This window comes from Isoptericola jiangsuensis, from assembly GCF_002563715.1.
GTDB classification, from domain to species: Bacteria; Actinomycetota; Actinomycetes; order Actinomycetales; family Cellulomonadaceae; genus Isoptericola; species Isoptericola jiangsuensis.
The window spans coordinates 229,223-454,955 of record NZ_PDJJ01000001.1; the positions used below are offsets into that span (position 1 = coordinate 229,223).

Sequence of the window (225,733 nt, forward strand, 5' to 3'; positions counted from 1 at the left end):
CGCCCGTCTCGCGCCGCGAACGGGCAGGAGGGGGGCCCCGGCACCCGGGCCGGGGCCCCGCGACGGGACCGACGCTCAGAGGTCCAGCGGGCGCAGCACCGCGGTGATGCCGTGGGCGATCTGCACGTTGCCCTTGTTGAGGTCCAGCTTGCTGCGCACGAGGAACGGGTTGACGTCGTTGCGGTCCTGGTCCACCAGGCGCACCAGCCCCCACGTCCGGCTGAGGACGTCGACGCGGAACGTCGCACCCTGCGCGGTCGTCAGGACGGCGTCGTCGGACCGCAGCGCCTGACGGGACGTGATCGTCGCGCCGGGGACCACGTGGTAGAGCAGCACCTGCTCGACGGCGTCGATGCCGACGGCCCCGGCGATCCGGTTCAGCACGCCCTCCTCGGTGCGCTCCCACCGGTGCGTGAGGTCGTGGGCGAGCACCTGGAACGCCCGGTCGTTCGGCAGGAACGCCGTCAGCGGGACGGTGCCGTCCGCCAGCACGGCGACGGGGCTGTCCGGCTTGGCGGCCAGCACCGCGGCCACGGCCTGGTCGACGATGTCGTAGTCGTACCAGTTGCGGTCGAACCGGTCGCCGTCGGCGGCGAGGACGGAGGCCAGGCTCGTGGTGCCCGACGGGGCGGCCGTGGCCGCCGGTGCGGCGAGGGCCGCCCCGACGAGACCGAGCGCGGCGATCGACGCGGCCGCGGCGGCGCGTCGGACGGTGTGGCGAAGCGACGTCATCATCGGCTCCTGAGGGTGCGGGTCGGCGACCGTGGGGTCGCAGGGCGCGGTTGCGCCCACGACTCCTGTTCGCCCCGGACCCCCGCCGCGGATGCACACCGCGCGACCGCGGGTCAGAGCTGCTCGGAGACCGGCGGGTCCAGACCCCGCAGGCGACCGTCCGGCCGCGCGAGGTCGGCGGTACGTCACGGGATCAACCGGCCAGGGCCTCGTCGACGGCACCGAGGAACGCGTCGAGGTCGCCCGGGTCCCGGGACGTGATGAGCCGCCACCCCTCGGCGTCGTCCACGACGACCTCCTCGTCGCGCCACGCCGCCGCCCCCGCGTTGCGCACGTCGGTCTGCAGCGACGCGTACGAGGTCAGCGACTTGCCCGCGACGACGCCCGCCTCGACGAGCGCCCACGGACCGTGGCAGATCGCGGCGACCGGCCGGCCCGACCCGGTGAACGCCCGCACGATGCGTGACGCCGCCTGCTCGAGCCGCAGCGAGTCCGCGTTGAGCGTGCCGCCCGGCACGAGCAGCAGGTCGAAGCCGGCAGGGTCGACGTCGTCCAGCACGACGTCCACCGGGACGGTGCGGCCCGGGTCCTTGTCGCCCACGAGGGTCTGCACGGGGTCGGTCGAGGTGGACGCGACGGTGACGACGGCACCCCGCTCCCGCAGGTGCTCCAGGGGGACGACGAGCTCGTCCTGCTCGACGCCGTAGTCGGTCACGATCGCCAGCACGGTCCGTCCGGTGAGGTCGGTGGTCGGCACGATGGCGCTCCTCTCGTCGGGGTCTCCGGTTCAGGCCGCCCACCGTAGGCACGACGGTCCGCGGACCGCACGGCAGACGGCGTCCCCCCTGGTCAGGGCGCCGTGGCCGGGTCCGTCAGGACAGCGGACGGACCACCAGCGACTGCGCGAGCGACCCGAACGCGCCCGTCGTGTCGTGCAGGACGGCGCTCGTCAGCCCGGCGCCGCCCGCCCCGAACGTCACCGACGTGTCCAGGCCCAGCCAGTCGCCGTCGGGCTGCCGGTGCAGGTGGGCCCCCAGGTCCAGGTTCGGGAACGCGACCTTGCGCGGGTCGGCCCGCACCGACATCCCGTTCGCCACGTCCAGCAGTCCCGCCGTGCGGGCCAGCGGCGACACCTCCTCGTCGTCCAGCAGCGGCACGTCCGTACGCACCCACACCGTGCCGCGGCCCGGCTCCGCCAACGAGCGGCGCACCTCGATCGACGCGACGAACCCGCCCGGCCAGTCCGTCGTCGGGTCCCACGCGGACACGTCCAGCGGTCCCGGGACCGCGGCGGGCGCCCCCGCGGCGACCCCGGACGAGTCGGCGGGCGCCGCCAGCCACGCCCGCAGCGTCACCGACCGACGGCCGCCGCACGTCATCTCCGCCTCCACGAGCTCCACCCCGCGGCCCGGACGCAGCACCCGCACCGCCGTCGTCATCGTCGCCAGCGGGTAGGTCCCCCAGATGTCGTAGGACAGCCGCGTCACCACCAGGTCGTCCCGGCCGCGTGCCACCCGGTCGGCCTCGACCAGGTGGGCCAGCAGCCCGAACGTCGGTGCGACGTGCTGCTCGGCGGTGTTCCAGGCGCCCCCGACCTGCGCGGTGGGCTCGAACGTCGTGGCATCGGTGCGACGGAAGTACGGCATGCCGGTCATCCTGACAGGTGGCCGCGGTCGCGGACACACGGCCGTCACGCGACGCGCGTACGCTGACGGGCGCCGCCCCGGACCGCAGCCACGGGGCCCGCGAACGAGAGGACCTTCATGACGCGACGACCCGGCCGGCCGACCTCCTGGTGGCGACACGTGCGGACGTGGGTCGACCCGTTCGTGGTCGCGATCCTCGTGGCGCTGCTCGTGGGGGTCGTCGTGCCGATCCCGGACGGTGTGCGGGGCACGCTGGACGTGGTGGCGGACGTCGCGGTCGCGCTGCTGTTCCTGCTGTACGGCGCACGGCTGCCGACCCGGGAGATCCTGCGGTCCCTGACGAACTGGCGGCTCCAGGGCGGCCTGCTCGTGGCGACGTTCGTCGTGTTCCCGCTGGTGGGGCTCGGGGTGTCGGCCCTGGTCGGGCCCGTCGTGGGCAGCGGCATCGCGGTGGGTCTGCTGTGCGTGTCCCTCCTGCCCTCGACCGTGAACTCGGCGGTCGCGTTCACGTCCGTGGCGCGCGGCGACGTCGCCGGGGCGATCTGCGGCGCGACCCTGTCGAACGTCGTCGGGCTGCTCGCCACCCCGCTGCTCGTCATCGGCCTCATGGGAGGCGCGGTCGCCGGGGACGGCGCTGCGGTGGGCGTCGGCGGCATCGAGAAGGTGCTGCTCCAGCTGCTCGCACCCCTCGTGCTGGGCCAGGTCCTCCAGCCGTGGGTGGGCGACCTCGTGCGTCGCCACAAGGGCCTCACCACGGCCGTGGACCGGGGCACCATCCTGCTCATCGTGTTCACGGCCATCAGCGGCGCCACGGCCGAGGGCATCTGGGACGAGATGTCGGTCTGGACGGTGCTGGTGATCGTCGGGTCGGCCGCGCTGCTGCTCGGCGTCATGCTGGCCGTCACGTGGTGGGGCGGCAAGGCGATGCGCCTGCCGCGGGACCAGAACGTCACGTTCCTGCTCATCGGGTCCATGAAGTCCCTGGCCACCGGCCTGCCGATGGCGTCGGCCCTGCTGCCCGCGGCGACCCTCGGCGCCGTCGTGGTGCCGCTGGTCGTGTTCCACCAGCTCCAGCTCGTCGTGTGCTCGGTGCTCGCGCGCCGCCTGGGCCGGGAGCCGGAGGCGGCCGCGGTCGACGCCTGACCCGCCCCGTCGAGCGTCTCTGAAAGTCCGCCATCGGGCCCCGATCCCGGACTTTCAGAGACGCTCGACGGCGGGCGGGGGCGGGGCCGTCGAGTCCCGCACGACGAGCTCGGCCGCGAGGTGCCGGCGGCGTGGCCGCGCCGCGGCGGGCCGCAGCGCGAGCTCCAGGGCGGCGGCCCCCATGTCGGCCATCGGCAGGCGCACGGTCGTCAGGGCCGGGCTGAGGTCCTGGGCGACCTGGATGTCGTCGAACCCGGTGACCGAGACGTCGTGGGGCACGGACAGGCCGTGCTCGCGCAGGACGGACACGACGCCGGTCGCCATCGTGTCGTTGAGGGCGAGCACGGCCGTGGTGCCCGGGTGCTCGGCGAGGACCCGCCGGGCGGCGTCCCGGCCGCCCTCCCGCGTGAAGGGGGCGTGCACCACCGGCACGGCGGCGGGGTCGAGACCGGCGCGGGCGACGGCCGCACGGATGCCGACGAGCCGGTCGGCCGTGGTCGTGAGGTGCTCCGGCCCGGCGGCGACCACGATCCGGCGGTGCCCGAGGGCGAGGACGTGCTCGCCGAGGGCCTCGCCGCCGGCGGTGTTGTCGGGCAGCACGGCGTCGGCGTGGACGTGGTGGCGGCCGATGACGACGGCGTGCCCCCCGTCGGCCTCGAACGCGGCGAGCTCCTGGCCGGCGTCGGCCTCCATGGCGGCGTCGACGTAGCCCGACCCGGCGATGACGATGACGCCGACGCGGTGGGCGCGCATGAGGCGCAGCTGGACGGCCTCGTCGCTGGGGACGCGCTCGGTGTGGCTGACCTGGACGCTCCAGCCGTGCTTGGCGGCGACCCGGACGACGCCGCCGGCGATCTCGGAGAAGTAGGGGTCGCCGACCTCGTAGACGAGCAGCCCGGCGACGGACGTGGTGCCGCCGGCGAGGGTGCGGGCGTGCGGGTTGGCGACGTAGCCCATCTGCTGCGCGACGTACCGGACGTGGGCCGCGACGGCCTCGGACACGCCCTCGCTGCCGGACAGCGAGCGGGACGCCGTGGCGAGCGAGACCCCCGCGCGCTCGGCCACGTCGACCAGGCGCAGCGCGCCTCGCCCCTGAGACTTCTTCGTCTCCCGAGTCATGCGTCCTCCTTCGGACGATCAAGGATTCCCACCGTGACGCTTGCCACACCGGGCCCCCGCGTCGTACTGTAGCGAAAGCGCTTACGGAAAGCGCTTTCGTACACCGACGTACTCAGTAGGTCTTCACTACGACGAAGTAGGGAGAGACAGCTCCATGTCCCCACGGATGACCCCTCGCCGCCGCACCCGGCGCGCCCTCGCCGCCGTCGCCGGCCTGTCCGCCACCGCCCTGGTCCTCACCGCCTGCTCCGGCGACGCCGAGGAGGCCGGCGGCGGCAGCGGGTCCGACGACCCGCTCGTCATCGGCATCTCCCTGCCCCTCACCGGCGACTTCTCGGAGCCCGGCAAGGGCGTCCAGCGCGGCTACGAGGCCTGGGCCCAGTTCGTCAACGAGGACGGCGGCCTCCTCGGCCGCCAGGTCGAGCTCAAGATCCTCGACGACCAGTCCAACGCCGACCGCGTCGTGCAGGACTACGAGGCCCTCATCGCCCAGGACGAGGTCGACCTCGTCTTCGGCCCGTTCTCCACCCGCCTCGTCGTGCCCAGCGCCCGCGTCGCGCAGGAGTACGGGATGCTGTTCGTCGAGCCCGCCGGCGCCGCCGCCGAGGTCTTCGAGCAGGGCTTCGACAACCTGTTCTACGCGGCCCCCGCCGTCGCGGACGACCACTACAACTACCTCGCCGAGGAGATCCTCGCGATGCCCGAGGGGGAGCGACCCGAGACGGTCGCCGTCGCCTCCATGGACGACCCGTTCGCCCAGGGCACCGCCTACGGCCTGCGGGACAAGCTCGCCGAGGGCGGCCTCGAGGTCGTCGTCGACGAGGTCTACCCGCCGAACACCACCGACTTCTCGCCCATCGCCGCGAAGATCAGCGACTCCGGCGCGGACATGGTCATCGGTGGCACCCAGTACCAGGACGCCGTCAACCTCATCGTCGCGCTCCAGCAGCTGAACTACCAGCCGCAGCTCGCCGCGTTCTCCACCGCGCCCACCAACCCCGAGTTCGCCTCCGCGATCGGCGACAAGACCGAGGGCATCCTCTCGCCGACCGGCTACACCGAGACCGCGAGCTTCCCGTCCAACGTCGACTTCGTCGAGCGGTACACCGAGCTCCACGGCAACGCGCCGGGCGAGGACGAGGCCAACGCGTACACGACCGGACAGGTCGTCGCCGCCGCCGTCGAGGCCGTCGGCTGCGCCGAGCAGGGCGAGTGCCAGCAGCAGCTCATCGACTGGCTGCGCACCAACGAGGTCGAGACCGTCGTCGGGCCGCTGACCTGGGACGAGACGGGCAAGCCGCAGGGCGCCCACCTCATCCAGCAGTACGTCGACGGCGAGATCCAGATCGTCCTGCCCGAGGACGCCAAGGAAGCCGACCTGATCTTCCCCAAGCCGGAGTGGTGAGCACGTGACCACCACGCTCCTCTTCCAGAGCCTCGTGCTCGGCGTGCTGCTGGGAGGGCTCTACGCCCTCCTGGCGGCGGGCCTCACCCTGTACTTCGGCGTCATGCGCGTCGTGATGATCGCCCACTCGGCGTTCCTCATCCTCGCCGCGTACCTCGCCTGGTACTTCAACCAGCAGACCGGCATGGACCCGCTGCTGTCGCTCGTGATCACGGTGCCGCTGTTCTTCCTCATGGGGGTCGGCATGCAGCGGCTCCTCATCACCCGGCTGCGGCCCGCGACGCTCACCATGATGTCGGTGCTCCTCACGTTCGCCGTCGCGCTCTTCATCGAGGGCATGATCGGCTTCGTCTGGAGCGGCACCCAGCGCCGCATCCAGCTCCCGTACTCCGGCGAGAGCATCACGTTCCTCGGCGCCCAGGTCGCCGTCGTCAAGCTCGTCGCGTTCGCGCTCGCCGCCCTGTCGCTCGGCCTGCTGTACCTGCTGCTCAAGTACAGCCGGTTCGGACTCGCGCTGCGCGCCACCATCCAGCACAAGGAGGCCGCCCAGCTCGTCGGCATCAAGACCGACCGGGTGGCGGGCTTCGGCTTCGGCCTCGGCCTCGCGACCGCCGCGATCGGCGGCACCGCGCTCTCCCTCGACGCGACGATCTACCCGTCGCTGCACTGGCACTGGATCGGCCCGCTCATGGCGATCATCGTCGTCGGCGGCCTGGGCTCCATCCCGGGCGCCGCCGTCGCCGCCATGGTGCTCGGCATCGGCCAGAGCCTGCTCCAGGTGCCGCTGGGCACCACGTGGGCGCAGACCATCTTCTACGTCGCGCTGTTCGCGACGCTGATGCTGCGGCCCCAGGGATTCTTCGGAGGTCGCCTTGCCCAACGCTTCTGACACCCGGCCCACCCAGGACGTGTCCACCGGCACGCCGGCACCCGCCGGCCCCGCCGCCACGGCCACCGCCCCGCGGCGGCCCGGCACCGCCCGGATCGTGCGCCTCGTCGCGCTCGTCGTCGGCGTCGCCCTCGTCCTGTCCTTCCCGACGATCGCCCCCAACCCGTACATCCTGTCCGCGGGCGTCGTCGTCCTCAGCTACGCCTGCACCGCCACCGCCTGGAACTTCATGGGCGGCTTCACCGGCTACGTGTCGCTCGGCCACGCCGCGTTCTTCGGCCTCGGGGCGTACGCCACCGGCCTGCTGATCCGCGACGTCGGCCTGCCGAGCTTCGTCGCCCTGCTGCTGGGTGGGGTCGTCGTGCTCCTCGTGACGATCCCCGTCGGCATCGCGGCCCTGCGGGTGCGCGGCGCGTCGTTCGTCATCGTGTCCATCTCGTTCGTGCTGATCCTGCTGCTCGTCTTCCAGGCGTGGGGTGCGTTCACCGGCGGCTCCGACGGCCTCGTCGTGCCCCGCCCGTTCCCCGACCTGCTGCGCCCCGAGCACCACCAGGTGTTCTTCTACCTGTTCGCGGCGCTCCTCGCCGTCATGCTGGTCTGCTGGTGGGCGATCGACCGCTCCCGATTCGGCACCGGCCTCAAGGCGGTCCGCGAGGACGAGGACAAGGCCCAGGCGCTCGGCGTTCCGACGCGCAACTACAAGCTCGTCGCCTACGTCACCTCGGCAACGTTCACCGGCCTGGCCGGCGGCCTGTACGCCCTCTGGTTCGGCGACCTCGACCCGATCTTCCAGTTCTCCATCATGCTCGGCACCTACATGGTGCTCATGGCCCTGCTCGGCGGGGTGCGGCACCTGTTCGGCCCGCTGCTCGGCGCGGTCATCGTGGGCGTCGGCCTGGAGTACTTCAAGCTCGAGTTCGGCGACACCCAGCTCCACCTCGTCGCCACCGCCCTGCTGCTCGGCGTGGTCGTGCTGTTCATGCCAGACGGGATCATCCCGGCGGTCGCGAGCCTCTTCAAGCGGTTCGGCCCGCAGGACTCCTCGATCCGCGAGATCACGGCGGCCGAGCTCCTGGAGCGCAACCGTGCCGCCGCGGCCTCCGCCACCTCGGCCTCCGAGACCGCCGGGAGCGCGGTCGAGGACGACGGGCCGCATCGTGGCGGGCCCGACGGGAGCGCGCGAGGCACGAGCGAGCGGACGGAAGATGCGGCCCGCCGTCCGCGGTCGGGCCCGAAGGAGGACCGATGACCACCACCACCGCACCGCCGACGACCCGCAACCTCGAGACCGTCGGCCTCACCAAGTCGTTCGGCGGGGTGCACGCCGTGCGGGACGCCACCGTGACGTTCCACCACGGCAAGATCAACGCCCTCATCGGCCCGAACGGGTCGGGCAAGACGACGTTCTTCAACTGCGTGACCGGCATGATCAAGCCCGACTCCGGGACGGTCACGTTCAAGGGCGACGACATCACCGGCAAGGCCCCGCACAAGATCGCGCGGGCCGGGATCGGCCGCAGCTTCCAGCTGTGCCGCGTGTTCCCCCGCATGACCGTGCTGGAGAACATGCTGGTGGCCGTGCGGCGCACGAAGGTCACCGACCTGCTGCGCGGCGCCCGCAACGCCGAGGAGATCGACAAGGCCCGCGCGCTGCTCGTGCGGGTCGGCATCGACCACCTGGAGAACGTCGAGGCGCGCAACCTGTCCTACGGGCAGCAGAAGCTCCTTGAGCTCGCCGGGGTGCTCATGGGCGACCCCGACACGATCATGCTCGACGAGCCCGCCGGCGGCGTGAACCCCGCCCTCATCGGGCGCATCGGGACCCTCGTCCAGGAGCTCAACGCCGAGGGCCGCACGTTCCTCGTCGTCGAGCACAACATGGACATGGTGATGAGCCTGTCGCACCACGTCATCGTGTTCGACCGCGGCGCCCCCATCGCCGAGGGCACCCCCGCCGTCGTGCAGTCCGACCCGCGAGTTTTGGAGGCCTACCTTGGCGTCTGACCAGAACCCCGCGCAGGGGTCCGAGTACCTGCTCGAGCTGGACGACGTCCAGGCCGGGTACGGCCGGGCGGCGATGGTGCTGCGCGGTCTGACGATCAGGGTCCCGGCCGCCACGGTCGTGTGCCTCGTCGGGCCGAACGGCGCCGGCAAGTCCACCGTCCTCAAGGTCGCGAGCGGCCTGCTCAAGCCGCGGTCGGGACGCATCCTCGTCGGCGGGCAGGACGTCACCGGGCAGGGACCGCAGGAGATGCTGTCCTCCGGCCTGGCACACGTGCTCCAGGGGCACAGCGTGTTCCGCGAGATGACGGTCGCGGAGAACGTGCTCCTCGGCGCGTACTCGCTGCGCGACAAGGAGAAGATCGCCGAGCGCGTCGCGTTCGTCCAGGAGCTGTTCCCCATCGTGGGGGAGCGGTGGAAGCAGCTCGCCGGCCTGCTGTCCGGCGGGCAGCAGAAGCAGGTCGAGTTCGCGCGCTCGCTCATGGTGAGCCCGCGGGTCGTGCTGCTCGACGAGCCGTCGATGGGTCTCGACCCGAAGACCACCGGCACCGTGTTCGAGCAGGTCGTGCGGATGCGCGACGCCGGCGTGGCCGTGCTGCTCGTGGAGCAGAACGCCCGCCGCGCGCTCGAGACGGCGGACATCGGCTGCGTCCTCGACCTCGGCCGCGTCCACATCACCGGCCCGGCGCCCGAGCTTCTCGCCGACCCGCAGCTGTCCGAGCTCTACCTGGGCGGACGCCCGTCGGGGACGGCGGTCCGCTGACGGCGTCCCACCCCGTCGAGCGTCTCTGAAAGTCCGGCATGAGGGCCCGGACCCGGACTTTCAGAGACGCTCGGCGTCGGAGCAGCACCCCCACCGACCCCCACCGGTGCCCGTGACCTCGAACCGGGCACCGGTGGTGGCTGCGCGCGCAGCCACGCAGGACTCCCGTCGGGCGCACCACGCCCGACGGGTGGCAGTGAAGGCACATCCGGAATCGACAACGACGTTGAGAGGCAGACGGATGCAACAGCGCACCACCAGACCGTGGGCGACCGGCTCACGACGCACCGACCGCGGCCCCGCACCCTCGGGTGCCGCACGACTCGCGGCCGCCGTCACGGCGACCGCACTCGTCGGGGCCGCCCTGACGACCCTCCCCGCCGCCGCGGCGGACGAACCCGCCGAGTTCACCGAGCTGCTGAGCTTCGAGCAGTACGAGCGGACCGCGCTGAACGGGCAGGACGGCTGGACGTCGTCCACGGCGCCCCGCGTCATCGCGGACCCGTTGAACGCGAACAACCAGGTCCTGGAGTCCGTGGGCGGGGGGCAGAAGTCCTACCGGGCGATCCCGCCCATCGCGGACGGGGACACCGGCACGCTGTTCTTCCGGTTCATGCGGACCGGCAGCGTGGACACGTCGTTCGGGCTCACCGACGTCGACGCGCCGTCCGACTACCCGAACAGCCGCGCGTACGTGAACAACCAGAACAACGACGTGATGCTGGTGCGCGACGGCGGCGCGTTCACGCCCGCCGGCGTGTGGTCCCGGGACACGTGGCAGTGCGTGTGGATCGTCGCGGACAACGCCGCCGACAAGGTGACCGTGTACAGCCAGGGCGGCCCGTACGAGGACATCACCCGGCTGCCCGAGGGCACCGAGCGGCAGTTCGGGTTCCGGCAGGCCGTCAACGGCGCGCTGGACCGGTTCTTCTGGATCAACGGGTCCAGCAGCACCGGGCGGCTCATGCTCGACGACGTCGCGGTGGACAACACGGGCGTGAACCTCGGCAACCCGACGGGCAACCCGGCGGACTGCGCGGCCGGGGGCACCCAGCCCGACGCGCCGCTGCTCAACCCGCTGCCGGACCCGGAGATGTCGACGCTCGGCATCGAGGTGACCGAGCTGGCGCAGCTCCCCGAGTCGCACACGACCCCGGCCACGCAGGACCAGCGTCTGGTGCGGCACAACCGCATCACGCACCTCGACGAGGTGCCGGACGGCTCGGGCCGCCTCATGGTGCCGGACAACAACGCGATCCTCTACCTGGTGGACGACGAGTCCGGTGAGTACGTCCCGTACCTGGACGTGCGCGAGGCGTTCATCGACAACTTCCACAACAGCGCGGGCCTCGGCACCGGGCTCGGCGCGGCCGAGTTCCACCCGGACTTCGCCGAGAACGGCCTGTTCTACACGGTGCACACCGAGGCCGGCACCGCGCTGACCCAGGACACGCCCGACTTCCCCGGCTACGGCAACACGGCCTTCCACAGCGTCATCACCGAGTGGAAGGCGGACGACCCGTCCGCCGCGACGTTCTCCGGCACGTCCCGGGAGATCCTGCGCGTCCCGTTCGCCGGGCGCGTGCACACCGTCCAGCAGATCGCGTTCAACCCGACCGTGTCCGAGGGCGACGCCGACTACGGCAACCTGTACGTCCTCGTCGGCGACGGCGGCAACGGCGTCGGCAACGGCAACCCGCAGGACCTCGCCACCCCGCAGGGCAAGATCCTGCGGATCGACCCGTCCGGCGACGACTCCGCGAACGGCGAGTACGGCATCCCCGCCGACAACCCGTTCCTCGACGACGCCGCGGCGCTGCCGGAGATCTACGCCGTCGGTCTGCGCGACCCGCACCGTATCAGCTGGGACCCGGCCGGTGACCACACGATGTACCTCGGGCACATCGGCGAGTGGCAGGTCGAGTCGATCTACGCCGTCGAGCCGGGCGACAACTTCGGCTGGTCCGTGCGCGAGGGCTCGTTCCGCGCCGACAACCGGCAGATCTACCCGCTGCCCGCCGACGACGCCGGCTTCACCTACCCGGTGGCGGCCTACGACCACAACCGTGACCCCGGTCAGACCGGTGACGCGGGCGTGGCCGTGAACGGCGGCTTCGTGTACCGCGGCGAGATCCCCGAGCTGCGCGGCAAGTACGTGTTCACCGACCTGGTGCGCGGCTGGGTGCTCGCCACCGAGGCGGACGAGATGGTCCGCAACGACGGCGACGTGGCGGACCTCGCCACGATCGAGCAGCTCCGCGTGTTCGTGGACGGTGAGGAGACCACCTTCCAGGAGCTCGTCGGGGACAACCGCGTCGACCTGCGGTTCGGCTCCGCCGACGGCGAGCTGTACCTCGTCGCCAAGGCGAACGGGAAGATCTGGAGGGTCACCGGGGCCCGGACGGTCTCCGCGAAGTCGCCCTTCGCCCTGCCGGAGCTCGCCGGGAACCTCGTCGCCCACTACGACTTCGACCACCCCGTGGCCGGGTCGCCCACGAAGGAGGCCGACCAGGGCTGGTCCGGCACGAACATCGACCTCATCAACGGCGGCGTCGAGATGCGCGTCGCCGACCGGGCCTACCCGGGCGCGGGCGAGGCGCTGCAGACGCAGCAGATGAGCCCCCGCACGGCGTCCAACGACGACTGGAAGGCCGGCGTCTACGACGCGAGCGGCGTCGACACCCTCGACGCGTTCGCGGGGACCGACGAGGCCGCCGTCATGGGCTGGTTCAAGCCCACCGGCGACCACCCGGCCCTCAACTCCGGCACGTCCAACCCGGACGACCGGTACAACGCGATCGGCCTCGCGGGCGTCCTCACCGGCACCTCCGACGGCCACGCCGTCCGGGCGCTCCTCGAGGTCATCACCGTGAACGGCGAGCTCAAGGTCGTCGCGCTCGGCCGCCGGGTCGACGGGGCCGGGTCGTGGACCTACGCCGCGGACCTGCCCTGGCAGGACATCCTGCAGAAGGGGAAGTGGGTCCACCTCGCCGCCACGTTCGACTTCGCCGACGGCGAGATGAAGCTCTTCATGAACGGCGAGGAGCTCGACGGCACCTACACGGCGTCCAACACGTGGGGATCCGGGTCGACGTCCGACACCGCACCCGCCGGGATCAAGATCGGCGGCAGCTACCCGCAGAACACGCGGGAGGCCAACCCGTTCAACGGCCGCATGGACGACCTGATGCTCCTCGACGTCGCCCCGACGCCCGCGCAGGTCGCCGCGCAGTACGCCCTGTTCGGCGCCGGCGAGCCCGTCGAGCCCGAGGCCCCGTCGTGCGCACCCGACGGCCAGGAGATCACCGACGTCATGTCGGCCGACGACTGGGCGCCGCGCACCCCGTCCAAGTGGGCGTTCCCCGGCGACGAGGTCGTCCTCACCGAGCCCGGCACCAACCCGAACGACGGCATCCGCCGCCCGTTCGAGTACGCCGTGCTCACCGAGGGCCCCGAGCTCGGGTCATTCGACCTGACCGGCCAGGTCCGGCTCGACGCCCCCGCGTCCGTCAACAACCGTGACGTCATCGTCGTCTTCGGCTGGCAGTCGGACACCGAGTACTACTACGCCCACCTCTCGCAGGACAACACGATCTACGCCCACAACGGCATCTTCAAGGTGAACAACGTCGACCGGGAGCGGATCGACGACCAGTGGGACGGCGCCGTCGGCGCACCCCCCGCGGTCACCGACGAGGAGTGGCACGACGTCCGCGTCGTGCGGTGCGCCGACTCCGGCGACATCGCCGTCTACGTCGACGGGCTCGACACCCCGCTGCTCACGGCGAACGACACCACGTTCGGCGAGGGCCGCGTCGGCTTCGGCTCGTTCGACAACAACGGCCGCCTGCGCGACCTCACCGTGACGGCGGACGCCCCGGCCGACACCACCGCCCCGACGGTGACCGTCAAGACCGGGTCGGAGTTCACCACCGGCGTCGAGGGCGCCTACGGCAAGGTGTCCTTCAAGCTGTTCGACGAGGGCAAGATCGACAAGGTCGTCCTCAACGGGGTCGAGAAGAACCTGACGGACGACGTCTGGTCCGACCTCAACTTCGTGCGGCCCGGCGTGTTCGGCGCCGTCGCCGGGGACAACACCCTCGTCGTGCACGACGTCGCGGGGAACACCACCACGGTGGAGTTCTTCCTCGACGCCGTCGCGCCGAAGGTCACCGTGAAGTCCGGCAGCGACGACACCGTGGGCGCCGACGGCACCTACGCCAAGGTGTCGTTCAAGCTGTACGACGCCCACAAGATCGACCGGCTCACCCTCAACGGGGTCGAGAAGAACCTGACGGACAACGTCTGGTCCGACCTCAACTTCGTGCGGCCCGGCGTGTTCGGCGCCGTCGCGGGGGAGAACACCCTGGTCGTGAAGGACGTCGCGGGCAACGCCACCACGGTGACGTTCGTCCTCGACACCACGGTGTCGTAGGCCGCCCGTCGAGCGTCCCTGGACGTCAGCCGTCGAGACCGTCGTGCTGACGTCCAGGGACGCTCGACCGCGTCCCGGCTCAGGCCGGGTCGACCCGCAGCGTCGTCGCGGCCGCCGTCGGGCTCGTGATCGCCGCGACGGCCGACCCGCCGCCGTACTTCGCGCGGTACGCCTGGTCGATCGCGGCGTCGTGGTCGTGGTCGTCGGTGAACGTCACGTCCGCGGCGACGCCGCCGGACTCGATCCGGCCCGTGCCCGTGCGCTGCACGCCCCGGTACCAGGCACCCTCGGTGCCGCGCACCGACCGGACGAACAGCTGGTCGTCCACGACGACGTGCCACACGATGCGGGGCGTGCGCAGCGTGCCGTCGGGGCGGTGCGCGGCGACGTCGAGCTCGCCCGCACGGTCGATCGCCGCCAGGTCGGCGGGGTTCCAGTCGGTCATGGTTCCTCCTCGGTGTGATGCCGGCAGGTCGACCTGGGCGTCCCTCTGCCCTCGGCCGCCGAACAGCCCGTGGCAGCCCGCGTTCGACACGACGACGTCCACGTGACCGTCGTCGAGCACCGCGTCGTCGAAGCGCTGTCCAGGGGGACTCCTGTGTCGGGGCGGTTCAGTCCTGCGTCGCCGGGGCGACCGTGTCGAGGGCGCGCAGGGCGTTGAGCGTGCGCGGGTAGCCCACGTAGGGCAGCAGCTGGGTGATCACCGCGATCAGCGTCGCGCGGTCGTTCCCGACGCGCACGTTGGCGGCGAAGTGCCCGGCCACCTGGGGGTCCGCGCCGCCCAGGGCGACCAGCATCGACAGCGTGAGCAGCTCCCGCGTCGGCACGTCGAGCCCGCCGCGCGTGTAGTGGTCCCCGAAGCAGTTGGCCGAGAGGTAGCGCTGGACGTGCAGCGTGTCGTCCGGGGCGTTCTCGTACAGCGCGGCGACCGTCTCCGGGCCGACGATCTGCTCCTGGACCGCGCGACCCTTCTCGGCGCGGTCCTGCGGCGTCGTCGAGGACCGCCCGGGCAGCGGCAGGTCGACCCCGCGCTCGACGAGCAGCTCGTTCGTCGCCTGCAGCACGTCGCGGACCCGGCCCATGCCGACGTAGGGCACCGCCTGGTAGACGACCTCCTTCAGCTCCACCGGGGTCACGCCCACCCGCAGCGCGCCGCCGGCCAGCTCCCGGAACTCGCCGAGGGCGCCGAGCGCGACGAGCGCCGCGAGCTGGACCAGGACCCGCGTGCGCACCTCGAGGGGCGCGTCGGCCTGGACGTCGTCGAACGCGAAGTTGTCGAAGTACTCGACCAGCTCCGGGTCGGTCCGTGCGAGGGTCGACGTGCGGTCGCCGAACAGCTCGTCGTGGTGGCGGCGTGCGGCCGGTGTGGGCATCGGTTGCCTCCTGCGGCTGGTGGGTGGTGGGTGGGGTGGTGGTCACGGACGCACGAGGACCTTGATCCGCTCGCGCGAGTCCATGAGCCGGTAGCCCTCGGCCACGTCGTCGAGCGAGACCTCGGCGTCGAACACGGCGCCGGGATCGAGCTCGCCGTTCAGCACCTGGGCGATCGCGTCCTCGATGTACGCCCGCACGGGCGCCGGGCCGCCGTTGAGCGTGGCGTTCTTGCCGAACAGGGACCCGAAGCCGACGGGCGCCTCCTCGTACTGCGGCACGCCCACGCGGGAGATGACGCCGCCGGGGCGGACGATCCGGTAGGCCTGCTCGTAGGCGGGCATGTGGCCCACGGCCTCGAGCACGGCGTGCGCACCCTCGCCGCCGGTGAGCTCCATGACCTGCGCGACGCCCTCGTCGCCGCGCTCGGCGACGACGTCCGTCGCGCCCCACTGGCGGCCGAGGTCCGTGCGGTCCTTGTGCCGGCCCATGAGGACGATCTTCGCGGCGCCCATCTGCTGCGCCGCGAGCACCGCGGACAGGCCGACGGCGCCGTCACCGATCACGACGACGGTCTGCCCCGGCCGCACCTTCGCCATGAAGGCGGCGTGGTAGCCGGTCAGGTAGACGTCCGCCAGCGTCAGCAGCGAGGGCAGGAGCTTCTCGTCGACGTCCGCCGGGAGCTTGACCAGCGTGCCCGACGCCTGCGGGACGCGGATCTTCTCCGCCTGGGCCCCGCCGACGCCGCCCGCGCCGTACCACCCGCCGTGCTGGCAGGCCGTGTGGAAGCCCTCGCGGCAGAACGGGCAGGTGTTGTCCGAGTACGCGAAGGGGGAGACGACGAGGTCGCCCGGCGCGAGATCGGTGACCGCGTCGCCGACCTGCTCCACGACACCGAGGAACTCGTGGCCCATCGGGACGCCCTCCGAGCCCGCGGGCCTGGAGTGGTAGGGGTGCAGGTCGGAGCCGCAGACGCACGCCAGGGTGATCCGCACGACCGCGTCGGTCGGCTCCTGGACCGTCGGGTCGGGGACCTCCTCGACGCGGACGTCGCCGGCGCCGTACATGAACGTTGCTCGCATGGTGGGGAAGCCTCTCGATGGTGCGTGTGCTGGTGCGTGAAGGTCCGCGTGCGCGCCTCAGCGGCGGCGCGCCGCCGGGGTCAGCTCGTGGGTGCCGTAGCTGTCGTCGTCGGGGTTGACCGTCACCCCGGGCGCGACGATCTCGTCGATCCGGTCCAGGACGTCCGCCGGGAGCGTCAGCTCCGCCGCGGGCAGGTAGGACTCCAGCTGCTCCAGGGTGCGCGGCCCGACGATCGCCGACGTCACGCCCGGATGGTTGATCACGAACGCGATCGCCATCTCCAGCAGCGACAGACCGGCCTCGTCGGCGAGCAGCGCCAGATCCTCGACCACGTCGAGCTTGCGCTGGTTCGCCGGGCTCGACATGTCGAACCGGGCCCCCGGGCGGGCAGCCGACGTCGGGGCGGACGCCGCCCCCTTGCGCCAGCGGCCGGACAACCAGCCGCCGCTCAACGGGCTGTACGTGAACGTCCCCATGCCGAACCGCTGCACGGTCGGCAGGACGTCCTGCTCGATGCCGCGCACCAGCATCGAGTACGGCGGCTGCTCGGTGACGAACCGCTCCAGGTTCCGGTCCCGCGACGCCCACTGCGCCTCGACGATCTGCGAACCCGAGTACGACGACGAGCCGATGTACCGCACCTTGCCCTGGCGGACCAGGTTCGTCAGCGCGCCGAGCGTCTCCGTCACGTCCGTGTCCGGGCTCGGGCGGTGCACCTGGTAGAGGTCCAGGTGGTCGGTCCTCAGCCGGCGCAGCGTGCTCTCGACCTCGCGGACGATCCACCGCCGCGAACCGCCCCGGTGGTTCGGGTCGTCGTCCATCGGCATGAAGAACTTGCTCGCCAGGAACACGTCGTCACGACGACCGGCCAGCGCGTCGCCGACGATCTCCTCCGACACCCCCGCCGAGTACACGTCGGCCGTGTCCACCACGTTGATCCCGGCGTCCAGCGCACGGTGGACGATCCGGATCGAGTCCTCGCGGTCCTCGTTGCCCCACGGGCCGAACATCATCGCCCCGAGGGTCAACGGGCTCACCTGGACGCCGGTGCGTCCGAGCGGTCGGTACTGCATCAGAACTCCTCTCCACGGTCGGCCGGAGCCTGCGCCGCGCGTCGGGCGGGTGCCTCGTTCCTCGGCCCCCACCCTGTGCTGCGCTCCGGCTCAGGCCTCGGGCCGGATGGTCGGCCGGAGCCTGCGCTGCGCGTCGGGCGGGTGCCTCGTTCCTCGGCCCCCACCCTGTGCTGCGCTCCGGCTCAGGCCTCGGGGATGTCGCGGCCGAAGGTCTCCAACGTGATCGCCTCCGGCTCCGGCCCGCCGCGCACGCCGGTGTCGAGGGCGTCGATCGCCGCGAGCTCTGCGTCGGACAGCTCGAAGCCGAGCACGTCGAAGTTCTCGGCGATGCGGCTGGGGGTGACCGACTTCGGGATGGCGGAACGGCCCTGCTGCAGGTGCCAGCGCAGCATCACCTGCGCGGCGGTGGCGTCGTGCGCCGCCGCGATGCCCAGGATCGTGGGGTCCTGCAGCGTGCTGGTGTGCTCGCCGTCCCGGTAGAACGTGATGCCGCCGATCGGCGACCACGCCTGCGTGAGGATGCCGTGCGCGGCGTCCGCGGCCAGCACGTCGGGCTGGCGGAAGTACGGGTGCACCTCGACCTGGTTGACGGCCGGCACGACGGTCGTCGCGTCCAGGAGCCGGTCCAGGTGCTCGGGCATGAAGTTGCTGACACCGATCGCGCGGACCTTGCCGTCCGCGAGGAGCTTCTCCAGGGCGCGGTACGCGTCGACGGTGAGGTCGAACCGGCTCGGCAGCGCCTGGTGCAGGATCAGCAGGTCGAGCTGCTCCACGCCGAGCTTGCCGGCGCTCTTGTCGAACGCGTGCAGCGTCGCGTCGTACCCGAAGTCGCTGATCCACACCTTCGTCTCCAGGAAGATGTCGTCCCGGGGGACGCCGGAGCGGCGGATCGCCTCGCCGACCTCCCGCTCGTTGCCGTACGCCGCGGCGGTGTCCACGTGGCGGTAGCCGGTGGCCAGCGCGGCCTCGACCGCGGTGACCGTCTCGTCGGGCGGGGTCTGGAAGACGCCGTACCCGAGGGCGGGCATCTCGACCCCGTTGTTCAGGGTGAGGGCGGGGATCTGGTTCACGGTCATGCCTCTCACGGTAGGAACGGGACGGGTGCGGCGGGAGGCCCTGCTGGTACCCCGCTCACCGGACACCCCTCGAGCCTGACGCCGCACGCCGGCGGCGCTCGGCAGGACGAGGACGACGGCGGCCACCAGTGCCGCGCCCAGCAGCACCGACCCGGCGAGCATCGCCCCGCCGAACGTCGTCGTGACGGCCAGGACCAGGCTCAGGCCCAGCGCGCCGCCGAGCTGGTGGAACGTGTTGACGACACCCGAGGCCGCGCCGGCGTCCGCCGCGTCGACCCGGGCGATCCCGGACGCCGTCAGCGGCCCGAAAGCGAGCCCCTGCCCGGCGCCGATCAGCGCCATCGGCAGCGCCACCCCGACGGCGTACGACGTGCCGTCGTCGATCAGGCCCAGCCACGCCATGCCCGCCACCGCGAGCACGAGGCCCGCGACGAGCAGCACCGGCCCGCTCGTGCGCCGCTGGAGGCGCGGCACGGCGAGCGCGACGACGAAGTTCACCGCCGTCATCGGGAAGTACGCCACCCCCGCCAGGAGCGCGGAGAACCCGCGCACGTCCTGCAGGTACTGGCTGGTGCGGGACGGCGCGGCCGAGGACGGGGCCGGGGTGCGGGTGGTGGTCATGACGTCCATCCCACGACGGCCGGTGCTCGCGGGGGAGTCCCGGACGTGCCCGGTACCGGCAGTACCTCCCGCGCGCGGGCGCCGGGACGTACCGTCGAGGCATGGACCTGAAGGCCGAGACACGAGAGTTCCTCGCCTCGCGCCGCGCCCGGATCACCCCGGACCGCGCGGGGCTTCCCGCCTACGGCGGCAACCGGCGCGTGCCGGGGCTGCGGCGCGAGGAGGTCGCGATGCTCGCCGGCGTCAGCGTCGACTACTACACGCGCCTCGAACGCGGGAACCTCGGCGGCGTGTCCGAGTCCGTGCTGGAGGCGCTCGCGGAGGCGCTCCAGCTCGACGAGGCCGAACGGCTCCACCTCGCCGACCTCGCGCGGGCCGCCAACGCGAGCGGCGCCGCACGGACGCGGGCGAAGCGTCGCAGGCCCGCCACCGTGCGGCCCGTCGTGCAGCGCATGGTCGACACCATGACGGGTGCCGCCGTCGCCGTCCGCAACGGCCGCCTCGACGTCCTCGCCACCAACACGCTCGGCCGCGCCCTGTACGCGCCCATGTACGACTCCCCGTCGTACGACCCCGCCGGGCCGCTCAACACCGCCCGCTTCCACTTCCTCGACGTCCCCGGCGCGCAACGCTTCTGGGGCGACCGGTGGGCGAAGGTGTCGCACGACGCCGTCGCCATCCTGCGCACCGAGGCCGGGCGCAACCCCTACGACTCGACGCTCACCGGGCTCGTCGGCGAGCTGTCCACCCGCAGCGAGGACTTCCGCCGCCTGTGGGCGTCGCACGACGTCCGCCTGCACCGCACCGGCACCAAGGTGTTCCACCACCCGGCCGTGGGCGACCTCGAGCTCGACTACGAGGCGCTCGAGCTGCCCGGCGACCCCGGGCTCCAGCTCAACGTGTACACCGCCGCGCCCGGCTCGCCGTCCGACGACGGGCTGCGGCTGCTGGCGACCTGGGCGGCGACGGCGCTCGCCGAGTCCGCCACGTCGTCGGGTCCGACCGCCGAGGGTGCGCCGACCGCGCGGGCGGACTGACCGGGCCGGTCGGCCGTGCGCCCGCACCCGCCGAGCGTCTCTGAACGTCCGCCGTCAGGGCCGTTTCGCTGACGTTCGGAGACGCTCGACGCGCGCGGGGACGGGCGGCACGGGGACCGGCACGGGGTCGGGGAACGATCCGTCGCCGAACAGGATCTGCCGGGCCGCGGCGCGTCCCGGTGGCGTGCGCAGGGCGGCGACCCCGGCCTCGGCGACGGCCGGCGTGCGGACGAGGCTCAGTCCGCGCCGCATCGCGATCCGGCCGCGGAACTGCGTCCGCAACGCGGCGCCGTCGTAGTGGCGCAGCGGGTCGGGCCGGCCGGTGCGCAGGGCATCGTCGAGGACGTCGACGGCGTGCGCGGACTGGCGCAGGCACGGGTCGAGCCCCCCTGCGGTGAGCGGGGAGACGGCGCCGGCGGCGTCGCCGACGAGCAGGCCGTCGGGCGACGCGATGCGTCGCAGCAGCCCGCCGACGGGGATCGGTCCCGCGCGGTGCTCGACCTGGTCCGGGCGGGTGGTCCCGCGCAGTCCGGGGGCCGCCGCGGCGAACTGCCGCAGCGCGTGGTGCATGCCGTGCGGGAAGCGGCGCGCGTACCCGGCGACGCCCACGTGCGCGTGCTCGCCGTCGTCGAGCACCCACGCGAGGTACCCGGGTGCGAGCCGGGGGTCGACGACGCAGTGGAACGCGGGCACGACGTCCCGGCGGGGCACGTCGAACACGTGCTCGGCGCCGACGAGGAGCTCCCGGTTGCGGTCGAGCCCGAGCTCGCGGGCGACGCCGGACCGGGCCCCGTCGGCCCCGACGACGTACCGGGCGGCGATCTCGACCGCGCCGTCCGGGCCCTCCAGGAGGTGCCGCCCGGCGCTCCGGCCGACGTAGCGGGTGCCCAGCAGGATGCGCACGCCGGCGGCGGCGGCCTGCTCGGCACCGTCGCGGTAGAGGCCGCGCATGTCGCCCACGCGGTACTCGTCGCGGCGGCTGTCGAGCACGACGGGCCGGCGGTGGGACGGCGGGTACAGCACCATGCGGCGGACGGGAGGCCCGAGGAGCGCGGGCGGCAGGTCGAAGTCCTCCAGGGTGCGACGCACGAAGATCCCGGTGGTGCGGACGGTGCCGGTGAGGTCGGGGCGGCGTTCGGCCAGGACGACGTCGTGGCCGCGGCGGGCGAGCCCAGTGGCGGTGTGCAGCCCGGCGAGGCCGGCGCCGACGACGAGGACGTCCGTGGACGGCGCGCGGCCGGTCATCGGGGCTCCTCACCGTCGTCGTCGACCCACTCGAGCAGGTCGCCGGGCTGGCAGCGCAGGACCCGGCACATGGCCTCCAGCGTGGAGAACCGGACGGCCTTGGCGCGGCCGTTCTTGAGGACGGCGACGTTGGCGGGGGTGAGGCCGACGCGGTCGGCGAACTCGCCGACGCTCATCTTGCGGCGCGCGAGCTCGACGTCGAGGCGGACGACGATGGGCATCAGATCACCCCGTCGAGGTCGGTGCGCAGCGTCGTGGCCTGGACCAGCAGGGCACGCAGCACCACCATGAGCAGCCCGACGGCGGCGCCGACGAGGACGACGACGAGCAGCACCGCGGCGACGCCGGTGGGGCCGACGGCCGCGGCGACGAGCAGCGCGGCGACGAGGACCAGGAGCCAGGCCACCGCGACGGAACCGAGGATGACGTCGACCCAGCGCAGCGACCGGTCGCTGAAGATGCGGTCCTCGTGGACCATCGTCAGGAGCCGCCAGGCGCACACGACGACGACCTCGACGCAGGCGAGGACGACGACCGTCAGCGCGAGCAGCGGCCACCGGAGGGCGGCCAGCTCGGGGGTCTGGTCGGCCATGTGCGCGAACACCGCGGGCAGCACGGCGACCTGGGTGGCGAGCAGCGCGCCGAGGACGGCGGCGAGGACGACGCGGAGCGGGACGACGAGGCGTGAGGTCCGGGACATGGGGACGACCCTCGTGCCCGTGCCTATCGAAAGTCAATAGGTAGTGATCGTTGCCCGATATGTTCGCCGAGGCTTCACGAGTGCTCCGCGGGGTGCACGCAGGGCGCCCCGCCGCGGCCGTTCAGGAGGCCGAGGGATCCGGGATGTCGACGTCGCCGCCCCAGCTCAGGAACGTGTTGCTGGTCGTCACGCTGACGCCCGCGTAGCTGCTCGTCCCCCGCGCGAGGACACCGAGGTGGTCGGGGCGGAGCCACAGCTCGTAGTCGGTCACCGACACGTCGCCCAGCGGCAGCACCCCGCCCTCCGGCTCGAGCCGCCAGGCCACGTCCGCCACGGCGTCGTCGGCCGGGACCGGGGCCTCCTCGACGACCGTCCACGTGGGTGCGGCCGCGAACCCCTCCGCCAGCACGCGCGGGTCGGAGAACACCCGGACCAGGTCGACGACGCCGGTCGCCATCACCACCTGCGGGTCCGACGAGTCCGGGTCCGCCTGCACCCATCCGGTGCCCGGCATCCGCACCCAGCCCGTGTCGCCCTCGACGACGACCTGCTGGTCGCCGTCGACGCTCATCGCGTAGTCGGGGTCCCAGCGGAAGCTGACCGTCGACGAAGTGCCGTCGTCGGAGTCGACCCGCTGCACGCCGCTGCCGGCGAGCACCATCGCCGCGGCCACGCACTCCCCGACGGTCCGCCCGTCGATCTCCTCGCCCTCGCTCAGCAGGAATCCGTCGCACTCCGGCAGGGCCGCGGCCGGTCCGTCGGGGGCCTCCTCGGAGGGGGTGCCGGCTGGCGTGGGGGCCGCGTCGTGCCCGGTCAAGGGGCGTGAGGGACTTCTGAGGTCCGCCGCGAGGGTCGTCAGCCGATCAGGACGTACCCGTACCGCCAGACGATGGCGGCGGCGAGCAGCACGATCCACGTGATGGTGAGGTAGACGTCGGCGTCGATGCGCACCATGGAGACGGCCCACCGCTGCACGCGCCGCGGCAGGTAGAGGTTGTCCTCCATGACGTTCCAGTGCAGCAGCGTCATGAACACCACCGTGGTGGACACCGTGACGAGCAGGCACCACGGGCACAGCGCGTGGATGACGAAGTACGACTGGACGAACAGCCAGTACGCGAACAGCAGGCCGATCGTGTAGACGCCCTGCGCGGCCGCCATGAACCAGCGGGGGAACCTCACGCCGCCGAGGCTCGCCACGGCGATCGTGATGACCACGGGCTCGGCGATGAGCCCGAGGAAGGCGTTGGGGAAGCCCAGGACCTGCGCCTGCCAGGACAGGGCGACGTCGGCGCACGACAGGACGGCGTTGAGGTTGCAGGAGAGGTCGGCCTCGGGGTTCGCGGCGAGGACGACGGCATCGATCGACAGCACGAGGGACGCGGTGAGGCTGATGAGCGCCGAGGCGAGCATGCTGCCGAACACCCACCCGCGGGTGTGTCGTCGACCGGGCAGGTGCGTCACCTCGCGCGCGTCCATGGCCTCGAGCCTAGGGGCACGTGTGGCCTCTTCACGACGCTTCGGGGTGTTGATGTCGTCACACCGGCGCGGTGGCGGCGGGTTCGTCGCGCACGACCCGACCCCGAGGGGTCGAATGGACCCATGTCCTCGACGTCCGACGCCACGACCGGGACCATCACGGCGCCCTGGGCCCACGAGCCCGGCGCCGTGCTCGACGCCCTGACGACCTCCCGGGACGGGCTCGCCGCGGACGACGCCGCCGCGCGGCTGGCCGACGTCGGGCCCAACCGCCTCCCGCCGCCGCAGCGCGACCCGCTGTGGAAGCGGGTCCTCGTGCACTTCGACGACATCCTCATCTACATCCTGCTGGTCTCCGCCGTGCTCAAGGCGGCCCTGGGGGACTGGGTCGACTTCACCGTCATCCTCGCCGTCGCGGTGATCAACGCGGCGATCGGGTTCGTCCAGGAAGGGCGTGCGGAGAGCGCCCTCGACGGCATCCGCCGGATGCTCTCCACGCACGCCGAGGCGCGGCGGGACGGTGCGTGGGCGTCGGTCGACGCGGACGACGTCGTGCCGGGCGACGTGGTGCGGGTGCGGTCGGGCGACCGCGTGCCCGCGGACGTGCGGCTCCTGGACGCGACGAACCTGCGGGTGGAGGAGTCCGCCCTGACGGGCGAGTCCGTGCCGGCGTCGAAGTCGGCGGCGCCCGTCGCGGCCGACGCGGGCGTCGGGGACCGCACCAGCATGCTGTTCTCCGGGACGCTCGTCGCGGCCGGGCAGGGCGTCGGCGTCGTCACCGCCACCGGGCGGGCCACGGAGATCGGCCGCATCCAGACGATGATCTCCGAGGTCGAGAGCCTGGAGACGCCCCTGACGAAGCAGCTCGACCGGTTCGGCAAGGTGCTGGCCGTCCTCATCCTCGTCATGGCGGTCGTCATGGTGATCGTGGGCCGGGTCCTGCACGACTTCGACGTGCCCGAGCTGATCTCGGCGTCCATCGGGTTCGCGGTCGCCGCCGTGCCGGAGGGCCTGCCCGCCCTGGTCACCATCACCCTCGCCCTCGGCGTGCAGCAGATGGCGCGCCGCCGCGCCATCACCCGCAAGCTGCCCGCGGTGGAGACCCTCGGCTCGGTGACGACGATCTGCTCGGACAAGACGGGCACCCTGACGAAGAACGAGATGACGGCCCGCACCGTCCGCACCGCGCAGGGGACGTTCGGCGTCGACGGCATCGGCTACGCCCCCGTCGGGGAGGTCACCACCACCGGCGGGGCGCGCGCCGACCTCGCCGGGCACCCCGACCTCGCGGCGCTGGCCACCGTGATGATGCTCTGCAACGACGCCCGGCTCGTGCCGGACGCCGAGGACCCGGACGGCTGGCGGCTCGTCGGGGAACCCACCGAGGGTGCGCTGCGCACGCTCGGGACCAAGGCCGGTGTGGACCCGGCCGGGTGGACCCGGGCGGCCGTGGTGCCGTTCGAGTCGGCGAACAAGTTCATGGCGACGCTCGACCGCGACCCGTCGGGCGCCGGGTTCGTGCACCTCAAGGGTGCGCCGGACCGCGTGCTGGACCGCTGCGCCACCCAGACGACGCCCGACGGCGGATCCGCACCGCTGGACCGGGCGGCGTGGGAGGCGCACATCGACGAGCTCGGCGCGCAGGGCCTGCGGGTCCTCGCCGCGGCCCGCACCACCGCCCCCGCCGACGCCACGCGCCTGGACGCCGATGACGTGGACCGCGGCCTGGAGATGTGCGGGCTCGTCGGGATCGTGGACCCGCCACGCCCCGAGGCGGTGGACGCCATCGCCGAGTGCCGGCAGGCCGGGATCCGCGTCAAGATGATCACCGGCGACCACGCGGGCACCGCCGTCGCGATCGGCCGCGAGATGGGCATCGTCGACCACCCGGCCGACGGCGCGGACGCCCCGACCGTCCTCACCGGGCCCGAGCTGGAGGCGATGACCGGCGAGCAGCTCAAGGCCGTGGTCCGCGACGTCGACGTGTACGCGCGCACCAGCCCGGAGCACAAGATCCGCATCGTCTCCGCCCTGCAGTCGCACGGCGAGGTCGTCGCGATGACGGGCGACGGCGTCAACGACGCCCCCGCCCTCACGCAGGCCGACGTCGGCGTCGCGATGGGCATCAAGGGCACGGAGGCCACCAAGGAGGCCGCCGAGGTCGTCCTCGCGGACGACAACTTCGCGACCATCGAGCGTGCCGTGGAGGAGGGGCGGCGGATCTACGACAACATCCGCAAGTCCGTGCTGTTCCTCCTGCCGACCAACGGCGCCCAGTCCCTCGTCATCCTCGTCGCGGTGCTGTTCGGCCTCGTGCTGCCCCTCGCGCCCGTGCAGGTGCTGTGGATCAACATGATCACCGCCGTCACCCTGTCCCTCGGCCTCGCCTACGAGCGCGCCGAGCCCGGCGTCATGCGACGCGCCCCCCGCGACCCGGCCGCGAACATCCTGGACGCCGTGTTCCTGCGCCGCATCCTCGTGGTGTCGGTGCTCATCGGCGGCGCCACCATGGCCCTGTTCTACCTGGAGCGCGCGCAGGGCGCCCCGCTGGCGGAGGCCCAGACGACGGCCGTCACCATGCTCGCACTCGGCCAGCTCGCCTACCTGTTCAACTGCCGGTTCCTCGACCGGTCCAGCCTCACCGTGGACGTGCTGCGCGGGAACCGCGTCATCTGGATCTCCGCCGGCGCCCTCCTCGTCCTCCAGTGCGTGTTCGTCTACGTCCCCGTCATGCACGACTGGTTCGCCTCCGCCCCGATCGGCGCCGCCGAGTGGGGCAAGTGCCTCGCCCTGTCCGTCGTCGTCTTCCTCGCCGTCGAGGCCGTCAAGTGGCTGGGTCGGCGGCAGCACCGGACCACCGGGCACTGACCCCGGTCGCCCGGCGCACGTATCAGCCGGTCCGCGACGTCGCTCCCCACGTGCAGGGGCCGGTGCGCCCGGTGCGCTCCGGCCACGTCGGTCAGGGGGGTGACGGACGTGCGACGACGACTTGCCGTGCTGGCCGCCGCGCTGCTGCTGGCCGTCTCCGCGGGGTGCGGTGTCGTGACCGCGCCACCGGGCGACGACGGCGAACGGTCGACGGACCAGAGCACGGCCTCGGAGAACGGCAACGGCAACGGGAACGGGAACGGCAACGGGACGCCGCGCATCGAGCTGGCCGGCCTGCCGATCGGCGGCGACGCGGAGCTCGTGGGGGACGTCTGGTGCGGGGAGGCGTTCCACGACCCGCCCCCGCCGGCGGGCGTCGCGGTGACGATCCGGGACGTCAGCGTGGACGGCGCGTCGGTCGTCGACGCCGACTGCCCGGGCTCGGCTCGGTGCGCCGGCGCCACCCTGGACACCGGCCGCACCGCCTGCACCGTCGCCGTCCGGCCCGACTCGCCCGACGCCACGTCGGTCACGGTCGAGTTCGACGCCTACGCCCGGTGCGACACGCAACAGCTCTGCGACCAGTACGCCGCCGACGTCGGGGGCCGGGCCTTCTGGACCCTGTTCGCGCCCTTCGGCTGGCCGATCGAGTCGCCGTCCACGGACACCGACACCGATACGGACACCGACACCGACACGGACACCGACACCGACACCGACACGGACACCGACACCGACACCGACACGGACACCGACACCGACACGGACACCGACACCGGGGGCGACGGGTCGTCCGGCACGGGCGGCACGTCGTGACGGCCCCCGCGACCGGGAACTCGGCACGCCGCGGGACGATCGCGCACGTGTGGTCGGTGGTCGGCGGCGTCGTCGCACCGGTCACCCTGGTGACGGCGGTGCTGTTCTACTTCGGGTACGTGCACACGCAGGCGCAGCTCGAGTACTTCGGTGTCGACGTGGACCTGCTGGGCCTGGGCACGCAGGACTTCGTGATGCGCAGCCCGGGGGTGCTGCTGGTCCCGATGCTCGTGCTGCTGCTCGGGGGAGCGGTGCTGCTGGTCGCCGACGGTGTGGTGCGACGTCGCCTGGCCACCGCGGACGCGGCGGCGTACCGCCGGACCGCCCGCCTCCTGACGGGTGGAGGCGCCGGCGTGCTGGTGCTCGGCGTGGTGCTCGTGCTGGCGTTCCCCGTCGCGGGCGACTGGGTCCTGTTCCCGCTGGTCGCTCCGCTGGTGCTGGGCTGCGGGGCCGCGCTCGCGGCCTACGGCCTGGTGCTGGCCGGCCACGTCCCCACCGGGGACGGGGAGGAGGCGCTCCCCGCACGCGCCGCCGACCCGGTGCGCACGGTCGAGGTGCTCCTGGTGCTCACCGTGGTCGCCGCCCTGTTCTGGGCGACCGCGACGATCGCGCAGTGGGCGGGCTACACGCAGGCGTCGGACCTCGCGGCCGACCTCACCGTGCTGCCCGCCGTCGTCCTCGACACGGAGCAGCGCCTCCAGCTCGGCGACGACGTCGTGGCGCAGACCGCGCTGCGGGCCGACGACGGCGACCGGTTCCGGTTCCGGTACACCGGCCTGCGGCTGCTCGCCGAGGGCGACGGCACGCTGTTCCTCGTCCCGGAGCGCTGGACGGACGACGGCTCGACGCTGGTCGTGCCCGTCGCCGACGTGCGGTTCAGGATCCCGTTCCCCGGCTGACCGCCGCCTGCGGGCCGAGGACGCCCGCGAAGTGCCGGGAGATCCCCGCGGCGGCGAGCAGCCCGGCCCCGCGGTGACGGCCGTGTCGCGGGCGAGGTGGACCGGCCCGGTGAAGATCCGGTGCGCGGGGACCGTCCCGGGAATGCGCGCCAGGTCACAGCGGTTGGACCCGTCGATCCCCATCCCCGACAGAGGACACCTCTATCCATCCCACGCACGTCACGACCGCCCGACCGCACCACCGCGAGGAGACGCCCATGACCGCCATCCCCAGCCTGCGAGACCTCGCGTCGACACCCACCGCCCGCCTGCTCACCGACGACGGCCCGGGGGTGGCGGCCTGGACGGTCGTCCACGGCCGTGACCTGTACGTGCGGTCGATGCCGGGCGGCGCGCCGGTGGCGCACGGCCGGGCCCGGCTCCTGGTCGGCGGGGCGCAGCACCCGGTGACGCTCGCCGAGGTCGCCCCCGAGGTGCACGGCCCGCTGGACGCCGCGTTCCGCGCCAAGTACGGCCGCCGTGCGCCCGAGAAGGCGCGGGCGCTGACGTCCGACGCGGCCGCCGCGACGACGTTCCGCCTGGACGCCCGCCGCCTCACCTGGGCCGAGCGGGTCGCCGCGGCGCGGGTCGCCGTGCGGGACCGTCGCCGGTTCGCCGGCGCCGGGCGCACCGGCCGCGCCACCGGCGACGAGGTGCCCTGCGTCGCCTGCTGACGCACCCCCGCACGCACGAGGGCGACGACCCGGTGGAGGCACCGGGTCGTCGCCCTCCGTCGTGTCGGGCCGTCGCAGTCCAGGGCCCGTGCGCCCCGCCGGGGATGCGGGTCGTGGTCCGTCAGGCGAGCCGGTGCACGTCGTCGGTGGGGAGCTGTTCCCACCAGCGGCGGTACCGGCCGAACACGGCCGGTTCCCGGTCGGCGAGGAACGTGCGCAGCGCGGCGGCCTCGGCCTCCAGCGCGCGCAGGTCGTCGCGGCCGACGGGTTCGAACAGGGCGGCGTCGACGCCGTCGTCGGTGGCGCGCCACACCCCGACGACGTGCCCGTCCACGAGCACCGTGGGCAGGGTGTCGCCGTTGCGGCGGATGACGTGCCGCCGGTGGGCCTCGGGCAGGACGCGGGTGCGGTCCGCGTGCGCGAGCAGCACGGAGTCCCACATGCCGAGGAGCCGCGGCGGGGCGGGGGTGGCGGCGTCGGGGCGCGGGGCGTCGGGCAGGTCCCACAGCGTGGTGCGGCCGGAGCCGCCCACGGGCACGAGCTCGTCGCGCAGCGCGGCGAGGGCGGGCCCGGTGAACGGGCGGCGCAGCATGGTGAACTGGCCGAGGTCGGCCTCGGTGGCGGGTCCGAACGCCGCGAGGTAGCGCCGTGCGAGGTGCACGACGGCGGGGTCGTCGCCGGGCGGTGGGGCGTCCGCGGCGGTGGTGGCGCCCGCCCGGTAGTGCCGCCGGGTCGGGGTGTACGACCAGGGCGGTCCGGTGGGCACGTGGTGCAGCGGCGCGAGGGTGCGTAGCGCGAACCAGGCGGCCGGGGCGCGGTCGGCGTCGAGGAGCCGCGTCAGCTCGGCCAGGATCTCGTCCTGGGTGCGGGGCCGGGCCGCGAAGGCGAGCAGGGCGTCGCGCACGTCGTCGGCCTCGGCGGGCGTCAGGCGGGCCGGGGCGAACCGGCGGTCGTTGAGCCGGGATCCGCGCAGCGGGTCGGTGACGGCGCGGTGGAACGGCGCCCAGTCGTCGGCGTGCACGGCGTGCAGCGTGATCCGCAGGAGCGTGGACCGCACGAGCGTGCCGCTGGTGAAGGCGTCGTCGAGGTCGGCGGGGTCGAACCCGGCGACCCGGTTCCAGAGCGCGAGGTAGGGCGCGGCGGGCTCCTGCGCCTGGACGGCGCCGACGGCGCGCACGACGTCGGGCACGGGCAGGCGGGCCCGTTCCAGCAGGTGCTGGCGGGCGAGCGTCGCGCGGCCGAGGGCCGCGGGCGAGGCGTCCACGTGCCCGACTGTGCCGTGCCGTGGACGGCGTCGCAATGGTCGTCCCGGGAGATGTCGGCACCGAGACGAAGATTTGATGCCGGAGAGCCGACATTTGCTTGACAGAAATCATAAGTGGCGTAGCGTGCGGTCCATGGTCAACGACGACTCCCGCACGCCGCCGCGACGACGCACCGGCCTGTGGTTCCTCGGCGCCCGCGGCTCCGTCGCCACGACGGCCACGCTCGGCGCCCTCGCCCTCGCGCGCGGCCACGCGCCCACGACCGGCCTGGTCAGCGAGCTCCCCGACGTCGCCCGCGCCGGGCTCGTCGGCGTCGACGAGCTCGTCGTCGGTGGTCACGACGTCGCCGGCAGCATCGTGGAGCGCGCCCACGAGCTCGCGGCCTCCGGTGTCGTGCCCGCCGCCACCGTCGCCGCGCTGGCCGACGACCTCGCCACCGTCGACGCCCGCGTCCGGCCCGGCGCCAGCGGCACGGCCGACCGCGCCACCGCCGACCGCCTCCAGGCCGACATCGAGGCGTTCCGCGCCGAGCACGACCTGGAGCGGGTCGTCGTCGTCGACGTCTCCAGCACCGAGCCGCCCGCCCCGGACGCCCACGCCCTGACGCTCACCGAGCTCGAGCGCCGCCTCGACGACGGCACGGCGCCGCTGCCGGCGTCGTCGCTGTACGCGTACGCCGCGTTCCGCGCCGGCAGCCCCGTGGTGTGCTTCACGCCGTCCACCGGCCCGCGGATCCCCGCGCTGGAGGAGCTCGCCAAGACGCTGCACCTGCCGTGGGCGGGGCGCGACGGGAAGACGGGCGAGACCCTGCTCAAGGCGACGCTCGCGCCGATGTTCGCGACCCGTGCCCTGGCGGTGCGGTCGTGGTCGGCGTTCAACATCCTCGGCGGCGGGGACGGCCGCACGCTGGCGGACCCGGCCGCGGCCGCGAGCAAGACGGCCACCAAGGCGATGACCGTCGAGGCGGTGCTCGGCTACCCCGTCGAGGGCCCGGTGCGCATCGACCACGTCGCGGACCTGGGCGACTGGAAGACCGCGTGGGACCACGTGACGTTCGACGGGTTCCTCGGCACCCGCATGCGCATGCAGGTGACGTGGGAGGGCTGCGACTCCGCGCTCGCCGCGCCGCTCGTCCTCGACCTGGCCCGCCTGGTCGCCCGGGCCCACGAGGTCGGCGTCACCGGCCCGGTCGGGGAGCTCGGGTTCTTCTTCAAGGACCCCGTGGGCAGCGCCGAGCACGCGCTGGCCGCGCAGTGGCAGACGCTGACCCGGTGGTGCGCCGGGCTCGGCGACGCCGCACGGGCCGACGGGCACGCCGGGGTCGCGCCCCACGGTGCCGCATGAGGTGGCGTGACGCCGCCGAGCTGGTCCGCCTGCCCGCCGCGCTGACCGTCCCCGGGGACTCGCTGGCGGGCGCCGCCGCGGCGGGCTGGCCGTGCGGGGCCCGGACGGCGGCCCTGCCCGTGGCGTCGGCCTGCCTGTACTGGGCGGGCATGGCCCTCAACGACTGGGCGGACCGCGACCTCGACGCCACGGAGCGCCCGGAGCGACCCATCCCCTCGGGGCGGGTGCGGCCCGGCGAGGCGCTCGCCCTCGCCGGGGGGCTCACCGCGGCGGGGCTCGGCGCGGCCGCCGTCGCCGGACGCCGTCCCCTCGGGGTGGCCGCGGCGCTGGCCGCGACGGTCTGGGCGTACGACGTCGTCGCGAAGCCCACCCCGGCCGGTCCGGCCGTCATGGCCACGACACGGTTCCTCGACGTCCTCATGGGTGCCGCCGGTCGGCGGGCCGGCCTGGTCCCCGCCACCGTCATGGGTGCGCACACCCTGGCCGTGACGGCCGTCAGCCGCGGGGAGGTGCACGGCACGACCCCCGACCAGGGCCGGGCCGCGGTCGCCACGACCGTCGCCGCCGCCGCGGGCGCCGCCCTGGCGCCGGGCCGGGTCCGGGTGCCCGTGGTCGCGCTGGCCGCGACCTACGCCGCCGCCGTCCTGCCCGCGCAGGCCGACGTGGTCCGCCGCCCCGACGCCGCCACGGCCCGCCGGGCGACGGGCGTCGGCATCCGCGGCATGGTGCCGCTCCAGGCCGCGCTGCTGGCCGGGCACGGCGCGGTCGCCGCCGCGGTGGGGCTGCTCGCCGCGGTACCGCTGGCCCGGCTCGGCGCGCGGGCGGTGAGCCCCACGTGATCACGCTCGGATACGGCACCAACGGGTTCGCCGACCACCGCCTGGAGGACTGCCTCGCCCTGCTGGCGGACCTCGGCTACGGCGGGGTCGCGCTCACGCTCGACCACATGCACCTCGACCCGCTGGCCCCCGGTCTCGCGCGACGCACCGAGCGGGTCGCGGCGCTGCTGGCGCGGCACGGGCTGGGCGTCGTGGTGGAGACGGGCGCCCGCTACGTGCTCGACCCGCGGCGCAAGCACGAGCCCACCCTGGTGTCGGACGAGGGGCGGGAGCGCCGCGTCGACCTGCTCGCCACGGCCGTGCGGGTCGCCACCGACCTCGGCGCCCCCGCCGTGCACCTGTGGTCGGGCGTGCTGCCCGCCGGCACGTCGTCCGCCACCGGGTGGGACCGGCTGGTGGCCGGGACGGCGGACGTGCTCGGGCACGCCGAGGCCGCGGGGGTCGACCTCGCGTTCGAGCCCGAGCCGGGCATGCTCGTCGAACGGGTCGGGGACCTCCTGCGGCTGCGCACCGCGCTCGGCGACCCCGACCGCCTGCGCCTGACCATCGACGTCGGGCACCTGACGTGCGTCGAGACCGAGCCGGGCCCGGACGTGATCCGCGCCGCCGGGGCGCTGGTGGCGCACGTGCAGGTGGACGACATGCTCCCCGGCGTGCACGAGCACCTCGAGCTCGGCACCGGCGAGGTCGACCTGCCCGGCGTGCTGACCGCCCTCGACGAGGTGGGCTTCGACGGGCTCGCGTCGGTCGAGCTGCCCCGCCACTCGCACGCCGCCGCCCGGCTGGCGCGCTCCAGCATGTCCGCGCTGCGCGACGCCGCAGCCACCGCGAGGGTGCGCGTGCGCCCCCGCGCGACCGTCCACGACGAGGTGGGGGTGACCGGATGACCCCGGTACGCACGACGCTCGACCCGGCCGCGGAGGAGCGGCTCGCCGGGCTGGAGGAGGAGGTCCGGGCCGACCCGGGCACCGTGGCACGGGCGTTCGCCCGCGCCGCGCGCGTGGTGGGCCGCGGCCCCGGACCCGACGGCCTGCCGGTGCAGGACGTCGCCCGGGTGCGGCTGCTCGTCGCCGCGACGCGGGGCGCCGGGCCGGACGGCGCCGCCGCCGTGGCCGCCGAGCTGTACCGCACGGGCGACGCCGACGAGCGTCGCGCCGTCCTGCTCGCCCTGGAGGCGCTCGACGTCGGCGACCGGGCGGTCCCGCTGCTGCTCGACGCGCTGCGCACCAACGACTCCCGGCTGGTGGCCGCCGCCATGGGCCCGTCCGCGGCCGCGCACCTGCCGGCCGACGCGTGGCGCCACGGCGTCCTCAAGTGCCTGTTCACGGGCGTGCCGCTCGCCGTCGTCGCGGACCTGACCGCCCGCCGCGACGCCGAGCTCGACCGCATGGTCGCCGCGTACGCCGCCGAGCGGCGTGCCGCCGGGCGGGACGTCCCCGACGACGCCCTCGCGCTGCTCGCCACCACCCCCTGACCCCGTCGAGCGTCTCTGAAAGTCAGGAATCGACGGCTGATGCCGGACTTTCAGAGACGCTCGGCCCCCGACCCGCAAGGAGGCGGACCCGTGCGCATCTTCGACCCGCACATCCACATGACGTCCCGGACCACCGACGACTACGAGGCGATGCGCGACGCCGGGGTGCGCGCGCTCGTCGAGCCCGCGTTCTGGCTCGGCCAGCCCCGCACCTCGGTCGGCTCGTTCGTCGACTACTTCGACGCGCTGCTCGGCTGGGAACGGTTCCGGGCCGCGCAGTTCGGGATCGTGCACCACGCGACGATCGCCCTCAACCCCAAGGAGGCGAACGACCCGCGCTGCCACGGCGTGCTCGACCTGCTGCCCCGCTACCTGGAGAAGGACGGCGTGGTCGCGGTCGGCGAGACCGGGTTCGACTCGATGACGCAGGACGAGGAGCGGGTGTTCGTGCGCCAGCTCGAGCTCGCCGGGGAGCACGACCTGCCGGTGCTCGTCCACACCCCGCACCGGGACAAGGCGGCGGGCACGCGCCGCACGCTGGAGATCGTCGCGCAGGTCGGCGTCGCGCCGGAGATGGTCGTGGTGGACCACCTCAACGAGGTGACCGTGGACGTCGTCGACGACGCCGGCTGCTGGGCCGGGTTCTCGGTCTACCCGGACACCAAGATGGACGAGGGTCGCATGGTGGAGATCCTGCGCCGCCGCGGCCTGGAGCGCGTGCTGGTCAACTCGGCCGCGGACTGGGGCCGCTCGGACCCGCTGAAGACGTGGCGGACCGGGCGGGCGATGCTCGCCGCCGGGTTCACCGACGACGACGTCGACCGGGTCCTGTGGCGCAACCCGGTCGAGTTCTACGGCCAGAGCGGGCGCCTGCTGCTCGACGCGGACGAGGCCGCCGGTTCGTCCGGCGCGTCCGGTGAGTACCAGGGCAACTCGGTGCGCCGCGGCGAGCCCGTCATCCCCGCCGGGCAGGCCTGACATGCGGTTCCGGCACCCCGACGGCACCCTGCTGCACGTCTCGTACGGCACGAACGTCCACCCCGCGCAGGACACGGACGGCCTGCACGACCAGCTCCGCCGGTTCGCCGGTCCCGTGCGCCGCCGCCTCGACGTCGACCGGCTCGGGCTCGGCCTGTGGCTCCCCGCCCGCGCGGTGCACGAGCTCGCGGCCGACCCGGGCCGCGCCGACGACCTGCGGGCCGCCCTCGACCGCGAGGGCCTGGAGGTCGTGACCGTCAACGCGTTCCCCTTCGGCGACTTCCACGCCCCCGTGGTGAAGAAGGCGGTCTACCTGCCGGACTGGACGGACGACGCACGCCTCGACTACACGCTCGACGCGGCCCGCGTGCTGGCCGCGCTGCTGCCCGACGACGTCGACCGCGGCAGCATCAGCACCCTCCCGCTGGCCTGGCGCGACCCCTGGGACGCGGGCCGCGCCGCCGCCGCCCGCGACCGGCTCGACCGGCTCGCGGACGGCCTCGCGAAGGTCGAGGCCGACACCGGGCGGAGCGTCCGGGTCGCGTTCGAGCCCGAGCCGGGGTGCGTCGGCGAGACCGCGACGGGACTCGCCGAGCACCTGGCCGGCGTCGACGCGGGACGCCTCGGCGTCTGCCTCGACCTGTGCCACCTCGCCTGCGAGTTCGAGGACCCGGCCGCGGCGCTGGCCGCCGTCGCGGGGGCCGGGCTCGACGTCGTCAAGACGCAGGTGTCCGCCGCCCTGCACTGCCCGGACCCGCGCGACCCGGCGGCGCTGGCCGCGCTGGAGGAGTTCGTCGAGGCGCGGTTCCTGCACCAGACGCGGGTGCTGCGCGACGGTGGCGTGGTGCGCTGCGACGACCTGCCCGACGCCCTCGGTCGCACGGGTGCTCCCGGGCTGCCGACGGACGGGCCGTGGCGCGTGCACGTGCACGTCCCGCTGCACGCCCGGCCCCGTGCGCCCCCGGCGAGCACGACGGACGTGCTCGGCGACGCCCTCGACCGGCTGGTGGGCGGGCCGCACCCGCTGGTCGACCACCTGGAGACCGAGACGTACACGTGGTCGGTGCTGCCCGAGGACCTGCGCCCCGTCGACGACGACGGGCTCGTGGTGGGCATCGCGGCCGAGCTCGACTGGACCCGGGGGCAGCTCGTCGCCCGGGGGATGGAGGCGCTGTGAACCGGCTGCTCGTCCTGGACGTCGTGGGGCTGACTCCCCGCCTGCTGGAGCACATGCCGCGCCTGCGCGCGGTGGCGGAGGGCGGGTCGCGGGCGGGCCTCGGCACGGTGCTGCCCGCGGTGACCTGCTCGGTGCAGGCCACGTTCCTCACCGGGCTCCTGCCCCGTGACCACGGGATCGTGGGCAACGGCTGGTACTTCCGCGACCTCGGCGAGCCGCTGCTGTGGCGCCAGCACCACGGCCTGGTCGCGGGGGAGAAGGTGTGGGAGACGATCCGGCGGGAGCGGCCCGGGTACCGGGTCGCGAACGTCTGCTGGTGGTACGCGATGGGGTCCACCGCGGACACCACGGTGACGCCCCGGCCCGTCTACCACGCGGACGGGCGCAAGGACCCGGACTGCTGGACGTGGCCGCCGTCCCTGCACGACGAGCTCGTCGAGCGGCACGGGCCGTTCCCCCTGTTCACGTACTGGGGCCCGACGGCGGGCATCGCGTCGTCGCGGTGGATCGTCGCGGCGGCCCGGGACCTGATGCCGGACCACGACCTCACGCTGGTGTACGTGCCGCACCTCGACTACGCCCTGCAGCGGTTCGGCCCGGACGCCCCGCAGGCGGCGGCCGCCGCGCGCGAGGTCGACGAGGTGCTCGCCCCGCTGCTGGACGACGCCGCCCGCACGGGCACCACGGTGGTGGCGCTCAGCGAGTACGGCATCACGCCGGCCCGCCGCCCGGTGGACGTCAACCGGGTGCTGCGCCGCGAGGGGCTGCTGCACGTGCACCACAACGCGACCGGCGAGCTGCTGGACCCGTGGACGTCGCGCGCGTTCGCGGTGGCCGACCACCAGGTCGCGCACGTCTACGTGCCCGACCCGGCCGACCGTGACCGTGTGGCCGAGCTGCTGGCCGCGACGGACGGCGTGGCCGAGGTCCTGGACGACGCCGGCAAGGCGGAGCACGGTCTGGACCACGACCGGGCGGGCGACCTCGTGCTCGTCGCGGAGCCGGACGCCTGGTTCACGTACTACTACTGGCTCGACGACGCCGTGGCACCCGACTTCGCGCGGTCCGTCGAGATCCACAAGAAGCCCGGCTACGACCCCGCCGAGCTGTTCTGGGACCCGGCCGACCGGTGGGCGAAGGCCCGGGCGGTGGCCCACGTGGCGCGCAAGAAGCTGGGGCTGCGCTCGACGATGCGGGTGGTGCCGCTCGACCCGTCGCCCGTGGGCGGCTCGCACGGCCGTCTCCCGGCGGACCCGGCCGACGGGCCGGTGCTGCTGTGCTCGGACCCGGTGGGCCTGCCGGAGCACGTCCCCGCGACGCAGGTGCGGGACCTGCTGGTGGGGCTCGCGACGGGCGTCAGCCGGCCGGTACCGCCTCCGGAGCCGGTGCGGGCGTCGGCAGGACGAGGGGCGTCACGGGACGGGTGAGCAGCCCCGGCGTCGCGAACGCGTGCTCGATGGCGAGCCACGCGCCGCCGAGCGAGCCCGCGCTCGCCCCCGTCCGGCTGGTCGTGACGCGCAGGTTCTGCGTGGCCAGCGGCAGGGGCCGCGCGTAGACGACCTCCCGGATCCCGGCGACGAGGTGCTCGCCGACGCGCGCCATCGACCCGCCCACGACGATGGCGGACGGGTTGAGCAGGCTGACGCAGGACGCGAGGACGGCGCCCACGGCCCGGCCCGCGTCGCGGACGGCGTTCGCGGCGACGGGCGACCCGCCGCGCACGAGCTCCACGATGTCGTCGTTCGTGACGGCGTCGACGCCCTGCGTGCGCAGCCGCGCGGCGACGGCCGCGCTGCCGGCGATGGCCTCCAGGCAGCCGGTGTTGCCGCACGTGCAGGGGACGGGGTCGCCGCCGGGGACGGCGACGTGCCCGAGGTCGCCCGCGCTGCCCTGCGCCCCGCGGTGGACGCGGCCGTCGGCGATGATGCCCGCCCCGATGCCGGTGGCGATCTTGACGAACAGCAGGTGGCCGACGTGGGGGAGGGCCGAGGAGTGCTCGGCGAGCGCCATGAGGTTGACGTCGTTGTCGACGAGCACGGGAGCGCTCCCAAGGCGGGTGTGCAGGTGACCCGCGACGTCGTGGCCGTCCCACCCGGGCATGATCGGCGGCTTGGTGGGGCGACCCGTGGCGTGGTCGACGGGACCGGGCAGGCCGACGCCGACGCCGGCGAGGTCCGCGAGGTCCCGGTCGGCGCGGTCCAGGAGGTCGTGCAGGACGTCGACGACCTGGTCGAGGACGGGGCCGGGGCCGCTGGCGATCCGTAGCTCGACGCGGTGGGCCAGGATCTCGTGGGCGGCGAGGTCGGTGAGCACGATGCGCGCGTGGGTGGCGCCCAGGTCGACGCCGGCGACGATGCGGGCGCCGGGGTCGAACGCGAAGGTGCTGGCGGGCCGGCCGCCGGTGGACCCGGCGTCTCCGGTGGGGGTGACCAGGCCGAGGGCGAGCAGGTCGTCGACGCGGGTCGACATGGTGGACCGGGAGACGCCGATCTCGCGGGCGAGCTGCGCCCGCGTGCGGGGCCGGCCGTCGCGGAGCGCGCGGAGCACGGGTGTGAGGTCGTCGTACACCGGCGTCGTCATGGGACCAGTCAACCACGTTCGACCACCCGTGACGCGTTAACTGGTAGCGAGTTGACGTCTTTTGCTTGACGTTTGGCAGAAGTGCGCTACTGTCGTGCCCGTGGTCAGAGACGACCAGGTAGCACCGACGCTGCCCAGCACAGCCGGGACCGCGTCCGCCTCGCACGGCGGCGCCGTCCCCCGACCGGGGTGCCCACGGCACTCCCAGCTCGCCGCGCCCGACCAGGACCACGGTGGACGACGGTGGACGACGGGGCAGCACGCCCCACGACGTACGAACGGGCCGGGGACCGGACCCCTGACCCGACGCATCACGTGAGAGACCCCGCCGTGAGCCGGATCCGTCGTGGCAGCGACGGGGCGAGCGGCGGGGCCCTCACGCACTTGACCTCGAAGGGGAGTGCACGGTGAATTCTAGGCGTTCACGGCTCGTCGCCGCCCTCGCGGCGGCCACGGTGGCCCTCGCGATACCCGTCACGGCCGCGGCCCACGACGGCATCGACCACGGGACCGAGGAGGGCGCCGAGGCGGCGCTCGACTGGTCCAACTACGAGAAGATCCTGCTGACCAAGGACGTCGGCGAACCGATCGGCATGTCCGTCATGCCCGACGGCAGCGTGCTGCACAGCGCTCGCAACGGCGACATCCGGCACACCGACCCGGCGACCGGCGTCACCAGGATCGTCAACACCATCGACGTGTACGCCAACTCCGAGGACGGCCTGCAGACGGTCACGCTCGCCCCCGACTTCGAGGAGTCCGGCTGGGTGTACCTGTACTACGCGCCGCGGGTCATGGAGGGCGACGCCTACCCGACCACCACGCCGACCGGCTCGGCCCCCAACTCGCTGCCCGCCGGCGAGGACGCCTCCTACTGGGACCAGTGGCTGGGCTACAACCAGCTCACGCGCGTCCAGTGGGACGCCGACGCCGAGGCGCTCGACCTGAGCACCGAGCAGGTCATCCTCCAGGTCGAGGTCCAGCGCGGCCAGTGCTGCCACGTGGGTGGTGACGTCGACTTCGACGCCGAGGGCAACGTCTACCTGTCGACCGGCGACAACACCCCGGCCAGCACGCCCGGTGCCAACGGGTTCGCCCCGAACAACAACGCGCCGGGCATGAACCCCGGGTTCGACTCGCGGCGCGGCGCCGGCAGCACCAACGACCTGCGCGGCGCGATCCTGCGCGTCACCGTCCAGGACGACGGCAGCTACACGATCCCCGAGGGGAACCTCTTCGAGCCGGGGACCGAGGGCACGCGCCCGGAGATCTTCGTCATGGGCCTGCGCAACCCGTTCCGGATCGACGTCGACGACGCCACCGGGGCCGTGAGCTGGGGCGACTACGGTCCCGACTCCGGCACGGCGAGCGCGGAGCGCGGCCCGATGGGCTACGTCGAGTGGCAGAGCACCACGGTGCCGCTCAACGGCGGCTGGCCGTACTGCCACGGCCCGAACGCGAACTACAACGAGTGGGACTTCGCCACCGCGACGCCGGGCCCGTGGTTCGACTGCGAGGCGGGCGCGGAGAACAACTCCACGTGGAACACCGGCCTCGACGTCCTGCCGCCGGCGACGGCCCCGCAGGTCTACTACGGCGACAACCCGGGCGACCAGCCGTTCGACGAGTTCGTGACGTTCGACGCGCAGGGCGGGCAGGGCCCGATGGGCGGCCCGACCTTCACCTACGACCCGGAGGGCCCGGACACCCAGTGGCCCGAGTACTGGGACGGCAAGGCGTTCTTCTACGAGTTCTCCCAGGACTACATCGCCGCGCTGACCGTCCCGGATCGTGACGGCCCGGTGACGCACGTCGAGCAGGTGCTGCCCAACGCGGCGCTGCGCGACAACGTCCAGGCGATCACCGACAGCCCGATCGACATGGAGTTCGGCCCCGACGGCTCGCTCTACATCCTCGACTACGGCAACGGCTTCTTCCGGCAGAACCCGGAGGCCGGCCTCTACCGCGTCGACTACGCCGAGGGCAACAAGTCGCCGACGGCCGTCATCGCCGCGGACCAGATCTCGTCCTCCGAGGCGCCGCTGACCGTCAACCTCGACGGCTCCGGCTCATCCGACCCCGAGGGCGGCGAGCTCACCTACTCCTGGGACCTCGACGGTGACGGGACGTTCGACGAGACCGGCGTGCAGGTGACCACCACCTACACCGAGCTCGGCCAGTACACGGTGCGCCTGCGCGTCACCGACCCGGCCGGCCGCACGGGCCTCACCTCCCGCAAGATCACCGTCGGCAACGTGGCGCCCACCCTGTCCGCGGACGCGCCGCCGAACGGCGGGTTCTTCGGCTGGGGCGACGCCGTGCCGTACTCGTTCAGCACGACCGACCCCGAGGACGGCACCGCGACGGTGTGCTCGAACGTGTCCTGGACCTTCGGGCTGGGCCACGACACGCACGCCCACCCCGAGGTGCTCGGCAGCGGCTGCTCGGGCGCCTGGGCCACCCCGGTCGACGCGCCGGAGCACGGCGTGACGGAGAAGCTGTTCGGCGTCGTCGTCGCGACCTACACCGACCGCGGCAACGGTGACATCCCGCCGGCCTCCGACGAGGTCTCCCTGATCCTCAACCCGTTCACGCAGGAGGCCGAGCACGCCGACACCCTGTCCGGCGTGGAGGTCGTCCAGGACGACACCGCGGGCGGCCTGTCCAAGGTCGTCTCGTTCGACGCCGGTGACCACCTCGCCTACGACCCGGTGAACTTCTCCGGGATCGACGGCGTCGAGGTCCGCGGCTCCGGCGACGGCACGATCGCGCTCCGCTGGGGCTCGGCCGACGCCGAGCCGTTCGCCACCGCCGAGATCTCCTCGGCCGGCTGGTCCGCGGTCCAGGCGGACGTCACGGCGTTCCCCGAGGGCACCGGCGAGCTGTTCGTCACGTCCACCGGGGGCGTCGAGCTCGACACCCTGACGTTCCAGGGCGACGGCGTCACCGACATCACCGCCCCGGAGGTCGGGCACACCCTCAACCCGGCGCAGCCCACCGGGGACAACGGCTGGTACACCGGCGCCGTGAACCTCGGCATCGTGTTCACCGACAACGGCACGATGGCGAGCGCCGAGTACTCGTTCGACGGCGGGCAGACGTGGGCCAACTTCCCGTACTTCCCGCAGTTCAACTTCCTCGGGACGGCGACGATCTCCGGCGACGGCGTCCACGAGGTCCTGTACCGGGCCACGGACACCGGCGGGAACGTGTCCGAGGTCGGCTCGGTGACGGTGCGCATCGACGGCACCGACCCCGAGGTCGCCGTGACCGGCGTGGCGGACGGCGACGAGCCCGGCTCGTCGCAGACCGTCGACCTCGGCGTCGAGGCCACCGACGCGACGTCCGGCGTCGCGTCGTCGGGCCTCACCCTCGACGGCGAGGCGGTCGAGCCGGGCGAGCTCGACCTGTGGACGCTGGACCTCGGCGAGCACGTGCTCGTCGCGACCGCCACCGACGAGGCCGGCAACTCGACCGAGACCACCGTGACGTTCACCGTCACGACCTCCGTCGAGGACCTCGCCGCCCACGTCGACCGGCTCCGCGCCGACGGTGCCCTGACGAAGGCCGAGGCCGCCCGCCTCGACGCCTTCCTCGGGCAGGCCACGCGTCACCTGGCCGCCGGCCGGGACGCCCAGGCCGCCGCCGCGCTGGAGAAGTTCGCCGCTGCGACCGACGAGGAGGTGCTCGTCCGCGACGCCCAGGCGATCGTCGCGGAGCTCGGCTGAACCTCCGGGGGCGGGGCCGACCGGCCCCGCCCCCACCTCCGGACGGCACCGCTGCCGTCCACCGGACCACCCGTGCAGCACCGACGCTGCCCATCTGAGGAGGAACCCTCGTGAAGATCACCACCAAGACCCGTCGCATCCTGGCCACGTCCGCCCTCGGCGCCGTGCTCGCCGCCGGCGCCTTCGCCGCCGGTCCCGCCAGCGCCGTGCCCGAGCACCCCCACGCCGACGACTACCCCGGCCAGGGCCAGGGCCGGACCCTCCCGGCCAACAAGGTCGGCATCCAGCTGTTCAGCTACCTCGGCTGGCAGTCCCAGATCGGCATCGACGGTGTCCTCGACGAGCTCGAGGACGTCGGCCTGCGCAACGTGGAGCCGTTCGGCAACCCGGGGAGCTTCGGCTCCTACGGGAGCTACACCGCCGGGGAGTTCCGCGGCGAGCTGCGCGACCGCGGCATCAAGGCGCCCAGCTCGCACGGCAGCGTCGACGAGGCGACGTTCGACACCACCCTGCAGAACGCCAAGGACCTCGGGCAGAAGTTCGTCGGGTCCGGCGGCTTCGCGGCCCCCGGCATCCAGGGGGGCTACGACAACGTGGTCGCCACCGCCGAGACGATGAACCGGCTCGGCGAGCGCTCGGTGAAGAACGGCACCGGCAAGTTCTTCGGCCACAACCACGCGGGCGAGTTCCAGACGATGTACACGGACCCGGAGACGGGTGAGCTGAAGAGCGCCTGGCACATCCTCGAGGAGCACACCGACCCGCGCTACGTCGCGTTCGAGGTGGACGTCTACTGGGCCACCGCCGCGGGCGTCGACGTCGTCGACCTCCTGAACACGTACGGCGACCGGATCGACCTGCTCCACATCAAGGACGGCCACGCCCCGTTCACCCGGGCCACCCTCACCGACGTCGGCGAGGGCGACATCGACTGGGCCCCGATCCTGCGGGCCGCCCACGGCAAGGTCGACTTCTACATCCTGGAGCGCGACGGCGCCCCGAGCGACGTCGAGTTCGCGCAGGACAGCTTCGAGTACCTGACGAACCTGCGTTACTGAGCCCCGTCCCCGTCGGCCCTGCGGCCGACGGGTGACGGTTCCACGACGGCGGGCGCCCGGGGGTCACCCCGGGCGCCCGTTTGCGCCCCCGGCGGCGTCGTCCCACGGTGGACGGATGACGGAGCTCACCACGACCGACTTCCCGGACGCCGTCGTCACCCTGGCGGTCGTGATGATCGTCCTGGGCGTGGGGTCGGCCGTGGGGGTCGCGGTCGACGTGGCCCGGCGACCGCAGCCGATGCGCGTCATGGACGTCGTCTGGCCCGTGACGGCGCTGTTCGGCTCCCTGCTGTGGGTGGCGGCCTACCTGCGCTGGGGCCGGGCGCCGCGCCGCGGCGAGCAGGAGCACCGCCACGGGCACGACGAGGCGACGCCGATGCCCGTCGCGGTGTTCACCGGCACCTCGCACTGCGGCGCCGGGTGCATGCTCGGCGACCTCCTCGTCGAGTGGACGGTGGTGCTGGTCCCCGCCCTGGTGCTGCTCGGCGGGTACGACTGGCTGTTCGACGACCGCATCTACGCGGTCTGGGTCCTGGACTACGTCGCGGCGTTCGTCATCGGCATCGCGTTCCAGTACTTCGCGATCGCACCCATGCGGGGGCTGGGGCTGCGCGCCGGCCTGCGCGCGGCGGTCAAGGCCGACGCCCTGTCGATCACCGCGTGGCAGGTCGGCATGTACGGCACGATGGCCGTCGTCCAGCTCTGGTGGCTGCCCGAGGTCCTCGGCGGCCGCGCGGCCGTGACCACCCCGGTGTTCTGGGCCGCCATGCAGGTGGCGATGGTGGTCGGCTTCGCGACGAGCTACCCCGTGAACTGGTGGCTGGTGCGCACCGGGGTGAAGGAACGCATGTAGCGCGCGCCGGACGGCACCGACCGTGCCAGCATCGACGCAGGGCACGAGGCGACCGGACGGGGTGACGGTGACCGACGAGGCGACGAGGACGGCGGGGACCAAGGTCTCGCCCGTCACGCTCACCGCGATGGTGGTCGGCTCGATGGTGGGCGCGGGCGTGTTCTCGCTGCCGGCCCGGTTCGCCGGCGAGACGGGGGTCGCGGGCGCCCTGGTCGCGTGGGTGATCGCCGGGGCGGGCATGTACACGCTCGCGCTGGTGTTCCAGCGGCTCGCGATGCGGCGCCCCGACCTCGACGCCGGGGTGTACGCCTACGCCAAGGCGGGGTTCGGGGAGTACACGGGCTTCTTCTCCGCGGCGGGCTACTGGGCGAGCGCCTGCGTCGGGAACGTCACCTACTGGGTGCTCATCATGTCGACGCTGGGGCAGTGGGTGCCGGCGCTCGGGGAGGGCGACACCGTCCTGGCGATGGCGTGCTCGACCGTCGGGCTGTGGGGGTTCTTCCTGCTGGTGCGTCGCGGGGTGCGGGAGGCGGCCGCCATCAACCGCGTCGTCACCGTCGCGAAGGTCATCCCCATCCTCGTGTTCGTGCTGCTCGCGATCTTCGCGTTCGACCCCGAGGTGTTCGCCGCGAACTGGGGCGGCGAGGCGTACGGCTCCCTGTTCGACCAGGTCCGCGCCACCATGCTGGTCACCGTGTTCGTGTTCCTCGGCGTCGAGGGCGCGAGCGTCTACTCCCGGCACGCGCGCCGCCGCGAGGACGTCGGCCGCGCCACGATCCTCGGGTTCGTCTCCGTCCTGTGCGTGTTCGCGTCCGTGACGATCGTGTCGTACGGCATCCTGCCCGTCGGGGAGATCGCCGGGCTGCGGCAGCCGTCGATGGCGGGCGTCCTGGAGGCCGCCGTCGGGTCGTGGGGCGCCGTGTTCGTCAGCGTCGGGCTGATCGTGTCGGTGCTGGGCGCCTACCTCGCCTGGACCCTCATGGCCGCGGAGGTCATGTACGTGGCCGCGAAGGACCGCGACATGCCGCGGTTCCTCGCCCGTTCCCGCGACGACGTCCCCGTCAACGCGCTGCTGCTGTCCACCGCGCTGTCCCAGGTGATCCTGGTGCTGACGTACTTCTCCGCGGACGCGTTCGACTTCGCCCTCGACCTCACGGCGTCGATGACGCTCGTCCCGTTCCTGCTCGCCGCGGCCTACGCGCTCAAGCTGCGCGCCACCCGCGAGACGTACGACGGCGCACCCGCCCGGACGCTGCGCGGCGACCTCGTCGTCGCCGTGCTGGCCACCGCGTACACCGCGTTCCTGCTGTACGCCGCCGGGCTCACCTACCTCCTGGTGTCCCTCGTCATCTACGCCCCCGCGACCGTCCTGTTCGCCATGACCCGGCGCGAGCAGGGCCGGCGCGTCTTCACCCCGGCCGAGCTGGTGCTGTTCGTCGTCGTCGCGGCGGGCGCCGTCGTCGGCGTCGTGGCGCTGGTGGCCGGGTGGATCGAGCTGTGAGACCCCGACGGAAGGACGCACCATGACGCACGGCCCCGCGACCGACCGGCAACCGCCGGTGCACGGCGTGCACTCCGAGGTGGGACGCCTGCGCAAGGTGCTCGTGTGCGCGCCCGGGCTGGCGCACGAACGACTGACGCCGTCCAACTCCGACGAGCTGCTGTTCGACGACGTGCTGTGGGTGGAGTCCGCGCAGCGCGACCACCAGGACTTCGTCGACAAGCTGACCGACCGCGGGGTGGAGGTCGTGGAGCTGCACGACCTGCTCGCGGACACCATGGCGATCGGCGCCGCCCGCGACTGGCTGCTCGACCGCAAGGTCGTGCCGAACCAGGTGGGGCTCGGCCTCGTCGACGGCACCCGCGCCTACCTGGAGTCGCTCACCCCCCGGGAGCTGGCCCGGCACCTGATCGGCGGGCTGTCCACCGACGACCTGCCCGCCGACTACCGCACCGGCTACGTGTCGCTCGCCCGCGAGGCGCCCGACGCCCGCGAGTACCTGCTGCCGCCCCTGCCGAACACCCTGTACACGCGGGACACCACCTGCTGGATCTACGGCGGCCTCACCCTCAACCCGCTGTACTGGCCCGCACGGAAGGAGGAGACGCTCCTCATGAAGGCGATCTACGCCTTCCACCCCGACTACGCGGGCTCCACCGTCTGGTGGGGCGACCCGGAGCAGGACTGGGGGCAGGCCACCCTGGAGGGCGGCGACGTCATGCCCGTGGGCGGCGGTGTCGTGCTCGTCGGCATGAGCGAGCGCACCTCCCGGCAGGCGATCAGCCAGCTCGCCAAGTCGCTCTTCGACGCGGGGGCGGCCGAGCAGGTCGTCGTCGCCGGCATGCCGCGCCTGCGTGCCGCCATGCACCTCGACACCGTGTTCACGTTCGCCGACCTTGACCTCGTCACCGTCCACCCCCGCATCGTCGACGGCATCCACCCGTACGTCCTGCGGCCGTCGGACCGGGCACCCGGCGTGGAGGTCCGCAGCGAGGCGGGCTCGCCGTTCGTCGACGTCGTCGCCCGCGCCATGGGCCTGCCGCGCCTGCGCGTCGTCGAGACCGCCGGGGACGTGTACGCCTCCGAGCGGCAGCAGTGGGACTCCGGCAACAACGCCGTCGCCGTGGAACCCGGTGTCGTGTTCACCTACGACCGCAACACCCTGACCAACGCGGCGCTGCGCCGCGAGGGCGTCGAGGTCGTCACCATCGTCGGCGCCGAGCTCGGCCGCGGCCGCGGCGGCGGGCACTGCATGACCTGCCCGCTGGTGCGCGACCCGGTGTACTGACGTCGCCGCCGCCCTACGGCGAGCGGAGCGGGATGCCGGGCTGGTCAGGGCTCGGTGAGCCAGTCCTCGACCTCCAGCCCGGGCACCCGGGCGAATTCGCGCACGTTGTTCGTCACCATGACGAGCCCGAGCGACCGGGCGTGCCCGGCGAGCAGCGCGTCGTACGGTCCGATCGGCGTCCCGCGGGCGGCGAGGACGGCGCGGATGCGGCCGGCGTGCATCGCGGCGAGGGAGTCGAGGTCGATGACGTCGACGAGGGAGAGGAGCTCGTCGACGGCCTGACGGTTGCGGGCCGGGCTTGCCGACCGCTCGATCCCGTACTCGAGCTCCATCTCGCTGATCGTCGAGACGCCGACGCGCCCGGTCGCCTCCACGAGCCGTCGCCGGGCGGCGTCGCCGCGGTCGCGGAGCAAGGCGATCAGGACGTTCGTGTCGAGCAGATAGAGAGTGTTCACAGCCCTGCCCGGTCGTCGGCCTCGCCCTGGTCCCTGTCCGTCAGGAAGTCGTCGTCGACGCGCAGGCCGTGGTCGAACCACTCGTCCCAGCCGGTGCCGGCCGGCTCGATCACGCGGGTCCGCCCGACGACCCGCACGTCGACCTCGCGGACGTCGTCCGGCAGGGCCACCGCCTTGGGCAGCCTGACCGCCTGCGTGCGGTTGTTGCGAAAGACCGTCGTGCGCATCGTCCACCCCCGTCGTATATACCTTGAGGATATACGAACGTCCCGGCGCGCGCCGGTGGTGTGCCCGGCGGCCCGCCGCTCAGCGGACGGACTGCAGGGCCGGGCGCGGCGCCTCCTTGCGCGGCCGGGGCAGCCCGAGCCGGTCGAGCTCGAGGTTCGCCAGCTCGCGCACGACCTCGGTGTCGTCGTCGCGCCACGCCGCGACCGGGTCGTCCGACACCCGGGCGAGGGTGCGCAGCGGCAGGTGGCTCATCGCGCGCAGGGCCAGCAGCGCCGGGTCGGAGCCCGCGAGGCGCCGCGCGGCGGCCGCGCGCCGCACGAAGTTCACGCGCAGCGGCACGTACAGCACCGCCACCAGCAGCACCGGGAGCAGGAACACCGCCAGCCCCAGCCAGAACGCCACGTCGGTGACGGTCTCGGCCTGCGCGCGTCCGGCGTCCGCCACCGCCATCGCGGCCGTCGCCGCCCCGCCGAACGGAGCGGCCAGCTCGTCGCCGACCGCCGGGACGCCCTGGATCGTGCCCTCGACGTCGTGGAACCGGGCCGCGATGTCGTCGGCGGCCGACGCGGTCGCCAGCCCCGGCCGGGCGAGCTCCGCGGTGAGGTCGTGGACCGTCCGGCCCACCCAGGCCCACGCGACCGTCCAGGCGAGGAGCAGCAGGTCCCCGGTGAGCTGGAGCGCCATCCGGGCGGGCTTCCTCGCGTACAGGGTCATGGTCCGGGGCCTCCGCGCCGACGTGGGGTCCGCCGCGCCGGGACCGTGGACCGGTGGCGCATGTCGGACAAGTCCGCCGCAGTCTAGGTGGCGGCCGGTGGCCCGGACAGGATGAGATTCCCGGGCCGCTCAGGACCGGCGGCGCCGCGCCGGGTCGACGGCGGCGTCCGCCTCCGCGGACTCCAGCGCCGCGATGAGGGTGCCCGCGTCGTGGGGGCCCCGGTGCCGGGCGCCGTCGAGGAAGAACGTCGGCGTGCCGCGGGCGCCGCTGGCGCGGGCGCTGTCCATGTCCGCCACGACGCGCGCGTGCAGCGCCTCGTCGCCGAGGTCGGCGTCGAACCGGTCGAGGTCGAGGCCCACCGCGACGGCGTGCTCGCGCAGGTCGTCGGCGGTCAGGCGCGACTGGTTCGCGAACAGCCGGTCGTGCATCTCCCAGAACCGGCCCTGCCGGTGCGCGGCCTCGGCGGCGACGGCCGCGAGCCGGGCGTGCGGGTGGACGTCGTCGAGGGGCAGGTGCCGCACCACGTAGCGGACGCGGTCGCCGAAGTGGTCGCGCAGGTCCTTCCACATGCCGGTGGCGCGGGCGCAGAACGGGCACTCGAAGTCGAGGTACTCCACCACGGTGTGCGCCGCGTCGTCGTCGCCGCGCACGTGGTCCCGCGCCGGGTCGACGGGCGGGTCGAGGCGCACGGGCAGGTCGGCGCTGGTCTCGCCCCAGCGCACCCGCGCCATCGAGAACAGCGCCCAGCCCAGGAGACCGGCGAGGACGAGGGCGATGAGCACGCCCACGGTGGCGGCCTGCGTGTGGGCGGGGTCGTCGAACGCGAGCCCCGCGACCAGCAGCGACACGGTGAACCCGATGCCGGACAGCGCGGCGCCGCCCAGCACGCTGCCGGGACCGACGCCGTCGGGCAGGGTGCCGAGCCGCAGCCGCAGCGCGATCCAGGTCCCCGCGCCGACCCCGACGAGCTTGCCCACGACCAGGCCCGCGACGACGCCCCACGTCACCGCGGACGCGAGGGCGTCGCCCAGGGCGCCGCCGCGCAGGTCGATCCCGGCGTTGGCCAGCACGAAGACGGGCACGACGACGAGGGACACGGGGGAGCGGAGCACCTCGTGCAGCCGCTGGTTGACGGAGATGGAACGGGCGAGGCCGAGGCGGACGTCCCGGGCCATGCTCGCGTCCGGGGACTGCCAGTACGCCCGGAACAGGCTCTTCGCGGCGACGACGTCGTCGCGGCGGGTCGCCACCGCGGGCACGAGCAGCCCGGCGAGCATCCCCGCGATGGAGGGGTGGATCCCCGCCTGGACGGTCGCCCCCCACAGCACGACGACGACGAGGACGTACGGGCCGCTGCGCCACGCCCGCATCCGACCGAGCAGCCACAGCACGCCGAGGCACGCGACGGCGACCAGCAGCGGGCCGATCCGCACGCCGTCGGAGTAGAAGACGCCGATGACGGTGACGGCGAGGAAGTCGTCCACCACCGACAGGGTCAGGAGGAACACGCGCAGCTGGCTGGACATCGTCGGCCCGACCAGCGCGAGGACGCCGAGCAGGAACGCGGTGTCGGTGCCGACGACGACGCCCCACCCCTCGGGGGCGACGCGACCCGCGATCGCGAGGTAGATCGCGGCGGGCACCAGCACCCCGACGGTCCCCGCGACGACGGGCAGGAGCCGCTGGCTGCGCTGACGCAGCGACCCGAGCGCCAGCTCCTGGCGGACCTCGAGACCGACCACGAAGAAGAACACGACCATGAGGCCGTCGTTGACCCAGTGGTGCAGGTCCATGTCGAACGCGAGGTCGCCGATCTGCACGAGCACCGGCGTCTCCCACAGGTGCTCGTACGCGCCGGACCAGGGGGAGTTCGCCCAGACGAGGGCGAGCGCCGCGACGGTGAGCAGCAGCAGCGCCGCGCCGGACTCGCTGCGCAGCCGCTCCAGAACCGTGCGTGCCATGGACCCTCCCGGGCTCGGTGAGGGCACCAGCGTCGCCGGTGCGGGCCGCGCGGTCCAGTCGGGGACGTCGGACCGGGGCCGGCTGCCGGGTCGTCGCGCCGCACCGCGGGCGTGCGGCGAGGTCCCGAGGACGGCTTCGCGCGCCCTGCGGCGCCCGTGGTGCGACAGTGGCTGGAGGGAGACGGCGGCGCCGTCCCCCACCCGACGCGCGGACAGGGGGCGGTGCACGTGCGGGGACCCGCGACACCGGGACGGCGGCCGGCCGTCGGGCTCGCCGCTGCGCTCGTGCTGGCCGGTGTCCTCGGGTCCGCCCCGGCGACGGCGTCCACGGTCGACCCGGACCCGGACGGGCCCGTGCTCGCGGCCCCGGAGGAGGCACCCGGTCACGTGCCGCCCGCCGCGCGGCTCGCGCTGTCCTTCGACCCCCCGACGACGCCCGTCGGCACGCCCGTGACGCTGACGTTCGCCCTCACGGGCTCCGGCGACCCCGCGACGTCGTTCACGGACGTGCTGCCCGAGGGGCTGGTCGTCGCGGACCCGGCGAACGCCACCGCGACGTGCGACGGCCCCGCCTGGGACCCGGCGCCCGGCACGGGCACGGTGTCGGTGACGGCGGCGGTGCCGCCCCCGGGCTCCGGGTCCTGCACGCTGGACGTCGACGTGACCTCGGCCGTGCCGGGGGCGTACACGAACGGCGCCGACGACGTCACCGACCTGGTCGGGTCGGCCCCGCCGGGCGACACGGCCCGGGTGGAGTTCACCGACGACGCCTCCGGGCCGACGCTGACGGTCGTGCGGACGGCGGACGCGAGCGTGGTGGAGCCGGGCGACACGCTGACCTCCACGGTGACGGTGTCGAACACCGGTGAGGTCCCCTACCCGGCGGATGGGCCGGCGACCGTCGTCGACGACCTCACGGAGGTCCTCGACGACGCGGAGCTCGTGGCCGCCGAGGCGGACGTGGGGTCGGTGGACGACGCGGCGCTGCCGCTGCTGACGTGGTCCGGCCCGCTCGACGTGGGCGAGACGGCGACGATCACGACGACCGTGCGCGTGGACGACCCGGCGCGCGGCGACCTGCGGCTCGACGACGTCGTGACGGGGCCGCCGGGGTCGAGCTGCACCGACGGCACCGAGGAGGGCTGCGCGACGAGCATCCCGGTGCGCCGGCTGGAGGTCGCGACGGCGGTGGACGTCGACAGCGCCGTGCCGGGCGGAGCGGTCGAGGTGACGACGACGGTGGCGAACACGGGGTGGGCCGCGTTCACGCTGGCGGACCCCGCGACGGTGACGGACGACGCGACGGGGCTGGTGGACGACGCCGCCTACGACGGGGACGCGTCCGCGGACGTCGGCGCGGTGGACGACGCGGCGTTCCCGCTGCTGACGTGGGTGGGTGCGCTCGCGCCGGGGGAGTCGGCGACGATCACGTGGTCGGCGACGGTGGACGTCCCGACCGACGGCGACCTCGTGCTGGACCGGGCGGTCACGGGGGGCTCGTGTGCGGAGGGCGACGGGCCGCCGTGCGCCACGAGCACCCCGGTGCGGGCGCTCACCGTCGAGGCGTCCGTCGACGCCGCCGAGGTACGACCGGGGGAGACGCTGACGTGGACGGTCGTGGTGACGAACGACGGCCAGGTGGACTACGGGCCGCGCGACCCGGTGGTGGTGGTCGACGACCTGACGGGCGTGCTGGCGGGAGCGACCTGGGTGGGGGCGTCGGCGTCGGCGGGGGAGCTCGACGTGTCGGCGCTGCCACGGCTGGAGTGGACGGGCACGCCGGAGGTCGGGGGGTCCGCGACGATCGCGTTCTCCGCGACGGTGTCCCCGGACGCGGCGGGGGTGCTGGCCGACGGGCTCACGGGGCCGCCGGAGTCGACCTGCCCGACGGGCGGCGAGCCCGGGTGCCGGGCGGCCACGGTCGTGGTCCCGGCGGCCGGCGTCGTCCCGGGGGACCCGACCCCGGAGCCGTCGACGGGTGCGTCGTCGGTCGCCCCGGTGGCGCCCGACGACGCGTCGACGCCGCCGGGCCGTGCCGGGCAGGAGGTCTCCACGCCGCCGGCCACGACCGTGGACGACGCCGCGCCGCTGGCGTGGACGGGCACGGACGTCGCGGCGGTCGTCGCGGTCGCGGTGCTGCTGCTGGTCACGGGGGCCGTGCTGGTGGCGGGCGCCCGACGGCGGCGCGGCGGCGGCTGATCGTCGCCCGGGCGTACCATGGACGGCGGGTCACGGCCGTGGCCCTGCGGGAACGAGGAGGGGACGATGCACGGCATCGTGGAAGGCGGGGTGGCCCGCGCGGCCTGCTCGGCCCTCGCGCGCCCCGGCACCGTCTGACCCAGTGGCCGGGCGGCGCCGCACCGTGCCGTCCACCCACCCCTTGGCCGTCGTGCACCCGTGCGCCCCTGCGCACCCGACGGCGCCCCGACACCGGGAGACCCTCGTGAACCCTCTGACCGAGAAGCAGATCCGCGCGTCCTTCGTCAACGCCTCCCAGCGGGAGGCGAGGCAGGCGACCCTGCCCGACCTCGCCGACCTCGACTGGGACCGCCTCGACTACCTGGGCTGGACCGACCGCAAGGCCCCGCTGGCGGCGTACGTCGTCGCGGAGGTCGACGGCGAGCCCGTCGGCATCCTGCTGCGCGCCGCCGACGCGAAGTCCGGCCGCGGCCGCAAGGGCATGTGCGCCTGGTGCGAGGACGTCGTCGACGACGCGGACGTGTCGCTGTACGTCGCCCGTCGCGCCGGCGCCGCCGGGAAGGCCGGCAACTCCGTCGGCACGCTCGTGTGCACCGACTTCGGCTGCTCCCGCAACGTGCGTCGTCGCCCGATGGCGTTCGAGACGGGCAACGACCCGGAGCGTCGCGCCGCGTTCGTGCAGGGCCGGGTCGACGGGCTGCGCGAGCGGTCCGCCCGGTTCCTCGCCGAGGTCGCCAGCACCCGCTGACCGTCCGGCGGCCGGAGCGGGCGTCCCCGGTGGGGGTGCTCGTTCCGGTCGCGGCGCCCGGGCGCCGGGCGTACGTTCGGGGACGCGTCAGACGAACCGGACACCTGGGAGGCCGACATGACCGTCAGCGGCATCATCACCGCCATCATCATCGGTGCGATCATCGGCGCGCTCGGCCGGCTGGTCGTGCGCGGCAAGCAGAACATCTCGATCCTCGTGACGATCCTCGTGGGGATCGTGGCCGCGCTCATCGGCACGTGGATCGCCGACCTCATCGGCGTCAAGGACACCGGCGGCATCGACTGGATCGAGCTGGCGCTGCAGATCGGGCTGGCGGCGATCGGCGTCGCGCTGGTGGCAGGCGCCTCCGGTCGGAAGTAGCCGGCGCCGACCGCACGACGCCCCCGCACCGGTCCTCGGTGCGGGGGCGTCGTCGTCGGTCGTCAGCGCGCGAGGTCGCGGCGCCGGAACCCGGCGAAGCCGATCGCGAGGAACCCCGCGGTGACGAGGGTGATCCAGCCGAGCCCGGTGAGGTCGACGTCCGTGACGGTGACGTTGGGGACGTGCCAGAACGGGCTGATGCCGAGCACCCAGTCGTCGAGGCCGAACGTCGGGCCGAGCAGGGTGAGGCCGAACGAGAGCAGCACCCCGGCCCACGCCGCGATGCTGACGGCGGGGCGGGCGCCGACGACGGCGACGGACACCGCGACGACCGTCCACACCGCCGGGACGGTCGCGACGGCCTGGAGCAGGACGTCGCCGAACTCGACGCCGAGGTCGGCGGTCGACGCGAGCCAGGCGACGAACACGCCCGCGACGAGCACGTACAGCGTCGAGCTCGCCAGGGCGAGCAGCACGTTCGCCGCGTAGTAGCGGGGCCGGGACACGGCGGTGGCGAGCAGCGGCTCGACCCGGTCCTCCGTCTCCTCGCTGCGGACCTTCAGCAGCACCTGCACGCCGGGCACCGACGCGATGATCCCCACGAGGGACAGGATCGTCACGAGGAACGCCGACACGAGCTGCTCGGGGCCGGTCGCCCCGGCAGCCATGACCTGCTGCACCGCGGAGTCGCCCGCCAGGATGTCCGTGATCGACGTGGCGAAGTAGCCGAACACGACGCCGAGCAGCACGAACGCGATCACCCAGGTGACGATCTGCCCGCGGTTCAGGCGGACGGCGAGCCGCCACGGCGTGCGGGTGGTGCCGCGCGCGGGGCCGGGGCCGGGCTTGATGGTGCCCTGCCCGAAGTCGCGGCCCGCCTGCAGCGCGAACGCGACCACGAGCAGCACCGCCGTCAGCGCGACGGCGAGCAGGAGCGGCCACCAGCGGTCCCCGGTGGCCGGGCGGGTCTCGGTCATCCACGACAGCGGGTTGACCCAGGAGGTCCACTCCGGCGCCTCGACCGAGTAGGCGAACCCGCGCAGCACGAAGAGCGCCCCGAGGGTTCCCACCGCCATCGACGTCGCGGTGCGGGCGTCCGCCCCGATCTGCGCGGTGACCGCCGCGACCCCCGCGAACATCCACCCCGTCGCGGTGAAGGTGGCGCCCAGCAGCAGCGAGGGACCCCACGAGCCGCCGCACAGCACCGTGACGAGCGCGCTGACGACGCCGACCAGCAGCGACCCGATCAGCGCGATCGCCGCCCCGACGAGCAGCCGGCTGCCGCGACCCAGCACGCCCGACGCCAGGAGCTCGGCCTGCCCGGAGTCCTCCTGCGCCCGGGTCGCGCGCACGACGGCGAAGATCGCGCCGAGGGCCGCCAGGAACCCGCCGAGCGCCAGCGCGCGCCACGCGTTGAAGCCGTCGGCGGTGGTCAGGTCGTAGGCCGGACCGAAGATCAGGCCGAGCGCCGGGTTCGCCCCGACGGCCCCGGCCAGCGCCTGCCGGGACTCCAGGGTGGGGAACACCCACGGGTACACCAGCACCGACGACGCCGACAGCACGGTGACGATCGCGACCCACGGGGCGAGCTTGCGCCCGTCGTGCCGGAGGGAGGTGCGCAGCAGCGGCCGGGTGCCGGCCAGGGCGCCGCCGCGGGCGGGTGCGCGGTGGGCGGCGCGGGTCGCGGTGGCGGTGCTCATCGGGCGACCTCGGGCGCGGCGTCGGCGGGGGCGTCGTCCTCGTAGAGCTTGAGGAACAGGCTCTCCAGGGACGGCGGCTCCACCGTGAGGGAGGCGAGCCCGTACCCGGTGAGCAGCGTCATCGCGTCGCCGATGCGCGCCGACTCGACGGTGGCGGACAGCCGCGTGCCGTCCAGGTGGACGTCGTGCAGCGCCGTCAGGTCCGCCGGGTCGGGGGCGCGGTCCAGCACGGCGTGCACGGTCGTGCGGACGTCGCCGCGCAGGTCGGTCAGCGTGCCCGTCTGCACGATGCGGCCCTCGCGGATGATGCTGAGGCGGTCGGCCAGCGTCTCCACCTCGGCCATGATGTGGCTCGACAGCAGGACGGTCGCGCCGCGCTCCTTCGCCTCGCCCACGACCTCCTGGAAGACGGCCTCCATGAGCGGGTCCAGGCCGCTGGTCGGCTCGTCGAGGACGAGGAGCTCGACGTCGGACGCCAGGGCCGCGACGATCGCGACCTTCTGCCGGTTGCCCTTGGAGTACTGCCGCCCCCGCTTGGTGGGGTCCAGCTCGAACCGCTCGACCAGGTCGGCGCGCCGCCGCTCGTCGAGGCCGCCGCGCATCGTGCCGAGCAGGTCGATCGCCTCGCCGCCCGTCATGCCGGGCCACAGCGACACGTCGCCGGGGACGTAGGCGAGCCGGCGGTGCAGGTCGACGACGTCGCCCCACGGATCCTGCCCGAGCAGGCGGACCGTGCCGCCGTCCGCCCTGAGCAGGCCGAGCAGCACGCGGATCGTCGTCGACTTCCCGGCGCCGTTGGGGCCGAGGAAGCCGTGCACCTCCCCGGCCTCGACGTGCAGGTCCAGGCCACGCAGGGCCTCGAACTTCCCGAAGGACTTCGTCAGTCCGTCGACCTCGATCACGGGTGCGCTCATGAGCCCACTATGAATTCACCACCCGATGAAGTCAACAGGGGGTGAGTTAGAGTCGTGCCATGAGCGACTCCGCCCCCCGACGACGACCCGGCCGACCGGCGGGCACCACCGGGGCGCGCGAGCAGATCCTCGACGCCGCGCGGAGCGAGTTCGCGGCGCACGGCTACCGCGGCGCCACGCTGCGCCGGATCGCCGCCCGAGCAGGCGTCGACCCCGCGCTCGTGCACCACTACTTCGGCGACAAGGACGGCCTCTTCGCCGAGACGGTCGAGCCGCCCGCCGGCGTGGCCGACCGCATGGCCGAGGCGCTCGCCGGCCCGCCCGACCAGCTCGGGGAACGCGTGGCCCGCACCTTCCTGGGCGTGTGGGAGTCGCCAAAGACCCGGGACCAGATGCTCACCGTCGTGCGGTCCGCGCTCACCCACGACGTCGCCCGGGACCGGCTCCGCGGACTCGTCCTGGGCCGCGTGCTCGACGGCGCCCTGGCGGGGACCGTCCCGGAGCACGAGCGGCGGCTGCGCGTCGAGCTCGCCATGACGCAGGTCATCGGCATCGCGCTCGCCCGCTACGTCGTCGAGCTGGAACCGCTCGCCACGTTGCCCGTGGACGACGTGGTCGCGCTCCTCGCCCCCGCCGTCCAGCGGCACCTCCTCGGGCCGCTGCCCGCCCTGCCGTCGCAGGGCTGAGGATCAGGCGCTCGGCACCCGCGCGTCCAGCAGCGCCTCCAGCACCCGCACCACCCCGTGCTCGGCGTTGCTCGGCGCGGTGAACCGTGCGTGCGCCAGCACGTCCGGGTGGGCGTCCGCCATCGCGAACGACCACTCGGCCGCCGCCAGCATCTCCACGTCGTTGAGGTAGTCGCCGAACGCCATCGTCTCGTCCGGCCCGACGCCGAGCTCGGCCTGGAGGCGGCGCAGCGCCACCCCCTTGTTCACGCCGTGGTTCATCACGTCGATCCAGTGCGGGCTCGACACGACGACCTGGTGCGTCGCACGCAGGTGCACCAGCGCCGGCAGGGTGCCCGTCGCGGAGTCCACGTCGTCGTAGACCGCGACCTTGAGGACCCGGTCGTCGACGGCCAGCAGGTCGTCCACCACGGTGAGCGCGTTGTAGTAGGTGCGCACGTGGTCCACGAACGCGGCGTCGGACCGCTCCACGTACGCGCCCCGCGTCCCCGCCAGGACCGCGCCCCCGCCGCGCGTCGTCCCCAGCCCGCGCACCGCGTGCACCACGTCCGCGACGACCGCGTCGTCCAGCATGTCCACCGACACCACCTCGTCGCCCCGGGTGACCAGCGTGCCGTTCTCGGCGACGATCACCAGGTCCTCGCGTGCGGGCGTCCGGTCCGCCGGGAACGCCGCGGCGATGGTCGCGTGCTGACGGCCCGACGCCGGCACGAACGTGATCCCGGCCGCGTGCAGCCGGTCCAGCAGGGGGTACAGGCCCTCCGGCACGTCGCCCGCCGGGTCGAGCAGCGTCCCGTCCATGTCGGTGACGACGAGGCGGATCCGGTCGGGTCGGGGCAGCGGCGAGATCGGCATGGGACCAGTCCATCACGACGCCCCCGGGGCGGTGCCTCTCGTAGGATGATGCGTCACCTCCCCTTCACCGATCGGACACGCGACGTGAGCACCACGCTCCGCCCCGGGCAGCACCCCGACCAGGACGCCGCGACCCGCACGGCCGCCCCGGCGGCCCCGACGCCGGTCCGGCTCGAGGTCCAGGCGCTGCGCGCCCTCGCCGTGGTGCTGGTCCTGCTGTTCCACTTCTGGCCCGGCCGCGTCCCCGGCGGCTACGTCGGCGTCGACGTGTTCTTCGTCATCTCGGGGTTCCTCATCACCGGCCACCTGCTGCGCGAGGTCGAGTCCACCGGACGGGTCCGGCTCGCACGGTTCTGGGCCCGCCGCGCCCGCCGCCTGCTGCCCGCCGCGTACCTCGTCATCGGCGTCTCGGCCGTCGCGACGTTCCTGCTGGTCCCGGTCACGCTGTGGCAGCAGTGGTTCCGCGAGACCATCGGCGCCACCCTCTACGTCGAGAACTGGGTGCTCGCCGCCGACGCCGTCGACTACCTGGCCGCGGAGAACGACCCGTCACCCGTGCAGCACTACTGGACGCTGTCGGTGGAGGAGCAGTTCTACCTGGTGTGGCCGCTGCTCGTCCTCGGCGCCGCGGTGCTCGCGACCCGCCTGCGCAGGTCGCTGGTCACCGCGACCGCGGTGGTGCTCGGCGTCGCCACCGCGTCGTCGTTCGTGTACTCGCTGTGGCTGACGGTCGCGAACCCGTCGTCGGCCTACTTCGTCACCACGACCCGCGCCTGGCAGTTCGGCGCGGGCGCGTTGCTCGCGCTCGTCCTCGCCCGCGGCGTCCGGCCGCTGCCCGAGGTCGTCCGGGTCGCCCTGAGCTGGGCCGGTCTCGCCGCGATCGCCGGGTGCGGCCTGCTCTACGACGCCTCCACCCCGTTCCCGGGCACGGCCGCGATCTGGCCCGTCCTCGCCACGATCGCCGTCATCTGGGCGGGCACCCCCACCGGGACGGCGTCGCCCGCGCCGCTCATGCGCCTGCGCCCCGTGCAGTACGCCGGCGAGATCTCCTACTCGCTGTACCTGTGGCACTGGCCCGTCATCATCCTCGCGCCGTTCGCCCTCGGCCGGGAGGTGGGCCTGCTCGACCGGGTGCTGCTGCTCGTCGGCGTCGTCGTGCTGTCCGCGCTCACCAAGCGGTACGTCGAGGACCCGGCCCGGTTCACGCACCGCTGGGGCCTGCAGCGTCCCGGCCGCGCGCTGGGGCTGACCGCCGTCGTCGCCCTCGCGGTGTCCGCCGTCGCGGGTGCCGGCTGGTACGTCGCCGACGCCCGCGCCCAGGAGCAGGCCGCGGTCGCGGAACGCCTCGTCGCGGACATGCCGCCCTGCTTCGGCGCCGGGTCGATGGACCCGCAGGACCCCTGCGAGAACCCCGACCTCGACGGCATGCTCGTGCCCGCCCCCGAGGCCGTCGGCGGGGACTACGCCGACTACCCGGACTGCTGGGTGGAGGGCGACGAGGACGTCCTCAAGGAGTGCACGTTCGGTCCCGTCGACGACCCGGACGTCCCGCACCTCGTCCTCGTCGGGGACTCGCACGCCCGCGCCATGCTGCCCGCGTTCATCGCGCTGGCCGAGGAGGGGCGCATCAGCCTCACCCCGCAGCTCAAGGCCACCTGCGCGTGGACCACCGGGCAGATGAACTACGACGACCCGCAGCGCTCCGAGACGTGCGAGACCTGGAAGGCGCAGCTGCGCCCGTGGCTGCTCGACAACGCGGACCGCATCGACGCCGTCGTCACCACCGGCTACCTCAAGATGCTGTCCGGGTCCGCGCCGGAGCAGGTCGAGCGCATGGCCGCCGACTGGCGTCCCGTCGCCGACGCCGGCGTGCCGATCGTCGCGCTGTCGGACAACCCGTGGCACCGCACCGGCCCGTCGAAGTGCCTCGAGGAGCTCGACGTCGTCGGGCCCACGAGCTGCGACACGTCCCGCAAGCGCGCCTTCCCGTTCCCGGACACGTTCGCCGGGACCGTCGAGGCCGTGCCGGGCAGCCGCTACGTCGACCTCACCGACTACTACTGCGACGACCGACGCTGCCCGTCGGTCATCGGCGGCGTCAACGTCTACCGGGACAACAGCCACCTCACCACCACCTACACGCGCACCATGGCGCCGTACCTGCTGCGCGAGCTCCGCGCGGTCGACGCGGTCTCCTGACGACCCACCGGAGCCGGACGTCCGGTTCCCGGGGCGGTCCGATCCGCTAGGTTCGACCCGTGCAGCTGCTGGTCGTGGAGGACAACGAGCACGTCGCCGGCGCGCTGGTGTCCGTCCTGGGCAAGCACGGGTACGAGGTCATCCGTGCGGCCGACGGTGCGAGCGCGCTCGACGCGCTGAACCAGCGCACCGATCTCGTGCTGCTCGACCTCGCCCTGCCGGACATGGACGGCTTCGAGGTCTGCCGCCGCATCCGTCTGGTGTCCGACACCCCCATCATCATGGTGACGGCGCGCACCCAGCTCGAGGCCCGGGTGCGCGGCCTGGAGCTCGGCGCCGACGACTACGTCACCAAGCCCTACGACATCCGCGAGGTCCTGGCGCGCATCGACGCCGTGCTGCGGCGGGGGCGCTCGCGGGAGTGGGACGGCCGCGGCGAGGCCAAGGTGGTCGACGCGTGCGGGCTGAGCGTCGACCTGGCCGCCCGCGAGGTCCGCCGCGAGGACGGCACCGTCGTCGGTCTGACCCGCAAGGAGTACGACCTGCTCGCGCTGCTGGTGCGCCACCGCGGCACCGCGCTGGCGCGCGAGCGGATCCTGCGCGAGGTGTGGGGGTCCAGCTGGAAGGGGCTGGGTCGCACCCTCGAGGTGCACGTCGCGTCGTTGCGCCGCAAGATCGGCGAGCCCGACGTCGTCGAGACCGTGCGGGGCGTCGGCTACCGCGTCACGGGACGGCGGTGACGTGCGCGCACGCCTCATGGCGCTGATCTACGTGCCGATCGCCCTCATCCTGCTCCTGCTCGGCATGTTCTACGTCGTCTCCATCACGCGGGCGCACCACCAGGAGGTGTTCCTCGACCGGCTGCGCGACGCCGCCTACCTCAGCATCACCGCGCGGCAGTCGATCCTCACGGACGACCCCACCCTCGTCCAGATCGACCTCGACCGGTACCACGAGCTGTACGGGGTGCGGGCCGCCGTCGTGGACCAGGCGGGCGACCCCGTCGCCGTGGCCGGGCTCGACGTCCGGGAGGTCCCCGAGCGCGCCGCCGCGCTCGCCGGCCACCGCGCCGAGCTGACGACCGACGTCTGGCCGTGGGACACCGACGACATCGTCGTCGCCGAGCCCGTGTTCGACGGCGGGGACGTCGTCGGCGCCCTCGTCACGTCGTCCGACACCGCGCAGGTGCGGCGCGGCATCTGGTACTCGTGGGCCATCCTCATCGCGGGCGGCGTCGTGACGGCCCTGCTGGCGCTGCTCGTCGCGGACCGCACGGCGGGCTGGGTGCTGCGTCCCGTGCGCGCCGTCGACCGCGCGATGGAGCAGATGGGCAGCGGGCGCCTCGACGAACGCATCCCGGCGTCCACCGGCCCGCCCGAGCTGCGCCAGGTCGTCGAGCGGTTCAACGAGATGGCCGAGCGCGTCGAGCACCTCATGCGGCGCCAGCAGGAGTTCGTCGCGAACGCCTCGCACGAGCTGCGCAACCCCCTCAGCGCCCTCATGCTCCGCATCGAGGCGCTCGCCCTCAGCGTGCCCGCGGACAGCACGGCGGAGGTCGAGCACGTCCGCGCCGAGGCCGAGCACATGGCGCAGATCCTCGACGCCCTCCTGCTGCTCGCCGAGGACGCCGCCACGGGGCCGGTCCAGCCCCTCGACGTCGTCGACCTGGTCGAGCGGCACGCCGACGGCTGGCGCCTGCTCGACCCCGCCCGGGAGTTCACGGTGCGCTCGGCGCCCGGCGCCCTGTGGGGCGCCGCCGACCCGACGGCGCTCGGCGCCGCGCTCGACACCATCGTCGACAACGCGCTGAAGTTCTCCCCGGCGGCCACCCCCGTCGAGGTCGAGGTCCGTGCCGACGGCCGCATGGTCGAGGTCACCGTGCGGGACCACGGCCCGGGCGTGCCCGCCGACCAGCTCGACCGCCTCACGGACCGGTTCTGGCGCAGCCCCGGCCACAGCGCCGTGCGCGGTTCCGGGCTGGGGCTCGCGATCGCGTCCGAGCTGCTGGCGTCCGCCGGGGGCGGGCTGCGGCTCGAGCTCCCCGACGGCGGCGGCCTGCGCGCCCACCTGCTGGTCCCGTCCTGGGAGGACCCCGCATGACCCGGCCCGCCCCCCGCCGTCCCGTGGGTCGCGCCGCCGCGGCGCTCGCCGCGCTGGCGTTCGCCGGGGCCTCCCTGGCGGCCTGCACCGGCGCCGACGACCGCTGGGTCGACGAGCTGCCCGGCACCCTCACCATCGCCACCGGCGGCACGACGGGGATCTACCACGGCTACGGTCAGGCGCTCGCCGCCGTCCTGGAGGACCGCTACGGGATCGACGTGGAGGTGCTGGAGACCGGGGGGTCGGTGGAGAACCTCCACCTGGTCGCGGACGGCACCGCCGACCTCGCGTTCACCGCGGCCGACGCCCTGGAGGACGCGGCCGTCGGCCGCGGCGACTTCGACGAGCCCGTGGACGTGCGCGCCCTCGCGCGCGTCTACGACGACTTCGAGCACCTCGTGGTGCCCGCCGGGTCGGACGTCAAGGACGTCACCGACCTGCGCGGCCTGCGCGTGTCCACCGGGGCGTCGCGGTCGGGGACGTCCCTCATCGCCGACCGGGTCCTCACCGCGGCGCACGTCGACGTCACCGACCTGCAGGTGTCCGAGCTGGGGATCACGGAGTCGATCGACGCGCTGCGCGACGGCACGATCGACGCGTTCTTCTGGTCGGGCGGCCTGCGCACGCCGGGCCTCGTCGAGCTCGCCGAGGAGATGCCGCTGCGCCTCGTGCCGCTCGCGGACGTCGTCGACCCGATGCGGGCGGAGCACGGCGACGGCTACCGGCACGGCGTGGTGCCCGAGGGCGTCTACGGGTCGACGGCGGACGTCGAGACCCTCGCCGTGCCGAACGTGCTGGTGGTGCCCGCGGGCATGCCCGACGACGTGGCGTACGGCCTCGTGGCCACGCTGTTCGGGAACAGGGGAACCCTGGCGGGGCAGGTGCCGTCGGCCGCCCTTCTCGACCGTACCCGGTCCATCTACACGGCCCCCGTGGACCTGCACCCGGGGGCGGAGCGGTACTACCGGGACAGCAAGATCTGACCGGGTGAGGTCCGCCCGGATCTCGCGCGCCGAATCGTGACGTGTGTCACGCTTCGACCATGATCCGACTTCTGGCCCGGACCGCGATCTTCCTCGTCGCGGCAGCGATCGGCATCGTGCTCACCGACGTGCTCTTCAACGCCTTCGGGTGGGAGACGTTCGACGTCGACTGGGGCAACCCGCTGGCGTTCGTCCTCGCGGTGGTGATCTTCGCGCTCGGCCAGGCGATCCTGTCGCCCTTCTTCGCGCAGATCGCCCGGCGCAACGCCCCCGCCCTGCTCGGGGCCGTCGGCCTGGTGACCACCTACGTGGCGATCTTCCTCGCGGCGCTCATCGCGCCCGAGGGGCTCGACGTCGCCGGTTGGCAGGGCTGGGTGCTCGGCCCGATCATCGTCTGGCTCGTGACGATGCTCGCGACGTTCCTGCTGCCCGCGTTCATGCTCAAGGAAGCCCTCCAGGGCGACCGCGAGCGCGGCCGCGACGACGCCTGACCCGCCGGTGGGCGAGTCCTCGACCACGTTCGGGGTGGTCGGCGGGGGGATCGTCGGCCTGGCCGTGGCCCGCGAGATCCTGCGCCGCCGCCCCGACGCCGACGTCACCGTGCTGGAGGCCGAGGACACGCTCGGCGCGCACCAGACCGGGCACAACTCCGGCGTCGTGCACGCCGGCATCTACTACCGTCCCGGCAGCCTCAAGGCCGACCTGTGCACCCGCGGCCGGGCCCTGCTGCACGAGTACTGCACGGAGCACTCCCTGCCGTACGACGAGGTCGGCAAGCTGGTCGTCGCCGTCGACCCGGCCGAGAGGGCCCGGTTCGACGCCCTGGAGGGCACCGCGCGCGCCAACGGCGTCCCGGGCCTGCGACGTGTGGACGGCGCGGGGATCCAGGAGATCGAGCCCCACGCGACCGGGCTCGCGGCCCTGCACTCCCCGCACACCGCCATCACCGACTTCGTCGCGGTCTGCCGGCGCCTCGCCGCGGACGTCGAGGCGGGCGGCGGCCGGGTGCTGCTGTCCTCCCGGGTCACGTCCGTGGAGCGCACCGCGGGTCGCAGCGTCGTCCGGGCGGGCGGCCGCGAGCACCGTGTGGAGCGGCTCGTGGTGTGCGGCGGCCTGGAGTCCGACCGGCTCGCGGCGATGGTCGGGGGCGGGCGCGGGCCCGTCGTCGTCCCGTTCCGCGGCGAGTACCTGACCGTGCGGCCCGCCAAGCGCGACCTCGTGCGCGGCATGGTCTACCCCGTGCCCGACCCGCGCTACCCGTTCCTCGGCGTGCACTTCACCCGGACCGTCACGGGGGCGCTGGAGGTCGGCCCGAACGCGGTGCTCGCCCTGCACCGGGGGTCGTACCGGCGGTTCGCCGCGTCGCCGCGGGACGTCGCCACGACCCTCGCCTGGCCGGGGTTCTGGCACATGGCCGCCCGGCACTGGGTCACGGGCGTGCGGGAGGTGAAGGGCTCGCTGCTGACCTCCACGTTCCTGCGCGCCGCGCAGCGGTACGTCCCGGACGTCGGGCCCGACGACGTCGAGCGGGGACGGTGCGGGCTGCGCGCGCAGGCCGTCGCCCGCGACGGGTCGCTGGTCGACGACTTCGTCGTCGAGGTGGCTGACGGCGTCACCAGCGTCCGCAACGCCCCGTCGCCCGCGGCGACGTCGAGCCTCGCCATCGCCGAGCACGTCGTGGACCGCGTGCTGGCGGGCTGACCGCACCGGTCAGGCGTGCGTCGGGTGCTCGTGCTCCGGATGGGTGTCCGGCTCCACCTGGAACGTCGTGTGCTCCACCCCGAAGTGCTCCGCGACGCACTCCTGGAGCTCGTCGAGGATGCGGCCCGCGTGCCCGTCGGTGAAGCACCCGGACTCGACCACGACGTGCGCCGACAGCTGGGGCAGGCCCGTCGCGATGAGGGAGGCGTGCACGTCGTGGATCTCGCGGACGTGCTGCACCCGCAGCAGGTGCTCGCGCACGTCGGCGAGGTCCAGCCCGGGGGGCGTCGACTCCAGCAGCACGGCGGCGGCGTCGCGCAGCAGCCGCAGGGCGCGGGGCAGGATCAGCGCGCCGATGACGAGCGCCGCGATCGTGTCCGCCCCCTGGAAGCCCGTGGTCATCAGCACCACGGCCGCCACGACGACCGCCAGCGACCCGAGCGCGTCGTTGAGGACCTCGAGGAACGCGGCCCGCAGGTTGAGGGACGCGTCCCGGCGTGACGCGAGCACCCCCAGCGCGGCCAGGTTGCCGACGAGCCCGACGACGCCGAACACGAGGAGCTCCGTGCCCGGGACGTCGGGCGGCGAGCTCAGCCGTCGGACGGCCTCGACCAGCACGAACACGCCCACGCCCAGCAGCAGGGCCGCCTGCGCGAGCGCCGCCAGCACCTCCGCACGGCGCAGCCCCCAGGTGCGGCGCGGGGTGGGGGGTCGCAGCGACAGGTGCGCGGCGGACAGCGCGAGCGCGAGCCCGGACGCGTCGACGAGCAGGTGCGCGGTGTCGACGAGCAGCGCCAGGCTGCCCGTGACGAGCGACCCGACGAGCTGCGCCGCCACGACCGTCAGCGTGATGCCGAGCGCGACCGCCAGCCGGCCGCGGTGCGCGCCCCCGGCCGGGCCGTGCGCGTGGTCGTGCCCGTGGCTCATCGCGCGGGGTCCGTGCCGGGCGCGGTGCCGGTGGGTGCGAGGTCCATGGGTCCAGCGTGGCAGGTCCGGGACGGCCCGGGGGACGCCGTCACGGCGCGACGGCCGCCGACGGGGTCCGGGGGCTCTCCAGCAGGCGCGTCGGCAGGTCCGCCACCACGGTCAGCCCGCCCGACGGCACCTCGCGCACGGTGAGCGTGCCGCCGAGCGCGCGGGCCCGCTCCCGCGCCGCCACCATGCCGGCGCCGGACTCGACGTCGGCCGCCCGGGGCCCGTGGCCGTCGTCCGACACCGTGATCCGCAGCCGGCCGTCGGTCGCGGTGAGCCGCACCACCGCACGTTCCGCGACGGCGTGCCGCAGCACGGTCGCCAGGGCCTCCTGCACGATCCGGTACGCGGCGGCGTCCACGACGGCGTCGATGCTGGCGGCGGGCACCTCGACCCGTGTCACGACCTCCACGCCGGCGGCCCGCACCGGCTCGACCAGGGAGGACAGCCCGGCCGGCCCCGTCGCCGCCGGGGGGACGCCCCGGGCGCCCGGCCCGCTCGCCGGGACGGGGTCGTCCTGGCGCAGCACCAGCGTGGTCGCGCGCAGCTCGTGCAGCGTGGCGGCGGTCGCGTCGCGCACGTGCCGCAGCGCGGTCCGGGCGGAGTCGTCGTCGCGGCCGACGGCGGCGCTCGCCACGCCGGTGTGGAGCGCCACCACGGTGAGGTTGTGGGCGAGCAGGTCGTGCAGGTCGTGGGCGATGCGCAGGTGCTCGCGGTGCCGGGGCACGGCGCCCTCGGGCGCTCCCGTCACGGGACGGGTCGGCGGCGGCGCCGCAAGGGTGCGCAGCCGCGCGCGCAGGTCCACCACGATCCCCACCGCCACGGCCGCGACGACGAGCGTGACGTCGAGCACGAGGCCGGTCGCCACGGCCGCACCGGCGGCACCCTCCCCGGCGGCGGCCGGGTCGAGCGCGCCGTCGAGGGCGGCCCGGTCCACGGCGAGCGCGACCACGACCACCCCGCCGGTCCACGCCGCGGCCCGGACCCGTCCCGCCGCGGCCGCCGCCCCCAGCGCGGCCACCGCCGGCAGGACCGTCGTCGCGGCCGGGACGTCGGCCACGGCTCCGGCCACGGTGACCGCGGCGGTGAGGACCAGCATCGTCCCGGGGGCGCGGCGGCGCAGCACCACCAGCCCGCCCACGACCAGCGCGACCAGCGCCGACCCGGCGAACCATGTCGGCGCCGCGTCGGGCCGGCCCCACGCGGCGAGGGCCCCGCCGGCGGTCACCCCGGCCGCGGTCGCGACCGCCAGGACGACGTCCACCCGCCAGGGGGACGTCCACGACGTCCCGGCCGGGCCGACGAGCTCCGTGTCGTCCGAGGGGGCCTGCGCGGGCACGCCGTCATCGTAGGACCGTCCGGCCCGTTCCGCCGGACCGGGGCTAGCCTGGAACGGTGACCATGATGTCCCGATTGCTCCGGACCCGCTGGTTCGTGCGCGCGCCCATCCGGTTCTACCGCGCGGGCCTGGGGTGGCTGCTCGGCGAGGACATGCTCCTGCTCGAGCACCGGGGCCGCACCAGCGGCGAGCTGCGTTCCGCCGTCCTGGAGGTCACGGGCCGCGAGGGCCACGACCGCTACGTCGTCGTCTCCGGCCTGGGACCGCGGTCCCAGTGGCTGCGCAACGTCGCGGCGGACCCGCGGGTGCTGGTCTCCGTGGGGCGGCGCAGCCACGTCCCGGCCGTCGCCGTCCGCCTCGACCCGGACGGCGCGGCCGCCCACCTGGAGCGGTACGCGCAGGAGCACCCGCGCCGGTGGCGGACCTTCGAGCCCGTCATGGCGCCCTGGGCGCGCCCGCTCGCCGACGCGGACGGCGAGGCGGACTGGCGCCGCGTCGTGCCCGTCATCGAGCTCCGCCTGGAGCCTGCCGCGGACTGACCGCCGCCTGCTCGATCTCGTCCGGGGACGGCGGGGGCGGGTCGTCCCGCACCTTCTGCGCGAGGACGTCGAGCAGGTGCTCGGCGTCGAGCTCGGCCGGGACCTCCGCCCCGACCGGGGACACGGTCGCCACGATGACGACGACGTCCTCGACCCAGGTGACCGCCGTCGTGACCCGGCGGGGCTCGATCCAGGACGGCAGCACCTCGACCCCGGTGAGCGTCACGACGGGCGGGTCGTCCGGTCCGTCGCCCCGGGGGGCCGGGCACTCGTCCTGCTCGCAGTGCGCCGGCGTGAGGACCGGTCCGGCCAGCGTCCCGAGATCGACGTATCCGGGGCGCCCGCCGTCGGGCGCGGTGGCCAGCGCGTCGCGGACGCCGTGCGAGAGCCTGTCGAACAGCTCGCCCGCGCGCAGCGGCGAGTAGCCCTGGTCCGCGGGGAGCACGACGGTCCGGCTGAAGACGTCGACCGGTCCGGAACGGACGCCCTGGACGCCACCCTCCAGGGCGTCGGCGTCACGGGCGGACTGGCGGTTGGCCAGCACGGCGCGCAGACCGGGCACACGGCCGGGGTCCAGGACGGTCGGGTCGCCGGGCCAGCCGGTGCGGAGCCAGTCGTCCTCGACGGGGACGACACCACCCTGCGGGACGTCCGCCGCGGTGATCGTCCACGGGTCGGGGCGCCAGGTCCGCAGGTGGGCCACCGCCCGATCCCGTTCCTCGGCCTGTGCCTGCACCCAGGCGGGCGCCCACCAGGTCAGGGTGGCGACGATCAGGGCGACGACGGTCAGGCTCACCGCAGGGACGATCACCTCCCCGCGGCACAGCAGCGTCATCGTGCGTCGTGCGGTCATGTGCTCTCTCCCAGCTGTCGTCCGAGACGTGATCCGAGGTCGTAGTTCTTCCCGAAGCCCCCGGAGAGCTCCGGGCCGTGCGGGTGCAGGGCCTGGTTGTCCGCCGCGGCCGCCTCCGGGGTCGCCCCGCGGGCGACGTCCTGGTCGACCACCGCCCGGTAGAGGGGTTCGGCGAAGCGTTCGCGCACCAGCGGCTCGGTGCGGAGCACCTCCTCGCGCGCCGGGGAGACGGTGTCGGGGACCAGGCCGGGCAGGATCGCGCCGAGGATCGTCGCGGCGAGCGAGACCGGCGCGGCGGCCGGGGCGGTCGCGACGCCGAGCCCGACCGACGTCGCCGCGGCGACGGTGCCGCGACGACCGTCCACGGCCTCGGCGGCACCGATCACGGGGGACTGGATCGACCCCGCCACGAACGAGACGTCGTCCAGCGCGTTCGTGACCACCGTCTTGCGGTCCTCGCCGTCGAGCCCGCTGCCGGTGGCCACCTCGGCGCTGTCCGCGACGTACCCGTCGAGCAGGTGCAGCCAGCGGTCGGCGTCCGCGGAGCCCTCCGACGTCGCGGTGACGACGTCGCGCAGGGCGAAGGCGTCCAGGCCGGGCTGCACCACCGGCCAGGGGAGGTCGACACCCGGGCCGATCGTCCCGTCGCCCGCCTCGTCGACCCACACCCGCGGCAGGAGCGTGCCCGGCGTCGCGCTCGCCTCCTCGTCCGCCAGCTCCACGTTCTCGCCGAACGACGCGACGTACGGCCGGTAGAGCTCCACGACGGCAGCCCGGGCGACCGGGTCGACCGGCCCGTTCCGCCGCCCCACCGTCAGGAGCCCGCGGTCGCCGACGAGCTCGGTCGTGGCCGCCGACACCGCCCGCGCCGCGCGCTCCTGCGTCGGGACGTCGGCGCCCGGGCGCGCCCCGACCGCCACGGCTGCGGCGAGCAGCCCGGTGACGGCGACCCCGCCGTCGGGCCAGCCGTCCGGCGGCGTCCGGCCGAACCAGAAGCGCGAGCGGTCCAGCAGGGCGTCGGGGTCCGACGGCGCCACATGGTCGAGCGCGGCCCGCGGGTGCGCGGAGAGCCCGGTCGCGACCGCGACGACGACGGGGGCGAGGTCCGCCGCGTCGACGTCGTCCGGCCCGGCGGCGGTGCCTCGCGCGACGAGGGCGTCCGCGGCGCCCGCCCACACCGCGGCGGGCAGCCGTGCGGCGCCCAGCAGCTCGCCGAGCCCGGCGGCGCGGTCGTGCGCGTCCGTCCCCGTCCCGACGCCCGCGACCAGGCCGTCACCCATCCGGTACCGCTCGCGACGGTCGGCGCTCGCGGCCCACACCCCGAGCCCGCCGGCGAGGGCGTCGGTCACGGCGGGTGGCGGCGCGGCGCCGAGGGCCGTGGACAGCGCGGCCGGGTCCACCGCGTCCCAGAACGCCGTCCACAGGGCCGGGTCGCCCTGGGCGGCGACGAGGGCGTCGAACAGGTCGGTGCGGGCCGCGTCCCGGGCCTCGGGGCCGCCGGTGAACGTGCCCGGCACGTCGGCAGCGAGGTCGGTGCCGCGCCGCCACGCGGTCGCGTGGTCGCCCGCTCCGACGCCGTGCGCGGCCGACACGGCGACCGCCCGGGCGTCCGCCAGCCCGTCGAGCAGCGGAGCCGCCTGCCGCGACGCGGTGTCCTTCGCGTCCCGCGCCGTCCGCCACGCCCGTTCCGCCGCGGCGACGTCCCCGCGTGCCTGCTCGGCCCGCACCCGGGCGTCCCAGGCGCGCTGCGCCACGTCGGCGAGGGCGACGGCCGGGTCGCCGCGCAGCGCGGCGGCCTCGTCCGCCTCGGCCCGGGCGAGCCGGGCCAGGGCGTCGTCCCGCGCGGACAGGGCGCGGGCCGCATCGTCCTGCTCGGTCGACAGACCGGTGGACCGGCGGGACAGCACCCCGGCGGCGGTGCGCAGGACGTCGGCGCACAGCGCCACGTCCGCCCCGAGCCGGGCCAGTCGTTCCCTTGCCGCCTCCACCGCCGCGGACCGGTGCCCCGCCAGGGCCTCGTCCAGGCGTGCGAGGTCCGCGCGGGTGCCGCCCAGCGCCCCGGCGGCCCGCGACGCCGCACCGGCCAGCGTGGCCAGCCCGGGAGGAGACCCGGCGAGCGGCGCGAGGTCGGCGTCGGCCGTCACAGCGCGGTCGCCGTCGTCGGGGATCCGGCCGGGGGGCTGCCCGCGGCGGGACCGTCCGGACCGGGGGACCCGGCGCCCGGGCCCGCGAGGAGCCGCGCCAGACCGGCGACGTTCACCCGCTCGGCGTCGGCGAACCGCTCCGCGGCCGTGCGCAGCGCCCCCGCGACCGACGTCAGCGCCTCCACCAGGGCGTCGTGCCGCGCCGTCCATCCCGCACCGAGGTCGGCCACCGCGCCGTCCAGCAGCGGGTGACCGGCCGGCCGGTCGCCGCGGGGGTCGAGGTGGTCGCGGGCGGCCGCCAGCAGGTCGGCCGCGCCGTGCAGACCACGGGCGGCGGCCGCCAGCTCGTCGGTGTCGAGGGCGAGTCGGGACATGGCGGGCACGCTAGCGACGGGGGAGTGCCGGCCGCAGGCGTCGTCCACAGGGCTGTGGACGACGTGGACGTGGCGGATCCCACCGTTGCGCCCGTGGAGAACCGTCGTGACAAAACCGCTCCGCGGGAGCATCCTCGAAGATGATGAGCGACACCAGCACGCGACCCGAGCCCCGCACCTACCCGCAGCCCCCCACGAGCGAACCGGTGAGCGACGAGCTGCTGGTGGTCCACCTCAAGCACCGGGCCACCGAGTACTTCCGCCGCCCTGAGCTCGTCTCCCACCAGGTGTCCGACGGGATCCTCGCGATCACCCTCGCCGCCGGCGAGGGCACCCCCGTGCGCACACGCCACTTCCCCCTCGGCGAGGTCGCCGAGTTCGTCGTCGAGGCCGCCAGCACCGCCTACGAGGAGGCGTTCGACGCCTGGACCCGGGCCCGCTTCGGGGTGGACGCCGAGACCTACCGGTCGATGAACGAGACGTCCGTCGGCATGACCATGGCCGAGAAGATGCGCCGCCAGATCGCCGAGGGGCTCGGCGTCGACCCGTCCGCCGTCCACTTCGGCGGCTCCTTCACCATCGAGGACGACGAGGACTGGGAGAGCTCGCCCGACGAGGAGTAGATGAGTTCCGGCGTCGTCGGTCGTCCACCCGGTATGACCATCCAGACCCGTACCCTCGACGTCCCCGGCGCCGTCCTCACCTACGACGTCCACACCCCCGCCGCCGACGGCGGGCACCCGCCGCTGTTCGTCCTCGGCAGCCCGATGGAGGCCTCCGGCTTCGCCCAGGTCGTCGCCGAGCTCGGCGACCGCACCGTGCTGACCTACGACCCGCGCGGCACCGACCGCTCCAAGCTCCTCGACGACGGCGAGGTGACCGTGGAGCACCACGCCGCCGACCTGCACGCCGTCGCCCAGGACGCGGGCCTCGGCCCGCTCGACGTCCTCGGCTCGTCCGGCGGCGCCGTCACCGCGCTCGCGTGGGCGACGGACCACCCCGACGAGGTGCGGACCCTCGTCGCGCACGAGCCGCCCCTGACCTCCCTGCTCGCGGACCGCGACCTCGCCGTCCGCGCGCAGGCCGACATCGTCGAGACGTACCGACGCACCGGGTTCGGGCCCGCCATGGCGAAGTTCATCCAGCTCGTCACGGCGACCGCGCCGATCGACCAGGCGTACCTCGACGCGCCGGACCCCGACCCCGCACAGTTCGGCCTGCCCGCCGAGGACGACGGGCGCCGCGACGACCTCCTGCTCGGCAAGTCGCTGCTCACCATGCCGCTGTGGGAGCCCGACCTCGACCGGCTGCGCGACCTGACCGCCGCCGGGGACCTGCGGGTGGTGCCCGCCGCGGGCGTCACCTCGCCGCCCGGCACCCTCGCGGCCCGGGGCGCCACCGCGCTCGCCGCGGCGCTCGGCACCCCCACGACCGACTTCCCGGGCGACCACGGCGGGTTCATGCGCAACGAGTGGGCCCCCGACAACGACCCGGCCGCCTTCGCCGCCCGCCTGCGGGAGGTCCTGGCGTCCTGACCGGACGCCCTGTGGACACCGGCACCGGCCCGAAACATTCGTGCGGGATCATGGCACGGCCGCACCCCAGCCGTTCCCGCCCCCGGAGGTTTCCCGCACGTGCCCTCGATCGTGGTCGTCGGATCCGTCAACGCCGACATCGTCACGCGGGTCGCCGCCCAGCCCGTGCCGGGCGAGACCGTGCTCGCGGAGTCGATGGCGGTGCTGCCGGGCGGCAAGGGCGCCAACCAGGCGGTGGCCGCCGCCCGGCTCGGCGCCGACGTGTGGCTCGTCGGCGCGGTCGGCACCGGACCGTTCGCCGACACCGCCCTCGCCGGGCTGCGGACGTCCGGCGTCCACCTCGACGCCGTCGCCGAGGTCGACGGGCACTCCGGGGTCGCGCTCGTCACCGTGTCCGCCGACGGGGAGAACTCCATCGTCGTCGTGCCCGGGGCGAACTCCACCGTGGACGCCGACGTCGTCGCCCGGCACGCCGACCTCCTCGCCCGGGCCGACGTCGTCGTCCTCCAGGCGGAGATCCCCGTGCCTGGCATCGAGGCCGCGGCCCGCGCCGCCGGCGGCCGCGTCCTGCTCAACCTCGCACCCGTCGTCGACCTCGACCCGTCGGTGCTGGCGCTCGCCGACCCGCTCGTGGTCAACGCGGGCGAGGCGCGCCGGCTCCTCGACGACGCCGCCCGGCCCGTGCCGGACGCCCCGTTCGCCGTCGTCGACGCCCTGCTGGAGCTGGGGCCGCGGTCCGTCGTCCTCACCATGGGGGGCGCGGGCGCGGTCGTCGCGGAGGCCTCGACGGACGACGGCGCCCCCGTGGTCGTGCCCGCCCCGCACGTCGAGCCGCTCGACACCACCGGGGCGGGCGACGCGTTCGTCGGCGCCCTCGCCTGGCGGCTCCTGGGCGGGGACACCCTCGCGGACGCCGCCCGCACCGCCGTGCGGGCCGGCGCGTACTCGGTGACCACGCACGGCGCGCAGCGGTCGTTCCCCGCGGCCGACGACGTGCTGCCCGGCTGACGGGCGGCCGGGGCCGGGTCAGCCGTCGTCGCGGGTGACGTCCCCCGTCGCGAGGTCCACCCGGTGCTCCTGCTCGGCGCCGTCCACCGTCACCGACACGCTCCAGTGCGCGGACCGGCCCGACTCCAGGTCCGCCTCCCGCAGCGTCCCGCCCGTGGTGGACACCACCCGCTGGACCGCCTCGGGCAGCCCCACCGCCGCGTCCTCCAGCGCCGCCCGGTCGTCCGCGTCGAGGTCGGCGTCCCGCGTGCCCTGCACCTCGGTGCCCGCCGCGTCCACGCTCACCTCGACCGCGCCCCCGTCCACCGCGACGTCGACCACCCAGCCGCCGTCCTCCGCGTCGACGGCGAACGGGGCGCCGCCCGCCTCCGCCGCGGCCAGGGCGATCGCGCCCAGCGCCCCCGTCGTCGGGTCGACGTCGCCCCCGCCCGCCGCGCCGTCGTCCGTGCCGCTGCCCGAGTCGTCGGTGTCGCCCGTGCCGTCACCGGACCCGGCTCCCGTCGAGGCGCTCGCCTCCGGGGACGCGCCGTCCGAGCCGTCGGCCGAGGCGTCCGGCGAGCTCGCCTTCGCGGACGGCGTCGCCGACGACGGCGCGTCGTCGGGCGCGGAGGAGCCGGTGCAACCCGTCAGCGCGAGCGCCGCCACGAGCGTCAGGGCAGGCAGGGACCAGGGGTGTCGTCGCGTCATGCCCCCATCCTGGGACCGGCCGCCCCGGGCGCACCAACCCCGCCACGGGCGTGTTCACCGGGAGTTCACCCGATCAGCGCCGGATCGTCATCCCGCCGGGGGTTCCGCGTCGGTGACGCCGCTCACTATCGTCGTCACACCCGCCGACGGGCGCCACCGTCCGGCGCGAGGGTCGGGCACGGCGAGAGGAGCAGGGATGACGAGCGTCGTCGTCGAGAAGCGCAAGCCCTGCGGCGCCGTCCGCGCGCGCTGGACCGCCGTCGTGCTCGGCAGCGACGAGTGGGGCGACTGGTTCGCCGTCCCGGACGGCACGCTCCTGCTGCCCGTCGCCGACCCGTGGGTGGCACGGTTCCGCCACGACGGCACGGTCCGGGTCGACGTCGCCACGGGCGTCGTCGCGGCGTCGCCCGTGAGCTGGTTCGTCGACCTCGACCTCGACGTCGAGCGGGACGCCACCGGGGGCGTGCACGCCCTCGACCTCGCTGACTTCGTGGAGCGGTCGCCGTCGTACCCGCGCGCCTGGGTGGACCTCGCCCGCGAGGCCTGGCAGGACGTCCAGCGCGACGTCGCCGGGCACGCCGAGCCGTTCGGCGCGGCCCCCGACCTGTGGCTGCGCCGCGCCGCGCGCACCACCTGGCCCGTGGCCGCCGCCATCCCCGCCTGACACCACCTGACCCGGCTCGGCGTGCCAGGCTGACCCCATGAGCGCACCCGAGGACCTCGCCGCCGTCACCGCCCTCGTCGCCGAGGTGGAGCAGCAGGAACGCGAGCTGACGCTCGCCCGGTTCACCCACGACGACGCCTGGCGCCTCGGCTGCCTCCTCGTGGAGCTCGCGACCGAGCGGGACCTCGCCGTGACCGTCGACGTCCGCAAGGGGACGCAGCAGGTGTTCCACGCCGCCCGCGAGGGCACCACCGCCGACAACGACTCGTGGGTGGAGCGCAAGGTGCGGGTCGTGCAACGGTTCGGGGCGTCGTCGTACCTCGTCGGTCTGCGGGCGCGGGCGAAGGGCACCGACTTCAACGCCCAGCACCAGCTCCCGCTCCAGGAGTACGCGGCGCACGGCGGTGCGTTCCCGGTGCGCGTCGACGGCGTGGGAGTCGTCGGGACGGTCACCGTCTCGGGGCTCCCGCAGGCCGACGACCACGCCCTCGTCGTGGAGGCCCTGCGCGACCTGGTCGACCGGAGGGCCTGAGTCCCCCTCCTTGCGCTTGACGCGACGTCAACCTCTAGCGTCGGTGGCATGAGCCGTTCCATCCAGGACGTCGCCCGCCTCGCCGGGGTCTCCAGCCGCACCCTGCGGCACTACGACCAGATCGGCCTGCTGCCCCCGTCGGGCACCGGGCCCGCCGGCCTGCGGCACTACGACGACGTCGCCGTCCGACGCCTCCAGCGCATCCTGCTGCTGCGGGACCTCGGGCTGCCGCTCGCCGAGATCGGCGACGTGCTGGACGCCCAGACCGACGAGGCCGCCGCGCTGCGCGGACACCTCGCGGCCCTGCACGACGAGCGGCGCCGGCTCGACCGGCAGATCGCGTCGGTGGGACGGACGTTGACCGCACTGGAGAAGGGGAGGCCGATCATGGCCGAGGAGATGCTCGACGGGTTCGACCACACGCAGCACGAGCAGGAGGTCACCGAGCGCTGGGGCGCGGACGCGTACCGGCAGGGCGACGCCTGGTGGCGCGGGCTCGGACCCGAGGGGCAGGCCGACTGGAAGGCCCGCACCGCGGAGCTGAGCCGGGCGTGGACCGACGCGGCGGCCCGCGGCGTCGACCCGGCGTCCGACGAGGCGCAGGAGCTGGCCGCGCGGCACGCCGCCTGGCTCGGGTCCGTCCCCGGGACGCCGGGCTCCGACGTCGGGCGGCCGCCGCGTGCGTACGTCGTGGGCCTCGCCGAGATGTACGTCGCCGACGAGCGGTTCGCGGCGAACTACGGCGGGGTGGCCGGGGCGACGTTCGTCCGTGACGCCCTCGTCGCGTACGCCGAGCGGGAGCTGTAGCGGACGCCCCGGCGTCCGGCGCCGGGTGGGAGACTGCGGGCATGAGCGACGACTGGGCGAAGCAGCGCACCGAGGCCGCCCGTGAGCACGCGGCCCGCCTCGCGGCGCGGCAGGACGCCGAGCACGCGCGGGCCGAGGCGATGCTCGCGGAGTTCGTCGCGGACGCCACCGCGGCGCGGCTGCCCCCCGAGCCGCTGCAGGTCAAGGGGTACGGCGGTCGTGGCGCCGCCCGCACGCCGCTGCGCGGCTGGTACCTGCGCCATGACCGCACCGTCGCCGTGAGCACGGACGGCGACTTCTACGTGCTCACCGCGCCGCTGAGCCTGGTCGACCGGGTGCGCGGCGTCCGCCCGACGCCGTCACGCCCGCCGCTGGTGCTCGGCGCGGGCGGCAAGGACGGCGACTCCATCGACCTCGCCGACGCGCTCGCCCGCCTGCTGCCCCGGTAGCCGCGGATCGACGGCGCGCTCCCTCAGGCATCGGGCGTCCGATGCCTGAGGAACCGCACGGTCAGCGGTCGAGCAGGTCCCGCAGCACTGCCGTCCATCCGTCGAGCGCGTCGAGCAACTGATGGTCGTCCCGTCGGGCGACGTCAGGCTGCGGCGGGTCGTCATCGACCGAGCACTCCCGACAGCAGCGCGGCGACCTCCGGGGTCGCGGCGTACCCCGCGGGCCGACCGTCACGGACCGTCGCGGCGGCGTGCCGGAGCAGCGCCTCGTTGCGGACGTGCTGGTTCTCGACGCCCGGCCCGGGCGGGTCGAGCGGGAACGTCTCCGGCGTGAGGTCGTGCAGCGTCAGGAGGTCGCGGGGGTCCCGCACCGCGACCCACCGGTCCACCGGCTCCGGCCAGCCGGGCGGCGCGAGCGCGGCGACGGCATCCTGCACGGCGCGGATCGCCAGCGGTGCCCCCAGCGACACGAGAAGCGGCACGTCCCGGCCCGCGGCCGCCGCCGACCGCAGCACCTGGTAGGCGACCACCGCGCCGAGCGAGTGCGCCACGATCACGGCGGGCTCGTCCACCGGCAGCGCCGCGAGCACCCCCGCGTCGACGGCGGCCCGCGCCTCGGCGTCGTGCAGGTACGTGTAGACGTCGTGCGTGAGCAGCAGGACGACGGCGCCGCTCAGGCCCGGCACCAACCGGTCGACGGTCGCGAGGGCAGCGGCCAGCGTTCGCGCGAGGGCGTCGCCGACCAGTCCCTCGGACGCCACCGTCTCGGCCGCCGCGACGTCCTGCGTCGGTGGGTCCGCCGGGGCCGACCCGTACGCGGCGAGCACCTCTCGGCTGACGTCGAGGGTGAACCGCAGCCGATCGACGTCGAGCCCGGCGAGGAGCGGCAGGTAGCCGTCGGGGCGAGCCACGGCGTGCGTCGTCACCGGCGGGAGCGGCAGGTAGCCGTCGGGGCGAGCCACGGCGTGCGTCGTCACCGGCGGGAGCGGCAGGTCGTCCGAGGCGGCGTCGAGCATCGCCCCGTAGTGGACGAACGTCGCGTCGTCGTCCGTCAGCCGCAGGTCGGAGCCGATGGCGTCGAGGCCCGCGTCGAGCGCGTCGAGCCACCGCTGCTCGACGGCGTCCGCGTCGACGTCGCCGGAGTCGCGGCCGTGGATCAGCACGAGTCGGGTCACGCCCCCGACCGTAGCGGGCGCACCCGTGCCCGGCTCGCCGACCGCCGCCGTCCGTGTGTCGAGCATGCGGTCACCACCGTCGAGCATGCGGTGCGGGCCTGTCCACAGGTGCGGACGGGCCCTCACCGCATGCTCGGCAGGGAAGGGGCAGGGGTCAGTCGAGGCCGTCGAGGGGGTGCAGGATCCGGTGCAGGAACTGCCGGGTGCGCTCCTCGCGGGGCGCGGTGAACATCTCCCGGGGCGGCCCCTGCTCGACGACGACACCGCCGTCGAGGAACAGCACCTCGTCGGCCACGGCGCGCGCGAACGCGAGCTCGTGCGTCACCACGACCATCGTCCAGCCGTCGTCGGCGAGCTCCTTCATCACCGACAGGACCTCGCCGACGAGCTCGGGGTCGAGGGACGACGTCGGCTCGTCGAACAGCAGCAGGTCGGGCTGCAGGGCGAGCGCGCGGACGATGCCGACGCGCTGCTGCTGCCCGCCGGACAGCTCGCGCGGGTAGGCGTCGGCCTTGTCGGCCAGCCCGACGCGGGCCAGCAGCTCGCGCCCGCGGGCCTGCGCCTGCGCGAGCGGGACGCGCTGCACCTGCACGGGGCCCTCGGTGACGTTCTGCAGCACGGTGCGGTGCGGGAACAGGTTGTGGTGCTGGAACACCATCGCGGACCGGTCGCGCACCGCCTCGGTGCGGGCGCGGGCGTCGCGGGCCGCCCGGCCCCGCACCCCGGCGTCGGCCGCGAAGTCGACGTGCGGGCCGCCGTCGAACGCGAGCGTCCCGGCGTCGGGGGCCGTCAGGCCGTTGAGGGAGCGCAGCAGCGTCGTCTTGCCGGACCCGGACGGGCCGATGAGCGCGACCACCTGCCCGCGCCGGACCTCCAGGTCGACGCCGCGCAGCACGTGGTTGTCGCCGAACGACTTGTGCAGGGCGGCCGCGGTGAGCAGCGGGGTCTCAGACATACTGCTCCAGCTTCCTCTCGATGCGGGTCTGCGCGACCGACAGCACGGTGCAGAAGATCCAGTAGATCAGCGCCGCCTCGACGTAGATCAGCATGAACTCGTAGGTGTAGGAGGTGATCTCCTGCGCCTTGCGGAACATCTCCGTGACGAGGATGAGGGACGCCAGCGACGTGTCCTTGACCAGGGAGATGAACGTGTTCGACAGCGGCGGCACCGACACGCGGGCGGCCTGCGGCAGGATGATGCGCCGCAGCGTGCGACCGCGGGACATGCCGACCATGTACCCGGCCTCCCACTGGCCGGTGGGCACGGACAGGATGGCGGCGCGGATCACCTCGGCGGCGTACCCGCCGACGTTGAGGGAGAACGCGATGATCGCGCTCGGCCACGGGTCGATGGTCACGCCGATCGACGGCAGGCCGTAGAAGATGACGAAGAGCTGCACGAGCAGCGGCGTGCCGCGGATGGCGGACACGTAGGCGCGGCCGAGCCACGCCAGGAACCGGTTCGTGGAGAGCCGCAGGAGCGCGACGCCGAGCGCCAGCACGATGCCGATCGCGAACGACGCGAGGGCGAGCGGGATCGTGCCGGCCAGCCCGGCGAGGACCAGCGGCCACCAGGAGTCGAGGAAGAGCTGGACGTCCATCGGGTCAGGATCCCATCCCGTGCAGGTGCGGGCCGAGGTACGGGGACGCCACCGGGGCGGCGGTCACGAGGACCGCCGCCCCGGCGTGGGGGAGGGACGTCACTGCGAGACGTCGTCGCCGAAGTACTTCTCGGACAGCTCGGTGAGGGTGCCGTCCGCGGCGAGGGTCTCCAGGGCGCCGGTGATCGCCTCGGCGAGGGCCGCGCGCTCCGGGGTGACGACGAACGCCGACTCGGAGGTCTCCTCGGTCTCCGCGGCGACCTTGATCGGCGCGTCCGGGTTCTCCTTGAGGTAGTCCAGCACCGTGAGGGAGTCGTTGATCGTCGAGTCGACGCGACCCTGCTCGAGCAGCGCGACGGCCTGCGCCCAGCCCTCGATCGGCTCGACGGTGGCGCCGGACTCCTCGGCGAGCTCGCGCCAGTTGCTCGTCAGCGACTGCGCGGCCGTCTTGCCGTCGAGGTCGGCGAAGCTGCTCACCGAGTCGTCGCCCTGCGCCACGACGACGACGCCGCGGGACACGGTGTACGGCGTCGAGAACTTGTACTGCGCCTCGCGCTCCGGGTTGATGGACACCTGGTTGGCGATGGTGTCGAAGCGGCCGGCGTCGAGGCCCGCGAAGATCGCGTCCCACTGGGTCTCCGCGAACTCGATCTCCAGGCCCAGCTCGTCGGCGACGGCCTCGGCGACCTCGACGTCGTAGCCGACGAGCTCGCCGGACGCGTCGTGGAACGTGAACGGGCGGTAGGTGCCCTCGGTGGCGACGGTGAGGACGCCGTCGTCGACGAGGCCGAGCCCGCTGCCGGCCTCCGACGCGGTGTCGTCCTCGGCGGACCCGCAGGCGGCCAGCGCCAGGGCGGTCACGGTGGCCGTCAGGGTCGCGATGAGGGCGCGCTGCTGTCGCATGAGGGTGTCTCCTGTGTCGTGGCCGACGGCGGTTCTCGCCGGGGCGGGGAGGGCTGCGTCGTATCAGCCCGGTGCATGGGTGGCATCGAAGGTCTCGATGACACCGGGTGGCAACACGCTAGGGGCGCGGACGCATTCCCGCTGTGACCGAGCGCACCACGCCCCTGAGACCTGCGCCACCGGGTCCTCGCGTCCGCCCGCCCGGGACGACCGCCCCGCACCGTGGCTTACGGTGGCGCCGTGACCGTCCTGATCGCCAACGCGCGCCCCGCCGGCCGCCCCGACCGGCCCGTCGACGTCCTCCTCGCGGGTGGCCGCGTCGCCGCCGTCGTCCCCGCCGGGACCGGCCACGAGGAGATCGCCCGCGCGTCCGCCGGCTGGGGCGACGGCGCCGCACCCGAACGGGTCGACGTCGACGGCCGCACCGTCGTCCCCGGCCTCTGGGACGCCCACACCCACCTCACCCAGTGGGCGATGGTGCGCCGCCGCCTCGACGTGTCCGCCGCGACCAGCCCCGCCCACGCCGCCGCCCTCGTCGGCGCCGCGCTCGTCGACCCCTCCCGGCACCCCGCCCCCGGCCGGCCCTTCGTCGGGTTCGGCTTCCGCTGGGCCACCTGGGCCGACGAGCCCACCGCCGCCGTGCTGGACTCCGTCGCCGGGGACGTCCCCGTCATCCTGCTGTCCGGCGACCTCCACTCCGCGTGGGCGTCCACCGCCGGGCTGCGCCACCTCGGCATCGGCGAGCACCCCACCGGGCTGCTCCGCGAGGAGGAGTGGATGCCCGCCTCCCCGGCCTTCGTCACCGTCACCGACGACGTCGCCGACACCTACGTCGCGGAAGCCGCGCAGGCCGCCGCCGAACGCGGCGTCGTCGGCGTCGTCGACTTCGAGGTCGCCGACAACCTCACCGCCTGGCGCCGCCGCACCGAGGCCGGCTGGGACGGCCTGCGCGTCCGCGCCGGCGTCTGGGAGCAGCACCTGAACGCCGTCGTCGACGCCGGGCTCCGGCACGGCGACCCCCTCGCCCCCCACGCCGGCCCCGCCGCCGACCTCGTCACCCAGGGACCCCTCAAGGTCATCTCCGACGGCTCCCTCAACACCCTCACCGCCTACTGCTTCGACGAGTACGTCGGGCACACCGGCCCCGACGCGCACGGCGTCCTCAACGTCGCCACCGACCACCTCGTCCCCCTCATGGCCCGCGCCCACGCCGCCGGGCTGCGCTGCGCCATCCACGCCATCGGCGACCACGCCAACGCCCTCGCCCTCGACGCGTTCGAGGCGTCCGGCGCCCGCGGGTCCGTCGAGCACGCCCAGCTGCTGCGCCCCGACGACGTCGCCCGGTTCGCCGCGCTCGGCGTCACCGCCAGCGTCCAGCCCGAGCACGCCATGGACGACCGCGACGCCACCGACGCCCTGTGGGCCGGACGCGGCGCCCGCACCTTCCCCCTGGCCGACCTCGCCGCCGCCGGCGTCACCCTCGCCTTCGGCTCCGACGCCCCCGTCGCCCCGCTCGACCCGTGGGCCGCGATCTCCGCCGCCGTCACCCGCGTCCGTGACGGCCGCCCCTCCTGGCACCCCGAGCAGCGGGTCGACGTCGCCGCGGCGCTCGCGGCGTCCACCGGCGGCCGGGGCACGACCCTGCGCGTCGGCGACCCGGCGGACGTCGCCGTGCTCGACGTCGACCCGCTCGCGCTGCCCACGACGGACGACGCCGAGCTCGCGCGGCGCCTGCGCGACCTGCCGGTGGCGGGCACCCTCGTCGCCGGGCGCTGGACGTACCGGGCGCTCTGAGGCCCGTCCCGGAGCAGACTGCTGTGATGGGGGTCGAGGAGGAGCTGCAGGCCCGGGTCGTTGCCGCCGAGGAGCGGGTCGCGCGGCACCGCGCGACCGTGGACGGCATCGTCGCCTCGGTGCGCTCGGAGAACGTCGACGACGAGCACGACCCGGAGGGCGCGACGCTCGCCTGGGAGCGGCAGCAGGCCGCCGCGCTGCTGGCGGACGCCGAGGCCGACCGCCGGGCCGCGCTCGACGCCCTCGACCGGCTGGCGGCGGGCACCTACGGGGTGTGCGAGGTGTGCGGGCGCCCGATCCCCGCCGCGCGGCTCGCGGTGCGCCCGTCCACGACCCGCTGCGTGGAGCACGCGTGACGGGTCACGCGCCGACCTGCATCCCCTGCCAGGCGACCCGGATCGCCGTGCGGCAGCGCTGCACGACCTGCGGGTCGTCGAGCGACTCGCCGCGCACCACGTACTGGTAGTAGACGACGCCGGTGAGCAGGTCCATGCAGGCGTCGAGGTCGAGGTCGGCGCGCAGCTCGCCGCGCTCGATCCCGGCGCGCAGCACCGCCTCCAGACCGGGTCGTCGCCGCGCCACGTGGGAGCGCCAGTAGGCCCGGGCGAGCCGCCGGTCGGACAGTGCGAGCCGCAGCCGCAGGCGGAACCGCTCCTCGGAGTAGCCGGGACCGGCGGTCGCGGACCCCGGGGCGAAGACGGTCAGCAGGTTCTCCAGGAGGTCGCCGTCGAGCGGGACGGCGTACGGCTCGCGGCCGTGGTCGAGCGCCGCGGCGACGAGGTCGGTCAGGCTCGGCCAGCGTCGGTAGATCGCCGCCCGGCTGACGCCGCTGCGCGCCACGACCCTCCCGACCGTCACGTCCTCGCCCGCGTCGAGCAGCTCGACGGCGGCGGCGAGGATCCGCTCGTCGTGTCCCTCGACCCGGGGGCGTCCGGGCCGGCGTCCGGCGGGCTCGGACGCGACGTCGCCGATGGCGGCCCGCGCGGGGCGGGCCGGCACCGGCAGGGTCGGGGTGGCCGACGGCGTCACGCGACGTCCGAGCCGTCGGGGGCGGCGTCCGGCGCGAGCACGAGCCGCTCCCGCAGGCGGGCCACCAGCCCGTCGGTGAGCCCCGCCGCGCGCAGCGGCGCCAGGGGGTCGCCGTACCGCTCGGTGAGCGTCGCGACGAGCCAGCGCATCGGCTCCGGGGAGAACTCCGTGCGCACCGCCGCGCGGGCGGCGGCGTCCAGGTCGACGCCGAGCTGCGCCATGAGCGGCGCGAGCACCGGGGCGAGCCGCTGCTGGATCGCCGCCGAGTTCGCGCCCGTGCGGGCGTACTCCGCCACGACGTCGTCCGTGCCCGCGCCGAGGGCGAGCAGCAGGGCCGCGGCCAGCACACCGGTGCGGTCCTGACCGGCCGCGCAGTGGAACGCGACCGTGCCCGGCGAGTGCGCGACGATCGCCAGCGCCGTGACGACCTGCGGCGCCGCGCCCTCGACCATCCGCAGGTACATCGGGCCGAACGTGCTCTGGTCCCAGCCGGAGCCCGGGTCGGGGCGGGTCTGGCCGTCGTCCGCGAGGTCCGCGAGGAACGGTACGTGGTGGAACGTCACGGCGGCCTCACGGCCCAGCGGTCCGCGGCCGGTGAGACCGACCTCGAACGTGGACCGCAGGTCGACGACGGCGCGCAGGCCGTCGGCGACCAGCCGGTCCGCGGTGCCCTGGTCCACGGTGGACAGGTCGTCGGCGCGCAGCACGACGCCGGGGCGCACGGTGCCGCCGGCGACGGGGACGCCGCCGAGGTCGCGCAGGTTGACGGGTGCCGTGAGCGGGAGGTCCGCGGCGGCAGGGGAGAGGGTGGTCACGTGATCTTCCTCCGGATGACGGCGCTGAGCTGGTCGATGACGGTGACCAGCACGACGATGCAGATGACGATCGCGGAGAGGTGCCCGTAGTCGTACATCTTCATGGCGGTGGTGAGCTCCAGGCCGATGCCGCCCGCGCCGACCATCCCGAGGATGGTCGCGCCGCGGACGTTGCCCTCGAACAGCAGGAGCGTGTAGGAGACGAGCAGGGGTCCGGCCTGCGGCAGGATCCCGTACTGCACGACCTGGCGCGGGGACGCGCCGACGGCCTGCATGGCGACGACGGGACCGTCGTCGACGGCCTCCATCGCCTCGGCGAACACCTTGCCGATCGAGCCGATCGACCCGATCGTCATGGCGAGGATGCCCGCGAACGGACCGAGCCCGACGGCGGACACGAACATGAGGGCGAACACGAGGTCCGGGAGCGACCGGATGACGTTCATCGTCCAGCGGCACGGGTAGTACACCCAGCGCGGCGCGACGTTGGACGCGGCGCCGAACGCCACGACCAGGCTCAGCCCCGCCCCCAGCACCGTCCCGACGACCGCCATCTGCAGCGTCTCGACGAGCTGGTCCACGATGACGTCCAGCTCGTCCCAGGACGGCGGGAACAGCCGGGCGAGGAACTCGCCCATGTTGACGGCGCCCTCGCCGAGCTTCGCGAGGTCGAACTCCGCGCCGACGGCGGACCAGTAGAGGATCGCGAGGGCGACGGGGACGCCGAGCAGGAACCGGGCGCGCGGCACGCCGAACGCCCGCTCCAGCCGGGCGCGCTCGCCCGGGTCGAGGCGGGGCCGCTCGGGCGCCCGCCGCCGGTCGGTGCTCCGGGCGGTGGTCTCAGCGAGCGACATCGTCGGCCTCCTGCTCGTCCGTCGGCGGGACGTCGTAGACCGCGGCGAGACGGTCGGCGTCCAGCTCGGCCGTGGGCGCGCTGACGAGCACCTCGCCGTGCCGCAGCCCGACCACCCGGTCCGAGTGCTCCAGGGCGAGGTGCAGCACGTGCAGGCTGACCAGCACGGGGATGCCGTCGGTGCGGGCGATCTCCTGCAGCAGCTCGAGCACCTGGTGCGACATCGACGGGTCGAGGGAAGCCACGGGCTCGTCGGCGAGGATGAGCCGTGGGCGCTGCATGAGGGCGCGGGCGATGGCGACACGCTGCTGCTGGCCGCCCGACAGGGTGCGGGCCTGGTCCGTGGCCTTGTGGGCGATGCCGACCCGGTCGAGGAGCGCCAGGGCGCGCTGCCGGTCGGCGCTCGTGAAGCCGCCGACGGCGTTGATCGGCCCGGCGCCGTGCAGCGCGCCGGTGAGCACGTTGGTCAGGACGCTGAGCCGACCGACCAGGTTGAACTGCTGGAACACCTGGCCGACCTGCGCGCGCAGGCCGCGGAGCTGCCCGCGGCGCAGCGCGCCGACGTCGTGCCCGGCGACCCGCGCCGAGCCGCCCGTGATCGGGGCGAACCCCGTCAGGCTCCGCATGAGCGTCGACTTGCCGGAGCCCGACGACCCCAGCAGGGCCACCGTCTCGCCGGCGAACAGGTCCAGGTCGACGCCGTCCAGCACCAGCGGGCCGTCACCGTAGGCGACGCGCAGGCCGCGCACCGACACCAGCGGCTCCGGCGTCGTCACCGACGGCGCCGGCGGCAGGGGAGCGGTCGTGGTCGTCATCGCTCAGCCCAGGTCCGAGATGTCGACGTCCGCGACGGCCGCGACGTCGACAAAAGGCTGGAAGATCTCGTCGCCCGGCTCCAGGACCGGGTCGGTGCCCTGCATCGCCTCGAGCATCGCGCCCAGGCGGTCGGCGTTCTCCTCGACGAACACCGTCGGCAGTGCCTCCAGGAGCTCCGCCCGCTTGTCCGCGGCGAGGTCCTGGTCCGCCAGCACCGTCACCGCGACCGGCATCGACCCGCTCACCCCGATCGACCGGGTCTCGCCCTCCGCGAAGGGGAACATCGGGTTGTCCTGACCCGCCATCGACGGGAAGAACGTGGACGTGCACGCGACGTCCACCTGCCCCTCCTTCAGCGCGACGAAGCTCATGTCGTGCCCGCCGGAGAACATCGACGTGTAGTCCACGTCCTTCTCCAGGCCGGCCTCGTGCAGCATCGCGACCGGCATGAAGTAGCCGGAGCTCGACGCCGGGTCCGCGAACGCCACCACCGTGTCCGGGGTGACGTCCGCCAGGGACTCCAGCGGGGAGCCGTCCAGCACCAGGCACGTCGACACGGGGTCGTCGTTCCCCGGCCAGGCGACCAGCGCGTCCACCTCGCCGGTGTTGACGGCCAGCGCCGACGGGAAGCCGCTCATGAAGCCGATGTCGACGTGGTGGTTGCGCAGCGCCTCCACCACGGCCGTGTAGTCCGGCACGTCGACGATCTCGACCTCGCGGCCCGTCGCCTCGGTGACGAGCTCCGCGAACGCCTCGATCGGGTTCTCGGCGCCGGGGTCGTCGCCCAGCGGGGTGGTCGCGAACGTCAGAGGGGCGTCGGGGTCCGACGCCGCGGGCTGCGCCGCGTCGTCGGCCTCCGCGGCGCCGGAGCACCCGGACAGCAGCAGGGCGGCTCCGAGGCCGAGGGCACCGAGGGTGGGCAGGGCGCGGGTGCGCATGGCGGTCCTTTCACGGGGCTGTGGGTATCGCGACTGGCGATACCGGAATCACAGCCGGGCGAGGTGACCGCGAATTACGAGACCGACGGACCTGGAACCGAATCCTCGGTGAACAGTCGGTGCGGCGGCGGTGTGCCAGCATGACGGGGTGCGCGTCCAGCCGGTGACCCCCGACGGCGCCGTCGAGCACGTCGTCGAGCGGGTCCTCGCGACCGACGGCACCGTGCGCGTGCTGGTCGACGGGCACCCGTCCACCGGAACCGCGGCGTTCGCGGATGCGACGGTCGCCCCGTTGCGCGCCGCCGGCCGGCCCGTCGCGCGGGTGGCGGTCCGGGACTTCCTGCGCGCCCGGTCGGTGCGGCTGGAGTCCGGCCGGCGTGACCCCGACGCGCTCCTCGACGCCTGGATCGACGTCGAGGCGCTCAACCGCGAGGTCCTCACGTCCGTCGTGCGGCGCGGCCGCTGGCTACCCGGCCTGCGTGACCCCGACACCGGACGCTCCACCCGCGCCGCCTACGAGGACGCGCCGCGGGGCACCGTCGTCGTGCTCGACGGCACGCTCGCCCTGCGACGCGGCCTCGACGTCGACCTCACGGTGCACCTCGCGCTCACCGTGGCCGCCGAGACGCGCGCCACGCCGCTCGACGACGCCTGGCAGCTCGCCGCCTACGGCCGCTACCGGCGCGAGGTGCAGCCCGAACGGCGTGCCGACGTCGTCGTGCGCGTCGACCACCCCGACCGTCCCGCGCTCGTGCTGCGCTGAACCGGACGTCAGAACACGCAGAGGCAGAAGGGGTGCCCCGCCGGGTCGGCGAACACCCGGAACGTCTCGCCGCCGCCCGGCAGGCGCGTCGCGCCGACGGCGAGCGCCGCGGCCTCCGCGTCGTCGAGGGACTGCGGGCCGATCGCCAGGTCCAGGTGACCCTGCTGCGGGTACGCCGGGTCCGGCCAGCGCGGCGGGTTGTAGCCCTCGACCTGCTGGAACAGCAGCGGGCGGTCGCCGCCGATCATCGCCATGCCGTCGGCGTCGTGGGTCACCTCGACCCCGAGCAGCCGCGCCCAGAACGCCGCGGCGGCGGAGGCATCGTCGACGTCGAACGTCACGCCGAACACCTCGAGGGGCCCGGGCGCGACGTCGCCCACGCACAGGTCGAACGTGTGGCCGTCCGGGTCGGCGAGCGTCGTCCACCGCTCCGACTCCCGCAGTACCGTCGCACCCAGCTCCACCGCCCTCGCCGTGTACGCGGGGACGTCGCCCACCAGCAGGTCCAGGTGGAGCTGCTGCGGGTGCTCCTGCCCCGGCCACCGCGGCGGCACCAGGTCCGGCGCGGGCTGGAACGCCAGCGACCAGCCGCCCGGCAGGCTCAGGGTCACCCAGTCGTCGCCCTCCGCGGCCTGCTCGACCTCCGCGTCCGTCAGCGCGCGCCAGAACTCCGCCGAGGTCTGCGGGTCGGGCACGTCCAGCACCAGCGCGTCCACCGCCGCCACGCGGCGTGTCGTCGTGTCGTCCTGCGTCATCGTTCGACTCCTTCGTCCGGGTGGTCGACGGGCCGCGCCCGGGGCGAGCCGGGCCGGACCGGGGCGCGCACGACGGGAGGAACCTCCCCGCGGGCCACCCGACCAGTGTGGCCCCGGCCACCGACAGGAGACCTGCCGCGAACACGCCCGCAACACGACTGGGGCACAATGCGAGAGCAGCCAATCACCAGGGGGAGGCCGCCATGATCGTCGCGCCGTTCGGTCGATTCACCGAGGGACGGGTGCCGGACCCTGGCGTGGCCAGGCTCTTCACCCGGGAGAACCGGTGGCAGGCCCGGCTCGACGTCGAGGCCGCGCTCGCCCTCGCCGAGGCCGACGCCGGGCTCATCCCCAAGGAGTCGGCCCGCGCCATCGCGCTCACCGCGCGCATCGAGAAGCTCGACATCAAGCGCGTCCTCGCCGCCACCGCGGAGGCCAGCCACCCCCTGGTACCCCTCATCGAGGAGTTCGCGCGCGCCGTCGGCTCCAAGCACGGCGGATGGGTGCACTGGGGCGCCACGACCCAGAACATCACGCAGACCGCGGACGTCCTCGTGCTGCGCGACGCCCACCGCACCCTGCTGCACCAGCTCGCCCGCGTCCTGCGGTCCGCCGCCAAGCTCGCCGAGGCGTCCGCCTCGCTGCCCATGGCCGGACGCACGCACTCCCAGCACGCCGTCCCCGTGACGTTCGGGTTCAAGGTCGCCGTGTGGATCGACCAGCTCGTCGCCCACACGGAACGTCTCGAACGCCTCGACGACCGGCTGTTCTGCGTCCTCATGGGCGGCGCCGCCGGCACCTTCGCGTCCTTCGGCGGCGCCGGCCGCGTCATCGAGGCCGGGGTGGCCCACCGGCTCGGCCTGCACCCCATGCGGGTGCCGTCCCGGTCCGTCAACGACGGCATCGTCGAGCTCGTCCTCGTCCTCGCCCAGCTCGCCGGCACCATCGGCAAGATCGGCAAGGACGTCTACGCGCTCATGCAGCCCGAGTTCGGCGAGGCGTTCGAACCCGTGCCCGAGGGCACGGTCGGGTCGTCCACCATGCCGCACAAGCGCAACCCGCAGCTCGCGCTCGACCTGCTCACCATGTCCGCCGAGCTGCGGGCGCTCGCCGCGCCCGCCCTGGAGTCGATGCTGCACGACCAGGAGGCGAACGGGGCGATGACGGCCCTGCTGGAGGACGTCTCGGCGTCCGCGGCCGTGCTCGCCGGCGACATGCTCGCCCGCCTCGAGGTCATCATGGACGGCCTCGAGCTCGACCCCGACCGGATGCGCGCCAACATCGCGCTGTCCGCCGGGATGATCGGGTCCGAGTCCCTCATGCTCGCCCTCGGCGAGAAGATCGGCCGGCAGCGCGCGCACGACATCGTCTTCGAGGTCGCGCAGGAGGCCGCCCGCGACGACGTGCCGTTCCTCGACCTGCTGCGTGCCGACCCGCTGGTGGGCGGCGTGTTCGACGAGACCGAGCTGCGCCACCTCATCGACCCGGCCGCCTACCTGGGCCTGAGCTCCCAGATCGCCGACGAGCTCGCGGAGACCGCCCTGCTGACCTCCGAGCGGTTGGAGCGGATCCCGGAGCGCGTCCCCGTGCTGACGCACGACGCCCGCCAACCCTCGCTGACCCGGTCGGGCCTGCGCGACCTGCGGAACCCTGCGCTGACTCGCGGGACCCTGCGCTGACTCGCGGGACGGTGCGCTGACTCGCGGGACGGTGCGCTGACTCGCGGGGAAGCGCTACCCGGCCGGTCCGGACCGATCTCTCCTTCCGGTTGCGCGACGCAAGCAACTGTTCCAAGGTGATGCACATCACGGTGGCGCGCGTGGCCGCCCACCGGGGTGGACCGCAGTGAGCAGGGGGAACGCATGGCACGCCGGACGAGCGGCTCGGAGGGACACCTCCGGCGCCTCGCCCTGCGCGGAGCTGGCGTCCTGCTCGGAGCCGCCGTCACCACCCTCTGCCTCACCACCGCAGCGTCCGCCGACGACGGCCAGGACCGCCCCCGCGGCGTCCTGGCCGGCGTGGTCGGGACAGCCTCGGACGCCCTGCTCGAACCCGTCCTGAAGACCACCGGCGACGTGGTCGAGTCCGTGACGACACCCGTGGCGGACACCGTCGAGAAGGTCACCGAACCGGTCACCCGGGTCGTCGAGAAGGCCGTCGCACCCGCCCGGACGAAGCCCGCCGACCAGGGGTCGGCCGCCGGCGGTACGACGGACACCTCCACCACCGGCGCAGGTGACGCCAAGGCGCCGTCCGCGCCCTCGTCCCCGGCGAAGGGCGCCACCGCGAAGGACGGCGCGAGCGGCTCGACGGACGCCGGGCAGGCCGCCGCCGGTGGATCGAAGGGCGCTGCGCCGACCGGCGGGAGCGGATCGAAGGACGCCGGGAAGGCCACCACGAGCGGCTCGAAGGGCACCGGCGAAGCGACCGCGAGCGGCTCGACGGGCGAGAAGGCGACCGCGAGCGACGGGACGGGCTCGGCCGGTCCCGGGAAGGTCGTCGAGGACGGCCCGGCCCGGGACACGAAGGCCCCCGCCGGAACCGCGGACGCCGTCGTCGAGCAGGACTCCGAGGACCGGGCGCCCGCAGGGGCCGCCGCCGACCTGGCGGGCGGTGCCGTCGACGGCCTGACGCCCGTGACCGACCCCGTCCTCGGCGTGGTGGGCGCCGTCACGGAGGCCGCCGGACCCGCCACGGGCCTCGTCGGTGGCGTCCTGCACCCCGTCACCTCGGCCGCCGCGCCGGTGGTCGAGGCCGTGACACCCGTCGTCGCACCGGTCACGGGCACGCTCGCGCCGGTCGTGCAGGTGGTGACGCCCGTGTTGGACCCCGTCACCTCCGTGCTATCCCCGGTGACGGGTGCGCTGGCGCCCGTGACCGACCGGCTGGGGCCCGTGCTGAACCCGGTCACGAGACCGGTGGTGGACGCCGTCGACCCTGTCCTCGCACCCGTGCGCGGCGTCCTGGACCCCGTGACACGGCCCGTGGTGGACGCGCTGGATCCCGTCCTCCCGGACGTCCTGCCGCCCGGTGCCGGGCGACCGGACGAGGACCCGTCGGGCGTCACCCCCGGACGCCCGACGACCCCGGCCGGGACGAATCCGGCCGGCACGCCCGCGGTGCGGGTGGACGTCGAGCCGGGCACCGTCCCCGCCCGGGCGGTCCTGCCCGCGGGCGAGGGCACCGTCCACGCCGCGCCCCGGGCGGACGCCACGCACGCCACCACGACCCCGGTGGCCGACCCGGCCGACACGACGGCCGTCGTCCTCGCCGCCCCGGTCCCGGGGACCGCCACGACGACCGGTGACGCGGACCAGCTGGCGGCGTCCGACCCGCAGCCCGCCGGCGGTGCCGCCGCGAGCTCCGGCGCCCCGGCCGCCGGCGGGTCGTCCACGACCCTGCGGCCCGGCACGAGCGGCGGCGACGTCCTCGCGTCGATCACCGACGTCCCCCGGGCCGGCGCCAGCCCGTGGCTCCTCCCGGCCCACGACCTCCTGGCACCGCTGCCGGTGCCGGACTTCGAGATCCCCGTCTCTCCTGCCTGACGTGGCCGCGTCGCGCCCCCGTGCGCGACACGACCGCGGGCCGCGACCGCCGCCCGCGCCGCACGTCGGACACACAGGAGAGACATCATGCGTACAACTGCGCGCCGGGTGCTGCGGACAGCACTCATCGCGGGCGGCCTCGTGGTCGTCGGGGCCGCCACGGCCCATGCCGCCGACGGAGACGTCGTGGACGTCGAGATCGGCGAGAACACCTCGGTCGAGCTGAACCTGTCCGAGGTCACGGAGGAGGCGTCCGACGCCTCCCTGGAGACACCCGTCGACCTCCCCGAGGTCGACACGCAGGCCGTCGAGACGGTCGTGGACGACCTGGTCGGCGAGGACGGTCCCGTGGACGACGTCCTCGGTGCCGACGAGCCGTCCGCCACCACCACCGACGACGTCGTCGACGTCGTCGCGGAGGACGTCAGCCGGACCGTCGACGACCTCGCGTCGGGCGACGTGGAGGCCGTGGTCGACGACGTCGTCGCCGACGACGGGCTCGTGGACGACCTCGTGGAGGACGCCCCGCCCGGAGACGGCGGCTCTGACGGTGACGAGGGCGCGGGCGACCTCGCCGGGACCACCGCCCCGGTGGCCGACGCCGTCACGGACGTCGTCGAGGGCGCCACCGACGCCGTCGAGGACACCGGTCAGGCCGTGGACGACGCCCTGGACGCCCAGGGCGACGTGGCGGACATGGTGTCCGGGCTGGTCGGCGACGACGGTCTCGTGGACGACGTCCTCGGTGCCGACGAGCCGGACGCCGGTGTCACCGACGAGGTCGTCGACGCGGTCCTGGACGACGTGGACGACACCGTGACGGACGCCGTCGCGGTGGACCTCGACGCCGTCGTGGACGACGTCGTGGCCGACGACGGCCTGGTCGACGACGTCCTGGAGGACGGGGGCGTGGACACCGCGCTCGACGGGCTCCAGGGCACCAGCGGCGACCTGGACCAGGTGCTCGGTACCGACGGCACCCTCACGGGCGTCGTCGACGGCCTGCTGGGCTCCGACGGGCTGGTCGACGACGTCGTCGGTCCGGACGAGCCCCAGGACGGGGTGACCGACGGTCTGGTGGACGCCGTGCTCGACGACGTCGACACCACCACCGACGACCTGCTCGCCGGTGACCTCGACGCCGTGCTCGGTGACGTGCTCGCCGAGGACGGCGTGGTCGACGACCTGCTGGAGAACGGCGGCGTGGACACCGTCGTCGCGGACGTCGTGGACGGGACCGGGGCGGTCGACGACCTCCTCGGGACCGACGACCTCGTGCAGGGCACGGTGGACGGCCTGCTGGGTGAGGACGGGCTGGTCGACGACATCGTCGGTCCGGACGAGCCCGAGGACGGGGTGACCGACGGTCTGCTCGACGAGATCCGCAACGATCTCGACGACACCGTCTCGAACCTCCTCGAGGGTGACCTCGCCGGGGTCGTGGACAGCGTCCTCGCCGAGGACGGTCTGGTCGACGACATCCTGGAGGACGGGGCCAGTGACGGCACCGACGACGGGACCGATGGCACCGACGGGACCGACGGGACCGATGGCACCGATGGCACCGATGGCACCGATGGCACCGATGGCACCGATGGCACCGACGGCACCGACGGGACCGACGGGACCGATGGCACCGACGGGACCGATGGCACCGACGGGACCGATGGCACCGACGGGACCGATGGCACCGACGGGACCGATGGCACCGACGGGACCGATGGCACCGACGGGACCGACGGGACCGACGGGACCGACGGCACCGGCGACGCCGGTGACGGCACCGCGGGCGGCCCGACGTCCGGGGGCCCGACGGCTCCCGGCTTCCCGACCGGCGCGATCGTCGACGGTTCGCCCGTCGCGGCGGCGTCCGGCTCGGGTGCAGGGGTGCTGGCGGCGACCGGCGCCGACCCGGGGCTCCTCGGGTTCGCGGCGGCGCTGCTTCTCCTGGGGGTCGCGCTGCTCACGGCTCGGCGGCGGGTGAGGGCCCGTGCCTGAGTCCCACTGACCGGCCCCGGCCGGGTGTGGAGCGTCGCAGGGGGACGCACCACGCCCGGCCTGCAGGCCTGGACGCGCCGCGGGGACGCGGCGCCACGAGCTGCGCGGCGGGTCGTCACGTGACCTGTCGTGCTGCGCGGCGGGTCGTCACGTGACCTGCCGTGCCGAGAAGGGCGCGGGTCCGGTGCTTGCTGGGGAGCGCACCGGACCCGCGTCCTGGCGTGTCCGCGACCGCTGCGGCGGTGGGCGCGCCCGGCCGGGCCGCGGGGGCCCGCCACCCGTTGCCACCAGGCTGAACAAGTGTTTAGTCTGGTGGCATGACATCAGCCACCGACACCGACGAGCCGGTCGTCGCCCCCGATGCCGGGGCCGCGCCGTCCGCGCGCGACCGCATCCGCGACGTCGCCGTGCAGCGGTTCGCGCGGACCGGGTTCGCGGCGTCGGTGCGCACGATCGCCGCGGACGCCCAGGTGAGCCCCGCGCTCGTCATCCACCACTTCGGGTCCAAGGACGCCCTGCACGCCGAGTGCGACCGGCACGTGCTCGCCTGGATCGTCGACGCCAAGCGGGCCAACATGGGGCCCGCGACGAGCGGCCAGCTGCTCCAGGTGCTCGCCGGGGCCGACGAGTACGCGCCCCTGCTCGGTTACGTGCTGCGCTCCCTCCAGGCGGGCGGCGACGTCGCCCGGACCTTCGTGCAGCACATGATCGACGACGCCCTCGTCTACACCGGCGAGGCCGTCGCCGCGGGCATCGCCAAGCCCTCCCACGACGAGGAGGCCCGGGTCCGCTACCTCGTGCTGTCCTCGCTGGGCACGCTGTCGCTCGCCCTCACCCTCGACCCGCCGGACGACCCGGAGGACTTCGGGTCATTCGTCCGCCGGTTCCTCGACGAGCAGTACCTGCCGATGATCGAGCTGTTCACGCAGGGGTTCCTCACGAGCCGCCGCATGCTCGACGACTACCTCGTCTACGTCGGGGACCCGCCGTCGTCGCCGACCGACGGCCCCGCGCCCGACGCGGCCGGGAGCGACGCCGCACCGGCGTCCCCGGACCCGTCCACCGACCTCCCCTGACCCCTTGACCTCCCGCTGAGAGGTAGCCATGACCACCACCGCACCGGGCACCGACGCCCTCGCGATCGAGATCCACGACCTGCACAAGCACTTCGGTTCCACCCGGGCCCTCGACGGGCTCGACCTCGCCGTGCCGCACGGCGAGGTCGCCGGGTTCCTCGGCCCCAACGGGGCCGGCAAGTCCACCGCCATCCGCGTGCTCCTCGGGCTGCTGCGCCCCACCTCCGGCACCGCCCGGCTCCTCGGCGGAGACCCCTGGTCGGACGCCGTCGCCCTGCACCGCCACCTCGCCTACGTCCCCGGTGACGTCACGCTGTGGCCCAACCTCACCGGCGGCGAGGCCATCGACTACCTCTCCCGGCTGCGTGGCAGGCCCGACAAGAAGCGCAAGCAGGAGCTGCTCGACGCGTTCGAGCTCGACCCGACGAAGAAGGCCCGCACCTACTCCAAGGGCAACCGGCAGAAGGTCGCGCTCGTCGCCGCGTTCGCCACCGACGCGTCCCTGCTCGTCCTCGACGAGCCGACGTCCGGCCTCGACCCCCTCATGGAGGCCGTGTTCACCGAGCAGGTGCGGCAGGCCAAGGCGCGCGGCACCTCCGTGCTGCTGAGCAGCCACATCCTGTCCGAGGTGGAGAAGGTGTGCGACACCGTCACCATCATCCGCGCGGGCAGGGCCGTCGAGTCCGGCACGCTCGACGAGCTGCGCCACCTCACCCGCACCAGCGTCACCGCGGTCGTCGACGGCGACCCGTCCGCCGTCGCGCGCCTGGGCGGCGTGCACGACGTCGAGGCGCGCGCCGACGCCGCGGGCACCCGTCTGACGTTCGACGTCGACCAGTCCGCGATGGGCGAGGTCCTCACCCTGCTGTCCGGGCTGGGCGTGCACTCGTTCGTCGCGGCACCGCCCTCGCTGGAGGAGCTGTTCCTGCGGCACTACGGCGACGAGCTCACCGACGACGCCACCGGCACCGCGGCGCCCGCCCGGCACGCCGCCAGCGAGGCCGGTGCACGATGACCGCCGTCGCCGCACCCCAGGTCGACCTCGCCCGGGGGAGCACCCTCACCGGCACCGGCATGCTCGTGCGGTTCGTGCTGCGGCGCGACCGCGTGCGCCTGGCCGTGTGGACGGCGTCGGTCGTCGCCTTCTACGCCTACTTCACGTTCGCGCTGGACACCCTGTTCGCCGACCCCGTCGCCCAGCAGGGGCGCGCCGCCCTCATGGAGACGCCCGCGGGAATCGTCATGGGCGGGCCCGGCTACGGGATCGACCACTACACGACCGGCGTGGCCATGGCGAACGAGGGCATCACCTGGGTGGTGCTGGCCCTCGCGATCCTGTCGATCCTGCACGTCGTGCGGCACACCCGCGCCGAGGAGGAGTCGGGGGCGTCCGAGCTCGTGCGGGCCGCCGTCGTGGGCCGCCACGCCCCGGCCGTCGCCGCGATGACCACCCTCGTCCTCGTGCAGGCCGTCATCGCCGTCCTGTCCGCCGGGGCGATGATCGCCATCGGCGACCTGCCTGCCGTCGACGCGTTCGCCATGACCGTCGGCTCCGGGCTCAGCGCGCTCGTGTTCGGCGCCGTCGCGCTCGTCACCTGCCAGGTCACGGGGCACGCGCGCGGCGCGAGCGGCCTCGCACTCGCCGTGTTCGCGGCGGCGTTCGTCGCGCGCGCCGCCGGGGACATGCGCGAGACCGGCGGCTCCGCCCTGTCCTGGGCCTCGCCCATCGCCTGGGCCCAGCAGATGCGCGCCTTCGTCGACCTGCGGTGGTGGCCGGCCCTGCTGTCCGTCGTGGCCGTCGCGGTGCTGCTCGTCGTCGCCTCGACCCTCGCGTCCCGGCGCGACTTCGGCGCCGGGCTGGTCGCCACCCGGGTCGGCCGCGCCGACGCGCGCGCGTCCCTGCGCGGCCCGTTCGCGATGGCGTGGCTCCAGCAGCGCTGGGCCCTGCTGTGGAGCTGCGTCGGGCTCGGGCTCATGTGGTTCGCCTCCGGGACGATGCTGCCCGGCATCGGCGACATGATCGGCGACATGGTCACCGACAACCCCGTGCTCGCCGAGGTGTTCGGCGGCGACCCCGACCAGCTCGGCATCGGGTTCCTCGCCGTCATGGTGCTCTACGCCGCCGTGTGCTGCGCCGCCTACGCCGTCGTCATGGGCCAGCGGCCCCGCGCCGAGGAGACCTCCGGTCGCAGCGAGGTGATCTTCTCCCACCCGGTGTCCCGGACCCGCTGGCTCGGCGCGCAGGTCGCCGTCGCCGGCCTCGGCACCGTCGTGCTGCTCGCCGTCAGCGTGTACGCCATGTGGCTCGGCGCCGTCGCCGTCGGCTGGCAGGACCAGTCGTTCGGCGACTACACCGTCGTGGTGTGGACCCACCTGCCGGCGCTCGCGGTGTTCCTCGGGTTCGTCGTCGCGCTGTACGGGTGGGCGCCACGGCTCGTCGGCCTCGGCTGGGCGCTCGTGGCGTACACGTTCGTCGTCGGCATGTTCGGCGGCGTGTTCGACCTGCCGGACTGGGCGTACCGGGTGTCCCCGTTCGACTGGGTGCCGTCGGCGTTCTCCGGCGAGTTCTCCGCCGGGGACGTCGCCGTCCTGTGGGCGGCGGCCGCGGTGCTGCTGGTGCTCGGGTTCGTCGGCTTCCGCCGCCGGGACCTGCTCACCTCGTGACGGTGTGACGCATCGAGCGTGCTGACTTGGTACCTCTTGGCCCGGTTTGAGGTATCGAGCCAGCACGCTCGATGCGTCCGGGGCAGGGCGGCCGGGCTAGCGTGGTGCGGTGACGACCTCACCCGACCACGACGCCGCCCCGGCCACCGCCGGCTCCGACGCCGCACCGCTGACCCACGGCCTGCAGACCCGCCACCTGACGATGATGGGGCTCGGCTCCGCCATCGGTGCCGGCCTGTTCCTTGGCTCCGGCGTCGGCATCGCCACCGCCGGCCCCGCCGTCCTCGTCAGCTACGCCATCGCCGGCGTGCTCGTCGTCCTGGTCATGCGGATGCTCGCCGAGATGGCCGCCGCGCTGCCCGCCTCCGGCTCGTTCTCCGTCTACGCCGAGACCGCGCTCGGCCGCTGGGCCGGGTTCCTGCTGGGCTGGCTGTACTGGTTCATGCTCATCATGGTGCTCGGTGTCGAGATCACCGGCGTCGCCGCCATCGTCAACGGCTGGTGGCCCGGCGTCCCCCAGTGGGCGGCCGCCGCCGTCGTCGTCGCCGTGTTCGGCGCGGTCAACCTCATCGGCGTCAAGCACTTCGGCGAGGCCGAGTTCTGGTTCGCGCTCATCAAGGTCGCCGCCATCGTCGGGTTCCTCGTCGTCGGGGTCCTGATCGTCGTCGGCGTCGTCCCCGTCAGCGGCTCGGTGCTCGGCCACTGGGCCGACCACGGCGGGTTCGCACCCGCCGGGTGGGCCGGCATCGCCGCCGGGCTCCTCACCGTCGTCTTCGCGTTCGGCGGCATCGAGATCGTCACCATCGCCGCCGCCGAGGCCCGCGACCCCGCGACCGCCGTCGTCCGCGCCACCCGCACCATCCTGTGGCGCATCCTCGCCTTCTACATCGGGTCCGTCGCCATCATGGTCGCCCTCATCCCCTGGGACGACGCCGACGCCCTCGCCTCCCCGTTCGTCACCGTCCTCGAGATGGCCGGGTTCGACGGCGCCGCCCGCCTCATGGAGGTCGTCGTCGTCATCGCGCTCCTCAGCGCCTTCAACGCGAACATCTACGGCACCTCCCGCATGCTGTTCTCGCTCGCCGGCCGCAGCGACGCCCCCCGCGCCGCCGCGCACGTCTCCCGGCGCGGCGTCCCCGCGGTCGCCGTGTGGGTGTCCGTGGCGTTCGGCGTCGTCGCCGTCGGCCTCAACTGGCTGCTCCCCGAGACGCTGCTCGCCATCCTGCTCAACGCCGTCGGTGCCGTCCTGCTGGTCGTGTGGGTGCTGGTCGCGGTCTCCCAGCTGCGCCTGCGCCCGCGCCTCGAGGCGGCCGCCCGCGAGTCCGGCAAGGACCTGCCGTTGCGCGCCTGGGGCTACCCGTGGCTCACGTGGGCCGTGCTCGTCGCGCTCGGCGGTCTCGTCGTCCTCATGCTGTCCGACGACGCCGCCCGCGCCCAGCTCGTCGCCACCGGCGGTGTCGTGGTCGTCATCCTCGGCGCCTACGCCGTCGTGCAGGCCGTGCGGCGCCGTCGCGGCGTGACCGTCGAGGTCGACGTGGCACCATGACGGCCATGGGTGAGGTCCTCGCTGTCTGCCGTGTCCACCAGCTGCTGCCCGACGCCGGGACGGTGGGCGTGACCGCCATCGACAAGCGCCCCGTCGACGGGCCTGTCAAGGCCGGGACGCTCGGCCTCTACGCCGACGTCCAGGCCGACCGCGCCAACCACGGCGGCGCCGACCAGGCCGTCTACGCGTACGCCGCCGAGGACGCCGCGTTCTTCGAGCCCGAGCTCGACCGGGAGGTCACCCCCGGGCTGTTCGGCGAGAACCTGCGCACCCGCGGGCTCGACGTCTCCGGCGCGCTGTTCGGCGAGCGCTGGCGCATCGGGTCGGCCGTCCTCGAGGTCACCCAGCCCCGCACCCCGTGCGCCACGTTCGCCCGTCGACTCGGCTCCCCGCCCCGCTGGGTGCGCCGGTTCACCGAGGCCAACCGGACGGGTGCCTACCTGCGCGTCGTCGAGACCGGCGAGCTCGCCGCCGGCCACCCCGTGGAGGTCGTGCACCGGCCGTCCCACGGCGTCACCGTCGCCGGCTGGTTCGGCGCCTGGAACGGGGGCGCCCCCGCGTTCGCCGAAGCCGCCCGGCTCTCCGCCGCCCTGCGCTCCGCCGCCGACGACGGCGAGCTCCGGCTCAGCGACGACATGGACTCCCGCACCCTCAAGGCGCTCGCCCGCTGACCGGTGCCCCGCCGCGACCGTGACACGATGAGGCGATGAGCACCCACACCCCCGTGACCGAGGACCACGTCGTCACCTGCGACGACGCCGGGCACCGCACCGGAACGATCCCCCGCGCCGAGGTGCACACCACCGACACCCCGCTCCACCTCGCGTTCTCCTGCTACCTGCTCGACGACGCCGGGAACCTGCTCGTCACCCGCCGCGCGCTGGTCAAGCGCACCTGGCCCGGGGTGTGGACCAACTCGTTCTGCGGTCACCTGCGCTGGACCGAGACGGCCGAGGACTCCCTGCAGCGGCACGTCGTCCACGAGCTCGGCGCGCAGGTCACCGACGTCCAGGTCGCCCTGCCCGACTTCCGGTACCGCGCGGTCGACGCGTCCGGCGTCGTCGAGAACGAGATCTGCCCCGTGTACGTCGCGCGCGTCGTCGGCGACGTCGCCCCCAACCCGGACGAGGTCGCCGAGCACGTCTGGACCCCCGCGCCGTCGTTCCGCACCGCCGTCGAGGCCACCCCGTGGGCGTTCAGCCCGTGGATGGTGGAGCAGGTCGACGCGCTCGCCGCGATCCCCCCGGCCGACCGCACGCCGGGCGCCGTCGTCCTCGCCGCCGCCCTCGGTCTGCGCTGACTCGCGCGGGCGAGCGCTGACTCGCGCCGAACAATGCTGACTCGCGCCGAACAATGCTGACTCGCGCCGAACAATGCTGACTCGCGCCGAACAATGCTGACTCGCGCCGGACAGTGCTGACTCGCGCAGTCGAGCGCTGGCTCGCGGGGATGTGCGCTGACTCGCGACCACCCGGGGCGCGAGTCAGCGTGAACTCTGTTCAGTCAGCGCTGCTCGCCGTGAGTCAGCGCAGGATCCGTCGAGTCAGCGTGAAATCCGTTCAGTCAGCGCTGGTTCCGTCGAGTCAGCGCCGACGACGGGGCTCGGTCGGGGGCCACTCGCCGTCGTCGGAGCCGTCGTCGGCGCGGAACAGGAGCTCCTGGAGCCGGCGGTGCACGTCCTCGACGTCGGGGACGTCCGGCAGGCTCATGCCGGCCTTCTCGGTGGCGTCGGACACGACGAGCGTGCCGCAGCCGAAGAGGCGGTCGACGAGGTCCTTCTCCATCGAGATGTCGTTGATGCGGTAGAGCGGGATGTCGCGGCCGATGCGCGTCGTGATGCCGGAGCGCATCGCGATGCGCTGGTTCGTCACCGTGAAGGACGTCGAGCGCCAGCGCAGCCACGGGACGAGCACCCACACGACGGCGACGACGGCGAGCACGCCCCAGGCGACCCACCGGCCGGGACCCTCGGGGACGAGGACTCCCGCGGCGACCGCGGCGACGAGCACCGCGATCAGGAGCACCACCGGCCACGCGAGGGCCTTCGGGTGCTCCCGCAGCTCCATGACGACCTGCTCGCCGTCGGTGAGGTTCCGTTCGCTCAACGCCATGCGCGTCATCCTCGCAGGCTCCCGGGCCCGCGAGGTAGTACCGCCGGTCGTGAGGTCGTACCCGGGGGAGGCGACCTCGCGACCGCCGGTACTACCTCGCGGCGGTCCGGTGCTCGGCGAGGTTCCACAGCTCCACGGTGGGCAGGTCGTGGGACGTGCCGAGCACGCTGATCGCGGCGCAGCCCAGCTCGAGGTGGGCGCCGAACGTCGGGTCGACGGCGAGCCATGCCGTCGCGAGGACCCGCAGCAGGTGGCCGTGCGCGACGACGAGCACGGTGCCGCCGTCCGCGAGCACGGGGCGGACGCGTCCGAGGACGGACTCGGCGCGGGCGCGGACGTCGGCGAGCGTCTCGCCGGGCGTGCCGCCGGGGGCGGGCGGCAGGACGCGGACGCCGTCGCGGAAGATCTCGTAGGGGTGGCCCGTCGCCTCGGCGACCTCGGCCGAGGTGCGACCCTCGACGGGGCCGTAGTCCCACTCGGCGAGGTCGTCGTCCACCGTCGCGGAGCCGAACCCGGCGAGCTCGGCCGTGCGTCGGGCCCGGGCCAGGGGGGACACCAGGACGACCGCGGGGGAGAGCCCGGCCAGCCGGCGCCCGGCGGCGCGCGCCTGCTCCTCGCCGTCGGGCGTGAGAGGCACGTCGGTGCGTCCGGTGTGCCGGCCGGCCAGCGCCCACGCGGTGTCTCCGTGGCGGAGCAGCACCAGGTGCGGGCCGCCGTCGTCGAGCACGCTCATGCCCCTGATCGTCCCGCACGGCGTGGGCTGTGACATCCGGAGGGCGATCTGTGGCATCCTTCACAATCCCGACACATCTACGCACTCCGGAGATCCCGTGCTCGTCTTCGCCATCATCGGTGCCGCCGGCCTCGTCCTGCTGCTGGTCTCCCTGGTCGTGGGCGACCTCGTCGACCTCGGGGACGGCGCGCTGTCCGGCACCTCGCTCGGCGTCGGCGCCGTCGTCTTCGGCGCGGTGGGCACCATCGTCACGGTCAACGGGCTCCCCGGCTGGGTCGCGTACGTCGCGTCCGCCGTCGTCGGGCTGCTCGCCGTGCTCGTCGCGCAGCTCATGATCCGGCGGCTCGCCGCCACCGAGGACGGCGTCGCCGTCGACCTCGTCGGCATCCAGGGCACCGCGACCACCGCCATCACGCAGTCCTCCGGCGAGGTCTCCCTCGACGCCGCCAGCGAGCTGGAGCGCCGGCTCGCCTGGTCGCTCGAGCCGATCGCCGCCGGGACCCGCGTCGTCGTCGTCGAGCACCAGCCGAACAGCGTGCGCGTCGCCCCGTACCGCCCCGAAGCCTGAACCACCCACCAGAGAGGAACCGCGCCCCGGCGCAGACCATGACCGACTCATCCTTCGTGACCACCATCGCGGTGGCCGCCGTCGTCGTCGCCTTCCTGGCGATCGGCATCTTCGTCGCGCAGCGCATCCGCCGCGTCCCGCCGAACCAGGCGCTCGTCATCGTCGGCCGTGGCGCCGGCCGCAAGGACGTCCAGGGGCAGAAGGTCGTCATCGGCGGCCGCACGTTCGTCTGGCCGATCCTCCAGCAGGGCTTCGCCATCTCCCTCGAGCAGCGCCAGATCGGCATCACCGTCGAGGGCGTCGACTCCAAGCGCATCAAGATCGCCATCAAGGCGTCCATCAACTTCAAGGTCCGGGGCGACGACGAGGGCGTGCGGCGCGCCGCCCAGCGGTTCCTCTCCCAGCAGGAGCTCCTCACCGAGATCATCGCCGAGTCCCTCGAGGGCTCGCTGCGCTCCATCGTCGGCGACATGACGATCGAGGAGATCATCTCCGACCGCAAGGGGCTGTCCGACCGCGTCGTCGAGTCCACCAAGATGGACCTCGCCGAGCAGGGTCTCCAGGTCGACATCCTCAACATCTCCGACATCTCCACCCCGGGCTCCGACTACCTCGCGAACCTCGGCCGCGCCGAGTCGGCCCGCGCCCGCCAGGTCGCCGAGGTCTCCGAGGCCGAGGCCAACCGCGCCTCCGAGTTCGCCGTCATCGAGGCCGCCGAGCAGATCGCCGAGCGGCAGAAGGCCCTCGACCTGCGCAAGGCCTCCATCAAGGCCGAGACCGACCGTGCCCAGGCCGAGGCCGAGGCCGCCGGTCAGCTCGCCCGCGCCGAGCAGGACCGTCTCGTCGCGCAGCAGGAGCGCGAGGCGCTGTCCGAGAAGGCCCGCGTCGAGCAGGAGCGCCTCGACATCGAGGTCCGCAAGCCCGCCGAGGCCAAGGCGTACGCCGAGGTCCAGGACGCCAACGCGCGCCGCGACTCCAGCAACGCCGCGACCGAGGCCGAGGCCTTCAAGCGCACCACCATCGCCGAGGCGAACAAGCGCGCCGCCATCCAGGACGCCGAGGCGTCCGCCGAGGCCGTGCGACGCGCCGGTGAGGCCGAGCGTGACCGCCAGGTCGCCCTGGCCGCCGGTATCCGTGCCGAGGGTGAGGCCCGCGCGGCCGCCACCGAGGCCGAGGGTCGCGCCGAGGCGTCCGCCACCGACGCCAAGGCCGAGGCGCTCAAGAAGTACGGCGAGGCCGCCCTCGTGCAGGAGCTCATCGAGCGCCTGCCCGAGATCGTCCGCGCCGCCGCGGAGCCCATCGCCTCCATCCAGGGCATGACCGTCATCTCGACCGACGGCGCCTCCGCCGTGACGAAGAACGTCGCCGGGGTCCTCGGCGAGGGTCAGGCCGTCATCAAGGAGCTCACCGGCGTCGACATCAACCAGCTCATCGCGGGGCTGGCGGCCAAGGAGGTCCCGGTGGCCTCGAACGGGTCGTCGTCCAACTGACGCGGTGACCACGACGAACGCCCGGGACCTGACCCAGGTCCCGGGCGTTCGTGCGTGCGGTTCGCGAACGGCTCAGTCGAAGAGGGTGCCGAGCTCCCAGTCGGGGCCCGACGTCACGGGGCCGCGGTGGTCGTCGCGGCCGGAGCGGGCACCGACGGGCTCGGGCTGACGCTCGGCCGGCGTGGCGGCGCTGTCCGCCGGGTCGGCCAGCAGCGCGCCGTCGAGGTCACCGCGCCCGGCGGCCCAGTCCTCCGCGGCGAGGCGTGCGAGCTCCCGCGCGCGCTGCGTGAACGGGCTGTCGACGTGGCCGCGTGCCCAGCGGAACCGGACCGGGCCGCCACGGCCGGTCACGACGTCGTCGATGGCCTGCACGAGGTCGAGGTGGGGGACGTCGCCGCCGGACGCGGTGCGCCAGCCCTGCGCCTTCCAGGCGTAGAGCCACTCCGACGCGCACCGGATGGCGTACTGCGACGACGACTCGACGAAGAGCGGCTCGTCGCCGGGGTGCGCCTCGACGGCCTGGCGCAGGGCGACGAGCTCGGCGACCTGGGCGGTGCCGTCGGCGGCACCGCCGGAGTCGAACCGGCCCGAGCCGTGGGCGACCCAGGCCCAGCCGATCGCGCCGCCGTCGCGCGGGCCGGTGCCGTCGGTGCTGACAATGATCACGCCGGTGTCCCTCGGATTCCGCAGATTCCGTCTGTGTCCCTCGGTGGAACGTCGCCTGGACGGGCGACAGGTCCATTGTGCCCTCTCCCGGTGACAGTCGGGTGAACGGTACAGGTACGGACGCCCGAAAACGACCGTCCCGACGTCCGCAGACGCCCTGGGCGGGCCCCGGAACCCGCGCGCGCCCGTCTGCGGCGATGATGAGTGCCATGGACGCACCCGCACGCACCTCGGCCGACATCCGCCGCTGGCGCCGCTACCTCGCCGCGGAGCGTGCCGAGGCCGCGGTCTACCGCGACCTCGCCTCCCGCCGCACGGGGGAGGAGCGCGAGATCATGCTGGCCCTGGCCGCCGCGGAGAAGCGGCACGAGCAGCACTGGCTCGACCTGCTGGGCCACGACGTCGGCATGCCGCTCAAGGGCGACGTGCGCACCCGGTTCCTCGCGTTCCTCGCCCGGCGGTTCGGCGGGGTGTTCGTCCTCGCGCTGGTGCAGCGGGCGGAGTCGCGGTCGGTGTACGACCGGGACGACCACGCGACCGCCACCATGGCGGCCGACGAGCAGATCCACGAGGAGGTCGTGCGGTCCCTGGCGACGCGCGGCCGCAACCGGCTGTCGGGCACGTTCCGCGCCGCCGTGTTCGGGGCGAACGACGGGCTCGTGTCGAACCTGGCGCTCGTGCTGGGCGTCGGCGCGTCGGGCGTCGCCGCGGGCACCGTCCTGCTGACCGGCGTGGCGGGCCTCCTCGCGGGCGCCCTGTCCATGGGGGCCGGCGAGTACATCTCCGTGCGGTCCCAGCGCGAGCTGCTGGAGGCGTCCACCCCCGACCCGGAGACGGCGCACGCCCTGCCCAACCTCGACGTCGACGCGAACGAGCTCGCCCTCGTCTACCGGGCGCGCGGCATGGCGGCGCCCGACGCGCAGGAGCGCGCCGACCTCGTGCTCGCCCGGCTCGCCGCGACGGGCGTGACCGAGGGCATCGACCCCGACGCCGAGGCCGCGTCGGGCGACGACCTCGAGTCGCACGGCACGGCGTGGGGCGCCGCGATCTCCAGCTTCTGCTTCTTCGCGTCGGGGGCGATCGTGCCCGTGCTGCCGTACCTGCTGGGCATGACCGGCAACGTGGCGGTCGTCGTGGCGAGCGTGCTGGTCGGCCTCTGCCTCGCCGCGACGGGTGCCGTGACGGGACTGCTGTCCGGGACGTCGCCGATCACGCGCGCGCTGCGCCAGCTCGCCATCGGCTTCGGTGCCGCGGGCGTCACGTACGCGCTCGGACTCCTGTTCGGGACGTCGGTGGCGTGACCCGTGCGCCCGCTCGGGTGAAAACCCTGCGGACACCTTGCACCGGGTTGGACCGATCCAGCACCGTGGGCCACGGCGGCCGTGGCAGCAGGGCGCAGGGGGCTCGGCTGCCACGCGCTGCGTCGCCGAGGCGTTCCCCGCCAGGACGGGTAGATTGCCTGAGGTGACCACCACCGTCGACATCGACGTCCACCACGACGCGGACAACCACCGGTACGAGGCCTCGGTCGTCGTGCACGGCGAGACGCGGGTCGTCGGCGTCCTGCGCTACGAGCGCGTGGACGGCGTCGTCACCGTCCCCAGCACCGTCGTCGTCCCGGAGTACCGCGGCTGCGGCGTCGCGGCCGCGCTCACCGCCCACGTCCTCGACGACGTCCGGGCCGAGCACCTCCTCATCCGGCCCGAGTGCTGGTACGTCGCGCAGTGGCTCGACCGCCACCCCGAGTTCGCCGACGTCGTCTGGTCCCCCGACGCCGACCAGGGCACGATGGGCTGATGATCGAGCCCCGTACGACCCGACCGACCGTGACCGTCCGCGACGACCCGGCCCGCCGCGTCTTCCTCGCCGTGCTCGACGACGGCACCGAGGCGGGCGGCGCCTACTACCGCCGCCGGGACGGTGTCGTCACCTTCACCCACACGGAGGTGTCGCCCGAGTTCGAGGGGCAGGGCGTCGGCTCCGCCCTGGCCGTCGGTGCGCTCGGCGCCGTCCGGGAGGCCGGGGAGCGCGTCGTCGCGCTGTGCCCCTTCATCAAGGCGTACATCGACCGCCACCCCGAGCAGCAGGACCTCCTCGTCGATCCGTCGTGACGCACGCGTGCCCCCGCCCGGCCGGCCGGGGGCACGCGTGCTGCGGACGTCAGGCGAGCGCGTCGCCGACGACCTGCTTGGCCTCCTCCTGCACCTGCGCCAGGTGCTCCGCGGACACGAACGACTCCGCGTAGATCTTGTACACGTCCTCCGTGCCCGACGGGCGGGCGGCGAACCACGCGTCCTGCGTGGTGACCTTGAGGCCGCCGATCTTCGCGCCGTTGCCCGGCGCCTCCGTGAGCTTCGCCGTGATCTCCGCGCCCGCGAGGGTCGTGGACGTCACCTGGTCGGGGGACAGGGCACCGAGCTTCGCCTTCTCCTCGCGCGTCGCCGCGGCGTCCACCCGGGCGTACCAGGACTCCCCGTAGCGGCCGACGAGGTCCGCGTGGTGCTCCGACGGGGTCCGTCCCGTCGTCGCGATGATCTCCGAGGCGAGCAGCGCCAGCAGGATGCCGTCCTTGTCCGTCGACCACACCCGGCCGTCGGTGCGCAGGAACGACGCCCCCGCCGACTCCTCGCCACCGAACCCGATCCCGCCGTCCAGCAGGCCCGGGACGAACCACTTGAAGCCCACCGGCACCTCCGTCAGGGTGCGCCCCAGGCCCGCGGCCACCCGGTCGATCAGCGCCGACGACACCAGCGTCTTGCCGATCGCGGCGTCCGCCGGCCAGCCCGGCCGCGCCCCGCCGTACAGGTACTGGATCGCGACCGCCAGGTAGTGGTTCGGGTTCATCAGGCCCGCGTCCGGCGTGACGATGCCGTGGCGGTCCGAGTCCGCGTCGTTGCCCGTCGCGACGTCGTACGGGGCGTCGCCCGCCATCTGCTCCACCAGGGACGCCATGGCGTGCGGCGACGAGCAGTCCATGCGGATCTTCCCGTCCCAGTCGAGCGTCATGAACGCCCACCGCGGGTCCACCTGCGGGTTCACCACGGTCAGGTCGAGGCCGTACCGCTCACCGATCGCGCCCCAGTACTCCACCGACGCGCCACCCAGCGGGTCCGCACCGATCCGCACGCCCGCCGTGCGGATCGCCTCCAGGTCGAGCACGTTCGCCAGGTCGTCGACGTACGTCGACAGGAAGTCGTGGCGGTGCGTCGTGTCCGCCGCCAGCGCGTCGTCCAGGGAGACGCGGCGCACCGACGCCAGACCGCCACCCCGCAGGATCTCGTTCGCGCGGTCCGCGATCCACCCCGTCGCCTCCGACCCCGCGGGGCCGCCGTGGGGCGGGTTGTACTTGAAACCGCCGTCGCGCGGCGGGTTGTGCGACGGCGTCACCACGATGCCGTCCGCCACGCCCGGACCCGACGTGCGCACGCCCTCGTCCGTCGCCGCGCCGTTGTGGATGAGGATCGACTGCGAAACCGCCGGCGTCGGCGTGAACGAGTCCCGCGCGTCGATCATCACCGTCACCCCGGCCGCCGCCAGCACCTCCAGCGCCGTCTGCCACGCCGGCAGCGACAGGGCGTGCGTGTCCCGGCCGATGAACAGCGGGCCGTCCGTGCCCTGCGCCGCCCGGTACTCCACGATCGCCTGCGTGATCGCCGCGATGTGCGCCTCGTTGAACGCGGAGTCCAGCGACGAGCCGCGATGGCCCGACGTGCCGAACACGACCTGCTGGGCGGGGTCGTCCACGTCCGGCGTGCGGTCGTAGTACGCGCCGACCAGCTGGTCGACGTCGATGAGGTCTTCGGGGAGGGCTACCTGACCGGCGCGAGGGTGCATGACTCGATCCTGCCAGCCGTCGCGGGGTGTGTCGCCCCTTCGACGCACCCGGTATCAGCAGGGCGACCGGGACGCTCCCTCCGGGGGGAGACGTCGAAGGGGGAACCATGAACGTCGAACCGTGGCACACGCTCGGGACGGGCGACGAGGGGGCCGCCGTCGCGGGCGTCCAGTACCTGCTGCGCGACCAGGGGCACGCCGTCACCGCGGACGGCGTGTTCGGCCCGCTGACGCGTACCGCGGTGCGCACCTTCCAGTCGGCGCACGGCCTGGACGTGGACGGCGTGGTGGGCCGGCAGACGTGGCCGCACCTCGTGGTGTCGACCGAGCGCGGGGACTCCGGGCACGCCGTGCGAGCCGTGCAGCAGTTCGGGCTGCTCCGGTTCCCCGGCGACCCGCCGCTCGTCGTCGATGGCGAGTTCGGGTCGCAGACGGCGCAGCGCGTGCGGTTCTTCCAGGAGTCGTGGGGTCTGACGATCGACGGGATCGCCGGCCAGGAGACGTGGTCGTTCCTCAGCACCCAGGCACCGGGCCCGCGCCCGTGGCCGCTGGTCAAGGTGGGGTCGACCCAGGACGACAACTGGCGGGTGCGTCCCGCGCAGCACCTCCTGCGCGCGCACGGCGCCACCCTCACCGTGGACGGTGTGTTCGGTCCCGTCTCGGGGGCCGCGGTGCGTGCCTTCCAGCAGACCCTGCGGGCCCGGTTCATCAGCACGACCGTGGGCCAGCTCGACTGGCCGGAGATGATCGTCACCGTGCGCCGCGGCGACGACGGCCCGGCGGTGCGCGCCGTCCAGGTTCTGCTCGGCGTCACCGCCGACGGCGTGTTCGGCCCGGTCACGGAGTCCGCGGTGCGCGGGTTCCAGTCGACGTTCGCGCCGCCGGACGACGGCGTCGTCGGCCCCGTCACCTGGCACGCGCTCACCCAGCGGCTGTTCGACTGACCTCCACTGGGTCGCTCGCGTCGCCGGTCAGGCCGCGACGACGTCCTCCTCGACGGGGCGGCGGACGAGCCGGGCGGCGACGGCGACGGCGACGAGGACGACGAGGGTGACGACCAGCCCGAGACCGGTCCCGGCGCCGAGGGCGACGGCGACGTACCCGGCGAGGGACGCGAGGGCGGCGACGCCGGCGTAGGGGAGCTGGGTGACGACGTGCACGATGACGTCGCAGCCGGCACCGGTGGACGACAGGATCGTGGTGTCGCTGATGGGGGAGACGTGGTCGCCGAGGACGGCGCCCGCGAGGACGGCACCGAGGGCGGGCAGCAGCAGGTCGGGCTCGCCGACGGTGTTCATGATGCCGCCGACGAGCGGCAGCAGGAGCGCGAACGAGCCCCAGGACGTGCCGGTGGAGAACGCCATCGCGGCGGCCACGACGAACGTGATGGGGACCAGCCAGGCGGGGGCGAGGTCGGCGCCGTCGACGAGCCCACCGAGGTAGGCGCCGGTGCCGAGCTGGTCGATGAGGCCGGTGAGCATCCAGGCGAGCACGAGGATGCTGACGGCGGGCCACATGGCCTTGACGCCCTCGACCCAGCCCTGCCCGAAGTGCTTGCGGGAGAACGTCGGGTTCCCGGTGGTGTACCGCAGGTAGTAGTAGATCGCGGCGCCGAGGCCGAGGACGCCGCCGACCATGAGGGCGGCGCTGGTGTCGGTCTCGGCGAGGATGTCGACGGGCGACCAGCTGCCCGTCGCGGTGCGGCCGGTCCACACGATCCCGGCGAGGACGCCGAGGACGAGGAGCGCGAACGGCACGAACAGGGCCCGCTTCGCGCCGGGCTCGTGCACGGGCAGGTCCTCGGAGAGCTGGCCGGGGACGGTGGCGTCGTCGCCGTAGGTGCGGCCCTGCTCGACGGCGCGCCGCTCCTCGCGGCGCATGGGGCCGACGTCGAGCCGCAGCGCGACGACGAGCCACACGGCGACGGCGGCGGCGATGGCGTAGAAGTTGTTCGCGGCGGCGCCGAGGAACGCCTGCACGCTGGAGATCCCCAGGGCGGACGCGGCGACGATGGGCGCGAGGATGCCCATGATGTAGGCGCCCCAGCTGGAGAACGGGGCCAGCACGGACACGGGCGCGGACGTCGAGTCGATGATGTAGGCGAGCTTCGCGCGGGCGACGCGGTGCCGGTCGGTGACGGGCTTGGCGACCTGCCCGACGGCGAGCGCGTTGAAGTAGTCGTCGATGAAGATGACGATCCCCATGATCGCGGGCAGGACCTGCGCGCCGCGGCGGGTGCGGATGCGCTGCACGGCCCAGTCGGCGAACGCGGACGTGCCGCCGGACATCATGATGAACGCGGCCACGACCCCGAGGATCAGCACGAACGCGAGGATGTAGACGTACCAGGTGTTGACGGCGCCGTCGGCCCAGAAGATCCCGGCGAACGACTCCCACACGAGGCGCAGCGTCCCCAGCGGGGCGAGGTCGGCGACGAGCAGGGCGGCGGCGAGCACGCCCGCGCCGAGGCTGAGCAGCACCTTGCGGGTGGTGACGACCAGCAGGATCGCGAGGACCGGCGGCACCAGGGTGAGGGCCGGGTAGGTCTCGATCATGACGGGGGCCTCCGGGGGTGGGTGGGCACGACGGTAGGGCGGGCGCGGCGGCCCGGCATCCTGACGGCCCTGGAGGTCGTCCGAGGGCCGGGCAACCTTACCCGCCGCCGGGCGGTACGACGGGTCTCGGGGGGCGAATGATGACGAACCCGGCGAAGCCCCTGCGGGCGCGGTTCGTGGGCGCGCGCTGTCGCCCGGGGCGACCTACCTTCGGGAGGGGCGGGCGGTGCGGCTCGTCCTGACCCTCACGAAAAGAGTCGAACCATGGGACGGATCCGAGCAGGGGCGCGCCGTGCGCTCGTGGCGGTGGCGGCGACCACGGCGATGGTGGCGGGCGGTGCGGCGGTCGCGCCGTCGGCGTCCGCGGCGACCGTCGTGACCCCGCCGCTCAAGGACGACACGTACGTGCTGTCCTCCTACTACGGGGCGCGCTGCATGCCGGTGCGGTCGGCCTCCACCTTCCACCTGGGGCAGGACCTCGGCGCGGCGAGCGGGACGGACGTCCGCGCGGTCGCGAAGGGCAAGGTCGTCAAGGCCGGCGCGGTGCGGGGCTTCGGGCAGTGGGTGGTGATCGACCACACGCTGGACGGCAAGAAGTTCTCGTCGCTGTACGCGCACGTCATCGACGGCGACGCCCGGGTGAAGGTGGGCCAGACGGTGAAGAAGGGGCAGCACATCGCGGACGTCGGGTCGACCGGCACGTCGACGTCGCCGCACCTGCACCTGGAGGTCTGGAAGGGCGGGTACCCGTCGGGCACGACGGTGGACCCGCTGAAGTTCCTCAAGTACCGGGGCGTGGACCTGACGACACGGTCGATCCGCAACTACACGCGCTCCACGCCGCCGTCGTCGTGCTCCTACTTCACGGCGGGGAAGGTGAACCTGCGGACCGGACCGGGGACGGGCTACCCGGTCATGCGGACCCTGCAGTCGAACGTGAGGATCTCCGGCACGCCGGGCGTCGCGCCGGGCGAGTGGCGGCAGGTGACGCGCAACGGCCGCACCGGCTGGGTGCACCGGGACTACGTGTCGCCGTCGTACACGTCGCAGGGGTCGCGCTACTCGCTGTCGACGTTGAACCTGCGGTCGAAGCCGTCGACGTCGTCGAAGGTGGTGCGCAGCCTGCCGGCGGACGCGCACCTGACGATGCTGCGCGACCTCAAGGGCTCCTGGCAGCGGGTGCGGTACGGCAGCACCAACGGCTGGGTGCACGCCCGGTGCATCTCGGACACGCGGGACGGCGCCCAGGTGGTGCGCAACGCGTCCGGGGCGACGTACTCGTGGGTCGCCACCTCGACGCTGTACCTGCGCCAGGGCGCGACGACGTCGTCGGCGAAGGTCGCGACGCTGCGCCGGGACGACCGGGTGACGCACCTGGCGACGATGTCGGGCGGCTGGATCAAGGTGAAGGTGGGCTCCAAGACGGGCTACGTCGCGTCGCGGTACCTGACGTCCGACCGGCCGTGACGGGCGACGGCGCGGCACCGGTCGGGTGCCGCGCCGTCGGTCGGCACCTCAGGCGTGCCGCACGGGGCTGGGGTCGGACTCGTTCCAGACCCGGTCCAGCGCGGTGACGACGTACGTGTAGGCGGCGCCCGGCTCGGCCGTGGTGTCCACGAGGTCCTGCACGGCCCCGCCGCGGGCGCGCGTCGTGGCGACGAGGTGCGTGGCGTCCTCGACGTCGACGTGCTTGCGGTGGCCGTCGGCCCGGTAGACGGCGAACGACGTCGCTCGGGTCCGCAGGGGTGCGGCGTCGAGCCAGCGCAGCACGACCCCGTCGGGGCCGTGCTCGGCGCGGGCCAGGACGGGCGGCCGCACGGCCGTGCCGGGCAGGCCGGGGATGACGGGGACGAGGGCGGGCCGGGTGTAGTGGTCGGCGAGGACCCGCGACATCGCGCCGCCCACGTCCTGCGGCAGATGGTTCGCGGAGTACCAGGCGTTGCCGTGCACGGGCGTGCCCTGCGCGGTCACGTCGTGGCAGAGGTCGAGGTGGTTCGACAGCTCGTCGGGGTCGGTGAACACCCCGGAGGTGACCTTGTACAGGGCCTCGCCGATGTACAGGTGGGTGTTCGAGCGGGACGCGACGTCGGCCCACCACGGCACGAGTTTGGCGTAGTCCGCGACGGCGAGCCCGATCTGCCAGTAGATCTGCGGGTTGATGTAGTCGAGCCAGCCCTCGAGCACCCAGCGGCGGGTGTCGGCGTACTGGGCGTCGTAGCTCTGGGTGCCGCCGGTGTCGGAGCCGCGGGGGTCGGTGGACGCGTTGCGCCAGATGCCGAACGGGCTGATGCCGAACTTGACCCACGGCTTGATCTGCTTGATGCGCACGGAGATCTCGCGCACGAACGTGTCGACGTTGTGGCGGCGCCAGTCCTCGACGGTGGCGAACCCCGCGCCGTAGGTGGCGTACGTGTCGGCGTCGGGGAGCTCCTGCCCGGACACGGGGTAGGGGTAGAAGTAGTCGTCGAAGTGCACGCCGTCGAGGTCGTAGTGCCCGACGCTGTGGAGGATCGCGCGGTAGATGTGCTCGCGGGCCTCGGGCTTGCCCGGGTCGAAGTAGAGCTTGCCGCCGTACGCCCACGCCCAGTCGGGGTGCTGGCGGGCGGGGTGCTCGGGCACGAGGCGGGTCGGGTCGGCCTGCATGGACACGCGGTACGGGTTGTACCAGGCGTGCAGCTCGAGGTTGCGGGCGTGGGTCTCGGCGACCATGAACTCCAGCGGGTCGAAGCCGGGGTCCTGGCCCTGGGTGCCGGTGAGGTACTGGGACCAGGGCTCGTAGGGGCTGGGCCAGAACGCGTCGGCGGTGGGTCGCACCTGCACGAACACGGCGTTCAGGCGGAACCGGACGGCGACGTCGAGCCAGTGGCGGTACTCGGCCTTGAGCTCGTCGGCGCTCAGGCCGGTGCGCGAGGGCCAGTCGATGTTGACCACGGACGCGATCCACATGGCGCGCAGCTCGCGCTTGCGGGGGTCGGCCGAGGTGGTGCCGGCGGTCCCGGTGGCGTCGGCGGGTGCGGCGGCCGCGGGGGCCATGGACCCGACGGTGACCGTGAGGGCGGAGCCGGCCACGCCGGCGGTGGCGAGGGTGAGGAAGCCCCGGCGGTCGAGGCCCTGGTCGTCGGGGGGTGTGGACGTGTCGGTGCCGGACGGGGCAACGGGGAGCGTCATCGCGTGTCCTTCGTCAGACGGGGCAGGTGTGGAGAATACTTTCACGAACAATGCGTGCAGGGAAGAGATTCTTCACAACTGGGCGCGCGAGGACCCGGTCGATCGCGGCCTCGAGGCGTCGTTCGCCGGGGTCTTCGCCAGCGGAACGTGCGCCAGCCCGGACGACACGGTGACGGACTACCTGTTCCAGGTCGCGGGACGCGGCACCGTCGTCGGCCGCCAGGAGATGGCCCGGGCGCGGTAGCCGTCCGGCCGCCGCGCCCGGGCGGGGTGGCTCAGGCCAGGTAGTCGTCGACGAGCTGCGCCGCGACACCCGTGTAGGACGCCGGGGTGAGCTCCGCCAGGCGCGCCGCGACGTCGTCCGGCAGGCCGAGGCCCGCGACGAACTCGCGCATGCGCGCCGCGTCCACGCGCTGGCCGCGCGTGAGCTCCTTGAGGCGCTCGTACGGGTTCTCCATGCCCTCGACGCCCGCCACGGACGCCGCGCGCATCGCCGACTGCACCGGCTCGCCCAGCACCTCCCAGTTCGCGTCGAGGTCGGCCGCCATGAGGTCGGCGTCCACCGCGAGGGCCTGCAGGCCGCGGCGCACGTTGTCGATCGCGAGCAGCGAGTGCCCGAACGCGGGGCCGATGTTGCGCTGCGTCGTGGAGTCCGTGAGGTCGCGCTGCAGGCGGCTCGTCACGAGCGTGGCGGACAGCGTGTCGAGCAGCGAGCAGGAGATCTCGAGGTTCGCCTCGGCGTTCTCGAACCGGATCGGGTTCACCTTGTGCGGCATCGTCGACGAGCCCGTGGCGCCCGGGACGGGGATCTGCCGGAAGAACCCGAGCGAGATGTACGTCCACACGTCGGTCGCGAGGTTGTGGAGGATGCGGTTGAAGCGCGCGACGTCGGCGTAGACCTCCGCCTGCCAGTCGTGCGACTCGATCTGCGTGGTCAGCGGGTTCCACGTCAGGCCCAGGTGCTCGACGAACGCCTGCGACACGGCCGGCCAGTCGGCGCCCGGCACGGCGACGGTGTGCGCGCCGTAGGTGCCCGTCGCGCCGTTCAGCTTGCCCAGGTACTCGGCGCCCTCGACGCGGCGGACCTGACGGCGCAGGCGGTGCGCCAGCACCGCGAGCTCCTTGCCCATCGTCGTCGGGGTCGCGGGCTGGCCGTGCGTGCGGCTCAGCATCGGGACCTGCGCGTGCTCGCGGGCCATGCCGGCGATCTGGTCGCCCAGGGCCGCCGCGGCGGGCAGCCACACGTCGACGACGGCGCCGCGCACCATGAGCGCGTACGACAGGTTGTTGATGTCCTCGGACGTGCACGCGAAGTGCACGAGCTCGCTCGCGGCCGGCAGGCTCGTCGTGCCCAGCGCGGGCTCGGCGACGTCCGCCGCCAGCCGGCGCTTGATGAAGTACTCCACGGCCTTGACGTCGTGCACCGTCTCGCGCTCGATGGCGGCGAGCTCGGCGATCTCGTCCGCGCCGAACGTCGCGGGGATCTGCCGCAGGTACGCGATCTCCGCGTCGGTCAGGGTCGGCGCGCCCGGCACCACGGCGCCCGGCGCCTGGGCCGTGCCGTTGCACAGCGTGATCAGCCACTCCACCTCGACGTGGATGCGGGCCCGGTTCAGCGCCGCCTCGCTCAGGTGGTCCACCAGCGGCGCGACCGCGGCACGGTAGCGGCCGTCGAGCGGGCCCAGGGCGATCGGCGGGGTCACGTCGGCGAGGCTCACCCGGGCGGGCGCGGCGGACTGGTCGGGCTGCGGCGAGGTGGGAGTCACGTGCTGCATTCTCCCACGGGGCGCCGTGACGCCGCCGACCCGTCCCGCGGTCCGACGGCGATCCCCACCGACCGTCCACCGTCCCGCCGTCCACAGGTGGGCCGCTGCTCCGGGCACGTCGGCGGACGTCGTCCCTAGCGTCCCGGGCATGTCCTTCACCACCAGCGACGTCGCCTCGGCCGTCGACCACCTGCGCACCGCCCGGGCCCGTCTCGACGCGGCGACCGCGACCCTGCGGCTCGCCGCCGGGCTCGACTGGACCGCGCCCGCCGGGGACGCGTTCCGCGCCGAGGCGGCACAGGTGCTGGCGGCCGCCGACGGCGACGCCGCCGCCCTCGACCTCGCCGTGCTCGTCGCCGCGGGCTGCGAGCCCCGGGACGTCGCGCCGTGACGCAGGACCCCCGCGGCACGCTCGTCGTCACCGGCGGGCGCCCGGTCGACCGGGTCGACGCGGCGGCGGTGCGGACCGCGGCGCTGCGCGCGTCCGACGCGGCCGCCGTCCTGCGCGCCGCGACCGGCGACTGCCTCAGCGCCCGCACGGCCCTCGACCGCCTGCGCCGGACGACGCCCCTCGGCCCGCCCGACCCGGCGCTGCCCGGCCGGGTCGCCTGGGCCCTCACGCTGGCCGGCGACGCGCTCGACGCGCTCGCCGGCCGGGCCGACCGCTGCGCGTCCCTCGCCGACCGGCTCCTCGTGGCCGCCGGGCTCTACGAGGACGCCGAGAGCACCGTGGAACAGCTCGTCGGCGCGATCGTCGCCGGAACGACCGGTGTGCTCGGGTTCGGCGTGACCACGTTCGCGCTCCACCCGGCCGGGGGCCTGCCGAGTCTCGTCGTGCTGTGGGGCGGGGTACGGCTGCTCGACGCGCTGGCCGGCGACGACCCGGCGCACGCCGACCCCTCCATCGCCCCCGGCCCCGCCGCACCGCCCGGTCCGCAGGACCCGCAGGACCCGCAGGACCCGGGGGACGACGGCGGCCTCCTCGGCGACCTCCTGCGCACCCTGTCCCCGTACACCGACGAGGCCGTCACCGGGGCGGGCCAGGGCGTGGCGCTCGCCGCGCCCTTCCTGGCCCTCGGCGACGTGTCGGTCACCGGCGGCGCCCGCGTCCTGTCCACCCTCGTCGACGCCTTCGTGGGACGCCGCGACGTGGAGGTGCGCGAGGTGACGTCCGTGCGGCGGGACGACCGTGCGACCCGGCCGCCCGGCACCGTCGACGAGCTCGCCGCGCGCACCGGCGACCTCTACCCCGCCGGGAGCGGTGTCGCGGGCCGGGACGTGCCCGGCGTGCCGCCCGGCACCATCGCCGTGCAGCGCGTCGAGCACGCCGACGGCCCCGCCACCTGGGTCGTCACCGTGCCCGGCACGCAGGCCCTGGTGTCCCGCGACCACGCGTTCGACGGCGTCACCGACCTCGATCTCATGGCCGGCGAGGCCGCCGAGGTCGCGCGGGGCGTCATGGCGGCCCTCGACGACGCCGGCGCCGCGCCCGACGAGCCGGTCGTGCTCGCCGGCCACTCGCTCGGCGGCATCGCGGTGACGTCGCTCGCCGCGATGCCGGCGTTCCGCGCGCGGCACCCCGTCGCGGGCGTCGTCACGCTCGGCGCACCCACCGGTACGTTCACCACCCCGCGCGGCGTGCCCGTGCTGCACGTCGAGAACACCGAGGAGCTCGTCTCACCCCTCGACGGACGCTCCGGCGCCGCCAACCCCGCCACCCCGGACCGCGTCACCCTGGCCCGGACGCTCGCCGACTCCGCCGACCCGGCCGACCGCGCCGCGTCCGGCAGCGTGCCGCGCGCCCACCAGGTCGGCACCCACGTCCGGACCATCGGCCTCGCCCGCGACGCCGGGAACGTGCAGGTCGCGGACGTCGCCGCGCGGATCGAGGAGCACCTGGACGGCGAGAGCGCCACCACCCGGTACTACCAGGTGGGGCGCTCCCGGCCGCAGGACGACTGAGCTCAGTCGCGGTCGCCGTTCGGCACGACGAGGCCCACCAGCGCCTGGAGGACCGCCAGGATCAGCGCGACCCACAGGTACCACCAGAACCCGCCGTCGATCGTCATGCCCCAGTCGCCCAGCCACTCGTGGCTGGTCAGCCAGGTCGTGAGCCACAGCATGAACGCGTTGATGAGGAGGTAGAACAGCCCGAGCGTGAGGATGAGCAGCGGGATGGACAGGATCGTCACGATCGGCTTCACGACCATCGACACCAGGGAGAAGACGACCGCGACGCCCGCCAGGCTCAGGACGTACCCGAGGACGTCGTCGGTCGGGAAGATCTCCACGCTGTCGAAGATGAGGTCGCACAGCCACAGCGCCAGGCCGGTCGCGAGGACTCGCAGGATGAAGTTCATGCACGTCATCGTGGCACGGGGGGCCCGCGCAGGACACCGGAACGCGAGGTTCGTCCCGTCCGGCCGACCGCCGACCGCTGCGAGGGCCACCCGCCCGGACGGAGGTGGCATCCTTGACGGCTGTGACCACCCCTGCCGCTGACCCCGCGTCGTCGTCCACCGTCCCGCTGCGCGCCGCGATCGCCGCGCTGCCCGCCTACGTGCCCGGCGCGCGTCCGAGCGGCACGGCGTGGAAGCTGTCGTCGAACGAGAACCCGTACCCGCCGCTGACGTCCGTGCTCGCCGCGATCCAGTCCGCGGCCACCGACGTCAACCGGTACCCGGACATGTACGCGACCGAGCTCGTGGAGACGATCGCCGGGCACGTCGGGGTGGACGCCGCGCAGGTCGTCGTCGGCAACGGGTCGGTGGCGGTGCTGCAGCACGTGCTGGAGGCCGTCGTGGAGCCGGGCGACGAGGTGCTGTTCCCGTGGCGCTCGTTCGAGGCGTACCCGATCATCACCGCCGTGTCCGGCGGCACGCCCGTCACCGTGCCCGTCACCGCCGACGGCCGCCTCGACCTGCCCGCCATGGCCGCCGCCGTCACCGGGCGCACCCGCGTCGTGCTGGTCTGCACCCCGAACAACCCCACCGGCCCGGTCGTGCACGCCGACGAGCTCGACGCGTTCCTCGCCGTCGTGCCGCGCGACGTCCTCGTCGTGGTCGACGAGGCCTACCTGGAGTTCGTGCGCGACCCGCAGGCCCCCGACGCCCTCGCCGTCCTGCGCGCGCACCCGAACGTCGTCGTGCTGCGCACCCTGTCCAAGGCGTACGGCCTCGCGGGCCTGCGCGTCGGGTACGCCCTCGCCGAGCCGCGGCTCGCCGCGGGCATCCGCGCCGCCTCCACCCCGTTCGGCGTGAACCACCTCGCGCAGCGCGCCGCGATCGCCGCCCTCCAGCCGCCCGCGCAGGCCGAGATGGCCCAGCACGTCGACGCGCTCGTCGCCGAGCGCACGCGGGTGGCCGACGCGCTGCGCGAGCAGGGGTGGGACGTGCCCGCCACGCAGGCGAACTTCGTGTGGCTCGCCACCGGGGAGCGCACGGCCGAGCTCGCCGCCGCCGCGACCGCCGCCGGGGTGCTGGTGCGCCCCTTCGCGGGCGAGGGCGTGCGTGTCAGCATCGGCGAGGTGGCGGCCAACGACGCGTTCCTGGCGCTGGCCGCCACCTGGCGCTGAGCACGCGCCACCGGGCGCGGAGCCCGCGTCAGCGGGGCAGGTTGCGCAGGTTGGAGCGGGCCATCGACATGACCTCGCCCATGCCGCCGCCCAGGACCTGCTTGGTCATGGCGGTCGCGAACCCGCGCACCTGCCCCGACGTGATCGACGGCGGGATCGACAGCGCGTTCGGGTCCGTCATGACCTCCACCAGCGCCGGGCCGTCGGTGGCGAACGCCTCCGCGAACGCCTTCGCGAGGTCCTTCGGCTTCGTCACCCGGGTCGAGGGGATGCCGACGGCCGCACCGATCGCGGCGTAGTCGACCTCCGGCGAGTCCGTCCCGTACGACGGCAGGCCCTCGACCAGCATCTCCAGCTTCACCATGCCGAGGGTCGCGTTGTTGAACACCACGACCTTCACCGGCAGGTCGTAGGTGCGGACCGTGATGAGCTCGCCGAGCAGCATCGACAGCCCGCCGTCCCCCGCGAGCGCCACCACCTGGCGGCCGGGCTGCGCGGTGGCCGCACCGATGGCGTGCGGCAGGGCGTTCGCCATCGAGCCGTGGATGAACGACCCGATGACGCGCCGCCGCCCGTTGGGCGTCAGGTAGCGGGCCGCCCACACGTTGTTCATGCCGGTGTCGACGGTGAACACGGCGTCGTCGGCCGCGGCCTCGTCGAGCTGCACGGCCGCGTACTCGGGGTGGATCGGGGTGTGCTTCTCCACGTTGCGCGTGTACGCGCCCACGACCTTCGTCATGACCTTGGCGTGCTTGTCCACCATGGACCGCAGGAACTTGCGGTCGCTCTTGCGCTCCAGGCGCGGGTTGAGCAAGCGCAGCGTCTCGCCGACGTCGCCGTGGACAGGGACGTCGAGGCGGGTCCGGCGGCCCAGGTGGGAGGCCTCGACGTCGATCTGCGCGGTGCGGACGTCGGCGGGCAGGAACGAGTCGTACGGGAAGTCGGTGCCGATCAGGACCAGGAGGTCCGCGGAGTGCATCGCCTCGTGGCACGACCCGTACCCGAGCAGCCCGGACATCCCCACGTCGTGCGGGTTGTCGTACTGGATGATCTCCTTGCCGCGCAGCGAGTGGCCCACGGGTGCGGCGGCCAGGTCGGCGAGCTCCAGCACCTCGTCGCGGGCGTCCCGCGCACCGGCCCCGACGAACAGGGTGACCTTGCGTGCGGCGTTGATCGCCTCCGCGAGCGCCGCCACGTCGGCGTCGTGCGGCACGACCCGGGCCGGGCAGGCGCCCGGGATGAGGATCGGGGCGTCGTCGTCGGGCACGGGCTCGTCCGCGACGTCGCCGGGCAGGGTGAGGACGGCGACGCCGGGCGCGGCGAGCGCGTGCTGGATCGCGGACCGCGTGACCCGGGGGAGCTGCGCGGCCGTCGAGATCATCTCGGAGAACACCGACGCCTCGTTGAACAGGCGGTCCGGGTGGGTCTCCTGGAAGAACTGCGTGCCGATCTGCGCGCTCGGGATGTGCGACGCGATGGCCAGCACGGGCAGGCCCGACCGGTTCGCGTCGTAGAGGCCGTTGATGAGGTGCAGGTTGCCGGGGCCGCAGGACCCCGCGCACACGGCGAGCTCGCCGGTCACCTCCGCCTCCGCGGCCGCCGCGAAGGCGGCCGCCTCCTCGTGGCGCACGTGCACCCAGTCGATGCCGTCGGTGCGGCGGACGGCGTCCACGACGGGGTTGAGGGAGTCCCCGACGATGCCGTAGATGCGGCGCACGCCGGCGGCGACGAGCTGGTCGACGAGGTGCTCGGCGACGGTGCGGGTCATGGTTCCGGGACCTCCGAGGGTGGGGACGTCGGGCTCCTCCACCCTGCCCCCGGAACCGTGGGAGCGCGCGACGGGCACCCGTGGCGCCGGTCACGCCGGCGCCCCCGCACCCGGCGGCGGGAAGTCACAGGCCCGTCCCAGGGTGTTCCGAGGAACGCGGGTCACGCTCCATCCATGACCACCACCTCGGTCCGGCCACCCGGCCCCGCGGCCCCGGCCTTCCCGCCCGGCCCGCCGCGGCCCTCGCCCCCGCGCCGGTCCGGCGCCTGGGCCCTGCGCGCGACGGTCGTGCTCGGGCTCGCGGCCGTCGTCGTCCTCTGGTTCACCGGCGCCGCCCCGGTGCTGGGCACGCCGGGCGAGGCGCTCGCCGGCGCGGGCGACCTGGCGGGGCTCCTCGCCTCGTTCCTCGTGTGCCTCCAGCTCCTGCTCGTGGCCCGCGTGCCCTGGTTCGAGCGGGCGGTCGGCATGGACCGGCTCGTCGCCTGGCACCGGTCGCTCGGCACCACCGTGCTGCTGCTCGTGGCCACGCACGTCGTGCTCGTCGTGGGCGGGGGCGCCCTGATCGAGGCGCGCACCCCCTGGTCGGAGGCGCTGACGCTCGTCGCGACGCAGCCCGACGTGCTGTCGGCGGTCGTCGGCACCGCGATCTTCCTCGCCGTCGGCCTCACCAGCGCGCGCTGGCTGCGCCGCATCCTGAGCTACGAGGCCTGGTACCTCGTCCACCTCACCGTCTACGTGGGCGTCTGGCTCACGTTCGGCCACCAGCTCGCCGCGGGCACCCACTTCGTCGCCTCGGCGCCCGCGCGCGTCGTGTGGACCCTGCTCTACGTCGCCACGGCCGCCGCCGTCCTCACCTGGCGGGTCGCGCTGCCCCTGTGGCAATGGACCCGTCACCTCGTGCGCGTCGAGGCGATCCACGACGAGTCCCCCACCGCGCGCAGCGTGTGGCTCACCGGACCCGGTGTCGACGCGCTCGGGGGGCGCTCCGGCCAGTTCTTCCTCGTGCGGTTCCTCGCCCGCGGGCACCTCGGCACCGCCCACCCCTACTCCGTGAGCGCCCCGCCCCGCGACGGCCGTCTCCGCTTCACCGTCGGGGCCCTCGGCGACCACTCGACCGCCGTCGGCGACCTCCGCGTCGGCACCCGCGCGCTGCTCGAGGGGCCGTTCGGCCGCTTCACCGCCGACCGCGCCCGCTCCGCGCACGTGCTGCTCGTCGCCGGCGGTGCCGGCATCGGGCCCGTCCGGGCCCTCGCCGAGGAGCTGTGGTCCCAGGGGCGTGACGTCGTCGTCCTGCACCGTGCCCGCCGCGCCGACGAGCTCGCGCACGCCGCCGAGCTGTCGCAGGTGCCCGGCCTGCGGTACGTGCCGCTCACCGGTCGCCGCACCGAGCTCGGCTACGACCCCCTCGCCCCCGGCCCGCTGCGCCACCTCGTGCCCGACGTCGCCCGTCGCGACGTGTTCGTCTGCGGCCCCGAGGGCATGATCGCCACGGTCGTGGCCTCCGCCCGCGCGCTCGGGGTGCCCCGCAGCGCCGTCCACCACGAGGAGCTGAGCCTGACATGACCGCACGCTGGAGAGGGACGCTCGTCTACGTCGGCAGCCTCGTCGTCATCGGCACCGCCGCCGTCACCCGGTACGTGGGCGTCGAGGCGCCCGTCGCCAGCGCCGACGCCACCACCCCGGGGACGACGGCGGGGACGTCCGGCACCACGCAGGACCCGACCGGGTCCGACGGGACGTCGTCGGGGTCCTCCGGGTCGGCGTCCGGGTCGACCGACGGCTCCTCGGACGGCACCGGCGCCGACACGGGGTCCACGCCCGCGCCGTCGGACACCGGGACCGCGCAGGACCAGGCCGCGCAGGACGTGACCGTCACCGGGGACGTCGAGCAGACCCGCTACGGGCCCGTGCAGGTCGCCGTCACGTTCTCCGGCGACCAGATCGTCGGCGTCACCACCGTGCAGGTGCCCGGCGGGCACCGCGAGAGCGTGCAGATCAACGACCGGGCCGCCCCGATCCTCGCGCAGGAGGTCGTCGACGCGCAGTCCGCCCGCATCGACACGGTCAGCGGTGCCACCTACACGACCGAGGGCTACCGGGCGTCCGTGCAGTCCGCCATCGACGCCTACCAGCAGGGCTGAGCCGTGCGCCGCGTCGTCGAGGTCATGGGTGTCCCGATCTCCTTCCACCTGCCCGGGCACCGGGGGCTCGCCGCGACGGACCCCGCCGCCGCGGAGCGCGCCGTCGACGACGCCGTCGACGTCCTGCGCGCCGCCGACCGCCGGTTCAGCCGCCACCGGCCCGGCTCCGAGCTCACCGCCGTGCGCCGCGGCCTCCTCGACGTCGCGGACGCCAGCCCCGCGCTGCAGGAGGTCGTGGCCCGCGGCCAGGCCGCCGAACGGGCCTCCGACGGCGCGTTCCGCCTCACCGGCCCCGACGGGCTCCTCGACACCGACGGCGTCGTCAAGGGCTGGGCGGCGCAGCGCGCCGCCGACCTCCTCACCGCCCGCGGCGTCACCGACCTGTGCCTCAACGCCGGCGGGGACGTCGTCGTGCGGGGCGGGCCGGAGCCCGGCCGGCCCTGGTCCGTGGCCGTGCGAGACCCGGCCGACGCCACCCGGACCTTGGCCGTCGTGCACGTCACCGACGGCGCGGTGGCGACGTCCGGCCGCTACGAGCGCGGCGACCACCTGTGGGACGGCCGCACCGGGCACCCCGCCACCGCGCTCGCCTCGACGACGGTCGTGGCCGCCGACCTCACCGACGCCGACGTGCTCGCCACCGCGGCGTTCGCGCGCGGCGTCGGCGGGGCGGCCTGGGCCGTCGAGTGGGGTGCCGCCTGGGCGCTGGAGGTGCACCCCGACGGCACGCCGGTGACCGCCGGCGCCGGACTGCCGTCGGACCGGCGGACGCGGACCGCGTCGGCAGCCTGAGCGCCGGCCCGGACGCCCGCCCGCCGGTCCGCCCGGTGCTTCAATGGGCCGGTGCCGGGAATCCACCACCTCGAGATCTGGGTGCGCGACATCGACCGCGCCCGGGGCCCCTGGGCCTGGCTGCTCACCGCCCTCGGGTTCGAGCGGAGCCAGACCTGGAACGGCGGCACGTCGTGGGCCTGCGGCGCCACCTACCTCACCCTGACGACCTCACCGCACCTGTCCGCCGACGACCACGACCGGCGCCGTCCCGGCATGAACCACGTCGCGTTCCATGGCGGCGAGCCCGCCGACGTCGACGCGCTCGTCACGGCCGCACCGGCGCACGGCTGGACCCCCCTCTACGCCGACCGGTACCCGCACGCCGGCGGCCCCGACCACTACGCGGGCTGGCTGGAGGACCCCGACGGCTTCAAGGTGGAGGTCGTCGCGTCCTCCCGCACCGCGGCCGACTGAGCGATCGCGGCCCCGCTGCCGACCGGGGTCAGGCGTCGCGCAGGGCCGCCGGGATCGTGACGTCCCCGGTGGAGAACCGGATGAACCGGCCCACGGTCTCGGGGATGCGCAGCGTCGCGGCGACGACCTGCGCGACGTCCGCGCGCGGGACGTCGCCTCCGCCCTGGCCGATGTGCTCGCCCTCGCCGAGCACGCGGATCCGCCCGGTCGGCGGCCCGTCCGTGAGGGTGCCCGGTCCGAGGATCGTCCAGTCGAGGGCGCTGCCGCGCAGGTGGTCGTCCGCGGCGAGCTTGGCGTCGGTGTAGGCGAAGAACGACGAGTCGGTCGGCACCCCGTGGTCGGGCACGGACCCGATCCACGACACCATGACGTAGCGCTGCACGCCCGCCTGGATCGCGGCGTCCATGGAGCGGATCGCGGCGTCGCGGTCGACGGCGTAGGTGCGGTCGGGGTTCCCGCCGCCCGCGCCCGCGGACCACACCACGGCGTCCGCGTCGTTGAGGGCGTGCGCGATGTCCTCGGTCGACGCCGACTCGACGTCGAGCAGCAACGGGTCGGCGCCGATGTCGGCGACGCGGTCCACCTGCTCCGGCTTGCGCACCATCCCCACGACGTCGACCGCGGGCCCGGCACCGCCGTCGGCGAGCAGCGGGACGAGGAGCCGGGCGACCTTGCCGAGCGCTCCGATGACGACGACCTTCATGGTGGACCTCCGTGACGTGGGGACCCCTCCACCGTGGCACCCGCGCGGCCGGGGTGCCACCGGTCCGCCGCCCCTGCTGCCGAGCGTCTCTGAAAGTCCGGCATCGACGCGCGATGCCGGACTTTCAGAGACGCTCGACGGGTGGGACGACGTCCGACGGCGAGTCCCCCTCCAGGTAGCGGGGACCGGGCCCGAGCGCGGCGGCGCGATCGTCGGGGTTCTGGAGCGTGCAGCGCTCCAGGGACAGGCAGCCGCAGCCAATGCACGAGTCCAGGTCGTCGCGCAGCCGTTCCAGGGTGGCGATGCGTTCGTCCAGCAGGCCGCGCCACGACGCGGACAGCCGCCGCCAGTCCGCGGCGGTCGGGGTGCGGCCGTCGGGGAGCGTGGCCAGCGCGGCGCCGATCTGGTCGAGCGTGAGCCCCAGCCGGGCGGCCGTGCGCACGAACGCGACCCGGCGCAGCACCGTGCGCTCGTACCGGCGCTGGTTCCCCGCGGTGCGGGTGGAGGTGATGAGCCCGAGCGACTCGTAGAACCGCAGGCCCGACGCCGCGACGCCGCTGCGGCGCGCCAGCTCGCCGATCGTCAGGTACCGCTGCGCCGTCACGACCCACCCCCTTGACCTCAAGTTCACTTCAACTTACAGGGTGGGTCCATGACCACCACCGGCACCGCCCGCGCCGACGTGCGTGCGCTCGTCGCCCGCGTCACCGGCGACGAGAAGCACGACCCCAGCGCCCACTCCACGCTCGACGTCGTCCGCGTCCTCTACGAGAACGTCCTGCACGTCGACCCGGACCGCCCCGACGACCCCGACCGCGACCGGTTCGTCCTGTCGAAGGGTCACGGACCCGCCTCCACCTACGCCGTGCTCGCCGCGCACGGGTTCTTCCCCGCGGACTGGCTCGACGACGTCGGCGCCTGGGGCTCGCCGCTCGGCCACCACCCCGACCGGGTGCTCGTGCCCGGCATCGAGGTCGGCAGCGGGTCGCTCGGCCACGGCCTGCCGCTCGCCGTCGGGATGGCGCTCGGGCTGCGCGGCCGCTCCCCGGCCCGCGTCGTCGTGCTCGTCGGCGACGCCGAGCTCGACGAGGGCAGCAACGCCGAGGCGATCCAGGTCGCCGGACGCCTCGGCCTCGGCCCTCTCACCTGCGTCGTCGTGGACAACCACAGCGACAACCACGGCTGGCCCGGCGGCATCGCCGCCCGGTTCGGCGTCGAGGGGTGGGCCACCACCGACGTCGACACCCGCGACGACGCCCGCCTCGCCGCAGCCCTGCGCCGCACCCTGACCGACCGCCCCACCGTCGTCGTCGTCGACGCCCCCCGGAAGGACGCCGCATGACCATGCGCGACCGCTTCTACGCCGAGCTCGACCCCCTGCTCACCGCCGCGGACGACGCCGTCGTCGTGCTCGCCGTCATCGGCTCCGCCCAGGCCGCCCCCGCCGCGGCCCGCCACCCGGGCCGCGTCATCGACGTCGGCATCCGCGAGCAGGCGCTCGTCGGCGTCGCCGGCGGCCTCGCCCTCACGGGGCGCCGCCCGATCCTGCACTCGTACGCGCCGTTCCTCGTGGAACGCCCCTACGAGCAGCTGAAGATCTCGCTCGGCCACCAGGACGTCGGCGCGATCCTCGTCAGCATCGGCGCGTCCTACGACGCGAGCCGCGAGGGGCGCACCCACCAGGCGCCCGCCGACGTCGCGCTCGTGGCCGCGCTGCCCGGGTGGACCGTGCACGTGCCCGGGCACCCCGACGAGGTCGCCGAGATCCTGCACCGGGAGGTCCACCGGGACGGCCGCGTCTACGTGCGGCTCTCCTCCCAGGTGAACGACCGGCCGCGCCCCACGGACGGCCTGCTCCACCTGGTCCGTGACGGCGACCCGGACGCGCCGCTGGTCGTCGCCGTCGGGCCGATGCTCGACACCGTGCTCGCCGCCGTCGCCGACCTGCCCGTCCGGGTCGCGTGGACCGCCACCCCGCACCCGCTGGACGGCGCGGGCCTGCGGACGCTCGCCGGTCCCGCACCGCAGGTGGTGATGGTCGAGCCGTACCTGGAGGGCACCAGCGCGGCCGCGGTCGCGGCGGCGCTCGCGGACCGGCCGGCCCGGGTGCTGCACGTCGGGGTGCCGCGCGACGCGGAGCTGCGCCGGTACGGGACGCCGCGGGACCACGCCGCAGCGCACGGCCTCGACGTCGCCGGGGTGCGGGCGCGGGTGGCGTCGTTCGCGCGCACCCCCGCCGTCGAGCGTCCCTGAAAGTCCGGCATCGCGCGTCGATGCCGGACTTTCAGAGACGCTCGACGCACGGCGCCGGCCGCGAGGCGCGCGACATCCGCCGCGAAAGGGGCCATTCGTCGCCGGATGGCCGTACCGAGCACCCGCAGCGGCTGCGAAGATGGGTCGGTGCGCACCATCCGGCAGAGCAACAAGCTTCGCGGCGTCCGATACGACGTCCGCGGCCCCATCCTGGCCGAGGCCCAGCGTCTCGAGGCCGAGGGCCACCGCATCCTCAAGCTGAACATCGGCAACACGGCACCGTTCGGCTTCGAGGCACCGGAGTCCATCGTCGCCTCGATGACGCACCACCTCACCGAGGCGCAGGGGTACAGCGACTCCCGCGGGATCTGGTCGGCACGCACCGCGGTGGCGCAGTACTACCAGTCGTGCGGGCTGAAGGACACGTCGGTCGACGACGTCTTCATCGGCAACGGCGTGTCCGAGCTCATCTCGATGGTGCTCCAGGCGTTCGTCGACGAGGGGAACGAGATCCTCGTCCCCGCCCCCGACTACCCCCTGTGGACGGGCGCGGTGTCGCTCACCGGCGGCACCCCCGTCCACTACCGGTGCGACGAGGCGAACGGCTGGATGCCGGACCTCGAGGACATCGAGTCCAAGATCACCGAGAACACGCACGCGATCGTCATCATCAACCCGAACAACCCGACGGGTGCGGTGTACAGCAAGGAGATGGTGGAGGCGCTGGTCGACATCGCGCGTCGCCACGACCTCGTCGTCTTCTCGGACGAGATCTACGAGAAGATCCTGTTCGACGACGCCGTGCACCACCACGCCGCGAAGGCCGCGGGTGACGACGTCCTCTGCCTGACGTTCTCCGGCCTGTCGAAGGCGTACCGGGCGTGCGGCTACCGCGCCGGCTGGGTGATGATCTCCGGCCCGCAGGAGCGCGCCACGGAGTTCCTCGAGGGCCTCACCCTGCTCGCCAACATGCGCATGTGCGCCAACGTGCCGGGCCAGCACGCGATCCAGACGGCGCTCGGCGGCTACCAGTCCATCGACGAGCTCGTCGTGCCCGGCGGGCGGTTCCACGACCAGGCGATGCTCGCCGACAAGCTGCTCAACGACATCCCCGGCGTCAGCTCGGTGCGGCCGCGCGGCGCGCTCTACTGCTTCCCGCGTCTCGACCCCGAGGTGTACGCGATCGACGACGACGAGGCGTTCGTCATCGACCTGCTGCGCGCCAAGAAGATCCTCGTCACCCACGGCACCGGCTTCAACTGGTTCGAGCCGGACCACTTCCGCCTCGTCACCCTGCCGGACGTCGAGGTCCTGGAGGAGGCCATCGGCCGCATCGCCGAGTTCCTCGCGCAGCGCCGCTAGTCCGGGTCCGCCGACGACGGGCGTCGCTGCCACGGGGGCGGCGCCCGTCGTCGTGCGGGCGGCGCGGGACCGGCGGACCATGCCGTCATGGACACCGTGGACTACGACCAGCTCAACGACGACTACGGGTGGCTCGTCGGCGGTGCGGCGATCGCCGTGTACGTGGCGCTGGCGCTGATCGTGCTGATCGCGTACGTGCGGATCATCCAGAAGGCGGGCTACTCGGGCTGGTGGGTGCTCGTCGCGCTGGTGCCGATCCTCAACGTGATCATGTTCTTCGTGTTCGCGTTCGCGCGGTGGCCGGTGCTGCGGGGGCTGGACGCGGCGCGTCCCGGGCAGACGTACCAGCGCTGAGCGCGGCACCACCGAGGCGGGGCTGCTCCGGCCCTGGTGACAGGCCCGGCTTGTGGGATTCCTCCAAAACGGCTCGCGCGACATTGGCCGCGCCGCCAGGGGGTGCAGCCCGGGGTCCACAACCTACGCTGGCGTAGGCTACGAAGGCGTAGGTTCCTCCTCGTCCGCGCGTGCGGGCAGGACCGGGACCTCGTGCGCAGCCGGAGCAGCCCAGCCCCGCCCGGGGCCGCCAGCGAAGGAGACCACGTGCCGCACCTCGCCACCGACGGGGCCGACGACGCCGCCGTCGACGTCGTCCCGCTCGTCCAGCTCGTCACCCCCGGTGGCGAGCGCGTCGTCGAACCCGACAACCCCGGCCCGATCGACCACGCCGCCTACGCCGCCCGCGTCGCGCACCTCACGGGTGACGACCTGCGCGCGATGTACCGCGACATGGTCCTCACCCGCCGGTTCGACGACGAGGCCACCGCTCTGCAGCGGCAGGGCGAGCTCGCGCTGTTCGCGCAGTCGACCGGCCAGGAGGCCGCGCAGGTCGGCCCCGCGCACGCGCTGTCCCGCCAGGACGTCATCTTCCCGTCGTACCGCGAGCACGGCATGCTGCACGTGCGCGGCATCGACCCGGTGGACCGCCTGCGCCTGTACCGCGGCGCGGACCACGGCGGCTGGGACCCGGCGGAGTTCAACGTCAACGTGTACACGCTCGTCATCGGCTCGCAGGCGCTGCACGCGACCGGCTATGCGATGGGCGTGCAGCGCGACGGCGCCGTCGGCACCGGCGACCCGGAGCGGGACACCGCCGTGGTCGCCTGCTTCGGCGACGGCGCGACCAGCCAGGGCGACGTCAACGAGGCGCTCGTGTTCGCCGCCGTGAACGACGCCCCCGTCGTCTTCTGGTGCCAGAACAACCAGTGGGCGATCTCGGAGCCGACCACCCGCCAGACCCGCGTGCCGCTGTACCGCCGCGGCGAGGGCTTCGGCGTCCCGAGCGTCCGCGTGGACGGCAACGACGTGCTCGCCTGCTACGCCGTCATGGCGGAGGCCGTGGAGCGCGCCCACGCCGGGCACGGCCCCACGTTCGTCGAGGCGTACACGTACCGCATGGGCGCCCACACCACGTCCGACGACCCCACCCGGTACCGGGAGCGGGCCGAGGAGGAGTACTGGCGCCGCCGCGACCCGATCGAGCGGCTGGAGGCGCTGCTGCGCGCCGAGGGGCACTGGGACGACGCCTTCGCCGCCGCGCTGGACGCCGAGGCCGAGGCGCTCGGCGAGACGCTGCGCACCGGGGTGCGCGCGCTCGGCGCGCCGCCCGCCGCCACGATGTTCGACCACGTGTACGCCACCGAGCACGCGCAGGTCACCGCCGAGCGCGCGTGGTTCGAGCGCTACGAGTCCGAGACCGCGCAGGCCGAGGAGGTCGCCCGATGAGCACGCAGACGATGCCCCTGGCCAAGGCGATCACCGCGGGGCTGCGCTCCGCCCTCGACGGTGACGACAAGGTCATGATCATGGGGGAGGACGTCGGCCGGCTCGGCGGCGTGTTCCGCGTGACCGACGGGCTGCAGAAGGACTTCGGGGAGCACCGCGTCGTCGACACGCCGCTCGCGGAGTCCGGCATCGTCGGCACCGCGATCGGTCTCGCCATGCGCGGCTACCGGCCGGTCTGCGAGATCCAGTTCGACGGCTTCGTGTTCCCCGCGTTCGACCAGATCACCACCCAGCTGTCCAAGCTGCACTCCCGCACCGGCGGTCGCGTGCAGGTGCCCGTCGTCATCCGCATCCCGTACGGCGGCGGCATCGGTGCGGTCGAGCACCACTCGGAGTCCCCGGAGGCGCTGTTCGCGCACACCGCGGGCCTGCGCGTCGTGTCGCCGGCCACCCCGCAGGACGCCTACGACATGATCCGGGCGGCGATCGCGTCGCCGGACCCCGTGGTGTTCTTCGAGCCGAAGGGCCGCTACTGGGCCAAGGGGGAGGTCGACCTCGACGCTCCCGTCCCGGCCGACGCCCTCGGCACCGCGCGGGTCGTCCGTCCGGGCACCGACATCACCCTGGTGGCGTACGGGCCGACGGTCGCGACCGCGCTGTCCGCCGCCGACGCGCTCGCCGCGGAGGGCACGAGCGCCGAGGTCGTGGACCTGCGCTCGATCTCGCCGATGGACGTCCCCACGGTCGCCGGGTCGGTGCGCCGCACCGGGCGCTGCGTCGTCGTGCACGAGGCCCCGACGTTCCTCGGCGCGGGCGCCGAGCTCGCCGCCCGCGTGTCCGAGGAGTGCTTCTGGTCGTTGGAGGCGCCGGTGCTGCGGGTCGGCGGGTTCCACACGCCCTACCCGGTGGCGAAGATCGAGCACGACTACCTGCCGAGCGTGGACCGCGTCCTGGACGCCGTCGACCGGTCGCTGGCCCACTGAGAACGGCGGAGGAACCCATGAGCACGCAGCGTTTCCCCCTGCCGGACGTCGGCGAGGGCCTGACCGAGGCCGAGATCGTCGAGTGGAAGGTCGCCGTCGGCGACACCGTCACGGTCAACCAGGTCATCGTGGAGATCGAGACCGCGAAGTCGCTCGTCGAGCTGCCGTCGCCCTGGGCGGGCACCGTGACGGCCCTGCTCGCGGAGGAGGGCACGACGGTCGACGTCGGCATCCCCATCATCGAGATCGGCTCCGGCGCCCCGGCCGACGCCGCGCCCGCGGCACCGTCCGCGCCGGTCGAGGCCGTGGCCGACGGAGGGTCGTCCGACGCGGGTTCGGGTGCCGTGCTCGTCGGGTACGGCACGGGTGAGGCGGGCGGCGCCCGCCGTCGTCGTCGTCGCGGCGCGCCCGCGCCGGCTCAGGCGGCCCCCGCCGCCCCGGCAGCCCGCCCGGCCCCGGCTCCCGTACCCGCGCCGACCCCGGCCCCGGTCGCTGCCCCGGCTCCCGCAGCCCCCACCCCGGCCGCGCCCGAGCCCGCCCCCGAGCGGCCCGCCCTCGCCCGGCCGATGGTGAGCGTCCCCGCGGCGGACGCGACGTCCGGGCCGACGTCGTCGCGCGCCCGCGTCCTGGCCAAGCCGCCCGTGCGCAAGCTCGCCAAGGACCTCGGCGTCGACCTCGCGTCGGTGCACCCGACGGGCCCGGGCAGCATCGTCACGCGCGAGGACGTCGTCGCGCACCACGACGCGGCCGAGCCGCGGCTGCTCGCGACGTACCCCGACGACGACTCGCCGTGGCTGGCGTCCGGCGACGTGTCGGACGACGGCCGCGTGACCCGCGTGCCGGTCAAGAGCGTCCGCAAGCGCACGGCCGAGGCGATGGTGGCCAGCGCGTTCACCGCGCCGCACGTCACGGTGTTCCACACGGTGGACGTGACCCGCACGATGAAGCTCGTGGAGAAGCTCAAGGCGGACCGCGACTTCTCCGACGTCCGCGTGACGCCGCTGCTGATCGCCGCGAAGGCGGTGCTGCTCGCCGTGAAGCGGCACCCGGAGATCAACGCGAGCTGGGACGACGCCGCGCAGGAGATCGTCTACAAGCACTACGTGAACCTGGGGATCGCGGCGGCGACGCCGCGCGGCCTCGTGGTGCCGAACGTCAAGGACGCGCACCGCCTCGAGCTGCTCGGGCTCGCCGAGGCGCTCGGCGAGCTCACGGCGACGGCACGCGCCGGGCGGACGACGCCCGCCGCGATGTCCGACGGGACGTTCACCATCACCAACGTGGGCGTGTTCGGCATCGACACCGGCACCCCCATCCTCAACCCCGGCGAGGCCGGCATCCTCGCGTTCGGTGCGATCCGGCAGCAGCCGTGGGTGCACAAGGGCAAGGTCAAGCCGCGCTGGGTGACCCAGCTCGCGCTGAGCTTCGACCACCGGCTCGTCGACGGCGGGCTGGGCTCCCGGTTCCTCGCCGACGTCGCCCGCGTGCTGGAGGACCCGGCGCACGGCCTCGTCTGGGGCTGAGCGGGTCGGGCGGCGACCGGACAGGCGATCGTCGTCGCTTGATCCGCCTCGAGGTAAGCCGGTGCGACCCCGTTCGCACCGGCGGGTGGGAAGTCACGGGGCTGTTCGGCGCAGGTGCTTCGAGCCGCGCGGCCTCTCACGGTCCGAGGGCACCGATCGGGATCACGTGTATCCCGTCCGGGCGACGGTAGCCGTACCCCGTCGCAGTGATGACCCCGAGCGCCGCAGGTTCACCTGATCGTCTCGTGTCGACCCGTTCCACGAACCGCAGCAGCGAGGCGGCCGCTTCGTCCACTCTCGACGCTCCGAGCTTGACCTCGAAAGCTGCCCACCGGCCGTCGGCAAGCTCGACGATCGCGTCGGCCTCGACCCCCTTGGCGTCGCGGAAGTGCAGCACCTGCCCTCCGAGCGGCTGTGCGTACACGCGCAGGTCGCGGACGACCAGCGATTCGAACAGGAAGCCGGCCCACTCCAGGTCACGCAGGAGTCGGGCGGGCGTGGCGCGCAACGAGGCCGCGGCGAGCGAGGGATCGACGAAGTGACGTTTGGGTGAGGTTCTGCGCGGGATGCGCGATCGGAGGTGCGGGCCCCACGCCGGGGCGTTCTCGACGATGCGCAGCTGCTCGAGAACCGCGGTGATCTCGCCTGCGGTGGTGCGGTACACCGGCGCTTCCGGGCCCTCCGTGTCGGCGGCGATCCGTGACATCGACGCCTCGGTGGCGTTGTTCCTCGCGAGCGACGCGAGGACACGCCTCACCATCGCAGGATCGCGTCGCACACCCCCGACCTCTGAGACGTCGACCTCGGCGACGAGGCTCAGGTAGTCCCAGGCAGATCGGGCCGCGACCTCGACCGGGAGAGCCTGACGGTCGGGCCAACCGCCGACCACGACGCGCTCCAGGACGTCCTCGACCGTCAGGGCCGACGATGCCTGCTGGTCTTCCCCGTCGAGGACACCTCTCAGCGTGAGGTCGCCGTTCGAGTGGCCCGACTCGAAGAGGCTCATGGGGCGCATGGCGACGCGAGCGAACCTCCCAGCCCCGGAATGGCGTCGGACCTCGTCCGACGGGGAGGCGGATCCGGTGAGGATGAACTGACCTCGGAGCGGTGAGCGGTCGTCGACCATGCGTCGAACGTGATCCCACAGGGAGGGGACGAGCTGCCACTCGTCGACCAGCATCGGGGCTCGGCCGCCCAGCAGGGATCCAGGAGCGAGCTCGGCGGCTTCCCGTGCCGCCCGGTCGACGTCCAGCCGGACGGAGCTTGCCGCGACCTGGAGCGCCGTCGCTGTCTTGCCGCAGGCCTTCGGCCCTTCGACGAGCACTGCGCCAGCGGCTCGGAGTGAGCTCTCGATCTCCGCATCGACGACGCGGGGCTTGTAGTCCATCGGGGACCTCCATGTCTCACCAACAGGATGAACCACTTGCTATCAACAAGTTGTACCAGATTGTGTCAACACTTTGTTCCTCTCGACGTCGACAGGTTGTTCGGCCGACGGTGCCTTCGGGGCTGCCGCCGGACGTCACAGCACCGGCGTCCGGGCGGCCCGTCCGGTGCGCCTAGGCTGGACGGCGTGACCTCCACCGCCACCACGTCCCGTCGCGCCCCGGCGTCCGCGCGCCCCTGGTGGCTGGTCGCCGCCGGGCCGGGCGCCGTCGTCGTGGCGCTGCTGGCCCTGCTCCTCGCCGGGTCGTCCACCGGGGCGTTCGACCCGCTGGGCACGTTCAGCGACCCGGGTCCGCTGGTGCGGTTCGGCCTGCCCGTCGTCGGGGTGCTCACCGAGCTCGGTGTCGCGGTGACGCTCGGCGGGCTGTTCGCGGCCGCGTTCCTGCTGCCGCCGGGCCGGCACCTGGACCGGGTGCTGTCGGTCGCCGGGTGGGCGGCGAGCGCGTGGGCGGTCGCCGCCGTCGTGCAGCTCGTCCTGGAGTACTCGTACGTCTCGACGATCTCCCCGACGGACCAGGCGTTCGGTCAGGGCCTGTGGCAGTTCGTGCAGGACGTCGAGCTGGGGCAGATCCGCCTGTGGACGATCCTGCTGGCCGCCGTGACGTCGGCGCTGGCGCTCGGGGTCCGCGGGCCGGTGGGTGCCCTGTGGACGGCCGCGCTGCCGACGGTCGCCCTCGCGCTGCAGTCCATCACCGGGCACGCCGCCGGCGCGGTCAACCACGACCTCGCCGTCAACGCGATGCTGCTGCACCTGGTCGGTGCCGCCCTGTGGGTGGGCGGGCTCGCCGCGCTGCTGGTCGTGGTCGTGACCCGCACCGGGAAGGACCGCGACGACGACGCCGTCGCCGCGACCGCCGTGGCCCGCTTCTCGCCCGTGGCCGCGTGGTGCTTCGTGCTCGTCGGGCTGTCCGGCGCGCTGAGCGGCCTCATCCGCCTCGAGGAGCCCGCCGACCTCCTCACGCCGTACGGCCTCCTGCTGCTCACCAAGGCCGCGCTGCTCGTCGCGCTCGGCGGGTTCGGGTGGGCGCACCGGCGCTGGATCGTCGGCAGGCTGGCGGGAGACCCCGGCCGGGTGCGCCGCCTGTACTGGCAGCTGCTGGCCGCCGAGCTCGCGACCATCGGCGCCGTGTCCGGCGTGGCGGTCGCGCTCGGCTCGTCCGCGCCGCCCGTCCCGGACGAGGTCCTCGTCGACGCGTCGCCCGCCTACCAGCTCACCGGCTACCCCCTGCCCCCCGAGTCGACGGTGTGGCGGTACTTCACCGAGTGGTCGTTCGACCCGCTGTTCGCCGTCGCGTGCGTCGCGGGCGCCGTCGTCTACGTGCGCTGGGCGCTGCGCCTGCGCCGGCGCGGCGACACGTGGCCGCTCGGACGGACGATCTCGTGGTGCGCCGGGATGGTCGTCATGCTGTGGGTGACCAACGGCGGCCCCGCCGTGTACGGCCACGTCGTCTTCAGCGGCCACATGACCCAGCACATGATGCTGGCGATGGTGGTGCCGCTGCTGCTCGTCCTGGCGGCGCCCGTCACGCTGCTGCTGCGCGCCGTGCCCGTCCGCAAGGACGGCTCCCGCGGGCCGCGCGAGTGGGTGCTCGGCCTCGTGCACTCCCGGGTCGGGGAGTTCATGGCGCGGCCCGTCGTCGCCGCGGTGCTGTTCGCGGGCGGCATGGTGGCGTTCTACTTCACGCCGGCGTTCGAGTGGTCGCTCACCAACCACGCGGGGCACGTGTGGATGGTCGTGCACTTCACGCTCGCCGGGTACCTGTTCGCGAACGCGCTCATCGGCATCGACCCCGGTCCCCGGCGCCCGGCCTACCCGCAGCGCCTCCTGTTGCTGTTCGCCACGATGGTGTTCCACGCGTTCTTCGGCGTCGTCCTCACCACGGGCACGTCCCTGCTGGTCGCGGACTGGTTCGGCAACATGGGGCGCCCGTGGGGCGGGTCCGCGATCGACGACCAGCAGCTCGGCGGCGCCATCGCGTGGGGCATCGGCGAGCTGCCCACCGTGGTGCTCGCCATCGCCGTCGCGATCCAGTGGACCCGGTCCGACGAGCGCGAGGCGCGCCGCCAGGACCGCAAGGCCGAGCGCGACGGCGACGCCGACCTCGCCGCCTACAACGCGATGCTCGCGCAGATGGCGGAGCGCGACCGGCACGACGTCCCCGGCGGCGACGACCGCGCGGGCGGGCGGGGCTGACCCACCGGTCGGGGCCACCCGCACGACGTCACCGGGCACGACGGGTGCCCCGCACCGATGAGTTCCGGCGCGACGTGCCGTCCGACCTGGTGGACCGCACCCCGCGGCCGTGCTCAAGGAGGAAGCATGTCGTTCCAGGCCTACCTCGACGCCGTCGAGAAGAAGACCGGCAAGACCCCGCGCGCGCTCGTCGACGAGGCCGCCGAGAAGGGGTTCGGCGCCGGCACGAAGGCCGCCCCGATCCTGCAGTGGCTCGCCGACGACTACGGGCTCGGCCGCGGTCACGGCATGGCCATGGTGCACGTGATCACGAAAGGCCCCGGGATCGGGGACAAGCACGTGGGCACGACCGGCACGCACCGCGACGAGTCGGACACCCTCTGGCTCGACGGGGCGGCGACGAAGCCGTCCGCGTAGCCGCGCCCCCTCACCCCACGGGCAGCGGGACCTGCCGGGGGCGGCGCACGTGCGCCGGCACGGGGCCGGCGGCGTCGTCCGCGGTGACGGCGGGGTCGAGGACACGGCGCACGGGGACGTGCCCGGCCCAGCCGCCGGCGGCGACGTCGCCCGGCTCGTCGACCGGGCCGCCGGCGCGCGCCTTCATCGACGCCTCCCGCAGCGGCACGGCGAGCACGGCGGTGGCGGCGAGCTCCTTGCGGCTGGCGGGGCGCAGGGTCGCGGACCGGCCGGGCGCCAGGTGGTCGACGATCGCGTCGAGGGCACGGACCCGTTCGGCGTCGTCGGTGACCAGCCGGGCCTGCCCGACGACCACGGCCGACCGGTAGTTCATGGAGTGGTGGAACCCGGACCGGGCCAGCACGAGGCCGTCGAGCTCGGTGACGGTCACGCACACGGTGGTGCCCGTGGCCGCGCCGAGCCAGCGGGCCGCGACCGAGCCGTGCACGTAGAGGGTGCCGCCGTCGTCGGGGCCGTCGAGGTCGACCGCGTACGCGGTGGGCAGCACCACGGGGTGGTCCCCGACGACGACGCCCAGGTGCGCGACGAGGCCGTCGGCCAGCAGCGCGTGCAGGGCGTCGCGGTCGGCGACGGCCCGGTTCCGGCCACGGCGGACGGTGGTGCGGGGGGTGGGGGAGAGCGTCGTCATGGCTCTACCCTGGACGGACGGTGGCCTGCCCGACAGGGCCACTTCTCGCCGATTCGAACAGGACACTCCCGTGCCGCTGCCCGTGCACCTGGACCGGCGGTCCGCCGACCCCCTGAGCGCCCAGCTCGCCCGGCAGGTGCGCGAGCTCCTGGTCGGCGGGACGCTGCGCACCGGCGACCGGCTGCCCAGCACCCGGGCGCTCGCCGCCGAGCTCGCCGTGTCCCGGTCCGTCACCGAGCAGGCCTACGACCAGCTCCTCGCCGAGGGCTGGCTGGAGACGCGCCGCGGCGCCGGGACCTTCGTCGCCCCGCACCTCCTGGCGGCCCACGGCGCGGACGCCGGGCCGGCGGGCCGAGGGAGGCGCGCCACGGTCCGCACCGCCGGCTCGCCCCCCTCGACCGCTCGGACGGACACCACCGCCGGCCGGGCCCGACGCCCGGGCGGGGACCCGGCCACGCTCGTCCCGCTGAGCGCCGGGGAGCCCTGGGTCGACCCGCGGCACTCCGCCGTGTGGCGCCGCGCGTGGCGAGAGGTGTCCGCCGCGACGCCGCCCCGCGGGTACGGCGACCCGGCCGGTCTGCCCGAGCTGCGCGCCGCGCTCGCCGACCGGCTCGCCACGACGCGCGGTCTCGTCGTCGACGCCGACGACGTCCTCGTCACCGCCGGCTCCACGGCCGGGCTGCGGGAGGTGCTGGCCGCGCTGCCGCCCGGCCCGGTCGGCGTCGAGGACCCGGGCTACCGGGCCGCGGTCGCGACCGCGCGTGACGCCGGGCGGACCGTCGTCGACCTCCCGGCCGAGCGCCGGCACGACGCCGCTGCCCTGCGCGGGCTCGCCGCCGTGTACGTCACGCCCGCGCACCAGCACCCCCTGGGCCGGGTCATGCCCGCCGCCGACCGCCTCGCCCTGCTGGAGGCCGCCCGCGCGACCGGCACCCTGGTCGTCGAGGACGACTACGACTCCGAGCTGCGCTACGACGTCGCGCCCGTCCCGGCGCTCGCGGCGCTCGACCCGACCCGGGTGGCATACCTGGGGACGGCGTCGAAGTCGGCGCCGCCGGGGCTGCGGCTGGGCTGGGCGGTGCTGCCGGACGCGCTGCACGACGCCGTGCTGGCGCGGCGCGGGACGGTGCACGGCGACTTCTCGTGGCCGTCCCAGCGCGCGATGGTGGCGCTGCTGCGCGACGGCTGGCTGGACGTCGCGGTGCGCACGGCGCGCGGGGTGTACGCCGCGCGGGCGCAGCGGGTGGCGGCCGCGCTGGCGCCGTACGCGACGGCGGCGGCGACGTCGGCGGGGATGTACTCGACGTGGCTGACGTCGCCGGAGGCGTCGCTCCGGGCCCGGGACGCGGCGGCCAGGGCAGGCTTCGGGCTCAACCTGCTCCAGGACTACTGCCGCAGCGCGACGCTCACGGGCCTGGTGGTCGGGTTCGGCGGGGTGACGGACGCCGAGCTGGACGGGGCGCTCGCGGCGGTGGTCGCGGGCCTCGCCGGGGGTCCGCACGACTGAGCGGGTGCGGTGCGGCTAGGGTCGTGAGCGCTCACATTCAACGACGAAGAGGCGACATGACACGCAGAGCACTGGTGGTCCGCGGCGGCTGGGAGGGCCACTCCCCGCGCGAGGCCACCGACCTGTTCATCCCCTTCCTGCGCGACCAGGGGTTCGAGGTGAGGGTCACCGAGGACGTCGAGGTCTACGCCGACGCCGACGTCATGGCCGGGACCGACCTCGTCCTGCAGTGCGTCACGATGGCGCAGATCAGCGGCGAGGCCGTCGCCGGGCTGCGGGCCGCCGTCGAGGCCGGGACGGGCCTCGCCGGCTGGCACGGCGGCATCGCCGACTCCTTCCGGTCGAGCTCCGACTACCTCCAGCTCGTCGGCGGGCAGTTCGCGAGCCACCCCGGCAAGCCGGTCGGGGAGCGGGCCGGCGGCGCGGCGGACAACTTCCTGCCGCACACGATCGAGCTCACCGACCTCGGCCGCGAGCACGAGATCACGCGCGGCCTCGACGACGTCGCGCTCGTCACCGAGCAGTACTGGGTGCTGCACGACGACCTGATCGACGTCCTCGCCACCACCACCCACCCCGCGCGCGACGACCAGCCCTGGCACCGCCCGGTGACGTCGCCCGCGGTGTGGACGCGCCGGTGGGGCGCGGGCCGCGTGTTCGTCGCGACGCCCGGCCACGCGGTCGACGTGCTGGCCGAGCCGACCATCCGCACGATCGTCGAGAGGGGGCTGCTGTGGGCGAGCCGCACCGCGTAGGGATCGTCGGCCTCGGGGTCATCTCGGCGCAGTACCTGGGCACGCTGGCCCACCACCCCGGGGTGCAGGTCGCGGCCGTCGTGGACCTCGACCGGACGCGCGCCGAGAAGGTCGCCGCCGACCTGCCCGGGGCGCGCGTCGCCGCGGACCTCGACGACCTGCTCGCCGCCGACGACGTCACCACCGTCCTGGACCTCACGACGCCCGGCGCGCACGCGCCGGTCGCGCTGGCCTGCGCGGCGGCGGGCAAGGGCCGCTACGGCGAGAAGCCCCTGGCCGCGGACCTGGCCGCCGCACGCGAGGTCGCGGCGGCCGCGACGGCGGCCGGCACGCGGCTGGGCTGCGCGCCGGACACGGTGCTCGGCACGGGCGTGCAGACGGCGCGCGCCGCCGTCGAGGCGGGGCTGCTCGGCACGCCGACGGCGGCGACGGCCACCTGGGTGTCGCCCGGGCACGAGCGCTGGCACCCCGACCCGGACTTCTACTACGCGGCCGGCGGCGGCCCGCTGCTCGACATGGGCCCGTACTACCTGACGAGCCTCGTGCACCTGCTCGGCCCCGTCGCGTGGGTGCAGGGGGCCGCGTCCCGGTCGCGCGACGTCCGCACGATCGGGCGAGGGCCGCGCGCGGGCCAGCAGGTGCCCGTGGAGGTCGCCACGCACGTCACCGGCGTGCTGGGCCACGTGGGCGGCGCGCTGACCACCGTGACGGTGAGCTTCGACGCCGTCGCGTCCCACGCCCGCCCGATCGAGGTGCACGGCACGGCGGGGTCGCTCGTCGTGCCGGACCCCAACCGGTTCGCCGGGGACGTGGAGCTGAACCGGCTCGACGGCGACGGGTGGGAGGTGCTGCCCCGAGCGCCGGGTTCGTGGACGCCGGGCGCGGGATCGGCCTGCTGGAGATGGTCGGCGCGGCCGGCCTCGACGACGCCGGGGGCCCGCCGCGGGCGGGCGGCGACGTCGGCCTGCACGTCATGGAGGTCATGTCCGGCCTGCTGACGTCCGCCGGGACGGGGGAGCGGCTCGCGATGTCGACGGCGCCCGCCGTCCCGCCGCTCGTCCCGCTCACCGCGCCGGAGGTCTGGCGCGGCTGACACCGACGGCGGCGTCCCGGGAGCCGAAGCCCCGGGGCGCCGCCCGGCTCAGAACAGGGCGTCGACGACGCGCGGCGCCAGGCCGAGCGCCGTCGTCGTGGCGAGGCCGTCCGTGACGGTCACCGTCCGCACCCCGGGCAGGGGCTCGGTGACGACGAACGGGTCGCGCTCCGCGGCGGCCGTGCGCACGAGCTCCGGCGCGGACCAGCGTGAGCGCACCGCCAGCCGCTCGACGCCCAGCAGCTCGGCGGCCTCGCGCAGCAGCACGTGGTCCACCGCCTCGGAGCGCCCGGGCCCGGCCGGCATCCGTCCGTCGCCGACCACGAGGGAGCCGTCGGGCTGCGCGCACAGCGTGAGGTGCACGTCGTGCTCCAGCACGTCCGGCCGCGTCGAGCGCCACCGGTCCTGGACCACGCCCACCGCGCGGGACGCCGCGTACGCGCCGTCGCGGAGGAACGTCGTCGGGCCGACCACGACGGGACCCGTGGTGAGCCGCGCGCCGGCGCCCGGGTCGCCGGGCGTGGGCGGCTCGACGTGCAGCAGCTGACGGCGGCGCCGCTCCACGGTCGCGCCCACCTCCCAGAAGAGCTGGCCGACGTCGTGCCCGACGGCGACGACGACACGTCGTGCCACGACCTCGCCCCTGGCGGTGCGCACGAGCGTGCAGCCGCTGCCCGCGTCGAACGTCTGCGCGGCCGTGCCCCACGCGACGTGCGCCTGCGGGTGGGAGCCGAGCCAGTCCGCCACCGCCGTCAGCGCGGCGGCGGGCTCCACCCGCAGGTCCAGGGGGAGGAACACCCCGCCCAGGGCGTCCGGCACGGCCGTGCGCTCGGCGACGCTGCGGCCGTCCAGCGCGACCGCGTCGCCCGCGCGGGCCGCCACGAGGTCGTCCAGCACCGCGAGCTCGTCGGGGTGCCGCGCCACGACCACCGACCCGCACTCGCGCACCCCGAACCCCGCGTCCCGGCCGAGCTTCAGCCAGCGTTCCCGCGAGGCCAGGGCGCACGCCAGCGCCGTGGACGCCTGGGTGGTGACGGCGACGTGGCCGCCCCGCCGGACGGTCGCACCGGAGGGGCGCGGGGCAGCGTCGACGACGAGCACGGACAGCCCGCGGGCGTGCGCCTCCACCGCGTGCGCGAGGCCCACGACGCCCGCACCCACCACCACGAGGTCGACCTTGGTCGGGAGCGGGGGCAGGCTGCGGTCACGGTGCACGCACAGAATCTGCCGCAGCCGCACGCGTGTTCTCAAGGCGGGGGTGACGGATCGACGAGGAGTTCGACAGGTGTTCACCTGCGGTTCGGCGCCCCGTTCCCGGAGGGTCGGACGGCGCCCTCGCAAGGCCCCCGGACGGCCCTGCGGCAGCATGCCGGCGCACCGCCCTGGCGCGGGTCGCGCACCGGGCTCCCGGGAATCCCCGAGAAGGTCACCGGGCCGGTGTGGTAGACCCGGAGGCGTGACCGACGACACCCCGGCGGAGACCCCGCCCACCCCGTTCCACGACCTCGACGCCTACGTCGCGCTCGGCCGCGCCGGCGGCCTGACGCTCGACCCGACCGGCACGCGTCTCGTGACCTCCGTGCAGACGCTCGACCCGGAGCGCACCGGCTACCGGACGGCCCTGTGGGAGGTGGACCCGGCGGGCGAGCGCCCCGCGCGGCGCCTCACCCGCAGCGCCCAGGGCGAGGCCGGCGCCCGGTTCGCCGCCTCCGGCGACCTGCTGTTCACCTCGGCCCGTCCCGACCCCGACGCTGGCAAGGACGCCGGGGAGCCGAAGGCCGCGCTGTGGCTGCTGCCCGCCGACGGCGGCGAGGCGCGCGTCGTCGCGACCGCACCGGGCGGCGTCGGCGGGGTCGTGGTGGCCCGCGACGCCGACGTCGTGTCCGTGACCGCGCCCGTGCTGCCGTCCGCCGAGGGGCTGACCCAGGACGCCGAGCTGCGCAAGCAGCGCAAGGACCTCGCCGTCGACGCGATCTGGCACGCGGGCTACCCGGTGCGGTTCTGGGACCACGACCTCGGTCCCGACGCCGACCGCCGCTTCGCGTTCTCCCTGAAGGACACCGAGGACGTCGCCGACGGCACCGCCGACCTGCGCCAGCTCACCGGCGCCGGCCGCGAGCTCGACGAGGCGAGCGCGGCGCTGTCCCCGGACGGTGCCACGCTCGTGACGTCGTGGACCGTCGCGGACGCGGGCGCGGCCCGTCGCGGCACCCTCGTCGCGATCGACACCGCCACCGGGGAGCGCCGCACCCTCGTCGACGACCCCGACGCCGAGGCGGGCCACCCCGTCGTGTCCCCGGACGGGCGGCACGTCGTCTACGTGACGGAGTCGATCACGTCGCCCACCGAGTCGCCGGTGGTGCGGCTCGGGCTCGTCGCGCTCCACGGGTCCGGCGAGCCGCAGATCCTCGCCGACGACTGGGACCGCTGGCCCACCGCCGCCACCTGGCTGCCCGACTCGTCGGGCCTGCTCGTCACGGCCGACGAGGACGGCCGCGGGCCCGTGTTCCTCGTGGCCCTCGACGCGGACGGCGCCGCCGTGACCGTCGAGCGGGTCACCGCCGACGCCGCGACGTTCTCCGACGTCGTCGTCGCCCCCGACGCGTCCGCGTTCTACGCGCTGCGCTCCTCCTACGCGGCCCCGGCCGCCCCCGTGCGCGTCGACCTGGCCGCGTTCGTGGCGTCCGGAGAGCCGGGGGAGCGCGAGCCCGTGGAGGCCGTCGCGCTGCCCGCGCCCGTGCCCGCCCCGGAGCTGCCCGGCACGCTCGCCGAGGTCGAGACCACCGCGGCCGACGGATCACGCGTGCGCGCCTGGCTCGCCCTGCCCGCCGGCGCGTCGGGGGCCGACCCGGCACCGCTGCTCCTGTGGATCCACGGCGGCCCCCTCGGCTCCTGGAACGCCTGGTCGTGGCGCTGGAACCCGTGGCTGATGGTCGCCAAGGGCTACGCGGTGCTGCTGCCCGACCCGGCGCTGTCCACCGGCTACGGGCAGGAGTTCGTCCAGCGCGGCTGGGGTGCCTGGGGCGACGCGCCGTTCACGGACCTCATGGCGATCACCGACGCCGTGGAGGCGCGCGACGACGTCGACGCGACCCGCACCGCCGCGATGGGCGGCTCGTTCGGCGGCTACATGGCGAACTGGGTCGCGGGGCACACCGACCGCTTCAGGGCGATCGTCACGCACGCGTCCCTGTGGGCGCTCGACCAGTTCGGCCCCACGACCGACGCCGCCTGGTACTGGGCGCGCGAGATGACGCCCGAGATGGCGGAGCAGCACAGCCCGCACCGGTACGTCGGCGACATCCGCACCCCGATGCTCGTCATCCACGGCGACAAGGACTACCGCGTGCCGATCGGCGAGGGCTTGCGCCTGTGGCAGGAGCTCCTCACGCGGTCGGGCCTGCCGGCCGCCGACGACGGCACCACCGTCCACCGGTTCCTGTACTTCCCGCAGGAGAACCACTGGGTGCTCAAGCCTCAGCACGCGAAGGTCTGGTACGCCGGCGTGCTCGCCTTCCTCGCGGAGCACGTCCTCGACGTCCCCGCCGGCGAGGGGGACACCGTCCTGCCCGCCGTCCTCGGCTGACGGACCCCGCGAGTCAGCGCGGGACCGGCGAGCGAGTTCGTTCCGGTGGTCACGTGGGGTTCCGGACGGTGGAGGGGGATGCGCGTCGTCGCGTTCACGGGCGCAGGGCGCCCTCCACTTCGGGGATGACGACGACGCGCCTCCCCCTCCACCGTCCTTCGCGGGCACCTGACCTGCGCTAACTCGCGCTGGTGAACGCTGACTCGCGCTGATGAACGCTGACTCGCGAGTCAGCGCAGGTTGCCGCGAGTCAGCGCAGGTTGCCGCGAGTCAGCGCAGATTGCCGCGACTCAGCGCAGGTTCCCGCGGGTCAGCGCAGGTTGCCGCGACTCAGCGCAGGTTCCCGCGGGTCAGCGCAGGTTGCCGCGACTCAGCGCAGGTTGCCGCGGGTCAGCGCGGATTCGCGCGAGTCAGCGCGGGGTGATCAGCAGGTCGACGAGGCTCTCGAGGCGGGTGGCGGACTGCTGCTCGGGAGGAGCGCCGAGGACGGCGCAGCGGGAGCCCGCGACCTCGGCGTCGATGAGAAGGTCGACGGCGACGGCCGTGTCGACGGTGAAGCGGAGCCCGAAGCGCTCCAGGAGCTGGTCGAGGACGGCGCCGACCTCGGCGCGCAGACGCTGCTGGGTGGCGAGGTACTCGGGTGCGGCGTCGGCGTCGCGCATGGCGAGGAGCTCGAACTCGGCGTTCATGAGGCACCAGTGGCGGTGCGCGGGCTCGTCGAGCTCGAACGACGACAGGACGCGGCGGACGGTGTCGCGGAACCCCTCGGGGGTGGCGACGGCGTCGGCGTCGATGGACGCGGTGAGGTCCTCCAGCGCCTGGAGGTGCTCGCGGGCCTTGCGCTCGAACAGGGCGTGGAAGAGCTCTTCCTTGGACGCGAAGTTGGAGTAGAAGGCGCCGCGGGTGAACCCGGCGGCCTCGCAGACGGCCTCGATGGAGGTGGTCTGCACACCGGCGTCGGCGAAGACGGTGAAGGCGGCGTCGAGGAGCCGTTCGCGCGTGCGCTCGCGACGGGGGGAGCGCACGCTGGTGGCGTGCTCGGTGGTCACACGGGCCTCCTTCGGGGTCTGGCTGTGGCCCAACTCTAGCCAATGCACGGATGTATCCGATACGTTCGTGCATCGGATACAGTGCCGTATCGAATCGCCCTGATCGCTCGATCGATCGTCCGCACGACCTCCCCGGGAGAGCCTGTGTCCTCCGCCCTCTACTCGCTCGGCCGCTGGGCGGCCGACGCCCGACGCCTCGTCGTCGCGGCCTGGATCGGCGTCCTGGTGGTGGTCGGCGGTCTCGGCGGCATCGTCTTCCAGGGCTTCGACAACTCCATCACCATCCCCGGCACGGAGTCGCAGGAGGCCCTCGACCAGCTCGCCGCGACGTTCCCCGAGGTCAGCGGCGTCTCCGCGCAGGTCATCGTCGTGGCGCCCGAGGGCGGCAGCGTCAAGGACCCCGACGTGCGCACCCCGGTCGAGTCGGCGGCCGGCGCCTACGGCGACCTCGACGAGGTCGTCGTCGTCTCCACCCCCTACGACGACCAGCTCAGCGCCCCCGTCAGCGACGACGACCGCGCCACGATCGTCCAGATCCAGCTCGACGGCGACGCGTTCGCCATCAGCGACGCGACCAAGGACGAGCTGCACGACATCACCGACCAGCTCGCGCAGGACCTGCCGGCGGGCTCCCAGGCCGCCCTGGGCGGCCAGCTCTACGCCAACGAGCTGCCCGCCCTGAGCGTCACCGAGGCGATCGGCGTCGTCGTGGCGCTCGTGGTCCTCATGGTCACGCTCGGGTCGTTCGTCGCGGCGGGACTGCCGCTGCTGAACGCGCTGCTCGGCGTCGGCGTGTCGATGCTCCTGCTGCTCGCCGCCACCGTGTTCGGGCCGATCAACTCCACGACGCCCATGCTCGGCCTCATGCTGGGCCTGGCCGTCGGCATCGACTACGCGCTCTTCATCGTGTCCCGGCACCAGGAGCTGCTGCGTGCCGGCGTCGAGGTGAGGGAGTCGGTCGCGCGGTCGACGGCGACGGCGGGGTCGGCGGTCGTGTTCGCCGGGCTCACCGTGATGATCGCGCTGGTGGGCCTCAGCGTGGCGGGCATCCCGTTCCTCGCGATCATGGGCATCGCCGCCGCGGCGTCGGTCGGCATCGCCGTCCTGGTGTCCCTCACGCTGCTCCCGGCGCTGCTGGCCATGGCGGGCGACCGGCTGCGCCCCAAGCCCCGCAAGCCGCGCCGGGCCGGCAAGGGCCGCCGTCAGGCCGCCCCGACGGACGCCCACGAGAGCCGCTTCTTCACCGGCTGGGTCAAGGCCGTCACCAAGGTGCCGGTCGCGACGATCCTCGTCGTCGTCGTGGCACTCGGCGCGCTCGCCGTGCCCGCCCTGAACCTGCGCCTGGCGCTGCCCGACGCCGGCTACCTGCCGGAGGACAACGAGGCCCGCCAGACGTACGACCTGGTCGCGGAGTACTTCGGCGACGGATTCAACGGCCCGCTGGTCGTCACCGGCACGATCGTGGAGAGCACCGACCCGCTGGGCCTCATGGACGACCTCGCGGACGAGATGCGCTCGCTGCCGGGTGTCGCCGACGTGCCCCTGTCGACGCCGAACCAGGCGGCCGACACCGGCATCATCCAGGTGGTGCCGACCGGTGCGCCGGACTCGGAGGAGACGAAGGCGCTCGTCACCGAGATCCGCGACCGGCACGACTACTACCAGGAGAAGTACGGCGTCGACCTGTCCGTCACCGGGTTCACGGCCGTCGGCATCGACGTGTCCGACAAGCTGGGCGAGGCGCTGCTGCCGTTCGCGCTGGTCGTCGTCGGGCTGTCCCTGCTGCTGCTCATGATGGTGTTCCGGTCGGTGTGGGTGCCGGTCAAGGCGACCGTCGGCTACCTGCTGAGCGTGGTGGCGGCGTTCGGCGCGGTGTCGCTCGTGTTCGAGTACGGCGTGTTCGCGGACGCCCTGCACGTGACCAAGCTGGGCCCGGTCATCTCGTTCATGCCGATCATCCTCATGGGCGTCCTGTTCGGCCTGGCGATGGACTACGAGGTGTTCCTCGTGTCCCGCATGCGCGAGGACTTCGTCCACAACGGGCGGCGCGCACTCCTGGCCGTCACCACCGGGTTCCAGGGCGCGGCGAAGGTCGTCACGGCCGCCGCGATCATCATGTTCTCCGTCTTCGTGGCGTTCGTGCCCGAGGGCGACATGACGCTCAAGCCGATCGCGCTCGGCCTGGCCGTGGGCGTCGCCGTCGACGCGTTCGTGGTGCGCATGGTGCTCGTGCCCGCCGTCATGGCGCTGCTCGGGGACCGCGCGTGGTGGATCCCGCGCTGGCTCGACCGGGCGCTGCCGACGTTCGACGTCGAGGGCGAGGGCGTGGCCAAGGAGCTGCGGCTCGCGACCTGGCCGGGGGAGCGCCCCGACGGGCGCGCGGACGTCGTCGCGGTGAGCGACCTGGAGGTCGCGGGGCCGCGCGGTCCCGGGCTGGGGGAGCCGCCCGTGGTCGGTCCGGTCAGCGTGCGGCTCGCCGCCGGTGACGCGCTGGTCGTCCAGGGGGACGCCTCCGCTCCGGTCAGCGCCTTCGTCCTGGCCGTCGCGGGCCGCCTGCCCGCGGACGGCGGGGTGGCCAAGGTGGACGGCCTGGTGCTGCCGGAGCGTGCGGCGACGGTGCGCTCCCGGGTCGCCCTGGTGGACGCCGAGGACCGGGACGGCGACCCCGCCGCCGCGGTCCGGGCCGCGGTCCGCAGCGGCGTGCCGGTGGTGGTCCTCGACCGTGCCGACGTGGTCACCGGGCGCGAGCACCGGCAGGCCCTGGCGGCCGCGCTGGGCGGCGCGCAGGCCGCGGGGGTCACGCTCGTGATCGGCTCCACCGGTGTCTCCGCGACCGACCTCGTGCCCGACGGAGCGCCCGTCCTCGACGTCGGGCCCGGGTTCGGCGCCCCGGCACGGCTGCGCGGCGGCGAGGTGCCGCCGCCGCTGCCACCCGACCCCGTGCACCACGACGACCTGATCGACGACCAGACCGACGACGACGCGGCGGGCACGCCCGTCGACGCCGCCGGGGCGACCGACTCCCCGACGACCACCCAGGAGGTGCGGGCATGAACCGCGTGAGGCAGAACCCGTGGGCGGTGGCCGCCGTCGTCGCTCTTCCCCTGCTGGTCCTGGGCATCCTGCTGGCGTCGCTGTGGGACCCGATCGACCGGCTGGACACCGTGCCGGCCGCGATCGTCAACTCCGACGAGCCGGTGGAGGTGGACGGGCAGACGGTGCCGCTGGGCCGCCAGCTCACCGCGGGCCTCGTGGCCGGCGCGGAGGACTCCGACGTCAACTACGACTGGACCATCACCGACGCCCAGGGCGCGAAGGACGGGCTGGCGGACGGCACGTACGCGGCGGTCGTGACGATCCCGGAGGACTTCTCCGCGGCGGCGACGTCGTTCGGGTCCGACGACCCGACCGACGCGCGGCAGGCGACGATCGACATCTCGACGCCGCCGGGCGGCCGGGTCGTGGACGACGCGCTGGCGCGGATCGTCGCGACGACGGCGACGTCCGTCATGGGCTCGAGCCTCACCGAGTCGTACGTCGACAACGTGCTCATCGGGTTCAACCAGCTCTCCGACGGGATCGGGCAGGCCGCGGACGGCGCCCACCAGCTCGCGGACGGTGCGGACGACGCCGCGGACGGCGCGGACCAGCTCGCGGACGGCGCGGGCCGGCTCGCGGACGGCGCGGACCAGTACGCGGCCGGCGTGGACCAGGCCGGGGACGGTGCGGACCAGCTCGCGGCCGGTGCGTCGCAGTACTCGGCGGGCGTGGGCGAGGCGGCGGACGGCGCCGACCAGCTCGCCGCCGGCGCCGACGAGTTCGCCGACGGGGTCTCCGCCGCCGCGGGCGGGACGGAGCCGCTCGTGGACGGCGCGCAGCAGGTCGCCGACGGTGTCGCGGGAGTCGCGGACGGCGCGGTGCCGCTCGCGGACGGTGCGGAGCAGGTCGCGGGCGGCGTCGCCGGGATCTCCGGCGGCATCCGGGAGACCGCCGACGGTGCGCGCGACCTGGCCGACGGCGGGTACGAGCTGGCGGACGGCGCGGACGACGTCGCCGCGGGCGTGGGGGCGCTGGCCGACCAGGCCGGTGCGATCGACGAGGACCTGCCCTCCGAGGGCGAGATCCAGGCGGGGCTGGACGAGATCGCGGCCGGTTACGAGGAGAATGCGGCGGGGGTCGCCGACGCGCTCGACCAGGCGTCCACCGCGCTGGGCTGCGACGTCGACCCGACCACGGAGGCGTGCCGGCAGCTCGCCGCCGTCGAGGCGAGCCTGGAGAGCCTGTCGGACGACGTCACCGGTGACTTCGACGAGTTCTCGGACGCCCTGCTCGGGGCACGCGGCCAGCTCACGCAGCTCGCGGACGGCACGGCCCTGCTCGCCGCGGGCGCCGAGGGCGTCGCGACGGGCACGCGCGGCATCGCGGACGGCAACGCCGACCTGGCCGACGGCCTGGACGACCTCGCCGACGGCAACGACCAGGTCGCGGCGGGTGCCGCCGGGGTCGCGGACGGCGTCACGCAGCTCGCGGACGGCACGGCCCGGCTCGCACCCGGCTCGCAGGGCGTCGCGGACGGCGTCTCGCAGCTCGCCGAGGGGCTGGGTCGGCTCGACACGGGCGCGCAGGGGCTCGCGACCGGGGTGTCCGGCCTCGCGGACGGTGTCGGGCAGCTCGACACGGGCGCGCAGGGCCTGGCCACGGGCGCGCAGGGCCTGGCGTCGGGCTTCGTCCAGCTCGAGTCGGGTGCGACGGGGCTGGCGACCGGTGCGGAGGGCGTGGCGGACGGCTCGACCGGCCTCGCCGACGGCGTGGGTCAGCTCGCGTCCGGCACCGGTGACCTGGCCGACGGGCTGGACCAGACGGTGGACGGGATCCCGACGTACAGCGAGTCCGAGCGGGAGAACCTCTCCTCGGTGGTCGCCGACCCGGTCGCGGGCCCCGGCGTGGACGGGCTGTCCACCGGTGCCACCGGCCCGCTGTTCGCGGTGGTGGCGCTGTGGCTGGGCGCGCTGGCCCTGCTGACGATCTTCCCGCCGGTGGTGGGCCACGCGCTGGGCTCGACGCGCTCGGCGCTGCGCCTGACCCTGGAGGCGGGTGCCGTCCCGGCGGCGATCGGTGCGGGGACGGGTGCCCTGGTCGGCGCGGTCCTGGCAGCCGTCGAGAGCGTGTCCGCGGGCGGCTGGGTCGTCGCGATCCTGGTCGGGGCCCTGGTGTCGGTGACGTTCGTGGCCACGCACCTCGGGTTCCTCGCCTGGCTGGGGAACGTGGGTCGCGGGATCAGCCTGCTCATCGCGGTGCTGCTCATCGGCACGGCCGTGGTGGCCACGGTGCCGGCGGTGCTGGTGGGCGTGGCGGACTTCCTGCCGACGGGCGCCGGGTCGGACGCCCTGGCGGCGGTCGTGGTGCCGGAGGTCGGTGGCCTCGGGGGTGCGGTGTCGCTCCTGGTGCTGTGGACGCTGGTCGGGCTGGGCCTGGGCGCCGGTGCGGCGGCCCGTGCCCGCCGGACGCGGGTGGGTGCGCTGCTGCGCGGCTGATCAGCGACGCCGCGGCAGCGGCCCGCCCGGCCGGAAGGCGGGCAGGCCGCTGCCGGTGGCCTGCTGCCAGTGCGCGACGAACGCGGCGTCCGCCTCCCAGCGGGCGCCGCGGTCGGTGTGCGCGACCTGCCGGTACGCCAGCAGCGCCGGCAGGTCGTGGGCGAGGGCCCAGCGCACCGCGGCGTGCACGTCGTCGATGGTCGTGTGTCTCACGCCCACAGAGAGTCCGCCGGGCGGGTTTCGTGACGCGGCGCGGGCGGGGAATCACCCGAAACACCTCAGAAGTTCCTCAAACGGTGCCGGTGCGGAACGGTGCCGTGCCCGGTACCCGTCCCGCGGCGTCACGGCGCGTTCGCCGCGACGACGTCGGAGGTCTCCGCCAGACTCGCGGGCATGGACCTGACGGAGGCACGCGAGACCAAGGCTCAGCTCACCGACTACGCCCGTGACCTCGCCGAACGGTACGGGGTCGGCGTCACCGCGCAGGCCGCGTCGGACGCCCCGCCCGCGGACGCCGTGCGCGCGCCCACCCTGGCGCTCGGCCTCGCGCCGACCGACGAGCCCGGCACGTTCGCCATCGCCGTGCGCTACCGCCTCGGGGTGCCCGCGGCCCGCGCCGTCGTGCGCCGCGTCGCGGCCGAGGTCGGCGCCGTCGACGTGCGCCGCACCGGACGCATCCACCGGCTCGACGGCGGCCCCTCCGCACGCGACCGCGCCCTCGCCCCGCAGCCGCCGGTCGCCACCGCCTACGCCCTCGGGGAGACCGGCCGCGTGCGTCCCCTGCGCCCGGGGGTGTCGATCGCCCACGTCGACGTCACCGCCGGCACCCTCGGCGCCTTCGTCCTGGCCGACCCCGACCGTCCCGGTCGCGTCCCCCTGCCCGACGTCCCGGCGGGCGTCTACGCGCTGTCCAACCGGCACGTCCTCGACGGGGCGCCCGGCGACGGAGTCCTGCAGCCCGGGCCCGCGGACGGCGGCTCCGACCCGGCCGACCGCGTCGGCGTCGTCGGGGCGGTCGTACCGCTCGCGCGCGGGGAGCGGGCCACCGTGGACGCCGCCGTCGCGCTCCTCGACGACCCGGAGGTCGACGCCACCTACCCGGTGGGGCGCGTGACGACCACCGCCGCCGCGGTGCCGGGCGACGCCGTGGAGAAGGTGGGCCGCACCACGGGGCACACCGTCGGCCGCGTGACCGCGATCGAGATGGACGACGTCCTCGTCGGGTACGGGCCGGAGCTCGGGGTGCTGGCGTTCGACGACCAGATCGAGGTGGAGTCCACGCGTCCCGGGTCGTTCTCCGAGGGCGGCGACTCGGGGTCGCTCGTCTACCGGGCCGACGGCGTCGCGGTCGGGCTGCTGTTCGCGGGCTCGGAGACGGGCGGCACGGACGGGACCGGCCTGACCTACGTCAACCCCATCGGGAGCGTGCTGGACGCCCTCGGCGTGCGCCTCCTCTGACGGGTCAGGCGCCGACGGGCCCGGTGGAGCGCGCCTCGTCCAGGGGCACGAACACCGAGTAGCGGTCGCCGCGGAACGACGTCAAGGAGTGGATGAGGGGCACGTCGTGGGCGAACGTGCGCCGGTCCACGCGCAGCACGGCGCGCGGGCCGGTCATCTCCAGCAGCGCCGCCTCCTCGGCGGTCGCGTCCGCGGCGGAGATCGTCTCGGCGCCGTCGGTGGGCGGGTGCCCGTAGGCCCGCAGCGCGCCGTCGAGCGACTCGGGCACCCCGCCGTGCAGCAGGTGCGGGGCGAGGGCGACGGGGATCCACGCGTCCTCCACCGCCCAGGGCTCGCCGTCCGCGGTCCGCAGCCGCTGCACGCGGTACACCAGGTCGCCGGCGTCGAGGGCGAGGGTGTCCGCGACGGCGTCGGGGGCGGGGACGGTCACCGCGACCAGCACCCGCGAGCCCGGGGTCATGCCGCGTCGGCGCACCTCCTCGCCGAACGTCGTGATGCGCATCTGGAAGTCCGCCCGCGGGGGCGCGACGAACGTCCCGCGGCCCTGCGCCCGCACCAGCAGGCCCTCGGCGACGAGCATGTCGACGACGTGCCGCACGGACGTGCGACCGATGCCGAACCGGGCGGACAGTTCGCGGTCCGAGGGGAGGAGGTCGCCCACGGCCCGTTCGTGGACGAGGTCGACGAGGTGGGCGCGCACCTGGTCCGACCGGTGCGGTGCCGCCGGGGAGGTGCCGTCCGGCGCCGTCATGGTTCCCTCCCGGCAGGTCGCTGGTCCGTCGGTGCGCAGTCTGCCAAACGGGGCGGGCTCAGCCCACGCGCAGCAGGGGGTCGCCGGCCGCCACCACGCTCCCGGGCGCGGCCAGCGGGGTCATGGCACCGGCGTCGACCTCCAGCACGACCACCGGGCACACCGTGGCCCGTCCGCCCGCCCGGACGGCGCCCGGGTCCCACGTCACCAGGACCTGGCCGGCGGTGACGTGGTCGTCCTGCGCGGTCCGCACGTCGAACCCGTCGCCGCGCAGCTGCACGGTGTCGATCCCGAGGTGCACGAGCACCGCCCCGCCGTCGCCCTGCACGACGAACGCGTGCGGGTGCAGGGACACCACGCGGCCGTCGACGGGTGCGACCGCCACGCCGTCGGCGGGCTCCACCGCGACGCCCGGCCCCACCATCTGCTCGGCGAACACGGGGTCGGGCACGTCGGCGACGTCGACGACGGTCCCGGCGACGGGGGACAGGACGGTGAGCGGCACGGTTCCTCCTGCGGTGCGGGGTACGACCTGTTGACACGGGCTGCACCATCCACCACCCTGCCAGCCAGGGGGACGTGCGCGCGTGCGCCACCCCGGGACGGGGAGGTGGGCGGTGTGAGCACGACCCTGACGGGGGCGGCCGTCAGCCCCGGCCGGGCCGCCGGACCTGCGGTGACGATGCCGGACCCGGTGCCGGAGCCCCGGACCACGCGGCTCGCCGGGACGGACGTCGACGCGGGCGTGGAGCGGCTGGGCGACGCCGCGCGGACCGTGCGGGACGAGCTCACCGAGCGGGCCGCGGCGGCCACGGGCACGGCCGCGGACCTGCTGGCCGTCACCGCCGCGATGGCGGCCGACCCGGCGCTGGTCGCGGACGCCGAGCGCCGCATCCGCGTCGACCGGCTCACCCCGGAGCGCGCCATCTGGGACGCCGCGCGCGGCCTGGCCCGCCAGCTCGAGAAGATCGGCCCGCCCCTGTCCGAGCGGGCCCGCGACGTCCTCGACGTCCGCGACCGCATCGTCGCCGAGCTCATCGGGGTGCGACCGCCGGGCGTGCCACGCCCCGACCACCCGTTCGTCCTCGTCGCCGACGACCTCGCGCCCGCCGACACGGCCACGCTCGACCCCGCCGTCGTCCTCGGCGTCGTCACCGCCGGCGGCGGCCCCACCTCGCACACCGCGATCCTCGCCCGCGCCCTCGGCATCCCCGCCGTCGTCGCCGTGCGCGGCGCCGAGGAGATCGTCGACGGCGAGACCATCCTGCTCGACGGCGGTGCCGGTGTCGTCGTCCGCGACCCGGACCCGGTGACGGTCACCGCCGCGCAGCAGCGCGAGGCCGCCCGCCGCGCGTTCGACGGCACCGGCCGCACCGCGGACGGCACCCGCGTGGAGCTCCTCGCGAACGTGGCCGACCCGGCCGGCGCCCAGGCGGCGACCGAGGCCAACGCGGAGGGCGTCGGCCTGTTCCGCACCGAGTTCTGCTTCCTGGGCCGCGGCAACGAGCCGGCCGTGTCCGAGCAGGTCGCCGCCTACCGGCGCGTCCTCGCGTCGTTCCCCGGCCGCAAGGTCGTCGTGCGCACCCTCGACGCGGGCGCCGACAAGCCGCTGCCGTTCGTCACGTCCGACGGCGAGCCCAACCCCGCGCTCGGTGTCCGCGGCCTGCGCACCGCCGTGCGGCGCCCCGCCGTCCTGGACCGGCAGCTCCAGGCCATCGCCACGGCCGCCGCCGCCGAGAACGCGGACGTGTGGGTCATGGCCCCCATGGTGTCCACCGCGGCCGAGGCGCGGGAGTTCGTCGCGGCGTGCGCCGGGCACGGCCTGCGCACCGCCGGCGTGATGATCGAGGTGCCCGCCGCCGCGCTGCGCTCCGCGTCCGTGTTCGAGCACGCCGCGTTCGGCAGCCTCGGCACCAACGACCTCGTGCAGTACACGATGGCAGCCGACCGCATGCTGGGCGACCTCGCCACCCTGTCCACGCCCTGGCAGCCGGCCGTGCTCGACCTGGTCCGCGCCACCTGCACCGGCGCCGCCGTCCACGGCCGTCCGGTCGGGGTGTGCGGCGAGGCCGCCGCCGACGCCACCCTCGCCCCCGTCCTCGTCGGGCTCGGCGTGCGGTCCCTGTCGATGACGCCGCGGGCGCTCGCCGACGTCGCAGCCGTCCTCGCGCGCGTCGACCTCGACGAGTGCCGCCACCTCGCCGACCTCGCGCTCGCCGCCGACGACCCCGTCGCCGCCCGGTCCGCGGTCCGTGACGCGATCCGGCCGGTGCTCACCGACCTGGGTCTGTGAGGAACTCCTCCAGCGCGTCGAGCGCGGCAGCGGCCGTGGCCGGGTCGGCGTCGTCCGCGGCGTGCAGCACGACGGCGGTCCCGGCGTCGGCGCCGAGCGTCATGACGCCGAGCACGCTGGCGGCGTCCACGGGCTCGGCCCCCTGCCGGGAGATGCGCAGCGCGATCCCCTGATCGGCGGCCAGTCGGGCGAACCGGGCCGCGGTGCGGGCGTGCAGGCCCTCCGCGATCCCCACGACGGTGTGGCGTTCCATGGACGCATTGTGCCCGAGCGTGCGCGCCCGGTCCCGCCGGGACGACCCGCCGTCAGGACGACGGCCGCTCCGCGGGGGCGAGGGCGTCCGCCAGCGCCTCGAGCCGGTCCAGCACGTCCGGCGCGTCCACGACGCCCGACCCGTCCGCGACGGCGTCCCGCAGGGCGAGGACCTGGCCGTGCAGGGCCTCGCGCACGGACGGGCGGTTCGCCGACCGTTCGAGGCGCCCGAGCAGCCGCAGCGCGGCGTCGAGCGTGACGGGCGCGCCGAGGGCGTAGGTGCGCACCGCCGTCACCACCGACGTCACCAGGTCCTGGGCGGTGGGCCACGGGACGACGAGGCGGAGCACGCCGTCGTCGTCGGTGCGTCCCCACGGGGCGGGGGCCCGCTCGACGACCGTGACCAGCCCCTCGCCCAGCGCGTCGAGGGCGGACGCCGCGGTGTACGGGTCGTTCGTGCCCGGCGACAGGGCGCGGACCGCCATCTCGGTGAGGTCCTGCACGGCGAACGCGACGTCCTGGTACGGGGTGCGGGACGGCCCGGTCGTCACGTGGTCGTGCACGGCGTCGGTGAGCTCGTCCACGTCGCCGCGCACCCGCGCCAGCGGCTCGCCCGCGACCAGGTGGGACCCCGGGCCGACCAGCAGGTCGACGCGGCCCCCGGCCTCGGCCGCCCGGCGCACCAGCGCACCGCCGTCGACGTGCTGCACGTAGCCCGAACGGCGCGCCGTCACCACGGTGCCGCCCCCGGCGGGGTCGGCGTCGACCTGGTCCGGCCCCCGGTCCGCGGGGAACACGACCTCGACCGCTGCGACGAGTTCGTCGCGCACCCGGTGCTGGAGCGTCGTCACCTGGACGGACTGCGCGATGTGGTGGATGAAGAACACGAGCACGGCGACGTTCACCACCGCGAGCACGATCGCGACGTGCACCGCGACCGTGGGCACGAACGCGCCGGTCCCCTCCGAGTGCACGTCGCCGAGGACGACGAGCGCGTAGAGGAACGTCGCGGTGAACACGGCGAGCACGGCCTGGTTGGCGCGGTCCGCCATGAAGTTGCGGACCAGGCGCGGCCCGTAGGCCGACGACGTGGTCGCCATGACGGAGATGGTGATGGAGAACGACGTCGCCGCCACCGTGAGGACGGACCCGGCGATGGCGGTGAGCACGGCGCGCCCGCCGTCCGCGCTGAGGGTGTCCATGAGCGGCAGGTCGGTGAGGCCGGCGTCCTGGAGAGCCCGGTCCAGCGCGACGACGCCCTTGGCCGCGACGAGCGCGAGGACGCCGAGCACGGCGGGCAGGAACCAGAACGACTCCCGCGCCCGCGTGACCCACCTGGTGACCATGGGCTCACGGTACGGGGCGGCCCGCCGTCGCGCCGGGGGCACGACGACGGGGCACGGCGGGAGACGTCCCCGCCGTGCCCCGCCGTGCGGGACGGTGCTCAGTCCATCGTCACCGCGCGCAGCAGGGTCTGGTCGACCGCGGTGCCGGTCGCGTCGGTCGCCGCGAGGCGGAAGCCGACGACGTCACCCGCCTCGAGGTGCTCCTCGCCGATGACCATCTGGCCCGACGCCGTCACGGACTTCGGGTTGACCTTGGTCCAGGTCGCCCCGCCGTCCGTGGTCCACGCCGCGGCCGTGACGGTCGCCTCGCCCTCGGCACCCAGGACCTCGACGCCGACCCGCAGCGACCGGCCCGCGTCACCGTGCCCGAGCCGGTCGGTGTTGGTGTCGTAGCGCAGGTTGAGCACGGACGACAGGGTCGGGACGGTGGTGCCGCCCTGGCCGGTGAACGTCCAGGTGGTGTCGACCTGACCGCCCGCCGGGAACGTCGACCCGGCGTCGTAGGTGCGGCGCACCTCGAACGTGGCGGGCTCGGCGTCCGGCAGCACGACCGAGTACGTGTCGTACGCCAGCGTCTTGGTCGTGAGCTTCTGGCCGTCCCGCGTGACCGCGAGCGACGCCTTGACCTGCGACGGCCAGTTCCAGTCGGCGTAGCGGCCCAGGTGCCCGCCGTCGTCCACCATGTCGTTGAGACGCAGGCGCATCTCCGACCCGAGGGTCTCGACGATCGCGTTCGAGGTGAACGGGCCGCCGTTCCAGGCCTCCGACGTCTGCTCGCCCGGCGCGTACTGGGTGAAGGTGCGGTCGACGTTCATCTCGACCTTGCCGATGCGCTGGTAGAGCTGGCGCTGCCACAGGACGTCCGGCGTCATGTAGTCCACGCGGTCCGCGGGGAGCGGCACGAAGGACGGCGAGCTGGAGTCGATGCCGACGGCACCGGGGATGCGCGGGAAGGTCAGCTCCTGCACCTTGGTCGCGACGCCGGGGCCGTCCCAGCGGTGCTCTACGCGGGCGAGCGCGGCCTGGTCCTCGGTCGTCAGGACCATCGGCTCGTCCGCGACCTCGTCGTGCACGTACCCGAGGTCGTACATCGTCGTCGTGTCGCCGGCGCGGTTGTCGCTGTCGGCGTCCGCGAGGCGCCAGTGCTCCGAGAAGACCACGGAGTCCGCGGCGAGACCGGCGGTCGGGGAGACGAGCAGGTCGTCGGCGGAGAACTGGCCGTACGCCCCGCCGCCGAGGAGGCCCGTGCTGACGGTCTGACCGTTCGCGGCCTTGCGGGCCAGGCCTGCCACCAGGAACTCGGGCCGCGTCTCCTTGCCCTCGAGGGTCACGGAGTACTCGCGGGTGTCGCGGGCGTCGAGCACCACGATGCCGGACTCGTCGATCTCGTCGGCGGTGAGCACGGCGACGGCCGCGGAGCCGTCCGCCTTCGGGACGGGGACGGTGGCGACGGCCGCGAACCGGCCGGGGTTGGCCCGCACGCTCCCCGTGCCGTCGGTGCCGGTCGTCACGACGGTCCGCTCACCGGTGTCGAGGTTGATGAGCCCGACCTGGGCGTGGACCATCGGGTAGCCGTCGGTGGACAGCACCATGGCGGTGACGATCTCGGCACGGTCCAGCGTCATCGGGACGCGCATGTCGGGCACGCCGGCGTCGCGCGGCGTGAGCGCCACGTAGCCCTCGTACATCCCGATGGGGACGCCGGTGCTGTCGACGCTCACGGTGAGCTCGGCCTCGCCGCCCGGCGCGATCTCGACGACCGACGGGCTGACCTCGTAGAGCCCGTCGGGCCCGTCGCGGTGGGCCATCGTCGACAGCCAGCCGTCGACGTCCGCGACCACGGTCTCGGACCCGGTGTTGGTGACGGTGAGGGTGCGCTCGAACTGCACGTCCTCCGAGCCGACCCGGCCCAGCGCCAGCGCCGACTCGGACGGCAGGAGCGTCTGGTCGGTCGCGGCGGGGACGTCCACGACGCCGGCACCGAGGTGGTTGACGGAGCCCTTCGGGGTGGCGGACGCGGTGAGCGCGTGCTTGATCTGCTCGCCCGTCCAGTCGGGGTGCGCCTGCGCGACGATCGCGGCGGCGCCGGCGACGTGCGGGGACGCCATCGACGTGCCGGACATGGTCGAGTACAGCGGGTCGGCGCCGTTGCCGGTGCCGGCCGCGCGGGCCGCGGTGATGAAGACGCCGGGAGCGGCGATCTCCGGCTTGATGCCACCACCGATGCGGGGGCCGCGGCTGGAGAACGCCGCGACGGTGCCCGCCGAGTCGACGGCCGCGACGGCGAGCGCGCGGTCGGCGACGGCCGGGGCGGTGACGGTCGAGATGCCGGGGCCGGAGTTGCCGGCCGCGACGACGAACAGGGTGCCGGACTCCGCGGCGAGCTCGTCGAGCGCGACGCTCACGGGGTCGCTGCCGTCGGAGGCGCCGCCGCCGAGCGACATGTTGACGACGTCGGCGCCCTGGTCGACGGCCCACGTCATGCCGGCGATGACGCCGGAGTCGCTGCCGTACCCGTCGGAGCCGAGCACGCGCCCGATGAGGAGGTCGGCGTCGGGCGCGACGCCGGTGCGCAGGCCGGGGGCGCCCGCGCCGGTGCCGGCGATGGTCGCGGCGACGTGCGTGCCGTGGCCGTGCACGTCGGTGACGGAGCCGGAGTCCGTGAAGTCGGCCGAGGCGGTCACCTGCCCGGCGATGTCCGGGTGGGTGAGGTCGATGCCGGTATCCAGGACCGCGACGTCGACGCCCTCGCCCGTCAGGCCCTCCGCCCACGCGGTGGGCGCGCCGATCTGCGTGAGGTTGGTGTCGAGCGCGGAGACCTCGACGCGGCCGTCCAGCCAGATCTTCTCGATGCCCGCGAGCGGGCTCAGGCCACGGGCGCTCGCGGTGTCCCCGGCGGCCTTGGCGGCGAGGAGGGCGCCGAGCTCGGTCGTGTCGTCCTTGGCGAGGTCGCCCGCGACGCCGTCGACGGCGGGCAGCGCCAGCGTGTCGTCGAGGGGCAGGGCGAGCCCGCGGGCGGCGCGAGCCGTGGTGTCGCGCTGGACGATGAGCGGCAGGCTGTCGGTCGCCTCGTCGGTGAACCCGTCCGCGACGAGTTCGGTGATGTTGAACAGCTCGCGGTCGAGGAACGCGCCGGTCAGCGGCGCGACGTCGCTCGGCACCAGGTAGGTGTCGCCGTCGACCTCGCTCTGCAGGAACACGACCTGCCGGCCGGTGCCGTCGGCGGGCTCGACGACGTAGGTCGTCTCCCCGGCGGCGTCGGTGCGCACGGTCACCCGGTCACCGGTGAGGAGCGTGACGGTGCTGGTGGTGACGGTCTCGGTGCTGTCCGGCGCGGCGGGCTCGACGGGTTGCGCCGACGCCGTCACGACGGGTGTGGCGAGGGCGAGGGCGAGGGCGATGCCCGCGACCCGCACATGCTTGCGTCTCATGCGGTCCTCCTGGGGGTGGGGTGGGGTGCCGTGCGGAGTCGGACGACGGTGCCGCCGGGGTCGAGCTCGGCCTGCAGGTGCTGGTGCGCGGCGCACCAGGCCACGAGCTCGGCCAGGGTGTCGAGGCCGTGGAGCCGGACCTCGAGGAGCCCGTCGGCGGGCAGCTCCGCGCAGCGACGGTCGAGCAGCGGGCGGATGCGTGCCCACGGTTCGTCGCCGGCCTCGACGACGACGGCCGCCGAGGGGGTGACGGGCGGGTCCTGGACGGACATCGGTTCCTCCTCCGATCGTTGCGAGGAGGCTAGGAGCGAGGCGTTACCCGGCCGTTGCCGAGCCGTGGGTCACGGCGCCCACGAGCTCCGCGTCGAGCCGCTCCGCCTGCGCGAGGAGCGGCGGGCACGGCATGGCGCTCGCGAGCTGGCGCGCGGCCGCGACGAGCCGGCGTGCCTCCGGGTCCGTCGGGTCCGCCGCGCTCAGGGCCTCGGCGAGCGCCAGGGTGACCCGCAGCTCGGCGGACCGGTCTCCGCGGTCGACCGCCGCCGCGCGGACCGCACGGCCCCGCGCGGCCGCCTCCGCGTGCCGGCCGAGGGCGGACAGCACCCGGACCTGCACCGGGGCGACCTCGTCCTGCGTGGCGGCGTCGTCCAGCGTCCCCACCGCCGCCCAGGCGGGGACGGGACGGCCCGCGCGCAGCTCGAGCTCCGCGGCGAGCCCGGCGGCGGCCGCCGTGACCTGCGGCCCCCCGCCCCCGGCGAGCGCGTCGACCTCCTGCAGGTGGGTCCGTGCGGCGGCGACGTCCCCCTGGGCGAACCGGACCTGGGCCAGGTCGAGGAGCACGAACGCGAGGCACCAGGTGGCGCCGAAGGGCCGGACCAGGTCGACGGCCCCCACGGCCAGGCGCTCGGCGTCGGCCGTGCGGCCCCGCAGGAGGAGGAGCTGGGAGAGGTTCCCCCGCTCGAACGCGATGCCGGTCGGGTCTGCCACCTGCTCGGCGGCGGCGAGCGCCCGCTCGGCGTACACGACGGCCTCCGTGAGATGCCCGGTGGCCCGGCTGATCTCCGCGAGGGAGGAGAGCACCCGGGTCAGCCGCTCGGCGTCGCCCGTCGGCTCGACCACGGCGAGCGCCGCCAGGCTGACCTCGCGGGCGGCCTCGAGGTGGCCGAGCATGACGAGGCAGGTGGCCTCGTTGCTCAGGGCTCGGATGAGTGCGACCGTGCCGGTGCCGCCCGCGGCCCGCGCCCGGTCGGCAGCCGACCGGGTGCTCGCCAGCCCGTCGGCGTAGCGGCCGGTGAGGAACGCCAGGACGGTGGCCGAGAGGTGGTGCTCGGCCACCGCGACCGGGTCGTCCACCGCCGTGAGGTCGCTCCGGGCGAGGAGCTCCGCCGCCTCCGTCGTGCGGCCGCCGCGTGCGTGCAGCTCGGCGAGCATGGCGATCGCCCGCACCCGTGTCGTGGGGTCGTCGTCGCCGAGGGCGTCGAGCGCCTCCTGCAGAGTCGCGGCGGCGTCGGCGTAGCGGGCGAGCAGCCGCTGCTCGACGGCGAGGTCGAGCAGGAGCGTCGCCCGGGCCGAGGAGGGACGCTCCACGGGGAGCCCGAGCGCCCGCTCCAGGTGCGCGGTCGCGGCGTCGTGCGCCCCGACCCGGGAGGCGCGGCGGGCGGCCTCGACGAGCGTCTGCTCCGCCGAGGGGTCCTCCGCCCCGAGCGCGTGCCAGGCGTGCAGGTCGAGCAGGTCCGGGCGGTGCCGGCGCACGGCGGCGAGGTGCGCGGCGTGGATCGCCCGCCGGGTGGCCTCGCCCGTGCGCTGCGCGCACACCAGGCGCGTCATCGGGTGGGCGACCGCGTACCCGAGCACCTGGCGGCCCCCGACGACGGTGGGTCGCGGCTCGACGACGCGGGCCTCCGTCGCCCGGTCGAGCGCGGCGGCGAGCGCGGCGGGCCGCGGTGCCGGGTCGACGCCGTCGCGCACGACGTCGGTCAGCTCGGGCAGCGAGGTGGTGCCCGGTCGGGCGGCGAGCACGGCGAGGACGGCCTGCACCGTGGCGTCGAACCGGTCGATGCGGGCGCCGACCAGGTCCCGCACGCCGACCGGCACGTGCTCCCCGGTCCCCGGCTCCGGCCCGACGGTGGCACGCCCCGCGGCGGCGTCCTCGGTGAGCGCCCGCGTCACCTCGAGAGCGAACATCGGGTTGCCCAGCGAGAGCGCCCACACCTGGTCGAGCACCTCGCCGTCCACCGGTCCGTCCTCGGGGGCGCCGCCGGAACCGCTGCCGGGTGACGCTGTCCCGAGCGCCGTGCGCACGAGCTCGTCGCACTCCGCCCGCGAGAGCCGCATGAGCTCGACCCGGCGGGCGTGGCCGTGCCGCACGAGGGCGTCGAGCAGGCGGCGGCTGTCCTCGTCGGTGCCGGGCTCGTCGTCGCGCAGGGTCGCCAGGACCCGCCAGCCGCCGCCCTGCGTCCGCGCCAGGTGGTACAGGATCCGCAGGGTGCCGACGTCGGCGGCGTGCAGGTCCTCGAGGACGACGAGCACGGGCCGGCCCGGCACGCCGTCGAGCAGGGTGCCGACCGCCGCGAAGAGCTCGCTGCGCCGTACGGCCGTGCTCCCGCCGGGGCCCAGGGCGGGCAGCAGCGCCACCAGCTCGGGGTACTCGGTGGCGACGGTCGCGCGGGCGGCGGCGTCGAGGCCCGCGACGTAGGAGTTGAGGGCGTCGGCGAACGGGCCGTACGGGCTGCGCACCACGGCGTCGTCGGTCGAGCCCCACAGGACGGTGCCGCCGGCGGCGCGGACCGCGCCGGCCGCCGCGGCCGCCAGCCGTGACTTGCCCACGCCCGGCTCGCCGGACAGCAGCGTCACGCGGGGTCCGGGGGTCAGCACCGTGTCGAGGGTGCGGCGCTGGGCCGGGGTGAGGACCGGCGCGGCCGCCGCGGCTGCGGCGCCGACCGGGGGCGGAGCCGCGGGCGGCGGGACCACGGGCGCCGCGGGCGGGGCGACGGGGGCCGGCGGCTCCGCCTCCGGGTCGGCCGCGGGGCGGGTGACGGCGTCGGAGTAGAGCGCGACGAGGTCGGGGCCGGGCGTCGTCCCGAAGTCGTCCCGCAGCGCCTGGACGCAGCGGTGGTACTGCGCGAGGGCCTGTCGGCGGTGGCCGAGCGCGAGGTAGGCGCGCATGAGGCCGAGGTGGGCCGCCTCGTCGGCGGGCGCCTGGTCGAGCACCGCGAGCAGCGGCGCGATGGCGTCGTCGGGGCGGCCGCCGTCGAGGTGGGCGGCGGCCGTGGCATGGGCCACCCGGTCGCGCAGGTCCGCCAGCCGGGTGCGGTGCGGCGCGGTCCACTCCGCGTGCCGGTCCTCGGGCAGGAGCTCCGCGGAGAGCAGCGCGTGGGCGACGGCGAGCCGCTCGGGGTCCCCGCGCAGCCCGTCCTCGGCCGCACGGAAGGCCTCCTCGACGTCGATGCGCACCCGGGTCGGGTGCAGGGCGAGGAGCTCGCCGTCCTGCACCACGTAGCTCGACGTGGACCGGGCGGGCAGCTCGGGCTCGACGGCGTGCCGGGCGGCGTGCAGCGCGACCCGCAGGTTGCGGCGCGCGGCGCCGTCGTCGGCGTCGGGCCAGCACGTCGCGGCCACGACGTCCCGGTGCAGGCGGTGCCCGTCGGCCAGCGCCAGGAGCTTGAGGACGGTGCGGGCGCTGGGGCGGCGCCACCGGGTGACCACGGGTGCGTCGTCGGCGCGCTCGACCGTGAAGCCGCCGAGCAGGCCCAGGGACAGCAGCGGGACGGTCGTTCCCGTCGTGTCCCCCGGCATGGGCGTATTGAAGCACGGGCGCCGGTGCGTCCCGGCGGCCGGTCAGGCGCGGGCGCGGTCGATGGCGAGCTCGACGCCGTCGAGCAGGCGCTGGAAGGTCTGCGCGAACGTGGCGTGACCGGTCTCGAAGCCGCCCGCCTCCCACACGCGCGTCATCGTGGGGTAGCGGGCCGGGTCGAACCAGGTGCCCCAGAACTCCGACATCGACTCCCAGTAGTCGTCGTTGCTGGTGCCGGTGGTGGACTTCTCCGACTGCTCGGCCACCGCGGCGCGCGCGAGCCCGCGGACGGTGGAGTCGACCAGCCCGATGACCTCGACGACGCGGTCCGCGGGCAGGCCCGCCTCGGAGAGCACGCGCAGGCCCGACTCCTCGGCGTCGAGGACGTGCGGGGCCAGCGGCAGGCGCCACATGTTGGTCTGGAGGATCCACGGGTGGCGCAGGTAGAGGTCGTGGTGCTCGGTGGCGTACCGGGTCAGCGCGGCCCGCCACGGCTCGCCCGGCTCGGGGAGCGAGAGCTCGGCGAACGCGGCGTCGATCATGAGGTCGATCAGCTCGGTGCGGCCGGGCACGTACGTGTAGATCGTCATGGCGCCGACGCCGAGGTGGCCGGCCACCTTGCGCATGGACAGGGCGTCGAGCCCGCCGTCGTGCGCGACGGCGACCCCCGCGGCGACGACGTCGGGGAGCGTGAGCGTGGCGCGACGTCCGCGGGTCGACGGCTGCGGCGGGTCCCAGAGCAGGGCGAGGCGGCGGCTGACCTCCTCGGCCGGGCGGGTGTCGGTCATGGGGTCCTCCGGGTCTTCCGTCGCTTTCCCGTACAGCGTATGCTCACGTCGTCGTTCCATTTCGGTACAACGTACGGAAGGCGGGTCCTCATGATCCGAGCGCGCGGTCTCACCAAGACCTTCCAGCGCGGCAAGGAGACGGTCGAAGCGGTCAAGGGCATCGACGTCGACGTCGCCGAGGGCGAGCTCGTCGCCTTCCTCGGCCCCAACGGCGCCGGCAAGTCGACCACCCTGCGCATGCTCACCTCCCTGCTGACCCCCACCGCCGGCACCGCCACCATCGCCGGGTACGACGTCGCCACCCACCCCACGCAGGTCCGCGCCCGCCTCGGGTTCATCGGCCAGGGCAACGGCGGCGGGTTCAGCTACCAGGTCCGCGACGAGCTCTTCAACCAGGGCCGGTTCTACGGCCTGCCCGCCGCCGAGTACCGGCAGCGCGCCGCCGACCTCGTCGACGCCCTCGAGCTCGGCGGCCTCGAGAAGCGCACCGTCCAGTCCCTGTCCGGCGGGCAGCGCCGCCGCCTCGACGTCGCCCTCGGCCTCATGAACCACCCCCCGCTGCTGTTCCTCGACGAACCCAGCACCGGCCTCGACCCCCACGCCCGCGCCAACCTCTGGGAGCACATCTCCACCCTGCGCGAGCGGTTCGGCATGACGATCGTGCTCACCACCCACTACCTGGAGGAGGCCGACGGCATGGCCGAACGCGTCGTCGTCATCGACCACGGCGAGATCATCGCCGACGCCGCCCCCGACGTCCTCAAGCGGGAGCACGCCGACGACGTCGTCACCCTCGGCACCACGCCCGGCTCGCCCGACACCGCCCGGCGGGCGCTCGCCGCCGTCGTCGGCGACGGCACGCCGCACACCGGCACCGTCCAGGTCGACGAGTCGCCCGACGGCCTGACCGTGCGCATCGCCACCGCGCAGGGGGCCGAACGGCTCCCCGAAGCCATCGACGCCCTGCGCGGCGTCGGCCTGGCCGCCACGTCGGCGACCGCCAAGCAGGCCAGCCTCGACGACGTGTTCCTCAACCTGACCGGCCGCAGCCTGCGCGAGGAGGCCGCATGAGCACCGCAGGAGGGGCCCGATGACCACCGACACCACCAGCACCACGCCCGGCACGGTCCACGAGGAGGCGCGGATCGTCACGCGCACCGGCCCCGGCAAGTTCGTCGCCGACACCCGCGCCGTGTTCCACCGCGAGATCCTGCTGACGCTGCGCGACCCGTTCACGCTCGTCTTCTCCCTGCTGCAGCCGCTGGTGTTCCTCGGGCTGTTCGCGCCGCTGCTCACCGGCACGTTCGGCGGCACCGGCATGTCCACGGCCGACACCCTCCAGTGGTTCGTGCCCGGCGTCATCGTGATGATCTCGCTGTTCGGCACCTCCATGACCGGCTCGAACCTGCTCTACGAGCTCATGACCGGCTCCTACGAGCGGGTGCTCGCCACCCCGCTGTCCCGCCCCGCGATCCTCGTCGGGCGCGCCCTCAAGGAGTTCGCGCCGCTGGTCGTGCAGGGCCTGCTCATCGCCGTCCTCTGCCTGCCGTTCGGGTTCCGCTTCAACCCGCTGCACGCCCTCGCCGGCCTCGTGCTCCTCGGCGTGTTCGGCGTCGGCGTCGGCGCCCTGTCGTACGCCCTCGGCCTCGCCGCGAAGAACCGTGAGTGGCTGTTCTGGGGCGTCCAGCAGGCGCTGCTGTTCCCGCTGCTCATCCTCTCCGGGATGATGCTGCCCCTGGAGGCCGGCCCCGGCTGGATGCAGGTCGCAGCGAAGTTCAACCCGCTCACCTACATCGTCGACGCCGAGCGGGCGCTCTTCGCCGGCGCTGTGGGGGACCCCGTCGTCCTGTGGGGCGTGCTGGCGGCCGCGATCACCTGCGCCGTGGGGCTGGTCGTCGGCATCCGGGCGACGCGTCGCCTCACCTGACCTCGCGGGTGTGGCGGCCCGGGGGTGACGGGGTCGGGGTGGTGACGGGGTCGGGGGTGTGACGGAGTCGGCGCGCGCCCGCGTTCACGGGCCCCAGGGGGCTCTCCCGAAGTGGCAGGTCGCGCAGCGACCGTGAACGCGGCCGCCCGCAGGACCTGCCACACCCGACGAACCGGACCGTCACCCTCAGCGGCCGGTGTTGTTCATCTCGTCGGGGTGCGAGCCGATGCGCTCGCCCCGGTCGAGGGCGGTGATGTCGGCCATGTCGGCGGTCGACAGCTCGACGTCGAACAGGTCGATGTTCTCGGCGATGCGGGACGGCGTGACGGACTTGGGGAACACGACGTCGCCGCGCTGGAGGTGCCAGCGCAGGATGACCTGGGCGGGGGTCTTGCCGTGCGCGGTGGCGATGCGGGTGATCGTGGGGTCGTCGAGGACCTGGCCGCGGCCGAGCGGGGACCACGCCTCGGTGACGATGCCGTGCTCGGTGTCGAACGCGCGGACCTCCTCGTTGCCGAGCCAGGGGTGCACCTCGATCTGGTTGACGGCGGGCACGACGGTGGTCTCGTCCATGAGGTGGCGCAGGTGGTGCGGCTGGAAGTTGGAGACGCCGATGGCGCGTGCTCGGCCGGAGGCGTAGATCTGCTCCAGGGCTCCCCATGCCTCGACGAACTTCCCGACGGCGGGCAGGGGCCAGTGGATGAGGAACAGGTCGACGTGGTCGAGGCCGAGGGTGTCGAGGGACCGGTCGAACGCGGCGAGGGCGTCGTCGTGGGCGTGGAACGCGTTGTTGAGCTTGGTCGTGATGTAGAGCTCGTCGCGGTCGAGCCCGGCGGCGGCGACGGCCTCGCCGACGCCGGCCTCGTTGCGGTACATCTGCGCGGTGTCGATGTGCCGGTATCCGGCCTCGAGGGCGGTGAGGACCAGGTCGCGCGTGTCCTGCGGCGGGATCTTGAACGTGCCGAACCCGAGCTGCGGGATGGACGTGCCGTTGTTGAGGGGCAGGGACGGGATCGCTGTGGTGCTCATCGGTCCATCCTGTCGCCGAGTCGGGCGAGGAGCGAGGCGAGGCGTCGGCGTTCGGCGGGGTCCAGGGGTGCGAGGACCTCGTCCTGGACGGCGGTCACGACGGCGTGGAGCCGGTCGAGCTCGGTACGTCCGGCGGGGGTGAGGCGGACGACGTTGCGGCGTCGGTCGGCGGGGTCGGGGCTGCGGTGCACGAGCCCGTCGGTCTCGAGGTCGACGAGGCCGCCGACGACGTCGCTGCGGTCGAGGGCGACGCGGCGGCCGAGCTCGGCCTGGCTGAGGGGGGCGTCCTCGAGGGCGGCGAGGATCCGGTAGTGGTGGCCGCGGCGGCCGGTGTCGGCGAGGGCGCCGTGCAGGAGGCGCTGGGCGCGCAGGTTGGCGCGGGACAGGAGCCAGGTGGGCAGGGTCGAGATCCTGTCGCGGGTCATGGCGACAGGATAGGACTGTTGGTCTGGCCAACGAAGGCGTATCGTTGGTGCCACCAACGAATTGGAGTGTGCCATGGACCTGCCACCGTTCGGCCCGCAGCTCGTCGGCGAGACCGAGAAGACCCTCGACGCCCTGCTCCGGCGCGAGCTCGCCCCCACCGGGCTCACCCCGGGGCACTGGGTCGCGCTGCGCCTCGCGCTCCAGCACGCCGGGGCGCCGGCGGGCACCGGGCTCGCCGAGGCCGTCACGGCTCGCGCCCGCCTCGACGACGCCCCGCGCCTCGTCCACGACCTCCGGGCCGCCGCGTTGCTCGACGGCGACGAGGTCACCCCTGCCGGGCACGACCTCGTCGCCGGGGTGCAGGCCCGGGTGCAGGGCGTCGTCGGTCCCGTCCTGGCCGCCGTGCCGCCCGCCGACGCGGCCGCCGCCGCGCGCGCCCTGCACGCCCTGCGCGTCGGCGTGCGCCAGGCGCTCGACGCCCCCGCGACCTGACGCCGCCCCTGGGCCGACGGGGTCGGTCGGGGGCACAATGGAGGGACACCAGGAGGTGCTCGATGGTCACCATGAACGAGGCGCGGTCCGCCAAGGCGGAGCTGCGCGAGTCGCTCCGCGACGTCGACGGCGTCCAGGGCGTCGGGCTCGCCCGCCGCGGCGACGACCGCGACTGGGTGCTGCAGGTGAACGTCCTGAACGTCCGCGCCCGCAAGGACGTCCCGCCGGACATCCACGGCGTGCCCGTGCGGGTGCACGTCATCGGGGCCGTCTCCGCCCTCTGAGCGGAGCACCCCCGCTCGTCACCTGATGTTCATCCCACGCCGCTGGACTCCCTGTATCGACGTGCGTCAATATTGAGCCATGTCGATGCACGCCGTCCCGGGCCCCGTCGCGTGAACGCCCCCGCGACACCCCGCCTCTCCACCCTCGACCGCTGGCTGCCGCTGTGGATCGGGCTCGCGATGGTCGGCGGGCTGCTGCTCGGCCGGTTCGTCCCCGCGCTGTCCGACGCGCTGGCCGCCCTCGAGGTCGGCGGCATCTCGGCGCCGATCGCCCTCGGGCTGCTCGTCATGATGTACCCCGTGCTCGCGAAGGTCCGCTACGACCGGGTCGCGGCCGTCACCGGGGACAAGCGCCTCCTCGTCAGCTCGCTGCTGCTCAACTGGGTGGTCGGCCCGGCGCTGATGTTCGCCCTCGCGTGGATCCTCCTGCCCGACCTGCCCGCGTACCGCACCGGGCTGATCATCGTGGGGCTGGCCCGCTGCATCGCCATGGTCGTCATCTGGAACGACCTCGCGTGCGGCGACCGCGAGGCCGCGGCCGTGCTCGTCGCGATCAACTCCGTCTTCCAGGTGGTCGCGTTCTCGCTGCTGGGGTACTTCTACCTGACCGTGCTCCCCGGCTGGCTGGGCCTCGACACGCAGGGTCTGGACGTCTCCGTCGGCCAGATCGCGCTCAACGTGCTGGTTTTCCTCGGGATCCCCCTCGTCGCCGGGTTCGCCTCCCGCTGGATCGGCGAGCGCGTCCAGGGCCGCGACTGGTACGAGGAGCGGTTCGTGCCGCGCATCGGGCCGTGGGCCCTGTACGGGCTGCTGTTCACCATCGTGCTGCTGTTCGCGCTCCAGGGGGAGCAGGTCACCGCCCACCCCCTCGACGTCGCCCGCATCGCGCTGCCGCTGCTCGTCTACTTCGCCGTCATGTGGGGCGCCGGGATGGTCCTCGGCCGCGCGCTGCGCCTCGGGTACGCCCGCTCGACCACGCTCGCGTTCACCGCGGCGGGCAACAACTTCGAGCTCGCCATCGCCGTCGCGATCGGCACGTTCGGCGTCACGTCCGGCGAGGCGCTCGCGGGCGTCGTCGGGCCGCTCATCGAGGTCCCGGTCCTGGTGGGCCTGGTCTACGTGTCGCTCGCCGTCGCGCGGCGCTGGTTCGGCGTCGACCCGTACGCCGCCGACGTCGACGGCGAGCCCCGCGCGCTGGACGAGGTGCCGTCGTGACGACCGCCGGGACGCACCGCCGCGACCTGCCGCCGACCGGGCACGACCCGGGCTGCGGTCCCCGGGTCGAGTCGCACGCCATCGGCACCGACGCCGCCGGCACCGTCGCGGCCACGCTCAAGGCGCTGGCCGACCCGCTGCGGCTGCGGATGCTGTCCTTCCTCGCCACCGCGCCGGGCGGCGAGGCGTGCGTGTGCGACCTGGCCGAGCTGGCCGACGTCTCCCAGCCCACGGTGAGCCACCACCTCAAGGTGCTGCGCGACGTCGGCGTGCTGACCTCCGATCGGCGCGGCACCTGGGTCTGGTACCGCATCGCCCCCGGCTACAAGGCGGCGACGAGCACCCTGCTGGAGTCGTTCGCCCCCGCGGCGGTCCACGCCCGCGGCGAGCACCCGCACCTCGCGGGGCTCGAGGACGCCGACGCCGCCCTGGAGCACCTGGCGGCCGAGCTGACGGCCACCCACCCCGAGGTGGGCGCCGACGTCGTGCTGCGCACCGTGCGGGAGTCGTACACGGCGCTCGCCCGGTCGGCGACGGTGACCGCGCACCTGCTGGCCCTCACCGACCGGTTCGCCCGCCAGCGCCTGGCCGACCTTGCCCGCGCCCCGCACGACCCGCGGCCGCAGGTGCTGTTCGTGTGCGTCGCCAACGCGGGGCGGTCCCAGCTCGCGGCCGCGCTCGTGCACCGCTACGCCGGCGACCGCGTCGTCGTGCGCTCCGCCGGGTCCACGCCGGCGGCGGACGTCCACCCGGCCGTGCGGCCCGAGCTCGCCGCGCTCGGCGCGTCCGAGCCGTTCCCCAAGCCGCTCACCGACGACGCCGTCCGGGCCGCCGACGTCGTGGTCACGATGGGGTGCGGCGACGTCTGCCCCGTCCTGCCCGGCACCCGCTACGAGGACTGGCTGGTGGGCGACCCCGCGCTGGCGTCCCCCGCCGGGGTGGCCGCGATCCGCGACGAGCTCGACGCCCGCGTGCGGGCCCTGCTCGCCGAGCTGCTGCCCGACCTCGACCTGCCCCGCCCCTGACCCCGCCACCCCGACCGACAGGACTCCACTCATGACCGACACGACCACGACGCCGTCCGCCCTCTTCGTCTGCGTCCACAACGCGGGCCGCTCCCAGATGGCCGCCGGGTTCCTGCGCGCCCTGTCCGGCGGCGCCGTGGAGGTCCGCTCGGCCGGCTCCGCGCCGAAGGACACGATCAACCCCGTCGCCGTCGAGGCCATGGCCGAGCGGGGCATCGACATCCACGCCGAGCAGCCCAAGGTGCTCACCACCGAGGCCGTGCAGGCGTCGGACGTCGTCATCACGATGGGCTGCGGCGATGCCTGCCCGATCTTTCCCGGCAAGCGGTACGAGGACTGGCAGCTCGACGACCCGGCCGGGCAGGGGATCGACGCCGTCCGCCCCATCCGGGACGAGATCGAGCGTCGCGTCCGCGACCTGCTCGCCTCCCTCGACGTCGAGCCGGTCGCGCTGCCGACCCGCTGAGCACGACAGGTCGCGCGCCACGACGCCGCCGCACCGTCACGGTGCGGCGGCGTCGTCGTGCCCGGGCCGTGCCGGCCGCTCGCCTCAGGCGTCCTCGCCGTCGCCCGAGCGGCCGTGCGGGACGCCGGAGGCGAACCCGACGCCGGACGGCGCGCCGACGCCGAGCGTGACGAGCTGCGGCTCGGCCGGCGCCGTGCCGCAGCAGGACCCGGCGGACGACTCGCCGTCGGCCTCCGGCGCGAGGTCGCTGGAGCACACGCCCGTCGCGGGCAGGTCCAGCTCGACGGCGTCGGCCGCCGTCCGGTCGCCCGCCAGCGCGGCCGCGACGGACCGCACCTGCTCGTAGCCGGTGGCCAGCAGGAACGTCGGGGCGCGGCCGTACGACTTCATGCCGACGAGGTAGAAGCCGTCGTCGGGGTGGGCGAGGACCTGCTCCCCGTGGGGCGGCACCGTGCCGCACGAGTGCTGGTTCGGGTCGATGAGCGGGGCCAGCGCCCGCGGCGCCTCCACCACGGGGTCGAGGTCGAGCCGGACCTCGCGGAGCATGTCGAGGTCGGGCCGGAATCCGGTGGCGTCGACGATCGCGTCGACCTCGACCTCGAACGGCGCGTACTTGGCGGTGCCGACGACCACGACGCCGTCCGGTCCGGGCACGAGGCGGTCGATCGACACGCGGGTGGCCAGGCGGACGAGCCCGGCGTCGACGGCGTCACGCAGGCGGGTGCCGAGCAGGCCCCGGGCGGGGAGCTCGTCGTCGGCGCCGCCGCCGTAGAGCCGACGCGGGGAGCCGCCGCGGATCGCCCAGGTGATCGTCGTGCCGGGGGCCTCCCGGGCGAGCTCGACCAGGCTGAGCAGGGTGTTCGCCGCGGAGTGGCCCATGCCGACGACCACCGTGCGGCGGCCGGCGAACCGGGCGCGGTCGGCGCCGAGGACGTCGGGCAGGGGTCCGGTCGTCCACGCCGCCGCCTCGGCTTCGCCGGAGGCGGGCAGGCCGCTCGTGCCCAGCGGGTTCGGCGTGCCGTAGGTGCCGGACGCGTCGAGCACGGCGCGGGCGAGGACGTCCGTCACGCGTCCTGCCGCGTCGACGGTGCGCACCCGGTAGGGGCGCCGGGACCGGCCGAGGGAGCGGGTGCGGTCGGCGCCGTCGCGGGCGACGGCCAGGACCCGCGTCCCCGTGCGCAGCCGGGAGGCGATCGGCGGCGTGGCCGCCAGCGGGGCGAGGTAGTCGTCCACGAGCTCCGCGCCGGTCGGCAGGGCCTCCGGGTCGGGCATCGTCCAGCCCGTGGGTTCGAGCAGGCGGCGCGCGGCGGCGTCGACGTCGTACCGCCAGGGGGAGAACAGGCGGACGTGACCCCACGACGCGACGGCCGCGCCGGGGCCGTCGCCCGCCTCCAGCACGAGCGGGTCGAGCCCGCGTTCCAGCAGGTGCGCCGCCGCGGCGAGCCCCACGGGTCCGGCACCGATCACCACCACCGGGAGGTCGTCCCGAGCCACTGCGCCCATCACCACTCCTCGCATCGAAGTTTGTCGATGTGTGGATCGTGGACCATTCATCGACGGTTGTCAATGTATGTCAGGATGGAGGCATGACGACCACCGTGCCGCTGCCCCTCGCGCCCACCGCGGACGCCGGGTGCTGCACGCCCGAGCGCGCACCCGCCGTCACCCCCGACACCGCGCAGGACCTCGCCCGCACCTTCAAGGCGCTCGCCGACCCCGCCCGCGTCCAGCTCCTCGCCACCGTCGCCGCCAGCCCCGACGCCGAGGCGTGCGTCTGCGACCTCACCGCCCCCGTCGGGCTGTCCCAGCCCACGGTGAGCCACCACCTCAAGATCCTCGTCGAGGCCGGTCTCCTGCACCGCGAGCAGCGCGGCCGCTGGGCCTACTACCGGCTCGTCCCCGACGCCGTCGCCGCCCTCGCCGGGGCGCTCACCGCCGTCACCGCCGCGGACGACTGACCCGGCGGGCGCCGCCTCGCCGTCGGCGCGGTCCCCCGCATCCGTCAGAAGTAGTCGCGCACGTGCACCTGACGGCCGCCCCACAGCGCGTCCCACGTCGCGTCGTGCCCGTCCGGACCCGTCAGGCCGCCCGCGAGCCGCACGTTCGCCGCCGACTGCGCGCCCGACCAGGTCAGGGCCAGGCCGCCGGACGTGAACGTCGGCCGGTCGCCCGGGACCGCGTCCGCGTCGGGGAGCACCCGTACCCGGCCGTCGGCGGCCTCCAGCGTCCACGCCCCCTCCAGGTCCGGGGTCCGCGGGTCCGTGACGGCGAACGGCACCCGCGCCGCCACCGGCGGCACCCGCGACCCGGCCAGGGCGCCCGGCACGTCCAGCAGCCGCAGCATGTACGGGCGCGGCACCGAGGTCGCGGCATGGTCGGGCAGGACCAGCCGCGCCACGTCCACCCCGGACCAGCCGCCCGACGTGCACACCTGCACCTGGCCGACCACCGAGGCGAACGAGCCGAGCGTCCGCCACAGCGCCCGCGCCGCGTCCGGCGTGAGCGCCACCAGGTCCTCCACCTCCATCGTGGTGGTGCGGTCGTAGCCCCGGCCGCGCGACCAGCTCGCGAACCCCAGCACCTCCCCGGCCCCGGAGCCGCGCACGGCCAGGCTCACCCCCGTGAGGTCCGCGTCCGCGCCCACCATCTCGTCCGGCTCCATCGTGAACGGCCGCTCCCGGCGCGTGAGCGGGCCGTTCTGCGCCGACGCCCACGTCTCGTACACCCGACGGATCGCCGGGACGTCCGCCGCCGTCGCCCGGCGGGTCCGCACGCCCGCCGCCGGGGCGACCGCCGCGAGCGCCGCCATCGGGATCGTCACGTCCTCGAACGCGCCCACGACCTCGTAGCCGAGGCCGCGGTAGATGCCCGCCGACGACGGATAGAGCGTCGAGACCTGCTCGCCGAGGTCGCGCGCCTCGGCGAGCGCGGCCTCCATCAGGGGCCGGAGCAGGCCGGAGCCGCGGTGCTCGGCGGCCACGGTGACGCCCGCGAAGCCCGCGGTCGGCACGCGCGCGCCGTGGAACCACGACGTGAAGGACCGCACGGCGAGCGTGGCGACCACCTCGCCGTCGTCGGTGGCCGTCCAGGGGCGGGTGTTCGGCCGGGGCCAGTCCGCCGGGTCGGGGTCCGGCGGCGGGGTGGTCGGGACGCCGAACGCCTCGGCGCCGAGGCGGCGGGCCGCGGGGACGTCGTCGATGACGCTGCGGCGGATCTCCAGGGTCATGGGGGCGACGCTAGCGCGGCCGGACCGGCGCCACAGCGGACGGCGCCGCCGCGGCCTACCGTGGACGCGTGAGCACGCCCTCGGCCGTGGAGCGCACCCGGAACCGGGTGCTGCTGGTCGCGATCCTCGCGTCGTTCGTGTCGTTCCTCGACGGGACGGTCGTCAACGTCGCGCTGCCCGCCATCGCGGACGAGCTCGGGGGGCCGGGCGAGGCCGGGCTCGCGCTGCAGCAGTGGGTCGTGGACGGCTACCTCGTCACCCTCGGGGCGCTCATCCTGCTCGCAGGGTCGCTGTCGGACCTGCACGGCCGCCGCCGCGTCCTCGCGATCGGCCTCGCCGGGTTCGCGGCCGCGTCCGTGCTGTGCGCCGTCGCCCCCACTGGTGCGGTGCTGGTCGTGGCGCGGCTGCTCCAGGGCGTCGCCGGGGCGCTGCTGGTCCCCAGCTCGCTGGCCCTCATCATCTCGACGTTCGACGGCGAGGCGCAGGGTCGCGCCATCGGCCGGTGGACCGCCTGGACGGGCACCGCGATGATCGTCGGCCCGTTCGTCGGCGGTGGCCTCGTCGACCTCCTGTCGTGGCGGTGGGTGTTCTGGATCAACCTGCCCGTCGTCGCGGTCACCCTCGTGCTGCTGCGCGGCGTGCCCGAGTCCGTCGCGCGCGCGGGGCGGCGTCTCGACGTGCCCGGCGCGGTGCTCGCCGCCCTCGGCCTCGCCGCCGCCGTCCTCGGCCTCATCGAGCGGTACTGGGCGGTGCTCGGGCTCGGCGTGGTGCTGCTCGTCGGGTTCGTCCTCTGGGAGCGGCGCGCCCGCGATCCGATGCTGCCGCTGCACCTGTTCGCCGCCCGCAACTTCGCGTGGGGCAACGTCGCCACCGCCGCCGTCTACGGCGCGCTCGCGCTCGGCGGCTTCATCGTCACGCTGTACCTCCAGCAGGTCGCCGGCTACAGCGCCACCGCCGCCGGTGTCGCCCAGCTCCCCGTCACCCTCGCCATGCTGGCCCTGTCGACCCGGTTCGGCGCCCTCGCGGGCCGGCTCGGACCCCGCCGGTTCATGACCGCCGGGCCCCTCGTCGCCGCCGCCGGGTACCTCCTGCTGCTGACCACCGGCACCACCGCCACCTACCTCACCCAGGTGCTGCCCGGCATGCTCCTGTTCGGCCTCGGCCTCGCGATCACGGTGGCGCCCCTCACCTCCGCCATCCTCGGCGCCGCACCACCCCAGGACGCCGGCATCGCCTCGGCCGTCAACAACGCCGTCTCCCGCGTCGCCGGACTCGTCACCGTCGCCATGGCCGGCGTCATCGTCGGCGGCGTCCTCGACGTCGACTCGTTCCACCGCACCCTCGTCGTCGTCGCGGGCCTGTTCGTCCTCGGCGGCCTCATCAGCCTCGTCGGCATCCGCGACCGCGCCGGGGACGCCGTGGCAGACGTGTGAGCGAACCGCCGGGAGGTGTGAACCCCTCGCCGTCCATCTCGTGGGACGGGTCGCGCTCCCCATGGTGCCGCGGGTCGCGGATCGGTAACGTCCCTGGTCGGAGGTGGTGCGGGTGGCTGATCTGCGGATGGACCTCGACGCGGTGCGCGCGCTCGGGGACTCGTTGGGCGTCGTGGCGGGCGAGTTCGAGGACGCGGGCGCGCGCTCGGACCGGATCGCGGATTCGGTCGGGCACGACCGACTGGCCGGGGTGGTGCGGGACGTCGCGTCCTCGTGGGACGACACGCGCGCGAAGATGACGACGAACCTGCGACTGCTGGCGGACTCGGCGACCCAGGTCGCCCAGGCGTTCACCGACGTCGACGCCGACCTCGCCGCGCCCACGCCCGCTACCGGGCCGCCGGGGACGCGCTGGTCGACTACGCCCGCGACCTCGAACGCGTCCAGGCCGACACCCTGACCGCCCTCGAGCAGGCCCGTCAGGCCGCCGAGAGCGCCACGGCCTCGCACCGGCAGGCCGGCCACTGGCAGGACCTCGCCGACGCCGCCACCGACCCGGTCGAGCGGGCCGAGTACACCCGCCACGCCCGTACCGCCGGCCATGACGCGGACACCGCGGACGGGCACGTCGCCACCGCGCGCGCCACCATCTCCGACGCCGTGTCGGACCGGGACCGGTCCGCGAACACCGCGATCGACCGGATCGAGGACATCACCGGATCGGATGACCTGAACGACGGCTGGTGGGACGACTGGGGTGCCAAGGTCGTGGCCGCGATCGCTGACATCGCCGACCTGGTCTCCACCATCGCCGGGGTGCTCGCGATCGTGGTCGCTTTCATCCCCGTGGTCGGCACGGCGCTGGCCGGGGTGCTGCTCGTCGTGGCCGCCGTCGCCGCGATCGTGTCCATGCTGGCGAACCTCACCCTGGCCGCGACCGGGGAACGCTCCTGGGCCGAGGCCGGCATCGCGATCGCCGGCGCGGCACTGTCGGTGATCGGGCTGGGCGGGGCCGCGAAGGCCGCCATGGGCCTGTCCAAGGTCGCCCTCAAGCAGGGCGTCTCCCAGGGTGCGAAGAAGGCCTGGTGCAAGGTCGGGTTCGGGACCTGCTTCACCGCCGGCACCCTGGTGCGCACCGCCGACGGTGACCGCCCTATCGAGACCCTGCGCGCAGGGGACAAGGTGTGGGCCCACGACCCCACCACCGGACTCGACCAGCTGCATCTGGTCACCGAGACGTTCGCCCGCACCACCACCACGCTCTACCGCCTCACCATCGACGGCCACGACCTCGTCACCACCGACGAACACCCCTTCGCCGTGGCCAACATGGGCTGGATCCTGGCCCGCGACCTGCAACCCGGCGACATCCTCACCACTCCCGACGGCGACACCGTCACCCTCGACCGCATCGACGTCGAGCACACCGACCAACCGGTGGCCGTCCACAACATCCACGTCGCCACCCACCACACCTACTACGTCTTCGCCGGCACCACCGCGGTCCTGGTCCACAACGCCGGCGGACACGGTGCAGCAGCCAACGCTCGGGGACTTGCACGCGAAGAACGCGTCGCCAAGATCGTGGGTGGCAAGGTGGCCAAGGGGCCCGACGGGCAGGACATCAAGATCACCGTCGACGGCGTGGGATCAACGGGCCTCGATGTCATCGGACCCAACGGTGAGTACATCTTCGTCGGCGGTCCGGCCAAGGCAAAGGACCCCGCCAAGTTCGGTCACGCCCTCAAGGTGAGCAAGGCTGCAGCCGACCGTGACGGCGTGCGTGCTTTGTACTGTCTCGAAGACGGAACTCCCACGAGTGCGATCGACCAAGCGGGCCGCAAGCTCGGTGTAGAAAACGTGTTCACCTTCCCCAAGGACTAGCAGATGTCTGACGGCTTCCTCACTCTCTACAGCGATTCCGCCCCGCACCAGTGGCTCCCCGACTGGCTGACGGGAATGGGCGCCAGGCTGACTGCCCCCGGCACCGAAGAACAGATCGCCTTCATCGACCTCGAGGGCGACCTGCACCTTGTCGATCGCGATGCGTTCTCCCGGGCCCTCGCAGACGAGGAGCTGAACCGCACCTTTCAGACGTGGTTCTCCGGGTCGGACGACATGATCGTCACTGCTCGACGCCTGAGCGACCATCTGTACAGCGTGACCTGCTACCTGGACGGGTTGGACACCGCTGAGATCGACGCAGTCGCACTGGCGGCGGGAGAACGTGTCGCCCGGACTGCGGCCGAGGTCGTGGCACTCGTCGTCGATCGTCGCGGCGTCACCGCCGACTTCGACTGGGACGCATTCGTTGCCAGTCCGGGCGCCGTCGCCGCTGTTCCGGACCTGCTGATCATGAAGAACGACAGCGCCCGGTCCGCAGGAGATCTCGGCGACGAATGGCGTCGCGACGACCCGGTGCCAGGTCTGGCTCGTTTCAGCGGGTCTGCCTGACGACGACAGTCTTGGAACCTTCCATCCTCCGTGGATGGCGTCAGAGCCACGCCGGACCCACAGGTCCTCGCGTGGGGACTCGAGCACGCAGGCGACAACGCGGAGGCACAGCCGCATGATCGAGCTCACGGACCCGCGGCCGGGCGACGTCGTCACCGTCGAGTTCGACGACGACGCGCCGGTCACACTGACCTGGCCTCGATACACAGATCTGCAGGCGCTGCCGGTCTACGTCGGCGCGCGCGAGGGGCGCCAGCTTCTGGAGCTGAAGTTCGATGGCGAGGACGGTCGGTTGATCGAGCTGGTCCTGGTCAACGCTCCGGACACGCGCCGGATCGCCACGCCGTGGGGAGGATCCACCTCGGACGCCTCGGTCTCCGCGTGCTGGACGGGTGACGACCGACGTGCGGAGCTACCGCACCTCGACGTCATCGGCTATGACGACGTCCTGATGATGCACGTGTCGCCGGGGCCGGCGGTCCGATGGTTCAAGGACGGGCCTGTGCTCTACGGGACGGCTGACGACTCCAGCGTCGTCTCCTTCGGCGTGCCCTGGGACGCCGTCGTCCGTGACCGGATCATCGGCTCCCGCTGACGTGCCCCCCGTAGGAAGAGCGAGAGGACAAGCAGGAATGAACAGCGGACCGGAGAGCAGGACCGTTCTTCAGCGTCTGGGTGACGGCGGGACCGTCGTCGTCCCGCACCTGGAACGCGAGGACGGCACGCCGCAGGTGCGGGTGTTCGACGCCGCGCCGGGGTCGGCCCGGCCGTACGAACTGCGCCTGTTCACCTCGCCCCAGGCGTTGGAGGCGCACCTCGGGGACGACCCGGGTCGCGCGTACAGCCTGCGGCGTCGGGACTCGCTGGCGCCGTTCCTGCGCCGCCACGGCGCGGTCCTGGAGCGTGTCGTCGTCGACGCGGGCGGCCCGGACGCCGTGCAGTACCTTGTCACCGAGGTGCTCGCCGCGCTCGACGGTGAGGCGCCCGACGGCGGCACGGCCGACGGGACCGCCGGCGGCAGGACCACGGACGACCCGACCGGGTTCCGCGACGACTCCGGCGCCGGGATCAGCATCGAGGGCCTGCACGCGATGGCGAGCGTCGAGGAGCCCGGCGGGTCGCGCGGCATCGGCATCGAGCTGAACCTGCCCGACCACTGGACCCTCGTCGAGCTCACCGACCCGGTGGCGCGCACCCAGCAGATCCGCGCGCTCGTGACCCGGCAGGGCGCCGCCCTCGGCGACCGAGGCGCCAGGCTGCGCCGCGACCTGCGCGAACGCCTCACGGCCGTCGCCGAGCAGGCCGCGGGCGCCGGAGGGCAGGTCATGGCGTTCCTGACCCTGCCCGGCGAGCGGGCGGCCCTCGCGGTCCACCTCACCCTGTTCTGGCACGACCTCGGACCGCAGACGGCCGGGCGCACCCACTTGGACCGCATCGACGACCGGCTCCGCCCGCGTCTCGGCCCCGACGACGCCCTGACCCGCACCGAGACGCTGTCCGGGCCGTTCCTGCGGCACGTCCGCCTCGGGCGCGGGGACGCCGAGACCGGCGGCGGGGACCTGCCCCTGCTCCTCGTGGACTACTGGGCCGCCACCCCGGGCGGGCAGGCCGTCGCCCGGCTCGCGTTCTCCACCCCGCACGTGGAGATCCGCGATGCGATCCTCGCGCTCACCGACCGCGTGCTGTTCGCCACCGAGTGGCTGATGAGCGCACCCGAGCACGACGCGGTCGCCGACGTCGTCGGGTGAACGGCCGGGTCGAGGGCACCGACGGCCCCGTCCCGCGATGCCGCAGAATGTTCCGGTGACCTCCTCGCCCCGTCTCCCTCGTGTCCGCGCCTCCGAGCTGATCGGTCGGGGCTGGCTGAACACCGGCGGCCGTGACGTCACCCTCGCCGACCTGCGCGGGAAGGTCACGGTCCTCGACTTCTGGACCTTCTGCTGCATCAACTGCCTGCACGTCCTGGACGAGCTGCGCGACCTGGAGGCGAAGCACCGGGACGTGCTCGTCGTCGTCGGCGTGCACTCGCCGAAGTTCGCGCACGAGGCCGACCCGGACGCGCTGGCCGCCGCGGTGGACCGGTACGAGGTGCACCACCCGGTGCTCGACGACCCGGAGCTCGTCACGTGGGGCGCGTACACGGCGCGCGCGTGGCCGACGCTCGTCGTCATCGACCCGGAGGGGTACGTCGTCGCGCAGATGGCGGGGGAGGGGCACGCGTCCGCGATCGAGGCGATCGTCACCGAGCTGATCGCCGAGCACGAGGCCAAGGGGACGCTGCACCGCGGCGACGGACCATACGTGCCGCCCGTCCCGCAGCCCACCACCCTGAGGTTCCCCGCGAAGGCGGTCACGCTGCCGGGCGGCAACCTGCTCGTCGCGGACGCCGGGCACCACTCGCTCGCCGAGCTCGCGCCCGACGGCGAGACCCTGGTGCGGCGCATCGGCTCCGGGGAGCGCGGCCTCGTCGACGGCGGCGTCGGCCCGGACGGCACCCACGAGGCGCGGTTCAGCGAGCCCAACGGGCTGTGCCTCGTCCCGGACGAGCTGCGCGAGACGCTCGGCTACGACGTCCTCGTCGCCGACACCGTCAACCACGCCCTGCGCGGGGTCCGCCTCGCCGACGGCGTCGTCGCGACGGTCGCGGGCACGGGCGACCAGTTCATGGTCGGTGGGCAGGAGAACGTGACCCGGTCGGGCCACTTCGACGACGACGCCGCCTTCCCGGGCGCGCGGGCGGTGCCCGACCGGGAGGGCCCGGCGGACCCGTTCTCCGTCGCGGGCGACTACCCGGCGCGCGTGGTGCGGCTGTCCTCGCCGTGGGACGTCGCCTGGTCGGCGGACCTCGGCGCGTTCGTCGTGGCGATGGCGGGGCACCACACCCTGTGGGCGTTCGACCCCGTCGCGCTCGACGGGCTGGGCAGCGTCCACCTGCTCGCCGGGACGATGAACGAGGGCCTGGAGGACGGGCCCGGGGCGGCGGCGTGGTTCGCGCAGCCGTCCGGCCTGGCACCGGCGGCGGACGGGTCGCTGTGGCTGGCGGACGCCGAGACCTCCGCGCTGCGCCGGGTGGAACCCGCCGAGGGCGCCGAGGTCGTGGTGCGCACCGCCGTCGGGCAGGGGCTGTACGACTTCGGGCACCGCGACGGCGAGGCCGGGCAGGCGCTGCTCCAGCACCCGCTGGGCGTCGCCGTCCTGCCGGACGCGTCCGTCGTCGTGGCGGACACCTACAACGGGGCGCTGCGGCGGTTCGTCCCCGGCACGGGCGGCACGCCCGGCGCTGCGGAGGACGCTGCGGGCAGCGGGGAGGGCGACGTGGGCGACGACGCCGCCGGCACGCGGATCGGCGGCCGGGTGACGACCCTCGCGACCGGCCTGGCGGAGCCGAGCGACGTCGTCGTGCAGGTCACCCACGACGGCGTGCACCTGCTGGTCGTGGAGTCCGCGGCGCACCGGCTCACCCGGGTGCCCCTGCCCGCGGACGTCGCCGGGGAGGTGCTGGACGCGGGCGCGCACCGCGTCGCGCGTCCCGCGACGGAGGTCGCGGCGGGCGCGCTGCGCCTGGAGGTGCCGTTCGTGCCCGCACCGGGGCAGAAGCTCGACGACCGGTGGGGGCCGTCCACCGAGCTCACCGTCAGCGCGACCCCGCCCGAGCTGCTGCTCGACGGTGCCGGCACGGGCACGGACCTCGCCCGGGGGCTGCGGATCAACCCCGACGTCGTCGAGGGCGTCCTGCACGTGACCGCGAAGGCGGCGTCGTGCGACGTCGTGCCGCTGGGCCCGGACGGCGAGCCCGACCCGGACGTGTTCCCCGCCTGCCACCTCGCGCAGCAGGACTGGGGCGTGCCGGTGCGGGTCAGCGCCGCGGGCGACCCCGTGCTCACGCTCCCGCTGCGAGGCTGACCGTCCGGTCGGCGGCTCAGACCCCCAGCTCGTCCAGCAGCCGGTCGAGGTTCGTGCGGGCCGTGCGCACGTACCCCTCGACCCAGTCGCCCTCGTACGCGCGGGGCACCACCTCCACGGCGAGCAGGCACGCGACGTAGGCGCGGCACAGGCGAAGCCGCGTCCAGGCGTCCGGGTCGCCGTCGCCGGGCGTGCCGTCGCCGAGGTCCGCCCGGCCGCCGCCGGCCCGGTACCCGGCGAGCACGTCGGGGTCGACGGCCCCCGCCCCGAGCTGGTCGCACCCGGCGAGCTCGAACAGCGGGTCCGCCCACAGGGCACGCTCGGCGTCGAGGACGCCCACGACGCCGAGGTCGTCGCCGAGCAGCAGGTTGCCCGGCCACAGGTCGGCGTGCACCAGCCGCGGGACGTCGACGGCGGCCAGCACGTCGTGGTGGCGGCGCAGCGCGGCCCGCAGGCGGTCGGCGGGCAGGTCGACGCCCCAGCGGACGGCGTCGGCGAGCACGGCGTCGACCATCGCGCTCAGCGCCCGGGGCCACGTGTCCGCGCTCAGCCCGGACTCGGGTGCGGGGTACCCGAACCGCTGCCCGCGCAGGGCGTGCAGATCGGCCATGAAGCCGCCCAGCGCGCGACGCACCGTCGCGGTCCCGGCGTCGTCGAGGTCGAGGCCGCTCCACAGGGCGCCGTCGAGGAACGTCGTGACGATCGCGTCGCCGTCGACGTGGGTGCGGCTTGTGTCGTGGAGCAGCAGCGCGGGGACGGGCAGCCCGGCGGCGTGCGCGAGCCGGTCGGCGAGCGCCTCGGTGCCGAGCACGCCGTGCTCGTACGACAGCAGGCGGGAGGTGTCCGCGCCGAGCACCTTGACGACGACGCGGCGGCCGTCGTCGAGGTCGGCGCGCAGCACGGTCGCGAACAGCCCGCCGCTGAGCGGCGTGATCGTGACGGGGGTGCCCAGCGGGGTCAGCAGCGCGGTGACCTGGGCGTCCGTGACCGGCATCTTCGTCAGCACGGTCCGAGCGTAGGGTCGTGCCACCGAGGCGTCAAAACGATTCGACGACCACGGGCCGAGCGTCCACCGGTCACCAGGTGGACGCCGCGGCCGCGTCGAAACGATAGGATGGCGTCTCGCCCCGCCCATCGACCGGACGGAGTGCAGTGCTCCAACTGCTCATGCTCGTGTTCCTGCTGGCGCTCGCCGCGCCGGCTCTCGTGGCGTGGCTGGGGAGGCACGCCTTCTGGGTCCTGGCGCTCGGCCCCGCGGCCGCCGCCGGCTACGCCCTCGCCTCGACCGGCCGGGTCCTCGACGGTGACTACCCCGTGCAGAGCATCCCCTGGGTGCCCGGCCTGGAGCTGTCGATCGACGCCCGCCTCGACACCCTCTCCTGGCTCCTGCTGCTCGTCGTCGGCGGCGTCGGCGCCCTCGTGCTGCTGTACTGCTCCGCCTACTTCTCCCGCGACGCCCTGGGCACCGGCCGGTTCGCCGCCGTCCTGACCGCGTTCGCGGGCGCCATGATCGGCCTGGTCACCGCCGACGACCTGCTCATGCTGTTCGTCTTCTGGGAGCTGACCACCGTCTTCTCCTACCTGCTCATCGGTCACTACGCGGACCGCAAGGCGTCGCGTCGTGCGGCCATGCAGGCGATCGTCGTGACCACCGCGGGCGGCCTGGCGATGCTCGTCGGCCTCATCGTGCTCGGCGTCGCGGCGGGCACCTGGCGGATCTCCGAGGTGGTCGCCGCACCGCCCACGGGGGCCGCGGCCGTGGTCGCCGCCGTCTGCCTCCTCGCCGGCGCCGCGACGAAGTCCGCGCTCATCCCGTTCCACTTCTGGCTGCCCGCCGCGATGGCGGCCCCCACCCCGGTGTCCGCGTACCTGCACGCCGCCGCGATGGTGAAGGCCGGCGTGTACCTCGTCGCCCGGTTCGCGCCCGCGCTGGCCGACCTGCCCGTGTGGCGGTGGTCCGTGGTGCTCCTCGGTGGCGGCACCCTGCTGCTCGGCGGGTACCGGGCGCTGCGCCAGCACGACCTCAAGCTCGTCCTCGCGTTCGGCACCGTCTCCCAGCTCGGCCTCATCGTGCTGCTCCTCGGCCTGGGCAACCAGGCGCTCGCGCTGGCCGGGCTCGCGCTGCTCGGCGCGCACGCCATGTTCAAGGCGGCGCTGTTCCTCGTCGTCGGCGCCGTCGACGTCGCCACCGGCACCCGGGACCTGCGGCGCCTCACCGGGCTGTGGCGCACCATGCCCGTCACGACCGTCGCGGGCGTCCTCGCCACCGCGTCCATGATCGGCCTGCCCGTCACCACCGGGTACGTCGCCAAGGAGGCCGCGCTCGAAGGGCTGTGGCACGACGTCACCCACGGCGCCGGCGCCGTCGAGCAGATCGCGTTCGTCGCGGTCGTCGTCGGGTCCGCGCTCACCGTGGCCTACGGTCTGCGCTTCGCCTGGGGAGCGTTCGCCACCAAGCCGGTCCCCGCCGACGCGGCGTCGCCGACGCCGGTGCGTCGCCAGGCGTGGCTGCTCGTCGCGCCGCCCGCCGCCCTCGCGGTGCTGGGTGTCGTGCTGGCGTTCCTGCCCGCCACGGGGGAGTCGCTGCTCGCGCCGCAGGCCGACCTCTACCCCGTCGGGGAGCCGGGCCACCTCGTGGTCTGGGCCGGGTTCACGCCCGTCCTGGCGATCACCGCGGCCGTCCTCGCCGCGGGCGCGTGGCTGTTCTGGCAGCGCGCCCGGGTCGAGCGGTGGCAGGCCGCCGTGCCGTCCCCGCGTGGCGCGGACCTCCTCTACCGCCGCTCCATGCGGCGCCTCGACGACCTCGCCGCGGACGTCACCGCGTTCACCCAGCGCGGCTCCCTGCCGTTCTACCTCGGCATCGTCCTCATCGTGCTGGCCGTCGCGCCCGGCGCCGTCATCGCGTCCGGCCTGCTGCGCGGCACCACGGTGCCCGTGGACGTCGTGCCGTGGGACGAGCCCGCCCAGGCCGCCGTCGTCGCGATCGTCGTCGTCGCGTCCGTCCTCGCGACCCGCGCCCGGCGCCGCCTCAAGGCCGTCCTGCTGGTCGGCGTCGTGGGGTACGCCAACGCCGCCCTGTTCCTGCTGCACGGCGCCCCCGACCTCGCGCTCACGCAGGTGCTCTGCGAGACGGTGACCCTGGTCGTCATGGTGCTCGTCATGCGGCGCCTCCCGCCGTACTTCACCGACCGGCCGCTGGCGGGGAGCCGCTGGGTCCGCCTGGCCCTCGCGGTGACGTCGGGCCTGGCGATCATGGGCCTGACGATCGCCGCGCCGCTCGCGCGGGTCGCCACACCCATCAGCGTCGACTTCCCGCGCGAGGCCGTCGAGTTCGGCGGCGGGCACAACATCGTCAACATCATCCTCGTCGACATCCGCGCGTGGGACACCGTCGGGGAGATCTCCGTGCTGCTCGTCGCGGCCACGGGCGTCGCGTCCCTGGTGTTCCTGCGCCAGCGCGGCGGGGAGGTGCTGCGGTTGTCCCGCGCGCCCGACCCGCAACGCTCCCGCAGCCACGACCGCACCGTCTGGCTGGCCGCCGGCAGCACCCTCGCGCCGGAGCGCCGCTCGGTGATGTTCGAGGTCGTGACCCGCACGATCTTCCACTCGATGATCGTGTTCGGCATGTTCCTGCTGTTCAGCGGGCACAACGCGCCCGGCGGCGGGTTCGCCGCCGGCCTCATGGTGGGCATCGCGCTCGCCGTGCGCTACCTCGCGGGCGGCCGGTACGAGCTCGGCGAAGCCCTGCCCGTGCAACCCGGCCTGCTGCTCGGCACCGGCCTGTTCCTGTCCGCCGGGGTGGGGCTCGCCGCCCTGCTGCTCGGCCACGAGGTCCTGGAGAGCTTCATCGTCGACCTGACCGTCCCCGTGCTCGGCAAGGTCCACCTCGTGACGTCCCTGTTCTTCGACGTCGGCGTCATGCTCGTCGTCGTGGGGCTCGTCCTCGACCTGCTGCGCACGCTCGGCGCGGAGATCGACCGGCAGGGCGAGCTGTCGCCCCGCGAGCTCGCCGAGGCGGAGGTGCAGCGATGACCGTCCTGCAGAACACGCCGTCGGCGGTGCTCGTCCTCGCGATCGGGGTGCTGTTCGGCACCGGGGTCTACCTGCTGCTCGAACGGCCGCTCACCCGCGTCCTGCTCGGGTTCATCCTCGTCAGCAACGCCGTCAACCTCATGCTGCTCGTCGCGGGCGGCCGGGCCGGTGCGTCCCCCATCGTGGGGAACTCGCCCGCGGACGAGCCGATGGCCGACCCGCTGGCGCAGGCCATGACGCTCACCGCGATCGTCATCACGCTCGCCCTGACGGCGTTCATCCTGGCGCTCGCCTACCGCTCGTGGCAGCTCCACGGGCACGACGAGGTCGCGGACGACGTCGAGGACAAGCGCGTCGCGCGCGCCGCGGCCGCCAACGCCCCGGCGTTCACCGACGCCGACGCCGAGGAGACGGGGCAGACCCTGGACGAGGAAGCCGCGACGGTGCACGACGAGACCGTCGGCGACGAGGACGAGGAGGCCGCGCGATGACCGACCTCATCCCCGGTCCGGAGACCTGGAACGCGGCCACCCTGGTGCCGCTGCCCGTGCTGGTGCCTCTGTTCGCGGCGGGCCTGACGCTGGCGCTGCGCCGGTACGCCACCGTGCAGCGCACGATCAGCGTCACCGCGCTGACCATCACGACGCTCGCGTCGGCCGCGCTGGTGTTCTTCGCGGACGCCGGTCCCGTCGTCGTCGACGTCGGCGGCTGGGCCGCACCCGTGGGCGTCAACCTCGTCGCGGACCGGCTGTCCGCGCTGATGCTCACCGTCAGCGGCGTCATGCTGCTGTGCGTCCTGCTGTACTCCCTCGGTCAGGGCGTGCCGGAGCGCGACGACGTCCACGGCGAGGCACGCGTGGGGGAGTCGATCCCCGTCGCGATCTTCCACCCCACCTACCTGGTGCTGGCCGCCGGCGTCGCCAACGCGTTCCTCACGGGCGACCTGTTCAACCTGTACGTCGGGTTCGAGATCCTGCTGGCGGCGTCCGCGGTCCTGCTGACGCTCGGCGGGACGGCGGAACGCATCCGTGCCGGGTCGGTGTACATCGTCGTCACGCTGATGTCGTCGGTGGTGTTCCTCGCGGCGATCGCGCTGGTGTACGCCGCGACGGGCACCGTGAACATGGCGCAGCTCGCCGAGCGGCTGCCCGAGATCGACCCGACGGTCCGCACGGCGCTGCAGCTGCTGCTGCTGCTCGCGTTCGGCATCAAGGCCGCGGTGTTCCCGCTGTCGTTCTGGCTGCCGGACTCCTACCCGACGGCGCCGGCACCCGTCACGGCCGTGTTCGCGGGCCTGCTGACGAAGATCGGCGTCTACGCGATGCTGCGCACCCAGGTGCTGCTGTTCCCCGACAACCCGGCGGTGGACAGGCTGTTGCTGGTCGTGGCGCTGCTGACGATGGTCATCGGCATCCTGGGCGCGGTCGCGCAGAACGACGTGAAACGTCTGCTGTCGTTCACCCTGGTCAGTCACATCGGCTACATGGTGTTCGGCGTCGCCCTCGCCTCCGAGGCGGGCACGGCCGCGGCCATCTTCTACGTCGTGCACCACATCTCCGTCCAGACGGCGCTGTTCCTCGTCGTGGGGCTCGTGGAGTTCCGCGGCGGCTCGACGTCGCTCGACCGGCTCGGCGGGCTCGCGCGGCTCGCTCCCGGCCTCGCCGTGCTGTTCTTCGTCCCCGCGCTGAACCTCGCGGGCATCCCGCCGCTGTCCGGGTTCCTCGGCAAGGTGGGGCTGCTCACCGAGGGCGTGCGGGACGGCTCCGGGCTGGCGTGGGCGCTCGTCGTCGGGTCGGTCGTGACGTCGCTGCTCACGCTGTACGCCGTCGTCAAGGCGTGGAACAAGGCGTTCTGGCAGGACGCCCCCGAGGACGTCCCGGAGGACGTCAGGCTGCCCCGCGGCATGGTCCTGCCGGCGGGCGCCCTCATCGCGTTCGGCCTCGCGATCACCGTGGCCGCCGGTCCCCTGTACGGGTACGCGGAACGTGCCGCCGAGTCGTCCATGGACGGCACGACGTACGTCGACGCCGTGTTCCCCGACGGTTCCGACCGCGGCACCGGCAAGTCCGACGAGGTCGCCGACGACGCGGAGGTGATCCCGTGATCGCCGCCCGCCGCACGTTCTGGCGCCGGCTGCGCCACACGCTCGGGCAGTGGCCCGCCCTGCTGTTCCTCACGCTCGTGTGGGTGCTGCTGTGGGGCGACCTGTCCTGGGCGAACGTCCTCGGGGGCGGCCTGCTCGCCCTCGTCGTGCTGGTCGTGTTCCCGCTGCCGTCCGTCCAGGCGCGGGGCCGGTTCCGCCCGTGGCCGTTCGTCGTGCTGGTGGGCCGGTTCCTCACCGACCTCGTCGTCGCGTCGTTCCAGGTCGCGTTCCTCGCGCTGCGGCCCGGGTACCGGCCCGCCGGTGCGGTGGTGCAGGTGCGGCTCCGCAACCCGGACGACCTGTTCCTCACCGCCACGGCCGTGCTGTCCACCCTGGTGCCCGGCACGCTCGTCCTGGAGACGCGGCGCCGCACCGGCCTGGTGTTCCTGCACGTGCTCGACGTCGACCGGGCGGGCGGCCCCGACGCCGTCCGCGCCGACATCCGGCGGCTCGAGGCGCGCGTGCTGCGCGCGTTCGCCCCCGACGACGTCCTGGAACGGTGCGGGCTCGGCCCGGGCGCCGTCCCGGACGACACGGCGGAGCAGTCCACGACCGACCGGGGAGGGGACCGATGATCGTCGTCTACGTCGTCGCCGCGGCGCTCGTCGCCGTGGCCGCGCTGCTCGCCCTCGTGCGCGTCGAGCGGGGGCCGTCGATGCTCGACCGCTCGCTCGGCCTCGACCTGCTCGCGTCGACGCTCGTCGGCGTCATCGCCATCGAGGCGGCGTGGAACCGGCGCACCGAGACCATCCCGATCCTCGTCGCGCTCTCCCTCGTCGGGTTCGTGGGGTCGGTCGTCATCGCCCGGTTCGCGGCCCGCGAGCCCGAGGGCGAGGAGAAGACGCACGACCCGGACGAGACCGACGACCCGCTGGAGGAGCCATGACCGCCGTCGACCCCGGCTTCTGGACGACCGCCGCCGACGTCGCGGCCGCGGTCTGCCTCCTCGCGGGCGCGTTCCTCACCGCGGCAGCCGCCGTCGGCACGCTGCGCTTCGACTCCCTGGTGGGCCGCCTGCACGCCGTGACGAAGCCGCAGGTGCTGGGACTGATCCTGCTCCTGCTCGCCCTGGCGCTGCGGATCCGCAGCTGGTCCGCGGTGTCGATGCTCGCCCTGGTGATCGTGTTCCAGCTCGCCACGGCCCCCGTCGCCGCGCACCTGCTGAGCCGGGCGGGGTTCCGCACCGGCAAGGTCGACGAATCCTTGTTCGTGCCGAACGAGATGGGGCCGTCGGACGGCGACCACGAGGACCACGTGGACCCGCAGGGCCCGGGCGCCACCCGTCCCTGAGGTCAGGCGAGCCCGGCGTCGCGCGCGACGATCGCGGCCTGCACGCGGGACGTCACGCCCAGCTTGGCCAGGACCCGGGACACGTGGGTCTTCGCCGTCGCCTCGCTGATCGTGAGGTCGGCCGCGACCCCCTGGTTGGACAGCCCCCGCCCGAGCGCCGCGAGGACGTCGCGCTCCCGGTCGGTGAGGACCGCGACCCGGTCGACGGCCCCGGGCTCCGGGTCGACGACGGCGGGCGGCCGGGTCACGAGCCGGGCGAGGACGCGCCGTGTCACCTCGGGCGCCAGCACACCGTCGCCCGCGGCGACGCGCCGCACCGCGTCCACCAGGGCGGCCGGCTCGGCCGTCTTGAGCAGGAACCCCGCCGCGCCCGCCGCGAGGGCGCCGTCGACGTACTCGTCCAGGTCGAACGTCGTCAGCACGAGGACGTCCGCCAGCCCTTCGGCGGTGATCGTGCGGGTCGCGGCGATCCCGTCCGTCCCGGGCATCCGCAGGTCCATGAGGACGACGTCGGGGCGCAGGGCGCGGGCGTTCGTCACCGCGGCGTCGCCGTCCGCGGCCTCCCCGACGACGACGACCCCGGCGTCCTGGAGCAGCATCCGCAGCCCGGCGCGGATGGCGGCGTGGTCGTCGGCGAGCAGCACCCGCGGCCCTGTCATGCGTGGTCCTCGGCCGGCCGGGCGGGGCGGACGTCCTCGCCGCCGGGCACCGTCCGCGCATCCGCGGCGGCGGGGCGGGGGAGCGCGGCGCGCACGTGCCAGGTGCCGTCCCGCGGCCCCGCGCGGAACGAGCCACCCAGCGCCTCGGCGCGCTCGGCCATCGTGACCAGGCCGGTCCCGGCGCGCAGCAGCGGGTCGGCGGGCGGCACCGGACCCGGTGCCAGCGGGTTGCGCACCCGCAGCACGAGCCCGCCGTCCGGCGCGTCGAGCCGCACCGCGACGGGCTGACCCGGCGCGTGCTTCGCGGCGTTCGTCAGCGCCTCCTGCGCGATCCGGTGCACCGCCTGCTCGACGGCGGCCGACGACGGCGGGTCCAGGGCGCCCGGGTCGACGTCGAGCGCCACGTCGGCGCCCGCGCCGGCCGCCTGCGCCACCAGCCGGTGCAGCCCGGCCAGGCGTCCCGGGGCCGTCACGGGCTCGGCCGGGGCGTCGGCACGCAGCAGCTCGATCATGGCGCGCATCTCGGTGAGCGACTCCACGGCGCTGACCCGCACCTGCTCCAGTGCACCGCGGTCCCGCACCGGGTCGGGTCGCGCGGCCAGCGCCCCGCCGGCGTGGATCGCGATCGTGGACAGGTGCCCGGCGATGACGTCGTGCAGGTCGCGCGCCATGGCCGCCCGCTCGGCCTGCACCGCCTCGTGGCGGTCGGCCGCGGCGAGGCGGGCCGCGTCGGCGGCGCGGCGCCGTTCGAGGGCGGCGGTGCGGGCGGCGGCCTCGGCGCGCTCCCGCTCGGCGTCGGCCAGCGCCGTCTTCTGGCGGACGTTGTCGGCCCACCACATCGGGACGAGCAGGAGGGCGCCGAGCTGGATCGCGGCGTAGACGAGGACCCGCAGGTCGCGGGTCGCCTCGGCGGCGAGGACGGCGCCCACGACGCAGACGGTGCCCGCGAGCGTCCACAGGACGGTGCGGGCACGCGGGGACACCCACAGGGTGGCGGCGAACAGCAGGTCCCACCCGACGAGCAGCAGCGCGAGGCTGCCGCCCCACGCCAGGTCGAGCACGACGAGCGCCGTCCCGGCGGCCAGGGCCACCAGCGGCGCGCGCCGCTTGAGGGCGACCAGCACGCACCCGACGGCGAGCAGCACCAGGTGCCCCCCGGCGGGTGGCGCCCCGAGCGGGCGCAGGTCGTCGGGGGTGACGTCGACCAGGCCGACGGCCAGCAGCAGTGCCCCGAGCGCGAGGATGACGACGGCGTCGACGAGGTCCCGCCGGGGCCCGTCGTCGGACCAGCGACGCCACCGCGAGCCGGTGCCTGCGGTGTCCTGGTGCATCACCCCATCCCAGCACAGGTCACCGGCGGTCCGGGTCGTCCGAAGGATGTACCCGGCCCGGCCGGGGTTCGCCCGTCCGGGGGACGCACCGGGTGCCCGCCCGGCGCCAGGGTGGGCGGCATGGAACTCCCGGTGGACCTCGGTGGCGTGGACGGAGCGGGCCCGGCGGCGCTCGCGGGCGTGCTGGTGGTGCTCGCCCTGGTGGACTCGACGAGCTTCGGCACGCTGCTGGTGCCCGTGTGGCTGCTGCTGACGCCGGGCCGGGTGCGGGCGGGGCGGCTCCTGGTCTACGTGGGGACGGTCGCGGTCGCCTACCTGGCGGTGGGTGTGCTGGTGCTGCTCGCCGGCACGGCGCTGCTGGACCGGTACGGGGACCTGCTGGACGCGCGGCCGGTGCTGGTGGTCCAGCTGCTCGCGGGCGTCGGGCTGTTCGCGGTGAGCTTCCGGTTCGACGGGAAGCGGGCGCGGGAGCGGGCCGGGGCCGAGGGCGCGGCGCCGGGACGGCTCGTGCGGTGGCGGCAGCGGGCGATGGGCGTGGACGCGACCGGGGGCGGCGCGGGTGCGCTGGTGGGGCTGGCGCTGGGTGCGGTCGCGGTGGAGGTGGCCTCGATGCTGCCGTACCTGGCGGCGCTGGGGCTGCTCGCGTCCTCGGGCCTCGGCACGACGGCGTCGGTGGGGGTGCTCGCCGCGTACTGCCTGGTGATGGTCGCCCCGGCGCTGCTCCTGCTGGGCGGACGCCTCGTGGCCGCGCGGGCCGTCGACCCGCTGCTGCGGCGCGTCGAGGCATGGCTCACCCGTCATGCCGCGGAGATGACCGGCTGGGTGCTGGGCGTCGTTGGCGTCCTGCTGGCGCTGGACGCGCTGGGGCGCCTCGACTGGGCGTGACGGGCGGGCACCCTCCCGGCGGGCTGCGGCCCGGTCCCGCAGCACCGTCGACCCGACGGTCCCCCGTATCAGAGGCCTCGCGCGCGCCCTCCCTCCGGTCAGGTGCGCACGCCGAAGGGAGCCCGTGGCGATGACCGGCCCGTCCGAACCTGCGGGGTGGACCACCGCGTGGAGCCTGCGGCTCCTGGGCGGGTGGTCGCTGGAGCAGCGGGGCGTGCCCGTGCCCCTGCACGGACGGGAGCGTCGGCTCCTGGCCGTCCTCGCCCTGCGGGGGCAGGTGCCCCGCACGGCGCTCGCCGGCGAGCTGTGGCCCGACAGCCCCGGGGCGCGGGCCCACCTGAGCCTGCGCACGGCGGTGCACCAGCTCCGGCACGGGGCTCCCGGGCTCCTGCAGGGCACGCCCGAGCACCTGAGCCTCGACCCCGCGGTCGTGACGGACGTCGGGCTGCTCTGCCGGTGCACCCGCGGTGGCGTCGACCCGTCGGCCGTGCGGGCGCCGGTCGCGGTGCTCGCCAGCGGCGCCCTGCTGCCGGAGTGGGACGACCAGTGGCTCGCGGCGCCGCGGGAGCACGTCGAGCAGCATCGCCTCGCGGGGCTCGAGAGCGAGGCCGCGCGGCGTCTCGACCGGGGGGACCCGGGGACGGCGGCGGAGCTCGCCGCGCTCGCCGTCGCGATCGACCCGTTGCGGGAGACCGCCCACTACCTGCTGGTGCGGGCGCTGCTGGCCACGGGCAACCGGGCGCGGGCGATCCTGGCGTACCGGGGCCTGGCGACGACGCTCGGCGACGAGCTGGGCGTGTCGCCGTCGCTCTCGTACGACGCGGTCGTGGCGGGCGGCGCCCGCCGACCACCCTCTCCTAGACCTGTCGCAGCGGCACGCGCACGCCCGACGCCCCGTGCGCGGGTTCGACCGGGACGCTGACGACCGTGAGCTGGTCCCCGGCCTGCACCTCCCGGTCGCCGCGCGGGTCCCAGTGGGCGCGCACGACGTAGCGGTGCCCGGGTCGTGAGGGGACGTCGGGGAGCTCGAACGGCAGCCGGTGCCCGCCCCCGGTGGCGACGTCGACGCCGGCGACCTCCACGGACGCGGCGTCCGCGCGGGTGACGTCGAGGACCGCGACGTGCACCACTCCGTCGTCGGGCGGGGCCACGTCGCGGTCGAGCTCGACGGTGCCGGAGAGGTGTCCGGGTCGTTCGTCGGGTCCGGTCATCGTGCCTCCCGTGCCCGGTGGTGGACGCTCATGTGTTCAGGATGGCGTACCGCGCGTCGAACGTGACGGTCACGTTCGTGACGTTGCGCACCTCGATGAACCACTTGATCAGCCCGGGTGCCTGCCGGGTGCTGCGCACCCGCCACTCGACCTGGGCGTTGCCGTCCACGGCCGGGGCGGTCGGCACGACCTGCCAGGACACGGTGTGGTTCGCGTTCCAGCTGTGCGTGAACCAGGTGCGCGTCTGCCCGGGGCTCACGGTGCCGGTGAACTGCCGTCCGATGATCATGGTCTTCTCCTTCGGTGTCGGTGGTCGGGGTGGCGCGCCGTCACGTGGTGGGCGCGGACCCGGCGTCCTCGGCGTCGTCGTCGGCGGCGCCCGGGGAACCGTCGCCGTCGTCGCTGTCGGCCGCCGCCGCGAGGGCGACGGCCTCCACCAGCCAGTCGGGCGGCGCGCCACCGTCGGCGGCCTCGGTGGGGAGGCCCGCCGCGTCCGCAGCGCCCGGGCCGACGGCCTCGTGCGCCGGCAGCCCGGCGTCGGTGGCGGGGGTCGGTGCGGACGGGTCGGCGTCGCCCCGGACGGTCGTGGAGGCGTCACGGGTGTCGATGGTGATCAGCATGGTGGGTGCCTCCTCAGGCGAAGTCCCGGCTCCAGCCCAGGACGTCGTAGCGGGCCTCGTACGAGACCGGGTACGGGGCGAGGTTGCGGACGGAGACGAAGTACTTCACGAGGCGGTCCGTCTGCCGCGTCGTGCGGACGGTCCACTCGATCTGGGCGGCGCCGTCGACCGGGGGCGCCGTCGGCACCGCGGTCCACTCGACGAACCAGTACCCGGGCCAGCTGTGCGTGAAGAACGTCTGCGTGCGCAGCGCCGGGACGGTGGACCGGAACTGCACGCCCGACCACTTCCGTGAGGTCTCGAGCTGGGGGTACATCCACCGCACGGCGGCGATGTCCCCCACGCTCAGCGAGGTGCGCTGCCCGATCGCCTGGCCGTCGAGCGGCTCGATGGTGGGCCGGCCGTTCCGGCTGAACGCGGTGCGCGGGTAGTGCATGATCGACGCGAAGTCGTAGGCGCCGATGTCGTCGCCGTCGGTGATGTGCTGGTTGAAGTTGTGCTCCCGGCCCGCCTGGATGTTCTGCCAGTTGACCCGCACGTGCTGGTCCCGGTCCTCGCGGCTCTGCTCGTGCCACAGCCCGACGGCGTGACCGATCTCGTGGATCGCCTGCCCCAGCCCGCACCCCGCCCCGAGGGACACCTCCTGGCGGCCGCCCTGCATGCCGACGTGCGACCAGCAGCCGTCCTGGACGGTGAACGCCAGGAAGTTCGGGTACCGGGCCGCGTTGGCGGCGGTCCGTTCGACGAACTGGATCCGGGTGTTCGCCCGCCAGTGGTCGATCGCGTTCGTCACCACCGGGCGGAGGCCCGCCACCACCTCGAAGGGGACGACGCCGCCCGGCCAGCGGAAGCGCTGCCCGGTGATGACGACGCCCTCGGCGACGTCCCCCGTGGGGGACGGCGTGCCGCTGACCGACTGCTCGGTGCGGGCGCCGTCGATCTCGTCCCGCCGCGCCTCCAGCTCGTCCGCCGACCCGAGGAGGATGTCGCCCTCGTAGAAGCCCTTGCCGTCGATGACGGTGTACTCGACCGGTTTGACGGCGAACGCCTGGATCCCGGTGAGGTAGCTGCGCATCGTCGTGTCCGACGAGCGGTAGGTCGCGTCCTCGCAGTCCGAGATCCCGATGCCGGCGGCCTCGGGGCCCTCGGGGGCGTCCGCGTCCGCGTCGGTCGGGGGCGAGGTGGCTGCGTCGTCCTGCACCATCGTGTCCTCCTGACGTCGTCCGCCGCGAGGTGCCGCGGCGGTCAGGAGGAGTGAACAGGGGGTGCCGTGACGGACGCGTTGTCCGGGCGTTGTCGGCGCGTTGTCCGGTGGGGGACGTGGGGGTCCCCGCCCAGGTCAGGGTGCCAGGAGGGCGGGCAGCTCGGTCAGCGAGTCGACGACCTCGACGCGCGCGGCGTCGGGCCGCGCGGCGTGCAGGTGCCCCCACGGCCCGCGGCGGACCAGCACGGGGCGCATCCCGGCGGCGGCGGCGGGCAGCACGTCGTTGTCGAGCCGGTCCCCGACGTACGCGATGTCGGTCGCGGGGAGCCCGGCGAGGTCGGCGACGCGGGCGAAGAACTCGGGTGCCGGCTTCTCGATCCCCCACTCGTCGGAGGTGCGGATCGAGTCGACGGGCAGGTCCATGGCCTCGAGCGCGGCGCGTGCCTGGGGCGGCTGGTTGCCCGCGACGACGACGGCGAGTCCCGCGTCGCGCAGCGCGGCGAGCGCGGGGCGCACGTCGGGGTAGAGGTCGTCGGCGTCGAAGTTCTCGCGCAGGCCCGTGGGGTCGTCGGCGGCCCAGCGGGCGATCTCGGCGTCGAGGTCGATGCCGGGGCGGGCGAGGCGGAACGCGTCGACGAGCGGCCGGTCGGTGGCGGCGCACGCGCCGACCAGCCCGAGGAACGTGCCGCGGGTGACGCCGAGCCGGTCGGCCCACCTGCTGAAGATCCGGGTCTCGTCGATGAGGGTCTCCCCGACGTCGAACACCACCGCGCGCACCATGCGGCGAGCCTATCCGCCGTGACCGTCCGCCCCGGGGAGGGCCCGCTGGGTAGACTGGTCTGTCTACCCGTCCCGAGGGGGGAACGATGGTCGTCCCGACGCCCGCACCGGCCCGCGACCGGCTGCTCGACGCCGCCGCGCGGCTGTTCTACGCCCGCGGCACCACCGCGACCGGCATCGACACGATCGTCGCCGAGGCCGGGGTGGCGAAGATGAGCCTCTACAACAACTTCGGTTCCAAGGACGACCTCGTGCTCGCCTACCTGCAGGCGCGGCACGCCGAGTGGCTGGAGCTCTACGCGGCCCGGGTCGCCCGCGCCGCGACCCCGACGGACCGCGTGCTCGCCGTCTTCGACGCCTACCTCGACCACGCGAACGCCGGGTACGAGCACGGGTTCCGCGGCTGCGGACTGCTCAACGCCGCCGCCGAGCTGCCCGTGGGCGCGCCGGGGCGCGACGCCGTGCGCCGGCACAAGGAGGAGGTCGAGGCCCTGCTCGCGGAGCACCTGCGGGCGCAGCTCGCCGGGACCGGCGAGGGCGCCCGCCGCGGCGCGGACCCCACGGCCGACGCGCGCGTCGCCGCCGAGGCCCAGGCGCTCGCCGAGCACCTGGCGTTCCTCCTGGAGGGCGCGACCAGCCGCGCCGGGCTCGAGGGGGGCCCCGCCCGGATCGTCCGCGCCCGGGACCTCGCCCGCGACCTCCTGGCCGCCCGGTGAGGCACGCCCGCGGCGTCGGGGTCGCGGCGATCGTGGTCGCCTCCGTCCTGTGGGGCACCACGGGCACCGCCGCGACGTTCGCGCCGGAGGTCGGGCCGCTCGCGATCGGCGCCGTCGCGCTCGGGATCGGGGGTCTGCTCCAGGCGGCCGTCGCGGTGCCCGCCCTGCGGGCCGCCCGTCCCGCCCTGGCCGAGCACCGGCGGACCGTCGTCGTCGGCGCCGTGTCCGTCGCGGTGTACCCCCTGGCGTTCTACTCCTCGATGCACCTCGCGGGCGTCGCCGTCGGCACGGTCGTCTCCCTGGCCTCCGCGCCGCTGTTCTCCGGCCTGCTGGAACGCTGGGTCGACGGGCGCCGCCTGAGCCGGTGGTGGGTGCTGGCCGCGGCTCTCGGCGTCGTGGGCAGCGCCGCGCTCGCCTCCGGCCGTGTCGAGGCCGACGCCGCGGCGGGCGGCACCGTCGCCGGAGTCCTGCTCGGCCTCGTCGCGGGCGTCACCTACGCCACGTACTCGTGGTCCGTGCACGGGCTGATGCGGTGCGGCGTGAGCCGGGGCGCGTCGATGGGCGCCGTGTTCGGCGGTGGCGGTCTGCTGCTCGTGCCCCTCCTGGTCGTCACCGGGGCGCCCCTGGTGGCGACGCCCGGCGCGTTCGCCGTCGGCGCCTACATGGCGCTCGTGCCGATGTTCGCCGGCTACGTGCTGTTCGGTGTCGGCCTGTCGCGGGTGCCCGCCAGCACCGCCACCACCGTCACGTTGCTGGAGCCCGCGGTCGCCGCGCTCCTGGCGGTCGTCGTCGTGGGCGAGCGCCTGGCCTGGTGGGGCTGGGCGGGGCTCGGCGTCCTGGCCGTCTCCCTGCTCGTCCTCGCGCTCGCGCCGACCACGACGCCCCTGCCCCCGGTGGCCGCCGGTGCGGGCAGGGTTCCGCCCACGGGCGTACCGTGTTCAGCGCACGTCCAGGATCCAGACCTAAGGTGGTGAGCATGGCCGTCCCGACGATCCCCGTGACCCTGTCCACCGCGTCGGTGTACCCGCGCCGGGCGCCGTTCGCGTTCGAGGTCGCGGCACAGATCGGGTACGACGGCATCGAGGTCATGGTGTGGTCCGACCCCGTGACGCAGGACCCCGCGGCCCTCGCCCGGCTGGCCGTCGACACCGGCATGCCGATCCGGTCGATCCACGCGCCCACGTTGCTCGTCAGCCAGCGCGTGTGGGGCCGCTCCCCGGCCGAGAAGCTGGCCCGCACCGTCGACATGGCCGGCGAGCTCGGTGCCCGCACCGTCGTCGTGCACCCGCCGTTCCGCTGGCAGTACCGGTACGCCCGCGGCTTCGAGGAGCAGGTGCGCGAGCTCAACGCCGCCGGAGAGGTCACGGTCGCGGTGGAGAACATGTACCCGTGGCGCCCCCACTCCCGCCTCGACCGGGAGCTCAAGGCGTACCTGCCAGGCTGGGACCCGTCCGAGCACGGCTACGACTCCGTGACCCTCGACCTGTCCCACGCCGCCATCGCGCAGCAGGACGGCCTGGAGCTCCTCGACGAGTTCGGTGACCGCCTGCGCCACGTCCACCTCGCCGACGGCACCTTCAACGCCCGCGACGAGCACCTGGTGCCGGGCCGCGGCGACATGCACTGCGACAAGGTCCTCACCGAGCTCGCGCGCCGCGGCTTCACCGGTGACGTCGTGCTGGAGATCTCCACCCGCAAGGCGCGGGACGCCCACGAGCGGCACGCCGACCTCGAGGCGGGCCTGGAGTTCGCGCGGGCCTACACCTCGCCCGTGCCCGTCCCGTACTCGCCGCCGCCGCCCGAGCACCGCCACCGGCCCGCCGACGCCTGGTGAGCGTCCCCCGGGCCGGCCGTCGCGGCCGGCCCGGGGCTACTCTCCGAGGCCGCCGTCCACGAGCTCGCGGACCACGTCGAGGTGCCCGGCGTGCCGGGCGTACTCCTGCAGGACGTGGAAGCAGATCCACGTGAGCGTCGGCGGGTCGGCGGTGAACCGGCCGCCCAGCGCCCCGCGCTCGTGCGGTGCGTGAGCGGTCAGCACCTGGCGCGTGCGCGCGCCGCCGTCGTGCAGCGCGGCCAGGAGGTCGTCCCGCGTGGTACCGGGCGGGACCTGCCAGGGGCCGTCGGGGTCGCCGTCGGCGTGGTCGCCCCACGGGTCCTCGACGGGCTCGCCCAGGAAGCCCCACCGGAACCAGCGCCGCTCCATGTGGACGAGGTGGCACAGCAGCTCCAGCGGCGTCCATCCCGACGGCAGCACGCTGCGACGGAGCTGGTCGTCGCTCAGCCCGTCGATCTTGCGAGCGACGGCGGCACGGTAGTAGTCGAGGTAGGCGACGACCTGCGCGGTCGCGTCGGCGGAGTCCAGGCGGGGTTCGACGTCGGAGAGCGGCACCCCGCCATGCTAGGCCCGGCGCCCGGCGGGACGGTCGGCGCCGGGTCAGGCCGCGACGGTCGGGCGGGCCCCCACGGCGCGCAGCACGAACGTCTCCGCGGCGCGGATGGCGCGCTCGCGGGCCTGCGGCTCCTCGGGGATGAGGCGACCCGACAGGCACGCGTTGACGAGCTGGACGGTCGGGTCGATGTCCTGCGGCGGGAACGCGCCCGTCTCGATGCCGTCGTGCAGGATCCGCTTGAGGATCGACTCCACGACGACGGCGTGCTCCCGCAGCCGGGCCAGGGTGGAGCGGGACAGCACGGTCCGCAGGTCGGGGCCGGGAGCGAGGTGGAACACGCGCGTGAGCTGGGCCTGCTGGCGGATGTAGGTGCGCAGCTGGTCGATCGGCTCGTCGACCTCGGCCAGCGAACGTTCGAGGGTGAGCGCGTACTGCTCGGTCTCGTGCGTGATGAAGCCGAGCAGCAGCGACTCCTTGTCGGAGAAGTGGTTGTAGACGGCGGTGCGTCCCACTCCTGCCGCCTGGGCGATGTCGGCCAGCGTGATCGTGTCGAAACCACGCTCCGCCATGAGCGTGGACAACGCGGTGAACAGCTTGTGCCGGGTCATCTGGCGGTGCTCGTGGAGGCTGTTGCCGATGATCTTGGGCATGCTGACATCATAGGCATCGCGTGTCAGGTCACCGTCGGTATGGTTCGCGATGTGACGGACACCACCCCGCCGGCGGACGGCATCGTCCCCGACACCAAGGACTGGACCTGGGTCGTCGAGCGGCCGTGCCCCGAGTGCGGGTTCGACCCCGCCGCCGTGGACCCCCTCGCTGTCGGCGACACCGTCCGCGCGACCCTGCCCCGCTGGCGCGAGGCCCTCGGCCGCGAGGACGCCCGCGAGCGTCCCGCCCCCGCGGTCTGGTCCCCGCTGGAGTACGGCGCGCACGTCCGGGACGTGCTCACCCTGTTCGACCGGCGCCTGCACCTCATGCTCACCGACGACCGCGCCGCGTTCGACGACTGGGACCAGGACGCCGCCGCGCTGGAGGGCCGGTACGCCGAGGCCGAGCCCGCGACCGTCGCGACCGACCTCACCACCGCCGGCGACCGGATCGCCGACCGCTTCGACACCGTGCGCCCGGACGACCTGGAGCGCACCGGCGTGCGGTCCAACGGGTCCCGCTTCACCGTGCGGACCTTCGGCCGCTACCTCCTGCACGACGTCGACCACCACCTCCACGACGTCGAGGCCTGACCGAGCCCAGATCGTCACACGCCTGCAACACGACCGCGAGTACCTTGCGGTCATGTCGTACGTCCAGGCGCTCGTCCCGGCCGAACACGCGTCCAACCACGTTCTCGTGCTGCCGGGAGGTATCGAGCCCGACACCGTGAAGACGCTCGCCGAGGCGTGGTTCGGCGACGTGCGCTGGCTGCGGGAACCCGCCGCCGCCGTCACCACCCGGCCGATGACCGGGGCCCGGTTCCGCGGGATCGTGGCGGCCGAGCCCGCCGGGCCCGCCGCGCCCGGCGTGCTGGGCGTCGGGGCGGAGCACGGGCTGGCCGGACCGTTCCCCGTCACCGCCGACGCCTCCCCGCTGGCGGGCCTCACCGGACCCGCCGTGTCGTACGCCCTGGGCCGCGTCGACGGGAACCTCGACCAGCGCGGCGGCCGTCCCGCCACGCCCGACGACCGGGACGGCATCTCCCGCGCGTTCGCCACCGGCCTGCCCGACGGCGAGGAGCTGCGCCTGGTGCAGTGGGGCGTCGCGGTGGCACGCCACCTCGCCGGGGCGCTCCTCGCGGACGGCCGCCAGCTCCTGCGGCCCGACCCGGCCTCCCCGGTGGACCTCTCCCTGTACTCGCCGCACCCCGTCGCCACGGGCGACCTGCTCGCGCTGCTGCGCGCCCAGGTCGCCACCGCCGACGTCGACCCGGCGGGTCCCGCCGGTCAGCGGCTCGTCGCGCGCACGCCGTACGACGGGTCCGTCGTCGTGACGACGGAGCGGGTGGACCGCGTGCCGCGTGCTCTCGCCGCCGTGGACTGGCGCGAGTACGGACCGCACGTCGTGCGGGTGGTGTGGCAGCCGCAGGACCCGTACGAGCTCCAGGTGGAGCAGCCGTCCGGCCTGCACGCCATCGCGCGCGCCCGCATGCGGGCGATGGTGGCGCGGCTGGTGCTGGCGCTGCACGTCTCGGTGGGCGGGATGATCGTCGACGACGACGCGTTCGTCGCGACCACGGCGGACGTCGAGCGCCGCACGGTCGAGCAGCAGGGCGTGGGCCGCGCGTGGATCTGACACCGTGACGTTGTCCACAGTGCTGTGGACGGGTGGCGTGTCGTCGGGCCGAGCCTGCCCGCACCTGCGGGGATACCGCCGACGCCGGCGGTCGCGCCGGTCCGCGTCCGTGTCCGCCGAACGGGACATCCGGCGCACTTCCCGTGGGAACCGCGGATTCTCGCGGGTCCGGCCGCTCCGGGCGGCAGGTCCGGGGGCCCCGGGCGGCGCGCCGGAGGGATCGTGCGGCGCCCCGGGGTATCGGTCGGGGTGATCCGGACCAGCGTGTCGTCCACAGATTTTGTCCACAGCCATGTGGACGGTGTGGGGATTCCGCGCCTCGGACTGTGGACGAACCTGTGACCGAGTTTTCGACACCCCGGACCCCTTGCCGACTCCCCGCGACCGGTCTAGAAACGTCGTAACGGTCTCGACGGGGAGAACCCGACGGGACACGGTCGACCGGAGAACGACGGGCCGATCCGCACCGAGTGCGGGCCGCGGGTGACGACGCGGGTGTCCGGGCGGCGCCGGAAGACCACCCACGTCCGGGCTCCTGTGGAGAACGGCGCGGTCAGGACACCGACGCACCTGGTCCCGGCCGCACCGACAGGGACGCCCGGGGCCGTGACGTCGACACGGCGCCCCGCCAGCGATCGCGCGGGGAACGTTGGGCACGCCGAGGCCCCCGGCCGCCCCGGGGGCCTCGGCCGCACCCGGGAGCGCTGCCACGCGTACCCTCGGCCCATGAGCAACCTCGAGACCCGGCCCACCGAGCAGGTGTGCGCCGTCGGGGAACCCGTGGCCGACGTCGAGGTGCTGGAGGCCCGGGACGTGCCGCTGGGCGGCCCGCGCGCCATGACGGTGCGACGCACCATCCCGCAGCGCCGTCGCTCGCTCGTGGGCGCCTGGTGCTTCAGCGACCACTACGGGCCCGACGACGTGAGCGGCACCGCCGGCATGCAGGTGCCCCCGCACCCGCACATCGGCCTGCAGACGGTGAGCTGGCTGTTCGCCGGGGAGATCCTGCACCGCGACTCCGTGGGGTCCCGGCAGGTGGTGCTGCCGGGCGAGCTCAACCTCATGACGGCCGGCCGCGGCATCTCCCACTCCGAGGAGACCCCCGCGCCCCAGCCCGGACGCGACCGCCCGGGGGTGCTGCACGGCGTCCAGCTGTGGACGGTGCTGCCCGCCGACGCCCGTGACGGCGCGCCGCACTTCGAGCACCACGGCGACCTGCCCGTCGCGACCGCCGACGGTGCCCGGGTGCAGGTGTTCCTGGGGAGCCTCATCGTCGGCGGGACGACGCTGCGCTCCCCGGCGCGCACGTACACGCCGCTCGTCGGCGCCCAGCTCGACCTGGAGCCCGGCGCCCGGGTCGTGCTCGACGTCGAGCCCGGGTTCGAGCACGGGCTGCTCGTCGACACCGGCGACGTCACCCTGGAGGGCGTCCCCGTGCCGCCCGCGACGCTCGGCTACGTGGCACCCGGCCGTGCGGCGCTGGTCGTCGTCGCGGGGGACGCGCCGGTGCGCGCGATCCTGCTGGGCGGGGAGCCGTTCACCGAGGACGTCGTCATGTGGTGGAACTTCGTGGCGCGCGACCACGACGAGATCGTCGCGGCGCGCCACGCGTGGGCGGCGCAGGTGGACGAGCGCGACGACGGTGCCACCGGCTACGCGCCGGGCGCGGAGGACCGCCGGTTCGGCCGGGTGGAGGGGTACGCGACGGGGCCCCTGCGGGCGCCCGTCCTGCCCGACGTGCGGCTGCGGCCCCGCTCCCGCCCCTGACCCTCCGGCCCGGGATCAGGGGAACGTGATGCGCAGCTTCGCCGTCCGCTGGCCGGCCGACACGTTCTTCACGGTGATCTTCACGCCGCCCGTGCGGGTGGTGAACGTCTGCCCCTCCCACATGGAGGAGCGGCGTGCGGACGACCTCCCCATCGGCACGATCAGGTGCTCGCCGGGGTACGCCCACGTGGACCGGCTGCCGGCGACCCGGCTCACGGTCACGCCGTAGCGGACGGTGTAGTCGCGGCTCGCCCGGTAGGGGATGCGTGCGTACGGGTAGCTGACGTCCGGGTCCTTGCGCCGCAGCTCGATGCTGTACGTCTCGCCGCTGCGGGGGTCGCGCACGCGCACGAGCGTGGGGCGCTTCGTGTCCCGGTCGCGGGCCGTCAGGTAGACCGTCCGGTTGCCGCCGGACTTCCCGACCCACTGCCGCTCGCTCGCGGGCAGCACGCCGAGGCGGTGCCGCTGCGCGCCGGACAGGGCGGGCACGCCGCGGGCGGCGAAGTCGGCGCCCATGAGGTCCAGCGGGTCCAGGCCCTCGGCGGCGCCGCAGGAGCCGCTGCGGAAGCCGCCGTCCCTGACGCCGTCGCACCAGCCGACCCCGGAGTGCTCCAGACCCATGTTGTGACCGACCTCGTGCGCCAGGGTCGCGATGCCGCGCCGGTACTGCTCGTGCGACCACCGGCTGCCGACGGATGCGCCGTTGGGGCCGCCCGCCAGCACGAACGTCCACCCGCCGGGGGAGTTGCGGCCGGTGGACGACGGGATCGACCCGAGCCCGACGGTGCCGTCGCACGTCGAGCCGAACCGGCCGCCGCCCGGGTAGTCGCCCGACCGGTACGGGTACAGCACCACGAGGTGCGCGCGCCGGTCCGGCCCGCGCGTCGACGACGTGTACCAGCCCTTGCCGTAGTGCTTCGCGCCGCCGCGCTTGACCTGCTTGATGATCTGCTTCTGCGTGCGGCAGGCGCCGTCGCCGGTGTCGATCCGCTCGACGGCGCCGGTGCGCACGAACGTGATGCGGTTGGCCGACTGCTCACGCCAGTACCTCGCGACGCCGTCGACGAGCCGGTCGACGTCGGACGTGCGCAGGTACCGGGCGACCTGGGACTTCGTCATGCCCTTCGGGGTGGCGACGACGACCTGCACGGTGTGGACGCGCTTGCTCGTGCCGGTGGCCGTGGCCTGGGCGCGGTAGCGGGCGTCCGCGGAGCGGACCTGGCGCGTCGAGTCGACCTTCGACTGCCAGGACACCGGTTCGTCCACGTGGGGTCCCCGGAGGTCGGGCGCGGCTGCCGCCGCCCCGACGTCCACCATGAGCAGGGCGCCGACGGCGGCGGCCACGATTCCCGTACGCAACGACATGCCAGCCCCCACGGCGTCGACCTCGACTCGACCTGCGGGGAGCGTAACCAGCGGTTGCCCGGAGCGCGCGTCGAGCGGACGGCCCGTGGTCCACCGTGGCACCCGGCGGGAGCGGCCCCGGCCACGTCACCAGGGAAAGGGCCTGCCGACGCCCCACAATGGGGCGTCGTCCGTCCACACCCCGGGGAGTCCTGTTGCCCGCATCGTCCCACCCGCTCGTCCGCGCCGCCCGTCGGCGCTCCGCGTCCGTCGTCGGCGCCGTCCTGCTGGTCCTGCTCGCCGGCTCCGGCTGCGCCGCGCCCGGCGCCGTCGGGACGGCCGGTCCCGCCTCCTCGAGCGCGTCGACCTCGCCCGCGTCGAGCGGCCCCGACGACGCCCCGACCGCCGGCACCGCGCGGGCCGCGCTCGACGACCTCGCCGTCAAGGGCCGCGCCCCGAAGACGGGCTACGACCGCGACGAGTTCGGTCCCGCCTGGGCCGACGTCGACCACAACGGCTGCGACACCCGCAACGACATCCTCGCCCGCGACCTCGCCGGCGAGACCTTCAAGGACGGCACGCACGACTGCGTCGTGCTCACCGGCACCCTCGACGACCCCTACACCGCCACCCGCATCGAGTTCCGGCGCGGGCAGACCACGTCCACCGCCGTGCAGATCGACCACGTCGTCGCGCTGTCCGACGCCTGGCAGAAGGGCGCGCAGCAGCTCGACGCCGAGGACCGGGCCCTGCTCGCCAACGACCCGCTGAACCTGCTGGCCGTCGACGGACCCACCAACGGCGCCAAGGGCGACAAGGACGCCGCGACGTGGCTGCCGCCGTACAAGGGGGTCCGCTGCGCGTACGTCGCCCGGCAAATCGCCGTCAAGCAGGTCTACGACCTGTGGGTGACGCCGGCCGAGCACGACGCCATGGCCCGCGTGCTGTCCACCTGCCCGGACGAGCCGCTGCCCACCGACGACACGGACCTGCGCGTCGAGCCGACCTCCGGGGCGACGGACGACGCCGAGTCCGCCGAGGAGCAGGAGCCCACCGACGACGCGACCGCCACGACCGATGCCGGCGTCAGCTACGACAACTGCACCGCGGTCCGCGAGGCCGGCGCCGCCCCGATCCGCACCGGGGACCCGGGGTACGGCCGCCACCTCGACCGCGACGGCGACGGCGTCGCCTGCGAGTAGGTCCGTCCCGGAGGACGACGAAGCCCCCGGCCGTCGGCCGGGGGCTTTGTACTGGAGCGGGTGACGGGAATCGAACCCGCGCTATCAGCTTGGGAAGCTGAAGTTCTACCATTGAACTACACCCGCACGGACGTCCCGGGCGGTCCTCAGGACCGTCGAGATGCGCGCACCGGTGATCATACCCAAACCTGGCCGCTGAGCCGAACCGGCCCCCGCGCGCCCGGTGCCGAGCGTCTCTGAAAGTCCGGCATCGGGGCTCCGAACCGGACTTTCAGAGACGCTCGGCGGCGGGGGCGACGCAGCTCCCCGAGACGCGTGCAGCACGCGGCCGGGCAGCGGGCTACCGTGTCCACGTGCTGCTCTCCGACCGCGACATCCGAGCCGAGATCGACGCCGCGCGGGTGGTGCTCGACCCGTACGACCCGACGATGATCCAGCCGTCGAGCATCGACGTGCGCCTCGACAGGTACTTCCGGCTGTTCGACAACCACCGGTACCCGTACATCGACCCGTCGCAGGAGCAGCCGGAGCTGACCCGCCTCGTCGAGGTCGACGCGGGCGAGCCGCTGGTGCTGCACCCGGGGGAGTTCGTCCTCGGGTCGACGTACGAGGCGGTGACGCTGCCCGACGACGTCGCGGCACGCCTGGAGGGCAAGTCGAGCCTGGGCCGCCTCGGCCTGCTGACCCACTCGACGGCGGGGTTCATCGACCCGGGGTTCTCGGGCCACGTGACGCTCGAGCTGAGCAACGTCGCGACGCTGCCCATCACGCTGTGGCCGGGCATGAAGATCGGCCAGCTCTGCTTCTTCCGGCTGTCGTCGCCGGCGGAGCACCCGTACGGCTCGGACGCTTACGGGTCGCGCTACCAGGGGCAGCGCGGCCCGACGGCGAGCCGGTCCTGGCAGTCGTTCCACCGCACCGACGTATGACCGGGCACTACCGGGACGGCAGACGTCGCTACGCGCTGTCCCGCCGCGCCGGTACGGTGACCTCGCACGTCAGCACGCCGCCACGGTCCCGGAAGGAGCTGCGCCAGATGGCCCAGTCCAGCCCCACCCCCCTGCCTCGGTTGCCGAGGTCGACGACGCAGGGTCATCAGGCGCGACACCTGCTCGCGGTGCCGGACGACGTCGTCGTCGACGAGGTGGAGGTGCTGGCGCTGTCGCGGTTCGGCCAGACGCGCTGGGACGTGGTCCCGGCGGACCTGCCGGGCGCCGACCTCCCCGCCGGCCGCATCGCCGGGCCGGGGGAGCCGGGGGTGCTGCGGCTGAGCCGGCACAGCCACGTCATCGGGCCGTACGCGCCGCAGGGCGACGGGTTCGAGCTCGGGGTGCCGGGCGGCACCGCGATGGTGTTCGACGTCGTCACGCCGCGCGAGCGGTGGGACGAGCCGCCCTACCCGGGCGGCGGCGACCGTGACGGGCTGGCGCGCGGCTTCCCCCGCGGCCTGCCCAACCGCGAGGAGGAGCGGGTCGTCAGGTGGCTCGTCGCCGCCGCGCGCCGCCTCGGCGGGTCGGTGCGCCTCGACGTGGCCGGGATCTTCGACCCGGCGGAGCTGGCGCGCCGCGGCGCGGGCTCCGGCGTCGTGCTGACCCCGGACCCGGGGGCGTCCGTGGACCTCACGGTCTGGTCGGACATCTGGCTGGACCCGCAGGCCGCGCACCGAGTGCTCCAGGCCGTGCACCCGCGCGTCGTCCTGGCCACGCAGGGCGCCGACTACCAGGGCCCGCCCGCCGGGATCGCGGAGAAGCCGCTCTACCCGGGCGAGAAGATGGACCCGGACCTGCGCCGCGAGCTGCACGCCCGCGCCGACGACTACGACATCGCTGCCCTCCAGGCCCCGGTGGTGCTGGACGGCTACGGCCTCACCATCGACCTGGGCCACGACGGGTTCGTCACGGTCGAGGTGAACGGCGAGGAGGTCCTGCCGCTGCTCGTCAAGGAGCTGCCGTGGGCGAGCAACGGCGCGATCTGCTACCGCGTGGTGTGGGACCCGCCGGACCTGCACGAGGCGCAGATGGAGTTCCCGCAGCCGTCCCTGGTGGTGGCGCGCAAGCGCGCCGCGGACCTGGTGGGCAAGGTCGCGGCGGCGCTGCACGGCGCCGTCGGCGGGGAGATCGCCGACGAGGCGGAGTTCCTCCTCGCGCCGGAGGACCTGGGCTGACGGTCAGGCGGTGCGCTCGCGGGCGAGCAGCGACTCCTTGACGGCCAGCCCGTAGCGGAACCCGCCGAGGGTGCCGTCCGAGCGCAGCACCCGGTGGCACGGCACGAACAGCGCGGCCGCGTTCTGGGCGCACGCCCCGGCGGCGGCGCGCACGGCCGCGGGCCGTCCCGCTCGCGCCGCGTACTCGGTGTACGTCACCGGGTCGCCGGGCGCGACGTCGCGCAGCACGTCCCAGGCGTGCTCGCGGAACTGGCCGGACCGCTGCCGCACCGGCACCCGTCCGACGGCGTCGTGGTCGCCCGCGTAGTAGGCGCGCACCGCGGCGACGGGCGCGGCGACCCGGGCGTCGTCGGGTCCCACGGGCTCCACGCCCTCGGGACGCAGCCCGGGGTGGACGAGCGCGACGAGCCCCGCGACGTCGTCGGTCCAGCCTGAAGCGAGGACGACGCCGTCGTCGGCGACGATCGTGAACGGTCCGTCGGCGGTGTCGAGGGTCGTGGCGGCGGTCATGAGGTCCTCCTCGGGACGGTGGCGGAGCGCGCGCCGGCGGCGGCGTGCCACAGGTGGCGGGCCGCGTAGGAGCGCCAGGGCGCCCACGCGGCGGCGCGCTCGGCGAGCGCGCGCGGGGAGTCGGGCAGGTCGAGCGTGCGGGCGCCGGCGCGGAGCGCGACGTCCCCGGTGAGCCAGACGTCGGGGTCGCCGAGCACGCGCAGCGCCACGTACCCGGACGTCCACGGCCCGATGCCGGGCAGCGCCTCCAGGGCGGCGCGCAGCGTGGCGGTGTCCGCGCCGACGTCGACGGCGAGGTCGCCGTCGGCCAGCGCCCGGGCGACCCGGGTGACGGTGTCGCGCTGGCGGGCGGGCAGCGCGAGGTGCGGGGCGCCGCCGGCGGCGACCTGCGCGGCGGTGGGGAAGAGCCGGGACAGCCCGGGCACGCCCGACGCGTACGGGACGCCGGTCGCGGCGGCGAGGCGCGACAGGTGGGTGCGGGCCGCCGCCACGGAGATCTGCTGCCCGACGACGGCCCGCACGACCAGCTCGTGCGGGTCCGTCGTGCCGGGCACCCGCAGGCCGGGTCGCGCGGCGAGGAGGCCGGTGAGGACGGGGTCGTCGGCGAGGGCGGTGTCCACCGCGACCGGGTCGGCGTCGAGGTCGAGGAGGCGGCGCACCCGGGCGACGGCGGTCGCGACGTCGCCGAGGGCGCCGAGCTCCAGGTGCAGCACGACCCGGCCGGGCCCACCGGCCGTCACCTCGACCGCGCCGGGCCCGTGGGGGAGGTCCAGGGTGCGCGCGTAGCGGGGGACGGCCGGGTCGGCGGACTCCACGCCGTCGACGGCTCGTGCGGCGAGGTAGGCGACGACGTCCGCCAGGTCGAAGGGCTCGCGCACCGGCAGCACGAGGTCGAGGCGGACCTGCCCGCCGTCGTCCGCGCCCGCACCGGTGCGCGCCGCGGGTGCGGATCCGTCCACCGGTCCGGCGGAGGCGTTCGCGTGGTGCCGTGGTCCGTCCGCCGGTGGGCGACGGCGCGCGCGCAGCGCCGTGGGCGTCGTGGCGAACACGTCGCGGACCGTGTCGTTGAGCTGGCGGATGCTGCCGAACCCGGCGGCGAACGCGACGTCCGCGACGGCGAGGTCGGTGCTGGTGAGCAGGGCGCGGGCCGTCTGGGCCCGCTGGGCGCGGGCCAGGGCGAGGGGGCCGGCGCCGAGCTCGGCGACGAGGACGCGGTGCAGGTGCCGGGGCGTGTAGCCGAGGCGCGTCGCGAGGCCGGTCACGCCCTCGCGGTCCACCACGCCGTCCGCGACGAGGCGCATCGCGCGCCCGGCGAGGTCGCCCCGGAGGTCCCACGCGGGGGTGCCGGGCGCGGCGTCGGGCAGGCAGCGCTTGCACGCGCGGTAGCCGGCGTCGTGCGCGGCGGCGCTCGTGAGGTAGAACGTGACGTTCTCCGCACGGGGCGTGCGCGCCGGGCACGACGGTCGGCAGTAGATGCCCGTGGTGCGCACGGCGGTGAAGAACTGCCCGTCGAACCGCACGTCACGCGCGGCGATGGCGCGGTAGCGCTCGGTGAAGACGTCGGGCGAGGTGCTCATGGCGACCATCGTCACCCTTGCCGCCCCCCGGGGCTAGCGGGAATCGGACACGGCGGTTGCCGGGCCCGGGAGCGAGGTCAGACGCTCGCGTCGACCCACTCCACGGCGGCCCGCAGGAACTCCTCGCGCGCCGGGGGCGGCGACAGGGACAGGTCGTGGGTGCCGCCCGCGATCGTCATGAGGTTCACGTCGTCGCCCAGGCGGGGCGCGATCGCGCGCATGTGGGCGACGTCCAGCACGGTGTCCGAGGTCAGGTGCTCCGTGGAGGTCGACCGGTCCGACGTCAGCACGAGCACGGGGACGTCCAGGTCGAGGCCGCGCGCCAGACGACGCTGCGCGCGGCGGATCGACCGGAACCAGGCGGCGCGCACGGGGAAGGGCGCGTGCGGCTTCCAGGCCGGGTCGAACGGCCACTCGCCGCCGTGGTCCACGTGCAGGGCGCGTGCGTAGGCGTCGTCGAGCTGCGACAGGACGGCGCGCGGCGCGACCGGGGCGACCGCCTCGGCCAGGGCGACGGCCGACCAGCGCAGCGGCAGCCCGGCGTTGTGCTGGAACCACGGGCTGTTCAGCACGAGGGCGTCCGCACGCCCCGGGCGGGCCGACGCCCACAGCGGGGCGATCAGTCCGCCCGTGGAGTGGCCGAGGACGACGAGGCGCTCGTGCCCGGCAACGCGGATCGTGGCGGCCCCCGCGTCGAGGTCCTGCGCGTACACCGCGACGTCCGGGACGAGGTTCGGGTCGCCGCCGGCCGCGACGTGGCTGTCCCACGACCGGCCGTGCCCGCGCAGGTCCACCGCGTAGAACGCGTGCCCCGCCGCGGCGAACGCCTCGGCGACGTGCGGGTGGAAGAAGTAGTCGGCGAACCCGTGCACGGCCAGGACCGCGACCCGGGCGGGCCTCCCGTCGGGCGCGACCGACGGCGTGTGCCGCACGAGCGTCGCCCGTGCGCCCTCGGGCAGCACGAGCTCACGGGCCTCGAAGGCACGGCCGAGCAGGTCCGGCTGCCAGGCCTCGCCGTGCGCCCCGGGGTCGGGGCGCACGGCGTCGTCGGCGGTCGTCATCTCCGGGCCGTCAGCGACGGTTCGGGTCGTACGGGTCGACGGGCGGCTGGCCCGGCTGCTGGCTCGGCGGGCCGGGCGGCGACTGGCCCGGGGCGGCCGGCCCGGAACCGGGCGCCTGCTGACCGGGCAGCGAGCCGAACGCGTCGCCCTGCTGCGGCGCGGCGGCGGGCTGCGGGCGGCGGTTGTTGCGCACGATGAGCGCCGCGACGAGGCCGAGCACGGCGAGGCCGAGGACCAGGCCGACGATCCACCAGGGGAAGCCGCCGTCCTCGGCGACGACGAGGTCCATCGCGTCGGAGTCGGTGTCGCCGCCCGTGCTCGCACCCTCGGACGCGTCGGTGCCGGGCTCCTCGGCCGCGGCGCCGCCTCCGACGGCGGAGCCGCGTGCGGTCATCTCCGTGCGCTCGCCGAACGGCGGGTTCCAGGTGACGGTGGTGCCGTCGACCGCGCCGTTGGTGTCGGTGACCTCGCCGGGGAAGGTGACGGAGATCGACACGAGGAACGTGTCGAGGATCTCCTGGGGCATGTCGCCCGCGCCGGCCATCTCCTCGGTGTCCTCGCTGAGGTCCATGACGCCGTCGACGACGAACTCGTCGCCCTCGCGGGTGATGGAGAGATCCTCGGACCCGGTGCCGCCGAACTCGTCGAGCGGCGTCTCGGTGAAGGTGAAGGTGCTGCCCGTGTACTCCCCGTCGGCGTAGGGCTCCTGCGTGCCCCCGTCCGGCAGCTCGGACCCCATCTCGCTGCCCATCTGGTCCCACAGCTCGCCGGCGTCCATGCCCATCGACTCGGCGATCTCGTTCGAGACCGCCATGACGACGTTGCCGGAGACGGTGTCGTCCTCCGAGAGGGTCAGGTTCATCTCGATCTTCATGCAGCCGGCGAGCAGCAGCAGGCCGGTGACGGCGAGGAGGGCGACAAGGGCGCGGCGGGTGCGCCGTCGGGCGGCGGTGGCGAGGGTGGTCACCCCACCAGCATCCCGCACCGGGCGGCGTCCGTCACCCCGGTCCCGCAGCGTGGTCGCGTCGGGAGTGCGCGATCAAAGTTGAGCGGAATAGACTCAACTTGGCGCCCGTTGGCACCCGTAGACCCCTCAGACGACGGACCCGGAGGATCCATGGACACGAAGTTCACGACGATGTCGCAGCAGGCCATCGGCGACGCGGTCGCCTCGGCGTCGGCGGCCGGCAACCCGCAGCTCGAGCCCGCGCACCTGCTCGCCGCGCTGCTCGCCCAGACGGGCGGTGTCGCCGTCGGGCTGCTGGAGGCCGTGGGCGCCGACGCCCAGCAGGTGGGCCGCAAGACCCGCGCCGCGCTCGTCGCGCTGCCCGGCGCCAGTGGCGGCAGCGTCGCGCAGCCGTCGCCGTCCCGGGCGCTGCAGTCGGTGCTGACCGACGCCGCGCAGGAGGCGCAGGCGCTCGGCGACGAGTACGTGTCCACCGAGCACCTGCTGGTCGCGATCGCGGCCGGGTCGTCCCCGGCCGCGCAGGCCCTCACCTCCACCGGTGCGACGGCGGACGCGCTGCGCGCCGCCCTGCCCGCCGTGCGCGGCAACGGCCGGGTGACCAGCCCCAACCCGGAGGGCACGTACAAGGCGCTGGAACAGTACGGCACCGACCTGACCCAGCGGGCCCGCGACGGCCGCCTGGACCCCGTCATCGGCCGCGACGCGGAGATCCGCCGGGTCGTGCAGGTGCTGTCGCGCCGCACGAAGAACAACCCGGTGCTCATCGGCGAGCCGGGCGTCGGCAAGACTGCCGTCGTCGAGGGTCTGGCGCAGCGCATCGTCGCCGGTGACGTCCCCACCTCCCTGCAGGGCAAGCGCCTGGTCGCGCTCGACCTCGTCGGCATGGTCGCGGGCGCGAAGTACCGCGGCGAGTTCGAGGAGCGCCTCAAGGCCGTCCTGGAGGAGATCACCGCGTCGGACGGTGAGGTCATCACGTTCATCGACGAGCTGCACACCGTCGTCGGCGCCGGAGCCGGGGGCGAGGGCGCGATGGACGCGGGCAACATGCTCAAGCCGATGCTCGCCCGCGGCGAGCTGCGGATGGTCGGCGCCACGACGCTCGACGAGTACCGCGAGCACGTCGAGAAGGACCCGGCCCTGGAGCGCCGCTTCCAGCAGGTGCTGGTCGGTGAGCCGTCGGTGGAGGACACCGTCGCGATCCTGCGCGGGCTCAAGGAGCGGTACGAGGCGCACCACAAGGTCACCATCGCGGACTCGGCGCTCGTGGCCGCCGCCGCGCTGTCGGACCGGTACATCCCCGGGCGCCAGCTGCCCGACAAGGCCATCGACCTGGTGGACGAGGCCGCGTCCCGCCTGCGCATGGAGATGGACTCCTCGCCCGTCGAGATCGACGAGCTCCAGCGCGCGGTGACGCGGCTGGAGATGGAGGAGGTCGTCCTCAAGGACTCCGACGACGTCGCGTCCCGCGACCGGCTGGAGAAGCTGCGCGCCGACCTCGCGGACCGCCGCGAGGAGCTGGCCGCCCTCACCGCCCGCTGGGAGTCCGAGAAGGCGGGCCACAACCGGGTGGGCGACCTGCGCGCCCGCATCGACGAGCTGCGCACCGAGTCCGACCGGCTCCAGCGCGAGGGCGACCTCGAGGGGGCCGCGCGCCTGCTCTACGGGGAGATCCCGCAGGTGGAGCGCGAGCTCGCCGCGGCCGAGCAGGCCGAGGCGTCGATCGAGGAGGCGGAGGTCGTCGCCGACGAGGCCCCGATGATCGCCGACAAGGTCGGTGCCGACGAGATCGCCGAGGTCGTGGCCGCCTGGACGGGCATCCCCGCGGGGCGGCTGCTCCAGGGCGAGTCGGAGAAGCTCCTCGGCATGGAGGACGTGCTCGGGCGACGCCTCATCGGCCAGCAGGCCGCCGTGCGTGCCGTGTCCGACGCGGTGCGCCGCTCCCGCGCGGGCGTCGCCGACCCCGACCGCCCGACGGGGTCGTTCCTGTTCCTCGGCCCCACCGGCGTCGGCAAGACCGAGCTCGCCAAGTCGCTCGCGGACTTCCTGTTCGACGACGAGCGCGCCATGGTGCGCATCGACATGAGCGAGTACGGCGAGAAGCACTCCGTGGCGCGCCTGGTCGGCGCCCCTCCGGGGTACGTCGGCTACGAGGAGGGCGGCCAGCTCACCGAGGCCGTGCGGCGTCGGCCGTACTCCGTCGTCCTGCTGGACGAGGTGGAGAAGGCCCACCCGGAGGTGTTCGACGTCCTGCTGCAGGTGCTCGACGACGGCCGCCTCACCGACGGTCAGGGGCGCACGGTCGACTTCCGCAGCACCATCCTCGTGCTGACGTCGAACCTCGGGTCGGGGTTCCTCGTGGACCCGACCCTGGACGACGCCGCGAAGCGCGAGGGCGTGATGTCGGCGGTGCGGGCGGCGTTCAAGCCGGAGTTCCTCAACCGGCTCGACGACGTCGTGGTGTTCGACGCCCTCAGCCTGGACGAGCTGGGCCGGATCGTCGACCTCCAGGTGCAGGCGTTCGCGCGGCGGCTCGCCGACCGGCGGATCACGCTGGAGGTCACGGACGCGGCCCGCGAGTGGCTGGCGCTGGAGGGCTTCGACCCCGCCTACGGGGCGCGGCCGCTGCGCCGGCTCGTGCAGCGCGAGATCGGCGACCGCCTGGCCCGGCGCCTGCTCGCCGGTGAGGTCGCCGACGGCGACACGGTCGTCGTGGACCGCGAGGACGGTGCCGAGGGGCTCGTCCTGCGCTGACGCTCCTGGCGGTCCCGACGCCGCCCGGGCCGACCTCACGGTCGGCCCGGGCGGCGTCGTCCGTGCGGCGACGAGGTCGCCCGACCGGGGCGCCGTCTCGATATGTGAGCAATCCTTACGTACGTGTTGCCGCAGGTCAGAGGTGGTGCCAAGGTCGTCACGACCACCCACGACGACGCGGGTGGCACGACGATGGGACATGCCATGAAGCGCAAGATCGCCTCCGTGCTCGCCACGACCGCACTCGCCCTCGGCGGGCTGGCCGTCGCCTCGGCCCCGGCCACCGCCCTCACCACCTCGGCCCCCGGTTGCCTGCTCGTCATCAACTCCTACTCCACCAAGACGACCACGAGCACGAGCTGCAGCTGGGGTCAGGCCCGCACGCGCCACACGAGCGCCGCCGGCACCACCGGCTACGCCTACGGCGCGAAGGCGAAGAACTCCGCCACCGGCGAGGTTCCTTCCTGGATGAAGAACCAGAGTGCCGGTCGTGCCATCGACTCCGCGTGGTACGTCGCGTGACGAAGGCAGCGTCGACCCCCGGGGCGCGCGGGGCGCGCGTCCCGGGGATCTCCTCCACGGGTCGTCGCACCGCCGTGACCGGCAGCGTCATCCTCGTGGTCTCGTTGATGTCGGCGTGCCAGAGCGCTGACGGCGATGCTCCGTACTCGGACGAGTTCGAGCAGGCACGACTGGCCGCGACGACCGACTTCGAGCGCGACGTGCTGGCCGACGACGTCATCACCGAGGCGGAGTTCCGCGAGGCGCAGGAACTGCTCGCGACGTGCGTGCGCGAACAGGGGTACGAGTTCGAGATCGAGCCTGCCGGCGGCTACCGCCAGGTCAACCCCGAGCCGCGACCCACCGACCCGGAGGCCGCCGCGGCGTACGACCAGGCCGCCCACGATGCCTACGACACGTGCGACGCAGGGACGACCGTCGTCGTCGAGCCGCTGTACCTGGCAGTACGGGACAACCCTGAGAACGTGGACCTCAACGAGGTCTGGGCGGAGTGCCTCGTGCGCGAGGGCTATCGCGATCCCGGGTACGACGTCCACGGGCTTCTCGAGGAGTTCGAGGCCGACGCCTTCACCGCGCAGGAGTCCGCCGCCTGTTTCACCAGCACGCCATGACGCGGGTCTCGGGCGGGACGCTGGGTCTCGCGGCGGCGCTGCTGGTCGCCGGCGGCGCGCTGGCGGGGATGCTCGTGGCGGCCGGGCCGGTCCCGGCGAGCGTCGCGGGGTCGGACGGGCCGACGTCGGCACCGGTGACCCTGGAGAGCCACGACGACGCCCGCACGGTGAAGGTCGAGCCGGTGCTGTCGGCGTCGTCGCGGCTGGACCTGGCGGCGTCGGGCACGGTGACACGCACGTCCTGCACCCCGGGCGGCGAGATCGTGTCGGGGACGAGCCCGGTGACGGTCGACGGGCGTCCGGTGGTGGCGCTGGCGACGGCCGTGCCGCTGTGGCGCGAGCTGTCCTGGGGCGACGAGGGCGACGACGTCGAGGCGCTGCAGGCCGAGCTCGTGCGGCTCGGCCACGACCTGGACGCCGACGGCGAGTTCGGCCGGGCGACGTACGACGCCGTGAACGCGCTGCTCGCCGACGTCGGGGTCGGGCGACCGGACGGCCGGATCGCCCCGGCGGACGTGCTGTGGATCCCGGCCCGCCGGGTCGCCGTGACCTCCTGCGAGACGCCGCTCGGCGGCAGCGCGGGAGCGTTCGCCACGACGTCCGGCGTCCTCACCGGGCTGCGCCTCACCGGCGGGACGGCCGAGGACGGCCGCGAGCGGGTCGCGCGGGTGGCGGGCGTCGAGGCGCCCGTCGGCGCGGACGGCACGGTGACGGACCCGGACCTGCTCGCCGCGCTCGCCGACAGCCCGGAGATGGACACCTGGCGGCGCACGGACGGCGAGTCGGGGCTCACGGTCGAGCTGGCGCTCGCCGACCCGTTGGAGGTCGCGGTGGTCCCGCCGGGTGCGCTGTTCGGGCTCGTCGGGGACCACGGGTGCGTGCGGTCGGACGGCGCCACCCACCCGGTGACGGTCGTCGCGTCGTCCCTCGGGCAGACGTCCGTGACGTTCGACGACGCCGACGTGCCGGACCGGGTCGACCTCGTCGGGCAGCGGCCGGGGCGCTCGTGCTGACGGACCCGGCGGCGCGGTGCGTGCGCACCCGGGGGCTCGGCCACCGCTTCGCCGGGACGGCGACGCTGTTCGCAGGGCTCGACCTCACGCTGCACCCCGGCGAGGTGGTCGCCCTCGTCGGTCCGTCCGGGTCGGGCAAGTCGACGCTGCTGAGCATCGTGGCCGGGTGGGAGGAGCCGGCCGAGGGGTCGGTCGAACGGGTCGGGATCGAACGGGTCGGCTGGGTGTTCCAGAACCCGCACGGCGTCGCCCGCCGCACCGCCCTCGACCACGTCGTCCTGCCCCTGCTGGCCCGCGGGCGCACCCGCGCGGACGCCGAGGCCGAGGCGCGGGAGGTCATGGACGTGTTCGACCTGGCGGCGGCGGCACCCCGGCCGTTCCGGGCGTTGTCGGGCGGGGAGGCGCAGCGGCTGATGCTCGCGCGGGCCGTCGCCACGGCGCCCGACCTGCTGCTCGTCGACGAGCCGACGGCCCAGCTCGACCGCTCCACCGCGGACACCGTCAACGCGGTGCTCGCGCAGGTCGCCCGCGCGGACGCGGTCGTGCTCGTCGCCACCCACGACGCCAGCACGCGCGACGCCTGCACCCGGGTCGTGGACCTGGCCCGCCACCGGCCGGACCCGGCGGCGACCGTCCCGCGTGAGGTCCCGGCGTGAGGGCCCGGATGCGACCCGCCGCCGTGCTGGGCGAGGCGCGGCGCAACCTGCTGTCGGGCACGACCCGTGCGGCGGTCCTCGTCGCGGTCGCGGCGACCCTGCTGGGCGTGCTCGCGGTGGCTGACGTCCGGGCCGTCGTCGGGGTCGTGCAGTCCGCTGCCGAGTACCGCGCGGCCGCGGGGAGCGTGCAGGTGCTCGACGCGCCCGGCCAGGTCGACGGCGCACGCTGCGAGGCCCTCGCCCGGGTGGACGGCGTCGTGGCGGCGGGCGCCGTGCGCGCCGGCGGCGAGGTGCGCTCCCTCAACCTGCCGTCGACCCCGTTGACGTCGCTGGAGGTGACGCCGGGGCTGGGCGGCGTCCTGGGGGCGCAGGCCGCGTCCGCGGGCATCTGGTTGCCGCACGAGCTCGCCGTCGCGCTCGGTGCGTCCGCCGGCGACGTCCTCGCGACGGACCGGGGCGCCGCCGTCGTCGGCGCGGTGTTCGCCTACCCGGCGGACGGGCGCGACCCGGCGCCCTCGTACGCCGTGCTGGAGCCCGTCCCGGCGGGCGCGGGAGCGTTCGACGCGTGCTGGGCCGAGGTGTGGCCCGCCGACGAGCGCACGACCAACCTCCTGTGGACGGTCGTGGACGCCGACCCGGACGCCGAGCAGCCGCCCACCCTCGGCCCCCTCAACACGACCCTGGGGCGAGACTTCGACCCCGCAGCGCTCCTTCAGGAGCGGGTGACCCGGTTCGCGCCGTGGGCGGCGCTCGTCGTCGGCCTGGCGCTCGGCCTGGTCGCCGTCCGGCTCCGTCGCCTCGAGCTCGCCGCGACCCTGCACGCCGGGGTCGGCCGGTCGGCGCTGGCCTGGCAGGTGCTGGTCGAGACCCTGTGCTGGGTGCTCGCCGCCGCCGTGGTGGCGGGAGCGGTCGTGGCGGGCGCGGCGGCGTGGCACCACCCCGCCCCGGACGTCGCGGTGTGGTGGACGGGGATGCGGACCGTCGCCGTCGGGCTGGTGGCCGTGCTCGGGGGTGCCGTCGGGACGGCCCTCGCCACGCGGGAGTCGCACCTGTTCCGCTGGTTCAAGGAGCGCTGACCCGGAACGCGGACGGGCGGCAGGTCGCACCCCGGTGAGAGGTGCGTCCTGCCGCCCGTGCGTGCCAGGGGGAGCGTCAGACCCGGATGAAGACCGGGCTGCTCTGCCACATGGAGCGCTTGATGACGCCGGTGCGGGGGTTGCCCGCCTCGATGACACGGCCCTTGCCGGCGTAGATCGCGACGTGGCCGGGCGTGTAGACGAGGTCGCCGGGGCGCGCCGCGGCGCGCGAGACCTTCTTGCCGACGGACCGCTGCGCGGAGGACGAGCGCGGCAGGGTCTTGCCGGTCGCCTTCTTGTACACGTAGGAGGTGAAGCCGGAGCAGTCGAAGCCGGTGCGGGGGCTGCTGCCGCCGTAGGTGTAGCGGGTGCCGACGTAGCTGTTGGCGACCTTGACGACCTTGGTGCCGCTGGTCTGCTTCGGCTTGACGTTGACGGTGCGGTACTTGGTCACGTCCGCCAGGCCGGTGCGGGCGGCGGCGTCGGTGACGATGCGGACCTTGTTGCGGCCGACGTCGTACTTGCCCCAGGTGGGGCGGAAGCGGACGACGCCGTTGTTGTTGAGCTTCTTGACGGCGACCTTCTTGCCGTCGATGAAGACCTTGACGCGGCCGGGCACGGCGGTGCCGCCGCGGGTGGCCTTGACCGTGTAGACGGGGCGGGTGTTCTGCTTGCCCTTCGTCCCGGTCTTGCGCGACACGGTGATCGAGACGCGCGGGTGGGCCTGGGAGGCCGCGACGACGGTGCCGCCGAGGGCCTTGGTGCCGGAGGTGGTGGCCGCGGAGGCGGTCCCCGCCCCGGCGACGAGGGTGCCGCCGGCCAGCGCGGCCGTCAGCGACATCGCGACGGCGGCCCGGCGGAGACGGGAATGGTGTGCGGGGGCGACGCGCGTGGGCGCGCCGACGAGGGCGTCGGTCATCTTCTACCTCTCCAGCCTGCGAGATGAGCTGTCGGATTAGGCCGAGAAGTGTTGGCCTGCCGTCGAAGGACGACTTCACCCCGAGGACGACCGGCTGGTCGCCCGAAAGTGGTTCTCCCGCTGCTGCCGTCGGGTTCTGAGAAGCGACCGTCCGCCGGCAGCACTGGGCTTGCGGAACGGTGCACCGCCACGCACGGACGCGGGGCGACCCCGGCACGCTAACGACGCCGCACCGGCAGATCACAATCAGATAACGGTGAGTCGTCGGGGCTTTTCTGAAGAAGGTGTGAAGGAATGCGTCCGGAGGGATCAAGGCCGCCTGTCGGGAATATCCCTCGTGCCCACCTCGAACGGGGCGAAAGAACGCCGGAAAGGTCCGGTCCGCCGGGAAGGTCCCGTCGTGACGGCCGCCACACCCGGCGCCGTCGGTGCAGGTCAGCGCGACCCGTTCACAACTCCGGGGCTCGGGATCACTCCAGAAAGTCGCCCGGCAGGGGATCCGACGACGTCGCCAGGCACAGCCCGGTCCGGTCCCCGTCCGCCCACGACTCGGCCGTGGGCGTCCACACCACCAACGTCAGCGCGTCCCCGAGGGTTCCCCGGGCCTGCGGCCCCAGGAGGTCCGGGGTGCAGGCGCGCGCCGCGGCCCGCGCCAGCGCGTCGACCCCCGGCCAGACGGCGTCCGGCGCCGAGTCCGTGCGGCCCACCACCTGCGCGCGGTGCTCCACCGAGCAGGGCACCACCTCGACCGACGTGACGGTCGACGCCGTCGGCGCCGACGCGACGCACGACCCGAGGACGAGCTGCACCGCGTTCACCTCCGCCGGGGCGGACAGCGCCGCCGTCACGGGCTCCCACGCCCGCTCCCGGGTGCTGGACACCAGCCACGACACGCCCGCCGCGACCGCCACCACGAGGACCACGGTCGCCAGCACGCCGGCGACCCACCAGCGGGCCCGGCGCCGCGCGGCGGCCCGCTCGGCCGCCGTCGGCCCGCCCGGGGCGCCCCACCGCGAGCCGTGCACGGCCGGGTCCGGGTGCGCACCCACCGTCGGACGCGCCCCGGCCACCCGCTCCTGCGGCGCCGGGACCGTCCACGCCGACGGCTCCGGGGCCGTGGGACCCGGGGCGGCGAAGGACGGCTCGTCGGGGCGCTCGGTCATGTGCACAACCTATGCCCCGGACGGGGCCCCGGACCGGTCCGTGGGCAGGTCCGCGACGTCGAGGACGACGGGTACGTGGTCGCTCGCGCCCGTGCCGCGCCGCTCGTCCCGGTCGATCGTCACGCCCGTGACGCGCGCCGCCAGCGCCGCCGACGCGTACGCGAAGTCGATCCGCAGCCCCTTGTCCCGCGGGAACGCGAGCTGCTGGTAGTCCCAGTACGTGTAGGTCCGCTCGGCGGGCAGGTGCTCGCGGGTCACCTCCGTCAGGCCCGCCGTCGCGAACGCGTCGAACGCCTCCCGCTCCGGCGCCGACACGTGCGTGTGCCCCTCGAAGGCCGTCACGTCCCACACGTCCGTGTCCCGGGGGATGACGTTCCAGTCGCCCAGCAGGCCCAGCGGCAGGTCCGGCTCCGCGGTCACCCACTCCTGCGCCCGCGCCCGCAGCGCGGCCAGCCACTCCAGCTTGTACGCGTAGTGCGGGTCCGTCAGGGTGCGGCCGTGCGGCACGTACAGCGACCACACCCGCACGCCGCCGCACGTCGCGCCGAGCGCCCGCGCCTCCAGCGCCGGCTCCGCGCCCGCCTTGCCGAACCGCGGCTGGCCGCCGAACGACTCCTCCACGTCCGCCAGACCCACCCGGGACACCACCGCCACGCCGTTCCACTGGTGGTACCCCGCCGCCGCGACCTCGTACCCCGCGTCGGCGAACGCCGCCGTCGGGAACTGGTCCGCGCGGCACTTGGTCTCCTGGATCGCCAGCACGTCCGTGCCGGACCGCTCCAGGAAGGCCAGCACCCGCGGCAGACGGGTCCGGATCGAGTTCACGTTCCACGTCGCGATGCGCACACGCGCACCTTAGGGCTCTAGAGTGCCGACATGGGAACCGCGCTCGTCACCGGCGCCACCGCCGGCCTCGGACTGGAGTTCGCCTGGCAGCTCGCCACGGCCCGGCACGACCTCGTGCTCGTCGCGCGCGACACCGACCGGCTGGAACAGGTGGCCGCGCAGATCCGGGCCGCCGCCGGCGTCGGCGTCGAGGCGCTGCCCGCCGACCTGTCCGTGCCCGACGACGTCGCGCGCGTCGCCGCCCGCCTCGCCGTCGTCGGCGACCAGCCGGGCGACCCGCGCCCCGTCGGGCTCCTCGTCAACAACGCCGGGTTCGCCACCGCGCAGCACTTCGTCGACGGCGATCTCGACGTCGAGCTCCGCGCCGTGGACGTCATGGTGCGCGCCGTCGTGGAGCTCAGCCACGCCGCCGTCGGCCAGATGCAGGCCCGCGGTCGCGGCGCGATCCTCAACGTCGCGTCCGTCGCGGCCCTCACCGCGGGCGGCACCTACGCCGCCGCGAAGGCGTACGTGCGCACCTTCACCGAGGGCCTCGCCGTCGAGCTCGCCGGCACCGGCGTCACCGCCACCGTCCTGTGCCCCGGGTTCACCCGCACCGAGTTCCACCAGCGCGCCGGGGTGTCCATGTCGTCGGTCCCCGACGCCGCGTGGCTCGACGCGCCGTTCGTCGTCGCCTCCGCGCTCGCGGACGTGCGGCGCGGCATCGTCATCTCCACGCCGTCGGGCCGGTACAAGGCGGCCTCCGCGCTGCTGCGGGTGCTGCCGCGCTCCGCGGTGCGCGCCATCGGCCACTACCGCTGACGCGGGGATCGCGCGATCAGGACCGTACGCTGGGACGCATGACCTCCGACTTCTCCCCGACCCCCCGCGAGCAGCTGCGTGATCTCATCGCGGAGCTCGCCGTCGTGCACGGCAAGGTGACCCTGTCGTCCGGCAAGGAGGCCGACTACTACGTCGACCTGCGCCGCGTGACCCTGCACCACCGGGCCGCCCCGCTCATCGGGCACGTGCTGCTCGACCACCTGGAGGAGGCGGGGCTCGGCACGGCCGAGGTCGACGCCGTCGGCGGGCTGACGCTCGGTGCCGACCCCATCGCGACCGCGCTGCTGCACGCCGCGGCGTCGCGCGGCCAGGACCTCGACGCGTTCGTGGTGCGCAAGGCCGCGAAGGCGCACGGCATGCAGCGCCAGATCGAGGGCCCGGACATCGCGGGCCGCAAGGTCGTCGTCCTGGAGGACACCACGACCACGGGCGGGTCGCCGATCACGGCGATCGAGGCCGCGCGGGCCGCGGGCGCCGAGGTGCTGGCCTGCGCCACGATCGTCGACCGCGCCACGGGCGCGGGCGAGAAGATCGAGGCGCTGGGCGTGCCGTACCACTACCTGTTCGACCTGACCGACCTCGGCCTGGCCTGACCTCCCCCCCGGCCGGCGGGGTCAGACGCGGTCGACGAGGTCCTTGATCGAGTCCACCACGTGCGACGGGCGGAACGGGTGCTGCTCGACCTCGTCGGCGGAGGTCGACCCGGTCAGGACGAGGAACGTCTCGAGCCCGGCCTCGATGCCCGCGACGACGTCGGTGTCCATGCGGTCGCCGATCATCGCGGTGGTCTCGGAGTGCGCGTCGATCCGGTTGAGCGCGGAGCGGAACATCATCGGGTTGGGCTTGCCCACGTAGTAGGGCTGGCGCCCGGTGGCCGCCGTGATCATGGCGGCGACCGCTCCGGTGGCGGGCAGCGGGCCCTCCGCCGACGGCCCGGTGGTGTCCGGGTTGGTGGCGATGAACCGGGCGCCGTCACGGATCAGGCGCACGGCCCGGGTGATGGCCTCGAACGAGTAGGTGCGGGTCTCGCCGAGCACCACGTAGTCGGGGGCGGTGTCGGTGAGGGTGTAGCCGGCCTCGTGCAGCGCGGTGGTGAGACCGGCCTCGCCGATGGCGTACGCGGACCCGCCGGGCACCTGGTCGGCGAGGAACGTCGCGGTCGCCATCGCGGACGTCCAGATCGACTCCTCGGGGACGTCGATGCCGGACCGGGCGAGGCGCGCAGCGAGGTCGCGGCCGGTGTAGATCGAGTTGTTGGTCAGCACGAGGAACGGCCGACCGGCGTCACGCAGCGCGGCGACGAACTCGGGCGCCCCCGGGATGGCCTTGCCCTCGTGGACCAGCACGCCGTCCATGTCCGTCAGCCAGCAGTCGATCTGTCGTCCCGTCATGGACCCACGGTAGTTGGTCCCGGCCCGTGGACGTCCACGGGATCTGCACGACGGGACGGCGCGCCGCCCGGCGGCGGCCCGTAGGCTCCCGGGGGTGACCAACGAATCCGTCGTGACGACCGACACCGGCGCCGTGC

Annotated in this window: 212 protein-coding genes, 1 tRNA gene, 2 pseudogenes and 1 riboswitch (1 of these 216 only partly in view); of the genes and pseudogenes, 127 read left to right on the forward strand and 88 right to left on the reverse strand. The window is 74.6% G+C overall.

What is annotated here, in order from left to right:
• Window positions 1-75: 75 nt before the first annotated feature.
• From ATJ88_RS01055 to ATJ88_RS01065, 3 genes are all read right to left on the reverse strand, one after another.
• Entirely contained in the window at window positions 76-732 is a 657-nt protein-coding gene (locus tag ATJ88_RS01055) for a fasciclin domain-containing protein (protein ID WP_098462097.1), read from the reverse strand.
• 193 nt (window positions 733-925) lie between these two features.
• Entirely contained in the window at window positions 926-1,489 is a 564-nt protein-coding gene (locus tag ATJ88_RS01060; RefSeq protein ID WP_098462099.1) for a DJ-1/PfpI/YhbO family deglycase/protease, read from the reverse strand.
• Window positions 1,490-1,604: 115 nt separating this feature from the next.
• Entirely contained in the window at window positions 1,605-2,378 is a 774-nt protein-coding gene (locus ATJ88_RS01065; protein WP_098465037.1) for a thioesterase family protein, read from the reverse strand.
• 117 nt (window positions 2,379-2,495) lie between these two features.
• Here ATJ88_RS01065 and ATJ88_RS01070 point away from each other — a divergent pair, with 117 nt between their 5' ends.
• Window positions 2,496-3,521, forward strand: coding sequence for a bile acid:sodium symporter family protein (locus ATJ88_RS01070; RefSeq protein ID WP_098462106.1), 1,026 nt, complete (start codon window positions 2,496-2,498; stop codon window positions 3,519-3,521).
• Between the two features lie 54 nt (window positions 3,522-3,575).
• On the opposite strand, the gene ATJ88_RS01075 is transcribed toward ATJ88_RS01070, so the two are convergent.
• Window positions 3,576-4,640 carry a LacI family DNA-binding transcriptional regulator gene (locus ATJ88_RS01075; RefSeq protein ID WP_098462108.1) on the reverse strand — a complete coding sequence of 355 codons (1,065 nt, stop codon included), beginning with the start codon at window positions 4,638-4,640 and terminating at the stop codon, window positions 3,576-3,578.
• Between the two features lie 154 nt (window positions 4,641-4,794).
• Between ATJ88_RS01075 and ATJ88_RS01080 the strand changes: the two genes are divergently transcribed.
• The 6 genes from ATJ88_RS01080 (at window position 4,795) to ATJ88_RS01105 (ending at window position 14,133) form a co-directional block, all read left to right on the forward strand.
• Window positions 4,795-6,045, forward strand: coding sequence for an amino acid ABC transporter substrate-binding protein (locus ATJ88_RS01080; protein WP_245852040.1), 1,251 nt, complete (start codon window positions 4,795-4,797; stop codon window positions 6,043-6,045).
• 4 nt (window positions 6,046-6,049) lie between these two features.
• Window positions 6,050-6,934: a branched-chain amino acid ABC transporter permease gene (locus tag ATJ88_RS01085; protein WP_098462109.1), complete on the forward strand. Its 885-nt coding sequence runs from the start codon at window positions 6,050-6,052 to the stop codon at window positions 6,932-6,934.
• A complete protein-coding gene (locus ATJ88_RS01090; RefSeq protein WP_245852041.1) occupies window positions 6,918-8,183 on the forward strand; it encodes a branched-chain amino acid ABC transporter permease in 1,266 nt (421 codons plus the stop codon). The genes ATJ88_RS01085 and ATJ88_RS01090 overlap by 17 nt, the downstream gene beginning before the upstream one ends.
• Window positions 8,180-8,938: an ABC transporter ATP-binding protein gene (locus ATJ88_RS01095; protein WP_098462111.1), complete on the forward strand. Its 759-nt coding sequence runs from the start codon at window positions 8,180-8,182 to the stop codon at window positions 8,936-8,938. Before ATJ88_RS01090 ends, ATJ88_RS01095 begins: the two co-directional genes overlap by 4 nt.
• Entirely contained in the window at window positions 8,928-9,698 is a 771-nt protein-coding gene (locus ATJ88_RS01100) for an ABC transporter ATP-binding protein (protein WP_245852042.1), read from the forward strand. The genes ATJ88_RS01095 and ATJ88_RS01100 overlap by 11 nt, the downstream gene beginning before the upstream one ends.
• A gap of 241 nt (window positions 9,699-9,939) precedes the next feature.
• A complete protein-coding gene (locus ATJ88_RS01105; RefSeq protein WP_098462122.1) occupies window positions 9,940-14,133 on the forward strand; it encodes a PQQ-dependent sugar dehydrogenase in 4,194 nt (1,397 codons plus the stop codon).
• 79 nt (window positions 14,134-14,212) lie between these two features.
• Here ATJ88_RS01105 and ATJ88_RS01110 read toward each other — a convergent pair whose 3' ends face one another.
• The 6 genes and pseudogenes from ATJ88_RS01110 to ATJ88_RS18960 all read right to left on the reverse strand — a co-directional run.
• Window positions 14,213-14,578 (reverse strand): DUF2255 family protein, encoded by a 366-nt coding sequence (locus ATJ88_RS01110; protein WP_098465041.1) that lies wholly within the window; start codon window positions 14,576-14,578, stop codon window positions 14,213-14,215.
• 166 nt (window positions 14,579-14,744) lie between these two features.
• Window positions 14,745-15,506, reverse strand: coding sequence for a carboxymuconolactone decarboxylase family protein (locus ATJ88_RS01115; RefSeq protein ID WP_098462123.1), 762 nt, complete (start codon window positions 15,504-15,506; stop codon window positions 14,745-14,747).
• 42 nt (window positions 15,507-15,548) lie between these two features.
• Complete coding sequence (locus ATJ88_RS01120) at window positions 15,549-16,586, reverse strand: zinc-binding dehydrogenase (protein WP_211287434.1); 1,038 nt, start codon at window positions 16,584-16,586, stop codon at window positions 15,549-15,551.
• A gap of 57 nt (window positions 16,587-16,643) precedes the next feature.
• The gene (locus tag ATJ88_RS01125; protein WP_098462126.1) at window positions 16,644-17,660 is read right to left on the reverse strand and encodes an aldo/keto reductase; all 1,017 of its coding nucleotides are present in this window, start codon (window positions 17,658-17,660) and stop codon (window positions 16,644-16,646) included.
• 182 nt (window positions 17,661-17,842) lie between these two features.
• A complete protein-coding gene (locus ATJ88_RS18640; RefSeq protein WP_170023717.1) occupies window positions 17,843-18,736 on the reverse strand; it encodes an aldo/keto reductase in 894 nt (297 codons plus the stop codon).
• Between the two features lie 216 nt (window positions 18,737-18,952).
• Window positions 18,953-19,366, reverse strand: a pseudogene (locus tag ATJ88_RS18960) (MFS transporter); the annotation flags it as partial.
• A gap of 92 nt (window positions 19,367-19,458) precedes the next feature.
• Between ATJ88_RS18960 and ATJ88_RS01135 the strand changes: the two are divergent.
• The gene (locus ATJ88_RS01135; protein WP_098462129.1) at window positions 19,459-20,394 is read left to right on the forward strand and encodes a helix-turn-helix transcriptional regulator; all 936 of its coding nucleotides are present in this window, start codon (window positions 19,459-19,461) and stop codon (window positions 20,392-20,394) included.
• A 54-nt stretch (window positions 20,395-20,448) separates the two neighbouring features.
• Here ATJ88_RS01135 and ATJ88_RS01140 read toward each other — a convergent pair whose 3' ends face one another.
• The 5 genes from ATJ88_RS01140 to ATJ88_RS01160 all read right to left on the reverse strand — a co-directional run bounded on the left by ATJ88_RS01140 (window position 20,449) and on the right by ATJ88_RS01160 (window position 23,818).
• Entirely contained in the window at window positions 20,449-21,639 is a 1,191-nt protein-coding gene (locus tag ATJ88_RS01140) for an NAD(P)/FAD-dependent oxidoreductase (RefSeq protein WP_098462131.1), read from the reverse strand.
• Window positions 21,636-21,860, reverse strand: a complete 225-nt coding sequence (locus ATJ88_RS01145) for a helix-turn-helix domain-containing protein (RefSeq protein ID WP_098462132.1) — start codon at window positions 21,858-21,860, stop codon at window positions 21,636-21,638. The genes ATJ88_RS01140 and ATJ88_RS01145 overlap by 4 nt, the downstream gene beginning before the upstream one ends.
• Entirely contained in the window at window positions 21,860-22,339 is a 480-nt protein-coding gene (locus ATJ88_RS01150) for a DUF2975 domain-containing protein (RefSeq protein WP_098462134.1), read from the reverse strand. The genes ATJ88_RS01145 and ATJ88_RS01150 overlap by 1 nt, the downstream gene beginning before the upstream one ends.
• A 121-nt stretch (window positions 22,340-22,460) precedes the next feature.
• Window positions 22,461-23,156: a hypothetical protein gene (locus tag ATJ88_RS01155; RefSeq protein ID WP_098462135.1), complete on the reverse strand. Its 696-nt coding sequence runs from the start codon at window positions 23,154-23,156 to the stop codon at window positions 22,461-22,463.
• Between the two features lie 38 nt (window positions 23,157-23,194).
• Window positions 23,195-23,818 carry a vitamin K epoxide reductase family protein gene (locus ATJ88_RS01160; RefSeq protein ID WP_098462137.1) on the reverse strand — a complete coding sequence of 208 codons (624 nt, stop codon included), beginning with the start codon at window positions 23,816-23,818 and terminating at the stop codon, window positions 23,195-23,197.
• A gap of 123 nt (window positions 23,819-23,941) precedes the next feature.
• On the opposite strand from ATJ88_RS01160, the gene ATJ88_RS01165 reads away from it, so the two are divergent.
• The 4 genes from ATJ88_RS01165 (at window position 23,942) to ATJ88_RS01180 (ending at window position 29,114) form a co-directional block, all read left to right on the forward strand.
• A complete protein-coding gene (locus ATJ88_RS01165; RefSeq protein ID WP_098462138.1) occupies window positions 23,942-26,686 on the forward strand; it encodes an HAD-IC family P-type ATPase in 2,745 nt (914 codons plus the stop codon).
• A gap of 108 nt (window positions 26,687-26,794) precedes the next feature.
• Window positions 26,795-27,502: a hypothetical protein gene (locus tag ATJ88_RS18500; RefSeq protein WP_211287436.1), complete on the forward strand. Its 708-nt coding sequence runs from the start codon at window positions 26,795-26,797 to the stop codon at window positions 27,500-27,502.
• Window positions 27,499-28,401, forward strand: a complete 903-nt coding sequence (locus ATJ88_RS01175) for a hypothetical protein (protein ID WP_098462140.1) — start codon at window positions 27,499-27,501, stop codon at window positions 28,399-28,401. Before ATJ88_RS18500 ends, ATJ88_RS01175 begins: the two co-directional genes overlap by 4 nt.
• A gap of 257 nt (window positions 28,402-28,658) precedes the next feature.
• Window positions 28,659-29,114 (forward strand): DUF2255 family protein, encoded by a 456-nt coding sequence (locus tag ATJ88_RS01180; protein WP_098462141.1) that lies wholly within the window; start codon window positions 28,659-28,661, stop codon window positions 29,112-29,114.
• Window positions 29,115-29,235: 121 nt separating this feature from the next.
• Here the strand turns inward: ATJ88_RS01180 and ATJ88_RS01185 are convergent, their stop codons facing one another.
• Window positions 29,236-30,378, reverse strand: coding sequence for a winged helix DNA-binding domain-containing protein (locus ATJ88_RS01185; protein WP_098462143.1), 1,143 nt, complete (start codon window positions 30,376-30,378; stop codon window positions 29,236-29,238).
• Between the two features lie 133 nt (window positions 30,379-30,511).
• Between ATJ88_RS01185 and ATJ88_RS01190 the strand changes: the two genes are divergently transcribed.
• The 7 genes from ATJ88_RS01190 to ATJ88_RS01220 all read left to right on the forward strand — a co-directional run bounded on the left by ATJ88_RS01190 (window position 30,512) and on the right by ATJ88_RS01220 (window position 37,618).
• Window positions 30,512-31,723 carry an inositol-3-phosphate synthase gene (locus tag ATJ88_RS01190; protein ID WP_098462144.1) on the forward strand — a complete coding sequence of 404 codons (1,212 nt, stop codon included), beginning with the start codon at window positions 30,512-30,514 and terminating at the stop codon, window positions 31,721-31,723.
• Entirely contained in the window at window positions 31,720-32,562 is an 843-nt protein-coding gene (locus tag ATJ88_RS01195; RefSeq protein WP_098462146.1) for an SCO3242 family prenyltransferase, read from the forward strand. Before ATJ88_RS01190 ends, ATJ88_RS01195 begins: the two co-directional genes overlap by 4 nt.
• Window positions 32,559-33,449, forward strand: coding sequence for a sugar phosphate isomerase/epimerase family protein (locus ATJ88_RS01200; protein ID WP_211287437.1), 891 nt, complete (start codon window positions 32,559-32,561; stop codon window positions 33,447-33,449). The genes ATJ88_RS01195 and ATJ88_RS01200 overlap by 4 nt, the downstream gene beginning before the upstream one ends.
• On the forward strand, window positions 33,446-34,036 hold the full coding sequence (locus ATJ88_RS01205; protein ID WP_098462147.1) for an EboA domain-containing protein: 591 nt from the start codon (window positions 33,446-33,448) through the stop codon (window positions 34,034-34,036). Before ATJ88_RS01200 ends, ATJ88_RS01205 begins: the two co-directional genes overlap by 4 nt.
• Window positions 34,037-34,126: 90 nt before the next feature.
• Entirely contained in the window at window positions 34,127-35,014 is an 888-nt protein-coding gene (locus tag ATJ88_RS01210) for a TatD family hydrolase (RefSeq protein ID WP_098462157.1), read from the forward strand.
• Between the two features lies 1 nt (window position 35,015).
• Window positions 35,016-36,191 (forward strand): metabolite traffic protein EboE, encoded by a 1,176-nt coding sequence (eboE, locus tag ATJ88_RS01215; protein ID WP_098462159.1) that lies wholly within the window; start codon window positions 35,016-35,018, stop codon window positions 36,189-36,191.
• Window positions 36,188-37,618, forward strand: a complete 1,431-nt coding sequence (locus tag ATJ88_RS01220; protein ID WP_098462160.1) for an alkaline phosphatase family protein — start codon at window positions 36,188-36,190, stop codon at window positions 37,616-37,618. The genes eboE and ATJ88_RS01220 overlap by 4 nt, the downstream gene beginning before the upstream one ends.
• Here the strand turns inward: ATJ88_RS01220 and ATJ88_RS01225 are convergent.
• Window positions 37,548-38,771 (reverse strand): ROK family protein, encoded by a 1,224-nt coding sequence (locus ATJ88_RS01225; protein WP_098462162.1) that lies wholly within the window; start codon window positions 38,769-38,771, stop codon window positions 37,548-37,550. The two genes, ATJ88_RS01220 and ATJ88_RS01225, sit on opposite strands and share 71 nt — an antisense overlap.
• A 407-nt stretch (window positions 38,772-39,178) precedes the next feature.
• On the opposite strand from ATJ88_RS01225, the gene ATJ88_RS01230 reads away from it, so the two are divergent.
• From ATJ88_RS01230 to ATJ88_RS01250, 5 genes are all read left to right on the forward strand, one after another.
• Window positions 39,179-42,499, forward strand: a complete 3,321-nt coding sequence (locus ATJ88_RS01230; protein WP_098462163.1) for a PQQ-dependent sugar dehydrogenase — start codon at window positions 39,179-39,181, stop codon at window positions 42,497-42,499.
• A gap of 110 nt (window positions 42,500-42,609) precedes the next feature.
• Window positions 42,610-43,557, forward strand: a complete 948-nt coding sequence (locus tag ATJ88_RS01235; RefSeq protein ID WP_098462165.1) for a sugar phosphate isomerase/epimerase family protein — start codon at window positions 42,610-42,612, stop codon at window positions 43,555-43,557.
• A 115-nt stretch (window positions 43,558-43,672) separates the two neighbouring features.
• Window positions 43,673-44,410, forward strand: a complete 738-nt coding sequence (locus tag ATJ88_RS01240; protein ID WP_098462172.1) for a DUF4396 domain-containing protein — start codon at window positions 43,673-43,675, stop codon at window positions 44,408-44,410.
• A gap of 61 nt (window positions 44,411-44,471) precedes the next feature.
• Window positions 44,472-45,911 (forward strand): basic amino acid/polyamine antiporter, encoded by a 1,440-nt coding sequence (locus tag ATJ88_RS01245; protein ID WP_425432696.1) that lies wholly within the window; start codon window positions 44,472-44,474, stop codon window positions 45,909-45,911.
• Between the two features lie 22 nt (window positions 45,912-45,933).
• Window positions 45,934-47,199, forward strand: coding sequence for an arginine deiminase (locus ATJ88_RS01250; RefSeq protein WP_098462174.1), 1,266 nt, complete (start codon window positions 45,934-45,936; stop codon window positions 47,197-47,199).
• Window positions 47,200-47,243: 44 nt separating this feature from the next.
• Here ATJ88_RS01250 and ATJ88_RS01255 read toward each other — a convergent pair whose 3' ends face one another.
• The 4 genes from ATJ88_RS01255 to nhaA all read right to left on the reverse strand — a co-directional run bounded on the left by ATJ88_RS01255 (window position 47,244) and on the right by nhaA (window position 50,558).
• A complete protein-coding gene (locus tag ATJ88_RS01255; RefSeq protein WP_098462175.1) occupies window positions 47,244-47,654 on the reverse strand; it encodes a type II toxin-antitoxin system VapC family toxin in 411 nt (136 codons plus the stop codon).
• On the reverse strand, window positions 47,651-47,881 hold the full coding sequence (vapB, locus tag ATJ88_RS01260; RefSeq protein WP_098462178.1) for a type II toxin-antitoxin system VapB family antitoxin: 231 nt from the start codon (window positions 47,879-47,881) through the stop codon (window positions 47,651-47,653). Before vapB ends, ATJ88_RS01255 begins: the two co-directional genes overlap by 4 nt.
• A 79-nt stretch (window positions 47,882-47,960) precedes the next feature.
• Window positions 47,961-48,596, reverse strand: coding sequence for a hypothetical protein (locus tag ATJ88_RS01265; protein ID WP_098462179.1), 636 nt, complete (start codon window positions 48,594-48,596; stop codon window positions 47,961-47,963).
• Window positions 48,597-48,725: 129 nt separating this feature from the next.
• Complete coding sequence (gene nhaA, locus ATJ88_RS01270) at window positions 48,726-50,558, reverse strand: Na+/H+ antiporter NhaA (RefSeq protein ID WP_098465045.1); 1,833 nt, start codon at window positions 50,556-50,558, stop codon at window positions 48,726-48,728.
• Window positions 50,559-50,786: 228 nt separating this feature from the next.
• Between nhaA and ATJ88_RS01275 the strand changes: the two genes are divergently transcribed.
• From ATJ88_RS01275 to ATJ88_RS01285, 3 genes are all read left to right on the forward strand, one after another.
• Window positions 50,787-52,757, forward strand: a complete 1,971-nt coding sequence (locus ATJ88_RS01275) for a DUF7927 domain-containing protein (protein WP_170023475.1) — start codon at window positions 50,787-50,789, stop codon at window positions 52,755-52,757.
• A 244-nt stretch (window positions 52,758-53,001) separates the two neighbouring features.
• Window positions 53,002-53,505: an FBP domain-containing protein gene (locus ATJ88_RS01280; RefSeq protein WP_098465046.1), complete on the forward strand. Its 504-nt coding sequence runs from the start codon at window positions 53,002-53,004 to the stop codon at window positions 53,503-53,505.
• A gap of 117 nt (window positions 53,506-53,622) precedes the next feature.
• The gene (locus ATJ88_RS01285) at window positions 53,623-53,886 is read left to right on the forward strand and encodes a GlsB/YeaQ/YmgE family stress response membrane protein (RefSeq protein WP_098462182.1); all 264 of its coding nucleotides are present in this window, start codon (window positions 53,623-53,625) and stop codon (window positions 53,884-53,886) included.
• Between the two features lie 62 nt (window positions 53,887-53,948).
• Here the strand turns inward: ATJ88_RS01285 and ATJ88_RS01290 are convergent, their stop codons facing one another.
• Both ATJ88_RS01290 and ATJ88_RS01295 read right to left on the reverse strand, forming a co-directional pair.
• A complete protein-coding gene (locus ATJ88_RS01290; RefSeq protein WP_098462184.1) occupies window positions 53,949-55,586 on the reverse strand; it encodes an ABC transporter permease in 1,638 nt (545 codons plus the stop codon).
• Window positions 55,583-56,500, reverse strand: a complete 918-nt coding sequence (locus ATJ88_RS01295; RefSeq protein ID WP_098462185.1) for an ABC transporter ATP-binding protein — start codon at window positions 56,498-56,500, stop codon at window positions 55,583-55,585. Before ATJ88_RS01295 ends, ATJ88_RS01290 begins: the two co-directional genes overlap by 4 nt.
• A gap of 59 nt (window positions 56,501-56,559) precedes the next feature.
• On the opposite strand from ATJ88_RS01295, the gene ATJ88_RS01300 reads away from it, so the two are divergent.
• On the forward strand, window positions 56,560-57,186 hold the full coding sequence (locus ATJ88_RS01300; RefSeq protein ID WP_098462187.1) for a TetR/AcrR family transcriptional regulator: 627 nt from the start codon (window positions 56,560-56,562) through the stop codon (window positions 57,184-57,186).
• 3 nt (window positions 57,187-57,189) lie between these two features.
• On the opposite strand, the gene ATJ88_RS01305 is transcribed toward ATJ88_RS01300, so the two are convergent.
• On the reverse strand, window positions 57,190-58,041 hold the full coding sequence (locus tag ATJ88_RS01305; protein ID WP_098462188.1) for a Cof-type HAD-IIB family hydrolase: 852 nt from the start codon (window positions 58,039-58,041) through the stop codon (window positions 57,190-57,192).
• Between the two features lie 84 nt (window positions 58,042-58,125).
• Here ATJ88_RS01305 and ATJ88_RS01310 point away from each other — a divergent pair, with 84 nt between their 5' ends.
• From ATJ88_RS01310 to lhgO, 6 genes are read left to right on the forward strand one after another with little or no spacing between them, the layout of a single operon-like run.
• The gene (locus tag ATJ88_RS01310) at window positions 58,126-60,240 is read left to right on the forward strand and encodes an acyltransferase family protein (protein WP_170023476.1); all 2,115 of its coding nucleotides are present in this window, start codon (window positions 58,126-58,128) and stop codon (window positions 60,238-60,240) included.
• A 59-nt stretch (window positions 60,241-60,299) separates the two neighbouring features.
• Window positions 60,300-60,980: a response regulator transcription factor gene (locus ATJ88_RS01315; protein WP_098462191.1), complete on the forward strand. Its 681-nt coding sequence runs from the start codon at window positions 60,300-60,302 to the stop codon at window positions 60,978-60,980.
• A 1-nt stretch (window position 60,981) separates the two neighbouring features.
• Window positions 60,982-62,340 carry a sensor histidine kinase gene (locus ATJ88_RS01320; RefSeq protein WP_141538583.1) on the forward strand — a complete coding sequence of 453 codons (1,359 nt, stop codon included), beginning with the start codon at window positions 60,982-60,984 and terminating at the stop codon, window positions 62,338-62,340.
• On the forward strand, window positions 62,337-63,323 hold the full coding sequence (locus ATJ88_RS01325) for a TAXI family TRAP transporter solute-binding subunit (protein WP_098462194.1): 987 nt from the start codon (window positions 62,337-62,339) through the stop codon (window positions 63,321-63,323). Before ATJ88_RS01320 ends, ATJ88_RS01325 begins: the two co-directional genes overlap by 4 nt.
• A 59-nt stretch (window positions 63,324-63,382) precedes the next feature.
• The gene (locus ATJ88_RS01330; RefSeq protein WP_098462196.1) at window positions 63,383-63,814 is read left to right on the forward strand and encodes a phage holin family protein; all 432 of its coding nucleotides are present in this window, start codon (window positions 63,383-63,385) and stop codon (window positions 63,812-63,814) included.
• A 7-nt stretch (window positions 63,815-63,821) separates the two neighbouring features.
• Entirely contained in the window at window positions 63,822-65,024 is a 1,203-nt protein-coding gene (gene lhgO, locus ATJ88_RS01335; RefSeq protein WP_098462198.1) for an L-2-hydroxyglutarate oxidase, read from the forward strand.
• A 9-nt stretch (window positions 65,025-65,033) separates the two neighbouring features.
• Here the strand turns inward: lhgO and ATJ88_RS01340 are convergent, their stop codons facing one another.
• Both ATJ88_RS01340 and ATJ88_RS18965 read right to left on the reverse strand, forming a co-directional pair.
• Window positions 65,034-65,951 (reverse strand): cation diffusion facilitator family transporter, encoded by a 918-nt coding sequence (locus ATJ88_RS01340; RefSeq protein WP_098462199.1) that lies wholly within the window; start codon window positions 65,949-65,951, stop codon window positions 65,034-65,036.
• 88 nt (window positions 65,952-66,039) lie between these two features.
• A complete protein-coding gene (locus tag ATJ88_RS18965; protein WP_098462201.1) occupies window positions 66,040-67,335 on the reverse strand; it encodes a sensor histidine kinase in 1,296 nt (431 codons plus the stop codon).
• Window positions 67,336-67,400: 65 nt separating this feature from the next.
• Here ATJ88_RS18965 and ATJ88_RS01350 point away from each other — a divergent pair, with 65 nt between their 5' ends.
• Window positions 67,401-67,874 carry a nitroreductase family deazaflavin-dependent oxidoreductase gene (locus ATJ88_RS01350; protein WP_211287438.1) on the forward strand — a complete coding sequence of 158 codons (474 nt, stop codon included), beginning with the start codon at window positions 67,401-67,403 and terminating at the stop codon, window positions 67,872-67,874.
• Here the strand turns inward: ATJ88_RS01350 and ATJ88_RS01355 are convergent.
• The 3 genes from ATJ88_RS01355 to ATJ88_RS01365 are packed head-to-tail and all read right to left on the reverse strand — an operon-like array spanning window position 67,840 to window position 71,245.
• Window positions 67,840-68,727 (reverse strand): hypothetical protein, encoded by an 888-nt coding sequence (locus tag ATJ88_RS01355; protein WP_098462204.1) that lies wholly within the window; start codon window positions 68,725-68,727, stop codon window positions 67,840-67,842. The genes ATJ88_RS01350 and ATJ88_RS01355 overlap by 35 nt on opposite strands.
• Entirely contained in the window at window positions 68,724-70,871 is a 2,148-nt protein-coding gene (locus ATJ88_RS01360; protein ID WP_098462206.1) for a hypothetical protein, read from the reverse strand. The genes ATJ88_RS01355 and ATJ88_RS01360 overlap by 4 nt, the downstream gene beginning before the upstream one ends.
• The gene (locus ATJ88_RS01365) at window positions 70,868-71,245 is read right to left on the reverse strand and encodes a hypothetical protein (protein WP_141538584.1); all 378 of its coding nucleotides are present in this window, start codon (window positions 71,243-71,245) and stop codon (window positions 70,868-70,870) included. The genes ATJ88_RS01360 and ATJ88_RS01365 overlap by 4 nt, the downstream gene beginning before the upstream one ends.
• A gap of 143 nt (window positions 71,246-71,388) precedes the next feature.
• On the opposite strand from ATJ88_RS01365, the gene ATJ88_RS01370 reads away from it, so the two are divergent.
• The 3 genes from ATJ88_RS01370 to ATJ88_RS01380 all read left to right on the forward strand — a co-directional run bounded on the left by ATJ88_RS01370 (window position 71,389) and on the right by ATJ88_RS01380 (window position 73,788).
• Complete coding sequence (locus tag ATJ88_RS01370; protein ID WP_141538585.1) at window positions 71,389-71,868, forward strand: hypothetical protein; 480 nt, start codon at window positions 71,389-71,391, stop codon at window positions 71,866-71,868.
• Window positions 71,869-71,901: 33 nt separating this feature from the next.
• Window positions 71,902-72,780: an alpha/beta fold hydrolase gene (locus ATJ88_RS01375; protein WP_098462213.1), complete on the forward strand. Its 879-nt coding sequence runs from the start codon at window positions 71,902-71,904 to the stop codon at window positions 72,778-72,780.
• A gap of 99 nt (window positions 72,781-72,879) precedes the next feature.
• Entirely contained in the window at window positions 72,880-73,788 is a 909-nt protein-coding gene (locus ATJ88_RS01380) for a ribokinase (RefSeq protein WP_098462215.1), read from the forward strand.
• Between the two features lie 18 nt (window positions 73,789-73,806).
• Here ATJ88_RS01380 and ATJ88_RS18245 read toward each other — a convergent pair whose 3' ends face one another.
• Window positions 73,807-74,475, reverse strand: a complete 669-nt coding sequence (locus ATJ88_RS18245; RefSeq protein WP_170023477.1) for a PepSY domain-containing protein — start codon at window positions 74,473-74,475, stop codon at window positions 73,807-73,809.
• A gap of 196 nt (window positions 74,476-74,671) precedes the next feature.
• Between ATJ88_RS18245 and ATJ88_RS01390 the strand changes: the two genes are divergently transcribed.
• The 4 genes from ATJ88_RS01390 to ATJ88_RS01405 are packed head-to-tail and all read left to right on the forward strand — an operon-like array spanning window position 74,672 to window position 76,927.
• Window positions 74,672-75,139 carry a DUF402 domain-containing protein gene (locus tag ATJ88_RS01390; protein WP_098462217.1) on the forward strand — a complete coding sequence of 156 codons (468 nt, stop codon included), beginning with the start codon at window positions 74,672-74,674 and terminating at the stop codon, window positions 75,137-75,139.
• Between the two features lie 37 nt (window positions 75,140-75,176).
• Window positions 75,177-75,671 (forward strand): heme-degrading domain-containing protein, encoded by a 495-nt coding sequence (locus tag ATJ88_RS01395; RefSeq protein WP_098462219.1) that lies wholly within the window; start codon window positions 75,177-75,179, stop codon window positions 75,669-75,671.
• A gap of 48 nt (window positions 75,672-75,719) precedes the next feature.
• The gene (locus ATJ88_RS01400; protein WP_098462221.1) at window positions 75,720-76,478 is read left to right on the forward strand and encodes a MerR family transcriptional regulator; all 759 of its coding nucleotides are present in this window, start codon (window positions 75,720-75,722) and stop codon (window positions 76,476-76,478) included.
• Between the two features lie 41 nt (window positions 76,479-76,519).
• The gene (locus ATJ88_RS01405; RefSeq protein WP_098462223.1) at window positions 76,520-76,927 is read left to right on the forward strand and encodes a hypothetical protein; all 408 of its coding nucleotides are present in this window, start codon (window positions 76,520-76,522) and stop codon (window positions 76,925-76,927) included.
• A gap of 161 nt (window positions 76,928-77,088) precedes the next feature.
• Here the strand turns inward: ATJ88_RS01405 and ATJ88_RS01410 are convergent, their stop codons facing one another.
• From ATJ88_RS01410 to ATJ88_RS01425, 4 genes are all read right to left on the reverse strand, one after another.
• On the reverse strand, window positions 77,089-78,102 hold the full coding sequence (locus tag ATJ88_RS01410; protein WP_141538586.1) for a hypothetical protein: 1,014 nt from the start codon (window positions 78,100-78,102) through the stop codon (window positions 77,089-77,091).
• A 154-nt stretch (window positions 78,103-78,256) separates the two neighbouring features.
• On the reverse strand, window positions 78,257-79,057 hold the full coding sequence (locus tag ATJ88_RS01415) for an amino acid ABC transporter ATP-binding protein (protein ID WP_098462227.1): 801 nt from the start codon (window positions 79,055-79,057) through the stop codon (window positions 78,257-78,259).
• Complete coding sequence (locus ATJ88_RS01420) at window positions 79,050-79,703, reverse strand: amino acid ABC transporter permease (protein ID WP_098462230.1); 654 nt, start codon at window positions 79,701-79,703, stop codon at window positions 79,050-79,052. The genes ATJ88_RS01415 and ATJ88_RS01420 overlap by 8 nt, the downstream gene beginning before the upstream one ends.
• A 99-nt stretch (window positions 79,704-79,802) precedes the next feature.
• Window positions 79,803-80,606: an amino acid ABC transporter substrate-binding protein gene (locus tag ATJ88_RS01425; protein ID WP_098462232.1), complete on the reverse strand. Its 804-nt coding sequence runs from the start codon at window positions 80,604-80,606 to the stop codon at window positions 79,803-79,805.
• Between the two features lie 240 nt (window positions 80,607-80,846).
• Between ATJ88_RS01425 and ATJ88_RS01430 the strand changes: the two genes are divergently transcribed.
• Window positions 80,847-82,400, forward strand: coding sequence for an amidohydrolase (locus ATJ88_RS01430; protein ID WP_098462235.1), 1,554 nt, complete (start codon window positions 80,847-80,849; stop codon window positions 82,398-82,400).
• A gap of 26 nt (window positions 82,401-82,426) precedes the next feature.
• Window positions 82,427-82,756, forward strand: a complete 330-nt coding sequence (locus ATJ88_RS01435; RefSeq protein WP_098462238.1) for a TraR/DksA family transcriptional regulator — start codon at window positions 82,427-82,429, stop codon at window positions 82,754-82,756.
• 4 nt (window positions 82,757-82,760) lie between these two features.
• Here the strand turns inward: ATJ88_RS01435 and ATJ88_RS01440 are convergent, their stop codons facing one another.
• The 5 genes from ATJ88_RS01440 to phnD are packed head-to-tail and all read right to left on the reverse strand — an operon-like array spanning window position 82,761 to window position 86,851.
• Window positions 82,761-83,429: a TetR/AcrR family transcriptional regulator gene (locus ATJ88_RS01440; protein WP_245852045.1), complete on the reverse strand. Its 669-nt coding sequence runs from the start codon at window positions 83,427-83,429 to the stop codon at window positions 82,761-82,763.
• Window positions 83,426-84,244, reverse strand: coding sequence for a tyrosine-protein phosphatase (locus ATJ88_RS01445; protein WP_098462240.1), 819 nt, complete (start codon window positions 84,242-84,244; stop codon window positions 83,426-83,428). Before ATJ88_RS01445 ends, ATJ88_RS01440 begins: the two co-directional genes overlap by 4 nt.
• On the reverse strand, window positions 84,241-85,098 hold the full coding sequence (gene phnE, locus ATJ88_RS01450; RefSeq protein ID WP_098462242.1) for a phosphonate ABC transporter, permease protein PhnE: 858 nt from the start codon (window positions 85,096-85,098) through the stop codon (window positions 84,241-84,243). Before phnE ends, ATJ88_RS01445 begins: the two co-directional genes overlap by 4 nt.
• A complete protein-coding gene (locus ATJ88_RS01455; protein ID WP_098462244.1) occupies window positions 85,085-85,912 on the reverse strand; it encodes a phosphonate ABC transporter ATP-binding protein in 828 nt (275 codons plus the stop codon). The genes phnE and ATJ88_RS01455 overlap by 14 nt, the downstream gene beginning before the upstream one ends.
• Window positions 85,913-85,915: 3 nt before the next feature.
• The gene (gene phnD, locus ATJ88_RS01460; RefSeq protein WP_098462246.1) at window positions 85,916-86,851 is read right to left on the reverse strand and encodes a phosphate/phosphite/phosphonate ABC transporter substrate-binding protein; all 936 of its coding nucleotides are present in this window, start codon (window positions 86,849-86,851) and stop codon (window positions 85,916-85,918) included.
• Window positions 86,852-86,999: 148 nt separating this feature from the next.
• Between phnD and ATJ88_RS01465 the strand changes: the two genes are divergently transcribed.
• A complete protein-coding gene (locus tag ATJ88_RS01465) occupies window positions 87,000-87,614 on the forward strand; it encodes a nucleoside/nucleotide kinase family protein (RefSeq protein ID WP_098462257.1) in 615 nt (204 codons plus the stop codon).
• Between the two features lie 8 nt (window positions 87,615-87,622).
• Here ATJ88_RS01465 and ATJ88_RS01470 read toward each other — a convergent pair whose 3' ends face one another.
• Window positions 87,623-88,369, reverse strand: a complete 747-nt coding sequence (locus ATJ88_RS01470; RefSeq protein ID WP_098462259.1) for a VOC family protein — start codon at window positions 88,367-88,369, stop codon at window positions 87,623-87,625.
• Window positions 88,370-88,626: 257 nt separating this feature from the next.
• Here ATJ88_RS01470 and ATJ88_RS01475 point away from each other — a divergent pair, with 257 nt between their 5' ends.
• The 9 genes from ATJ88_RS01475 to idi all read left to right on the forward strand — a co-directional run bounded on the left by ATJ88_RS01475 (window position 88,627) and on the right by idi (window position 100,498).
• Window positions 88,627-90,048 (forward strand): class-II fumarase/aspartase family protein, encoded by a 1,422-nt coding sequence (locus ATJ88_RS01475; protein ID WP_245852046.1) that lies wholly within the window; start codon window positions 88,627-88,629, stop codon window positions 90,046-90,048.
• A 183-nt stretch (window positions 90,049-90,231) separates the two neighbouring features.
• Window positions 90,232-91,914: a hypothetical protein gene (locus tag ATJ88_RS01480; protein ID WP_098462264.1), complete on the forward strand. Its 1,683-nt coding sequence runs from the start codon at window positions 90,232-90,234 to the stop codon at window positions 91,912-91,914.
• Between the two features lie 87 nt (window positions 91,915-92,001).
• Window positions 92,002-93,912 carry a hypothetical protein gene (locus tag ATJ88_RS18505; protein ID WP_211287439.1) on the forward strand — a complete coding sequence of 637 codons (1,911 nt, stop codon included), beginning with the start codon at window positions 92,002-92,004 and terminating at the stop codon, window positions 93,910-93,912.
• A 317-nt stretch (window positions 93,913-94,229) separates the two neighbouring features.
• Window positions 94,230-94,988 carry a TetR/AcrR family transcriptional regulator gene (locus ATJ88_RS01490; RefSeq protein WP_098462266.1) on the forward strand — a complete coding sequence of 253 codons (759 nt, stop codon included), beginning with the start codon at window positions 94,230-94,232 and terminating at the stop codon, window positions 94,986-94,988.
• Window positions 94,989-95,016: 28 nt separating this feature from the next.
• The gene (locus ATJ88_RS01495) at window positions 95,017-96,003 is read left to right on the forward strand and encodes an ABC transporter ATP-binding protein (protein WP_098462267.1); all 987 of its coding nucleotides are present in this window, start codon (window positions 95,017-95,019) and stop codon (window positions 96,001-96,003) included.
• Window positions 96,000-97,652 (forward strand): ABC transporter permease, encoded by a 1,653-nt coding sequence (locus ATJ88_RS01500; RefSeq protein ID WP_211287440.1) that lies wholly within the window; start codon window positions 96,000-96,002, stop codon window positions 97,650-97,652. The genes ATJ88_RS01495 and ATJ88_RS01500 overlap by 4 nt, the downstream gene beginning before the upstream one ends.
• A gap of 109 nt (window positions 97,653-97,761) precedes the next feature.
• On the forward strand, window positions 97,762-99,198 hold the full coding sequence (locus tag ATJ88_RS01505) for an amino acid permease (protein ID WP_245852048.1): 1,437 nt from the start codon (window positions 97,762-97,764) through the stop codon (window positions 99,196-99,198).
• Between the two features lie 5 nt (window positions 99,199-99,203).
• Window positions 99,204-99,869 (forward strand): MOSC domain-containing protein, encoded by a 666-nt coding sequence (locus ATJ88_RS01510; protein ID WP_098465050.1) that lies wholly within the window; start codon window positions 99,204-99,206, stop codon window positions 99,867-99,869.
• A gap of 35 nt (window positions 99,870-99,904) precedes the next feature.
• Window positions 99,905-100,498: an isopentenyl-diphosphate Delta-isomerase gene (gene idi / locus ATJ88_RS01515; protein ID WP_098462269.1), complete on the forward strand. Its 594-nt coding sequence runs from the start codon at window positions 99,905-99,907 to the stop codon at window positions 100,496-100,498.
• 283 nt (window positions 100,499-100,781) lie between these two features.
• Here the strand turns inward: idi and ATJ88_RS01520 are convergent, their stop codons facing one another.
• Together ATJ88_RS01520 and ATJ88_RS01525 are read right to left on the reverse strand one after the other, a co-directional pair.
• Window positions 100,782-101,318, reverse strand: coding sequence for a PH domain-containing protein (locus ATJ88_RS01520; RefSeq protein WP_245852049.1), 537 nt, complete (start codon window positions 101,316-101,318; stop codon window positions 100,782-100,784).
• 82 nt (window positions 101,319-101,400) lie between these two features.
• Complete coding sequence (locus ATJ88_RS01525; protein ID WP_098462273.1) at window positions 101,401-102,042, reverse strand: histidine phosphatase family protein; 642 nt, start codon at window positions 102,040-102,042, stop codon at window positions 101,401-101,403.
• Between the two features lie 97 nt (window positions 102,043-102,139).
• Between ATJ88_RS01525 and ATJ88_RS01530 the strand changes: the two genes are divergently transcribed.
• Both ATJ88_RS01530 and ATJ88_RS01535 read left to right on the forward strand, forming a co-directional pair.
• Window positions 102,140-102,610: an NfeD family protein gene (locus ATJ88_RS01530; RefSeq protein WP_098462276.1), complete on the forward strand. Its 471-nt coding sequence runs from the start codon at window positions 102,140-102,142 to the stop codon at window positions 102,608-102,610.
• 38 nt (window positions 102,611-102,648) lie between these two features.
• A complete protein-coding gene (locus ATJ88_RS01535) occupies window positions 102,649-104,100 on the forward strand; it encodes a flotillin family protein (RefSeq protein WP_098462278.1) in 1,452 nt (483 codons plus the stop codon).
• A 72-nt stretch (window positions 104,101-104,172) separates the two neighbouring features.
• Here the strand turns inward: ATJ88_RS01535 and ATJ88_RS01540 are convergent, their stop codons facing one another.
• A complete protein-coding gene (locus tag ATJ88_RS01540; RefSeq protein ID WP_098462279.1) occupies window positions 104,173-104,766 on the reverse strand; it encodes an RNase H family protein in 594 nt (197 codons plus the stop codon).
• Window positions 104,767-104,966: 200 nt separating this feature from the next.
• On the opposite strand from ATJ88_RS01540, the gene ATJ88_RS01545 reads away from it, so the two are divergent.
• From ATJ88_RS01545 to ATJ88_RS01555, 3 genes are all read left to right on the forward strand, one after another.
• Entirely contained in the window at window positions 104,967-106,067 is a 1,101-nt protein-coding gene (locus ATJ88_RS01545; RefSeq protein ID WP_098465051.1) for a VIT1/CCC1 transporter family protein, read from the forward strand.
• Window positions 106,068-106,230: 163 nt separating this feature from the next.
• Window positions 106,231-106,563 (forward strand): GNAT family N-acetyltransferase, encoded by a 333-nt coding sequence (locus ATJ88_RS18255; protein WP_170023479.1) that lies wholly within the window; start codon window positions 106,231-106,233, stop codon window positions 106,561-106,563.
• A complete protein-coding gene (locus ATJ88_RS01555) occupies window positions 106,563-106,877 on the forward strand; it encodes a GNAT family N-acetyltransferase (RefSeq protein WP_098462282.1) in 315 nt (104 codons plus the stop codon). The genes ATJ88_RS18255 and ATJ88_RS01555 overlap by 1 nt, the downstream gene beginning before the upstream one ends.
• A gap of 49 nt (window positions 106,878-106,926) precedes the next feature.
• Here ATJ88_RS01555 and pgm read toward each other — a convergent pair whose 3' ends face one another.
• Entirely contained in the window at window positions 106,927-108,600 is a 1,674-nt protein-coding gene (gene pgm / locus ATJ88_RS01560; RefSeq protein ID WP_098462284.1) for a phosphoglucomutase (alpha-D-glucose-1,6-bisphosphate-dependent), read from the reverse strand.
• Between the two features lie 107 nt (window positions 108,601-108,707).
• Here pgm and ATJ88_RS01565 point away from each other — a divergent pair, with 107 nt between their 5' ends.
• A complete protein-coding gene (locus ATJ88_RS01565; protein ID WP_098462286.1) occupies window positions 108,708-109,544 on the forward strand; it encodes a peptidoglycan-binding domain-containing protein in 837 nt (278 codons plus the stop codon).
• Window positions 109,545-109,571: 27 nt separating this feature from the next.
• On the opposite strand, the gene ATJ88_RS01570 is transcribed toward ATJ88_RS01565, so the two are convergent.
• Complete coding sequence (locus tag ATJ88_RS01570; protein WP_098462288.1) at window positions 109,572-111,155, reverse strand: Na+/H+ antiporter NhaC family protein; 1,584 nt, start codon at window positions 111,153-111,155, stop codon at window positions 109,572-109,574.
• A 264-nt stretch (window positions 111,156-111,419) separates the two neighbouring features.
• Here ATJ88_RS01570 and ATJ88_RS01575 point away from each other — a divergent pair, with 264 nt between their 5' ends.
• Window positions 111,420-112,622 carry an SH3 domain-containing protein gene (locus ATJ88_RS01575; protein ID WP_098462290.1) on the forward strand — a complete coding sequence of 401 codons (1,203 nt, stop codon included), beginning with the start codon at window positions 111,420-111,422 and terminating at the stop codon, window positions 112,620-112,622.
• Between the two features lie 48 nt (window positions 112,623-112,670).
• On the opposite strand, the gene ATJ88_RS01580 is transcribed toward ATJ88_RS01575, so the two are convergent.
• Window positions 112,671-114,323, reverse strand: a complete 1,653-nt coding sequence (locus ATJ88_RS01580) for a glycoside hydrolase family 10-like protein (RefSeq protein WP_098462291.1) — start codon at window positions 114,321-114,323, stop codon at window positions 112,671-112,673.
• A 28-nt stretch (window positions 114,324-114,351) separates the two neighbouring features.
• Between ATJ88_RS01580 and ATJ88_RS01585 the strand changes: the two genes are divergently transcribed.
• A complete protein-coding gene (locus ATJ88_RS01585) occupies window positions 114,352-114,567 on the forward strand; it encodes a hypothetical protein (protein WP_098462295.1) in 216 nt (71 codons plus the stop codon).
• A 31-nt stretch (window positions 114,568-114,598) separates the two neighbouring features.
• Here the strand turns inward: ATJ88_RS01585 and purB are convergent, their stop codons facing one another.
• A complete protein-coding gene (gene purB, locus ATJ88_RS01590; protein ID WP_425432641.1) occupies window positions 114,599-116,089 on the reverse strand; it encodes an adenylosuccinate lyase in 1,491 nt (496 codons plus the stop codon).
• Window positions 116,090-116,237: 148 nt separating this feature from the next.
• Here purB and ATJ88_RS01595 point away from each other — a divergent pair, with 148 nt between their 5' ends.
• On the forward strand, window positions 116,238-116,480 hold the full coding sequence (locus tag ATJ88_RS01595) for a hypothetical protein (protein WP_098462299.1): 243 nt from the start codon (window positions 116,238-116,240) through the stop codon (window positions 116,478-116,480).
• A complete protein-coding gene (locus tag ATJ88_RS01600) occupies window positions 116,477-118,051 on the forward strand; it encodes an alpha/beta hydrolase family protein (RefSeq protein WP_098462301.1) in 1,575 nt (524 codons plus the stop codon). Before ATJ88_RS01595 ends, ATJ88_RS01600 begins: the two co-directional genes overlap by 4 nt.
• Before the next feature lie 2 nt (window positions 118,052-118,053).
• Here the strand turns inward: ATJ88_RS01600 and ATJ88_RS01605 are convergent, their stop codons facing one another.
• Window positions 118,054-118,449 carry a phage holin family protein gene (locus tag ATJ88_RS01605; protein ID WP_098462304.1) on the reverse strand — a complete coding sequence of 132 codons (396 nt, stop codon included), beginning with the start codon at window positions 118,447-118,449 and terminating at the stop codon, window positions 118,054-118,056.
• A 122-nt stretch (window positions 118,450-118,571) separates the two neighbouring features.
• Here ATJ88_RS01605 and hisC point away from each other — a divergent pair, with 122 nt between their 5' ends.
• The gene (gene hisC, locus ATJ88_RS01610; protein ID WP_245852051.1) at window positions 118,572-119,663 is read left to right on the forward strand and encodes a histidinol-phosphate transaminase; all 1,092 of its coding nucleotides are present in this window, start codon (window positions 118,572-118,574) and stop codon (window positions 119,661-119,663) included.
• A gap of 28 nt (window positions 119,664-119,691) precedes the next feature.
• Here hisC and ATJ88_RS01615 read toward each other — a convergent pair whose 3' ends face one another.
• On the reverse strand, window positions 119,692-121,431 hold the full coding sequence (locus ATJ88_RS01615) for a pyruvate dehydrogenase (protein ID WP_098462309.1): 1,740 nt from the start codon (window positions 121,429-121,431) through the stop codon (window positions 119,692-119,694).
• A gap of 174 nt (window positions 121,432-121,605) precedes the next feature.
• Between ATJ88_RS01615 and ATJ88_RS01620 the strand changes: the two genes are divergently transcribed.
• Genes ATJ88_RS01620 through ATJ88_RS01635 form a run of 4 tightly spaced genes read left to right on the forward strand, consistent with a single transcriptional unit; the run spans window position 121,606 to window position 124,820 of the window.
• The gene (locus ATJ88_RS01620; protein ID WP_098462311.1) at window positions 121,606-122,994 is read left to right on the forward strand and encodes a ferredoxin reductase family protein; all 1,389 of its coding nucleotides are present in this window, start codon (window positions 121,606-121,608) and stop codon (window positions 122,992-122,994) included.
• Window positions 122,991-123,572 carry an FMN-binding protein gene (locus tag ATJ88_RS01625; protein WP_098462313.1) on the forward strand — a complete coding sequence of 194 codons (582 nt, stop codon included), beginning with the start codon at window positions 122,991-122,993 and terminating at the stop codon, window positions 123,570-123,572. Before ATJ88_RS01620 ends, ATJ88_RS01625 begins: the two co-directional genes overlap by 4 nt.
• A 3-nt stretch (window positions 123,573-123,575) precedes the next feature.
• Window positions 123,576-124,364, forward strand: coding sequence for an FAD:protein FMN transferase (locus ATJ88_RS01630; protein ID WP_245852053.1), 789 nt, complete (start codon window positions 123,576-123,578; stop codon window positions 124,362-124,364).
• Between the two features lie 51 nt (window positions 124,365-124,415).
• On the forward strand, window positions 124,416-124,820 hold the full coding sequence (locus ATJ88_RS01635; RefSeq protein ID WP_098462314.1) for a VOC family protein: 405 nt from the start codon (window positions 124,416-124,418) through the stop codon (window positions 124,818-124,820).
• Window positions 124,821-124,848: 28 nt separating this feature from the next.
• Here the strand turns inward: ATJ88_RS01635 and ATJ88_RS01640 are convergent, their stop codons facing one another.
• Together ATJ88_RS01640 and soxR are read right to left on the reverse strand one after the other, a co-directional pair.
• The gene (locus tag ATJ88_RS01640) at window positions 124,849-125,523 is read right to left on the reverse strand and encodes an SDR family oxidoreductase (RefSeq protein ID WP_098462315.1); all 675 of its coding nucleotides are present in this window, start codon (window positions 125,521-125,523) and stop codon (window positions 124,849-124,851) included.
• A 124-nt stretch (window positions 125,524-125,647) separates the two neighbouring features.
• Window positions 125,648-126,127 (reverse strand): redox-sensitive transcriptional activator SoxR, encoded by a 480-nt coding sequence (gene soxR / locus ATJ88_RS01645; RefSeq protein WP_098462316.1) that lies wholly within the window; start codon window positions 126,125-126,127, stop codon window positions 125,648-125,650.
• Window positions 126,128-126,175: 48 nt separating this feature from the next.
• Between soxR and ATJ88_RS01650 the strand changes: the two genes are divergently transcribed.
• From ATJ88_RS01650 to ATJ88_RS01680, 7 genes are all read left to right on the forward strand, one after another.
• Window positions 126,176-126,865 (forward strand): thiamine pyrophosphate-dependent enzyme, encoded by a 690-nt coding sequence (locus tag ATJ88_RS01650; protein ID WP_098462317.1) that lies wholly within the window; start codon window positions 126,176-126,178, stop codon window positions 126,863-126,865.
• Window positions 126,862-127,776 carry a transketolase family protein gene (locus tag ATJ88_RS01655; protein ID WP_098462318.1) on the forward strand — a complete coding sequence of 305 codons (915 nt, stop codon included), beginning with the start codon at window positions 126,862-126,864 and terminating at the stop codon, window positions 127,774-127,776. The genes ATJ88_RS01650 and ATJ88_RS01655 overlap by 4 nt, the downstream gene beginning before the upstream one ends.
• 147 nt (window positions 127,777-127,923) lie before the next feature.
• Complete coding sequence (locus ATJ88_RS01660) at window positions 127,924-129,138, forward strand: pyridoxal phosphate-dependent aminotransferase (protein WP_098462319.1); 1,215 nt, start codon at window positions 127,924-127,926, stop codon at window positions 129,136-129,138.
• A gap of 87 nt (window positions 129,139-129,225) precedes the next feature.
• The gene (locus tag ATJ88_RS01665; protein WP_211287442.1) at window positions 129,226-129,492 is read left to right on the forward strand and encodes a DUF805 domain-containing protein; all 267 of its coding nucleotides are present in this window, start codon (window positions 129,226-129,228) and stop codon (window positions 129,490-129,492) included.
• Window positions 129,493-129,738: 246 nt separating this feature from the next.
• Window positions 129,739-130,920 (forward strand): pyruvate dehydrogenase (acetyl-transferring) E1 component subunit alpha, encoded by a 1,182-nt coding sequence (gene pdhA, locus ATJ88_RS01670; protein WP_098462320.1) that lies wholly within the window; start codon window positions 129,739-129,741, stop codon window positions 130,918-130,920.
• Window positions 130,917-131,903: an alpha-ketoacid dehydrogenase subunit beta gene (locus ATJ88_RS01675; protein WP_098462321.1), complete on the forward strand. Its 987-nt coding sequence runs from the start codon at window positions 130,917-130,919 to the stop codon at window positions 131,901-131,903. Before pdhA ends, ATJ88_RS01675 begins: the two co-directional genes overlap by 4 nt.
• A gap of 17 nt (window positions 131,904-131,920) precedes the next feature.
• The gene (locus tag ATJ88_RS01680) at window positions 131,921-133,426 is read left to right on the forward strand and encodes a dihydrolipoamide acetyltransferase family protein (protein ID WP_098462322.1); all 1,506 of its coding nucleotides are present in this window, start codon (window positions 131,921-131,923) and stop codon (window positions 133,424-133,426) included.
• A gap of 136 nt (window positions 133,427-133,562) precedes the next feature.
• Here ATJ88_RS01680 and ATJ88_RS01685 read toward each other — a convergent pair whose 3' ends face one another.
• Window positions 133,563-134,813, reverse strand: a complete 1,251-nt coding sequence (locus ATJ88_RS01685) for an ATP-binding protein (RefSeq protein WP_098462323.1) — start codon at window positions 134,811-134,813, stop codon at window positions 133,563-133,565.
• Between the two features lie 186 nt (window positions 134,814-134,999).
• On the opposite strand from ATJ88_RS01685, the gene ATJ88_RS01690 reads away from it, so the two are divergent.
• Entirely contained in the window at window positions 135,000-137,066 is a 2,067-nt protein-coding gene (locus ATJ88_RS01690) for a bifunctional copper resistance protein CopD/cytochrome c oxidase assembly protein (RefSeq protein WP_245852054.1), read from the forward strand.
• Between the two features lie 126 nt (window positions 137,067-137,192).
• Window positions 137,193-137,483: a DUF4287 domain-containing protein gene (locus ATJ88_RS01695; protein ID WP_098462325.1), complete on the forward strand. Its 291-nt coding sequence runs from the start codon at window positions 137,193-137,195 to the stop codon at window positions 137,481-137,483.
• 10 nt (window positions 137,484-137,493) lie between these two features.
• Here the strand turns inward: ATJ88_RS01695 and ATJ88_RS01700 are convergent, their stop codons facing one another.
• Window positions 137,494-138,171, reverse strand: coding sequence for a pyridoxamine 5'-phosphate oxidase family protein (locus ATJ88_RS01700; protein ID WP_098462326.1), 678 nt, complete (start codon window positions 138,169-138,171; stop codon window positions 137,494-137,496).
• 70 nt (window positions 138,172-138,241) lie between these two features.
• Here ATJ88_RS01700 and ATJ88_RS01705 point away from each other — a divergent pair, with 70 nt between their 5' ends.
• The 3 genes and pseudogenes from ATJ88_RS01705 to ATJ88_RS01715 all read left to right on the forward strand — a co-directional run bounded on the left by ATJ88_RS01705 (window position 138,242) and on the right by ATJ88_RS01715 (window position 141,526).
• Window positions 138,242-139,678: an aminotransferase-like domain-containing protein gene (locus ATJ88_RS01705; protein ID WP_245852056.1), complete on the forward strand. Its 1,437-nt coding sequence runs from the start codon at window positions 138,242-138,244 to the stop codon at window positions 139,676-139,678.
• Window positions 139,679-139,734: 56 nt separating this feature from the next.
• Window positions 139,735-140,433, forward strand: a complete 699-nt coding sequence (locus tag ATJ88_RS01710; RefSeq protein ID WP_098462327.1) for a ThuA domain-containing protein — start codon at window positions 139,735-139,737, stop codon at window positions 140,431-140,433.
• Window positions 140,412-141,526, forward strand: a pseudogene (locus tag ATJ88_RS01715) (Gfo/Idh/MocA family protein). Before ATJ88_RS01710 ends, ATJ88_RS01715 begins: the two are co-directional and overlap by 22 nt.
• 48 nt (window positions 141,527-141,574) lie before the next feature.
• On the opposite strand, the gene ATJ88_RS01720 reads toward ATJ88_RS01715, so the two are convergent.
• Window positions 141,575-142,741 (reverse strand): FAD-dependent oxidoreductase, encoded by a 1,167-nt coding sequence (locus ATJ88_RS01720; protein ID WP_170023481.1) that lies wholly within the window; start codon window positions 142,739-142,741, stop codon window positions 141,575-141,577.
• Between the two features lie 241 nt (window positions 142,742-142,982).
• Between ATJ88_RS01720 and ATJ88_RS01725 the strand changes: the two genes are divergently transcribed.
• Window positions 142,983-145,112, forward strand: coding sequence for a S9 family peptidase (locus tag ATJ88_RS01725; protein WP_245852058.1), 2,130 nt, complete (start codon window positions 142,983-142,985; stop codon window positions 145,110-145,112).
• A 410-nt stretch (window positions 145,113-145,522) separates the two neighbouring features.
• Here the strand turns inward: ATJ88_RS01725 and ATJ88_RS01730 are convergent, their stop codons facing one another.
• Window positions 145,523-146,161, reverse strand: coding sequence for a TetR/AcrR family transcriptional regulator (locus tag ATJ88_RS01730; protein WP_098462330.1), 639 nt, complete (start codon window positions 146,159-146,161; stop codon window positions 145,523-145,525).
• Window positions 146,162-146,305: 144 nt separating this feature from the next.
• Between ATJ88_RS01730 and ATJ88_RS01735 the strand changes: the two genes are divergently transcribed.
• Both ATJ88_RS01735 and ATJ88_RS01740 read left to right on the forward strand, forming a co-directional pair.
• Complete coding sequence (locus ATJ88_RS01735; protein ID WP_098462331.1) at window positions 146,306-149,215, forward strand: MMPL family transporter; 2,910 nt, start codon at window positions 146,306-146,308, stop codon at window positions 149,213-149,215.
• Window positions 149,212-151,695 carry a YhgE/Pip domain-containing protein gene (locus tag ATJ88_RS01740; RefSeq protein ID WP_098462332.1) on the forward strand — a complete coding sequence of 828 codons (2,484 nt, stop codon included), beginning with the start codon at window positions 149,212-149,214 and terminating at the stop codon, window positions 151,693-151,695. The genes ATJ88_RS01735 and ATJ88_RS01740 overlap by 4 nt, the downstream gene beginning before the upstream one ends.
• On the opposite strand, the gene ATJ88_RS01745 is transcribed toward ATJ88_RS01740, so the two are convergent.
• Window positions 151,696-151,908, reverse strand: a complete 213-nt coding sequence (locus ATJ88_RS01745; protein WP_141538587.1) for a hypothetical protein — start codon at window positions 151,906-151,908, stop codon at window positions 151,696-151,698.
• A 180-nt stretch (window positions 151,909-152,088) separates the two neighbouring features.
• Here ATJ88_RS01745 and ATJ88_RS01750 point away from each other — a divergent pair, with 180 nt between their 5' ends.
• On the forward strand, window positions 152,089-153,153 hold the full coding sequence (locus ATJ88_RS01750) for a chymotrypsin family serine protease (RefSeq protein WP_098462334.1): 1,065 nt from the start codon (window positions 152,089-152,091) through the stop codon (window positions 153,151-153,153).
• 4 nt (window positions 153,154-153,157) lie between these two features.
• Here the strand turns inward: ATJ88_RS01750 and ATJ88_RS01755 are convergent, their stop codons facing one another.
• The gene (locus ATJ88_RS01755) at window positions 153,158-153,904 is read right to left on the reverse strand and encodes a GntR family transcriptional regulator (protein ID WP_098462335.1); all 747 of its coding nucleotides are present in this window, start codon (window positions 153,902-153,904) and stop codon (window positions 153,158-153,160) included.
• A gap of 58 nt (window positions 153,905-153,962) precedes the next feature.
• Window positions 153,963-154,409, reverse strand: coding sequence for a PTS sugar transporter subunit IIA (locus tag ATJ88_RS01760; protein WP_098462336.1), 447 nt, complete (start codon window positions 154,407-154,409; stop codon window positions 153,963-153,965).
• Window positions 154,410-154,523: 114 nt separating this feature from the next.
• Between ATJ88_RS01760 and ptsP the strand changes: the two genes are divergently transcribed.
• The gene (ptsP, locus tag ATJ88_RS01765) at window positions 154,524-156,197 is read left to right on the forward strand and encodes a phosphoenolpyruvate--protein phosphotransferase (protein WP_098462337.1); all 1,674 of its coding nucleotides are present in this window, start codon (window positions 154,524-154,526) and stop codon (window positions 156,195-156,197) included.
• On the opposite strand, the gene ATJ88_RS01770 is transcribed toward ptsP, so the two are convergent.
• The 6 genes from ATJ88_RS01770 to ATJ88_RS01795 all read right to left on the reverse strand — a co-directional run bounded on the left by ATJ88_RS01770 (window position 156,178) and on the right by ATJ88_RS01795 (window position 165,804).
• The gene (locus ATJ88_RS01770) at window positions 156,178-156,450 is read right to left on the reverse strand and encodes an HPr family phosphocarrier protein (protein ID WP_098462338.1); all 273 of its coding nucleotides are present in this window, start codon (window positions 156,448-156,450) and stop codon (window positions 156,178-156,180) included. The two genes, ptsP and ATJ88_RS01770, sit on opposite strands and share 20 nt — an antisense overlap.
• A gap of 52 nt (window positions 156,451-156,502) precedes the next feature.
• Entirely contained in the window at window positions 156,503-157,795 is a 1,293-nt protein-coding gene (locus tag ATJ88_RS01775; protein ID WP_098462339.1) for a DUF2254 domain-containing protein, read from the reverse strand.
• A gap of 98 nt (window positions 157,796-157,893) precedes the next feature.
• Window positions 157,894-161,226, reverse strand: a complete 3,333-nt coding sequence (locus ATJ88_RS01780; RefSeq protein WP_098462340.1) for a S8 family peptidase — start codon at window positions 161,224-161,226, stop codon at window positions 157,894-157,896.
• Window positions 161,223-161,498 (reverse strand): hypothetical protein, encoded by a 276-nt coding sequence (locus ATJ88_RS01785; RefSeq protein WP_098462341.1) that lies wholly within the window; start codon window positions 161,496-161,498, stop codon window positions 161,223-161,225. The genes ATJ88_RS01780 and ATJ88_RS01785 overlap by 4 nt, the downstream gene beginning before the upstream one ends.
• A gap of 43 nt (window positions 161,499-161,541) precedes the next feature.
• Entirely contained in the window at window positions 161,542-165,018 is a 3,477-nt protein-coding gene (locus tag ATJ88_RS01790; protein ID WP_098462342.1) for an ATP-binding protein, read from the reverse strand.
• A gap of 42 nt (window positions 165,019-165,060) precedes the next feature.
• Complete coding sequence (locus tag ATJ88_RS01795; protein WP_098462343.1) at window positions 165,061-165,804, reverse strand: TetR/AcrR family transcriptional regulator C-terminal domain-containing protein; 744 nt, start codon at window positions 165,802-165,804, stop codon at window positions 165,061-165,063.
• 90 nt (window positions 165,805-165,894) lie between these two features.
• Between ATJ88_RS01795 and ATJ88_RS01800 the strand changes: the two genes are divergently transcribed.
• Both ATJ88_RS01800 and ATJ88_RS01805 read left to right on the forward strand, forming a co-directional pair.
• Window positions 165,895-166,875, forward strand: coding sequence for an ABC transporter ATP-binding protein (locus tag ATJ88_RS01800; RefSeq protein WP_098462344.1), 981 nt, complete (start codon window positions 165,895-165,897; stop codon window positions 166,873-166,875).
• Between the two features lie 19 nt (window positions 166,876-166,894).
• Window positions 166,895-167,731: an ABC transporter permease gene (locus ATJ88_RS01805; RefSeq protein ID WP_098462345.1), complete on the forward strand. Its 837-nt coding sequence runs from the start codon at window positions 166,895-166,897 to the stop codon at window positions 167,729-167,731.
• A 186-nt stretch (window positions 167,732-167,917) separates the two neighbouring features.
• On the opposite strand, the gene ATJ88_RS01810 is transcribed toward ATJ88_RS01805, so the two are convergent.
• Window positions 167,918-168,760 carry an aldo/keto reductase gene (locus tag ATJ88_RS01810; protein ID WP_098462346.1) on the reverse strand — a complete coding sequence of 281 codons (843 nt, stop codon included), beginning with the start codon at window positions 168,758-168,760 and terminating at the stop codon, window positions 167,918-167,920.
• On the reverse strand, window positions 168,757-169,185 hold the full coding sequence (locus ATJ88_RS01815) for a MarR family winged helix-turn-helix transcriptional regulator (protein WP_098462347.1): 429 nt from the start codon (window positions 169,183-169,185) through the stop codon (window positions 168,757-168,759). The genes ATJ88_RS01810 and ATJ88_RS01815 overlap by 4 nt, the downstream gene beginning before the upstream one ends.
• Window positions 169,186-169,258: 73 nt before the next feature.
• On the opposite strand from ATJ88_RS01815, the gene ATJ88_RS01820 reads away from it, so the two are divergent.
• The 5 genes from ATJ88_RS01820 (at window position 169,259) to ATJ88_RS01840 (ending at window position 172,668) form a co-directional block, all read left to right on the forward strand.
• Window positions 169,259-169,678, forward strand: a complete 420-nt coding sequence (locus tag ATJ88_RS01820) for a hypothetical protein (protein ID WP_098462348.1) — start codon at window positions 169,259-169,261, stop codon at window positions 169,676-169,678.
• A gap of 62 nt (window positions 169,679-169,740) precedes the next feature.
• Window positions 169,741-169,962, forward strand: coding sequence for a hypothetical protein (locus ATJ88_RS01825; RefSeq protein WP_098462349.1), 222 nt, complete (start codon window positions 169,741-169,743; stop codon window positions 169,960-169,962).
• Between the two features lie 111 nt (window positions 169,963-170,073).
• Window positions 170,074-171,177: an ACR3 family arsenite efflux transporter gene (gene arsB, locus ATJ88_RS01830; RefSeq protein WP_281255220.1), complete on the forward strand. Its 1,104-nt coding sequence runs from the start codon at window positions 170,074-170,076 to the stop codon at window positions 171,175-171,177.
• Window positions 171,174-172,202 (forward strand): metalloregulator ArsR/SmtB family transcription factor, encoded by a 1,029-nt coding sequence (locus tag ATJ88_RS01835; RefSeq protein WP_425432643.1) that lies wholly within the window; start codon window positions 171,174-171,176, stop codon window positions 172,200-172,202. Before arsB ends, ATJ88_RS01835 begins: the two co-directional genes overlap by 4 nt.
• 31 nt (window positions 172,203-172,233) lie before the next feature.
• Window positions 172,234-172,668, forward strand: a complete 435-nt coding sequence (locus ATJ88_RS01840; protein WP_098462351.1) for an arsenate reductase ArsC — start codon at window positions 172,234-172,236, stop codon at window positions 172,666-172,668.
• A gap of 84 nt (window positions 172,669-172,752) precedes the next feature.
• Here the strand turns inward: ATJ88_RS01840 and ATJ88_RS01845 are convergent, their stop codons facing one another.
• On the reverse strand, window positions 172,753-174,171 hold the full coding sequence (locus tag ATJ88_RS01845; RefSeq protein ID WP_098462352.1) for an FAD-dependent oxidoreductase: 1,419 nt from the start codon (window positions 174,169-174,171) through the stop codon (window positions 172,753-172,755).
• A gap of 83 nt (window positions 174,172-174,254) precedes the next feature.
• Here ATJ88_RS01845 and ATJ88_RS01850 point away from each other — a divergent pair, with 83 nt between their 5' ends.
• The gene (locus tag ATJ88_RS01850) at window positions 174,255-174,626 is read left to right on the forward strand and encodes an ArsR/SmtB family transcription factor (RefSeq protein WP_098462353.1); all 372 of its coding nucleotides are present in this window, start codon (window positions 174,255-174,257) and stop codon (window positions 174,624-174,626) included.
• A 44-nt stretch (window positions 174,627-174,670) separates the two neighbouring features.
• Here ATJ88_RS01850 and ATJ88_RS01855 read toward each other — a convergent pair whose 3' ends face one another.
• A complete protein-coding gene (locus ATJ88_RS01855) occupies window positions 174,671-175,894 on the reverse strand; it encodes a GNAT family N-acetyltransferase (RefSeq protein WP_098462354.1) in 1,224 nt (407 codons plus the stop codon).
• A gap of 68 nt (window positions 175,895-175,962) precedes the next feature.
• Between ATJ88_RS01855 and ATJ88_RS01860 the strand changes: the two genes are divergently transcribed.
• From ATJ88_RS01860 to ATJ88_RS01890, 7 genes are all read left to right on the forward strand, one after another.
• A complete protein-coding gene (locus ATJ88_RS01860) occupies window positions 175,963-177,327 on the forward strand; it encodes an MFS transporter (RefSeq protein ID WP_245852060.1) in 1,365 nt (454 codons plus the stop codon).
• Between the two features lie 112 nt (window positions 177,328-177,439).
• Window positions 177,440-177,787 carry a hypothetical protein gene (locus ATJ88_RS01865; RefSeq protein WP_141538588.1) on the forward strand — a complete coding sequence of 116 codons (348 nt, stop codon included), beginning with the start codon at window positions 177,440-177,442 and terminating at the stop codon, window positions 177,785-177,787.
• Between the two features lie 200 nt (window positions 177,788-177,987).
• Window positions 177,988-179,211: a polymorphic toxin-type HINT domain-containing protein gene (locus ATJ88_RS01870; RefSeq protein WP_098462356.1), complete on the forward strand. Its 1,224-nt coding sequence runs from the start codon at window positions 177,988-177,990 to the stop codon at window positions 179,209-179,211.
• A gap of 3 nt (window positions 179,212-179,214) precedes the next feature.
• A complete protein-coding gene (locus tag ATJ88_RS01875; RefSeq protein ID WP_098462357.1) occupies window positions 179,215-179,781 on the forward strand; it encodes a hypothetical protein in 567 nt (188 codons plus the stop codon).
• 115 nt (window positions 179,782-179,896) lie between these two features.
• Window positions 179,897-180,376 (forward strand): hypothetical protein, encoded by a 480-nt coding sequence (locus tag ATJ88_RS01880; protein WP_098462358.1) that lies wholly within the window; start codon window positions 179,897-179,899, stop codon window positions 180,374-180,376.
• Between the two features lie 37 nt (window positions 180,377-180,413).
• Entirely contained in the window at window positions 180,414-181,529 is a 1,116-nt protein-coding gene (locus tag ATJ88_RS01885; RefSeq protein WP_098462359.1) for a hypothetical protein, read from the forward strand.
• Between the two features lie 37 nt (window positions 181,530-181,566).
• Window positions 181,567-183,684, forward strand: a complete 2,118-nt coding sequence (locus tag ATJ88_RS01890) for an NHL domain-containing thioredoxin family protein (RefSeq protein ID WP_098462360.1) — start codon at window positions 181,567-181,569, stop codon at window positions 183,682-183,684.
• A 16-nt stretch (window positions 183,685-183,700) separates the two neighbouring features.
• On the opposite strand, the gene ATJ88_RS01895 is transcribed toward ATJ88_RS01890, so the two are convergent.
• Window positions 183,701-184,690: a phosphotransferase family protein gene (locus tag ATJ88_RS01895; RefSeq protein WP_170023483.1), complete on the reverse strand. Its 990-nt coding sequence runs from the start codon at window positions 184,688-184,690 to the stop codon at window positions 183,701-183,703.
• 146 nt (window positions 184,691-184,836) lie between these two features.
• Here ATJ88_RS01895 and ATJ88_RS01900 point away from each other — a divergent pair, with 146 nt between their 5' ends.
• Genes ATJ88_RS01900 through mnhG form a run of 6 tightly spaced genes read left to right on the forward strand, consistent with a single transcriptional unit; the run spans window position 184,837 to window position 191,149 of the window.
• Window positions 184,837-187,716 carry a Na+/H+ antiporter subunit A gene (locus tag ATJ88_RS01900; RefSeq protein ID WP_170023485.1) on the forward strand — a complete coding sequence of 960 codons (2,880 nt, stop codon included), beginning with the start codon at window positions 184,837-184,839 and terminating at the stop codon, window positions 187,714-187,716.
• Window positions 187,713-188,207, forward strand: a complete 495-nt coding sequence (locus tag ATJ88_RS01905) for a Na(+)/H(+) antiporter subunit C (protein ID WP_098462363.1) — start codon at window positions 187,713-187,715, stop codon at window positions 188,205-188,207. The genes ATJ88_RS01900 and ATJ88_RS01905 overlap by 4 nt, the downstream gene beginning before the upstream one ends.
• Window positions 188,204-189,820 (forward strand): Na+/H+ antiporter subunit D, encoded by a 1,617-nt coding sequence (locus ATJ88_RS01910; protein WP_098462364.1) that lies wholly within the window; start codon window positions 188,204-188,206, stop codon window positions 189,818-189,820. The genes ATJ88_RS01905 and ATJ88_RS01910 overlap by 4 nt, the downstream gene beginning before the upstream one ends.
• Window positions 189,817-190,434 (forward strand): Na+/H+ antiporter subunit E, encoded by a 618-nt coding sequence (locus tag ATJ88_RS01915; protein WP_342744827.1) that lies wholly within the window; start codon window positions 189,817-189,819, stop codon window positions 190,432-190,434. Before ATJ88_RS01910 ends, ATJ88_RS01915 begins: the two co-directional genes overlap by 4 nt.
• Entirely contained in the window at window positions 190,431-190,745 is a 315-nt protein-coding gene (locus ATJ88_RS01920) for an MrpF/PhaF family protein (RefSeq protein ID WP_098462365.1), read from the forward strand. Before ATJ88_RS01915 ends, ATJ88_RS01920 begins: the two co-directional genes overlap by 4 nt.
• The gene (gene mnhG, locus ATJ88_RS01925) at window positions 190,742-191,149 is read left to right on the forward strand and encodes a monovalent cation/H(+) antiporter subunit G (RefSeq protein ID WP_098462366.1); all 408 of its coding nucleotides are present in this window, start codon (window positions 190,742-190,744) and stop codon (window positions 191,147-191,149) included. Before ATJ88_RS01920 ends, mnhG begins: the two co-directional genes overlap by 4 nt.
• Window positions 191,150-191,151: 2 nt before the next feature.
• On the opposite strand, the gene ATJ88_RS01930 is transcribed toward mnhG, so the two are convergent.
• Both ATJ88_RS01930 and ATJ88_RS01935 read right to left on the reverse strand, forming a co-directional pair.
• A complete protein-coding gene (locus ATJ88_RS01930) occupies window positions 191,152-191,808 on the reverse strand; it encodes a response regulator (RefSeq protein WP_098462367.1) in 657 nt (218 codons plus the stop codon).
• Window positions 191,805-193,139, reverse strand: a complete 1,335-nt coding sequence (locus tag ATJ88_RS01935) for a sensor histidine kinase (RefSeq protein ID WP_098462368.1) — start codon at window positions 193,137-193,139, stop codon at window positions 191,805-191,807. Before ATJ88_RS01935 ends, ATJ88_RS01930 begins: the two co-directional genes overlap by 4 nt.
• 120 nt (window positions 193,140-193,259) lie before the next feature.
• Between ATJ88_RS01935 and ATJ88_RS01940 the strand changes: the two genes are divergently transcribed.
• On the forward strand, window positions 193,260-194,024 hold the full coding sequence (locus tag ATJ88_RS01940) for a GAP family protein (protein ID WP_098462369.1): 765 nt from the start codon (window positions 193,260-193,262) through the stop codon (window positions 194,022-194,024).
• A gap of 130 nt (window positions 194,025-194,154) precedes the next feature.
• The gene (locus tag ATJ88_RS01945) at window positions 194,155-194,946 is read left to right on the forward strand and encodes an AfsR/SARP family transcriptional regulator (RefSeq protein ID WP_098462370.1); all 792 of its coding nucleotides are present in this window, start codon (window positions 194,155-194,157) and stop codon (window positions 194,944-194,946) included.
• Here the strand turns inward: ATJ88_RS01945 and ATJ88_RS01950 are convergent.
• The 5 genes from ATJ88_RS01950 to ATJ88_RS01970 form a co-directional block, all read right to left on the reverse strand.
• Window positions 194,882-195,235 carry a YbaY family lipoprotein gene (locus tag ATJ88_RS01950; RefSeq protein WP_098462371.1) on the reverse strand — a complete coding sequence of 118 codons (354 nt, stop codon included), beginning with the start codon at window positions 195,233-195,235 and terminating at the stop codon, window positions 194,882-194,884. The two genes, ATJ88_RS01945 and ATJ88_RS01950, sit on opposite strands and share 65 nt — an antisense overlap.
• A 28-nt stretch (window positions 195,236-195,263) precedes the next feature.
• Window positions 195,264-195,524 (reverse strand): hypothetical protein, encoded by a 261-nt coding sequence (locus ATJ88_RS01955; RefSeq protein WP_098462372.1) that lies wholly within the window; start codon window positions 195,522-195,524, stop codon window positions 195,264-195,266.
• Window positions 195,525-195,564: 40 nt separating this feature from the next.
• Window positions 195,565-195,855, reverse strand: a complete 291-nt coding sequence (locus ATJ88_RS01960) for a hypothetical protein (protein ID WP_098462373.1) — start codon at window positions 195,853-195,855, stop codon at window positions 195,565-195,567.
• 13 nt (window positions 195,856-195,868) lie between these two features.
• Window positions 195,869-197,059 carry a M12 family metallopeptidase gene (locus tag ATJ88_RS18510; RefSeq protein WP_211287443.1) on the reverse strand — a complete coding sequence of 397 codons (1,191 nt, stop codon included), beginning with the start codon at window positions 197,057-197,059 and terminating at the stop codon, window positions 195,869-195,871.
• Window positions 197,060-197,194: 135 nt separating this feature from the next.
• Window positions 197,195-197,839 carry an HAD family hydrolase gene (locus tag ATJ88_RS01970; protein ID WP_211287444.1) on the reverse strand — a complete coding sequence of 215 codons (645 nt, stop codon included), beginning with the start codon at window positions 197,837-197,839 and terminating at the stop codon, window positions 197,195-197,197.
• 86 nt (window positions 197,840-197,925) lie between these two features.
• On the opposite strand from ATJ88_RS01970, the gene ATJ88_RS01975 reads away from it, so the two are divergent.
• Genes ATJ88_RS01975 through ATJ88_RS01985 form a run of 3 tightly spaced genes read left to right on the forward strand, consistent with a single transcriptional unit; the run spans window position 197,926 to window position 200,389 of the window.
• The gene (locus tag ATJ88_RS01975; RefSeq protein WP_098462374.1) at window positions 197,926-198,555 is read left to right on the forward strand and encodes a TetR/AcrR family transcriptional regulator; all 630 of its coding nucleotides are present in this window, start codon (window positions 197,926-197,928) and stop codon (window positions 198,553-198,555) included.
• Window positions 198,552-199,529, forward strand: a complete 978-nt coding sequence (locus tag ATJ88_RS01980) for a DMT family transporter (RefSeq protein ID WP_098462375.1) — start codon at window positions 198,552-198,554, stop codon at window positions 199,527-199,529. The genes ATJ88_RS01975 and ATJ88_RS01980 overlap by 4 nt, the downstream gene beginning before the upstream one ends.
• A gap of 2 nt (window positions 199,530-199,531) precedes the next feature.
• Complete coding sequence (locus ATJ88_RS01985; RefSeq protein WP_098462376.1) at window positions 199,532-200,389, forward strand: sugar phosphate isomerase/epimerase family protein; 858 nt, start codon at window positions 199,532-199,534, stop codon at window positions 200,387-200,389.
• Between the two features lie 36 nt (window positions 200,390-200,425).
• Here ATJ88_RS01985 and ATJ88_RS01990 read toward each other — a convergent pair whose 3' ends face one another.
• Both ATJ88_RS01990 and ATJ88_RS01995 read right to left on the reverse strand, forming a co-directional pair.
• A complete protein-coding gene (locus tag ATJ88_RS01990) occupies window positions 200,426-200,944 on the reverse strand; it encodes a DinB family protein (protein ID WP_098462377.1) in 519 nt (172 codons plus the stop codon).
• A gap of 45 nt (window positions 200,945-200,989) precedes the next feature.
• Entirely contained in the window at window positions 200,990-201,595 is a 606-nt protein-coding gene (locus ATJ88_RS01995) for a TetR/AcrR family transcriptional regulator (protein ID WP_098462378.1), read from the reverse strand.
• Between the two features lie 51 nt (window positions 201,596-201,646).
• Between ATJ88_RS01995 and ATJ88_RS02000 the strand changes: the two genes are divergently transcribed.
• The 3 genes from ATJ88_RS02000 to ATJ88_RS02010 all read left to right on the forward strand — a co-directional run bounded on the left by ATJ88_RS02000 (window position 201,647) and on the right by ATJ88_RS02010 (window position 205,001).
• Window positions 201,647-202,189, forward strand: a complete 543-nt coding sequence (locus ATJ88_RS02000; protein ID WP_245852062.1) for a DinB family protein — start codon at window positions 201,647-201,649, stop codon at window positions 202,187-202,189.
• A 52-nt stretch (window positions 202,190-202,241) separates the two neighbouring features.
• Entirely contained in the window at window positions 202,242-203,234 is a 993-nt protein-coding gene (locus tag ATJ88_RS02005) for a hypothetical protein (protein WP_098462380.1), read from the forward strand.
• 726 nt (window positions 203,235-203,960) lie between these two features.
• A complete protein-coding gene (locus ATJ88_RS02010) occupies window positions 203,961-205,001 on the forward strand; it encodes a pirin family protein (protein ID WP_098462381.1) in 1,041 nt (346 codons plus the stop codon).
• Window positions 205,002-205,016: 15 nt separating this feature from the next.
• Here the strand turns inward: ATJ88_RS02010 and ATJ88_RS02015 are convergent, their stop codons facing one another.
• Window positions 205,017-206,366: a zinc-dependent metalloprotease family protein gene (locus tag ATJ88_RS02015; RefSeq protein WP_141538589.1), complete on the reverse strand. Its 1,350-nt coding sequence runs from the start codon at window positions 206,364-206,366 to the stop codon at window positions 205,017-205,019.
• 194 nt (window positions 206,367-206,560) lie between these two features.
• On the opposite strand from ATJ88_RS02015, the gene ATJ88_RS02020 reads away from it, so the two are divergent.
• Window positions 206,561-207,547, forward strand: a complete 987-nt coding sequence (locus ATJ88_RS02020) for a GmrSD restriction endonuclease domain-containing protein (protein WP_245852063.1) — start codon at window positions 206,561-206,563, stop codon at window positions 207,545-207,547.
• Window positions 207,548-207,599: 52 nt separating this feature from the next.
• Here ATJ88_RS02020 and ATJ88_RS02025 read toward each other — a convergent pair.
• Window positions 207,600-207,673, reverse strand: a tRNA-Gly gene (locus ATJ88_RS02025).
• Between the two features lie 227 nt (window positions 207,674-207,900).
• Between ATJ88_RS02025 and dcd the strand changes: the two genes are divergently transcribed.
• Complete coding sequence (gene dcd / locus ATJ88_RS02030) at window positions 207,901-208,476, forward strand: dCTP deaminase (RefSeq protein ID WP_098462384.1); 576 nt, start codon at window positions 207,901-207,903, stop codon at window positions 208,474-208,476.
• 107 nt (window positions 208,477-208,583) lie between these two features.
• Entirely contained in the window at window positions 208,584-209,711 is a 1,128-nt protein-coding gene (locus ATJ88_RS02035; RefSeq protein ID WP_098465059.1) for a hypothetical protein, read from the forward strand.
• A gap of 3 nt (window positions 209,712-209,714) precedes the next feature.
• Here the strand turns inward: ATJ88_RS02035 and ATJ88_RS02040 are convergent, their stop codons facing one another.
• From ATJ88_RS02040 to ATJ88_RS02055, 4 genes are all read right to left on the reverse strand, one after another.
• The gene (locus ATJ88_RS02040) at window positions 209,715-210,221 is read right to left on the reverse strand and encodes a methylated-DNA--[protein]-cysteine S-methyltransferase (RefSeq protein ID WP_098465060.1); all 507 of its coding nucleotides are present in this window, start codon (window positions 210,219-210,221) and stop codon (window positions 209,715-209,717) included.
• Window positions 210,218-211,798 (reverse strand): AlkA N-terminal domain-containing protein, encoded by a 1,581-nt coding sequence (locus tag ATJ88_RS02045; RefSeq protein WP_098462385.1) that lies wholly within the window; start codon window positions 211,796-211,798, stop codon window positions 210,218-210,220. The genes ATJ88_RS02040 and ATJ88_RS02045 overlap by 4 nt, the downstream gene beginning before the upstream one ends.
• 77 nt (window positions 211,799-211,875) lie before the next feature.
• Window positions 211,876-212,859, reverse strand: a complete 984-nt coding sequence (locus tag ATJ88_RS02050) for an alpha/beta hydrolase (RefSeq protein ID WP_098462386.1) — start codon at window positions 212,857-212,859, stop codon at window positions 211,876-211,878.
• A gap of 10 nt (window positions 212,860-212,869) precedes the next feature.
• Window positions 212,870-213,826: an LppM family (lipo)protein gene (locus tag ATJ88_RS02055; RefSeq protein ID WP_098462387.1), complete on the reverse strand. Its 957-nt coding sequence runs from the start codon at window positions 213,824-213,826 to the stop codon at window positions 212,870-212,872.
• Between the two features lie 150 nt (window positions 213,827-213,976).
• Here ATJ88_RS02055 and clpB point away from each other — a divergent pair, with 150 nt between their 5' ends.
• From clpB to ATJ88_RS02085, 6 genes are all read left to right on the forward strand, one after another.
• Complete coding sequence (gene clpB / locus ATJ88_RS02060) at window positions 213,977-216,577, forward strand: ATP-dependent chaperone ClpB (RefSeq protein ID WP_098462388.1); 2,601 nt, start codon at window positions 213,977-213,979, stop codon at window positions 216,575-216,577.
• A 204-nt stretch (window positions 216,578-216,781) separates the two neighbouring features.
• On the forward strand, window positions 216,782-217,099 hold the full coding sequence (locus tag ATJ88_RS02065; protein WP_098462389.1) for a hypothetical protein: 318 nt from the start codon (window positions 216,782-216,784) through the stop codon (window positions 217,097-217,099).
• On the forward strand, window positions 217,096-217,710 hold the full coding sequence (locus tag ATJ88_RS02070; protein WP_098462390.1) for a hypothetical protein: 615 nt from the start codon (window positions 217,096-217,098) through the stop codon (window positions 217,708-217,710). Before ATJ88_RS02065 ends, ATJ88_RS02070 begins: the two co-directional genes overlap by 4 nt.
• Window positions 217,707-218,723: a peptidoglycan-binding domain-containing protein gene (locus ATJ88_RS18970; protein ID WP_098462391.1), complete on the forward strand. Its 1,017-nt coding sequence runs from the start codon at window positions 217,707-217,709 to the stop codon at window positions 218,721-218,723. The genes ATJ88_RS02070 and ATJ88_RS18970 overlap by 4 nt, the downstream gene beginning before the upstream one ends.
• The gene (locus ATJ88_RS02080; protein ID WP_098462392.1) at window positions 218,717-219,379 is read left to right on the forward strand and encodes an ATP-binding cassette domain-containing protein; all 663 of its coding nucleotides are present in this window, start codon (window positions 218,717-218,719) and stop codon (window positions 219,377-219,379) included. Before ATJ88_RS18970 ends, ATJ88_RS02080 begins: the two co-directional genes overlap by 7 nt.
• A complete protein-coding gene (locus ATJ88_RS02085) occupies window positions 219,376-220,455 on the forward strand; it encodes a hypothetical protein (RefSeq protein WP_141538590.1) in 1,080 nt (359 codons plus the stop codon). Before ATJ88_RS02080 ends, ATJ88_RS02085 begins: the two co-directional genes overlap by 4 nt.
• Window positions 220,456-220,531: 76 nt before the next feature.
• Here ATJ88_RS02085 and ATJ88_RS02090 read toward each other — a convergent pair whose 3' ends face one another.
• From ATJ88_RS02090 to ATJ88_RS02100, 3 genes are all read right to left on the reverse strand, one after another.
• A complete protein-coding gene (locus ATJ88_RS02090) occupies window positions 220,532-221,374 on the reverse strand; it encodes a C40 family peptidase (RefSeq protein WP_245852064.1) in 843 nt (280 codons plus the stop codon).
• Window positions 221,373-221,519, reverse strand: a riboswitch (cyclic di-AMP (ydaO/yuaA leader). Its footprint overlaps the gene before it by 2 nt.
• 325 nt (window positions 221,520-221,844) lie before the next feature.
• Window positions 221,845-222,537 carry a septum formation family protein gene (locus ATJ88_RS02095; RefSeq protein WP_098462394.1) on the reverse strand — a complete coding sequence of 231 codons (693 nt, stop codon included), beginning with the start codon at window positions 222,535-222,537 and terminating at the stop codon, window positions 221,845-221,847.
• A gap of 9 nt (window positions 222,538-222,546) precedes the next feature.
• Window positions 222,547-223,383 (reverse strand): exodeoxyribonuclease III, encoded by an 837-nt coding sequence (locus ATJ88_RS02100; RefSeq protein WP_098462395.1) that lies wholly within the window; start codon window positions 223,381-223,383, stop codon window positions 222,547-222,549.
• A gap of 30 nt (window positions 223,384-223,413) precedes the next feature.
• Between ATJ88_RS02100 and ATJ88_RS02105 the strand changes: the two genes are divergently transcribed.
• Window positions 223,414-224,184, forward strand: coding sequence for an SDR family NAD(P)-dependent oxidoreductase (locus ATJ88_RS02105; protein ID WP_098462396.1), 771 nt, complete (start codon window positions 223,414-223,416; stop codon window positions 224,182-224,184).
• A 38-nt stretch (window positions 224,185-224,222) separates the two neighbouring features.
• Window positions 224,223-224,798, forward strand: a complete 576-nt coding sequence (gene pyrE / locus ATJ88_RS02110; protein ID WP_098462397.1) for an orotate phosphoribosyltransferase — start codon at window positions 224,223-224,225, stop codon at window positions 224,796-224,798.
• 21 nt (window positions 224,799-224,819) lie between these two features.
• Here pyrE and ATJ88_RS02115 read toward each other — a convergent pair whose 3' ends face one another.
• Window positions 224,820-225,596 carry an HAD-IIA family hydrolase gene (locus ATJ88_RS02115; protein ID WP_098462398.1) on the reverse strand — a complete coding sequence of 259 codons (777 nt, stop codon included), beginning with the start codon at window positions 225,594-225,596 and terminating at the stop codon, window positions 224,820-224,822.
• Window positions 225,597-225,690: 94 nt separating this feature from the next.
• Between ATJ88_RS02115 and ATJ88_RS02120 the strand changes: the two genes are divergently transcribed.
• Window positions 225,691-225,733, forward strand: the 5' portion of a protein-coding gene (locus tag ATJ88_RS02120) for a DUF368 domain-containing protein (protein WP_141538591.1). It continues 956 nt past the right edge of the window; 43 of the gene's 999 nt are visible here — the first part of the coding sequence; it begins with the start codon at window positions 225,691-225,693; the stop codon falls past the right edge of the window.

Coding starts and splice junctions, on each gene's coding strand:
- ATJ88_RS01055 (WP_098462097.1), bottom strand. CDS start 732: ATGACGTCGCTTCGCCACACCGTCCGACGCGCCGCCGCGGCCGCGTCG.
- ATJ88_RS01065 (WP_098465037.1), bottom strand. CDS start 2,378: ATGCCGTACTTCCGTCGCACCGATGCCACGACGTTCGAGCCCACCGCG.
- ATJ88_RS01070 (WP_098462106.1), top strand. CDS start 2,496: ATGACGCGACGACCCGGCCGGCCGACCTCCTGGTGGCGACACGTGCGG.
- ATJ88_RS01075 (WP_098462108.1), bottom strand. CDS start 4,640: ATGACTCGGGAGACGAAGAAGTCTCAGGGGCGAGGCGCGCTGCGCCTG.
- ATJ88_RS01080 (WP_245852040.1), top strand. CDS start 4,795: ATGTCCCCACGGATGACCCCTCGCCGCCGCACCCGGCGCGCCCTCGCC.
- ATJ88_RS01095 (WP_098462111.1), top strand. CDS start 8,180: ATGACCACCACCACCGCACCGCCGACGACCCGCAACCTCGAGACCGTC.
- ATJ88_RS01105 (WP_098462122.1), top strand. CDS start 9,940: ATGCAACAGCGCACCACCAGACCGTGGGCGACCGGCTCACGACGCACC.
- ATJ88_RS01110 (WP_098465041.1), bottom strand. CDS start 14,578: ATGACCGACTGGAACCCCGCCGACCTGGCGGCGATCGACCGTGCGGGC.
- ATJ88_RS01115 (WP_098462123.1), bottom strand. CDS start 15,506: ATGCCCACACCGGCCGCACGCCGCCACCACGACGAGCTGTTCGGCGAC.
- ATJ88_RS01120 (WP_211287434.1), bottom strand. CDS start 16,586: ATGCGAGCAACGTTCATGTACGGCGCCGGCGACGTCCGCGTCGAGGAG.
- ATJ88_RS01125 (WP_098462126.1), bottom strand. CDS start 17,660: ATGCAGTACCGACCGCTCGGACGCACCGGCGTCCAGGTGAGCCCGTTG.
- ATJ88_RS18640 (WP_170023717.1), bottom strand. CDS start 18,736: ATGACCGTGAACCAGATCCCCGCCCTCACCCTGAACAACGGGGTCGAG.
- ATJ88_RS01135 (WP_098462129.1), top strand. CDS start 19,459: ATGGACCTGAAGGCCGAGACACGAGAGTTCCTCGCCTCGCGCCGCGCC.
- ATJ88_RS01140 (WP_098462131.1), bottom strand. CDS start 21,639: ATGACCGGCCGCGCGCCGTCCACGGACGTCCTCGTCGTCGGCGCCGGC.
- ATJ88_RS01145 (WP_098462132.1), bottom strand. CDS start 21,860: ATGCCCATCGTCGTCCGCCTCGACGTCGAGCTCGCGCGCCGCAAGATG.
- ATJ88_RS01150 (WP_098462134.1), bottom strand. CDS start 22,339: ATGTCCCGGACCTCACGCCTCGTCGTCCCGCTCCGCGTCGTCCTCGCC.
- ATJ88_RS01160 (WP_098462137.1), bottom strand. CDS start 23,818: ATGGACGCGCGCGAGGTGACGCACCTGCCCGGTCGACGACACACCCGC.
- ATJ88_RS01165 (WP_098462138.1), top strand. CDS start 23,942: ATGTCCTCGACGTCCGACGCCACGACCGGGACCATCACGGCGCCCTGG.
- ATJ88_RS01180 (WP_098462141.1), top strand. CDS start 28,659: ATGACCGCCATCCCCAGCCTGCGAGACCTCGCGTCGACACCCACCGCC.
- ATJ88_RS01190 (WP_098462144.1), top strand. CDS start 30,512: ATGGTCAACGACGACTCCCGCACGCCGCCGCGACGACGCACCGGCCTG.
- ATJ88_RS01195 (WP_098462146.1), top strand. CDS start 31,720: ATGAGGTGGCGTGACGCCGCCGAGCTGGTCCGCCTGCCCGCCGCGCTG.
- ATJ88_RS01205 (WP_098462147.1), top strand. CDS start 33,446: ATGACCCCGGTACGCACGACGCTCGACCCGGCCGCGGAGGAGCGGCTC.
- eboE (WP_098462159.1), top strand. CDS start 35,016: ATGCGGTTCCGGCACCCCGACGGCACCCTGCTGCACGTCTCGTACGGC.
- ATJ88_RS01225 (WP_098462162.1), bottom strand. CDS start 38,771: ATGACGACGCCGGTGTACGACGACCTCACACCCGTGCTCCGCGCGCTC.
- ATJ88_RS01240 (WP_098462172.1), top strand. CDS start 43,673: ATGACGGAGCTCACCACGACCGACTTCCCGGACGCCGTCGTCACCCTG.
- ATJ88_RS01250 (WP_098462174.1), top strand. CDS start 45,934: ATGACGCACGGCCCCGCGACCGACCGGCAACCGCCGGTGCACGGCGTG.
- vapB (WP_098462178.1), bottom strand. CDS start 47,881: ATGCGCACGACGGTCTTTCGCAACAACCGCACGCAGGCGGTCAGGCTG.
- ATJ88_RS01265 (WP_098462179.1), bottom strand. CDS start 48,596: ATGACCCTGTACGCGAGGAAGCCCGCCCGGATGGCGCTCCAGCTCACC.
- nhaA (WP_098465045.1), bottom strand. CDS start 50,558: ATGGCACGCACGGTTCTGGAGCGGCTGCGCAGCGAGTCCGGCGCGGCG.
- ATJ88_RS01285 (WP_098462182.1), top strand. CDS start 53,623: ATGACCGTCAGCGGCATCATCACCGCCATCATCATCGGTGCGATCATC.
- ATJ88_RS01290 (WP_098462184.1), bottom strand. CDS start 55,586: ATGAGCACCGCCACCGCGACCCGCGCCGCCCACCGCGCACCCGCCCGC.
- ATJ88_RS01295 (WP_098462185.1), bottom strand. CDS start 56,500: ATGAGCGCACCCGTGATCGAGGTCGACGGACTGACGAAGTCCTTCGGG.
- ATJ88_RS01300 (WP_098462187.1), top strand. CDS start 56,560: ATGAGCGACTCCGCCCCCCGACGACGACCCGGCCGACCGGCGGGCACC.
- ATJ88_RS01305 (WP_098462188.1), bottom strand. CDS start 58,041: ATGCCGATCTCGCCGCTGCCCCGACCCGACCGGATCCGCCTCGTCGTC.
- ATJ88_RS01325 (WP_098462194.1), top strand. CDS start 62,337: ATGACCCGGCCCGCCCCCCGCCGTCCCGTGGGTCGCGCCGCCGCGGCG.
- ATJ88_RS01330 (WP_098462196.1), top strand. CDS start 63,383: ATGATCCGACTTCTGGCCCGGACCGCGATCTTCCTCGTCGCGGCAGCG.
- ATJ88_RS01340 (WP_098462199.1), bottom strand. CDS start 65,951: ATGAGCCACGGGCACGACCACGCGCACGGCCCGGCCGGGGGCGCGCAC.
- ATJ88_RS01350 (WP_211287438.1), top strand. CDS start 67,401: ATGTCCCGATTGCTCCGGACCCGCTGGTTCGTGCGCGCGCCCATCCGG.
- ATJ88_RS01355 (WP_098462204.1), bottom strand. CDS start 68,727: ATGACCGCACGACGCACGATGACGCTGCTGTGCCGCGGGGAGGTGATC.
- ATJ88_RS01365 (WP_141538584.1), bottom strand. CDS start 71,245: ATGTCCCGACTCGCCCTCGACACCGACGAGCTGGCGGCCGCCGCCCGT.
- ATJ88_RS01370 (WP_141538585.1), top strand. CDS start 71,389: ATGAGCGACACCAGCACGCGACCCGAGCCCCGCACCTACCCGCAGCCC.
- ATJ88_RS01375 (WP_098462213.1), top strand. CDS start 71,902: ATGACCATCCAGACCCGTACCCTCGACGTCCCCGGCGCCGTCCTCACC.
- ATJ88_RS18245 (WP_170023477.1), bottom strand. CDS start 74,475: ATGACGCGACGACACCCCTGGTCCCTGCCTGCCCTGACGCTCGTGGCG.
- ATJ88_RS01390 (WP_098462217.1), top strand. CDS start 74,672: ATGACGAGCGTCGTCGTCGAGAAGCGCAAGCCCTGCGGCGCCGTCCGC.
- ATJ88_RS01395 (WP_098462219.1), top strand. CDS start 75,177: ATGAGCGCACCCGAGGACCTCGCCGCCGTCACCGCCCTCGTCGCCGAG.
- ATJ88_RS01400 (WP_098462221.1), top strand. CDS start 75,720: ATGAGCCGTTCCATCCAGGACGTCGCCCGCCTCGCCGGGGTCTCCAGC.
- ATJ88_RS01405 (WP_098462223.1), top strand. CDS start 76,520: ATGAGCGACGACTGGGCGAAGCAGCGCACCGAGGCCGCCCGTGAGCAC.
- ATJ88_RS01415 (WP_098462227.1), bottom strand. CDS start 79,057: ATGTCTGAGACCCCGCTGCTCACCGCGGCCGCCCTGCACAAGTCGTTC.
- ATJ88_RS01420 (WP_098462230.1), bottom strand. CDS start 79,703: ATGGACGTCCAGCTCTTCCTCGACTCCTGGTGGCCGCTGGTCCTCGCC.
- ATJ88_RS01425 (WP_098462232.1), bottom strand. CDS start 80,606: ATGCGACAGCAGCGCGCCCTCATCGCGACCCTGACGGCCACCGTGACC.
- ATJ88_RS01435 (WP_098462238.1), top strand. CDS start 82,427: ATGGGGGTCGAGGAGGAGCTGCAGGCCCGGGTCGTTGCCGCCGAGGAG.
- phnE (WP_098462242.1), bottom strand. CDS start 85,098: ATGTCGCTCGCTGAGACCACCGCCCGGAGCACCGACCGGCGGCGGGCG.
- ATJ88_RS01455 (WP_098462244.1), bottom strand. CDS start 85,912: ATGACGACCACGACCGCTCCCCTGCCGCCGGCGCCGTCGGTGACGACG.
- phnD (WP_098462246.1), bottom strand. CDS start 86,851: ATGCGCACCCGCGCCCTGCCCACCCTCGGTGCCCTCGGCCTCGGAGCC.
- ATJ88_RS01470 (WP_098462259.1), bottom strand. CDS start 88,369: ATGACGCAGGACGACACGACGACACGCCGCGTGGCGGCGGTGGACGCG.
- ATJ88_RS01480 (WP_098462264.1), top strand. CDS start 90,232: ATGGCACGCCGGACGAGCGGCTCGGAGGGACACCTCCGGCGCCTCGCC.
- ATJ88_RS18505 (WP_211287439.1), top strand. CDS start 92,002: ATGCGTACAACTGCGCGCCGGGTGCTGCGGACAGCACTCATCGCGGGC.
- ATJ88_RS01490 (WP_098462266.1), top strand. CDS start 94,230: ATGACATCAGCCACCGACACCGACGAGCCGGTCGTCGCCCCCGATGCC.
- ATJ88_RS01495 (WP_098462267.1), top strand. CDS start 95,017: ATGACCACCACCGCACCGGGCACCGACGCCCTCGCGATCGAGATCCAC.
- ATJ88_RS01500 (WP_211287440.1), top strand. CDS start 96,000: ATGACCGCCGTCGCCGCACCCCAGGTCGACCTCGCCCGGGGGAGCACC.
- ATJ88_RS01510 (WP_098465050.1), top strand. CDS start 99,204: ATGGGTGAGGTCCTCGCTGTCTGCCGTGTCCACCAGCTGCTGCCCGAC.
- idi (WP_098462269.1), top strand. CDS start 99,905: ATGAGCACCCACACCCCCGTGACCGAGGACCACGTCGTCACCTGCGAC.
- ATJ88_RS01520 (WP_245852049.1), bottom strand. CDS start 101,318: ATGACGCGCATGGCGTTGAGCGAACGGAACCTCACCGACGGCGAGCAG.
- ATJ88_RS01525 (WP_098462273.1), bottom strand. CDS start 102,042: ATGAGCGTGCTCGACGACGGCGGCCCGCACCTGGTGCTGCTCCGCCAC.
- ATJ88_RS01535 (WP_098462278.1), top strand. CDS start 102,649: ATGACCGACTCATCCTTCGTGACCACCATCGCGGTGGCCGCCGTCGTC.
- ATJ88_RS01545 (WP_098465051.1), top strand. CDS start 104,967: ATGAGTGCCATGGACGCACCCGCACGCACCTCGGCCGACATCCGCCGC.
- ATJ88_RS01555 (WP_098462282.1), top strand. CDS start 106,563: ATGATCGAGCCCCGTACGACCCGACCGACCGTGACCGTCCGCGACGAC.
- pgm (WP_098462284.1), bottom strand. CDS start 108,600: ATGCACCCTCGCGCCGGTCAGGTAGCCCTCCCCGAAGACCTCATCGAC.
- ATJ88_RS01565 (WP_098462286.1), top strand. CDS start 108,708: ATGAACGTCGAACCGTGGCACACGCTCGGGACGGGCGACGAGGGGGCC.
- ATJ88_RS01570 (WP_098462288.1), bottom strand. CDS start 111,155: ATGATCGAGACCTACCCGGCCCTCACCCTGGTGCCGCCGGTCCTCGCG.
- ATJ88_RS01575 (WP_098462290.1), top strand. CDS start 111,420: ATGGGACGGATCCGAGCAGGGGCGCGCCGTGCGCTCGTGGCGGTGGCG.
- ATJ88_RS01580 (WP_098462291.1), bottom strand. CDS start 114,323: ATGACGCTCCCCGTTGCCCCGTCCGGCACCGACACGTCCACACCCCCC.
- ATJ88_RS01595 (WP_098462299.1), top strand. CDS start 116,238: ATGTCCTTCACCACCAGCGACGTCGCCTCGGCCGTCGACCACCTGCGC.
- ATJ88_RS01605 (WP_098462304.1), bottom strand. CDS start 118,449: ATGAACTTCATCCTGCGAGTCCTCGCGACCGGCCTGGCGCTGTGGCTG.
- ATJ88_RS01615 (WP_098462309.1), bottom strand. CDS start 121,431: ATGACCCGCACCGTCGCCGAGCACCTCGTCGACCAGCTCGTCGCCGCC.
- ATJ88_RS01620 (WP_098462311.1), top strand. CDS start 121,606: ATGACCACCACCTCGGTCCGGCCACCCGGCCCCGCGGCCCCGGCCTTC.
- ATJ88_RS01625 (WP_098462313.1), top strand. CDS start 122,991: ATGACCGCACGCTGGAGAGGGACGCTCGTCTACGTCGGCAGCCTCGTC.
- ATJ88_RS01640 (WP_098462315.1), bottom strand. CDS start 125,523: ATGAAGGTCGTCGTCATCGGAGCGCTCGGCAAGGTCGCCCGGCTCCTC.
- ATJ88_RS01650 (WP_098462317.1), top strand. CDS start 126,176: ATGACCACCACCGGCACCGCCCGCGCCGACGTGCGTGCGCTCGTCGCC.
- ATJ88_RS01655 (WP_098462318.1), top strand. CDS start 126,862: ATGACCATGCGCGACCGCTTCTACGCCGAGCTCGACCCCCTGCTCACC.
- ATJ88_RS01665 (WP_211287442.1), top strand. CDS start 129,226: ATGGACACCGTGGACTACGACCAGCTCAACGACGACTACGGGTGGCTC.
- ATJ88_RS01675 (WP_098462321.1), top strand. CDS start 130,917: ATGAGCACGCAGACGATGCCCCTGGCCAAGGCGATCACCGCGGGGCTG.
- ATJ88_RS01680 (WP_098462322.1), top strand. CDS start 131,921: ATGAGCACGCAGCGTTTCCCCCTGCCGGACGTCGGCGAGGGCCTGACC.
- ATJ88_RS01685 (WP_098462323.1), bottom strand. CDS start 134,813: ATGGACTACAAGCCCCGCGTCGTCGATGCGGAGATCGAGAGCTCACTC.
- ATJ88_RS01695 (WP_098462325.1), top strand. CDS start 137,193: ATGTCGTTCCAGGCCTACCTCGACGCCGTCGAGAAGAAGACCGGCAAG.
- ATJ88_RS01700 (WP_098462326.1), bottom strand. CDS start 138,171: ATGACGACGCTCTCCCCCACCCCCCGCACCACCGTCCGCCGTGGCCGG.
- ATJ88_RS01710 (WP_098462327.1), top strand. CDS start 139,735: ATGACACGCAGAGCACTGGTGGTCCGCGGCGGCTGGGAGGGCCACTCC.
- ATJ88_RS01740 (WP_098462332.1), top strand. CDS start 149,212: ATGAACCGCGTGAGGCAGAACCCGTGGGCGGTGGCCGCCGTCGTCGCT.
- ATJ88_RS01750 (WP_098462334.1), top strand. CDS start 152,089: ATGGACCTGACGGAGGCACGCGAGACCAAGGCTCAGCTCACCGACTAC.
- ATJ88_RS01755 (WP_098462335.1), bottom strand. CDS start 153,904: ATGACGGCGCCGGACGGCACCTCCCCGGCGGCACCGCACCGGTCGGAC.
- ATJ88_RS01770 (WP_098462338.1), bottom strand. CDS start 156,450: ATGGAACGCCACACCGTCGTGGGGATCGCGGAGGGCCTGCACGCCCGC.
- ATJ88_RS01775 (WP_098462339.1), bottom strand. CDS start 157,795: ATGGTCACCAGGTGGGTCACGCGGGCGCGGGAGTCGTTCTGGTTCCTG.
- ATJ88_RS01780 (WP_098462340.1), bottom strand. CDS start 161,226: ATGAGACGCAAGCATGTGCGGGTCGCGGGCATCGCCCTCGCCCTCGCC.
- ATJ88_RS01785 (WP_098462341.1), bottom strand. CDS start 161,498: ATGTCCGTCCAGGACCCGCCCGTCACCCCCTCGGCGGCCGTCGTCGTC.
- ATJ88_RS01790 (WP_098462342.1), bottom strand. CDS start 165,018: ATGCCGGGGGACACGACGGGAACGACCGTCCCGCTGCTGTCCCTGGGC.
- ATJ88_RS01795 (WP_098462343.1), bottom strand. CDS start 165,804: ATGACCGACACCCGCCCGGCCGAGGAGGTCAGCCGCCGCCTCGCCCTG.
- ATJ88_RS01800 (WP_098462344.1), top strand. CDS start 165,895: ATGATCCGAGCGCGCGGTCTCACCAAGACCTTCCAGCGCGGCAAGGAG.
- ATJ88_RS01805 (WP_098462345.1), top strand. CDS start 166,895: ATGACCACCGACACCACCAGCACCACGCCCGGCACGGTCCACGAGGAG.
- ATJ88_RS01810 (WP_098462346.1), bottom strand. CDS start 168,760: ATGAGCACCACAGCGATCCCGTCCCTGCCCCTCAACAACGGCACGTCC.
- ATJ88_RS01815 (WP_098462347.1), bottom strand. CDS start 169,185: ATGACCCGCGACAGGATCTCGACCCTGCCCACCTGGCTCCTGTCCCGC.
- ATJ88_RS01820 (WP_098462348.1), top strand. CDS start 169,259: ATGGACCTGCCACCGTTCGGCCCGCAGCTCGTCGGCGAGACCGAGAAG.
- ATJ88_RS01825 (WP_098462349.1), top strand. CDS start 169,741: ATGGTCACCATGAACGAGGCGCGGTCCGCCAAGGCGGAGCTGCGCGAG.
- ATJ88_RS01840 (WP_098462351.1), top strand. CDS start 172,234: ATGACCGACACGACCACGACGCCGTCCGCCCTCTTCGTCTGCGTCCAC.
- ATJ88_RS01845 (WP_098462352.1), bottom strand. CDS start 174,171: ATGGGCGCAGTGGCTCGGGACGACCTCCCGGTGGTGGTGATCGGTGCC.
- ATJ88_RS01850 (WP_098462353.1), top strand. CDS start 174,255: ATGACGACCACCGTGCCGCTGCCCCTCGCGCCCACCGCGGACGCCGGG.
- ATJ88_RS01855 (WP_098462354.1), bottom strand. CDS start 175,894: ATGACCCTGGAGATCCGCCGCAGCGTCATCGACGACGTCCCCGCGGCC.
- ATJ88_RS01875 (WP_098462357.1), top strand. CDS start 179,215: ATGTCTGACGGCTTCCTCACTCTCTACAGCGATTCCGCCCCGCACCAG.
- ATJ88_RS01880 (WP_098462358.1), top strand. CDS start 179,897: ATGATCGAGCTCACGGACCCGCGGCCGGGCGACGTCGTCACCGTCGAG.
- ATJ88_RS01885 (WP_098462359.1), top strand. CDS start 180,414: ATGAACAGCGGACCGGAGAGCAGGACCGTTCTTCAGCGTCTGGGTGAC.
- ATJ88_RS01890 (WP_098462360.1), top strand. CDS start 181,567: ATGCCGCAGAATGTTCCGGTGACCTCCTCGCCCCGTCTCCCTCGTGTC.
- ATJ88_RS01905 (WP_098462363.1), top strand. CDS start 187,713: ATGACCGTCCTGCAGAACACGCCGTCGGCGGTGCTCGTCCTCGCGATC.
- ATJ88_RS01910 (WP_098462364.1), top strand. CDS start 188,204: ATGACCGACCTCATCCCCGGTCCGGAGACCTGGAACGCGGCCACCCTG.
- ATJ88_RS01920 (WP_098462365.1), top strand. CDS start 190,431: ATGATCGTCGTCTACGTCGTCGCCGCGGCGCTCGTCGCCGTGGCCGCG.
- mnhG (WP_098462366.1), top strand. CDS start 190,742: ATGACCGCCGTCGACCCCGGCTTCTGGACGACCGCCGCCGACGTCGCG.
- ATJ88_RS01930 (WP_098462367.1), bottom strand. CDS start 191,808: ATGACAGGGCCGCGGGTGCTGCTCGCCGACGACCACGCCGCCATCCGC.
- ATJ88_RS01935 (WP_098462368.1), bottom strand. CDS start 193,139: ATGCACCAGGACACCGCAGGCACCGGCTCGCGGTGGCGTCGCTGGTCC.
- ATJ88_RS01940 (WP_098462369.1), top strand. CDS start 193,260: ATGGAACTCCCGGTGGACCTCGGTGGCGTGGACGGAGCGGGCCCGGCG.
- ATJ88_RS01945 (WP_098462370.1), top strand. CDS start 194,155: ATGACCGGCCCGTCCGAACCTGCGGGGTGGACCACCGCGTGGAGCCTG.
- ATJ88_RS01950 (WP_098462371.1), bottom strand. CDS start 195,235: ATGACCGGACCCGACGAACGACCCGGACACCTCTCCGGCACCGTCGAG.
- ATJ88_RS01955 (WP_098462372.1), bottom strand. CDS start 195,524: ATGATCATCGGACGGCAGTTCACCGGCACCGTGAGCCCCGGGCAGACG.
- ATJ88_RS01960 (WP_098462373.1), bottom strand. CDS start 195,855: ATGCTGATCACCATCGACACCCGTGACGCCTCCACGACCGTCCGGGGC.
- ATJ88_RS18510 (WP_211287443.1), bottom strand. CDS start 197,059: ATGGTGCAGGACGACGCAGCCACCTCGCCCCCGACCGACGCGGACGCG.
- ATJ88_RS01970 (WP_211287444.1), bottom strand. CDS start 197,839: ATGGTGCGCGCGGTGGTGTTCGACGTCGGGGAGACCCTCATCGACGAG.
- ATJ88_RS01975 (WP_098462374.1), top strand. CDS start 197,926: ATGGTCGTCCCGACGCCCGCACCGGCCCGCGACCGGCTGCTCGACGCC.
- ATJ88_RS01985 (WP_098462376.1), top strand. CDS start 199,532: ATGGCCGTCCCGACGATCCCCGTGACCCTGTCCACCGCGTCGGTGTAC.
- ATJ88_RS01995 (WP_098462378.1), bottom strand. CDS start 201,595: ATGCCCAAGATCATCGGCAACAGCCTCCACGAGCACCGCCAGATGACC.
- ATJ88_RS02005 (WP_098462380.1), top strand. CDS start 202,242: ATGTCGTACGTCCAGGCGCTCGTCCCGGCCGAACACGCGTCCAACCAC.
- ATJ88_RS02010 (WP_098462381.1), top strand. CDS start 203,961: ATGAGCAACCTCGAGACCCGGCCCACCGAGCAGGTGTGCGCCGTCGGG.
- ATJ88_RS02015 (WP_141538589.1), bottom strand. CDS start 206,366: ATGTCGTTGCGTACGGGAATCGTGGCCGCCGCCGTCGGCGCCCTGCTC.
- ATJ88_RS02035 (WP_098465059.1), top strand. CDS start 208,584: ATGGCCCAGTCCAGCCCCACCCCCCTGCCTCGGTTGCCGAGGTCGACG.
- ATJ88_RS02040 (WP_098465060.1), bottom strand. CDS start 210,221: ATGACCGCCGCCACGACCCTCGACACCGCCGACGGACCGTTCACGATC.
- ATJ88_RS02045 (WP_098462385.1), bottom strand. CDS start 211,798: ATGAGCACCTCGCCCGACGTCTTCACCGAGCGCTACCGCGCCATCGCC.
- ATJ88_RS02050 (WP_098462386.1), bottom strand. CDS start 212,859: ATGACGACCGCCGACGACGCCGTGCGCCCCGACCCCGGGGCGCACGGC.
- clpB (WP_098462388.1), top strand. CDS start 213,977: ATGGACACGAAGTTCACGACGATGTCGCAGCAGGCCATCGGCGACGCG.
- ATJ88_RS02065 (WP_098462389.1), top strand. CDS start 216,782: ATGAAGCGCAAGATCGCCTCCGTGCTCGCCACGACCGCACTCGCCCTC.
- ATJ88_RS18970 (WP_098462391.1), top strand. CDS start 217,707: ATGACGCGGGTCTCGGGCGGGACGCTGGGTCTCGCGGCGGCGCTGCTG.
- ATJ88_RS02090 (WP_245852064.1), bottom strand. CDS start 221,374: ATGACCGACGCCCTCGTCGGCGCGCCCACGCGCGTCGCCCCCGCACAC.
- ATJ88_RS02095 (WP_098462394.1), bottom strand. CDS start 222,537: ATGACCGAGCGCCCCGACGAGCCGTCCTTCGCCGCCCCGGGTCCCACG.
- ATJ88_RS02105 (WP_098462396.1), top strand. CDS start 223,414: ATGGGAACCGCGCTCGTCACCGGCGCCACCGCCGGCCTCGGACTGGAG.
- pyrE (WP_098462397.1), top strand. CDS start 224,223: ATGACCTCCGACTTCTCCCCGACCCCCCGCGAGCAGCTGCGTGATCTC.
- ATJ88_RS02115 (WP_098462398.1), bottom strand. CDS start 225,596: ATGACGGGACGACAGATCGACTGCTGGCTGACGGACATGGACGGCGTG.